Source organism: Corynebacterium marinum DSM 44953 (genome assembly GCF_000835165.1).
Classification (GTDB): Bacteria; Actinomycetota; Actinomycetes; order Mycobacteriales; family Mycobacteriaceae; genus Corynebacterium; species Corynebacterium marinum.
On the sequence record NZ_CP007790.1, the window covers coordinates 507,978 to 736,968 of the forward strand.

Below are 228,991 nucleotides of genomic sequence, written 5' to 3' on the forward strand. Positions count from 1 at the left end.
CCCGTACCCGGACTCGGTCGCGCACGCCTTCGTCAAGGAGGCCGCGGACTCGGGCGTGGACATCTTCCGCATCTTCGACGCGCTCAACGACGTGTCCCAGATGCGCCCCGCCATCGACGCCGTCCTGGAGACCGGCACCACCGTCGCCGAGGTGGCCATGGCGTACTCCGGTAACCTGCTGGACCCGAACGAGAAGATCTACACCCTCGACTACTACCTCGGCCTGGCCGAGAAGATCGTCGAGTCCGGGGCGCATGTCCTGGCCATCAAGGACATGGCCGGGCTGCTGCGCCCGACGGCCGCGTCCCGGCTGGTCAAGGCGCTGCGCCGCAACTTCGACCTGCCGGTCCACGTGCACACCCACGACACCGCCGGCGGCCAGCTGGCCACCTACTTCGCCGCCGCGCAGGCAGGTGCCGACGCCGTGGACGGGGCCTCCGCCCCGCTGGCCGGCACCACCTCGCAGCCGTCGCTGTCCGCGATTGTCGCCGCTTTCGCCGACACCCACCGCGACACGGGCCTGTCCCTGGACGCCGTCTCCGACATGGAGCCCTACTGGGAGGCCGTGCGCCAGCTCTACGCCCCCTTCGAGGCGGGTGTGCCAGGTCCCACGGGGCGGGTGTACCGGCACGAGATCCCCGGCGGCCAGCTGTCCAACCTCCGGGCACAGGCCAAGGCCCTGGGTCTGGAGGACCGTTTCGAGCTCATCGAGGACTACTACGCGGCGGTCAACGAGATGCTGGGCCGTCCCACCAAGGTCACCCCGTCGTCCAAGGTCGTCGGCGACCTCGCCCTGCACCTGGTCGGCGCCGGCGTCGATCCGGCCGATTTCGCGCACGACCCGCAGAAGTACGACATCCCGGATTCGGTGGTCGGCTTCCTGCGCGGCGACCTGGGCACCCCGCCCGGCGGCTGGCCGCTGCTGCGGGAGAAGGCCCTGGCGGGCCGCAACAGCGTCCCGTCGACCATGGTGGATGTCCCCGCCGAGGAGGAGGAGAACCTCCTGAGCCCGGACCGGCAGACCCGCCGCTCCACCCTGGACAAGCTGCTCTTCCCCAAGCAGGCCGCCGAGTTCGCGGAGCACCGCCGCCAGTACGGTAACACCGCCGCGCTCGAGGACCGCGTGTTCTTCTACGGCCTCAAGGAGGGCGAGGAGAGCATCATCCGTCTGCTCACCGAGAAGGACCAGCCGCCGCTGGTCGTGCGTCTCGACGCCGTCGGCGAGCCCGACGCCAAGGGTATGCGCCAGGTCGTGGCCAACGTCAACGGGCAGATCCGGCCGATGAAGGTCCGCGACCGCTCCGTCGAGTCGGTCACCGCCTCCGCCGAGAAGGCTGACACCGGTAACAAGGGCCACGTCGCGGCTCCGTTCGCGGGCGTGGTCACCATCACCGCGAAGGTCGGTGACGAGGTCAAGGCTGGTGACCCGGTCGCGGTCATCGAAGCGATGAAGATGGAGGCCACCATCACTGCCACCATCGACGGCACCGTCGAGCGGGCGGCATTCGTCCAGCCCACGAAGGTGGAGGGCGGCGACCTCATCGTCGTCATCTCCTGACCCGGGGCGTGACCCGGGGCAGCCCCCAGCAAGGGGGCTGCCCCGGGTTCGCGCTTTCTCAGGCCGCCGGGAAACGGTGGAGCAGCACCTCGCAGCCGAACCCGGGACGGCTACCCACGCTGGACCGCACGTACAGCGCACGGGCCCGGTCGTTGCCGAAGTCCACGGCCAGGGAGACCCCCGCGTGGCCGCGGGAACGGGCGAGGGAGAGCGCGGCGTCGATAAGTGAGGAACCGAGGCCGTTGCCGCCGTAACGGTGCTCCACGGCGATGACCAGTTCGGGGACGTCAGCGGCGACGAACTCGAAGGCCGGTCGTCCCGGCCCGTGTCGCAGCCACACCCCGCCAGCCGGGATGACCTCCGGGCTCAGCGCGATGAACCCGCCCTGACCGGGAGTCCTCCCGCCGACGTAGCACTCGAGATCCTCGAGGTAACCATCGCCGACGGGTTGGGATTCGTCGCCGAAGACATCGGTGAGGAAGAACAGGCGGGAAAGATACGTGCGATCCGATTCGGTGGCGGGTCGAAGTGAGAAACCAGTGAGGACGGAACCCATGCCCACAGTAATCCCACCTGCTCAGGAGAGCGGAAAGACCCTGCAGCAGAAGCTGCAGGGTCTCACGCTGAACAGGGCGCCTACTTGATCTCGAGCAGGACCTGCCCCTTGGTGACGCCCGCGCCGGCGTCGACGGCCAGGCCGCTGACGGTGCCGGACTTGTGCGCCTTGACCGGGTTCTCCATCTTCATCGCCTCGAGCACCAGGATGACCTCGCCCTCGGTCACCTCCTGGGTGTCGGTGACGTTGATCTTGATGACGGTGCCCTGCATCGGGGCGGCGATAGCGTCGCCGGAGACGCCGCCGGCGCCACCGGAGGAGCGGCGCTTCTTCGCCTTCTTCTTGGGGGCGCCGCCCCCGCCGAGCGCGAGATCGCCGGGCAGGGCGATTTCCACGCGGCGGCCGTCCACCTCGACGACGACCTTGTGCGCCGGGGCAGCCTCGTCCTCGGGGATGTCGGCGGCGTCGACGAAGGGCTCGATCGGGTTGTCCCAGACCTCCTCGATCCACTTGGTGTAGACCTCGAAGCCCTCATCGTCGCCGACGAACGCCGGGTTGGAGACGATGTGGCGGTGGAACGGCAGAACCGTGGGCATGCCCTCGACGACGAATTCGTCGAGCGCGCGGCGGGCGCGCTGCAGGGCCTGCTCGCGGGACTCACCGGTGACGATCAGCTTGGCCAGCATGGAGTCGAACTGGCCGCCGATGACGGAACCCTCACGGACGCCGGAGTCCACGCGGACACCCGGGCCGTCCGGCTGGTGGTAGGCGGTGATGGTGCCCGGGGTCGGCATGAAGTTCATGCCGGCGTCCTCGCCGTTGATCCGGAACTCGAAGGAGTGGCCGCGCGGGGTGGGATCCTCGGTGAAGCGCATCTTCTGGCCCTCGGCGATGCGGAACTGCTCGCGGACCAGGTCGATGCCGGTGGTCTCCTCGGTGACCGGGTGCTCCACCTGCAGACGGGTGTTGACCTCGAGGAAGGAGACCAGGCCGTCGGATCCGACGAGGTACTCCACGGTGCCCGCGCCGTAGTAACCGGCCTCGCGGCAGATGGCCTTGGCGGACTCGTGGATCATGGTGCGCTGCTCGTCGGTGAGGAAGGGGGCCGGGGCCTCCTCCACGAGCTTCTGGAAACGGCGCTGCAGGGAGCAGTCGCGGGTTCCGGTGACGATGACGTTGCCGTGCTGGTCCGCCAGGACCTGCGCCTCGACATGGCGGGCCTTGTCCAGGTAACGCTCGACGAAGCACTCGCCGCGGCCGAAGGCAGAGACGGCCTCGCGGGTGGCGGACTCGTAGAGCTCCGCTACCTCTTCCATCGCGTAGGCGACCTTCATGCCGCGGCCGCCGCCGCCGAAAGCGGCCTTGATGGCGATCGGCAGGCCGAACTCCTCGGCGAAGGCGACGACCTCTTCGGCGCCCGACACCGGATCCTTTGTGCCCGGGACCATCGGCGCGTTGGCGCGCTTCGCGATGTGCCGGGCGGTCACCTTGTCACCCAGATCGGCGATCGCGGACGGCGGCGGGCCGATCCAGATCAGCCCGGCGTCGATGACCGCCTGCGCGAATTCCGCGTTCTCGGCGAGGAAGCCGTAGCCGGGGTGGACGGCGTCCGCGCCGGACTTGGCGGCGGCGTCGATGATCTTCTCGATCGCGAGGTAGGACTCGGCGGAGGACTGGCCGCCCAGGGCGAACGCCTCATCTGCCATGCCGACGAACGGGGCGTCGGCGTCCGGCTCCGCGTACACGGCGACGCTGGCGAAGCCCGCATCCTTGGCGGCTCGGATCACGCGTACCGCGATTTCACCGCGGTTGGCCACGAGGACCTTCGTGATCTTCTTGGTCTCTACTGCCACTTGGGGGTCCCTTTCATGTGCTGCATGTGTGTTGTCGCGTCGGCCCGCCCGCGTGAGGCGGCCGCGCGACGCATGCAGACTATTCTTGCACACAAAAACGTGAGCATTCCGTCAGGTCTTGAGATTCTGCCCGAAAAACCGGGGAATTGCCAGTAAACCCGCCCGAAAAGAAATCGGACCGTCCGGCGCGCCATCAGTTTCGCGCGCAAAACGGTCCGTCCAGGGGGGTCAGGCGTGCGGGGCCTCTCCGCGCATGATCGGCATGCGGACCATGTTTCCCCACTCGACCCAGGAGCCGTCGTAGTTACGGACCCGGTCGAAACCGAGGAGGTACTTGAGCACGAACCAGGTGTGGGCGGTGCGGTCGCCGGCGTGGCAGTAGATGGTGGTCTCCGCCCCGGGGTTCAACGCCCCGTAGAGCTTCTCCAGCTCCGCACGGGAGCGGAACCTCGCGTTGGGGTGGACGTTGTCCTGCCAGGGGAGGTTCACGGCGCCGGGAATGTGGCCCTGACGCAGTGCGGGGAAGACCGCGGGGTCGTTGTCGGAACCGACCTGCCCGAAGTACTCCTCGGTGGAGCGGACGTCCACGAGCGCCGTCCGGCCGATGCCGGAGAGGACTTCATCGACGAAGACGCGGTAGCCGCCGTCGTTCCGCTCGACCGCCGGGTAGTCGCTGGGCGGGAACTCCGGCACGACGAAGGAGGTGTCGCGTTCCTCTGCCATCCAGGCGTCACGGCCGCCGTCGAGCAGGCGGACGTCCTCGTGGCCGAACATGTCGAACACCCACAGGGTGAACGCGGCCCACCAGTTGGACTGGTCGCCGTAGATGACGACGGTGTCGTCGCGGGAGATGCCTTTCTCGCGCATCAGGCGAGCAAAGGCCTCGCCGTCGATGATGTCCCGGGTGACCGGGTCGTTGAGGTCCTTGTTCCAGTCGATGCGCAGTGCGCCTGGGAGATGACCGATGTCGTAGAGGAGTGAATCCTCGTCGGATTCGATGACCCGCAGGCCGGGTGTGCCCAGACGGGCGGACAGCCAGGACGCGGAAACCAGGCGCTCCGGATGGGCGTACTCCTGGAACGGGGGATAGGGGTCGAAGGGGACGGCCACGGTGGTCCCGCCTTTCTGGGCGAAAAGTATGATGAGTCATTTCCACAGTAGTGGAGAGCCTCCGAAACGGTCACCCTGACCCCTCGACTGTGTCCTTTATTACTCCCCGTTTTCTGGCTGTGCGGTAGGGGGTGGGCGGCGTTAAACTCCCAGCCTGTCGGCGGCATTCTCGGGCGCCGGGAGTGACAGTTTATTTCCTGAAAGGGGTGCAAGTGCACAAGGCCATCGTCGTCTTCGAAGTAGAGGGCGGCCTCGACAAGTCTCTCGACGGACATCGCAGAGACACCATGCCGATCGTCCATGCGATCCGTGACGCCGGCTGGGGCGCGGAGGTCGTGTTCTTCCGCCCCGAATGGGCCCAGGAACTGTTCACCTATGTCACCGCCAACTTCGACGCCTACATCTCGCGCGTCAACCCGGGCCACGTGCCGGGCGGCGAGGGGGACTACCTCGACCTGCTCACCCGCCTGTCCGCGGCGGGCCTGGTCGGCATGTCCACCCCGGCCGAGATGATGGCCTACGGGGCGAAGGACGCGCTGGTCAAGCTCAACGGGACTGAACTGGTCCCGGCCGACACCGCCGCCTATTACGCGGTCGAGGCGTTCCACCACTACTTCCCCGTCTCCCTGTCCTACGGCGAGCGGGTGCTCAAGCAGAACCGGGGATCCACCGGGGCCGGCATCTGGCGGGTCCAGATCGCCGACAAAAATCTGGCCGCCGCCGTGCGGCCGGGCACGGCCCTTCCTCCGGACACGATGATCAAGGCCACTGAGGCGGTGGACAACCACACGGAGATCCGCGAACTCGGCGACTTCATGGACTTCTGCGACCAGTACATCGTCGGCGACAACGGCATGCTCGTGGACATGCGTTTCATGCCCCGCATCGTCGAGGGGGAGATCCGCATCCTCCTCGTCGGCCCGCACCCGGTGTTCGTGGTGCACAAGAAGCCGGCCGAGGGCGGCGACAACTTTTCCGCCACCTTGTTCTCCGGCGCGAAGTACACCTACGACAAGCCGGAGATGTGGCGGGAGCTCGTCGACATGTTCGCGCAGGCCCGTCCCGTCATCGCGCAGAAGCTCGGAGGGGACGGCATCCCGCTGATCTGGACCGCCGACTTCATGCTCGACACCGCCCCGGACGGCTCCGACGCCTATGTCCTGGGTGAGATCAACTGCTCCTGCGTCGGCTTCACCTCCGAGCTGGACATGGGCATCCAGGAGTTGGTGGCGGCCGAGGCCATCGGCCGGGTGATGGAGAGGTTCGCCGTGGAGATCCCTGCCTGACGCCTCCTGCCCGGGCGGCCGTTCTCAATTAGTGTGGGCCACGGCACATTCACGCTGAAGAAGGAGCACGGCAATGACCGCGGACTACGAGAACATCCTCATCGGGCACGAAGGCAGGGTGCTCACCATCACCCTCAACCGCCCCAAGGCGCTCAACGCGCTGAACGACGCCACGATGCGCGAGGTGGTGGACGCCGTCACCTCGCACGACGCCGATCCGGAGGTCGGGTGCATCGTCATCACCGGCTCCGCGAAGGCCTTCGCGGCCGGGGCGGACATCAAGGAGATGGCGCAGATGTCCGGCACCGAGATGTACACCGCCGACAAGTTCGCCGGCTGGGAGGGCCTGACCCGGGCGCGCACCCCGATCATCGCGGCTGTCTCCGGTTACGCGCTGGGCGGGGGTTGCGAGCTGGCGCTGATGTGCGATTTCATCCTGGCCGCGGACACCGCGAAGTTCGGCCAGCCGGAGGTCAACCTCGGCGTGCTGCCCGGCATGGGTGGTTCGCAGCGGCTGACCCGGGCGGTCGGCAAAGCGAAGGCCATGGAGATGTGCCTGACGGGGCGGATGATGGGCGCGGAGGAGGCCGAGCGCGCGGGCCTGGTCGCCCGCGTCGTTCCGGCCGACGAGCTGCTGGCGGAGGCCGCCGCGGTGGCCGCCGGCATCGCGGGCAAGTCGAAGGTGGCCACCACACTGGTCAAGGAGGCCGTCAACGCGGTGGACGAGTCGACCCTTTCTCAGGGTGTGCTCTTCGAACGGCGTCTTTTCCACGCCGCCTTCTCCTCGCACGACCAGAAGGAGGGCATGGCCGCCTTCATGGAGAAACGCGACCCGCACTTCCGGCACGCCTGACCCCCGGGCGGCAGGACCTAGTTCGCGCCGTCCAGCAGGCGGGCGACGGACTCGGGGTCTGCGTCGGAGAGCATCTGGCGGCAGCGGTCGTACTCCGCGTCCTCGCCGATGAGCTGTGCCGCGCGGGCGAGCGCCGCGATGGAGCGGAGGACCGCCCGGTTGGGTTCGTGGGAGTAGGGGACCGGGCCCCAGCCCTTCCAGCCGTTGGCGCGCAGGCGGTCGAGCGAACGGTGGTAGCCGGTGCGGGCGAAGGCGTAGGCGGTGAGCTTGGCGTCGTCGCCGCCGGCGGGGGCGGCGGCGAGAAGCGACTCGGCGCGGGTGGCCCATACGAGGGGGCTGTCGGGGTGGGCGAAGGCGGTGGTAGCGGCGGCGGGGTCGGAATCGGCGGCGGGGTCGGCGGGGAGGTGGACCGGCGGCGGGGCGAGCATGTCGTTGAGTTTCATGTCTTCCGAGCCTAGCCTGCGTTTTCGGTCGAGCGTCGCGCGCTGTGTACCCTGACGGGTAACACCGAGAGGAAAGAGGGTTCATAGGCGTGTCGGAGACTGCTACCCGAGCAGGGACAGCGACGGCCCGGCAGGTGGTGAATCAGCTCCCGTACCGCTACGACCTCGACGGTCTGCGCGGCATCGCGATCGCGTTCGTGGTCGTCTTCCATGTGTCCGTGGGGCGGGTCTCCGGAGGCGTGGACGTCTTCCTTCTGCTCAGCGGCTACTTTTTCCTCGGTTCACAGCTGCGCTACGCAGCCCGGGAGGACGCTTCCCCCAACCCCTGGTGGCCGGTGTGGCGCACGGTCCGCCGCCTCTACCCGGCGCTGCTGGTGGTCCTGGGCGCCACGGCCGCGGTGGCGTTGTGGCGGGTGCCGCAGATGCGGCGGGTGGAGATCATCGACCAGTTCACCGCCAGCCTCCTCTATTTCCAGAACTGGGAGCTGGCCGCGCAGGCGGCCGACTACAACGTCGCCTCCGGCACAGTCAGTCCTCTGCAGCACCTGTGGTCGATGGCGGTGCAGGGGCAGTTCTACCTCCTGGCGATCGGATTGGCGGCGGGCGTCATCTGGGCCCGGCGCGCCGGGCTTGATCTCACCCGCTGGGTGACCCCGTTCCTGCTCGCCGTCACGCTGGCCTCCTTCGGCTACTCCTGGTGGATGCACCTGGTGGACCAGCCGCTGAACTACTACTCCACGTGGACCCGGATGTGGCAGCTCACGCTGGGCGGGCTGCTGGCGCTCCATGCGCACCGTCTGAGTATTCATCCGCGGTTGCGGGAGTGGTTCGCCCTCGTGGGGTTGGCGATGGTGCTCAGCACCGGCCTGCTTCTCGACGGCGCCTCCCTCTTCCCCGGCCCCGCCGCCCTCTACCCGGTCGGCGGGGCGGTCCTGCTGATCCTCGGCGGCGGCCGGGGGCCCGTCGCGGGTTGGTTGGCCAACCGCACCATGCGCTGGCTCGGCGATATCGCCTACCCGCTCTACCTGTGGCACTGGCCCCTGCTCATTCTCAGCCTGGTGCTGCTGGAACGGGAGTCCGTATCTCTCCCGCTCGGCGCAGCGGTTGTGGCGTCCTCGATCATTCTGGCCGACATCACCCACCGTCTGGTGGAGAAGCCCCTCCGGCAGCATTCCCGGCGCCCGCTGGCCGGGGAGCCGCGCGCCCGCGAGGCACGCGCGCAGCTGCGCACCTCCCGGGACGCGCGGGCACGTGCCGCGGGCGGCGGGGCGCTGGCACTTGTCCTGGTCGCGCTGTTGACCGTGCAGGGCGTGTGGCAGGTGCGCCTGCACAATGCCGGCGGGGTGCTTCTCGACGCCGCCGTGTACCCCGGCGCCCGGGCCCTGACCGGTGCCGAGGTTCCCGACGTCCGGCCCAAGCCGGACCCCGAACTGATGGGCTCGATGCTGTCGCAGATCTGGACGGAAGACTGTATTTCCCGCTTCGGTGATGATCCCCGTGTCCTGCCCGTCGACAACCGTCGGGAGGACTGCGTCTTCGGCGACCCCGACGGGACCAGGGACGTGTACCTGGTCGGCGGCTCTCACGCCGAGCAGTGGGTCATCCCGCTCAACGTGCTGGGCAAGGAGCACGGCTTCCGGGTCGTCCCGCTGGTGCGCCAGTCCTGCCCCACCTTCGTCGAGGAGCGCGACGGGTTGTTCGAACCCGACTGTGCGGAGTTCAACCGGCAGGTGCTCGACCGCCTCGACGAGGCGGACCCCGATCTGGTGGTCTCCACGACCACCCGGCCGTTCATCGAGCAGGGCGGGCGCGTCGAGGAGGTCCCGGACTCCTACCCGACGTTCTGGGAGTTCCTCGCCGCCCGGGACATCCCCTTCGTAGGCTTGCGGGACAACCCGTGGAAGACCTTCGGGGACGCCTCGGAACTGTCCGTCCCTCTGTGCTACCTCGATCTCGAGGATGCCTACGCCTGCGGGCTCGCCGAAAACGAGTTCTACCAGTCGGCCGACCCGGCGGCGGACTACCTCGACGGCATGCCGAACGCTAAGGCCGTCGACACCTCAAAGTGGTTCTGCGTGGACGGGCACTGCCCCGCAGTGATCGGCAACGTGCACGTCTACCGGGACAGCAACCACCTCAGCGTCCCGTACGCCTATTCCCTGGCGCCCCTGCTGTGGGAGGAGATCGCGGAGTTCCTCTAGCGGGTCCAGAACTGGCTGGCGTCGAGCCCGAATGAGTACAGGGCCCGGCGCACCAGCGGCAGGGACAGCCCGATGACGGAGGAGGGGTCCCCCTCGATCCGGTCGATGAACCAGCCGCCGAGGGCCTCCAATGTGAAGGCGCCCGCGCACTGCAACGGCTCCCCGGAGCGTGCGTAGGCGGCGATGTCGGCCTCGGAGGCCTGCGCGAAATGCACGGTGGTGGAGGTGGTCTCCACAACCTTCCGCTCGCCGAGGATCACGCAGTGACCCGTCAGCAGCTCGGCGGTCTTCCCGGCCTGTTCCCGCCAGCGCTCGACGGTCTTCTCCGGGGTGAGGGGCTTGCCCTGGAGGTGGCCGTCGAGAAGCAGCATGGAATCGCCCCCGATGACCACGTCGTCGGGGAACCCGCCGGCCACGGCCAGCGCCTTCGCTTCAGCGAGGGCGGCGACACGGCGGGCGGGCGGGGCGTCGGCCAGCGACGCCAGGAGAGCGTCCTCGTCGACCTCCGCGGGCCGGACGAGCGGATCCACCCCGGCGTTGTTCAGGATCATCCGCCGGGACGGGGAGGCGGAGGCGAGAACGATCCGCATCAGTAGAAGGTGACGTTGCGGAACGCGTTCGGGTTGTAGAGCGTGGTCCGCTGGAGGCGGTCCTCCGGGCGGCCCCACATGTTGCGCTCGCCGGATTCCTCGGCGGGGCGCTGCTGCGTCAGGGCGGTGAGCACGGCGGTCAGCGCGGCGAGCTCGGTGGGGGTGGGGTTGCCCTTGAGCACGCTGAACAGCGGCTTGGTGGTGGTGGTCACGTTCGGCTCCTTACAGGGGGATGTTTCCGTGTTTCTTCGCCGGCTGCTGGATGACCTTGCGATCGAGCAGGCGAAGGCCCTCGATGAGCTGGGCGCGGGTGGTGGACGGCTCGATGACCGCGTCGACGAGGCTGCGCTCGGCGGCCAGGTAGGGGTTGATGTAGTTCTCTGCGTAGGCCTGCTCGTCGATGCCTCCGCCGATGGCGGCGACCGCGGCGGGAGCCTCGGTGACGGCGATCTCGGCGGTCGGCCAGGCGAAGACGAGGTCGGCGCCCAGATCCTTCGAGCCCATGAGGACGTACGACGGGCCGATGGCCTTGCGGGTGATCACCGTGACCTTGCCCACGCTGGCCTCGGCGTAAGCGTAGGCCAGCTTCGCACCGCGGCGCAGGACGCCACCGTGCTCCTCTTCCTGGCCGGGCAGGAAACCGGGGGAGTCCACGAACTCCACGACGGGGAGGTTGAAGGCGTCGCAGGTGCGGATGAAACGGGCCGCCTTCTCCGCGGAGAGGGAGTCGAGGCAGCCGGCCAGCTCCGTGGGCTGGTTGGCGACCACGCCGACGGAGCGGCCCTCGACCCGGGCGAAACCGGTGATGATGTTGGCGGCGTACCCGGCCTGCAGTTCCAGCAGCGCGCCCTCGTCGACGACACGGCGGATGACATCGTGCATGTCGTAGGTGTGGGCGTCCGAATCCGGGATCAGCGAGTCCAGCTCGAGGTCAGTGGAGTTGACCGCCAGGCTGGCCCCGGTCTCCGGGCGGGGCGCCTCCGCCCGGTTGTTCGCCGGGAGGTAGGACACGACGTCCTTGACCAGTGCCAGGGCATCCAGGTCGGTGGGCGCGGTGAAGTGGGCGGTGCCGGACGTGGTGGCGTGGACGGCGGCGCTGCCCAGCGATTCCGGCGTGGCGGCGGTGCCGGTGACCTTCTCCACCACATCGGTGGCGGCGAGGTGCAGCGAACCGCCGTCCTCGACCATGACCACCACGTCGGAGAACACGGGCGCGAGGGCGTGGAGCCCCTCGGTGTGCCCGGCGACGATCGCGATCTGCGGGATCAGACCAGAGGCCGTGGTGGTGCGTGCCAGGATCCGGGAGTACATGGACAGGGTGACGATGCCCTCCGCGACGCGCGCACCCGCGCCCTCGTGGATCCCGATGATCGGCACGCCGGTCTTGATGGCCAGGTCGTAGATCTTGATGATCTTCTCGCCGTACATCTCGCCCAGGGCGCCGTCGAAGATCGTGGCGTCCTGGGAGAACACGCACACCTTGCGACCGGCGATGGTGCCGTAACCGGTCACCACGCCGTCAGTGAGGGGGCGCTCGGCGTCGAGGCCGAACTGGTTGGAGCGGTGGCGGGCCAGGGCGTCGGTCTCCACGAAGGAGTTCCCGTCCAGCAGAGCCAACACCCGCTCGCGCGCGGTGGCCCGGCCCGAGGCGTGGACCGCCTCGACGGCGTCGGTCCCCACCGGGGCCTCGGCCTCCGCCAGGCGGGCACGCAGGTCGGCCAGCCTTCCGGCGGTGGTCGTGAGATCAGGGGAGGTGGAAGTCATGGTCCTAGAGTCTAGACGGCGAGACCCCGCCCGCGTCATGCGGGACGCGGGCGGGGAAGTGCACCGGGGTGATCGTCAGCGGTCTACAGCGGTTTACAGCGGGATGTTGCCGTGCTTGCGCGCCGGGCGGGACACGTTCTTGTCCTTGTACAGGCGCAGATTGCGGGCGATCATGCCCCGGGTCTCGGACGGCATGATGACCGCGTCGATGAGACCGCGCTCGGCAGCCTTGTACGGGTTGAGCATGTGGTCCTCGTACTCGCGCTCGAAGGACTTGGCCAGCTCCATGACGTCGATGCCCTTGTCGGAGGCCTCCTTGAGCTCCTTGCGGTAGATGAAGCCCACGGCGCCGGCGGCGCCCATGACGGCGATCTGGGCGGTCGGCCACGCCAGGTTGACGTCCGCGCCGAGGCCCTTGGAGCCCATGACGCAGTATGCGCCGCCGTAGGCCTTGCGCATGGTCACGGTGATCTTCGGGACGGTGGCCTCGCCGTAGGCGTAGAGCAGCTTCGCACCGCGGCGCAGGATGCCGCCGTACTCCTGGCCGGCGCCGGGGAGGAAGCCCGGGACGTCGACAAGCAGGACGATGGGGATGTTGAATGCGTCGCAGGTGCGGATGAAGCGGGCGGCCTTCTCGGAGGAGTCGATGTCGAGGCATCCGGCGTAGACCATCGGCTGGTTGGCGATGAAGCCCACCGACTGGCCCTCGATGCGGCCGAAGGCGATGACGACGTTCTCGGCGCGCTCGGCCTGGATCTCCAGGTACTCGCCGTCGTCGGTGAGGCACTCGATGACCTCGCGGACATCGTAGGGCTGGGTAGCGGAATCCGGGATGATGCCGTCCAGCTTGAGGTCGTCGGCGGTGATGTTCTCGCCGACGCCGCCCTCCTCGGCGGAGTACTCCTCGACCGGGGCGACGGTGCGGTTGTTGGAGGGCAGGAAACCGACCAGGTCGTGGACCCAGTCCAGGGCTTCCTCGTCCGTCTGCGCGGTGAAATGGGAGTTGCCCGCGGTGGACATGTGGGTGGAGGCGCCGCCGAGTTCCTCCTGGGTGATTTCTTCGCCGGTGACGGTCTTGATCACGTCGGGGCCGGTGACGAACATCTTGGAGGTCTTGTCCACCATGACGACGAAGTCGGTCAGGGCGGGGGAGTAGGCGTTGCCGCCGGCGGAGGCGCCCATGATCACGGAGATCTGCGGGACGACGCCCGAGGCGTGGATGTTCTGGTAGAAGGTGCGGGCGATCATGTCGAGGGACACGGCGCCGTCCTGGATGCGGGCGCCGGCGCCCTCGTACAGGCCGATGAGCGGACGGCCGGTGGTGACGGCCAGGTCCATGATCTTGATCATCTTCTCGCCGTACACCTCGCCCAGCGCGCCGCCGAAGACGGTGCCGTCCTGGGAGAAGATGCATACCTCGCGGCCGTCGATGGTTCCCCAGCCGGTGACGATGCCGTCGGTGGAAGGGCGCTTCTTGCCCATGCCGAAGTCGGTGGTGCGGTGCTTGGCGAGCATGTCGGTCTCGACGAAGGAGCCCTCGTCGAGGAGGTAGTCCAGACGCTCACGCGCGGTCAGGCGATTCTGGGAGTGGACGCGCTCGACGGCCTTCTCACCCATCGGGTAGGTGGCCTCGGCACGGCGACGCTTCAGGTCGGCGAGTTTGCCGGCAGTGGTGGTGACGTCGGTCAGCTCGGACAGGTCCGTCAAAGGTGAGGAAATGGTCATGTTTGGGAATAGTAGACCCTGTGGGCGCTAGTTTCCACAACGAAACCTATGTGATGAGCGTCACCTAATGGGAAACCGCAGGTGAAACCTTTTTAAGGGCAAAAATATCGGTGTGTCGAAGTTGCGGATTCCGCAGATTATGCTGTCGAGAGTGACCTCCGCCGAAAAATCCCGCCGACTGGCACACCGCCTGCCCCACTACACGGACGTCCGGTGGACGGACTCCACTGGCTCCACTAACGCAGATCTGCTCGCAGACGTTACAGCCCCCGCCTTCACCGCCCTCATCGCCGGCCACCAGTCCGCCGGCCGGGGCAGGCTCGGCCGCCCCTGGACCGCCCCGCCCGGTTCCCAGGCGATCCTCTCCGTACTCCTGCGGCCCGGAGCGGAGGAGCTGGACCTCCTGGGAACCATCCCCCTGGCGGCCGGTCTGGCGGTGCTCGACGCGGTGCGGGCGGTGTCGGGCCCGGCGGTCGGGCCCGAATTGAAATGGCCCAACGACGTCCTGTGGGACGGTCGGAAGTTGTGCGGCATCCTCGTCGAGGCCGCCGGCTTCCCGGAGGACCCCCGCATCGTCGTGGGCCTGGGCGTCAACGTCTCCCTCACCCGGGAGGAACTGCCCGTGCCCCACGCCACGTCGCTCGTGCTGCAGAGCGTCGACGTCGCCGCCGAGGAGATGGCTGTCGCCGTGCTGGAGGCGCTCCACCGGCGTCTCGCGCAGTGGGCGACCGGGGACCGCACGCTCATGGACGACTACCGCGCCGAGTGCATCACCATCGGCAAACCCGTGCGCGTCGACGCACCCACGGGGCAGCTGTTCGGCACCGTGGCCGACGTCGCCTCCGACGGGCGCATCGATCTTCTGGCGCAGGACGGTTCCCGCCACCTCATCTCCGCCGGCGACGTCACCCATCTGCGCCGCACGGACACCGGCTACTGACGGCCGGACCCTCCCCGCCCGCCCTCGCCCCTTCAGGAGGAGCCCAGAGGCTACGGGTAAGATCCCGCGGCATGGGACTGTTCCAGCCGGGCCAGGGAGAGGTGGTGCGCGCCGACCTCACGTCGCCGATGCGCACCCTCACCTTTCCCGTGCTCGAACTCATTCTGGTCACCGGGCTGTCCTGGATGCTCATCGGCTGGCTCGACCAGCCCGGGATGGGGACGGACCCCCAGCTGCGCAACGCGGTCGTCCTCATCTGGGCGGCCCTGGCTTTCTGGCGCTTCGCGCTCCCGCTGCTCAAAGCGCGCCGCAGGCGCTTCGTGGTCACCGACCGGCGGATCGTGGTGCGCGCCGGGGCGTGGCGCGCCCGCACCGATTCGATCCCGTTCCAGGACATCCGGTCCGTGAAACGCCGCCGCAGCGGAATCACCCTGGCGATCAAGGGGTACGACCGCCCCCTCTATTTCCCCGATGTGCCGCGGGCGAAGAAGGTCACCCAGATGATCGAGTCGTCGCTGCCGCCCGTATCCCTGAACTACTGGTAGCCGGGGTCCGGCCCGACACCGCGGCCGGATCGGGGAACTACAGGTGCCGGGCCTCCGCTGGCTATAGTTAGGCCCGTGACTGAACCCGCAGGTAACTCCGGAAACCCGAACGCCCACGTCCCCGGCATGCCGGTGGTCGCCGTCATCGGCGACGGCCAGCTGGCCCGCATGATGCAGACCGAGGCCATCGAGCTCGGTCAGTCGATCCGTCTGCTGGCGGGCGCCCCCGACTCCTCCGCCGCCCAGGTCGCGGCCGATGTGGTGCTCGGCGACTACAAGGATCTCGACGCTCTGCGTGAGGCCGCCACCGGCGCCGACGTGGTCACCTTCGACCATGAGCACGTCCCCACCGAACACCTGCGCCAGCTCATCAGCGAGGGCGTGAACGTGCAGCCCGGCCCGGACGCCCTGGTCAACGCGCAGGACAAACTGGTCATGCGTAAGCGCCTGCGGGAGATCGGCGCCCCCGTGCCGCCCTTCGCCGCCATCGAATCCGTGGAGGACGCCGAGGCCTTCTTCGAGGCCGTCGACGGGGCCGTCTGTCTCAAGGCCCGCCGCGGCGGTTACGACGGCAAGGGGGTGTGGTTCCCCGGCTCCCGTGCGGAGCTCGGTTCCCTGGTGGAGGAACTGCTCGACGCCGGCACCCCCCTCATGGCGGAGAAGAAGGTCTCCCTCGTGCGCGAACTTTCCGCCATGGTCGCCCGCCGCCCCTCCGGCCAGGTCAGTCCCTGGCCGGTCGTGGAATCGGTGCAGACGAACGGAATCTGCACCGAAGCCGTCGCCCCCGCACCGGATCTGCCGGCCGACCTGGCGGAGCGCGCCCGGAACCTGGCGGTGACCGTCGCGGAGGAACTCGGTGTCACCGGCGTCCTGGCCGTGGAGCTCTTCGAGTACCGCGACGAGAACGGCCAGCCCACCATCGCCGTCAACGAACTGGCCATGCGCCCGCACAACACCGGCCACTGGACCCAGGCCGGCTGCGTGACCAGCCAGTTCGAGCAGCACCTGCGGGCGGTTTTGGACTACCCGCTGGGTTCGGTCGAACAGACCGCCCCGGTCACCGTCATGGCCAACGTCCTCGGCGGCGACACGGACCCCGAGCTGCCCATGGCCCGCCGCATGGCCGACGTCTGGGCGCGCTTTCCCGACGTGAAGATCCACCTCTACGGCAAGACCTGGCGTGCGGGCCGAAAGATCGGCCACGTCAACCTGGCCGGCGATGAGCTTCCCCGCGTGCGCCGGGAAGCGAACCTGGCCGCCGATTACCTCGTCAACGCCCGCTGGGCCGACGGTTACACCGCTTAAAGGAGAATGGAAATGACACCTCTCGTTGGCATCATCATGGGTTCGGATTCGGACTGGCCCACCGTCGCCCCCGCCGCCGAGGCGCTCGCCGAGTTCGGCGTGCCGCTCGAGGTCGGCGTCATGTCGGCCCACCGCACCCCGGAACGCATGCTCGCCTACGCCAAGTCCGCCCACGAGCGAGGCCTCAAGGTCATCATCGCCTGCGCCGGCGGGGCAGCGCACCTGCCGGGGATGGTCGCGGCCGCGACGCCGCTGCCGGTCATCGGCGTGCCGCGCGCGCTGGCCGAACTCGACGGCCTGGATTCCCTGCTGTCCATCGTGCAGATGCCGGCCGGCGTGCCTGTCGCTACGGTGTCGATCGGCGGCGCGAAGAACGCCGGCCTGCTGGCCGTGCGCATCCTCGGGGCAGGGGATCCCTCCCTGACCGGGAAGATGGCCGCCTACCAGCAGAAGATGGCCGCAGAGGTCGAGGCCAAGGACGAGGCCCTGCGCCAGCGTCTGCTCGAGGGCTAGTCCGAACAGCCGTCCCCGAGCCGTCTCGCAGAATTTCCTCTAGGAGCCCCATGCCGATCCTGGTTCTCGGTGCCCGCACCCGGCACGGCCGCCCGAGCCGTGTCCTCGAGGACCGTCTGCGCAAGGCTCTCCCGCTTCTCGACGCCGCCCCCGACCCAGTCCCCGCCCCGATCGTCGTCTCCGGCCACGGCGAGGCCCGGGCGATGGCGGACTGGCTGGTCGGGCACGGCGTCGACAAGCACGCGATCCTGCAGGAACCCCGCGCCCGCAGCACGAACGAGAACCTGGAGAACGCCCGGGCCATGCTGCCTGACACGCGGAAGTGGACCGTGGTGACCAGTGACTTCCACGTCTGGCGCACCCGCCTCTGGGCTTGGCACCTGGGTATCCCCGCCGACGTCGTCGGGGCACGCACCGCCTGGCCCGGCATCGTCGGCGCCGTGTTCCGCGAATGCCTGGCCCTCCCGCATTCCGCGTTGCGCATCGCCTGGCGCCGCGCGCAGCCGGCTACCCGTGAGTGATCTCGTGGGCGGCGGCGACGACGTCGTGCATGTCGAGGCGCCGCCGGAAAGTCTCCCGCTGGCGCCGCTCGCCGGAACCTGAGCGCAGGATCGACTCGACCGTTGCCGTCACCGCGTCCTCCTCCCCGTACCCGGCCAGCGCGGGGCGGACATGGTCGAGCAGGCCGGCGACCACCTCGGCGGAGGGGGCGGGGCGTCCGGTGGCTGGGTCGATGAGCTGCCTTTCGACACCGTCCCGGCTCGCCAGCCACGACCACGTGCGGATCACATCGCCCGGGGTCGCGTCGGGCGCGGTGCCGGTGCGCCACTCGCCGGCGGCGGTGTCCACCAGAGCCCGGATGAGCGCGGCGATCACCGCCGCGTGCTCCGCCGCCAGGCACACGTCGGCGACCCGCACCTCGACGGTGGGGAAGCGCTCGGAGAGGCGGGCGTCGAAGTAGAGCATGCCGGGGTCCAGGGGAACCCCGGTCGCCAACAGGGCGGCGCTCAACCGGTCGTAGTTGGCTGCCGTGCCGAAAATCTCCGTGGGGCCCGCGGTCGGCCACCGGTTCCACAGCTGGTAACGGAAGGAGGCGAAGCCCGTGTCCACGCCGCCCCAGAACGGGGAGTTCGCGCTGAGCGCCAGGATCACGGGCAGCCAACCGCGGATCCGGTCGATGACAGCCACCCCTTCGTCGCGGGAGCGGACCTCCACATGAACGTGGAAACCGCAGGTGAGCTGCTCAACCGCGGTGATCCCGAAACTGTCCCGGATCTGCCGGAAACGTGGCGTGGGGACCAGGTGGGGGATGAGGGCGCCCGGGGCGGTGGGCAAAGCCACCACCCGGGCGCCCGCCTCGGCGGCCGCTTCCCCCGCCAGAGAGCGGCCGGTCCGGATGGCCGCCAGCTGGCCGGCGAGGGTGGTTTGCGGCGGAGACACCACCTCGACCTGCTCCTGCTTCAACTCGCGGGTGATCTGGTGCGCGCCGGACGCCCTGGGTCGAGCAAGCTCGACCACCTGCTCCGCCACGGCCGCCGGCTGCAGTGTATCTGCGTGGATGAGGAGCAGTTCCTCCTCGACCCCGAACTGGCGCACCCTCACCGGGTGCACCCGAACCCGCCGCGTAGCTCAGCTTCAGCGGGCGGAGTCGTGGTGAAAGGCTGCGGAGGCATGGGCTTTTCCTTGGGCGGGAGCTTCTGTGTAGTCCACAGGATAGTTCCTCCTGCCCCGGAATTGGGCTGATCACCTAAAGATTTGCGGACCAGGTGAGCGGGGTGTTGAAAAAACCGCCCTTGTAGACGATCTGGTACTCGCCCGAGGTGCCGTCGGAGTCGAAGCAGACGGTGCCGTCGGTGGTTCCGCCGGGATTGAGCTCGGCGATCTCGAGGTTCTTGATGTCCAGGCCGGTGAAGGTTGTGTTGGAGACGACCCCGTTCGGCTTCTCCAGTTCGAAGTCGAACTGGTTGAAGCTCTTCTTGGAGTTGGCGTTGTTCGTCAGCGCCACATCCGTGCAGATGTAGGTGCCCAGCACGTCGGAGGCGAAGCGGGCGTTGCCCACGGTGACGTTCATGCCACCGGTTTCGCCGGCCTCGCCGATCATCAACGCGCCGGGCTGCTCCTCCGCGGGGGAGGCTTCCTCTGCGGGGGCTGCCGCCGGGACAGCCTCCGCGTCGTTGGCCTCCACCGCTTCGACGGCCTCCGCCGCCTCGGCCGATTCGACTACCGTGTCGTCGGCCGCGGTGGTGGCTTCGTCCTCCGAATCGCCGCCGCCGATGTTGGCGAAGAGCACCAGCACGGCGCCGATGCCGATGATCCAGGGCCACTTCTTCTTCTTTTTCTGCTCGGGCTCGGGGGCCGGGGCGTAGGCCTGGTTGAAAGGCTGGCCCTGGATGTGGGGCTGGTTGGGGTCGGGGTTGGTCATGGGAGTGCTCCTGGTGTGGCGGGGGATGGGGTCCCGGGGGCGATGCGCCCCGGAACTTTCTGCGACAAGGAACAAGCTATCCCGGGCCTCCGACACGGGACCTCCGGCGCTGACTCATGTGTTCGATCGCGGGAGCGTCAACCCCGTCGCCACGCCCACCAGGTGAGTCCGACCAGTAGCGCCGCCAGTACCCCGGGCCACAGGGCGGGGGCAGGCGAGAAGACATTGAGCACCGCCTGCGCGAGGGCGAGGAATGCGAAGAAACCCAGGAACCCGACCAGCGTCTCGTGCTGGAGCTTCCGGCGGCGGCGCCGGCCGGGGTCCGGCTCCGGGCCGGGGGCCGGAGTCACCGGCTCACGCCTTCACGCCGCCGGCGGTCAGCCCGGAGACGATGCGACGCTGGAAGATGAGCACCATGATGATCAGCGGCACGGTGACCAGGGCGCCGGCGGCCATGATGGAGGCGTAGGGGTACTCGAACGCGCTCGGCCCCGAGAAGCGGGCGATGGCGACGGTGACCGGCTCGGTGGCGGTGGTGGAGAGCTGGCGGGCGAGCATGAATTCGTTCCACGTGGCGATGAACGCGAGGATCGCGGTGGTGAACAGCGCCGGCGCGGCCAGGGGGAGCAGGACGAGGCGGAAGGCCTGTCCGCGTGACGCGCCGTCGACACGCGCCGCCTCCTCGAGCTCCCACGGCAGCTGCCGGAAGAAGGACACCAGCGTGTAGATGGTCAACGGCAGGGCGAAGGAGATGTTGGGGATGATCATCGCCCGGTAGGTGCCGATCCAGCCGAGGTCGCCGAAGAGCTGGAACAGGGGGGTGACCAACGCAATGCCGGGGAACATGGAGGCCGCGAGGATGATGCCGGTGACCAGGCCCTTGCCGGGGAAATCGAGACGCGCCAGAGCGTAGGCGGTGAACACACCGACGACGACGGCCAGAGAGGTCGTCGCCACGGAGATGAGCAGCGAGTTACCGATCGCGCCCAGGAAGTCGTTGCCCTTCCCGGTGGCCAGCGCATCCTGGAAGTTCTCCAGGGTGACGTTCGTGGGCCAGGGGGTGGTGTCGAAGGTGTGGGCCTTGTCCCGCAGCGCGACGACGACCATCCAGTAGAAGGGTGCGAGCCCCCAGAACATGATGAACAGCACTCCCACGTAGTGCCAGAGCGCGGCCCGTTTCATGCCGCCACCTCCTTCTTTTCTTCCTGTGCTTCTCGACGCCGCCTCGTTCCAGGCACCTTCCTCGACTTCACACCCCGTTGGCCGGACACGTCCGCGCCGAGGAAGCGGATCATGATGAATGCGACCGCGAAGATGAGCAGGAAGATCAGGGTGGACAGGGCGGATGCGGAATTGAAGTTGTTCTGGCGCATATCCTCGACCACCAGCTGGGAGATGGTGGCGGTGGGGGAGTTGGAGGAAGCGGAGATCATGATGACGGGCAGGTCGTACATCCGCAGCGCGTCCAGAGTGCGGAACAGCACGGCGACCATGAGGGCGGGTTTGACCAGGGGAATGGTGATCAACCAGAACTGCTGCCAGCGGGAGGCGCCGTCGACGCGCGCGGCCTCGTAGACGTCCTTGGGGATCATCTGCAGGCCCGCGAGGATGAGCAGCGCCATGAAGGGGGCGGTCTTCCATACGTCGGCGACGATGACGGCGGAGCGCGCCGCCCAGGGGTCGGTTGTCCAGCTGACGTCGAGATCGAACAGGGAGTTGACGATGCCGCGGTCGGCGAAGATGAACTGCCAGAGCTTCGCGGTCACGGCCGTCGGGATCGCCCACGGGATGAGCACGGCTGCGCGGACCAGGGCGCGGCCGCGGAACTCGCGGTTCATGATCAGCGCCATGATCATGCCGAGGATTGTCTCCAGGGCGACGGTGACCACAGTGAAGAACAAGGTGATGCGCACCGACGGCCAGAAGTCGGTGGCCAGCACTCCCGGCGGACAGGTGCTGACGACGCCAGAGGGCGACATACAGCGATTGGTCAGCCAGTACAGGTAGTTGTCGAAACCAGCGAAACCGCCCTCGACGAACAGTCCCGTGGCGGGGTCGAGCCCCTTGTCGGCCTGGAATGACAGGAAGATCGCGCGCAGGATCGGGTAGCCGATGACCACGGCCAGGACGACCAGTGCGGGGGCGATCAGCCAGGCCGCGGACCGGGCCTGACTGCCACTTTTCTGCATGTGCTGCTCCTTCGGGAAGGGTGGTGGCACCCACGAAACCACAGAAAACCTGCCCGAGGGGGCAGGTTTTCGGCGGGAGTTGTCTCCGGAACTTAGTTGGAGGCGTTCTCGATGGCCGCCTTCATGTCCGCGGTGGCGTCGTCGACGGACTTGCCGTCGGTCAGCGCCGCATAGGCGTTGTCCTGGATGGCCTTGGAGATGGCCGGGTAGAACGGGGACACCGGGCGGGGCGCCGCGTTCTCCAGGGAGGTCTTCAGTGCCGGCAGGTACGGGTACTGCTCGACCAGGGACTCATCGTCGTAGATGGAGGCCAGCACCGGCGGGAAAGACTGCTCGGCGAAGGAGGTCTGGTTCTCCTCGTTGATGATGAACTCGATGAAGTCGCGCGCGGTGGCCTTGTTCTCCGAGTTCACGTTGATGCCGTTGTTGTAGCCGCCCAGGGTGGACACGCCGACGCCGTCCTCGCCGACCAGCGGCTGGACCTCGAAGTTTCCGGCGACCTCGGAGGTCTCGCCCTCGGCGTTGGTGAACATGTACGGCCAGTTGATGGCGTAGGCGGTGTCGCCCTCGACGAACGCGAGGTTGGTCTCCTCCTCGGTGGCGGAGGTCGAGGCGGACGCGATGGTGCCGTTCTCGTATCCGTCGACCAGGGCCTGCAGTCCCGCCTTGGCCTCGTCGGAGTCGACGGTGACGTTGCCGTCGGAGTCCAGGACGGAACCGCCCCAGCCTTCCATGAAGCCGACGGTGTTGACGGTCAGGCCCTCGTACTGCTTGAGCTGCAGGGTGAGGCAGTCCACGCCGGCCGCTTCGGCATCCGAGCAGGATGCCTCGAGGTCGGCCCAGTTCTCGGGGGCCTCGGGGATGATCTCGGTGTTGCGGTAGAGCAGCTGGCCGTTGGTGTTCTGCGGCAGTGCGTAGAGGGTGCCGTTGTAGGTGGCGGAGTCGACGGTCGCTTCCAGCAGGCCGGAGGTGTCCACCTCCAGGGAGTCCTCCAGCGGCGCGAGCCACTGGTTCGCGGCGAAGTCGGCGGTCCAGATGACGTCCAGGGCCATGACGTCGTAATCTGCGTTGCCGGCCTGCAGGGACTGGACGAGGGTCTCGCGCTGCGCGTCGGCCTCGCCGGCGAGCTCGCGGAGGGTGACCTCCTCGTCGGGGTTCTCGGCGTTCCACTTCTCGATGACCGGGATGATCTTGTCCGTGTCGTTTTTACCCATGGCGAAGGTGATCGGTCCGCGGCCTTCTTCACCGTCGGCGTCGGTGGCGCGGGTTTCAGTGGCAGTCTGGGTGGCGGCCGCGGTGGTGTCGTCGCCGTTGTCGCCGCTGTCGGCGCAACCGGCGAGGGCCACCGTGCTGATGATCGCTACTGCGGCGAGGGAACGTGCCGGCTTGCGCTTGAAGAGGGAGGCGTTCATGGGAGGTCACCTTTCAGAAGTTTGGTCACTTCAAATGTAGTGACGCAGGTAACCCTCCACATGCGGAATATTGCGGATCACCCCATGCCGGGGGTGGGCCCCTCAGAGCCGGTCGCCGGTCTGCGGATCAAAGCGGTGCGCCGCCCCCGGGTCGAAAGACAGGAGTAGGCGCTCCCCGCGCTCCGGCACCTCCCGGTCGCCCAGCCGGGCCACCAGCCGCACGCCCTCCGCCGTGGCGTAGACGTAGGATTCGGAGCCCAGCTCCTCCACCAGGTCGACGGTGCCCTCCTTGAGCGACCACCCGGCGGGGAGCTCGTCGGCGTCGCGGAGCACCCGCATCGCCTCCGGGCGCACGCCGAGCGTGACGCCCTCCCCGGGGAACAGGTTCATTGAGGGGGAACCTATGAAACCGGCGACGAACTCGTTGACCGGCTCGGCGTAGAGTTCCCGCGGCGGCGCGACCTGCTGCAGGATGCCGTCCTTGAGTACCGCGACGCGGTCGCCCATCGTCATCGCCTCGACCTGGTCGTGGGTGACGTAGACGGTGGTGGTGCCTAGGCGGCGCTGGAGGGCGGCGAGCTCCGCGCGGGTCTGCACGCGCAGTTTCGCGTCCAGGTTCGACAGGGGCTCGTCCATGAGGAAGACCTTCGGGTCGCGCACGATCGCGCGCCCCATGGCCACGCGCTGGCGCTGGCCGCCGGAGAGGTCCTTCGGCTTGCGGTCGAGGAACTCCTGCAGGCCGAGCATCTCCGCGGCGTTATTGACCCGGTCATCGATCTGCTTCGCCGGCATCTTCGCCAGCTTCAGGGCGAAGCCCATGTTCTTCGCCACCGACAGGTGCGGGTAGAGCGCGTAGTTCTGGAAGACCATCGCGATGTCCCGGTCTCCCGGCTCCACGCCGGTGACGTCCCGTCCGTCGATGAGCAGGTGGCCCGAGTCGACCTCCTCGAGGCCCGCGAGCGCGCGCAGGGTGGTCGACTTGCCGCAGCCGGAGGGCCCGACCAGCACCAGGAACTCCCCGTCCTTGATCTCCAGGTCCAGGTCCTGCACCGTGGGACGCTCGGCTCCCGGGTAGCGGATGGACACCTTGTCGAATGTGACCGTTGCCATGACCAAAAGGTATCACTCCCCGGTTCACAACGGCCGGGCCTTCACAGGCGCACGGTCACCTTCTCCGCCTTCGCGATGGCGTCGAGACGTCCCGCATCCACCAGGCCCGACACCACCACAGCCGAACCGCCGGCGGACAGTGGTTCGAGCACCGCCCTGACCAGGCCCTCGGCGGTGGTCCAGCCGGTGGAGAGGACGCGCTCCGGTGGTGCGGAGGTGGCCACGACGTCGACGAGCGCCGGTGCCGGGCCGTAGAACTGGTCGCCGTAGAAGCGGACGGTCGGGCCGAAGTCGATTGCTCCGCCGGGCAGGGATCCGCCTGTCTCGACGACGCCGCGGCCGAAGGGGTCGTCGGTGACCAGGACCACGTCGGCGCTCCAGTTCTCCCAGTTCGCGTAGGACGAGGGGGAGGTGAACACCACGTCCGCGTCCTCCTCCGGTCCGAGACTCCACCGGACATCCGCCGCAAGTGCCCCGAGGACGATGGCCGCTGCCTGCCAGCTCACCGGCAGATCCAGCACGATGGCGGACCCGGACTCCAGGTCGAGTTCCTCCAGCAGCATGTTGCCGACCTTCGCGGCCCAGTTGTCCAGTGTCTGGGCCGAAAAATCGAGCCGCGCGCCCGTCGTCTCGTTGTAGACGGTCAGGCGCGGCGCGGCGGGGTCCGTGGTGAGCAGATGTGCGAGGAGCTCCATGCCGCCCCATGGTAGGCAGATCCGGTGTGGTGCGCCGGGGACGCCGCTTCTGCGGCCGTTCATGTCAGGCCTTTCCGGGGGTACGCGGCGGTGTTGGTGGCCTGGGCCGGGGAACTCCGGGAGGATGGGCGGGCATGGGAACAGCGCCACCGGGCAGCTCTTCCGCAACTCCTGAAAGGACCCCGTCATGCAGCCGACCTCCGACCACCCCTACGCGATGGCCAAGCGTGCCGGAGACTTCATCTTCGTCTCCGGTGCCCTGTCCGTGGACGGGGAGTACCAGCCTGTCACCGGACGCCGGGAGGCCCTCGCGGCGGCGCTCGAGCGGATGACGGAGCGACTGGCCTCCGAGGGCGGGACTCTTGATCAACTGGTGAAGCTGACCTACTTCGTCACCGACATCACCCTGCGGGAGGAAGCCAACGAGCAGTTCCGGGAGCACTTCGCGCAGGCGCGGCCGGCGCGCACCTTCCTCGAGGCGTCCCGACTGCCCTACGGGGCGAGCGTGGAGATCGACGCGATCGCGTACGTGGGTGAGTAGGGCAGCGGTCTAGTTCAGGTCTAGTTCACGCAGCGCGGCCCGTCGCCGCCGGCGTCGATCTCGGGTGCGACTTCGGCCTCGCCGAAGTCGGCGCCCGGGGTGCCCACGGTGTCCTCGGGGGAGGGGGCGGTGGAGGAGGAGGGGGTGAGGGCGGCGTCTCCGGTCGGACCGTTCCAGTCGTCGTGGGTGACCACGATGAAGGTGCCCGCGTCCAGGCCCGCGTTGGAGGTGACCGGGATGCCGCCCAGTGTTTCCGCCAGCTCCAGCGCACGGGGGTCGGCGGCATCGGCGACGACGATCTGGCTCTGGTAGTAGATGCCCGGCAGAGCGTTGGTCACCTCGGCGACCTGGTAGCCCTCTTCCGTGAGCCAGCCACCGACGCCGCCGGCGAGCCCGGCGGTCGCGCCGGCGTTGAGGACGGTGATGTCTATCCCCGGCAGCGGTGCGGCGGGAGATTCCGTGGGGGCCTGATCCGTTTCTGAGTCCGGGAGCTCCTTCGTGCCCAGCAGCTCGTCCATGTACGCGTGCACGGTGGGGACGTCGACGGTGACGATGGATTCACCGAAGTCGCCGACGCCGTCGATGGAGGTGACGGGGATGGTGTTGAAGACGACGTTGCCGCCGGCGAGGTTGGCCAGCTGGGTGGCGAACGACATGATGTCCCAGTTCTCGTCGATGACCACGGAGCGCTCGACGGCGGTGCCCATGTCGGAGAGCTTCGACGGGTTGGTCAGGGTGCCGGCGGCCAGGACCTTGTTCACCAGGGAGGCCATGAACGCCTGCTGGCGGACGATGCGGTCGAGGTCGCCGCGCGGCAGGCCGTGGCGCTGGCGCACGAACGCGAGCGCCTCGGCGCCGTCGAGGGTCTGCACCCCGGCATGGAAATCGGCGCCGGAGAACTCGTCCTGGACGTCGTTGTTGAGACACACGTCGACGCCGCCGACGGCGTCGGTGAGCAGAACGAAGCCGAAGAGTCCGACCTCGGCGTAGTGGTCGACCTCCACGCCGGTGAGATCGGAGACCGCGCCGATCAGGCCCTGGCGTCCCGCGTCGGTGGCCAGGTTCTCGATGCGTTTCTCGTCGTCCTCGCCCTCTGCGAGGAGCTCGTCGCGCCGGGCCACCTTGTGGGAGGCGAAGGCCCCGTTGATCTTCATGTTCCCGAACTCATCGTCGTTGATGTACGTGTCCCGGGGGATGGAGACCGCGGTGGCGGAGGAACCGTCGTTGGGCACGCGGATGATCATGATGGTGTCGGTGTTCTCCTCGCCGTCGTCCACGCCGGCGCGCAGCCGCTCGAGTTCCTCGTCGGACAGAGGGTTGCCCTGCGCATCAGAGCGGGAATCGGACCCGACCAGCAGAATATCGGTGGCGCCGTCCGGGGCGCGTCCTTTCATGCCCTGCCCGCCGCCGAGGGCGAGGTTGCCGGCGGAGGCGACGTCGTTGCCCAGGCGGCCGACGGAGAAGTACCCCAGGGCGGAGACCAGCAGCACCAGCACGGACAGCACCACGACGGCGGCCTTGACCGGCGTCGGCCCGGCCTGGCGGACGGAGGGTCCTGCGGGCGGTGCTGCCTGGATATCGCGCACGCGGCGGTACTTGTCACTCACGGGCACTTAGTCTAGGCCATCGGAGTGGCGGTCCAGGGCGTGGACGGGCGACCGCACTATGCTGTCCACATTGTGACCAACTCGCAGACGCCACCGGTCGCCGTGATCACGGTGACGTACTCCCCGGGCCGCCATCTGGCGGCCTTCCTCGACAGCCTGCCCGCGGCCACGGCCCAGGGCGTGCATGTCGTCCTCGCCGACAACGGTTCCCGGGACGGGGTGCCGGAGGAAGCGGCGTCGAGAAGCAGCAACGTGGAGTTCCTGCCCACCGGGGGAAACCTCGGCTACGGGGCGGGAATGAACGCGGGTGCGCGCCAGCTCCGGCCGCTGCGCGACGCAGGTGAGATCGACCCGGAGTTCCTGGTGCTGAGCAACCCCGACGTGGTGTTCGGGGAGGGGGCGATCGACGAGCTGATCGCCTGCGCGCGCCGCTGGCCGGACGCCGCGGCCGTCGGACCCGGGATTGTCGAGCCGGACGGCAGCGTCTACCCCTCCGCGCGTGCGGTGCCGACCCTGGGCAGCGGCATCGGACACGCCCTCCTCGGCCAGATCTGGCCGGCAAATCCCTGGACGCGCGCCTACCGCGACGACGCGGACATGGCGACGGAGCGCCTCGCCGGGTGGCTCTCCGGCTCCTGCCTTCTGGTGCGCTGGGACGCGTTCGACGCGGTGGGCGGTTTTGACGAGCGCTACTTCATGTACCTGGAGGACGTCGACCTGGGCGACAGATTCACCCGCGCCGGCTACGACAACGTCTTCTGCCCGACGGCCACCATCACCCACGCGCGGGGGCACGTCGCGGGAGAACACTCCGACACCATGCTGCCCGCCCACCATGAATCGGCCTATCGTTTCCAGGCGGACCGGCTGCCGCACTGGTGGCAGGCGCCGCTGCGCCTGGTGATCCGCGCCGGGCTCAGCGCCCGCAGCGCCATGGCTGTCGCCCGGGCCCGAACCAGCAACCGAAAGGACTCCTGACCGTGACCGATCTCAAGGCCGATCCCTCCCGGACTGACGCCGTCATCCTCGTCGGAGGTCGCGGCACCCGCCTGCGCCCCCTGACGGTGAACACCCCGAAGCCGATGCTGCCTACCGCCGGGTACCCGTTCCTCCAGCACCTGCTGGCGCGTATCAAGGCCGCGGGCATCACCCACGTCGTGCTCGGCACCTCGTACAAGGCGGAGGTCTTCGAGGAGTACTTCGGCGACGGTTCCGAGATGGGTCTGGAGATCGAGTACGTCGTCGAGAAGGAGGCGCTGGGCACCGGCGGCGGCATCCGCAACGTCTACGACCGGCTGCGCCACGAGACCGTCATGGTCTTCAACGGCGACGTCCTCGGCGGAACCGACCTGCGCGCCATCCTGGACACCCATGTGGCCAAGGACGCCGATCTGACGATGCATCTGGTCCGCGTCGCAGACCCGCGGGCCTTCGGCTGCGTGCCCACGGACGTGGAAGGGCGCGTGCTCGAGTTCCTGGAGAAGACCGAGGATCCGCCGACCGACCAGATCAACGCCGGTTGCTACGTGTTCAGGCGGGAACTCATCGAGCAGATCCCCGCGGGCAGGGCCGTGTCCGTCGAGCGCGAGACTTTCCCGGCGCTCCTGGAGCAGGATCGCCGCGTGTACGGCCACGTCGACCACGCCTACTGGCGCGACATGGGCCGTCCCGACGACTTCGTGCGCGGTTCCTCCGACCTGGTGCGCGGCATTGCTCATTCACCTCTGCTGGAGGGCCGTACCGGGGAGGCGCTCATCGACGCCTCCGCGGGCGTCGCGGCGGGAAGCATCCTGGTCGGCGGCACGTGGGTGGGCCGGGGTTCGGAGATCGGCGCCGGCTGCCGGCTCGACGACTCCGTCGTGTTCGACGGGGTGACCATCGAGCCGGGCGCGATCGTCCGCAACTCGATCATCGCGTCGGGGGCCAGGATCGGGGCGAACGCCCGGATCACCGACTGCGTCATCGGCGAGGGGGCGCAGATCGGCGCCCGGTGCGAGCTCCAGGGGGGGATGCGTGTCTGGCCGGGCGTGGTCATCCCGGACAACGGGGTCCGTTTTTCCTCGGATGCGTGACGACACGCCGATAAACCTGGCAGTTGTTGCCAGGAATTTTCTCGCCCACGAGATGTAGTGCCCCCGAGGTTTACCCCCGCAGATTTTTGGTTGTGACTGGTGTGGCTGGTGTTGTTTACGTCCTGCGGAAATGCTGGCCTCGTGAAAATTCCCGTCGGTAGCGGTTGACGACATTTAGTGATCAGGTGTGTAATCGCATCAGTGTTAGAAGCGCCACACGGCGGCTTCGGAAGAATCACCAGTGCAATTACACCGAGCGGAGAAGGGGGAGACCGTGGAAAAGATGGCTGACGGCGCCGTTCTCCGTGGAGGGATGAGCAGTATCACCGGATTGGCGGTAGGAATGGGCCTCGACGAGCTTTTCGGAGCCGTGGAACAGGAATGGCAGGATCAGGCGCTCTGCGCGCAGACTGATCCGGAGGCCTTCTTCCCGGAGAAGGGCGGCTCCACCCGTGAGGCCAAGCGGATCTGCATGGCCTGCGCGGTCCGCGACGAGTGCCTGGAGTATGCCCTCGAACACGACGAGCGTTTCGGAATCTGGGGTGGCCTGTCCGACCGTGAACGCCGACGGCTGAAGAAGCAGATCGGCTGACCGCTCATTTCCGCGGCCCTGTATTCAGGGCCGCTTTCTGGATTCCGGGGCAGTCTCCTGCGCCACCTTCACCACTGGAAACCCGGGTCGATGTCCCCCGGGTCCAGGTTGAGGAACTGCGCCACAAGAGACGTGAGGATCATGGCCAACAGTTCCTCGCGTTCCTGCGCAGTCACCGTGCGCTGTTCGACGGGCATGCGGAACAGCACCAGCCGGGCGCGGGTGGGCTGCCCCTGGGCGTCGACGCCCGCGGGGATGAGACGCCCGAGGGGCACCGGGCCGTCGGCGATGATTTCGTCGGGCAGGACGGTCATGTCGGAGCGCAGGCGCATCCTGGGCACGGTGTCCACCGCGATATCCAGGTTCGCCAGCTGTTCCGGGTAGGAGTGCTGGAGCGGTGCGTAGGCCTCCAGCACCGCCACGTCGAAGGACTCCGCGCGGGTGCGGTAGCGGGGCGCGTCCATGGGCAGGAGGGGACCGCGCAGGCCCCTGCCGTGCCGGTCGCGGAAAGTCCTGGTGTGCATGGTGCCGATCATAGGACGGGCCGTGCGCGGGCGGCGGGCGGCGCGCGGCGCTACCGGAATCTCAAGGGAGGGTTTAGACTCGGTCGTTGTGAGCCAGTTCCGACGTTGTTCCCGACCGGGCTGCGGCAAGCCTGCCGTAGCCACCATGACCTATGCCTACGCAGAGTCCACCGCCGTGGTGGGTCCGCTGGCGCCCGCCGCGGAGCCCCACAGCTGGGACCTGTGCGACCACCACGCGGAGAAGATCACCGCGCCGCTGGGATGGGAGATGCTGCGGGTCAACCACATCGACATCGACGACGACGAGGATCTCACCGCGCTCGCCGAGGCGGTGCGGGAGGCCGGCCGCGTCACCAGCGGGCTCGTCGAATCCGACGGACCGTCGCTCGACCCGGTGGACCCCGCGGACCCGGACACCTCCATCCATCCGGTCCACCAGTCGAAGCGGCTCAACGATGAACGGCAGCGCCGCCGGGCCCACCTCCGTCTGGTCGAGGACGACGCTCCGGGGGAGTGAACCCGCCTCGCTTCGAGGAGGCCCCCAGGGTGCCGGGGTACTATCCTCTGCTTAGTGTCCGGCCCTCATTTCCCGGGCCCCAAGTAGAAAGCGACCCGATCCCCCATGGCATTCCTGCGCACCCGTGAAGACGTGTCCTCCGTGATCAAGGCTTACGACGTCCGAGGGGTCGTCGGCGATGAGATCACCCCGGAATTCATCCGGGACACCGGCGCCGCCTTCGGCTTCCTCCTGCGGGGCGAGGGGGAGACCACCGTCGCCGTCGGGCACGACATGCGCCCCTCCTCCCCGGAACTGGCCGCCGCCTTCGCGGAGGGCGTGACATCGCAGGGTCTGGACGTGATCATGCTGGGCCTGACCTCCACGGACCAGCTCTACTTCGCCGCCGGCACCCTGGAATGCGCCGGCGCGATGTTCACCGCCTCGCACAACCCGGCCCAGTACAACGGCATCAAGCTGTGCCGCGCGGGCGCCCGCCCCGTCAGCCAGGACACGGGGCTCGCCGAGATCATCGGCATGCTCGTGGACGGCGTCCCGGCGTACGAGGGTGCGCGGGGTGAGTCCTCCGAACGCGACGTCCTCGCCGACTACGGCGCATACCTGCGCGGCCTGGTCGACCTCGGCGCCATCCGCCCGCTGGTCGTCGCCGTCGACGCCGCCAACGGCATGGGCGGGCACACCGTCCCCGAGGTGTTCCGCGACCTGCCGTTGGACATCCGGCCCCTCTACTTCGAGCTGGACGGCACCTTCCCCAACCACGAGGCGAACCCCCTGGACCCGAAGAACCTGGTGGACCTGCAGAAGTTCACCGTCGAGCAGGGCGCCGACATCGGGCTGGCCTTCGACGGCGACGCCGACCGGTGCTTCGTCATCGACGAGAACGGCGACCCGGTGAGCCCTTCGGCGATCTGCGCGATCGTCGCCAAGCGTTACCTGCGGGAGCATGCGGGGGCGACGATCATCCACAACCTCATCACCTCGAAGTCGGTGCCGGAGATCATCGCCGAGGAGGGCGGCACGGCCGTGCGCACGCGTGTGGGCCACTCCTTCATCAAATCGACGATGGCGGAGACCGGTGCGGTCTTCGGAGGGGAGCACTCCGCGCACTACTACTTCACGGAGTTCTTCAACGCCGACTCCGGCATCCTCGCCGCGATGCACGTGCTCGCCGCGCTGGGAAGCCAGGGCGAGCCGCTCAGCCGCATGATGGCCGAATACGAGCGCTACGAGGCTTCCGGCGAGATCAACTCCACCGTCACGGACCAGAAGGCCAGCACGCAGGCGGTCCTCGACGCCTTCGCGGACCGCATCGAGTCCGTCGACCGCCTCGACGGGGTCACCGTGGAGCTGAAGGGCACCGAGGCCTGGTTCAACGTCCGCGCCTCCAACACGGAGCCGTTGCTGCGCCTGAACGTCGAGGCCCCCACCCGGGCCGAAGTTGACGCCCTGGTCGGGGAGATCCTCTCCATCATCCGCGCCTGAGAAGCCCCGCCGGTAGCGAACACGGCCGGTGCGCGCGAACGGACAGTTATCCTGGAACGCATGGATAACAGTTCCCTCGAGGCCTACCTGGACGGCTCCACCTACAACCGGGAGACAGTCAGGTTCTACGACGTCGCCCACGAAGGCGCCCAGATCCGTGCCGTCGTGGGGGCCATCCCCTCGCTCCGGGGGCTGCACCAGCTGCAGCCGCGCAGCGTCGTGGTCGTCGCGATGGACCAGGTGTCGGACGCCTCCGCACGGTTCGTCGGGCGGATGCGGTCCCCGCTGCGCACGCCGCTGGTGATCACCGACTCCCTGCCCAGCTACGTCGGCGCCCTGGACATCGTCATCGTCCTCGGCGACCGCGCCGACGACCCCGACACCTCCCGGGGGCTGATCAGCGCGGACCGCCGCGGAGCGACCACCATCCTGGTCGGCCCGCCGCGCGGACCGATCCTGGAGGACGCGCCGGACGACACCATCGTCGTCCCCGCGTTGCCCACCGTCTTCGGGGCATCGCCCGCCCGCTCCATCGCCGCCCTGAGCGCCGTTCTGGATCTGCTCGAGGAAGACTCCGATCTGGTCGCGCAGCGCCTCAGCGACACCGCCGACTGCGTCGACGAGGAACTGGAGCAGCTGTCCCCCGAGCGGGATTCCCTGGTCAACCCCGGCCGGCAGCTACGGGAGTACGTCGACCTGGCCCGCGTCGTCCACACCGGGCGCGGCAGGCCGGGATTCGCCGTGGCCGAGCTCATGTCCGTCGTCTGGTCCCTCAAGGGAATGGCCTCCGGAGTCGCCGCCGTCGACGAGCTGGAGCTTCCTCCCCCGGCGCCGGAGCACAACATCTTCCACGATCCGTTACTGGACGGCCCCGTCGATTTGCTAGCCTTGAAGGTTGTTGTCTGGGCAGAGGATCCCGACGTGGCCGCCGCGCTGCCCGGTGCCATCGCCGTCAACTGCGACACCCCGGGCACCGGCCCGTTGGCCGCCGCACTGAAACTCATCACCCGAGGCCTCGCGGCAACGGCGTACGACCTGCCCGAAGCCCCATCGGAGGACTAAACTAGATGCAGAAGCTGACCGGCACGCTCCGGAGCTACCCCTGGGGATCGCGCACCCTCATTCCGGAGCTGCGTGGACTTCCCTCACCCTCCACCCGCCCGGAGGCGGAGTTGTGGTTCGGAGCCCATCCAGTAGGTTCGTCGACCATCCAGGACCGGGCCCTCACCGACATCATTGCCGCGGATCCCGTCGCGGCGCTCGGCAGTCGCGTGTACGGGCAGTACGGCGACAACCTGCCTTTCCTGCTCAAGATCCTCGCCGCCGCGGAGCCGCTGTCCCTCCAGGCGCACCCGTCGGCTGAACAGGCCAGAGAAGGCTTCGAGCGGGAGAACAGGCTCGGCATCCCCCTCAACGCGGGCAACCGCAACTACCGGGATCCCCGGCACAAACCGGAGCTCGTCGTCGCGCTCACAGATTTTCACGCGATGGTGGGCTTCCGCCCCCTCGACCAGACCCTCGAGCTCTTCGCGGTGCTGGCGTGCCCCGAACTCGACCGCTACCTGACGATCCTGGACCCCGCGGCCGAGACAGACAGCCTCCGCGGCCTGTTCACCACGTGGATCACCATCCCGTCGGCCGCGCGCAGGCAGCTTATCGACGCCGTCGTCGCCGCCGCCCGGAACCGGCCCGCCTGCGGGGACTGGATCTCCGGCGTCCTGTCGACGGTGCTCGAGCTGCAGGAACGCTACCCCGGGGACATCGGCGTGCTCGGTGCCCTGCTGCTCAACCACCTGCAGCTGTCTCCGGGGGAGGCCCTCTACCTCGACGCGGGGCACCTCCACGCGTACGTCAGCGGGCTGGGCGTCGAGGTCATGGCCAACTCGGACAACGTTCTGCGCGGCGGCCTGACGTCCAAGTACGTCGACGTCCCGGAACTCGTCCGGATCCTCGACTTCACCTCGCTCAGCGATCCGGTGGTCACCCCCGTCGACGGCGAATACGTCGTCCCCGCCGGCGAGTTCCGGCTCCTCCACAGCCGGTTGACCGCCGGAGAAGAACTGCTGGTCGACCATGACGGCCCCTCCATCGCACTGTGCACCTCCGGGACGGTAACCCTGGGGGACCTGGAACTCAGCCCCGGTGAAGCCGTGTGGATCCCCGCCTGCGACCCGGCGTGCGCCGCCACGTCGGCGTCCACGGGCGAACTCTTCATCGCCCGGGCCTGACGCGCGGGGCCGGGAGCACCCAGCCTAGGAACCTAAGGTGAACCAGTTGCCGAAGGGCCACCAGCCGGCCTTCTGCTGGGGCACGGCGGCCTGCTCGACCTCCGGGTCCGGGGCGGGGGCGACAGCCTCCTGCTGCTCCTGGGGCTCCTCCTGCCCCGCAGGCTGGTCTGCGCCGGCATCCGGGGCGTTGTCCGCCGTGGTGGCGGGCGCGGCCGGCTCGACGGTTGTCGTGGCTGCGGTGGCCGTACCAGCCTCGGCAGGTTCCGTAGCTTGCGCAGGCCCAGCCGTTTGCAGGGGCTCAGTAGATTCCGCCTGGTCGGCAGGACTGGTCGGTGCGGGGCTTTCGACGGGAAGGGTGGCCGGGGCCGCGGGGTTGTCCGTGGCGGTGGTCGGTGCGGGGGTCCCGTCCGGTGCGGGCGTCCCTGCGTCGGCCGGCGCCTCCTCCCGCGTCGTCGCAGGTTGCGCGGGCTCGGCGGATTCGGCGGAAGCCTCCGCGGACATGACGTTCTCGGGCCGGTAGACCACTGTGGGGTCGATGTTGGTGGGGGCGGCCTGCACCACGGCGTGAGGTGCCAGGTAGGGGTCGTCGGGGGCCGTGGGGGAGATCAGCTGCGGGTCGGGCGCCGGGGAGACGGTCGCGTCTTCGGCGGGGGTGGTGGTCTGGATCCGGCCTGCGGACTCGGAAATTGTGGCTACCTCGGTGGTGACCGTGGCAATATCAGAGGCGGAAGGTGTGGAGGGCGTGCCCGCGCGCCAGACTCCGTACCCGATGGCGACGGCGGCGATCAAGCCGACGGCGATGAACAGGTACACGCGACGGTTTTCGGCTTTCACCTTGCCCTTTGTCCCTTCCATGGAAATCCTGATAACAACTCGGTAACAACATAGCAGAGATCATGTGCAAACGACCTGGTTTGCGGGGCTGAAAGGGCCCGCGCGTCGGCACGCAGAGAGGACCTGGAAGCAATGAGTACTTGGGACGTGGCAATCTTCGGCGAGGAAGACAACATCGATTTCCTCGACGAACTCAATGACCTGGACGACGACGACATCATCGAGGCGGTCCGCGACGCCTGCCTGCTGGTACTGAAACAGCCGAACGTCTCCGAGGTCGAGCGGAAGAACGGGCTGGCGGCGGCGACCATTGCCGCCATCTGGGCCGGCGCGCCGTTCTCGGCCGGGGACGTCGCGGATTCGTACCCCTACATCCGGGCGCTCATCGGTTCCGGCGATGAGACGTTGAACGAGGCTGCGGCCGAACTGCTGGAGACCGTGGAGGAAGATCAGGACGTGGATGCTTTCACGGAGGCGCTCTCCTAGCGGGCACGGCACCCGGTGTCCCGGTGCCCGGCGTCCCGCGGCCGGCTCACGGCGCTGCAGGCTGAGCGGGCCGGGTACATTGGCGTGGATGCCGCAGGTCCCTACGAGCCGGAGCACCACCGATACTGATGATCATCGCAATTGAAGGAATAGACGGCGCCGGAAAGAACACCCTGGTCAACGCGATCAGGGAGAGTTCGGGCGTCCCCGTCGCGGTACTCGCGTTCCCGCGCTACGACAGTTCTGTCCCCGCCCAGCTCGTCGCCGAGGCGCTGCACGGGCGGATGGGCGACCTGACCGACTCCGTCTACGCCATGGCCACCCTGTTCGCCCTGGACCGGTACGGCGCCCGGGAGCAGCTCATGCGCTACGTCGACTCCGCGGAGATCATCCTGCTCGACCGCTACGTCGCCTCCAACGCGGCGTATTCGGCGGCGCGTCTGCAGGATGACGCCGTCATGGACTGGGTCCACGATCTGGAGTTCGGGAGACTGGGTCTTCCGGTCCCGGACCTGCAGGTTCTCCTGGCTACCGACCCTGGGACGGCGTCGCAGAGGGCCCTCTCGCGGGAGGCGCAGGACACAAGCAGGGAAAGAGATCGTTACGAACGTGACACCGGCCTGCAGAAACGGACCTATGATGCATATCTGAGGCTCGCTGAACGGGACTGGGCGGGTCGTTGGCTCGTCACCACCGATCCCGCGGATATCCTGCAAGAAATCAGATGATCACCGAAGGAACGTGATTTTTCCATGGCGCCAAAGATTCTCGTCGTCGACGACGATCCGTCGATCTCCGACATGTTGACCCTCGTCCTCGAGACGGAGGGGTTCGAACCGGTGGCCGTCATGGACGGTAATGAAGCCGTGCAGGCGTTCCGCGAGCACCAGCCGGACCTGATCCTGCTTGATCTCATGCTGCCGGGCATGAACGGCGTGGATATCTGCCGTGCCATCCGCCTGGAGTCCGCCGTGCCCATCGTCATGCTCACCGCCAAGACCGACACGGTGGACGTGGTGCTGGGGCTGGAGACCGGCGCGGACGACTACATCACCAAGCCCTTCAAGCCGAAAGAGCTGATCGCCCGCATCCGGGCGCGTCTCCGCCGCACCGAAGCCGCGCCCAACGAGATCCTCGAGGTCGGGGATCTGACCATCGACGTCCCGGAACACACCGTCAAGCGCGGCCACGAGGAGATCTCGCTCACCCCGCTCGAGTTCGATCTGCTCCTGGAGATGGCGCGGAGGCCGCGGAAGGTCCACACCCGCGAGGAGCTGCTGGAGAATGTGTGGGGGTACCGCCACGCCTCCGACACCCGGCTGGTCAACGTGCATGTGCAGCGGTTGCGCGCCAAGATCGAGAAGGACCCGGAGAATCCGCAGATCGTGCTCACCGTCCGGGGCGTGGGCTACAAGACGGGCATGGGGGAGTAGCTCATAGTCCAGAAGTTGGCGGCCTATTTTCACCGGGTGTACGACCGCATCAGCGAGACCTGGCGGACCTCGCTGCAGGTGCGGGTCATCGGGTCGATTTTCCTCGCCTCCGCGGTCGTCATGTTCATCCTGGGGATGTCCCTGATTTCCGTCGTCACCTCGCGGCTGGTGGATACGAAGCTGGACATCGCCAACTCGGAGATCGACCGCGCCCGCGTGACGGTGGAGCAGCAGATCGACGCCACGTCGGCGACGTCGACGGCGCAGGTGCGCATCAACTCGGCGCGGGCGTCGCTCACGCAGCGCACGTCCCAGTCGGACATCGCCGCGGTGTACGAGCCGGTCCTCGTCGTCGCAGGCCAGGAGGGGTCGGTGATCTCCGCGCCGGAGGGGTACCGCATCCCGGAGAAGTTGCGGCGCTTCGTGTCCGAGGACCAGGTCTCCTACCAGTTCGCCAACGTCAGCCGGGCGGACGGTTCCACCTATAACGCGCTGGTCATCGGCACGCCCACGGACACGGACATTCCGGATCTGCAGGTCTACCTGGTGATGTCCATGGAGTCGGACGAATCGACCCTGGCGCTCCTGCGCGGCCTTCTCTCCGCGGCGAGCGTGGTCGTGGTCGTGCTGCTCGTGGGCATCGCTTGGCTGGCCACGCAGCAGGTGACGGCGCCGGTCCGCTCGGCGTCGAGAATTGCCCAGCGGCTGGCCGCCGGACATCTGCGCGAACGCATGGCCGTCGACGGCGAGGACGAGATGGCGCGCCTGGCCATCAGCTTCAACGACATGGCGGAAAAGCTGTCCAGCCAGATCCAGCAGCTCGAGGAATACGGCGACCTGCAACGTCAGTTCACCTCGGATGTGTCCCATGAGCTGCGCACCCCGTTGACCACGGTCCGCATGGCCGCGGACCTGATCGCCTCCGACCCGGACAGCCTCGAACCCCACACCCGGCGTGCTTCCGAGCTGATGATCCGCGAGCTCGACCGCTTCGAGGAGCTGCTCACCGACCTCCTGGAGATCTCGCGGCACGACGCCGGCGTCGCCGACCTCTCCGAGGCGCGTATGGACGTCCGCTCCTGCATCACCGCCGCCTGGGAGCAGACCGCGCACCTGGCGACCGCGCTGGATGTCGAGGTCCGGTTCCACACCCCCGACGAGCCGGTGCTCATCACCGGTGACCCGCGGCGCATCGAACGCGTGCTGCGCAACCTCTTCGCCAACGCCATCGACCACTCGGAGGGCAGTCCCATCGACGTGGTTCTGGCGGCCAACGAGGAGGCCGTGGCAATCACGGTCACCGACCACGGGGTGGGACTCAAACCGGGGCAGGAGGAGCTGGTGTTCAACCGTTTCTGGCGCGCCGACGCCTCCCGCCGCCGCCACTCCGGCGGGACGGGGCTGGGGCTGGCCATCGCCCGGGAGGATGTGGCGTTGCACGGCGGACGCCTCGACGCGGCGGGAACCATCGGGGTAGGTTCGCAGTTCCGGGTGGTCCTGCCGCGGGAGCCGCGGCAGATGTTCACCGAGAGCCCCCTGGAACTGGAGGCACCGACGCCATGAGAATTGCCCTCACCCTGACCGCGGTTGCGGCGGCCGTCGGCCTGCTCACTGCGTGCACGACCCTGCCCACCGACACTGAACCGCAGGCGCTGCGTTCCTTTGAGCCGCAGGTGGTCGAGCAGACAGATCTGGGACCACAGCCCGGTCAGGAGCCAGACCTTCTCCTCCGCGACTTCTACACCGCCTCCGCGCACCCGGTGCAGGACTACCAGTCGGCCCGTTCCTTTCTGACGACGGAGACCGAGGAGCAGTGGAATCCCAGCGAGTCGATCCTGGTGGTCGACCGGATCGACCTGATCACCCAGCCCGGTTCCACTTCGGAACGCCGCTCATTCAACGTGCGCGGGTCCGTGGTAGGCCGGATCGCCACCGGCGGTTCCTACGAGCCGGAGAACGGCGTTTACGAGGCGACCGTGGAGATGGTGCGGGAGAACGGACAGTGGCGGATCTCCGCGCTGCCCGCGGGCGTGGTGCTGGAACGAACCGAGCTGCGCAACCAGTTCCAGCCGCAGCGCCTCTTTTTCGCCGCCCCCTCGGGCAACGTCCTGATCAGTGATCGCCGGTGGATCTACTCAGGCCACCAGGCATTGGACACCGCCCTGATCACCCTGATGATGGAAGGCCCGTCGCCGACGCTGGCGCCGGCGGTCAACGACCTTCTGCCTCCGGAGGCCACCTTCGCAGGCGTGGTCGACGGGGCCTACAATTTCACCGGCCTCGCCGACGCGGACGATGAGGCCAGGCGCCTGTTCGCGGCGCAACTCGTGTGGACCCTGGCGGTGGCCAACGTCCCCGAGCCCTACGCGGTGCTCGCCGACGGGGTGCCCCTGTCCGCGGAGTACGAACAGCTCACCACCGACGACTTCGCCGAGTTCAACCCCCTGGTCAACACGTCCAGGACGGTGCCGCTCTACGCACTCACCGACGGTGTGGTCAGCCGGGTCGCATCCAACCAGGTGGCCCCGGTGGACGGGGAGCTGGGTAGCCTGCGCGACATCGAATCGGTCGACATCACCTCCACCGGGTCCGTCGCCGCGGTGCGGAAGGAGGGCACCGGGCCGGACAGCTCGGTGCTCATGTCCGGCACTCTGGAGGAGGGCCTGCGCGAGGCGCTGCGGGCCGAGACAATGTCGCGCCCCACCTTCGAGGTCGACCCGCAGAATCAGTGGGTCGTCGTCGACGGGGAGACCGTCGTCCGGGTGGTGTACTCCGGGCCGAGCGGCGAGTTCACCCGCTCCGAGGTGGACTCCTCGGAAATTGACGGGCTGGAGGGCGACATCTCCGTTCTTCGGCTGTCCAGGTCCGGCGCGCGCGTGGCCATGATCATCGACGGCCGCGTCCATGTCGGGGTAGTCAACCGGGTGGGGCCCGCGGACAAACGGATCGTCAACGTCCGCGAGCTGGCCCCGCAGCTGGGCGGCACGGCACTGTCCCTGGACTGGCAGCCGGACGGCTCGCTCATCGTGGGCACCTCCACGCCGGAGACCCCGGTCTGGCGCATCGAACAGGACGGCTCGGCCGTCACCTCCCTGCCCTCCGGCAACATCACGGCCCCGGTCGTCGCGGTCGCCGCGGCGCCGTCGATGATCTACCTCACTGACGCGAACGCGGTTCTCCAGCTGCCGACGACCGGCGGGGACAACGTCTTCTGGCGTGAGGTCTCCGGCCTGCAGGGCGTGCGTTCCGCACCCGTGGTCGCCTACTGACGCCGATGGACCTGCTGCTTCCGCGCCGCTGCGCCGGGTGCGCCTCCCCGGGGGCCCATCTGTGCCCGCGGTGCAGGCAGACGCTGCGCAACCCGCCGCGCCGTATCCACACCCGCGTCGACCCGCACGTGCCGGTCTGGTCGCTCGGCCCCTACGCCGGCACCCACCGCCGGGTGGTCCTCTCGATGAAGGAGCGCCGGAACCTGGCGGTCCGCCGGCTGCTCGGCCCGGTGCTGGCAGCCTCCGTCACGCATCTGCAGGCGCGCGGCGAGCTTGCTGACGCCCTCGTGCTCGTCCCTGCGCCGACCCGGGCGGCGTCGGCACGCGTCCGGGGCGGGGACCCGGTGGCCGACGTGTGCGCGGCGACCGGGTTGGAGGTGTGCGACGCCCTGCGGCACGACCGGTCGGTGGGGGACCAGGTGGGCCTCGGGGTGGAGGGCCGACGACGCAACCTCGCGGGGGCGCTGGAACTGCGTCGCAGGCCCGGTGGCCGGGTGCTCCTGGTGGACGATGTAGCGACCACCGGATCCACCCTCGCCGCCAGTTCGGAAACCCTCTTCGCGGCGGGCTGCGACGTCGTCGGCGCGCTGGTGATGTGCCACGCCTGAATATCAGGGGGGTTCACCGCCCCGGTTATGACCGGATGTAACATGGGAGGTGACTTGAGTTGTCCCACCAATTGTAGGGAGGAAGCAGATGACATCACCTGCTGAGAACACCGATGTCCTGAGCCCCGAGGCGCAGGTCACCATCACGGGGCGGAACGTCGAGGTGCCCGAGCACTTCGCCGAGCGCGTCAACGCGAAGCTCGCCAAGATCGAGCGCCTGGATCCGACCCTCACGTTCTTCCACGTGGAACTCCAGCACGAGCCGAACCCGCGCCGTGAGTCGGAGTCCGACCGCATCCAGATCACGGCTACCGGAAAGGGCCACCTGGCCCGCGCCGAGGCCAAGGAGGACAGCTTCTACGCTGCACTGGAAACCGCTCTGGCCAAGATGGAGCGTTCCCTGCGCAAGGTCAAGGCCCGCCGCTCCATCTCCCGCTCCGGCCACCGCGCGCCCCAGGGTGCAGGTGTCGTCGCCGCGGAGATCGCCGCGGAGGCGGAGAAGGCCCGTGCGGCCGACGACCGGTACGAGGCGGACCCCTATGCGGATTCCGTCAAGGACGTCGTCCCGGGACAGGTCGTCCGCACCAAGGAGCACACCGCCACCCCGATGAGCGTCGACGAGGCGCTGTCGGAGATGGAGCTCGTCGGCCACGATTTCTACCTCTTCATCAACGAGGAGACGAACCGCCCGTCCGTGGTGTACCGCCGCCACGCTTTCGACTACGGCCTGATCGCTCTCGCCGCCGAAGAGAACTAGGAATCTTCCGCCGGTTTAACGCCTACCGCCGCTCCCCAGGCACATCATGTGCTGCCGGGGGCGGCGGTGTCGTCGTTGTTGCGTACAATGGCGCGGAAGAAACTAGTTTCCATTCAACCTAAAGGACGACTGCACGTGTTTGGACTGTCCAGGCTGCTTCGCGTCGGTGAAGGGCGCACCGTCAAGCGCCTCAACAAGATCGCGCAGGACGTTCTCGCCCTCGAGGACGAGTACGCCGCGCTGAGCGATGAGGAACTCAAGGCCAAGACCGGTGAATTCAAGACCCGCCTCGCAGACGGGGAGTCCCTCAACGATCTCCTGCTGGAGGCTTTCGCCACCGCCCGGGAGGCGTCCTGGCGGGTGCTGGGGCAGAAGCACTATCTCGTCCAGGTGATGGGCGGCGCGGCCCTCCACTTCGGCAACGTCGCCGAGATGAAGACCGGTGAGGGCAAGACCCTGACCTCCGTCCTGCCCGCCTACCTCAACGCGCTCGAGGGCAAGGGCGTGCACATCGTCACGGTCAACGACTATCTGGCCAGGCGCGACGCTGAGATGATGGGCCGTATCCACCGTTTCCTGGGGATGTCCGTGGGTGTGATCCTCTCCGAGATGCAGCCGGCGCAGCGCGCCGAGGCCTACCGGGCGGACATCACCTACGGCACCAACAACGAACTCGGCTTCGACTACCTGCGCGACAACATGGCGCGCTCCCTCGGCGACCTGGTCCAGCGCGGCCACCATTACGCCATCGTCGACGAGGTCGACTCGATCCTCATCGACGAGGCGCGCACCCCGCTGATCATCTCCGGCCCCGTCGACGGTTCCTCGCAGTTCTACAACGTGTTCGCGCAGTTGGCGCCCCGCCTGCGGGAGGGGATCCACTACGAGGTGGATCAGCGCAAGCGCACCGTCGGCGTGCTCGAGGACGGCGTCGCCTACGTGGAGGACCAGCTGGGCATCGGTAACCTCTACGCCCCCGAGAACTCTTCCCTGGTCATCTACCTCAACAACTCCCTGAAGGCCAAGGAGCTGTTCGAGCGCGACAAGGACTACATCGTGCGCAACGGCGAGGTCATGATCGTCGACTCCTTCACCGGCCGTGTGCTGGGCGGCCGCCGCTACAACGAGGGCATGCACCAGGCGATCGAGGCCAAGGAGGGGGTGGAGATCCAGAGTGAGAACCAGACCCTGGCCACCGTCACCCTGCAGAACTACTTCCGCCTCTACGAGAAGCTGGCGGGCATGACCGGCACCGCCGAGACCGAGGCCGCCGAGCTCCACCAGATCTACAAGCTCGATGTCGTCCCGATCCCGACCAACCGCCCGAACCAGCGCGAAGATCTCGTGGACCGGGTGTACAAGACCCAGGAGGCCAAGTTCGCGGCCGTCTCCGACGACATCGCCGAGCGGGTGGAGAAGGGTCAGCCGGTCCTCGTCGGCACCACGTCGGTGGAGCGCTCGGAGTACCTGTCCCAGCTGCTTCAGCGCCGGGGAATTGTGCACAAGGTCCTCAATGCCAAGCACCATGAGCAGGAGGGCCAGATCATCGCCCAGGCGGGTCTGCCGGGCGCCGTGACCGTGTCCACCAACATGGCCGGCCGCGGCACGGACATCGTGCTCGGCGGCAACCCCGAGGTCATCCTCGACATCCGCCTACGCGAGCGCGGCCTGGACCCCTTCGAGGACGAGGAGGCCTACCAGAAGGCGTGGGACGAGGAGCTGCCGAAGGCCAGGAAGCGGGCGAACGAACTGGGCGACCAGGCCCGCGCCGCCGGCGGCCTGTACGTGCTGGGCACCGAGCGGCATGAGTCCCGCCGCATCGACAACCAGCTGCGCGGCCGTTCCGGGCGTCAGGGCGACCAGGGCGCGACCCGTTTCTACCTGTCCATGCGGGATGAACTCATGGTCCGTTTCGTGGGGCAGTCGATGGAGAACATGATGAACCGGCTCAACGTGCCGGACGATGTCCCCATCGAGGCGAAGATGGTCACCAACTCCATCAAGGGCGCGCAGGCGCAGGTGGAGAACCAGAACTTCGAGATGCGCAAGAACGTCCTCAAATACGACGAGGTGCTCAACGAGCAGCGCAAGGTGATCTACGCCGAGCGCCGCGAGATTCTCGAGGCCAAGGACATCAGCAAGCACATCCGCAACATGGTCAACGAGACCGTCTCGGCCTACGTCGACGGCGCCACCGCCGTCGGTTACGTCGAGGACTGGGACCTCGATTCCCTGTGGAACGCTCTCGATTCCCTCTACGGCCCGGGCTTCACGTGGCAGGAGCTGGTCGACGGCTCGGAGTACGGCGCCCCGGGAGAGCTCACCGCCGATCAACTCCGCGAGGCTCTGCTCGCGGACGCCAACCGCGAGTACGACCGGCTGGAGGAGAACGTCTCTGCCATCGGCGGCGAGGCCCAGATGCGCAACATCGAGCGCATGGTGATCCTGCCGGTCATCGACACCAAATGGCGCGAGCACCTCTACGAGATGGACTACCTCAAGGAGGGCATCGGCCTGCGCGCAATGGCGCAGCGAGATCCGCTGGTCGAGTACCAGAAGGAGGGCGGCGACATGTTCAACGCCATGAAGGACGCCATCAAGGAGGAGACGGTCCGCCAGCTGTTCCTGCTGCGCAAGCAGTTCGAGCCGCAGCCTGCGCCGCAGGTCTCCGAGGCCTGATCCGTCAGAGCACGCGGAAGCTGACCAGGCGCCGCCCGGCCATGCGGGCAGTGAAGGCGTGTGCCCGGCCGGCGGAGACGGCGGTGCCGAACATCTCTCCGCCCGGCCGCAGATGGAGGGTGTCCACCCGGACGGGGCCGCGGATGCCCTGACGTTGCCGTGCGGACGCGTGCAGGCGCACCGGCGCCGCGAACTGCGCGGGCTTGAGCTGGGGGAGGGGCCGCATGCCGAAAGCGGCCTCCAGTGCGATGCGCACCAGCGCCTCCGCCCGGCGCTGGGATCCATCGGGGGGCGGCGGGGGTGACGGAGGGGTGGCGCCGGCGCGCGGCGGCCCGGGAGTGAGCACCTTGAGGTGCGTCAGACCGGGTACGGGGGACAACATGGCTGCTCCTGAGAGGTCTCTAGGGGCAGACGCGGGTGGGCTGGGTATCATTGTGGCACGCAGACAGCGAAAACACATGTGAGGGAGCAGCGAGTGCGCGGATTGATCGTCGACTTTGTCGGAGTATTGGACGGACCGGAGGAAGAACAGCGCCGGTGGAAAGATCTCTTCGCCGCCGCGAAGGCGAACGGTGTCGCCACCGCCATCCTCTCGAATAACCCGGGCGGCCCCGCCGCGGAGGAGATCCGCGAGTGGGAGTACCGCGGCATCGTGGATGCTGTGCTGCTCTCCGGTGAGATCGGCGCCGAGAAGCCCGAGCCGGCGGCCTTCGCCGCGGCCGCCGAGGCGATTGAGCTGACGGTCAACGACTGCGTGCTCGTCGACGACTCGATCCTCAACGTCCGCGGCGCGGTCGAGGCGGGTCTGGTCGGTGTGCTGTACCAGGTGTTCGACCGGGCGGTCATCGAGATCTGCGCGATCTTCGACATCGAGGGCGAGTTCTAGGTGCGCGTCTACCTGCCCGCCACCTTCGCCATGCTGACCGGCCTCAACGAAACCGGGACAATGACGGCCCGGTCGGGCTGGGGCTTCGCCGCCACTCCCGCGCTGGTGGAGTTCTACACCGCCGGCGACGAGGACGAGATCGGTTACGCCGCTTTCCTCGACGCCGCCGAGGCCTCCCTCCGGCTGCTGGCCGTCGGTGATGAGGAGACTTTCCCGTATCGGCGGGTGGTCGTCTCTGTCGACGTGGACGACGCTGCGGTGACGCTCGCGCCGGAGAACGGCGAGTCCGTGGTCGCTCTGTCGCCGGCCCAGATCTCTCTGGCGGACATCGCTGCGATCCACATTGACGTGGCGGAGTCGGAGGCGGCCACCCGGGCGGCCATCGACGCCGTCGACGCCGCTGACCTCGGCGACGAGGACGCGGAACTTGCCGTCGGCGATGCACAGGACAACTTCATGGCCTTCTATGATCCGACTGAACTGCCGTTCCTCGTCGAACTTCTCTGAGGAAGTCCCGGCGGGGTGATGGACAAGTAGGTTACGTTGACGTAAGCTACGCGCTCGTAAACAATGCTATTCCTTCTGAGGAGGGGTCGATGACCGAATCACCCGACGGACTCGCACGCTTCCGCAACGTTCTGCGCCGTTTCACCACGCCGCTGCTGCCGGACGACTACACCGTCCTGGCAAACCCGCTGTGGTCCAAGCGTGAACTGCGGGGCAAGATCGAGCGTGTCGAACGCTTCCCGGACGACACCATCCACCTGGTCATCCGCCCCGGTTGGGGTGTTCCGGTGAACTTCAAGGCCGGCCAGTACATCGGCATCGGCCTGCGGGTTGACGGCCGCTACACCTGGCGCAGTTACTCGCTGACCAACGCCCCCGACACGCGGGACGGGCTCTTCGCCATCACCATCCGCGCGGTGGAGAAGGGCAGGTTGTCCAACCACCTGGTCGGCACGGCCCAGCCCGGCATCAATGTGCGCCTGGCCGCGCCCGCCGGCGATTTCCACCTCACCGATCCGGTCCCGGAGAAGCTGCTCTTCGTCACGGCCGGTTCCGGCGTCACCCCGGTGGTGGCCATGCTGCGCACGCTCGTCGACCGCCGCCAGGTCACGGACATCAAGGTCGTCCATTCCGTCCGCAACCGCTCCGACCTCATCTTCGAGGACGTCCTCGAGGACTTCGACGCGCACATCCAGGTCACCTCCGAGCAGGGCAGGGTCTCTCCGGCGGTGCTGGAGGAGCTGGTCCCCGACTACCGCGAGCGCGTCGTCTACGCCTGCGGCCCGGCCACCATGCTCGATGAGCTCGAGACCTGGGCCAGCGACAACGACATCGAGATCCGCGTCGAGCGTTTCACCCTCGAGCGGGCCTCCGACGCCAAGGGCGGCACCATCACCTTCGCCCGCCGCGGCATCCAGACGGCCGCCGACGGCGCGACCACCATCCTCGAGGCCGGTGAAGCAGCGGGCGTGCAGATGCCCTTCGGCTGCCGCATGGGTATCTGCCAGACCTGCGTGCGCGAGCTCGTCGACGGACACGTCCACGATCTGCGCACCGGCGACACCAGGGAACCAGGTTCCCGTATCCGCACCTGTGTCGGCGTCGCCGCCGGCGACATCACGATCGACGCCTAGGAGGCGCACATGGCCATCGACAACATCAAGGCATACTCCCACCTCACCGACGAAGACATCCGCGAGATCGGCCGCCGTCTCGACGCCATCAAGGAGGAGTTCGAGGCTGACCTCGGCGAGAAGGACGTCCGCTACATCAAGGGCCTGATCCGCACCCAGCGTTACATGGAGATCGCGGGCCGCGGCGCGCTGCTCTTTTCCGGCCGGAAGCCGTTCTGGCTGGCGGGCGTGACGCTGCTCTCCCTGTCCAAGATCCTCGAGAACCTCGAGATCGGCCACAACGTCATGCACGGCCAGTGGGACTGGATGAACGACCCGGAGATCCACTCCACCACCTGGGAATGGGACAACGTCTGCCCCTCCTCCCAGTGGATGCACACCCACAACTTCGCCCACCACAAGTACACCAACATCCTGGGCATGGACACCGACGTCGGATACGGCGTCCTGCGCGTCACCCGCGACCGCAAGTGGGCCGCGATGCACAGCTTCCAGCCGGTGATCAACCTCGCTCTGGCGACGCTGTTCCAGTGGGCTGTGGGCTACTACGACGTCGAGCTGGGCAAGGTCGCCGCAGGCAAGGCCACGTGGAAGGAGACCGCGCCGAAGTTCTGGGAGACCACCCGCAAGGCGGGCACCCAGATGCTGCGCGACTACATCCTGTTCCCCGCGCTGTCGGGCCCGAACTTCTTCCACACCGTCTCCGCCAACGCCACCGCCAACTTCGCCCGCTCCGTGTGGGCCTACGCGGTGATCTTCTGCGGCCACTTCCCGGACGAAGCGGAGACCTTCACCAAGGAACAGTGGAAAAACGAGACCCGCGACGAGTGGTACCTCCGCCAGATGCTCGGATCCGCCAACTTCCGCGGAGGCAAGATCCTCACGATCCTGTCGGGCAACCTCAACTACCAGATCGAGCACCACCTCTACCCGGACATGCCCTCCAACCGGCTGTCGCACATCGGTGAGCGCGTCCAGGCGATCTGCGAGGAGTTCGACCTGCCGTACAACACCGACTCCTTCCCTGCGCAGCTGGTCAAGGTGCAGCGCACCCTGCTGAAGCTCTCCCTGCCGAACAAGTACCTGGCGGCCGACCGCGACAATGCCCCGGAGGTCCGCTCCAACGCGGCCTTCACCAAGTACCCGGAGGTCGAGTCCAAGGTCTGGGTCGGCGAGAACGAGTCCGGCGAGCGGGCCGGCCTGCGCACCGGCCTGGGCCTCCTGGCTAAGCTGCGCCCCTCCGTGAAGGAAGCCATGCTCAACTTCACCGGCCGCACCCCGGAGTGGCGCAGCAAGGTTGTCGCCGCGGAGCCGCAGAAGGCGGTGTAGGACACCTTCCGGCCACATAGAGGTAAAGAAATACCCCGTTAACCTGCCACGGCAGGTTCCCGGGGTATTTTTCCGCTTGCGGGTGCAGGCTCCCGGAGATCACTGATCCGGCAGTCCCTACATCTCCCACTCGTTGTTGGAGCTGAGTGCCTCGAGCAGCTTGCGCACCGCGTCGCGTCGCCGTGCCGAGGCCGTGTCGGGGTCGAAGTTGTCGAGCGCGCACTCCGGGTCGGCCGGCGGACCGAGGTGGGTGCAGCCCCGCGGGCAGTTCTCCACGGCGGCTGCCAGATCCTCGAAGACCCCGATGACGGTGTCCGCGTCGACATGCGCCAGGCCGAAGGAGCGGATGCCGGGGGTGTCGACGATCCAGCCGCCCCCGGGCAACCGGAGCGCCACCGACTGGGTGGAGGTGTGCCGCCCCTTGCCCACGCCGGAGACCACGCCGGTCTCGCGGTGCGCATCCGGGACCAGACGGTTGACCAGGGTGGACTTGCCCACGCCGGAATGACCGACCAGGGCGGTGACCTTGCCCTCCAGCATGTCGCGGAGTTCGTCGACGGGGTCGTCGACGCCGGCGTAGACGACGGTGACGTCGAGGTCCTCGAACTCCGCCGCAAAGGGGGCGGGGTCGGTGAGGTCGGACTTGGTCAGGCAGAGGATCGGGTGGACGTTGCCCACGAACGCCGCGATGAGGGCGCGCTCGACGAAACCCGAACGCGGCGGGGGGTCCGCCACGGCGGTGACGATGAGCAGCTGGTCGGCGTTGGCGACGACGATGCGCTCGAAGGGGTCGGTGTCGTCGGCGGTGCGCCGGAGGACCGAGGTGCGCTCCTCGAGCTTCACGATGCGCGCCAGGGTGCCCTCCCGGCCGGAGGTGTCGCCGACCAGGCCGACGCGGTCGCCCACCTCGACGGCGGTGCGGCCCATCTCCCGGGCGCGCATCGTCACGATCGGTTCCTCGCGGCCGTCGAGGACCACGCCCCAGCGGCCGCGGTCCTTGGTGACGACCATGCCGAACTCGGCGTCGTCATGCGACGGGCGGTCCTTGGTGCGGGGGCGGGTCCCCTTGCGGTTGGGGCGGATGCGGATATCGGATTCGTCCCAGTGTCGTTTACTCATGCTCAGCACCCACGGACCATGTCCTCCCACATGGTCTCGAAGCCGGGCAGGGTCTTGGAGGTGGTCTGGATGTCCTCGACCTCCACACCGGGGACGAGCAGGCCGATGATGGCGCCGGCGGTGGCCATGCGGTGATCGGCGTAAGAGTGCCAGACGCCGCCGTGGAGATCGGCGGGGGTGATACGGAGGCCGTCGTGGAGTTCCTCGCACCGGCCGCCGAGCCGGTTGATCTCCGCGCTCAGTGCGGCGAGCCGGTCGGTTTCGTGGCCGCGGAGGTGGGCGATGCCCGTCAGTTCGGAGGAGGTCGCCGCGAGTGCCGCCAGCGCGGCGACGGTCGGGGTGAGTTCGCCGATGTCGGACATGTCGAGTTGGATGCCCTCCAGCCGGCAGTTCGAAGGCCCGGTGACCTGCAGGTCATAACCGGGGCCGGAGTCGGCGGCGATGATCTCGACGTCGCAGCCCATGCGCTCGAGAATGTCGCGGATGACGTCCCCCGGCTGGGTGGTGTCCAGCGGCCAGTGGGGGATGCGGACGGTTCCTCCGGTGACGGCGGCCGCGGCGAGAAAGGGGGTGGCGTTGGAGAGGTCGGGCTCGATCTGCCAGGTTCTGCCCTTGATCGGGCCGGGATGAACCTTCCATATGTTCTCGGAGCAGTCGACCTTCACCCCGGCGAGCCGGAGCATGGCCACGGTCATCTCGATGTGCGGCATGCTCGGCAGCTTGCCGCCGGTGTGGTGGACCGTGATGCCCTTGGTGAAGCGGGGCGCGGCCAGCAGCAGACCGGAGACGAACTGGGAGGAGCCGGATGCGTCGATCTCCACGGCGCCGCCCGCCGGCGCCCCGTCGCCTTCGACCGTGAAGGGGAGGGTGTCGCCCTCGACCTGCACCTCGAGAGCGCGCAGGGCGTCGAGGATGGTGTTCATGGGCCTGGTCCTGGCCTGGGGGTCGCCGTCGAAGACGACGGTGCCGTCGGCCAGGGCGGCGACGGGCGGGACGAAACGCATCACGGTGCCGGCCAGGCCGCACTCGACCTTGCCGCCGTGCAGCGGCCCGGGTTCAATGTGGACCTCCCCGCCGACCTCCCGGACTCCCACGCCGAGGGCGCGCAGCGCGTCCGCCATGAGGGCGGTGTCGCGGGAATGCAGCGCGTTCTCGATCACCGACGGGTAGTCGGCGAGAGCGGCGAGGATGTAGGCACGGTTGGTTATCGACTTGGAGCCGGGGATGTGCTGGGTCCACCGGATGGGTCCGTGAGTAGTGGGCGCGGGCCAGAGGGCGGTCATGTCGTCCATAATAGATCCTATGTGTGGACGTTTCGTTCTCTTCACCACCGACGAGTCCCTGCTCGCCCATGTCGGAGGCCTGCCCGGGGTCTCCGAAGTCCATGCGCCGCAGGGCACTCCCGGGCCCCGCTACAACATTGCGCCGACGCAGATCGTGCCCGTGGTGCGTATCGACGGCCCCGTGGCCCGCGTCGAACCTGCCCGGTGGGGGCTGCTGCCGCACTGGAAGAAGGACGACTCGGGTCCGCCGCTGTTCAACGCCCGAGGGGAGACCATCGCGACCAAGCCGAGTTTCCGGGACGCCTTCAAGCATCAGCGCGGCCTCATCCCCATGGACGGCTACTACGAGTGGCACGACGACGGCGGCGGCAAGGTGCCGCACTTCGTCAGCCTGGGGGAGGGGCGGATCATGTGGGCCGCGGCGCTCTGGGCGACGGGGCTCGGCCGGTTGTCTGCGACGATCGTCACCACCGATTCCGCCGGCCCCCTGGCCTGGCTGCACGACCGGTTGCCGCGTTTCCTCGCAGAGGAGGAGATCGAACAGTGGACGACGGGTACGCCCGAACAGGCCGCGGAGCTGCTCCACCCCACGCCGTTGGATTACCTCGAACACCTCACCGTCCGTCCCGCGGACAGGTCCGTCGGCAACGTGCGCAACGACTACCCCGAGCTGATATCCGAGAACTGAGCGGACGTCAGCCGCGCCAACTGGAGCGGGGGCAGTGCGATGTCCAGTCCCCGGCGCCCGCCGGAGACGTACACCACGGGCTGTTTCTCGACGCCCGCGTCAATCACCGTGCGCAGCGCCGTCTTCTGGCCCAGCGGGGAGATGCCTCCCGGGACATACCCGGTGGCGCGTCGAGCCTTGGCAGGATCGGCCATCGTCACCGAGCGCACTTCCAGGGCCGCGGCCGCCTTCTTCAGCGACAGGCGGCCGGACACCGGAACACAGCACACGGCCAGCCCGCGGCCTGTGTCCACCACCAGGGTTTTCAGTATCAGCTCCGGGGGAACGTCCAGTGCCGCGGCGGCGTGGTCGCCGAAGTGGTCGCGGCCCGGGTCGAAGCGGTGGAGCTGGTGGGGGACCGCGGCGTCGAGAAGCACGCGCACAGCGTTGGTCGGGGCGGAAGGTCGTCGGCTCACTCATCTACAATGGACCGGAATTGATCCGGACCACAAGGAAAGGTGCCGATGTCGGACATCGAGCTCGCCTCCCGTTTCGAGGAGGAGGCACTGCCCCTGCTCGACCAGCTCTACGGCGGTGCCCTGCGCATGACGCGCAACCCCGCTGACGCAGAGGATCTTGTGCAGGAGACCTACCTTAAAGCGTTCAAGGCCTTCGATTCCTACCGGCCGGGGACCAACCTCAAGGCCTGGCTGTACCGGATCATGACGAACACCTACATCAACGTCTACCGGAAGCGCCAGCGTCAACCCGTGCAGGCGCCGACCGAGGTGATCAGCGACTACCAGCTGTACACCACCAGTTCGCACGACTCCACGGGGCTGGAATCGGCTGAGGTCGCCGCGCTGAAGAACATGCCGGACGGCAAGATCGCCGAGGCCATGAACCAGTTGTCCGAGGACTACCGCATGGTCGTCTACTACGCGGACGTCGAGGGCCTGGCCTACAAGGAGATAGCCGAAATCATGGGCACTCCCATCGGCACGGTGATGAGCCGCCTGCACCGGGGAAGAAAACAGCTGCGCCAGTTGTTGAAAGGGGTGGCACATGAACAGGGGATCGGTCTCAACCACCCCGACATGGACATCACTACCCGGGAAGAGAGCAAGAAGTGAAGGAAACCTGCGGATACAGCTGCGACGAGATTCAGGCCCAGCTCTGCACGCTCCTGGACCCCGGCACTTCCCCGGAGCAGGCGCGCGCGCTGTTGGACTCCATCGCCGAGTGCCCCACATGCTACGGCCGGCTGGAGTCGGAGCGTGAGATCCGGGCGATCCTGCAGCGCTGCTGCACCGCGGAGGCCGCGGCACCGGCGAGCCTGCGCCAGCGGATCTCCATGCAGATCAGGGTGACCCGCTTCCAGGGTTAGGCGGGTGCAGGGCAGAAAAAACCGCCGACCGGGCATGTGCTCGGTCGGCGGTCTTTTCGCCGCTTCATGCTCCTGATTTAGGAGTTCGGGCGCTTACCGTGGTTCGCGCTCTTCTTGCGACGGGCACGACGCTTGCTACCACGCTTGCTCATGTGATTCTCCTTGGGTGAGGTGGTTGTAAACTTCCGTCAACTGTAGCGCTCGTGCCCGCCGGCGAGAAAATTGGGTCTGATCCGACCGTTCTAAACTGCGACGCGGGTGCGGCCGCGGCCACGGGAGTTGCGGCGCTTGAGGGCGCGTCGCTCGTCCTCGGACATGCCGCCCCAGACGCCGGCGTCCTGGCCGGTTTCGAGGGCCCACTTGAGGCACTGGGAGGTGACGGGGCAGCGGTTGCAGACGATCTTGGCCTTGGCGATCTGGGTGAGGGCAGGGCCGGAGTTGCCGACGGGGAAGAAGAGTTCCGGATCCTCGTCGCGGCAGATTGCTTCGTGGCGCCAATCAGACATGGGTAAGTCTCCTTAATAAGTGAAATGAAGCGCGGGCGTAGAAATGCGCACCAGATGAGGCCGGTGAACTCGACCTTCGAAGAAAAGTGCAGGCGCTACGGTGTCGGGCCGGGGCTCTGTAAGCCCTTACCTCGGTTCACGTGGCGTTAACCCTCTGATGGCTCGGGGTTAAGGACCGCTTAATTTGCCGGTCGTTTTTGCTACTTGAAGATAATGACACGTGAACACGGAGTGCGCTAGAGGTAAACCTTGATTTGTGAGTGAACTCACATGATTGTATGCAATGTTAACCTTGTAAAGTGTCCTGTGTCACTGTTTGTGTTCTTTTCATCAAAGCCTGTGACCTGCCGAAACAGCCATTTCCCCTGATACACGGCACTGCTCCAAACGCAAAATCTCCTGGAGCTCCTGCGAGGAGGTCGCCCTCCGTCTCGCAGGCCAAGATGAACAGCAAACCCTCCCGTATAGACTCATGAGCCGTGACCGACGTGAATCCCCGCCCCCAGCCGCCCGCCCAGATCCGGTGGGCAGGCCTCATCGCCATCGCGCAATCGGTGATCGCCTTTGCCTTCGCCGGTTTCCTGGTGTTCCGTGACATCACCGGCGCGGAAGAGCGTTCCCTGGTGTCCGACAGCGCGAACATCGCCTGGGTCGGCACCGGGACGGCCGTCTTCATGGCGATCATCTTCGGAACCGTGGCCGTCGGCGCCGTCTCCATGATCCGCGGGCACAAGTGGGGGCGTGGCCCGATCGTGCTCCTGGAGATCATTCTGCTGGGCGTCGCCTACTTCATGTTCACCGGCGGTGCTTGGGCCATGGGCGTGGCCACCGCGGTCTCCGCGGTCGCGGCGCTGGCGCTGCTGTTCAACCGCCGCGCCTTCGAGTGGGCGGAGGAAACCTACCGCTCCTAGGTTAGCCCGACGGTCTGGCCGCCGCGTTTCTCCACGACCGTCGCCCCCGCCACCCCCAGCGTCACCATCCCGTCGTAGCCCCCGCGGTCGACCGGGATGGTTTTCTCCGTTTCCCCGGTGTCCCAGTCGACCACCGCGATTCCCTCGCTCGTGGGCGCGAGCAGCCGCCCCCCGACGGCCACGCCGGTTCCTGCGGCGTCCTCGACCACCTGCCGGACCTCCAGGTCGTCCGGGCCGAGGAGGTAGAGGCGCTCGCCGTCGAAGAACGACACGTGGTGCGGAAGATCTGCGGTGACCGGCGCGAAAGGGAGGGTGCGGCCGTCGCCGTCGCCGGAGGCCGCGGGAACCGTCACACGCCCCGCTTCCCGGCCGTCGGCCAGATAGGTGACCAGTTCGCCGTCATCGTACACCGCGGCCGCTGCCTGGCTGACGGCCACGAGGCGGGCCCCCGGACCGGACAGCTCCACGTCCGCGAGGACCTCGGGGCTGCGGGACTCCTCGGGGGTGGTTTCCTGGAACCGGAGCCAGGTGCCCTGCCCGTCCGGGCAGACTTCCGTGACCGCGAGGTGCTCCGTGCGGGTGAGCGCCGAGGTGATGCGGCAGCCCGGGTGCGGCTGCAGATGCGGTTCCTGCACGCCCTCCACTTCGCCGTATTCGACGGTACGCACCAGATCGGAGCGCCACAGCTCCAGCCGTTCAGCGCCGACCGTGCCGATCCGGTCGTTGGAGGCGACGGCCACCACCTCGTCCGGGGAAATCGAACTCCGGGTTGCCGTGTATTGGCCTGAGTCGGCGTCGAGCGAGACGACATCGCCGCACCCGTTCGCCGCCCGCCAGGTGGTGACCACCCGCCCCCACGCCGCGCCCAGGGAGCACAGATCGAGGTCGCGGCGGTAGGTCCACACCGTTTCCCCCGCCGGATCGGAGGCGGTGACGGTGCGGTCGGCGTAGGTGACCACGAGACCGTCGACGATGACGGGGCGGTGGACGCCGGGCAGGGGTGCGTCGTCAAGCGACCAGGCGGGGCTGAGTGAATCCGGCACGGTGTCCAGGACCGGGGCGGCGGTGAACTCGCCGGCCGCGGGGGTGAGCTCGGAGCCCCGGATCGGCGAGGTGAGCCACACCCCGGCGACCGCGGCGAGGGAGACTGCCGTGACGGCGGCGGTGGCGACGAGGTCGCCGCGGGTTCTGCGCAGCGGCCGGGCCATCAGTGGCGGGACTTTCCCCGGGCAGGGCGCGGAGCACGGCTCCGGACCGCGGCGGCCGCGCCGCCGAACACCCGGCGCGGCTTGCCCACCGATTCCTGGGCGCCCTCGGGAATGGACAGCGCGCCGAAGAGCTCGGGGGAAGTGGAGAACCACTGCGGCGGCTCCGGGGTGCCGAGGCCGAGCTCCTCGTCGATCAACTTCCACTTCGGCAGTTCGTCGTAGCCCACGAGGGTCACCGCGGTGCCGGAGTGCCCGGCTCGGCCCGTGCGGCCGATGCGGTGGACGTAGGTCATCGGATCGTCCGGGGTCTGGTAGTTGATGACGTGCGTGACGTCGTCGATGTCGATGCCGCGGGCGGCGACGTCGGTTGCCACGAGGATGTCGATCGTGCCGTCGCGGAACGCCGCGAGCGACTTCTCGCGCGCAGGCTGGCCCATGTCGCCGTGCACCGACCCGACCGCGAAACCGCGCCCGGCCAGGTCCGTGGCCACATCGGCCGCGGTGCGCTTGGTGCGGGCGAAGACGATGGTCCTGCCCCGGCCCTGCGCCTGGAGAATCCGGGCGGTGACGGCGGCTTTGTCCATCCGGTGCGCCTGGAAGACGACCTGGTTCGTGGTGGAGTGGGTGTGGGCGGCGCCCACCTCCTCGGCGCGGATGTGCACGGGCTGATGGAGGAAGCTGCGCGCGAGCGTGATGATGGGACCCGGCATCGTCGCGGAGAACAGCATCGTCTGGTGTTCGTGCTCCAGGGCGGTGAGAATCTTCTCGATGTCGGGCAGGAAACCCAGGTCCAGCATCTCGTCGGCCTCGTCGAGCACGAGGACCGCCACACGGTCCAGCTGGAGGTCGCCGCGCTGGTAGAGGTCGATGAGACGTCCCGGGGTGCCCACGACGACGTCGACGCCCGCCTTGAGGGCGTCGAGCTGCTCCTCGTAGGGCCGTCCGCCGTAGATCGTGGTCAACCGGACCGGCAGCCTGGCCGCGGCGCGCCGGAGATCCTCTCCGACCTGCACCGCGAGTTCGCGGGTGGGGACGATGACGAGGGCGCGGGGCGTGCCGTCGAGTTCCTCGACATCCGCGGCGTCGAAGACGCGGTCGAGGAGGGGGACGCCGAAACCGAGGGTCTTACCCATTCCGGTGCGGGCCTGGCCGATCAGGTCGGTGCCGTCGAGGGCGAGCGGCAGCGTGAGCTCCTGGATGGCGAAGGTCCGGGTGATGCCCTCGGCGGCGAGCGCCTCGCAGATCTCCTCGGCCACACCCAGTTCAGCGAAGGTGGGGGAGGCCGGCTTGGACGGGGTAGGTGCAGACACAACTTAGATACTATCGGCACCCGTCTATGATGGGGTCCATGGATATCAAGATCGGATTCGCAGATTCCCCGCGTGAGCTCGTCATCACCACCGACACCGACCAGAATGAGGTGGCAGAGCAGGTCGCACAGGCGCTGGACAACGATGCCGCGACCCTCAAGCTGACCAACGACAAGGGCGTCCGCTACATCGTCCGCGCACGCCAGATCGCCTACGTGGAACTCGGCACCACCACCCAGCGCTCCGTCGGTTTCGCCGGCGCCTGACCGCAGCGTCCGACCGCAACATCCGCACCACGTCCCCGAAAGACACCTCAACCCTCCATGAGTCCTGGTTCCCGCGAGGCCGCACTGGCCCGTTACGCCCGTGAACTGGGATGGCGCGCCTACGCCATCCCGGTGCTCGTCGTCATCACCGTCTGGGTGCTCGTCGACGTGTTCAGCGCACCCGCAGACCGGGGCGCACAGGACTCCGGCAGCGTCAACTCCACCGCACAGTCGACGGATCGCGGCGATGCCACGGACACCGCCGGCACGGACGGCGGCCGCCGCCCCGGCCCGGACCCGGCGGACTCCCCCCGGCAGCAGCTGGCGGTCGACCAGCTGCCGCCCGGCGGCCCCTACGCAGAACAGGGCGGGGGAACCTACCGGGTGGTGGGCGCCCCGGGTCTGGCCGCCGGTGAAGGGGCGGAGCAGGTGGTGCGTTTCGTCGTCGAGGTCGAGGACGGCGTGGACACCTCCGGCTCCGGGGGCGACGACGCCCTGTCGGCGATGATCGACGCCACCCTGGCCAACCCCAAGAGCTGGATCAATGACCCCGCCTTCCGCTTCGAGCACGTCGGCCCCGGGGACGATCCGGACATGCGCATCCAGCTCACCAGCGTGGGCACCACCCGGGAGGTGTGCGGCGGCCGTGATCTCGAGATGGAGACCAGCTGCCACATCCGCGTCGACGGCGAGAGCCGGGTCATCATCAACGAGTCCCGCTGGGTGCGCGGCGCCGCCCCCTTCAACGGCGACCTCGGCTCCTACCGGCAGTACCTGATCAACCACGAGGTCGGGCACGGCCTCGGCTTCGCCGAGCATGAGGCGTGCAGCGCGGAGGGGGAACTCGCGCCGATCATGATGCAGCAGACCCTGTCCCTCAACAACGCCGAGCTGTACACCTTCAGCCCGGAGGAGGTCTATCCGGATGAGAACGTCACCTGCCAGTACAACCCCTGGCCGTACCCGCGGCCCGCGGTGCTCTAACCTCCACCGGTCGAGCGGGCGACGATGATCCAGGAGACCGTCCCCGCCCACGTCGTCGCCGCATTCCAGGGCGAGGTCGGCCTGCCGGAACCGGCCGGCCACGCCTGGGACAACGGCTGGCGGGTCGGATCCGTCGTGTACTCCCGCGCCAGCGGCGTGGCCGCCGGATGGTCCGCGAAACTGCGCGGCACCCTCCAGATCGACGGGGTGCGCCTCGCGCGGCCGGTCCGCTCCACCGACGGCCGGTTCGTCGTCGCCGGCTGGAAGGCCTCCACCTGGATCGACGGCGACCTGTCGCGCCGGGTGGATGAGACGGTCCTGGTCGCGCTGCGCCTGGCCGACGCGCTGGCGGAGCAGCCCGCCCCGCCGGAGCCCGAGCAGGCGGATCTTTTCGTGCTGGCGGACCATCGGGCGTGGGAGGAGACCTCGCCCGAGTACCGGCCTGTCGCCGGACCGATGCAGGTCGGTCACGCCGACCTGCTGACCTGCACCCTCTACCACGGCTCGCAGGCCCCGGTGGTGACGGATCTGGTGCCTTTCTCCGTGCCGCGCCCGCGCGGTTACACGGCGGCCCTGGTCATCGTCGACGGACTCATCGCCGGAGCCGTGGACGACGGCATTCTCGACAGATTCCGTCATCTTCCCGACCTCGACCAGCTGTTACTGCGCGCCGTGAGCTACCGTCGCCACGTCAACGATCTGCATCCGCACTCGTCCTCGAACGCCCGTGCCCACATCCGGAGGGTGGAGGATCTGCTCGTGTCGAGGCTTGCTGACACAATCTAGGGCATGACCTCTCTGCCCCCGATTCCCGTCGTCCGGCTCACCGCGCGGGACAAGAACCTGCCCCGGCGCACCTGGGACGCGGATCTGCCCGCTTCCGGGGTCTGGCGGGTCACCGGCCCGGCGGGGTCGGGTGTGACCAGCCTGCTCATCGACACCGTCCTGGCCCGCATCGACGCAGGCGAGGACCCCACCGGGATCCTCGTCGTCGCAGCCTCCAAGGAGACCGGGGCGATCATCCGCCGCGAGCTCACGGACCGTCTCTCCGGCACCGACTTCGCCTCCGAGGCCCCGCTTGTGCGCTCCGTGCACTCCCTGGCCTTCGCGCTGCTCCGCGACGCCTCCGAGGAGCCGGTGCGCCTGATGACGGGCGCGGAGCAGGACGCGGTCATCCGCGAACTGCTTGCCGGTCACGCAGAGGAGGGCCGCGGCACCTGGCCGGACGAGCACCGCCCGGCGTTGACCTTCGTGGGTTTTGCCCGGCAGCTGCGCGACTTCCTTCTGCGCGCCGCGGAACGCGGGTTGTCGCCGGAGGACCTGGAGGAACTCGGGCGCACCCACGGGCGCCCCATCTGGACCGCGGCCGGCGGCTTCCTGCGGGAGTACGAACAGACCATGTCCCTGTCCTCGGCCTCCAGCTACACCAGCTACTCCGCTTCCGAGCTGGTCGCCGCCGCCCTCGAGAAGCCTTTGGCCTCCCGCTGGCACACCCTCGTCGTCGACGATGCTCAGCACCTGGATCCGACGTCGGCTGAACTGGTGCGTAGGCTCATCCCCGGCACGGACCTCGTGGTGGTCGGCGGCGATCCCGAGCAGTCGATCTTCCGGTTCCGGGGTGCCTCGCCAGCGTTCCTCACGGAGCTGCCCGTCGACCATGAGATCGTGCTTACCGGCAGCCTGCGGACCCCGGAGCGGGAGGTGGTCGTCGTCGATTCCTTCCCCACGCAGAACGCGCTCATCGCCGACCGCCTCCGCCGGGCGCACCTGCTGGCGGGCGTCCCCTGGTCCGACATGGCCGTGGTGGTCCGCTCCACCGGCCAGATCGCCCCCGTCCGCCGGGCGCTGCTGGCCGCCGGCGTCCCCGTGCACATCAGCCCCACCGACGTCGTCCTCGCCGAACAACGCATCGTGTCCAATCTGCTGCTGGGTATCCGTGGGCTGACCGAGGAACTCACCTCCTCCGAACTGCAGGATCTCCTGCTCGGCCCGGTCGGCGGGGCCGATCCGGTGACGTTGCGCCGACTCATCCGCGGCCTGCGGCGCTTCGACCCGGCCACCCGGGGCATCGACACCCTCCGCGGCCTGCTCCTCCCGGACGCCGACATGCCCGACTTCGGCGGCCTGCTCACCGAACGGGAACGGTCCATCCTCGCCCGGATCTGCGGCGTCCTCGAGGCGGGCCGGGCGGCGATGAAGACCGGCAGCGTGGAGGAGATCCTGTGGGCGGTGTGGTCGGCCACCGGGCTGTCGGACCACCTGCTGGCCTCCGCCCTGCGCGGCGGCGCCGGCGGTTCCCAGGCCGACCGCGACCTGGATGCGGTGATGTCGCTTTTCGACGCCGCCGGTGACTACGCCGAACGACGCCCCACCGGTTCCATCCGCAGCTTCATCACCCACATCACCGAGCAGGAGCTGCCCACCGGCGTCCGCGACCGGCGGACCGCTGCCCCGCAGGCCGTCACCCTGCTCACCGCGCACGGCACCGTCGGAGGAGAATGGGGGCACGTCATCGTCGCGGGGGCCCAGGAGGGGGACTGGCCCTCATTGGGCGAGACGGGGTCGATCTTCGACCAGGAGGAGCTGGTCGAGCTTCTCGACGCCGGCGTCGATCCGAACGTCCCCGTCTCCCGCACCGCCGACCGGCTGAAGGAGGAGCGGCGCCTGTTCCACGTGGCCGTCACGCGCGCCACCGCAACCCTCCTGGTCACCGCCGTGAACTGCCCGGACGCGGATGAGCCGACCGAGCCGTCCCGCTTCGTCGATGAGTTCGCCCTCGCCCACGGGCTGGCCCCGCAGCGGTTCTGCGCGGACCCGGCCGGGGAGGCCGGCGACTACCAGCGGCTGCACGTCCGGCTGCTGTCGGTCCCGGCGCTGCTCGCCGAGCTGCGGCGGACGGCCAGCGACCCGGCCGCCCGCGCCGACGAACGCGCCCAGGCCGCCCGCCAGCTCGCCCGCCTGGCGCAGGCGGGTGTCCCGGGCGCGGACCCGGCGGAGTGGTGGACCACCACGGCCCCGTCGACCATGGAACCCCTGCCGACGGCGCCCGCCCTGTCGCCTTCGCGCATCGAGGGCCTGCTCAACTGCCCGCTGCGGGAGGTCATCCAGCGGCTCGTCGCGGAGGAGGACACCCCGGCGGCGCTGACCCGGGGAACGCTCGCGCACGCCTACCTGGAGGCGGTGGGGCGCGGCGTCGACACGCAACAGGCGAAGGACCTGACCCTCGCGGCGTGGGACCAGGTGCAGAACGACCCGGAGTGGCGGGTGGCCACGGAACGGGAGTCGCTGGCCCGCCTGCTCGACCGCACCAGCCTGTGGCTGACGCAGTCGCGCAGCCGCATGACCCTGGTGGGCGCAGAACTCGACCTGGACGTCGCGGTGGACGAGGGGGTGCGGATCCGCGGGCGCATGGACCGCCTCGAGGTGGACGAGTCCGGCGACCACTGGGTCGTGGACCTCAAGACCGGGGGCCAGGCCGTCTCCCAGCCCGCCGCCCAGCAGCACGTGCAGCTCACCGCCTACCAGCTGGCGCTGCGCAACGGCGCACTCCACGACGGCCGGGTGACGGACCTGGCGCCGGGGGATGAGGGGCTCCCCGTCGGCGGCGGCGTGCTGGTCTACCCGGGGACGAAGACGAAAGACGTGTCCACGCGTGAACAGGCGGCGCACCCCCCGGAGGTTCTCGATGAGTTCGCCTCCCTCCTGCCGGGCCTGGTCCGCGAACTCCGGGGGCCGACGCTGACCGCCCGCATCAACGACGGCTGCGAACGCTGCCCCGTCCGCGCCATCTGCCCGCTCCAGCCCGAAGGAAAGGCCACCACCCGTGTCTGACATCTCCCCGCTCCTGCTGTCCCGTGTGCTCGGCCAGGAGCACGGCCCCACGCCGCAGCAGGCTGACATCATCGGCGAGGAACCCGGCCCGCTGCTCGTGGTCGCCGGCGCCGGCGCGGGGAAAACCGAGACAATGGCCTCCCGGGTCGTCTGGCTCATGGCCAACGGCTTCGCCACCCCCGACCAGGTCCTCGGGCTCACCTTCACCCGCAAGGCCACCCAGCAGCTCGGCCGGCGGATCCGGCAACGTCTGCAGACGCTCGCCGGCACCCCGAAGGTCCGCGACCAGGACCCCAGCGGCAAGCTGGCCGACCAGCTGGTCAACCAGGCGCCGACAGTGTCCACCTACGACTCTTTCGCGGGCCAGCTCATCCGTGAATACGGCCTGCTCGTGCCGGTGGAACCCACGGCCCGCATCATCACCGAGGCGGAGCGCTACGCCATCGCCCACGAGGTGGTGACCAACTACCGGGGGCGGCTCACCGCGACCCAGTCCGTCGGGCACGTCACCGAATCCCTCATCAACCTGGTCGACGAAATGAACAACCAGGTGGTCACGGCGGAGGAGATCGTCAGCGAATCCCGCGCCCTCGTGGACACGGTCCCGGACCTGCCCAAGGGCCCGCGCCAGGGCGCCGCCCTCAACAAGAAGGTCCAGGGTTGGCTGGACACCCAGGAGACCCGCCTGGAGTATCTGCCGCTCGTCGAGTCCCTCCGGAGCGAACTGGACCGCCGCGGGGTGGTCACCTTCAACGAGCAGATGTCGGTCGCCGCGGCGCTGGCCCGTGACAACGCCGCCGTCGGCGCTGCCCAACGCCGCCGCTTCCGCGTCGTCATGCTCGACGAGTACCAGGACACCTCCCACGCCCAGCGGGTGCTCATGCGCAGCCTGTTCGGGGCAGAGGAGCCCGGCCTGACCGTCACCGCCGTCGGCGACCCGATGCAGTCGATCTACGGCTGGCGCGGCGCGACGGCCGCAAACCTCGCCGCCTTCACGGAGGATTTCCCGGTCGACGGCGCGCCCGCCCCGAAGCGGGAGCTGACGGTCTCCTTCCGCAACCCCCCGGAGATCCTCTCCCTGGCCAACGCCGTCTCCGCGGAAGTGCTGGGCACCGGACCGGACCGGGCGGTCGCGCCGCTGGATCCGCGGGAAGACGCGCCCGCGGGCGAGGTCACGCTGGGCTTCTGGGCCGACCCGGAGGAGGAGATCGCCTACGTCGCGGACCGCCTGGCCGCTGAGTACCACCTCCGGCAGGAGGCGGGGGACAACTTCGACGCAGCGGTGCTCGTTCGCAAGAACCGCCATACCGGCCCCATCGCCGAGGCCCTGGCGGAACGCGGCGTGCCCTACGAGGTGGTGGGGCTCAGCGGCCTGCTCCACGAACCCGAGGTCGCGGACGTCGTGGCCGTGGCCACCATGCTCATCCGCCCGGCCGACACCGCCGCGGCCCTGCGCGTCCTCACCGGCCCGATGGTGGGGCTCGGCCTGGCGGACCTGGTGGCCCTCGGGCAGCGGGCCCGCAACCTCACCGGCCGTCCCGACCGTGTCATCCACCCCGGGGAGCCCCTGGAGCGCCTGGTCTCCCAGCTGGCGGAACTGACCGCCGACCCGCCCGAGCAGATCAGCGGACTCACCGACGCCATCGCGGACCTCGGCGAGCGCTCCCGCTACTCCCCGGACGGCGTGCGCCGCCTGGAGAAGCTCTCCGCGCGGCTGCGCCGTCTGCGCACCCTGAGCCTGGGCAAGTCCCTGCCCGATCTGTTCGCCGACATCGAGCAGGCCTTCGGCGTGCGCACCGAGGTGCTCGCCCGCCGCTCCGACGCCGGCGCCGTCCACCTGGACCGGCTCGCCGAGCACGTCGCCGGTTTCGCCGGGGATTCGCTCAGCGCGCTGCTGGACTACTTCCGGTTGGCGGCGGACCACGAGAAGGGCCTCGCCGCCGGCGAGGTCACCCACCGCGGCGACCGGGTGCAGATCCTCACCTCCCACAAGGCCAAGGGACTGGAATGGAAGATGGTGTGCGTCCTCCACACCGACTCCGGCACGTGGTCGGCGAAGGCCTCGACCTTCCTCACCAACATCACCCGGGTGCCGGACCCGGAGTTCGGCGCGCTGGCGGCCGATGACCGCAAGGAGTTCGAGGACCTGGCCGCCGCATACATCGACGGCCGACGGGCCGCCGAGGCGGAGGAGGCCACCCGGCTGTTCTACGTCGCCATCACCCGTTCCGAGCGCACCCTCCTGGTGACCGGCTCCGCCCAGACCGCGAAGGCTCAACCCTACGAGCACCTGGAACGCCTTCGCGCCCTCGTGCCCGAGGAAGCCGTGGTGGCCTGGGAGGTGGCGCAGGACAGCGGCAACGAACAGGAGAAACAGGGGAAACTTCCTCCGGAGGGGACCTTCCCCGATCTCCACCCCGACCCCCACGCGCAGGCCGGCGCGGAGCTGGTGCGCGCGGCGATGGCGGAACTGCCGCCCGCTGCCGCCGGCGAGACCTATGAGTTCTGGGAGGCGGAGACGAGCGCTCTCATCGCGGAGCACGAGGCGATGCTGGCCCCGGTGGTCGAGGTGGAGCTGCCCGGTGAGCTCACCGCCACCGACCTGGTGGCGCTGCGGCAGGACCCCGTGCAGTTCGCCCGCCGCCAGCGCCGCCCGGTGCCCTTCCGGCCGAACCAGTACGCCAAGCGGGGCACCGCCTTCCACGAATGGCTGGAAGACCGGTTCGGGGGCGGCTCGCTGCTGGACGAGGAGCAGCTGCCGGGCATCGACGAGGAGGTCGTCCACGCGGAGGATCTGGCGAGGCTCAAGGAGTCCTTCCTCGCCAGCGAATGGTCGGAGCGCACGCCGGCCTTCGTGGAGCAGCCCTTCGAGGTGTCGATCGGCGGAGTCGTCGTGCGTGGGCGGATGGACGCTGTGTTCCGCGACCCCGGGAATCCGGAGGGTTGGCTCATCGTCGACTGGAAGACGGGACGCCCGCCGAGAGGTCCCGAGCGTCGCGCCGCCATCATCCAGCTCGCGGTATACCGGGAGGCGTGGCGGCGCATCATCGGCGACGCGCCGGTCCGCGCGGCGTTCCACTACGTCGGCTGGAACGAGACCCTGGAGCCGCGCGACCTGCCCGGAGCAGACGACCTCGTGGCGCTGCTGGCGCACGCCACGGCCGGCAACCAGTAGAGTCTGTCAACAGTAAACTTCAGACGAGACGGCAGGAAGGGGCCAGGAATGCGCAACCGCATCCGGGAACGATTCCGCGGCGACACGGAGCTCAGTCAGCTGCCGGATCACGCGCTGCTCGGGATCATCAACATCCCGGGGGCCATCGCGGCGAGCCCGTGGTCGCTCATCGGGCGGCGGGTGCTCTACGCGTTCCTCCTGCTGTTCGTCGTGGCGTTCATCGTCTACGTGGACAAGGACGGCTACACCGAGCACCTGACCTTCATCGACGCCTTCTATTACTCGGCGGTGTCCCTGTCCACCACCGGGTACGGCGACATCACCCCGGTGACCCAGTCGGCGCGGCTGATCAACATCGTGATCATCACGCCGATCCGTATCGCCTTCGTTATTCTCCTGGTCGGCACGACGCTGTCGGTGCTGACGGAGAATTCCCGCAAGACCCTGCAGATCCAGCGTTGGAGGAAGACCGTGCGCAACCACACCATCGTCATCGGCTACGGCACCAAGGGGCGTTCTGCCGTCTCGGCGCTGCTCGCCGACGGCGTGCCGCCCACCCAGATCGTCGTGGTCGACACCGACAAGTCGGTCCTCTCCCGCGCCGAGAACCAGGGCCTGGTCACGGTGTACGGCTCCGGCACGAAAGCGGACGTGCTCAAGATCGCCGGCGTCACCCGCGCCCGGTCGGTGGTGGTGGCCCCGAGCTCCGACGACACGGCCGTTCTGGTCACCTTGTCGGTGCGTGAGCTCGCACCCTCGGCGATGATCGTGGCCAGCGTGCGCGAATCGGAGAACCAGCACCTGCTGGAGCAGTCCGGCGCCGACTCTGTGGTCATTTCCTCGGAGACGGCGGGCCGGCTGCTGGGGCTGGCCACGGTCACGCCCACCGTCGTGGAGATGATGGAGGACCTCCTCAGCCCCGACGAGGGCTTCTCCGTCGCCGAACGCCCGATCGGGGAGGACGAGGTGGGCGCCAACCCCCGGCACCTCGCCGACATCGTGCTCGGCCTCGTGCGATCGGGCGAGCTCTACCGCATTGACAGCCCCGAGGCCGAGACAGTCGAACCCGGCGACCGTCTGCTGTACATCCGCCGCGTCACCGGGGAGGACGTGAAGCGTCCGTGACGCGTTTTCTGGCCATCGGCCCCGCCGGTGAGGTCCCCGTCTCCGCGGCCGGCGAACCGCTCTACTTTCCGGCGCCCCCGCACCCCGGGCCGCTCCACACCGTCGCCGTCAGCCCGGACCTCATCGCGCTGGGTGTGTCCGCGGAGGCGGCGGCGGCGCTGGCTGAGGCGGCCGGCGGCCGCCTGGAAGACCCGCGCCACTTCGGCCGCGACCGGGAGGTCTCCCGTGCGGTCGCTCTGCTGCGCCACCGCGGCCAGATCAGTTTCGACCCCGTCGACGGCACCCCGGTGACGTTCGCCGCGGACGGGGTCGTGGCCGTGGGCGGCCAGGGTCGACGTATCTTCCCGCGGGTGGACCCGGCAGTGATCGGCCTGGTGGAACTGGCAGGCCAGGAGCGTATCCTCCTGGCGCGCAACGCGAATCGGGGACAGTATTTCTCCCTCATCGCCGGCTATGTCGACGCGGGGGAGAACCTGGAGGAGGCCTTCATCCGCGAGGTCCGGGAGGAGACCGGCCGCCGGATCTCCGGCGTCACCTACTGGGGCAGCCAGCCGTGGGCCCCCAGCGGTTCACTCATGGTCGGGTTCACGGCCCTGACGCGGGACGAACACCCGGTCGGCCGGACAGACGGGGAACTCGTGGAGATCCGCTGGGTGTCCCGCCCGGAACTGGGGGGCCTACCCCTGGCCCGCCCCGGTTCGATCGCGCATGCGATGATCACGGAATGGAGGAACGCCCGGTGATCGACCTGAATGAACTGGACGACGACCAGCGAGTCGCCGCCACCGCGCCCCGCGGCCCGGTGTGCATCCTCGCCGGCGCGGGGACGGGCAAGACCCGCACCATCACCTACCGGATCGCCCACCTCATCAACCAGGGCTTCGTCAGCCCCAACCGGGTGCTCGCGGTGACCTTCACCTCGCGTGCGGCCGGCGAGATGCGCCACCGCCTGGGGCTCATGGGCGTCGGCGGGGTGCAGGCGCGGACCTTCCACGCCGCCGCGCGCCGGCAGCTGTCGTATTTCTGGCCGCAGGTCGCCGGCTCCCTGCCGTGGCGCCTGGTGGACAACAAGTTCCCCCTCGTCGGCCGCGCGGCCCGCGGCGTGGGCGTCGAGTCGACCACGGAGAACGTCCGCGACCTCCTCGGTGAGATCGAGTGGGCCAAGGCGACGCTGATCACCCCGGACCAGTATCCGGCGCGCATCGAGAACACCGACCGCACCCCGCCCGTCCCGGCGGAGAAGGTCGCCGAGGTCTACCGCCGCTACGAGGCGGCCAAGACCACGGAGGAGGGCATGCTCCTGGACTTCGACGACCTGCTCCTCCACGTTGCCGCCGCCCTGGAGAACGCCCCGGGTGTGGCGGACGAGTTCCGCGAGCAGTACCGCACCTTCGTCGTCGACGAGTACCAGGACGTCACCCCCCTCCAGCAGCGCGTGCTCGACGCCTGGCTGGGGGACCGGGACGATCTCACCGTCGTCGGCGACGCCAACCAGACCATCTACTCATTCACCGGCGCAACCCCCGCGTTCCTGCTGGATTTCCCCCGGACGTACGAGAACGCGACCGTCGTCAAGCTCCAGCGCGACTACCGCTCCACCCCGCAGGTCACCGCGCTGGCCAACACGGTGATCGGCCGGGCCACGGGCAGGGTCGCGGGCACGCGCCTGGAGCTGCAGGGAATGCGGCCGGACGGGCCCGTGCCGACCTTCAACGCCTACGACGACGAGCCGACGGAGGCCCGCGAGGTGGCCGGGCAGATCCTCACCCTCCTCGACCGCGGGGTCCCCGCCAGCGAGATAGCGGTGCTCTACCGCATCAACGCCCAGTCGCAGGCCTTCGAGCAGGCGCTCGCCGACGCCGGAATCATCTACCAGGTCCGCGGCGGAGAAGGCTTCTTCAAGCGGGCGGAGATCCGCCAGGCACTCAGTGAACTGGTCCGCGTGGCGCAACGCACCGACCTGCCCGACGACCCGGTGGCGGTCACCCGCGCGGCCCTGGCCCCCTTCGGTCTGACCCCCACCGAACCGGAGGGCGCGCAGGCGCGGGAACGCTGGCAGTCGCTGGCCGCGCTGGTCGACCTCATCGAGGAACTCATCCGGGCCACCCCGGACCTGGACCTGACCGGGGTGCTGCGGGCCCTGCGCCAACGCGCCGATTCGAAGCATCCGCCCACCATGGAGGGCGTGACGCTGGCCAGCCTGCACGCGGCCAAGGGCCTGGAGTGGGACGCGGTGTTCCTCGTCGGCCTGGTGGAGAATACGCTGCCGATCTCGCACGCCATCAAGGCGGGCAACCACCAGATCGAGGAGGAACGCCGCCTCTTCTACGTCGGCATCACCCGTGCGAGGGAACACCTCCACCTCTCCTGGTCCCTGGCACGGCAGGAGGGCGGGCGGAAGTCGCGGACCCGCTCGCGTTTCCTCGACGGGATCGTCGCCGAACTGGAGATCGAGAAAGTTCCCGCCCGCACCGTCCGGCCGAAGCGCTGCCGGGTCTGCGGCGGGGAGCTGGCCACGCCCGCCGAGAAGGTCGTCGGCAGGCACGAGGACTGCCCCTCGGGCGCGGACGGGGAGGTCTTCGAGACCCTGCGGGCCTGGCGTGCCGAAGCCGCCCGCGAAGCCGGCGTGCCCGCCTACATCGTCTTCTCCGACGCCACACTCATGGCCCTGGCAGAGACGCTCCCGGCCAGCCGCGCCGAGCTTCTCGACGTCCCCGGCGTGGGGCCCGTCAAGGTCGAGCGTTACGGCGCGCAGTTGCTGGCTGTTCTGTCGGCTTTCCGCTGAAGCTGAAGCACACCGGGCACCGCGGGTGCACCGACATGGCCTCCCGGTGCAGCCCCGACCAGGGGTCCACGGAGATGACCGCGCCGGGTTGGAGCCCCATGGGCGAGTACCCCGGCGGGGGAGGGCACCCGGCGAGTTCCGCGATGACCGCCGAGGCCTGCGCCGCGGTGGCGGCCAGCACTGCGGGATCGGGCCGGGCGGGTCCGCCGGGAAGCTGCGTGACCACGCGGTGCCAGAACCCGTCCGCGTCGGTGCGGTGCAGATCGGCGCAGAGGGGGCAGGGGCCCTCTGCGTCGATACGCAGCGGCCCGATGACCCCGCGGTGGTCGACCACGGCGCAGCTCGTCCAGGTCCGGGCGAAGCGGGTGAGCATCGGCGCCGTCGCCCGGGAATGGGCCAGTCGGTCCACCAGCACCACGGGTGCGTCGACCCTGGCGGCGGCCAGGTACGCGAACTCTGATTCGCCGCGGATGGGGGAGCGGACCCGGATTCCCGTCAGGGAGAGCAGCTCCGTGATCGACTGCGCCAGCCGCCCGCGGCCGAGGAGGATCACCTCCCGCTCTTCGCAGGGAACGAGGATGCGGTAGGCCACGAGATCATCGATGAGGCTGTGGGCGGCCGCCGGGCCGAGTCCGGCGGCGACGAGCCCGTCCACGAGTTCGGATCGTTCACGGGGGCCGCGCGCCGACAGGAGGGTGGCCAGGAGCATGGGGGCGTGCGGGGTTTCGATGATCCCGGCGCGGGTGGCGTCCAGGCCGAACTGGAGGGCATCACGCCCCCGCAGGAACACGTGGACCCCGGCCGCCAGCTCGAACATGATGCATCCCCCCTGCATCCAGTTGAGCACAGATACAATCCCGTGTCATGCCGTCCGAGATCGAGGTCATCCGTTCCCCCCGCCGACAACGCACCGTACAGGCCCGCATCGTGGGCGAGAAGGTCGTGGTGCGGATCCCCGCCCGGATGACGGTGGCGGAGGAGGAGAAGGCCGTGGCCGATATCGTGGCGAAGCTGCGGCGCAAGGCCACGTCCACCCGCACGTCCGACGAGGACCTGCTGGACCGGGCCGCACAGCTCAACCGGGAGCTTCTCGACGCCCGCGCCACCGTCCGCTCGATCCGCTGGGTGGCCAACCAGAACACCCGGTGGGGGTCCTGCACCACGTCCTCCGGTGACATCCGCATCACGGACCGGCTCCGGAACGTCCCCGATTATGTGCTGGATGCGGTGCTCGTCCACGAGCTGGTGCACACCTTCATCCCGGGGCACGGGCCGGACTTCTGGGAGTGGGCGGACCGCGCGCCTAAGGCGGAGCGCGCGAAGGGGTATCTCGAGGCGTACCAGCGCTTCTCCTGAGACGCGGGCCGGGCCGGACGGGGTAGAAGTGCAGTGAAAGTGAAACTTTGCACTACTTCTGCAAGTTGTTTTAGGCTGTCGGATGTTCGGCGTGGTTTTTCCGCGCCCCATGTCCCGCCCCACCCCGAAGGATCTCCCACCACATGGCCATATTCCTGTACAAGCTCGGTAGCCTGGCCTACCGGAAGAAATGGCCGTTCCTGGCCTTCTGGCTGATACTGATGATCGCGATCGGCACCCTGGCCGGCGCCTTCGCGAAGTCCCCGTCCACCAGCTTCACCATCCCCGGCCTCGACTCCGTGGTCACCATGGAGAAGATGCAGGAGCGCTTCCCGGGAGCCGAGGACGCCACCACCACCGCGTCGGGCACCATCGTCGTCCAGGCCCCCGAAGGCGGGACGCTGACCGACCCGGCGGTGCTGGCCGAGGTCAACGAAATGCTCGGCGAGGTCCGGGCGACCGGTGTGCTCGCCGATTCCGAGACGATCGTCGACCCGGTCATGGCGTCCCAGGGACTGCAGGCGCAGATGGTCCCGCAGCTCGAGGCGCAGGGCACCCCGCCCGAGAAGATCGCCGCCGACCTCGCTGCGGTCAGTCCGCTGAGCGGGGATGAGACCACCGGCGTCATCGCCGTGAACTTCGATGCGGCGACCGTGGGCGACATCGCGGCCGAGGACGTCGACGCGGTCACCGCCATCCTCGAGGACTACGACGAGGGTGATCTGAAAGTGGCCTACAACGGCAACGCCTTCGGCGCGGCCGCCGCCGAGATCAACATGACCTCCGAGGTGGTCGGCCTGCTGGTCGCCGCCGTCGTGCTGATGGTCACCTTCGGTTCCTTGGTCGCCGCCGGCATGCCGCTGATCTCCGCGGTCATCGGCGTGGCCATCGGCATCCTGGGCGTGCAGCTGACCACCGCTTTCTCCGACGACATCAACGAGATGACGCCGGTCCTGGCCTCCATGATCGGCCTGGCAGTGGGCATCGACTACGCCCTGTTCATCGTCTCCCGTTTCCGCAACGAGCTGATCAAGGCGGCGGGCGGCAACGACATGGAACCGAAGGACCTGGCGGAGAAGCTGCGGGGCATGAGTGTGGCCACCCGGGCGCACGCCATGGGCAAGGCGACGGGTACCGCCGGTTCCGCCGTCATCTTCGCGGGCCTCACCGTGCTCATCGCCCTGGTCGCGCTGTCCATCATCAACATCCCCTTCCTGACGGCCATGGCACTGGCTGCGGCGGCCACCGTGGTCGTCGCCGTGCTCGTGGCACTGTCCTTCCTCCCCGCCCTGGTCGGGCTTTTCGGCACCCGCGTCTTCGCCGGCCGCCTGATCGGAGTGAAGGCCCCCGACCCGGAGGACGAGTCCCCGACCATGGGACTGCGCTGGGTGCGCCGTGTGCGCAAGCGCCCGGTCGCGCACCTGATCGTCGGCGTCCTGTTCCTCGGTCTGCTGGCCATCCCGGCCGTGAACATGCGCCTGGCGATGCCCACGGACGGCACCGCCAGCCCCGGCACCCCGCCGCGCATCGCGCACGAGATGATCGACGACGCCTTCGGCCCGGGCCGCAACGCCCCGATGCTCGCCGTGGTGGACACCATCGACGTGGCGGCCGAGGAGCGCCCGGCTGCCCTGGCCGCGGCAATCCAGGAGTTCGTCTCCACCGACGGCGTGGTCAACGCCCAGGTGGCCGCCACCACCGAGAACCTGGACACGGCCCAGGTCCTCATCACCCCGGAGTACAGCGCCACCGATCCGCAGACCTCCGAAACCCTGCAGGCCCTGCGGGACGCGGAGACCGGCTTCGCCGACGCGACGGGGGCCAGCTACGGCATCACCGGTGTCACCCCGATCTTCGACGACATCTCCGACCGGCTGCAGGACGTGCTGCTGCCCTACATCGCCATCGTGCTGGTCCTGGCGTTCCTCATCCTGCTGCTGGTCTTCCGCTCGATCTGGGTGCCGTTGATCGCGGCCCTGGGCTTCGGCCTGTCGGTCGCCGCCACCTTCGGCGTCACCGTGGCCATCTTCCAGGAGGGTTGGCTCGGCATCATCGACGACCCGCAGCCGCTGCTGAGCTTCCTGCCGATCATGCTCATCGGCCTGGTCTTCGGCCTGGCCATGGACTACCAGCTCTTCCTGGTCACCCGCATGCGCGAAGGCTGGGCACACGGCAAGACCCCGGGCAATGCCACCGCCAACGGCTTCAAGCACGGTGCCCGCGTGGTCACCGCCGCCGCGCTGATCATGATCTCCGTCTTCGCGGCGTTCATGGCGCAGGAGATGGTGTTCATCAAGACCATGGGCTTCGCGCTGGCCGTCGCCGTGCTTTTCGATGCCTTCGTCGTCCGCATGATGATCATCCCGGCCACCATGTTCCTGCTCGACGAACGCGCCTGGTGGCTCCCGGCATGGCTGGACCGGATCCTGCCGAAGGTCGATGTCGAGGGCGAGGGCATCAGCCACATCACCGTCGAGAACGCCGAGGCGCCGGCTCTGGAGCCCGCCGCCTCCCGCTAGGCTGGAAGACCATGTCCAGTCTTCGGGAAACCAAGAAGGCTGCCACCCGCGCCACCCTGGCGCGGGCCGCCGCCCAGATCGCCCTCGACCACGGGGCGGAGGGGCTCACCGTGGCCGCCGTGTCCGAGGCCGCAGGGTTTTCGCCCCGCACCTTCCACAACTATTTCGACGACATGGTCGAGGCGTTGGTGGAGTTCATCACCGACCGTGTCTCCTCCCTCACCGGGCTGCTCAACGAGATCCCGGCCGACACCGGACTGTTCGAGGCCGTGGAGGAGATCGTGGTCGACGGGTTGCTGCAGGACCGGGTCGGGGCCGGGGAACTCGATTCCTTCGCCGCCCTGTTCCGCATCGGCGGAATTCTGCAGACGCTGACTGGTGCGGATGCGCGACCCCAGTTCACCCGGCACCTGCAGCCGGTGTTCGACACGGTCCACCCCCGGGCGTCCGGCCTGGACGACTTCGAGTCCCACGTCGCCGTCAACGTCGCGGTGGCTGTGTCGACCACGGCCCTGGAGACCTACTACGCGCTGCCGGAACCCCGTGACCCGGCCGTGGGGGAGAGCCTCATCCGCCGGGCCTTCTCGCTGGTGCGCCTGACATAGAAACAGCTGCACCCCCGGCCTGAATGCCAGGGGTGCAGCTGTTTCGGTGTTACAGGCCGCGGCTACCTGCCGACGTCGTCCCCGCCGGAGTTCTTGTCCCCGTCGTCCTGCCCGTCCTGCTCACGCAGCAATTCCTCGAGCTTGGCGAACTCGCGGTCGAACTCGTCGCTCTCCCCCTCGTCGAGGAGGCTGTCGATGAAGTCGGCGGAGTTGTCCAGGTGCTCGGCGGAGGGCAGGAGATCGGGGTGATCCCAGACCCCGTCGCGGCGCTTCTGTCCGACGGCGACGTCCACGCGGCGCCACAGCTCCACGGCCTCGGCGACCTTCGGGGCGGCGAGCTCGATACCGACGATCTTGGCGAAGGCCTGCTCCGCGGAGCCTCCGGTGGCACGGCGCCGACGCCATGCCTCGGTCATCTTGCCGGTGGAGGGGATACGCTCACCCATTGCATTGGTGACCACGTACTCCACCCAACCCTCGACGAGCGCGAGGAGCGTCTCCAGCCGGGATACGGCCTGGGCGTTGCGCGAGCTGATGCGGGGAGAGAGGTCCATGCCCTGCAGGCGCTGCATAGCGTCCTGGATGGCGGCCGGATCACCGGACTCGAGGTTGAGTTCGCGGGTGGCCTCCTCGATGTGGGAGGTGTCGATGACCAGACCCGCCGCGTACTCCTCCACGGAGGAGACCAGGCGCTCCACCAGCCACGGCACGTGATGGTAGAGGCGCTGGCGGGCGGATTCGCGGGCCGCGATGTAGACCATCAGCTCCTGGCCCGGCACCTCCAGCTCGCCGCCGGCGGCGGTGATGTTCGCGGGCAGGAGGGCGGTGACGTCGGTCGGGGCGACGGGCAGTCCGAAATCGGAGCCCGTCAACGCCTGCTTCGCCAGGTCGCCGAGAGCATTGCCCAGCTGCATGCCGAAGTTCATGCCCGACATCTGGTTCATCATCTGCAGCATCGGGCCGACCATCTCCCGCGCCTCCTCCGGGAGGGAGGCCAGCTGCGCCTCGTTCATGTGCTCCGCGACAGGGGTGACCAACCGCTTCCACATGGGCAGGGTCTGGGTCAGCCAGTCTTCCGCGTTCCAGGCCACGACCCGCCCGCCGGCGGTGGGCAGCTCCGTGGTCTCGTCCAACCACAGCTCAGCGAGCCGGACCGCTTCCTCTACCGCGGAGGTGTCCTGGTCGCGTACGGGAGCGGCCTGGCCGATCTGCTGCCGCGCGATCCGCTCGGCCAACGTGTAGTTGACGGGGCCCTGACCCTCCGGGGAGTTCATTGAGGAACCCATCCCGGAGAGCATCTGGCCGAACTGGCTGAGCATGTCGCCCAGCCCGCCGGATCCGTCCGCCCCGCCGAAGCCGAACGGGCCGAACGGATTCTGTTCGCGACGCGACTTGTCGTCGTCGTCATCGTCGCCTGGTCCGAAGTTGAAGCCGAATCCGCCTGTATTCATGCGTCCCAATCTACCGGCCCACCCGCGCCCGGGGCCATGACGTGAACAACGCTGACAGCGAACACAGGTACCCTGATACACCGTGAATGCAACGCCAACCCGTGCCAGCCGTCGAATCCGGACCCTTGTGTGGGGCGCCGTGCCGGTGGTGGCACTCACCGCACTGGTGTCCGTGGACCGTATCCCGGGCACGAACATCTCCTTGACCGTGCCTTATGCGGCGGAGGGGCCAGGCCCGATGTTCGATACCCTCGGGGAGGTCGACGGTGTACCCGTCGTCGAGATCGACGGCGCCCCCGTCGACGGGACCGCCGGGGAACTGCGCATGACCACCGTTTCGGTGCGCTCCAACATGACGCTGGCACAGGCGCTGGGGAGGTGGCTGACCACCGACGACACGCTCGTCCCCGTCGAGCAGGTGTTCCCGCCGGACCTCAGCCCCGAAGAGATCGACCAGCTCAACCAGCAGTCTTTCACCTCCTCGGAGGCAGCGGCCACCGTCGCCGCGATGAATCACCTCGGCCGGCCCGTGGAGATCGTGGTGGTCGACGTCCTGGCGGACTCCGCCGCCAGCGGCCGCATCGAGGCGAAGGACGTCATCGTGGGCGTGGACGGCAACGGCGTCGACAAGCCGGGACAGGTCCAGGAGTTCGTGCGCGGGAAGCAGCCGGGTGACCGGATCACCCTCGAGCTGCAGCGGGGCGACCGCCAGGTCACGGAAGTGATCGAGCTGGGCGCCAACCCCCAGGACAAGAAGATCCCCATGCTGGGCGTGCTCATGGGCTCCCAGCCGACCGACGGCGTCGACGTCACCTTCAACCTCCAGGACATCGGTGGTCCGAGCGCGGGCATGATCTTCTCGCTGGCCGTGATCGACAAGCTCTCCGACGGGCAGCTCAACGCCGGCCGGAACGTCGCCGGAACCGGCACCATCGCGGAGGACGGGACAGTCGGACCGATCGGCGGAATCGACCACAAGGTGCGCGCCGCGTCGGCGGAGGGGGTCGAACTCTTCCTGGCTCCCGCCGCCAACTGCGCGGAGGCGGTCACCGGCGACAAGGACGGCGACATGGTCATCGCCAAGGTGAACACCCTGGATGAGGCGATCACGGCGATGGCGGACTTCGGCGCCGGCCGAGACGTCGCCGCCTGCTCTTAGTTGCCGGATTCCCTGGATTCCCCGGCGGTCTCGCTCTCGGCGGGCTCCGCGGGGTCCTCGGTGGCCGGCCGGTCGACCAGGCCCAGCTCGTAGATCCGCTCCTCGGGGTCGACCCGGTCTGAGGAAACCATCTGCTGCATGACCAGGCCCTGGTCATTGTCCACGACCGTGATCACCGCGGTCGTGCCCAACGTCGACCAGCCCACTACCCGTCGGCCGGTGTCCTCCATGACCCGGGAGCTGCGGAGCTCCGTTATCAACTGGGTCGTCGAGGCGGCCTTCGACATCGAGTCGAAGAACTGGAACTGGCCCACCTCCCGGCCGGAGCACTCCCAGGCATTGTCGATGCCGCTGGAGTTGCAGGAGTCGAACTCCCCGAACAGGGACGCCGGCGCGATCGACCCGAAGATCTCCCGCACCTCGGCGACATCCTCCGGCAGACCCCCGCTGCTCTTCGACGTCTCCGGGACGGCCTCCGACGTCCGGGACGGCGGCGGTGTTGTCGTCGTGGTTGCTGTCACCGTGACCGAGGTGGCCGGTGCAGCGGAGCTCGGTGCAGCGGCGGGGGAGGATTCCCCGGTGGACTGCGGCGGGGCATCCTGCCCGGGCGGATCCTCAGTGGCGCACGCCGACAGTCCGACACTGAGCAGCACCGCCGCGGAGACGGCGGTCAGGCGGGCGGGGCGTGGAAGTCGCACGTGGTACAGGCTCCTTGAAAGTGACGGTTCCGATCAGTCTAGTCGAGGAGTTCCGGGTCCTGCTCAAGTCCGTAGCGCAGCGCCTGCAGCACTCCGGGAGCGACCTCCGGGCCGCCCCGCAGGTCGATCTTGTCCTCCGCGAACGGGCCGGACTCCTCGATCTCCTCCGGAGTCGGCCGCAGCTGCAGGAGCGTCAGTTCGACACCCTCCGGGCGCAGCACGCCGGAGAACAGGCGGGCGGGACGGGCCGGGGCGTCGGCAAGCGACGATTCCCGGAACATGATCTCCTGGGCCAGCACGACGCCCTCGATCTCGGCGGGCCAGGCCAACCGGGAGAGGTAATCGCCCAGCTCATCCGAACCCGGCAAGATGTGCTCCGGCAGCTCCTGGACCACCAGGGTCAGGGGGGCGGCGTCGTCCGGATCGGCGAGCTGATCGCTGATCAACAGCGTGGGGACCAGTGCAAACAGGGTCGGCGCCGCGTCCCACCCTTCGGAGTGGACGAACTCGACGGCCTCGAGCATGGCCTTATTGAGCGCGGGGGTGTTGAACTCGGAATGCGTCACTATCAATCCTTCGTTGGTCACGCGGGGGTGAACTTCTCTAGGCTAAGGACAGTACACCGGCACAAAACTACACATGAATGCTTAGGAGAAGGACTTGGCCACCGGCCTCTCGCAACCCTCCCCGTCCATTAACCGGCCACCTCGGGTGCTGAGCTGGATCATCGGCATTATCGCCGCGCTGTTCATCCTGGCCCCCCTCGCGGTCGGTTTCTACACCGACTGGCTCTGGTTCGGTGAAGTCGACTTCCGCGGAGTCTTCACCAAGGTGCTGCTCGTCCGCATCGCCCTCTTCTTCGTGTTCGCTCTCGTAGCGGGCTTCGTCGTATGGCTCGCAGGCTTCTTCACCTGGCGCAACCGTCCGGACAGCCTCGAAAACGTGGATCTGAACTCGCCGGTCCACCAGTACCGGCAGGCACTGGACAAATCTGTCCGCGGCCTGCTGATCGGCATCCCCGTGATTGTCGGCGTCTTCGCCGGTTTCATCGGCCAGGGCACCTGGCGCACCGTGATGATGTTCCTCAACGCCGAACCATTCGGGCAGACCGACGCGCAGTTCGGCCATGACCTCGGTTTCTATGCCTTCACCCTGCCGCTGCTGCGCCTGCTCGTGGACACCTTCTCCATGCTGCTTGTCGTCGCCTTCATCATCGGGCTGGTCGGGCACTACCTGCTGGGCAGCATCCGGATCGGCAACCAGGCAATGGGAATCAAGGGCCACATCTCCCGCGGCGCCCGCGTCCAGCTCGCCATCACCGGCGGCCTGTGGATGCTGCTCCAGGTGGCCTCCTACTTCCTGGACCGCTACACCCTCCTCTACGCCAGCCAGGAGACCTTCACCGGCGCCAGCTACACCGACATCAACGCCGTGCTGCCGGCCAAGATCATCCTCATGATCATCGCGGCCTTCGTCGCGGTGGCGTTCTTCTCCGCCATCGTGCTCAAGGATCTGCGTATCCCCGCGCTCGGCGTGGTGCTCCTGCTGCTGTCCTCCTTCGTCATCGGCGTCGCCTGGCCGCTGCTCATGGAGCGCTTCTCCGTCCAGCCGAACCGTGTGGCCAAGGAGTCGGAGTACATCGCCCGCAATATCGAGGCCACCCGCCACTCCTACGGTCTGACGGATGACCAGGTCACGTACCTGGACAACTGGGGGTCCGCCGGGGCCTCCGACGACGACGTCGCAGCCGACGAGGCGACCATCTCCAACATCCGTCTGCTGGACCCGGAGATCCTCGCCCCGACCTTCACCCAGATGCAGCAGCTGCGCAACTTCTACGGCTTCCCCGAGACCCTCAACGTCGACCGCTACCAGGTGGACGGCGAGCTGCGCGACTTCGTCGTCGCCGCCCGCGAGCTCGACCCGAACGCCCTGCGGGAGAACCAGCGCGACTGGATCAACCGCCACACCGTGTACACCCACGGCAACGGCTTCATCGCGGCGCAGGCCAACACCGTCGACGAGGCGGCGCAGGACGCCGGCTCCACCCGCGGCGGTTTCCCGGTCTTCACCGTCTCCGACCTGCAGAGCAACGCCGCTCGCGAGGCCTCGGAGGAGGCTGAGGAACTGGGCATCAAGGTCGATCAGCCGCGCATCTACTACGGCCCCGTGATCGCCAGCTCCACCGACGGCGCGGACTACGCCATCGTCGGCGACAACGGTTCCGACCCGGTCGAGTACGACACCGACAACTCCTTCTTCACCTACGACGGTTCCGGCGGCGTGGACGTGGGCAACATGATCAACCGTGCCGCCTTCGCCCTGCGCTACCAGGAGATGAACCTGGTCCTCTCCGACCGGGTCCACGGCGACTCGAAGATCATTTTCGAGCGCGACCCGCGTGCCCGCGTCGAGAAGGTCGCACCCTGGCTGACCACCGACTCCAAGACCTACCCCGCCGTCATCGACGGCCGGATCAAGTGGATCGTCGACGGATACACCACCCTGAGCGCCCTGCCCTACTCTGAGCAGACCTCCCTGACGGAGACCACCGTCGACGCCCTCAACCCCGACGGGACCAACCAGCGGCTGATCACCGATGAGGTCGGTTACATCCGCAACTCGGTCAAGGCCACCGTCGACGCCTACGACGGCACCGTCGAGCTCTACGAGTTCGACACCGAGGACCCGGTGCTCAAGGTGTGGCAGGGTATCTTCCCCGACACGGTCAACCCGGAGAGTGAGATTTCCGAGGAGCTGCGCCAGCACATGCGCTACCCCGAGGACATGTTCAAGGTCCAGCGCGAACTGCTCGCCCGCTACCACGTCTCCGACCCGGGCGTGTTCTTCACCAACGACGCCTTCTGGTCCGTCCCCGGTGACCCGACCGCACCCGAGGGCCGTCAGGAACTCAACCAGCCTCCGTACTATGTCGTCGCCTCCGACCCGGAGACCCAGGAGTCCAGCTTCCAGCTGATCACCCCGTACCGCGGCCTCAACCGCGAGTTCCTTTCCGCGCACATGACGGTCAGCTCCGACCCGGAGACCTACGGCAAGATGACCGTCCGAGTCCTGCCGACCAACACCCAGACCCAGGGCCCCAAGCAGGCGCAGGATGCCATGATGTCCTCCGACCAGGTGGCCCGGGACCGCACGCTCTGGGAGGGCTCCAACGACCTCCACAACGGCAACCTGCTCACCCTGCCGGTGGGCGGCGGCGAGATCCTCTACGTCGAGCCGATCTACTCGCAGCGCAAGAACCAGGAGTCCGCGTTCCCCAAGCTGCTGCGCGTGCTCGTGTCCTACAAGGGGCGCGTCGGTTACGCTCCGACCATCTCCGAGTCCCTCGCACAGGTGGGCATCGACCCGCGTGCCGCCCAGGACATCGCCGGTACCCCGACGGCCCCGACTACCCCGGCCGAGCCGGAGACCGGGGAGGAAGGACAAACCCCGGAGGAGGATACTCCGACGCCGCCGGCAACCGCCGCAGGCACCGAGGGTGAGGCCATCGAGCGCATCAACGAGGCCCTGAGCAACCTCGAGACCGCCCAGAACGGCTCCTTCGAGGAGTACGGCAAGGCTCTTGATGAGCTGGACCGTGCCGTCGAGGAGTACCAGTCGCTCACCGCAGGTAACTAAAACCATCTCTGGCCGGGGGATTTGCGAGGATCCCCCGGCCGTGGGTATAGTTCTACATCTGCAGCAGACAATGTTGCACGGTGTAAGTGAATGGCACCCGTCGCGGGGTGGAGCAGCTCGGTAGCTCGCTGGGCTCATAACCCAGAGGTCGTAGGTTCAAATCCTGCCCCCGCTACCACTTCACACAGAAACCCCCTGGACCAGCTGGTCCAGGGGGTTTCTTCGTGCCCGGTCAGGCCGTGACAGCGCCGACCGACGCAGACTGGACCAGCTTGGCGTACTTGCCCAGCACGCCGTGCAGCCGCGGGTTCTCCGGGATCTGCCACCCGGCCTTTCTCCGGGTCATCTCCTCATCCGTGATATCGACGTCGATGGTGCGCTCCGGGATGTTCACCCTGATCGGGTCGCCGTCCCGCAGGAAGGCGATCGGGCCCCCGTCGACGGCCTCGGGGGCGACGTGGCCGATGCACAGCCCGGTGGATCCGCCCGAGAAACGGCCGTCGGTGATCAGCAGGACGTCCTTGCCGATGCCGGCACCCTTGATGGCGCCGGTGATGGCCAGCATCTCGCGCATGCCCGGCCCGCCCTTCGGGCCCTCGTAGCGGATCACCACGACGTCGCCCTTCTTCAGCTCGCCGTTGAGGACCGCATCCATCGCGGGCTGCTCACGGTCGAAGACGCGGGCGGTGCCCTCGAAGACCTCGGCGTCGAAGCCCGCAGTCTTGACGACGGCGCCCTCCGGCGCGAGGGAGCCACGGAGGACGCTCAGGCCGCCGGTGGCGTGGAGCGGGTTGTCCAGGGCGCGGAGAATCTTCCCGTCCGGGTCGGGGGTGCGCACGTCGGCGAGGTTCTCGGCGACGGTGCGGCCGGTGACCGTCAGGCAGTCGCCGTTGAGTAGGCCGGCGTCGAGCAGTGCCTTCATGACGACGGGGATCCCGCCGATCCGGAAGACGTCGGCCATGACATACCTGCCGAAGGGCTTGAGGTCGCCGAGGTGCGGGACCTTGTCTGCGACTGAGTTGAAGTCGTCGAGATCCAGGTCGACGCCCGCCTCGTGGGCGATGGCCAGCAGGTGGAGCACGGCGTTGGTGGAACCGCCGAGCGCCATGACCACAGCGACGGCGTTGAGCAGTGAATCACGGGTGATGATGTCGCGGGCACGGATGCCGCGGCGCAGCAGTTCGACCACGGCCTCGCCCGACCGGCGGGCGTGGACGGTGCGGTCGCGGTGGACGGCCGGGGGAGCGGCGGACCCCGGCAGCGACATGCCCATCGCCTCCGCGGCCGAGGCCATCGTGTTGGCGGTGTACATGCCGCCGCAGGCTCCCTCGCCGGGGCAGATGGCGCGTTCGATGACGTCCACCTTCTCCTGCGAGAGCTTCCCGGCGCGGCAGGCGCCGACGGCCTCGAATGCGTCGATGAGGGTCACCTCCTGCTCGGTGCCGTCCGCGAAACGGGCGGTGCCGGGCATTGTGGAGCCGTTGTAGAGGAACACGCTCGAGAGGTTGAGCCGGGCGGCTGCCATGAGCATGCCGGGGATGGACTTGTCGCAGCCGGCCAGCAGGACCGAGCCGTCGAGACGCTCGGCGCTCATGACCGTCTCCACCGAGTCGGTGATCACTTCGCGGGACACCAGGGAATAGTGCATGCCCTCGTGTCCCATGGAAATGCCGTCGGAAACGGAGATGGTGCCGAACTCCAGCGGGTAGCCGCCGGCGGCGTGCACGCCCTCCTTCGCGAAACCGGCCAGCTTCTTCAGGGTGAGGTTGCAGGGGGTGATCTCGTTCCAGGAGGAGGCCACGCCGATCTGCGGCTTGGCCCAGTCGTCGTCGCCCATGCCCACCGCGCGGAGCATGCCGCGGGAGGCGGTACTCTCCAGTCCGTCGGTGACGTCGCGGGAGCGGGGTTTGATGTCCACGGAGGTGCCGTGGTTGTCCTTGCGGTCGTCTGTGGGTTTCGTCATGTCTCGAGTCTAGGCACGTGCGCGCTGCGGGGGCCGGAGATCGGGGCCAGCCGGCCGCGGCCGCAGGGAAAGCCATGTGAACAGCGCATTTGGGTTATCCGTGAGTGGTGGGTTATAGTTTCACATGTCGTCAGGGCGAGATTAACAGTCTTGTGTTGGCGCGGTGAAGTGAATATCACCCGACGCGGGGTGGAGCAGCTCGGTAGCTCGCTGGGCTCATAACCCAGAGGTCGTAGGTTCAAATCCTGCCCCCGCTACCAATTCACACGAGACCCCCGGATCCTCAGGATCCGGGGGTCTCGTCGTTCGTGGGGTGCCCGGTATTGTCCCGGCACCCCCCGTGCCCGGTGGCCCGGTAACCGTTCGGACACGACATTCATGTGCACCTGCCGACCCGGAGCGGGCGTGACATGATGTCTGGGTATTCGTTTGAGCATCACCAGAAGGGGCACCACCTCACATGCGACGGCACTCCCGCGTTAGAAGCATCCTGACCGCGACCATGGCGACGGGTGCGGTGATGCTGGCGGCGCCCGCTTTCGCCGGCGCCCAGGCCCCGGCCGTCCCCGCCGCGCCGGTGGCGGGCGCCTCCTCGGAGGTTGCGGCGGAGGTGCCGGTGAACCAGGTGGAGGTTGTCTCCGCCGACGTGGTGAACCACATCCGCGGCCAGCTGGCTAAGTTTGGCGTGCAGACCCCTGCGCCGGACACGGCCCTGACCGACGCGGTGGATAACGCGATTGTCGCGCATGTGCCGAACACACGGCTGCGCCAGACCGTAATCGACGAAGGTGCGTCGGAGACTCCCGCCGGGACGACCCGTGCCGAGTACGCCGACCCGGCGGATGTGCCGTCGGAGACACCCGTGGAGATCACCGACGACATCCGCGAGCGGTTCGTCCAGGAGGAGGCCGTTCCGCTGGACCCCAACTACCGCTGGATGAATGACCCGGTGTCCAAGGTGATGGCGGGCAAGCCCCTTGAGGAGTGGATCCTGCACCGGGTGCCGGGTTCCTGGTTCGACGCACCGCGGATCCCGGAGGAGTCGATGGTGGTGCAGAACCAGGACGCGTCGTTGTACGGTCCGGGCACGCCGATCTACCTGGGCGAGAACATGATGTGCACGCTCGGCGCGGCGGGCACGGATGCGCAGGGCCGGAAGGTCGGTATCACCGCCGGTCACTGCGGTCAGCCGGGCGACGAGGTCTGGTCCGCAGACTCCTGGCAGGTGGGCCCCACCGGCACGGTGGTGGCGAGCAACCAGCTGCACGACTACTCGGTCATCGAGCTGGGGGCGGACGCTCAGATCTCCCGCACCTACAACGGCGTGACCGTCAACAGCGTCGGGGGACCGGTCGCCCCGGGCGACATCCTCTGCAAGCAGGGGGTGGCCACCGGCCACACCTGCGGAAATGTGTGGGCGGCCGACGACCAGGTGCAGATTTCCCAGCTGTGCGCGATGGTCGGCGACTCTGGCGCACCGGTGCTGGCAGGTGACCGCCTGGTCGGCATGGTCTCCGGCGGCGTCCTCCCGGACCAGCGTCTCTCCTGCCAGACGCCCCTGCAGGGGCAGCTGTTCATGCCGACCGCCTCGCAGACCATGGACTCAGTCCTCGCGGACGTCGACGCCCGCGGGGGCGTCGGCGCCGGCTTCCGACTGGCCGACTAGCGTCGGGCTCGAATTACGGTTTCTTCAGCCCTCGCCGCGCAACGCGGCGAGGGTTTCGTCGTGCAGCAGGCCGTTGGTGGCCACCGCGTCTCCGCCGTGCGGGCCGTCCTCGCCGGCGAGCGAGGTGAAGCGGCCGCCGGCTTCGGAGACCAGGATGGACAGCGCGGCCAGGTCCCAGAGGGAAACCTCGGGCTCGGCGGCGATGTCCACCGCGCCCTCCGCCACCAGGCAGTAGGAGAAGAAGTCTCCGTAGCCGCGCAGGCGCCAGGTGGCGTCGGACAGGGCGATGAAGTTCTCGCGCAGGTCGCGTGCAGCCCAACCCTCGAGGGAGGAGAAGGCCAGGGAGGCGTCGGCAAGCGAGGAGACGCCGGAGACGCCGAGCTTCTTCGGGGAACCGCCGTTGAAGGTGCGCCACGCGCCGGACTCCTCGGCGGCGTGCCAGCGGCGTGCCAGCGCCGGGGCGGAGATGACGCCCACGACGGGGTGCCCGTCGACGAGCAGGGAGATCAGGGTCGCCCACACGGGCACGCCGCGGACGAAGTTCTTGGTGCCGTCGATCGGGTCGATGACCCACTGGCGTCCCTCGGGGGTGGCTTCACCGCCGAACTCCTCGCCCAGGATGGCGTCGGAGGGGCGGGCCTCGGCGAGCTTCGCGCGCAGGGCCTCCTCGCAGGTGAGATCAGCGTCGGAGACGGGCGTCATGTCAGGCTTCGAGGTGACGTTGAGGTCGGTGGCCTCGAAGCGCTCGATGGTCAGGGCGTCCGCGATATCCGCGAGTTCGAGGGCGAGGGCAAGGTCATCGGCGTACGTGCTCATGCTCACATACTAGCCAGCGCGGCGGCGGCCTGGTCCACTGCGCGAGCGTTGCCCGCCACACACCACGTGACCCCGCCGGCCTCAACCTTCACGCCCACCCCGCCAGCACCTTCGACCAGGGCTTTTCCAGGCAGCCAGTCCCAGTCGGCGACGGAATGCTGCATCCACACACCCATTGATCCGTCCGCGACGGAAGCCAGGTCGACGGAACCGGCGCCGAGCATCCGCAGCGTCGCGAACTCGTTGACCACACGGATCCAGGCGTCCCGGCGCTCCGGCTGCCCCAGCGAAGTGGGGTGCAGGTAGGTGGCCAGGCAGAGCTGGTTCGCGTCCGTCTGCGGGAGCTTCCCGACGCCCCGGCCGTCCCGCGTCGTCGGGATCTCCGGGCCGCCGAACCAGGTGTAGCCCATGGCCGGGCGGTGCACGGCACCGAGGATCAGGCGGGACGGGTCGGCGGGGTCTCCTTCGGCCAGCGCCAGGGCGGAGCACCAGTAGTCCGAACCCGCGGTGAAGTTGTAGGTGCCGTCGACCGGGTCGACCACCCAGGTGCGGCCGGAGGTCGAGGGCTGGTCGGTGCCCTCTTCGCCGACGATCCCGTCCTCGGGACGCAGTAGCCGGAGTGCACCGGCGATGAACTCCTCGGCCGCATGGTCCGCCTCGGTCACCACGTCGGAGACCGAGCTCTTGAGGTTGGTGGACACCCCCTGCTCGCGCATCCGCCAGGCCAGGCGGCCGGCGTTGTACACGAGTGCCTGAGCGAGGTGCTCGTCCGAATCCTGGTCGTGGGCGATGGCGAAGGTCTTCGTGATCGCGGCGATCATCTCTTCGAGGCTTGCGGCGGGATGCTGATTGGTCATGGGCCTATTGTGCACCGGCCGGGTGCCGGCTTCCGGACGAGGGGCGTACTCGCCGGTGGGTCACGGCGCGAAAGCGGGCGGGGAGGCCGGGGCGTGCGCGGGAGGCAAGTAGACTGTCGGGTTATGCGACCGGAAATCTCTGCTGCACTTGAAGACCTGGACTCCACCCTCACCACGATCGAGAAGGTGATGGACCCGGAGGAGATGTCCGCGCGTGTCCGTGAGCTCGAGCAGCAGGCCTCGGATCCGGGGTTGTGGGACGACCCGGACCATGCCCAGCAGGTCACCTCCGAGCTCTCCGCTGTGCAGGGCAAGCTGCGCAAGATCGAGGATCTCCGGCAGCGGCTGAACGATCTGCCGATCATGTACGAGCTTTCCGAGGAGGAGGGCGACGGCGACGAGGTCGTCGACGAGGAGCTTGCCGACCTCAGCGAGCAGATCGAGGCCCTCGAGGTCACCACCATGCTCTCGGGGGCGTACGACCAGCGCGAGGCCGTGATCAACATCCGTTCCGGCGCGGGCGGCGTCGACGCCGCCGACTGGGCGGAGATGCTCATGCGCATGTACACCCGCTGGGCGGAGAAGAACGGCCACAAGGTCGACGTGTACGACATCTCCTACGCGGAGGAAGCCGGCATCAAGTCGGCGACCTTCGTGGTGCACGGCGAGTACATGTACGGGCAGCTCTCGGTGGAGCAGGGAGCCCACCGCCTGGTGCGCATCAGCCCCTTCGACAACCAGGGCCGCCGCCAGACCTCCTTCGCCGAGGTGGAGGTCCTGCCGGTGGTGGAGAAGGTCGACTCCATCGATATCCCGGACAACGACGTCCGCGTGGACGTCTACCGTTCCTCCGGCCCGGGCGGCCAGTCCGTGAACACCACCGACTCGGCGGTGCGCCTCACCCACATCCCGACGGGCATCGTGGTCACGTGCCAGAACGAGAAGTCCCAGATCCAGAACAAGGCCTCCGCCATGCGCGTTCTGCAGGCCAAACTGCTGGAGAAGAAACGCCAGGAGGAGCGCGCCGAGATGGATGCGCTCGGCGCCGGCGGCCAGGCGTCCTGGGGCAACCAGATGCGTTCCTACGTGCTGCACCCGTACCAGATGGTCAAGGACCTGCGCACCAACTACGAGGTCAACGACCCGTCGAAGGTGCTCGACGGCGAGATCGACGGTTTCCTGGAGGCCGGTATCCGTTGGCGCATGGCGGAGGCGCAGGCGCAGTAGCGCCGCCCGGCAAAATCATGGCACATTCGTGGCACCTGCCTGGGGCCTTGCCGGGAGGGGCCATCCGTCCCGTCCGGTTGGCTACAGTGTGACGGGTGATCACCTTTGATTCCGTGACCAAGGTCTACCGGACCTCGACGCGCCCGGCCCTGGACAACGTCTCGCTCCATATCGACAAGGGCGAGTTCGTGTTCCTCATCGGACCGTCCGGGTCAGGAAAATCCACGTTCCTCCAGCTGCTCATCCGGGAAGAGAATGTCACCTCCGGCGACATCCGTTTCTCCGATTTCCATGTCAACCAGCTCCGTGGGGGGCAGATCAGCCAGTTGCGGCAGCGGATCGGCTACGTGTTCCAGGATTTCCGTCTCCTGCCCAAGCTGAATGTCCACGACAACGTGGCTTTCGCGCTGGAGGTGATCGGGAAGAAGCGCCATCAGATCGAGAAGGCCGTGCCGGAGGCGCTGGAGATGGTCGGTCTGGCGTCGAAGGCGGACCGCATGCCCAACGAACTCTCCGGCGGCGAGCAGCAGCGCGTCGCCGTGGCTCGGGCGGTGATCAACCGTCCGCTTCTCCTGCTCGCCGACGAGCCCACCGGCAACCTCGACCCCGAGACCTCCGACGACATCATGTCCCTGCTCAGCCAGATCAACCGCGGTGGCACGACGGTGGTCATGTCCACTCACAACTCCCGGGCGGTCGACGACATGCGCAGGCGCGTCATCGAGCTCAACCTGGGCAGGCTCGTCCGCGATGACGCGCACGGCGTCTACGGCGAATCCCGTTAGCCGACGAGGAAGAAGGAGCACACACTGATGAACACCGGATTCGTCCTCCGCGAGGCTTTCCGCGGCCTGGGCCGCAACTTCACCATGACCGTCGCCCTGGTCATCACCACCGCCATCTCCCTGGCTCTGCTCGCCACGGGATTCCTGGTGACCCAGATGACCGAGGACACCAAGGACATCTACCTCGACCGCGTCGAGGTGATGATCCAGCTCGACGAGGAGATCTCGGCGAACGACGCCGACTGCTCCTCGGCGGCCTGCCTCGAGGTGCGCGAGCTTCTCGACGGCGCCGAGGGGGTCGACTCCGTCACCTACCGCTCGCGTGAGCAGTCCTATGAACGCTTCGTCGAGGTCTTCCAGGACAGCGACCCGCAATTGGTCGCCGAAACCTCGCCCGATGCGCTGCCGGCCGCCCTGCACGTGCGGTTGAGCGACCCGCTGGACCAGTCCCCGCTGGAACCGGTGCGTGAGTTGCCGCAGGTGGACACCGTCGTCGACCAGGTCGACGATCTCCGCGGAGCCACCGAGAACCTCGACGCCGTGCGTAACGCCACCTTCCTCGTCGCCGCAGTGCAGGCCGTCGCCGCGGTCTTCCTCATCGCGAACATGGTGCAGATTGCGGCGTTCTCGCGGCGGGACGAGATCTCCATCATGCGCATGGTCGGTGCCTCCCGCTGGTTTACGCAGGCACCTTTCGTGCTGGAGGCGGTCATCGCCACGGTCATCGGCGCGGCCCTCGCCACCGCGGGGCTCTTCCTGGGTAAGCAGTTCGTCATCGACAAGGCGCTGCGTGGCCTCTACGAATCCCAGCTCATCGCCCCGGTGACAAACGACGACATCTGGCTGGTCGCGCCGGTCGTCGCCGTGATCGGAGTCACGTTCTCCGCCATCACGGCGCAGGTCGCGCTGCGCACTTATGTGAGAAAGTAGACGAATGACCTGGACCCTGGCACTTGCCGTCACCCCCTCCGGAATCGGGGCCGCGAAAAATGGCGCGAACGACGTCCCGGAGACCACCGGATACTTCCCGGAGATGGACCGTGCGGTGAGATTTTCCGCCGGGGGCGAGTCCACGACCAGTCCGGAAAAGACCGTGCTGGTCGTCGAAGCCGGTATTCAGCCGCAACAACTCCGATGGTTCCTCGGGGAGCTGATCATCGAGGGGGTCCCCGCCGAGACCGTCCAGGTGCGTAGCGACGTCGAGGTGCTCACCGCCGCCTTCGGCGGCCCGGTCCTGCTCGTCGACGCAGACAACGAGACCATGGTCCTCCCGTCCGGCACCGGCGGGGAGCCTCTGCACGCGGGCCGCGCCGGGGAGATCGTCGCCGACACTGGCGCGCAACTGCTGCTCGTCGGCCACGGGGACATCCGCGGCAAGATGCTGGCGGCCTTCCGGGATCTCGGTCCGGTCGAGCTGGACCGCCCGGGCGTCGCCAGGTTGGCGCTGGAGAACCCCGTCACCGGATCTCTGGTTTCCCTCGATCCCGCGCAGGACCCCGTGGAGGTCGCGAGCCGGGCCACGAACAGGAGTGTCGCGGGTTACGCGACGATTATCGTGGTCGCACTCGCAGTCATACTCGCACTGTCCTTCTTCTTCTGAAGATGACCTGGTCCCTCGGTCTCTCGGTCGGCCCCGGCGGGGTGGGTTCTGCCGTGGGCCTGGCCGGGGGAGGGGTCCACCTCATCGGGGCGTTCCCCACGATCGCCCGGGCCGTCCACGCCGCCGCGCAGGTGGGCGACGGCGCACCCGCGCGGATTGTGCTCGTGCACCCCACCGGCGTCACCGTCGGCGAACTCGGCCGCCATCTCGGGAACCTCGCACTGGCCGGAGTCACGGACGATGACGCGCAGCTGCGCACCGACGTCGAGGTGCTGCACGCGCTGACCGGCCGCCGGGTCCTGCTCATCGACGCCGACCGTGATCTGATCGCCGGCCACCCCGGAAAGACCGAGCCGTTTGACGCTGACAGGTTGGCCGCGCTCGTCGCAAAGCAACCCTACGAGACGACGGTAGCCCTGACCGGGCACCCGGAGACCAGGGACCGGTACCACGTGGCTGGCCGCGACTACGCGCCCATGATCGTCGAACGTCCCGCGCTGGCGGCGCTGGCCCTGCAGGTCCCCGCCACCACCGCGTTGGTGAGCACCCCGCGCACTGCCGGGGCGCTGCGCCGGCGACCGGCTCTTCCCCTCGTCTGGACCGTCGTCCCCATGATCGCGGTGATCCTGCTGCTTCTGCTGTTGTGACGCGCCGGGTAGCATGGACCGGACTATGGGCAAGAAGAAGAAGACACAGGACCGCAGTGTCCTGGCCACCAACCGCCGGGCCCGGCACGACTTCCAGATCCTGGAGACGTTCGAGTGCGGCGTCATGCTGGTGGGAACGGAAATCAAGTCCCTGCGCGAGGGCAAGGTGTCCATCGCCGACGCCTTCGCCACCGTCGACGGCGGCGAAGTGTGGCTGCGCAACCTGCACATTCCCGAGTACTCCATGGGGTCGTGGACGAACCACTCGCCGAAGCGCACCCGCAAGCTCCTGCTGCACCGCCGGGAGATCGACTCCATCATGGGCAAGGTCCGCGACGGCAACCGGACCCTCATCCCGCTGCAGCTCTATCTCAAGGACGGCCGCGTGAAGTTGGAGCTCGGCCTGGCGCAGGGCAAGCAGGACTACGACAAGCGCCAGGACATCAAACGCCGCACCGAGGAACGCGAGGTCACCCGCGAGCTCGGCCGCCGCGTGAAGGGCATCAAGGGTTGATCCGGGCGGTCAAGCTGCACGACGTCCGGCGGGGCGAAGCCGCCGCGCAGGGCAGGGCAGTGCTGGTCGACCGGCTGTGGCCCCGCGGGGTGGCCAAGGAAGACCTGGACTGCGAGTGGCTCAAGGATGCCGCCCCGTCCCCGGAGTTGCGCCGATGGTTCAACCATGACCCGGCCCGGTGGGAGGAATTCCGCCGCAGGTACCGCGCGGAACTGGCGGAGGGGAATGCGGACGTGGAGAGGATGGTCGGATGGGCTGACACCGATGTCACCCTCCTCTACGGCGCCGCCGACCGTGAACACAACCACGCAATCGTGCTCGCAGAATGGTTGACGGAACAGGCGGCAAAGCGTTAAGATGAACCATCCTGCGGACAGATTGCACAATCCCGCCGCAGAGTACGGGGCTGATTTGGTTTCGACTTCGTATATTGAGCCAGGGGAAGCGTGCCGGTGCAGGCTGAGGACCACCGTAAGCGTCGCAGCAAACCTATAAGCGCCGAGAACACTCAGCGCGACTACGCCCTCGCTGCCTAAGTAGCGACCGCGTGTCTGTCAGACCGGACTTGCCTCTGATCCGGACCCTGGCATCGACAAGGAGGCTTGCCTTCCGGCCGCGTCAGCGGGACCGGACGGGACACCCACCGCTGACTGGGCCCATCATCCGGGACGAGTTCGTCCGAGCCGGAGGGCCGAGTAGAGATCTGGCGCGAACTGCGCACGGAGAAGCCCTGGCGAGGTAACGGAGGACCCGGGTTCAATTCCCGGCAGCTCCACTAACAGCATTTCCCCTGGTCGTTACTGACCGGGGGTTTTGTTGTATCTGTGCTGGTAGTGCCAACAATAGGACATTGCCACTATGTGCCACAAGGGGCCATGAGTACACTTAGGTATTGCACGTAGATTGCACGCGTGCAGCAGCTCCAGCACCTAGGAGAACCCCATGGCAACGACACGGCAGCGCACCCGGCGCGGGTTCGGGGCTATCCGCCGCCTACCATCGGGCCGCTACCAGGCGACCTATCAAGGGCCCGACGGGGCGCGACACAAGGCCCTGAACACGTTCGCCGCCAAGGTAGACGCCGAAGGGTGGTTATCGGCAGAACAACGCCTCATCGACCTGGAGACATGGACCCCACCGGCGGTGCGACGGGAACAGGCCGCACAGGACGCGACCACCGTAGGGGAGTGGTTGGAGCAGTTTCACACCAACCTGGAGCACCGCCCCACCCCGCCGCGGGCCTCCACCATGCAGAACTACCGGCGAGTCACCCGTAACCGGATCACCGCCCCCCTTCCCCCCGGCGACGACGTACCGGACGTTACCCGCCTGTCCTCCCTGCCCCTGGTGAAGTTGACGAAGGGCGACGTCTACCGCTGGTGGGACGGAGTGCAACGGGCCTATCCTGACGCCCATACGATCAACCAACAGGCCTACAAGCGCTTACGTGCGGGATGTGCCGAGGCCGTACGCCGGGAGATGCTACCCACCAACCCTGTAGAGGTCCCCGAGGCCGGTAGACGGGTCAAGACGAACGAGAAGTACCTACCATCGGATGAGGAGCTACAGGCCATTCTGGAGGCCGTCCCGGCGCGCTATAAGGTGCTCACGTCCCTCATGCTGTTCCACGGGCTCCGCATCGGTGAGGCTATCGCCCTGGAGCGCCGTCACGTGGCCGTGGAATGGCTTCCCGTGCCCTATATGCCGCGGGTGACGGTGACAGTGGAGCAGAACGCCCAACGGCTCACGGGCGATGATGGGCGTGTGTTCATGCACGTCCAGCCCCCGAAGTCTGACGCAGGCTACCGGGAGGTACCAATCATGGCTAACCACGTGCCCCTGTTTCTGAGCCACCTGGACGAGCACGTACCCGGCGCGCCCACGACGGTGGAGACGTGGCAGGGGCCGCGGAAGATGACGCTACTGACCGCCACCCGCACCGGGGGGCTGGTCATGGATACGTCCTACCGGTCGGTGCTGGAACGCGCCGAGATCCGCGCCGGGGTCACCACCGAGATCGACCCCCACTGTGGACGGAACTGGTTGATTACCCGCCTCGCCGAGCAGGGGGCACACCTCAAGGAAATTGGCCGACTACTGGGTCAGGCTGATGTGGCGACGATCCTCGATGTGTACATGAAAGTTCGCGCCGGGCGCACCACGGCGTTGATGGATCGAGTGAACGCATCGGTCATGCCCGCCGCGACGACCGGGAAGACAGAGCAGTGAACACACCTGAGCGGAAAGACCGGTACTTTGAGCCGCTACAGCAAGAGTTAGGAACGCGGGATGAACGGTACCGCGCCGCGGTAAGCCGTGAACACCACCGCCTCGATGCCACCCTCCGCGACGGTGAGGGGGAGGTATCCGGCAAGTGGTTCGCGGGTGCCCTGGAGCCGGGAACATACCGGTGGGTGACGGTCCACCACGACGACGGGAAGGCGGTGGGTACGTTCTACCTGCATACCGTTGACGGGGAGCTACAGGGGATGTGGTTGGCGCGGGTACGGAAGGGACTACCCTACAGCCCGTTCGACTCGGTGGGGGAGGCGTTCTACCCGTCGAATCTGGGGACCCCTGAGCAGCCCTACCCGGATGGGTTCACGGAGTACGTGATCCCGGATGAGTTCGGTTCCCAAGGGATGAAGGGTGTACGCCCGACGTTGGTACGGCAGGAACCGGACCCGGCGCGCCGTCATGACGTGCGGTGGCGGTTCCCGGCCAAGGGCGGCGGATGGGTGGTCCGGTCGTCGAAGTTGGCCCCCGCCCTAGTGAAGGTACGGGACGCTGGTCAGCAACACGTGAGCCTGAGTGTTCTCCAGCAGGGAGTAGCCAGACCGTGAGGTAACGCCGTGTACTCATAGGCCCCGTGCGGCCATGGGTGTATGATTGTGGTAATAGCCGGATGATCCAACGACCGGCTCGTGTGCTCCAACTCGCGGAGGCGCGGCGTCACTGCTCGAATAACTCCGGGCGGTCGCGCCAGCGTGCCTTAACCGCTGGAGATAGAGACACACCCCCATGGCTACTCAGCCAACCACCACCTCCCAGGCCTACGAGACTCTGGCACAGGTGTCAGAACGTACCGGCCTCGGTTCCCGTACCATCCGCCGCTACGTCGCGGAAGGAAAGTTGGTTGCCTACCGGGCCGGTAGGAACCTCCGGTTCAAGCCCCAGGACGTCGACGCCATGTTCACTCGAACCGACGGGTTCGGGGGCGATCGAGCATGAACGACAGGAAAACCCCCGCGCCGGGAAACACGGGGGCAAACATCGAGCACAGGGCTGCCTTCACCCCCAATTCTACCAGCAGGGAGCTGGAAGCCGCATTCCTCCGGGCCCTCCTCGGCCTCCCAGCGCGCCGGGTCTTGACCGTCCTCAACGGCCTGGAGCCGGACGACATCCACCACCCTCACCATAGGCTCATCCTTGATGCCGTCGCCCGGTGCGCGAGGAAACAGATCAACGACCGTGACGGGAACCAGCCGGTGCCCCCGACTGCCATGCAGCTCGACCTGACGCGCGCCGGGACCCTCGACCACCCCGACGTCCGCGCCGTCCTCCTCGACGTCACCGCCGGGGTCAACCCGGTGCCCGACTGTTGGGTGATCGACCTCGCCGCTGAACTTCGTCTCTACCGTCTGCGCCGCGCCCTGACGACCGTGGGGGAGTCCCTGATCTCAGCCGCCCATGGCGGCACCGACGAACTCACCCGCGCCCTAGCCCACCTCCTCGCACTGCTCGGCCTCGCCCGGCGCGCCGGGATCGACATGGAGGTGGACCGATGAACGCTGACTACCTCACCTCCCCGGAACACTCCGCGGGCCGTCGAATCACCCTTGAGTCCTTCGCAGGCATGGACTGGGATGTAGCGACATGGGCATGGGAGCCGGAGTTCGACGGACAACCCCACGGCGCTATTCCCGTGGGATCTCTGTCTATCTTCGCTGGCCGTCCTGCCGCCGGTAAATCGTCTGCCGGTCGTTACTTCGCCGCGCAAGTCAGCCGGGGTACTCTCCCCGGTTGCTGGGAAGGCACCCCGCACGGTGTCGCCTACATCGCCGGGGAAGAGTCACTGAAGTACAACGTCATCCCCAGCCTGATCGCCGCCGGTGCGGACATGGAAAAGGTCTTCCGACCGCACGTCACCTTCACCGCACCGGATGGGGTGACCGAGGTTGTCGCCCTGGTCCCGGAGAAGGACATGCGGGAGCTCACCGACCAGCTGAAGGCGATGGGCACGAAACTGGTCATTGTTGACCCGCTGATGGAGTACATGGGCGACGGCTCCGACATCTACAAGAACAACGAGGTCCGCGCGAAAGTCAGGCCGTGGTCCAAACTTGCCGAGGATATTGACGGCGTGGTCATTGCGATCATGCACCTGAACAAGTCCGGTAACGGTGACGTAGTGGCCGGCATCAACGGATCTTCCGCTTTCGGCGAAGTCGCCCGGTCTGTCTTCGGTTTCGCGAAAGACCCGGAGAGCGAAGACCTCGACCGGGTCATGAGCCAGGAAAAGAACTCGATCGGCGCTGAGGGCGCGGCATGGGTGTACCGGATTGAGGGGAAGGCGATCACCAACTCCGAGGGAAAGACCGGAGAGTTCGGAACCTTTGTCATGGTCGGTGACTCTGACCGGACCGTGGGTGAAGTCCTCCGAGACTCATCCTTCGGTTCCGGTGGGGACGGAGTGGGTGGGGTGAAGTCCTTCGTCCTGGATCTGCTCAAGGATGAAGGCGGTGTCGCCCCGGCCTCGACGATCAAGAGTGGCGTCACTGAGGCCGGCTACTCGTGGAAGACGGTTCAGAACAACCGGGGGAAGTGGGGAATCGCCACCCGCAAGTCTGAATCCGGTTGGGTGTGGGAGCTGGAATCAGCGGGGAAGGCTGCACCCTCCCTGTATGTATCCAAGATCCCGGAAGGTGATGAAGGTCCTTACGCGCGGGATCCCGGGACCTTGGGATCTTCAAAGGTCACGGGTATAAATCAAGATCCCGACGGGGCAAGATCCCAAGATCCCGCACATATAGGCGCGCCGGGATCTTCCCCGAAACCGGGGGTCTTCTCTCAGCCGGAACTCTCGGGTGACACCGAGCTGGAGGACATCGTTATCGGGTGCTTTCCTGCTGAGTGCCCCATGAGTTTGCAGACCGTTGAACAGTCTGTCCCGCCGGAGCACCGCGACCAGGTCGCTGAAATTCTCACTCAGTTGGTCGCCGACGGCCGGGTCATCCAAGATGTCGGCGGCCGCTATCTCCGCAATTTTCCTCCGGCCCTCGTTGCCACGGGAGAGGTCGAGGATCGCGGAGATATCACCTCCTCCCCGGAGGCAGACTGATGACCGTCTACGGCTACCACTGCGCCGAGTATCACGACCGCCGGAACTCTGTCTGGGGGATCACGAGCCGACATCGGAGACCTGGAAGTGGATACCCGGATGGGAGGGGTACTACTTCGTCAGTATCCACGGGCGGGTGATGGTGACTGTCTCGCCGATTTTGCGCAGGTGTACGCTGCTGGTGGATATGGTTACCTCATGGCGCGGAGCGCGTCGGGGTTGATGACGTCGCCGAAGCGCTGGATGAGCCCGTCGATGGCATCGGCAACGTCCTGCTTGGCCGCCTGACGGTCGTTGCCCGGGGAGAAGAGGCTCATCTTCGGCAGGAGCTCGGCTAGAGCAGTGCCCTCAGCATCGACGGTGCCGATCTGAAAGCACTTGGCGACGAACCCATGGGCGTTCGGGGTTTTGAGCCGGTGGGCTGCGACCATGGCGCGGATCTCGCCCTCGGCCTTCTCATGCAGATAGTCGACCAGGCTATCGTCGTATCCGGTGCCGTTGACCTGGTCGAGGAACTCGAGGATCAGATCGCGCTTAGGGCGCAGGTGCGGCGATGCATCGATGAGTCGGCGGACTTCTTGCTGCTCATCGTCGTCGATCTCGCCGTCGCGTCCACGTTCCTTCTCGATGAGCGCGTTGATGTAGTCGAGGGTCACGGCGATGTGTCGGACCAGCTCGATCTCGAACTCAAGGTCCGCGGAGATGTCGACGTCGGTCTCGCCGCCGTCGCCGGACTCGGCCTCGCGCTCCTCCCTGCGACGGTCACGGATCTCCAGGTAGCGGGAGATGTAGTCGGCGAAGTCGTACTCGTCCAGCGGGTTGTCCTCGTCGAAGGCTTCAAAGGACGTCAGGACGTTGTGGTGGCGCAGAAGCGCGGAGAAGGTCTCGACGAACAGCTGCTCGGCTGCCTCGCCGTAGACGGACGCTCCCGGTGCCGCGATGGCCTGCAGCTGATCCAGATATGTCAGGTACTCGGCCAGCAGCTCCTTGTAGGGGCGGACGACGGAGACATTGGTAGCGACGTCACCGTCGCCGAACATCGTCAGTGCCGCGTCTGTCTGCTCGGATAGGTCGCGGTAGGTGACGATCATGCCCGCGTCCTTGATGGGGTTGAGGATGCGGTTAGTGCGCGAGAACGCCTGGATGAGGCCATGGTCGCGGAGATTCTTGTCGACGAACAGGGTATTGAGGGCCGGGGCGTCGAAGCCGGTGAGGAAGATGTTGACGACGATGACGAGGTCGATCTCACGGTTGCGGATGCGTTCGGAGAGGTTCTTGTAGTAGTTGTCGTAGCCGCTGGTTGTAGCCTGGAAAGACGAGCCGAACATGGCGTTGTAGTCGGCGACTGCGGCGGCAAAGTCGGCGCGGTCGTCAGCGTTCATGGAGTCGACGTCGAAGCTGTCGTCCTCGATCGCGCCGGCTGCGGTGTCCACGGTCTCTTGGCGCTGAGTCTGAGAATAGATCACGCCCACCTTAATAGGGTTGACCAGTTCCTCCTGCTGCTTGGCAAACTCGTGGTAGTAGGCGCGAGCAGCGGGGATACTGGCGGTCGCTAGCAGCGCGTTGAAGCCGTCGACGCGACGGCTTTCGCGGGTCGTCTCGCCCGTGGCGAGGTCACGGAAGCTCAAGTTGTGGACATAGCTCTTGCCGCGCTTGGTGTAGCGGGCGAAGTTGTCGAGGATGTGCTTCGTGACGAGCGTAATCCGCTCGGGCGCCAGCAGTGCGCTCTCGCGGTCGATGGACTTGATCTCGGGGTTGTTCTGGACCTCCTCGTGCATCGTCGAGTGCGCGTCGATCTTGAACTTGAGGACGTTACGGTCCCTAATGGCGTCGACGATGGTGTACGTGTGCAGACGTTGGCCGAAGACGTAGTCGGTGGTGAAGACGCGGCCAGAGACGTCCTTGCGGGCGATCTCCTTGAAGATGGGGGTGCCGGTGAAGCCGAAGCTGTGGCGCCGCTTGAAGTACCGGGCGATGGATTCGTGCATGGACCCGAACTGTGAGCGGTGGCACTCGTCGAAGATCAGCACTACGTGGCCGGGGTAGCGGGCGTTCTTCGTCTTGCCGGAGATGTAGGTGTTTAGCTTCTGGATGGTTGTGACGATGATCTTGGACTTCTCATCCTCGTCTTCCAGCTGCTCACCCAGGATCTTCGTGGAGGTGTTGGAGGAGACGGAACCCTTCTGGAAGCGTTCGTATTCCTTGATGGTCTGGTAGTCGAGGTCCTGGCGGTCGACGGCGAAGATGACCTTCTCGATGCCGGGCAGGTCGGCGGCGAGCAGCGCGGCTTTGAAGCTGGTCAGCGTCTTGCCTGAGCCGGTCGTGTGCCAGATGTAGCCGCCGGCGTCGGTGGTGCCGAGGAGCTTGGTGTTGCTGGTGGCACGGATCCTGTCAAGGATGCGCTCGGTGGCGGCAATCTGATAGGGCCGCATGACCAGCAGGTTCTCGCTCGTGTCAAAGATGCAGTAACGGGTCAGGATGCGCAGGAGCGTGGCCTTGACCATGAAGGTCTGTGAGAAGTCGAGGAGGTCGAGAATGACCCGGTTCCTGGCGTCGGCCCAGTAGGACGTGAACGCGAAGGATTTGTCCGCTTGCTGGGAGCGAGTCTTTGCAGAGGCGCTGTTGGCGCGCACGGCCAGGTCACGGGTGGTGTTGGAGTAGTACCGTGTGTCAGTGCCATTGGAGATGACAAACAGTTGCGCGTAGCCAAAGAGCTTGGTGCCTGCCTGGAAGGACTGCTGGTAGCGGCTGATCTGCGTGAAGGCCTCTTTGAGGCTCACGCCGCGACGTTTAAGCTCGATGTGGACCATCGGCAGGCCGTTGACCAGCACCGTGACGTCATATCGCTGATTCCTGTTGTCTGCGGTGGTGGTCCGGTACTGGTTGGTCACCTGCAACCGGTTGGACATGAGGTTGCGCTTGTCGATGAGTTTGACGTTGACCTGCGTGTCGTCGTCGCGGGTGATAGTCACCACGGGGTCGTCCTGCTGGATAAGGGCGGTCCGCTTGGCCTGGGTCATCGTCGGGTTGGCGAGGTGGACGTGGAAGATCTGAGTCCATTCGTCGGCGGTGTAGACGGTGTGGTTGAGCGCCTCCAGCTGGGCCTTGAGGTTGTCGAGCAGTTCCGCCTCGCTGCGGATGGTGGCTTTGGTGTAGCCGACCTGGGTTAGCGAATCCATGAACAGCGCCTCCAGCTCGGCCTCGGACTGCTTGCCCGTGGGCCTCGGCCGTGATTGGTCAGCCTCGTACTCCGCGAGGACGGTGCTGTAGTCAGACTCAGCGACGTTGTCGGTCGCCTGGCGGGGCTGCTGGGACGGCGTGCTGTTCATGGTCTCGGCACCTCTGGTCGGCTACTCGGCTACGGGGAAGGTCAGTAGCTGGTCTCGATAGTATTCGAGCTGCTGGAGGCGCAGGTCGAGCTCGCGGCGCAGATTGGTGGTGTAGTCGGTGAACATGTCGAGAATGGCGACAATCTGTTCCTGGACATCGGGATGCGGGAGTGGGACCTCGAAGTGAGAGTACGTCTGTATCCATTGACGTTGGTGTTGGGTTGGCTGATAGGGGATTGTTTGCATTACCCAATAGACATAGCGGAGGTTGACATCGTCAGTTTGGGGTAAGAGCATCTTCATTGCCGACGACTTAACCTTGAACGGGAAATCAACCCAATGGAAGTTTGTGGTGAAGTCATCGAAGATGATCGTGGGATTGCTAGACGAAGCGTCGAATATCCCATCGGTTTCGTTGGTGTAGCCGAGGAGGAATCCTTTTCCGGGGCTAAGCACTGGGGTGGGTGCTGAAGGATCATAGGCTGCGGACTTCACCTGGTATCTTCCGGGCTGGACGTGCTTAAGTAGTTCCAGTAGAGGAACCGTAGGCACCCCTTCTAGACAACGTTCTTCGAGTAATTCTCTGATAGCTGGCACCGGGTAAGAGTCATACTTACTCATTGATAGTTGCCTCCTCGCCCTGGATGAACGCGTTGATGCGCTCGCGCAAGTCGGCCTGCACGATCTCCAGATCCGCGAGCTCGGCGTTGACGGCATCGATGTCGAGGGCCTCGCGGGTGTCTTCCCTTTTCACGTAGGTTGACACCGACAGATTGTAGTCGTTAGCAATGATTTCTTCGTTGTCGACTACTCGGACGAAGTGGTCCACGTCAGCGCGGTTGACGACGGCCTTGACGATGCTGTCCTGGTTCGCTTTGCTGAGGCGGTTCTTGGCTCCAACCTTCTCGCACCTGTCGCTGGCGTCGACAAACACCACGGTGTTGTCTGGCTTAGACTTCTTGAGCACCAGAATGGCCGTCCTGATGGTGACGCCGTAGAAAAGGTTCGGCGGCAGCTGGATGACGGCATCGACGACGCCTGAGTCGATCAGGTACGTGCGAATCGCGATCTCACCCTTGCTATTGATGCGGTGGAGCACGCCCGGGTAGGAGACGATGGCGGCAGCGCCGGTGTCCTTGAGCCAGTGCAGGATGTGCATGACAAAGGCGAGGTCGGAGTTGGCTCTGGGGGCCAGCTCACCGGCCGGGGAGAACCGGGGATCGTTAATGAGCACCGGATCCGAGTTGCCTGGCCATGACGTCGAGTACGGCGGGTTGGAAACAATGGCGTCGAAGGGCTGCTCGTCCCAGTGGTAGGGCTTGGTCAGCGTGTTGCCGTTGTAGATGTCAAAGCGTTCGTAGCCGATTCCGTGCAGGATCATGTTCATGCGGGCGAGGTTGTATGTCGTCAGGTTGAGCTCCTGGCCGAAGTAGGACACGTCCTTATTGTCCGCGAGCTTGGCGAATTTGAGCAGGAGGGAACCGGAGCCGCAGGCTGGGTCGTAGACGCGCTCAACGGTGTCACGACCGATCATGGTGAGGCGGGCGACGACGTTAGACACCTCGGGTGGTGTGAAGTACTCGCCGCCGGAGCGGCCCGCGTCGGAGGCGAACATTCCCATGAGGTACTCGTAGATGTCGCCGAACTGGTCAATCTCGGATTCCCCGAAGCGGCCGAGGTCCAGCTTGGAGATGTTCTTCATGAGCCCACGGAGGCTGGCGACACGGTCCGTTGTGTCGCGTCCCAACTTGGGTGAGTTGGTGTCGATGTCGCTAAAGAGGCCCTCGAAGTCCTCCTCGCTGCCTGTGCCGACAGTCGATGCCTCGATGCCGGCGAAGATGTTGGCGAGATCGACGTTGAGGTTGGGATTCTGTTCGTCCTTCGGGCGATCGTAGTCGACCAAGTTCTCGAAGAGCTTGCTCGGCGGGATGAAGTAGCCGAGCTCCTGGACGAGGGGCTCGCGAGCGAATTCGGCGGCATCGTCATCCATGGTGACGTAGTCGAAGCCGGTCTCGCCGGCCTGGGCCTGGTTGTCGTTGATGTAGTCCGTGATGCGCTCGGAGATGTAGCGGTAGAAAAGGATGCCCAGGACGTAGCCCTTGAGATCCCAGCCATCGACCTGACCGCGAACCTCGTCCGCGATAGTCTCAAGTTGTTTGTGTAGTGCTGTTGTCTGGTCTGCCACCGTTGTCGGACTCATACCGTCTCCCAGTTCTGCGTGAAGCTACAGGTAAATGGCAAATTGTAACATATTTGAGACATAGCCGGGTATTGAAATGCGTGCTGTTACTCGAGCGGGGACACGTACATCGGCCGATGGTGTTCTGGGGTGCTGACACATGTCCATCCCAGCGATTCCCAGAACCGGTCCGAGCCTTCGGGCAGTGCAATGAGCTGACGGTCGGGGTACTGGTCCACGACCCATCCGAGCCCGGCGCGCCCAGGCCGCCCCGGTCACCGGTCGGAACGAGGAGATGGCACCCCCGTCCCCTACGCTGACCGTTAGATGGAAACACCAAACACACGGACCCAAAACCCCTGGAGGCCACCGTGAACAACCAGACCGCCGCCACCGCGATCCAGCGTGCCGACCGCCGCGCCCAGGCCGTGCATCTTCGCCGGGAAGGCCTGACCCTGAGGGAAGTAGCCGATAGGCTCGGAGTGAGCGTCTACACCGCATGGAACGACATCCAGACCGCCGTCCGTGACATCCCGAAGGAGGAGGCGGACCTGTTGCGTCAGCAGGAAGCCGACCGCCTCGACAACCTCCAGCGCGCCGTGTGGGATGACGCGATCGCCGGGGATCTTCACGCCGTGGATCGCGTGTTGAAGATCATCGAGCGACGGTGCCGTCTATTAGGTCTTGATGCCCCGACCCGGATCGAGTACCCGGCCGCTGATCTCGACTTGGACGCTGCGGTGCGGGACCTCGTCGCCGCGGCCCGTGGAAAGACCGTCGAGGGCGGTGGATGGGCGGTGGATGTGGTGGCCGGGGCACTGGAGCGTGGCTCCGGGAGGGGTCGGGATGAGGACTTCATCGACTACACCGCCGACGAACTCAAAGGGGAGGACTAGCCGATGGGATTGTTCACCACCCCGGATCACCCACGGCGGGGCCATAACCCGGCGCGCCGGGGTACGGGTTGGGTGGGGCGGCACTCATGGCGGGTGCCCCCTTAGCCTTTATTGCACGTGTATTGCACGCGGTGGGGAATTGGGCTACTTCCACATGGTTTTACCTGCGTCGTTACTGCTTTGAGGTGAGTTCCCGGCAGCTCCACCGAAGAGGGAAACCCCAGACCATCACTGGTCTGGGGTTTTCCTCTTTTACACTGCCGGTGTCACCCAGTAGTCGAGGTGAACGTCCTTGAGCCTCTTCCACGTCGGGGTCGTGGGATCGTCCGGGTGTGCCACGGCGACCATGACGCCCGGACCGTGGATCGCGAGACGCTCCCGGCAGACCCCGCAGGGGTTGAGAACCAGGTACCGGCCGTCAGGGTGCCGAGCCAGGCAGATTGACGCCACGAGGCGCTGGCCCATGCGGTAGGCGGCGCAGAAAGGCTCGGTCTCATGGCACAACTCCACACCGGCGTTGAGGACCTCGGGGGCGGTGCCGACCAGCACGGTGTCGTCGGCAAGCAGCATCGCCGCGGCGCCCGGAAAGCCCTCAGCGGCGGGGAAACCCGATTCGATGGAGGCCTGGCATTCATCAAAAAGCCCGGGCCCAGAGGGCTCGGGCTTCCCCGGCGCAACGTCGGTTGCGGTGTTAAGTTCTGGACATGCAGAAGCCTTTCGAGGATCTGTCCCGGGAGTTTGCCGCGTCCATCGCCGATGTGGTGGACGCCCACGCCGGGACATTCGACGGGCAAAAGGTCACGGGGCTGGCGCTGTGCCCCGCCGATGACCACCTGGTGCCGTACCTGGGTGTGGTGTTCGCCGGGGACACGGATGACCCGGACGCCCCGATCGAAGAGGTCTATGGCCAGTGGAGCCCGGAGGAATCCGGGGAGGAGATCAGCAACGAGCGCCTGGATGCTGCCAGCAACAGCACCAATGATCTCGCGTCGGCCTGGCCGGAGGAGGGCTGGGCCAGCTTCGGCCCGCTGCTCCGCCAGGCTCTGGTGGAGGCCCTCGGTGCCCCGGCGGTGCGGGAGGCACTCACTCGCAACGGGTGGGACCCGTTCCTGTACCTGTTCCTGGCGGGTGAAGGTGTGGTGGATGGGGAATCGCTGCCCGTGCTCAACCCCGGTCGCCAGGCGGATCCGGATTACCGGGCGCTTGAGCGCCTGACGGGCGTCTAATTACCGGCACCGGGCACACGGACTGCGCAAGAGTAGTAAAGATCAGGGTTTACGGGGCCCGAATTCGGACCATCTTCACTACTCTTGCGCAGTCCGCGCCCCTGATCACTCAGGGACGCGGCGGGTGGTGCCACTACTCCCGGTGCCCAAGGGGTGCGGCACCGGGAGCGGACGGGCTATCCCTTCACCGCACCGGTGATGCCGGAGACGATGTAGCGCTGCAGGATGATGAACAGCAGCACGACGGGGGCGGCGGCGATGACGGCGCCGGCGGTGAACACGCCCCAGTTCTCGCCGAACTGGACGGAGACGAACTGGTAGAGGCCGACGGCCAGGGTCCACTTCTGGGGATCCTGCAGGACGATCTGCGCCATGAGGAAGTCGGAGAAGCTGGCCACGAAGGCGAGCATGCCGACGACCACGAGGGACGGGGTGATCAGGGGCAGGACGATGCGCCAGTAGACCTGGGCGTGGGAGGCGCCGTCGATGACGGCGGCCTTGTCGATCTCGGTGGGCACGGTGTTGAAGAAGCCGAACATGAGGAAGGTGTTCGAGCCGAGTGAGCCGCCGAGGTAGATGAGGATCAGTCCGGGCAGGGAGTTCAGGCCCAGCCAGGGGTAGACGGACTTGATGGAGAACATGAGCAGGAAGATCGCGACGAAGGCGAGCAGCTGCGGGAACATCTGCACGATGAGCAGGGCGATGAGGCCGGGGCGGCGGGCCTTGAAGCGGTAGCGCGAGAAGGCGAACGCCGCCGCGGCACCCATGAGGACGGTGCCGATGGCCGTCACGGAGGAGACGATCATCGAGTTGATGAACCAGCGCATGTAGGGGTGCTGTTCGTCGGTGAGCAGGTTCTGGTAGTTCTCCGGTCCGATGGACTGGAAGAGCTGGTTGGATCCGGTCAGGGTGCCCTCGGAGGACAGGGACGCGGAGACCACGTAGAGGACGGGGAACAGGGCGTAGACAATGATGAGCCACGCCACGATGTGGCGCCATCCGCCCCGCTTGAACTGCAGCCAGGGAGAGCGGCGGTTGACCTCGAAGTCGGTGTCGGTGACCTGTGTGGACATCAGTCGATCTCCTTCAGGGAATTGGAGCGGATGAGGGTGATGGCGGCGACTACCGCGACCATGATGAAGATCATCAGGGAGATGGCGGAGGCGACGCCGTACTGGTTCTCACCCGAGGCGAACGCGATCTTGTAGACGAAGCTGATGAGGATGTCCGTCGCGCCGACTCCGGTGGGGGAGTCGAGATCGCGGGGTCCGCCACCGGTGAGCAGGTAGATCACGTTGAAGTTGTTGAAGTTCATCGCGAAGCTGGCCACGAGCAGCGGGCCGACGGCGACCATGAGCAGCGGGAGGGTGATCTTCCGGAACGTGGTCCACGCCCCGGCGCCGTCGATCTTGGCGGCCTTGTACACGTCGTCCGGGATGGACTGCAGCGCACCGGTGGTGACGAGGAACATGTAGGGGAAGCCCAGCCACAGGTTGACCATGACGGCGGAGAAGCGGGCGAGCCAGGGGTCGCCGAGCCAGTTGATGTCCGCGCCGCCGAAGAGGATCTGGTTGAAGAAGCCGAAGTCGGTGTTGAGCAGACCGGCCCAGATGAGGATCGACAGGAAGGCGGGGAAGGCGTACGGCATGATGACCAGCGCGCGGTAGAAGCCGCGGAACTTCATGTTCGGGTCGTTGAACAGCAGCGCCATGAGCAGGCCGGCGAAGAAGGTCAGGGCGACGGAGAGGAACGCGAAGACGAACGTCCAGGCGGTGACCTTCATGAAGGGGCCGGCGTAGGTCGAGTCGGCGAAGACCTGCGTGAAGTTGGACAGGCCGACGTTGACGCGCCAGCCGGGGAGGAGTTCCTCGCCGGACTCGGAGGCGAAGCTGCCGGTGTCGTTGGGCGTGTAGACGGTGCCGTCGGCGGCGATCATGGCGTCCTGCGCCTCGTCGTAACGCATCGTCGAGATGTAGGTGGTGGCGGTGCGCGCGTCGTTGGTGCGCACGACGTCGCCCTCGTCGGGGGACAGCACACGGACGTCGAGGACCTCCTGCTGGCGGGCCATGGCGTCCTCAGCGGTGAGGACCTCGTAGCCGTCGACGGCGGTGATCTGCCCGTCCTCGACGGTGGCCTCGACGGGGGTCAGTTCCTCGCCGGTGGTGGCGGCGAGGACCCGGTCGGCGTCGTCAAGCACGGCGAGGCCGAGGCCGTCATCGCCGGAGATGACGGTGACGGGGCGGGCCGGGGCGTCGGGAACGGGCTCGTCGTACTTGAGCTCGATCGCCGTGATGGCGTCGTCCTTGGTGGAGTTGTGCCCGTCGCCGTAGTTGGTGAACGCGATGCCCGCGGTGTAGATCACCACGAACACCTGGAAGATGAGCAGCATGACGGCTGCCGGGTAGAGGTACTTCCAGGGTCGGGCGCGGCGGTCGTTCCAGAAGTAGATGACGTTCGCGCCGATGAGGCCCGCCACAAGGAAGACTAGTATGCCCCACTGCCCGGCGAGCCAGGAGGCGGCGATGCCGTAGAAACCGAAGGCGTTGATGGCCGCCATGATGAGGAGCTTGATCGCCAGACCGGCTCCTGCTTGACGACGCCGCGGGGCCGGCGCCTCATCCGCCACGGGGCGGGAGTCCAGTGTGGTGGTCACGATTCAATCGCCCTCTCGATGTTGGTGATCATGGTGTCCCACAGTTGCTCGGGGTCGCCGGCACCGTTGACGATGCCGTTCTGTGTGATGCCCCAGAAGTTCCACACTGCGCCCATCTGCGGAATGGACGGCATGGGGGCGCCGTCCTCCTGGGCGATGCGGGCGTACTCGGCGAGCACAGGGTCCCCCATGCTCTCGAGTGCCTCCTTATTGGCGGGGGGACGTTGGTTGCTGGAGAACAGCTCGAGCTGGACCTCGGGCTGCGACAGGTAGTTGAGCGCCAGGTCCCTCGCCGCGAGCGGGGAGGAGGAGTTGGCGTTGATCATGAAGGAGGACACGCCGACGAACGGGACCGCGGGCTGCCCACCGGCTGAGGGCACGGAGAGAACCTCGATGTCCATGTCAGCGGCCTGAATGTCCGACAGGTTCCAGGGGCCGGCGATGAAGTAGGGGGATTCGCCGTCGATGAAGGCCTGCTTGGAGATGTCCGGGGTCATCGTGACGATGAGATCGCGGTTGGCCCCCATCTCGGCGAGGTAATTGGCGAAGGCGTGGCCCCCGTCGCCGCCCATTCCCAGTTCGGCGGTGTAGGCGCCGTCGGCGTCGCGCTCGAAGACCTCGGCGCCGAAGGAGGACTGGATGGGGTAGAGGTGGTACGGATCACCGGAGGCCTCGGACTGGCTGGTGGTGAAGGGATACTTCGCGACGCCGGCGTCCATGAGCCGGTGGCCTTCGGCGAGGAGATCGTCGAAGGTTTCCGGGGTGTGATCGGTCATCGCGTTGTTCCGCAGGAGGGCGACGTTCTCGATGATGAAGGGCACGCCGTAGTAGCGGCCGTCGTACGTGACGGCCTGCAGGGCGATGTCGACGAAGTTGTCCTCCGGGTCGATGAGGTCGACGGGGGATACGGCACCGTTGTTGACCACCTGGCCGAGCACGTCGTGCGGGGCCACGATGATGTCGGGGCCTTCCCCGGTGGGGACCTGGGTGAGGAAGTCGGAGAGCATCTGGCCGTTGTAGTTGCGCTGGATGACGCGGATGCTCACACCCGTGTCCTCCTGGAAACGCTCGGCGACCTTCTCCAGGCCGGGGACCTCGTACTGGGAGGCCCAGATGGTCAGGGGGCGGGGTCTGCCGAGGAGGGCACCGGAGCCGGCGACCTGACCGCCACCGCTGCCGCAGGCGGTGAGTGCTCCACCCGCGACGAGCAGTCCGGCCGCGCCGAGGAACCGGCGGCGGGAGAATCGGGGGGAGGTCACTGGGCACGCACCTCATCGGTGCGCAGCGACTCGCCGGTCTCGCCGTCGAAGAGGTACAGGGACTCGGGCGTGAACCACAGGTCCATGGTGTCGCCGCCGGCCACGCGGGTGGCGTTGGTGAGGCGGGCGACCAGCTCGCCGCCGAGCTCATCGACGCCGGCCTCGCGGGCGGCGTCGCGGGCGGCGTCGGTGGGCTTCTCCACCTCCGGCGGGGAGAAGTAGACGAAGCGGTCGGCACCGGTGGACTCGACGAGGCTGAGGTTCGCGGAGATGGTCATGCCCTGGTCGCGCCTCTCCGGGGCGACGAGGTAGGCGTCCTCGAAGGCCTCCGGACGCAGGCCGAGGATGACGGATTCGGAGGTGGCGCGGGAGGCGGCGTCGACAAGCGACTCCGGGAGGTGGATGTCACCGAAACCGGTGGAAACCACGTCTCCGCGCAGGCGACCCGGCATGAAGTTCATCGACGGCGAGCCGATGAAGCTGGCCACGAAGAGGTTGGTGGGGGAGGCGTAGAGCTCGTCGGGGGAGCCGGCCTGCTGGATGACGCCCTTGCGCATGACCACGACGCGGTCGCCGAGGGTCATGGCCTCGGTCTGGTCGTGGGTGACGTAGACGGTGGTGACACCGAGGTCCTGCTGGAGGCGGGCGATCTCGGCGCGCATCTGGACGCGGAGCTTCGCGTCGAGGTTGGACAGCGGCTCATCCATGAGGAAGACCTTCGGACGGCGGACAATGGCGCGGCCCATGGCCACGCGCTGGCGCTGACCGCCCGAAAGCTGCGCGGGCTTGCGGTCGAGGTACTCGTCGAGGCCGAGGGAGGCGGAGACCTCCGCGACCTTGTCCTGGATCTCGCTTTTGGGCATGCGGGAGAGCTTGAGCGGGAACTCGATGTTCTCGCGGACCGTCATGTGCGGGTAGAGGGCGTAGGACTGGAAGACCATGGCGATGTCGCGGTCGCGGGCGGAGAGGTCGTTGACGACCTGGTCGCCGAAACGCAGCTCGCCGCCGGTGATGTCCTCGAGCCCGGCGATCATGTTGAGCAGCGTGGACTTTCCGCATCCCGACGGCCCGACGAGGATGACGAACTCGCCGTCACGGATGTCGAGGTTGGCGTCGGTGATGGCGTGGTAGCCGTTGGGGTACAGCTTGTCCACGTGGTCTAGGGTGATGGTGGCCATTCGATATTCTTTCTGTGGGGGAAGTGCGAACCAATGAGCCCGAGTCTATCTGTGAGGACTGGCTATCGGTATTGGTCGATGTGATGTACACCGCAGTGCTTGACGTGTCACCATCGCTCGGTTATGTTGTGGATGCGTCAACAACAAGAAAAGGGGAACCCAATGTCCTTTATCTCTGATGCCATTCTCCGCGGCGTGACCGGCGCCTTCGTCACCAACGCAGGCGTGGGCAAGATCGGCATGCCCGCCGAGTACTCCGCCGGCGTCCAGCAGGCCGCCGCCTCCGGTATCCCGGCCCTGGCCAAGCTGCCCTCCGACAAGTTCGGCACCTGGCTCGGCTACGCCGAGACCGTCATCGGCGCCTCCCTGCTCGCCCCCTTCGTCCCCAACAAGGTGGCCGGCGCCGCCCTCACCGCCTTCTCCGGCGGTCTGCTCTCCATGTACTTCCGCAACCCGGAGAATACCGAGGCCGACGGCATCCGCCCGTCCCAGGAGGGTATCGGTCTGGCGAAGGACGTCTTCATGACGGCAATCGGCCTGGCATTGGTCACGCAGGGCAAGAAGAACTAGTCGGCGGCCTGTGTCCCGGCAATGCCCCGACCAGATCTGAGAGGATCTGGCCGGGGCATTGTTGTGCCTGTGGGGCGCAGTCAATGTGATGGCGGGTAGTGGGGCGGTGCGCCCGCCGTCCGGAGGTGGCGGGCAGGCTAGGGAATGTCCCGAATCTTGCCCGGGGTTGCCGTTCGAAGCGCAAGGTCAGGGGGTCGGGGAGTGGTGGGGGAATTGCAAATCTGAGGAAGGCTGTGTCTTTCGGCACTGCTCTTTGGGTAAGGTGAGCCAAAGCATTCTTCCCGGAGCGAGCTGCGAAAACTTTCTCTACCTGCTGGTTTCGGGGTGGGGGAGCGAGGCGGGAAGGATATTCATGAAGATAGGCTTGCCTTACTATGGCTCCGCTTGTACGGTTTCCGCTTAGGGTTCCCTAATCTAATCCCGCCAGGACGCTGGTCCCCCATTACACGACCGAAGGACACGAAAGACATCATGGCACGAATCCGTCACTCCCTGATCGCCGCAGTCGCGGCCGCCGGCCTGCTGCTCACCGCCTGCTCGGACGCGGAGAGCACCTCCGCCAACGGCGAATCCGCCGCCACCGCGGCGTCGGAATCCGGAACCGTGACCGTCGAGGACAACTTCGGCACCCAGGAGATCGCACTCCCGGTGGAGAAGGTCGCCTCCACCGACAACCGGACCTTCGAGATCCTCAACGAGTGGGGCATCGATCTCGTGGCGGCTCCCAAGCAGCTCGTCCCCTTCACCGTCCCGGAGTACAAGGACGATGAGGCCATTCAGGACCTGGGCACCCACCGCGAGCCCAACCTGGAGATCCTCACCGCCGCGCAGCCGGACCTCATCGTCAACGGCCAGCGCTTCACGCAGCACCGCGACGCCATCGTCAAGCTCAATCCAGGGGCCAGCATCGTCGAGTTCGAGCCGCGCGACGGCGAGCCGCTGGACGAGGAGCTCAAGCGCCAGGTGACCGAGCTGGGCAAGATCTTCGAGAAGGAGGACGAGGCGGGGCAGCTCATCGCCGACTTCGATGCAGCCGTCGAGCGCGCCAAGGCCGCCTACAACCCCGGGCAGACCGTCATGGCCATCAACGTCTCCGGCGGCGAAATCGGCTACATCGCCCCCTCCGTCGGCCGCACCTACGGCCCGATCTTCGATCTGGTGGGCCTGACTCCGGCCCTGGAGGTGGCAGAGTCCAGCGACAATCACCAGGGCGACGACATCTCCGTCGAGGCCATCGCCGAGTCCAACCCGGACTGGCTGCTCGTTCTCGACCGCGACGGTGGCACCAGCACCCGCGACACCGACGAGTACACCCCGGCGAAGTCGGTCATCGAGGACAACGCCGCGCTGTCCAACGTGTCCGCGATCAAGGAGGGCCGCGTGGACTTCGCCCCCGAGGACACCTACACCAACGAGTCGATCATCACCTACACCGAGATTCTCAACCAGCTCGCCGACGCCTTCGAGGCCGCCGGAGAAAACCAGTAACACCAGTTCCCCGGGCAGGTTGAGCCCCGAACAGGCGGGACCCGGCCCCGGGTTCAGGCCGTGAAGGACTCACCTGAGACACTGGGAGAAAACAGGCAGGGAAGGAGCGGCGATGACCGCGACACAGTCAGTGGAGCCGCGACAATCGCGGACCCGGACACAGCTTTTCGATTGGCGGCTGCTACTCGGCCTGGCCATCGTGCTCGCCCTGCTCGCCGTCAGCCTCTTTGTCGGACAGTACAACATCCTCAACGGCGAGGACGGGTGGCGGATGTTCGCCATCACCCGCATCCCCCGGACCGTGGCTCTGGTGCTGGCCGGCGCCGCCATGGCGATGTCCGGCCTGGTGATGCAGCTGCTCACCCAGAACCGTTTCGTCGAGCCGAGCACCACCGGCACCACCGAGTGGGCGGGGTTGGGCCTGCTGTTCGTCATGTACTTCATCCCGGCCGCCAACATCCTGGAGCGCATGCTGGGGGCCGTGGTGTTCTCCTTCATCGGCACCATGGTCTTCTTCCTCTTCCTCCGCCGGGTCTCCCTGCGGTCCTCGCTCATCGTGCCGATCATCGGCATCATGCTCGGCGCCGTGGTCAGCTCCGTCTCCACTTTCTTCGCGCTCCAGACCGACATGCTCCAGAGTCTCGGAGTGTGGTTCGCGGGCTCTTTCACCTCCGTGATGCAGGGACAGTACGAGGTGCTGTGGATCGTGCTCCTGGTCGTCATCGCGGTGTTCTTCTTCGCCGACCGGCTCACCGTGGCGGGACTCGGCGAGGAGATCGCCACCAACGTCGGCCTCAACTACAACCGGATGGTGCTCATCGGCACCGGGCTCATCGCCGTCGCCACGGGCATCGTCACCGTCGTCGTGGGCAGCCTCCCCTTCCTCGGTCTCATCGTCCCCAACATCGTCTCGATGTTCCGGGGCGACGACCTGCGCTCCAACCTGCCCTGGGTGGTCCTGCTCGGCGTCGGCATCGTCACCGTCTGCGATCTCATCGGCCGCACCATCATCGCGCCCTTCGAGATTCCGGTCTCGGTGATCCTCGGCATCGTCGGTGCCGTCGTCTTCGTCACCCTGATTGTGAGGCAGCGCCGTGGATAAGAACCGCTACGTGGACCGGATGGTCGACGAATCACCCGCCGAGGACGTGGACTACTACCTCCGCGACGCGACCACCCCGGAGGCCCGGCGCTACGAGCGCACCGAGGACCACTGGCCCGGGTACGCCGTCAAACCGCAGTCCAGCCGCAGCGCCGGTGCCTTCCAGACGGCGCGGGCCGCCCGGAAGTACTGGATCATCCTGGGCGCCACGCTCACCCTCGGGCTGCTCTTCGCCTTCGGCCTGCTGGCCTGGAACAACCCGCTGCCTTTCGGCTCAGAGGGTTTCTGGCTCATCGCCGAGCGGCGGGCCGACGCCGTGATCGCCATGGCGATCGTCGCCGTCTGCCAGGCAGTGGCCACCCTCGCCTTCCAGACCGTGACCAACAACCGAATCATCACCCCGTCGATCATGGGCTTCGAGTCCCTGTACACGGCGATCCACACCACCACGATCTACTTCTTCGGCGCCGCCGGCCTGATCGGCGCGCGCACCCTCGAGACCTTCGTGGTGCAGCTGGTCCTCATGATCGGTCTCTCCCTCATCCTCTATTCGTGGCTGCTCACCGGCCGGCACGCCAACATGCACGCGATGCTGCTCGTGGGCATCATCATCGGCGGCGGCCTGGGTTCGGTGTCCACGTTCATGCAGCGGATGCTCACCCCGAGCGATTTCGACGTGCTCACCGCCCGACTCTTCGGCTCCGTGAACAACGCTGACCCCGGGTACTACCCGGTGGCCATCCCGCTGTGCCTCACCGCCGCGGTTCTGCTCTACCTCAACTCGCGCCGCATGAACGTGCTGTCCCTGGGCCGCGACACCGCCACCAACCTGGGACTGAACTACAAGGCCCTGGCGATCGGCAGCCTCGTCCTCATCTCGGTGCTCATGGCTGTGTCGACCGCCCTGGTCGGGCCCATGACGTTCCTCGGTTTCCTGGTGGCGACCCTTGCCTACCAGTTCGCCGACACCTACGATCACCGCTATCTGTTCCCCATGGCCGTGGCCATCGCCTTCGTGGTCCTCTCCGGCGCGTACTTCATCATGAACCATATTTTCTACGCGCAGGGAGTCGTCTCCATCATCATCGAGCTCGTCGGTGGTTCCGTGTTCCTCTTCGTCATCCTCAGAAAGGGCCGACTGTGATCACTCTGACCAACGTCCGCAAGGAGTACAACAGCGACGTCGCCATCGGTCCGGTGAATCTGGAGATCCCGGCCGGCGGCATCACCGCCCTCGTCGGACCCAACGGTGCCGGCAAGTCGACGCTGCTCACCATGATCGGCCGACTCCTCGGCATGGACTCGGGCGACATCAAGGTCGCCCAGTACGACATCACCACCACCAAGTCGAAGGACCTGGCCAAGATCCTGTCCATCCTGCGCCAGGAGAACCACTTCATCACCAAGCTGACGGTCCGCCAGCTCGTCGGTTTCGGCCGCTTCCCTTACTCCCACGGTCGTCTGACCAAGGAGGACGAGGAGATCATCTCCCGCTACATCGACTTCCTCCACCTCACCGACCTGGAGGACCGCTACCTGGATCAGCTTTCCGGCGGCCAACGGCAGCGCGCGTACGTGGCGATGGTGCTTTCCCAGGAAACGGACTACGTGCTTCTCGACGAGCCGCTCAACAACCTCGACATCGCACACTCCGTCCAGATGATGAAGCATCTGCAGTCCGCCGCCCGCGAGTTCGGCCGCACCATCATCGTGGTGCTGCACGACATCAACTTCGCCGCCCGGTACGCCGACTACATCTGCGCCGTCAAAGCCGGGCAGATCGTCGAGTTCGGCACGCCGTGGGAAGTGATGCGGGACGACATTCTCACCGACATCTTCAACACCCCGGTCCAGGTTCTCGAGGGGCCGAACGGACCGCTGGCCGTCTACCACTAGATGGCCGCCCGGCTGGACCGCCACCAGATCGCCCTCTACTTCGCGGCGATCGTTCTCGGCCTGCTTATCGACGCCCCTTCGCTCCGCGTGCTGGTCACGCCGGTGCTGGGGGCGTTGCTGTTTCTCACGTTCCTCTCGGTCCCGCTGGCCCGGGTGCGCGTCAACGCGCGTTTCCTCCTGGCGCTCGCCCTGCTCAACGGGGCAGTTGTGCCTGTGGTGGCGGGAGTCCTCTCCGCCCCGCTGCGTGACGATGCCGTCGTCCACGCCGCCGTGCTCCTCGTCCTCCTGGCCCCCTGCATCGACTACGCGATCGCGTTCACCGGCTTGGCCGGCGGTGCCCGGGCCGAGCTGCTCGCGGCCACCCCGCTCCTGCTGGGAGGGCAGCTTCTCCTGCTGCCGCTGTTCCTGCGCTTCTTCCTGGGTTCCGACGACGTGCTCTCCGTCGGACCTTTCGCGGAGGCGTTCCTCCTGTTGATCGTCCTGCCCCTCGGCGCCGCCTTCCTGGTTCAGCGGCTGATGCCGCGGCACCGGTGGGCGCGGTGTGTCGACTCTGCCGGCAACGCGGGCATGGTCCCGCTCATGATGGCGACCCTGTTCGTTGTCCTGTCGGGGTACGCGGGCGACGTGGCGGGGGAGTGGCGGCGCCTGGCCCTGCCGGCCGCGGTCTACGTCGCGTTCGCGCTCGCGATGATCGTGGCCGGGACGGCAGTCGGCGCTGCCCTGCGCCTGCCGGCGCCTCTCCGCGTGGCGGCCACCTTTAGCGGAGTCACCCGCAACTCACTGGTGGTCATGCCCTTCGCACTGGCGATGCCCGGCACCCTGGCTCCCGTCGTCGTGGTCACCCAGACGCTCGTCGAGTTGACGGTCATGGTGGCCATGGTCGCCGTCATGCCGGGGATACTGCGAAGAATTAGCCATTGAGCTGGCGATTTGCTTCTTTGGTCGGTGAGTTCGTATAGTCATTCCCGTCGCCACGAACGGTTACCGAGAGGTTACCGGGACGGCAACGGAACAAGAACTTCACCGGTTGGATTTGACGCTGTCAGTCCGATACAGTAAAGTAGAACAAGCCGCTAAAAAGCCTTAACCCGTGAGGGTGAGGGTGGATGGTGTGCGTGTGTTGTTTGAGAACTCAATAGTGTGCCAATGTACTTTTGTTTGTGACTTTGGTTGTGTCGTTCATCGGCTGCATGTCCCCCTGGTGGGGGGTGTGTGGTGGGTGTGTGCCGGGTGGTACCTGCTGCAATGGGTGCCACTGTAAATAATGCGCGCGGTTGTTGTGATCGTGTGAGTTGTTGTGGTGCAGGCATGGATCATGGTTGCGTTTGGAAAGTGGCGGCCTCCGTATGCTTTTTCCCCGTCAGGGTTGGAGTGGGGGTCGCATGTTTTTTGTGATCATGGCGTTTCCTGCTGCGCGGTTGTGTGGTGGGGGGTGTCTGTGGTTTTTTGATGGACAATTTTGTGTGCCATCGTCTCCTTGTGGGGTGGTGGTGTGCTGGTTGTTTGTTTTTGGTTGGGTTTTGGGCTTTTCACAGCTCTGATTTCTTCTGAAGTTTATTTTGTGGAGAGTTTGATCCTGGCTCAGGACGAACGCTGGCGGCGTGCTTAACACATGCAAGTCGAACGGAAAGGCCCCGCTTGCGGGGTACTCGAGTGGCGAACGGGTGAGTAACACGTGGGTGATCTGCCCTGCACTTCGGGATAAGCCTGGGAAACTGGGTCTAATACCGGATATGACCTCCTTTAGTGTGGGGGGTGGAAAGATTTATCGGTGCAGGATGAGCCCGCGGCCTATCAGCTTGTTGGTGGGGTAATGGCCTACCAAGGCGTCGACGGGTAGCCGGCCTGAGAGGGTGGACGGCCACATTGGGACTGAGATACGGCCCAGACTCCTACGGGAGGCAGCAGTGGGGAATATTGCACAATGGGCGGAAGCCTGATGCAGCGACGCCGCGTGGGGGATGACGGCCTTCGGGTTGTAAACCTCTTTCGACAGGGACGAAGTGAAAATGACGGTACCTGTATAAGAAGCACCGGCTAACTACGTGCCAGCAGCCGCGGTAATACGTAGGGTGCGAGCGTTGTCCGGAATTACTGGGCGTAAAGAGCTCGTAGGTGGTTTGTCACGTCGTCTGTGAAATTCCGGGGCTTAACCTCGGGCGTGCAGGCGATACGGGCAATACTTGAGTGCTGTAGGGGAGACTGGAATTCCTGGTGTAGCGGTGAAATGCGCAGATATCAGGAGGAACACCAATGGCGAAGGCAGGTCTCTGGGCAGTTACTGACGCTGAGGAGCGAAAGCATGGGTAGCGAACAGGATTAGATACCCTGGTAGTCCATGCCGTAAACGGTGGGCGCTAGGTGTAGGGGACTTCCACGTTCTCTGTGCCGTAGCTAACGCATTAAGCGCCCCGCCTGGGGAGTACGGCCGCAAGGCTAAAACTCAAAGGAATTGACGGGGGCCCGCACAAGCGGCGGAGCATGTGGATTAATTCGATGCAACGCGAAGAACCTTACCTGGGCTTGACATACACCGGACCGGCGTAGAGATACGTCTTCCCTTGTGGCCGGTGTACAGGTGGTGCATGGTTGTCGTCAGCTCGTGTCGTGAGATGTTGGGTTAAGTCCCGCAACGAGCGCAACCCTTGTCTTATGTTGCCAGCACGTGATGGTGGGGACTCATGAGAGACTGCCGGGGTCAACTCGGAGGAAGGTGGGGATGACGTCAAATCATCATGCCCCTTATGTCCAGGGCTTCACACATGCTACAATGGTCGGTACAGCAGGTCGCGAACTCGTGAGAGTAAGCCAATCCTTCAAAGCCGGCCTCAGTTCGGATTGGGGTCTGCAACTCGACCCCATGAAGTCGGAGTCGCTAGTAATCGCAGATCAGCAACGCTGCGGTGAATACGTTCCCGGGCCTTGTACACACCGCCCGTCACGTCATGAAAGTTGGTAACACCCGAAGCCAGTGGCCCAACCCTTGTGGGGGGAGCTGTCGAAGGTGGGATCGGCGATTGGGACGAAGTCGTAACAAGGTAGCCGTACCGGAAGGTGCGGCTGGATCACCTCCTTTCTAAGGAGCTTAAACAAATCCCGCACGACCGGTGGTCGTGTCCATGGTGCCTGTCGGTTGGGGTTGCGAGTGTCAATCCGCCGGCATGAATAATCGGGTGGACGCGCACCGTCACGGTGGGCGATGACAGCCAGAAGATAAGTCATGAACATGTAGACGGGTATGTTGGCACGCTGTTGGGTGTCTGGGACAACATGGTTGTTTCGGTGATCATCTGTGACTTGTCGCCTGCTGGTGGGATGGTCTGCTGCCTCTTTGTGGGGGTGGTGGGGTGTTTCTGGTGGGTGGTGGGGCAGGTGGTGTGTTGTGTGAGAACTGTATAGTGGACGCGAGCATCTTTATTTTTTTGTGTGCCGTATGCGCCGATGACCGTTGCGGTTCCTGTTGTGGGGGCCGGAGGGGTGGGTGTGTGCGGTGTGTTTTGTTCGAGTAGGTTCACCTGCCGGCGCCCGTTGGGGTGGCCGGTGGATGTGTGTTTGTGTAAGGGCACATGGTGGATGCCTTGGCATACTGGGCCGATGAAGGACGTGTGAGGCTGCGTTAAGCCTCGGGGAGCTGCCAACAGAGCGTTGATCCGAGGATGTCCGAATGGGGAAACCCGGCCGCCGTGATGGGCGGTCACCCTTCAGTGAATTCATAGCTGTTGTGGAGGTTGACGCGGGGAAGTGAAACATCTCAGTACCCGTAGGAAGAGAAAATAACTTTAATGATTCCGTTAGTAGTGGCGAGCGAACGCGGATGAGGCTAAACCGTGTGTGTGTGATACCCGGCAGGGGTTGCGCATGCGGTGTTGTGGGATGCGATGTGGGTGGTCTGCCGGCCATCTGCGCGTGCATGCGTGGTCAGCGGAAGTGGTCTGGGAAGGCCCACCGGAGTGGGTGAGAGTCCCGTACGTGAAGACTGTGTGTGGCGTGTTGTCGTATTCCCGAGTAGCAGCGGGCACGTGAAATCTGCTGTGAATCTGCCGGGACCACCCGGTAAGCCTAAATACCCAGTATGACCGATAGCGGATTAGTACCGTGAGGGAATGGTGAAAAGTACCCCGGGAGGGGAGTGAAATAGTACCTGAAACCGTGTGCCTACAATCCGTCAGAGCACCTCTTGTGTGTGATGGCGTGCCTTTGGAAGAATGAGCCTGCGAGTCAGCGGCATGTCGCGAGGTTAACCCGGTGAGGGGTAGCCGTAGCGAAAGCGAATACTAACTAGTGTGGATTAGTGGCATGTCCTGGACCCGAAGCGGAGTGATCTACCCATGGCCAGTGTGAAGCGACGGTAAGACGTCGTGGAGGCGCGAACCCACTTAGGTTGAAAACTGAGGGGATGAGTTGTGGGTAGGGGTGAAAGGCCAATCAAACTCCGTGATAGCTGGTTCTCCCCGAAATGCATTTAGGTGCAGCGTTGCGTGGTGCTTGCCGGAGGTAGAGCTACTGGTTGGTTGAGCGGGACTACAATCTTAGCAATGTCAGCCAAACTCCGAATGCCGGTTAAGTTAGCGCAGCAGTGAGACTGTGGGGGATAAGCTTCATGGTCGAGAGGGAAACAGCCCAGATCGCCGGCTAAGGCCCCTAAGGGTGTACTAAGTGGAAAAGGATGTGGGATCGCGAAGACAGCCAGGAGGTTGGCTTAGAAGCAGCCATCCTTGAAAGAGTGCGTAATAGCTCACTGGTCGAGTGGTCCTGCGCCGACAATGTAATGGGGCTCAAGTACACCGCCGAAGCCGCGGCAATGATCTCTTGGAGATTGTTGGGTAGGGGAGCGTCGTGCACGCGGTGAAGCAGTACCGTGAGGGGCTGTGGAGTGTGTGCGAGTGAGAATGCAGGCATGAGTAACGAATTGGCAAGTGAGAATCTTGCCCGCCGGATGACTAAGGGTTCCTGGGTCAAGTTCGTCTTCCCAGGGTGAGTCGGGACCTAAGGCGAGGCCGACAGGCGTAGTCGATGGACAACGGGTTGATATTCCCGTACCCGTGTATGTGCGCCCATGGTGAATCAGTGATACTAACCACCCATAATCCTTCCGTGTCGGGCTTTGCCCGGTGTGGTCGGGGCGTGCGTGGAGCCTGATCTGGTAGTAGCCAAGTGATGGGGTGACGCAGTGGGGTAGCCGTGCCACTTATTGGATTGTGGTGTAAGCGTGTAGCACGAGGGGACAGGTAAATCCGCCCCTCATATAAGTGTGAGACGTGATGCGTAGCCCCTTTGTGGGTGATGTCGGTGATCCCGTGCTGTCGAGAAAAGCCTCTAGCGATGTACATACATGGCCCGTACCCCAAACCGACACAGGTAGTCAGGTAGAGAATACTAAGGCGTTCGGGTGAACTGTGGTTAAGGAACTCGGCAAAATGCCCCCGTAACTTCGGGAGAAGGGGGGCCTGCGCTGGTGAAGCATCTTGCATGTGGAGCTGGTGTGGGTCGCAGAGAATAGAGGGAAGCGACTGTTTATTAAAAACACAGGTCCGTGCGAAAACGATAAGTTGATGTATACGGACTGACGCCTGCCCGGTGCTGGAAGGTTAAGAGGACCGGTTAGGGGAGTAATCCCCGAAGCTGAGAATTTAAGCCCCAGTAAACGGCGGTGGTAACTATAACCATCCTAAGGTAGCGAAATTCCTTGTCGGGTAAGTTCCGACCTGCACGAATGGCGTAACGACTTCCCTGCTGTCTCAACCACAGGCCCGGTGAAATTGCAGTACGAGTAAAGATGCTCGTTACGCGCGGCAGGACGAAAAGACCCCGGGACCTTCACTATAGCTTGGTATTGGTGTTCGGTTCGGTTTGTGTAGGATAGGTGGGAGACGTAGATCACATCACGCCAGTGGTGTGGGAGTCGTTGTTGAAATACCACTCTGATCGGACTGGACACCTCAACCTTGGCCCATGATCTGGGTCGGGGACAGTGCCTGGTGGGTAGTTTAACTGGGGCGGTTGCCTCCTAAATAGTAACGGAGGCGCCCAAAGGTTCCCTCAGCCTGGTTGGCAATCAGGTGTTGAGTGTAAGTGCACAAGGGAGCTTGACTGTGAGAGTGACAACTCGAGCAGGGACGAAAGTCGGGACTAGTGATCCGGCACCAACTAGTGGATGTGGTGTCGCTCAACGGATAAAAGGTACCCCGGGGATAACAGGCTGATCTTCCCCAAGAGTCCATATCGACGGGATGGTTTGGCACCTCGATGTCGGCTCGTCGCATCCTGGGGCTGGAGTAGGTCCCAAGGGTTGGGCTGTTCGCCCATTAAAGCGGCACGCGAGCTGGGTTTAGAACGTCGTGAGACAGTTCGGTCTCTATCCGCCGCGCGCGTAGAAACTTGCGGAAGGCTGTCCCTAGTACGAGAGGACCGGGACGGACGTACCTCTGGTGTGCCAGTTGTTCCGCCAGGAGCAGGGCTGGTTGGCTACGTACGGAAGGGATAACCGCTGAAAGCATCTAAGCGGGAAGCCTGTTTCAAGATGAGGTTTCATTTGAGGTTCCCCATAGATGATGGGGTTGATAGGCCGGATCTGGACGCACAGCAATGTGTGGAGGTGACCGGTACTAATACACCGACAACAACACACCACCCCCCACGTGTGGGAGGTGTGGACTTACGCACCGTAACAAAATCAAGCAAACACTCAAGGTTTGCCCGCGTCCACTATGCAGTATCTGACACAACACACCCGTATCACCGGGCACACCCCCCCAGGGGGGTGTTGTTCCGAGGGTGTGTCGGTGGTTGATAGCGGCAGGGAAACGCCCGGTCCCATTCCGAACCCGGAAGCTAAGCCTGCCCGCGCCGATGGTACTGCACCCGGGAGGGTGTGGGAGAGTAGGTTACCGCCGACACTAAAACATACACAACTGAATAAACATGACCCCCGGTAGGGGTCGGTACCCGGTCATCCGGGATGCCGGCCTCCACCGGGGGTCTACTCGTCGTTCCCGGCACCGACAGAGACAGATCACTGGCCCTCACGGCTGTCGTCAAGAAAGGTTCGCCTATTCTGAGACGAGGTTGAAGGTTTCCGAGAGCTGCCACATCGCGTGCCGGCCGCCGGCGGCCGGAAGTAGCCGGCTGTGCGTTTCCGCCCGTTCATAGAGCAGGCCGGCTGCCCGAAGGGACTTCTCGTCCGTCACAGGAGGGCACTCACGCAGTCATGACGAACATTGAATAGGACAAGCGCACCGATGAACTCTCTCCCGATCCAGCGCAAGCTCTCCCTGCGCAACATCGGAGCCCACAAACTTCGTCTGATCATGACGGTCCTCGCGGTGGTGCTGGGGACCAGTTTCGTGTCGGGCGGCTTCATCCTCTCTGCGTCGCTGTCGAAGGCCTTCGACGACATCATCACCGTAAGTTACGAAGGTTCGGACCTGGTGATGCAGTCCACTCCCGATTACCCCCTCACACGCGACATGGGCGACGACATCGCCGCCCGCCACGACGTGGAGAAGGTCGAGGTGACGGACATGCAGTCGATCGTGCTCATCGGTCCGGACGGCTCTCCCTACCAGTCCGGCGGAGCGGGTTCCTGGCTGCTGCCTTTCTCTTCTCCCGAGGAGGCTGTCACCGACAGCAGCGCGACGATCCTCGAGGGCCGGTCGCCGGCATCCTCAGGGGAGGCGGTCATCAATGCGGGGGCGGCGGAACGCTCCGGAATCGTCCCGGGGGACACCATCACTGTCATCAACACGGAGAAGCGGGCTGAGCTGGAGGTCGTCGGGCTGACGGAACTGTCCACCTCAACCGGCGGCTGGGCGGGAGTGCAGGTGGCGCCCGAGGTCTACCAGACGGAGTTCTCCGACGGGGAGAGCGCCAGCCGCATTCTCATCCGGGGCGATGTGACCGAGGAGACGCTCGCGGGGATGTACCCGGGTTTCGACGTCGCCACGTCCGAAGAGGCGGCGGAGCGGGAGACGGAGGAGATCTCCTCCCTGCTCGCGTTCTTCACCTACATTCTCGGGGCCTTCGGGCTCATCGCGCTGCTCGTGGGCACCTTCATCATCTCCAACACCTTCTCCATGATCGTCGCGCAGCGGACGAAGGAGTTCGCGCTGCTCCGTGCGGTGGGTATGTCCCGGCAGCAGCTGACTGGTTCAGTGCTGGCGGAGGCTGTGGTTATCGGCCTCATCGGTTCCGCGGCGGGCATCGGCGTGGGCATCGGCCTGGTCCGTGTCATCGTCACCGTGATGGAGGCGTTCGGGCTCGGTTTCCCGGATTCCGGACTCGCGGTGGACGCCGGCAGCATCATCATCCCGCTCGTCGTGGGGGTGGCGGTCACCGTGCTCAGCGCCTGGGTCCCCGCCCGCCGGGCCGGTGCGGTCCACCCCGTGCGGGCGATGCGCATGGGCGACCAGGCGAGCACCCAGCCGGTGAAGGGGCGGAGCCTGGCCGGTGCGGTCCTGCTGCTCATCGGTGTGGTCGTCACGGCTTTCGCCGCCTTCATGACGGAATGGTCCACCACCGAACGGGCGGTGCTCACCGGGGTGGGGGCCCTGGCGCTCATCACCGGTGTGGTGCTTGCCCTGGCGGGGCTGATCAGGGTCATCTACACGGTCCGCCCGCCCGGCGGGGGAGTGGTTCCGCTGCTGGCCGGAACGAACCTGGCGCGCAGCCCCCGCCGTTCCGCGGCCACGTCCTTCGCCCTCACACTCGGTGTGGCACTGGTGTCGGTGGTGGGCATCCTCGGGGCGTCGATCTCGGCGTCGGTCTTCGGTGCCATCGACGAGGAACTCCGGGCGGACACCGTGGTGTCCTCCGGGCTCATCGCCAGCCAGGGGATCCCCGGCCGGGCGGCCGAGGACGTGGCGGCGCTCGACGGCGTGGCCGCCGTCGTACCGAGCATCTGGGTGCCCATGAGCGTCGGCGGGAAGATCGGCAACACGGACGGGGTGAGCGGGCTGACCCTCGCGTTGACCGTGGATCCGAACGCTGCTTACGTCCTCGACGTGGTGGCCGGCGGCTTCGACGGTATCGCCGCCCGCCCGGGGGCGGGTCTGAGCCGGTCCGCCGCGCAGGATCTGGGGGTGAGCGTGGGCGACACCGTGGAGGTCACCTCTCCGGTAACGACGAACACAGCCCGGGTGCCGGTGGTGGTGGTCTGGGAGGACGCTGCGGCGTTCACTCCGGTGGCGGTCACCGAGGCGACCGCGCAGGAGATCCTGCCGGGCCGCGATTCCTGGTTCACCCAGAACCTCTTCGTCACCTTCGATGAGGGGGCCGACGCAGAGGCGGTGCACCGGGCGGTCGTCGACACGATCAACCCCTACGGCGTGCTGCAGGTGCTGACGAAGGACGAGTACGGCGTCTCCAGCGCCGAGCAGATCCGGCAGCTCCTCGCGTTGGTCTACGCCCTGCTGGCGCTCAGCGTGGTCATCGCGGTGCTGGGCATCATCAACACCCTGGTGCTGTCGATCATGGAGCGCCGGCACGAATTCGGCATGCTGCGGGCCGTGGGGATGCAGCGCAGCCAGATCGGCCGGATGGTCACCATCGAGTCCGTCCATATCGCGGTGCTCGGCGCTGTTGTGGGCATCATCAGCGGAGTGTGGCTGGGCTGGTGCTTCGTCCGGACGTTGAGCGACCAGGGCATCACCCGGTGGGCGATCCCCTGGGATCAGATGGCGCTCATCCCGGTGGCGGCCGTGGCGGTGGGAGTCGTGGCCGCGATCTGGCCCGCCCGCCGGGCGGCGCAGACCTCGCCGCTGCGTGCGGTCGAGTAGAACTAGAGGGACTGCAGCTTCTCGACCCCCAGCCGCAGGGTGTCGTGGCGTTTGCCGAAGGCGAAGCGGACCTTCGTCCGCCACGGACCGGGATCGTCGCAGAAGACCTGGACCGGGATCGCGGCCACGCCGATCCTCCCGGGCAACCCGAGACAGAATTCGACGCCGTCGGTTTCCCCGAGGGCGGAGATGTCGGCCACCACGAAGTAGGTTCCGTGGGTGTCGTGGACCTGCAGGCCCGCGTCCCTCAGCCCGGCGGCCAACAGGTCCCGGCCCTCGGCCAGCTCGGCGACCATGCCTGTCAGCCACTCGGATTCTTCGTTGAGGGCGTGGGCCACCGCGGGCTGGAAGGGGGTGGCGCCGACGTAGGACATGAACTGCTTGGCCTTGAGGACGGCGTCGAGAAGCGGCGCGGGGGCCAGCGCCCAGCCGGTCTTCCAGCCGGTGACGTTCCACGACTTCGCGGCCGAGGACACGGTGACTGTGCGTTCGAACATGCCGGGCAGGGCGGCGAGGGCGGTGTGGGCGCGGCCGTCGAAAAGCAGGTTCTCGTACACCTCGTCCGACAGGACCAGCAGGTCGCGCTCGACGCAGACCGCGGCCAATCCTGCCAGCACCTCCCGGGAGAAGACGGAGCCGGTGGGGTTGTGCGGGGAGTTGACGATGATCATCGACGTGCGCTTCGTGACGGCCGCCCGGACGGCATCGACGTCTACCGTCCAGGTCGCGCCGTCCGGCACCAGCGGGACCGCCACGCGCTGCGCGCCGGCCAGAGCGATGGCGGCGGCGTAGGCGTCGTAACAGGGCTCGAGGACGATCACCTCGGAACCCGGCTCGACGAGGCCGAGCACGGCCGCGGAGATCGCCTCCGTGGCGCCCACGGTCACCAGCACCTCCGCCCCGGGGTCGTAGGTGACCTGATGGTCGCGGGCGCGCTGGGCTGCCACTGCCTCGCGGAGCACCGCCATGCCGCGGCCCGGGCCGTACTGGTTGTTGCCGGCGCGGATCTGTTCGCAGGCGATCTCGAGCATGCGGGCGGGACCGTCGGAATCGGGGAAGCCCTGGCCGAGGTTCACCGCGTCGAACTCGGCGGCTTTCGCGCTCATGGTCGCGAAGACGGTCTCGCCGAAGGGGCGCAGCCGGGCGACGGTCACAGGACGAGGAGGTTGTAGCGGGTGGCCTTGGCGTCGTCGAGACGCTTGCGGGCCTTGTCCAGCCGGGCCCACTGGTCCTCCGGGATCGCCCGGCGGGCGGTGTTGACCACGTCTTCGTCGGGGGTGCCCCAGGCGATGGGCATGGGGGAGATCTCGTCCCAGTGCTCTTCGTCGCGCACGCTGCGGCGGCCCTGGACAGCGGCCACGGGGATGCGGGTGCCCAGCTTCGGCTCCTTGATGCCGTTGATGCGCGTTACGGTGCGCAGCGCAGCCCCCCAGCGGGGCGGGAGCTTCGGGTCGACGTTGGTGTTGACCAGCGCCATGATGACGTAGTCGCGTTCGTTGGTCTCGGCGATGACCGCCGGGGCGAGCGGGTAGGTGTCGTAGAGCTGCTGCGCGCCGCCGACCTTGCGGGGCACCGCGACCGCCAGGAAGAAGCTGAGCAACGCGAACGTCAGCGCGACGATGCCGCCGGCCAGCCCCCAGACCTCGCCCTGTCCCACCCAGAAGTACAGGGCCGCGGCGAACCCGAGGAGGATCACCCCGAACACGACCGCCGACGTCTGCAGCCGCCGGGTGTCCTTGAGCATCTCGTTGTTCCGCTTCGCGAACGCCTCGTCCACCTCGAACTTGAAAACCTTCATGCCGAACAGCCTAACCAAGCTGGTCGAGGTCGTCGGCATCGACGATGCGGTAGGCGTAACCCTGTTCGGCGAGGAAACGCTGGCGGTGGGCGGCGTACTCCGAGTCCAGGGTGTCGCGGGAGACGACGGAATAGAAGTGCGCCTCGCCGCCGTCGGCCTTGGGCCGCAGCAGCCGGCCGAGGCGCTGGGCCTCCTCCTGGCGCGAACCGAAGGTGCCGGACACCTGGATGGCCACGGCCGCCTCCGGCAGGTCGATGGAGAAGTTCGCCACCTTGCTCACCACGAGGACGGAGAGCTCGCCCGAGCGGAATTTCCCGAACAACTCCTCGCGCCGTTTGTTGGAGGTGCGGCCCTCGATGAGGGGGGCGTCGAAACGCGCCGCGAGTTCCTCCAGCTGGTCGATGTAGGCGCCGATGATCAGCGTCGGCTGGCCCTCGTGCCTGGCCAGGAGCTTCTCGACGACCCGCATCTTGCCCGCCGCGCCAGCCGCCAGCCGGTAGCGGTCGGCGGTCTCGGCGATGGCGTAGGTCATGCGCTCCGCCTCCGTCATGGTGGTGCGCACCTCCACACAGTCGGCGGTGGCGATGAAGCCCATGGCCTCGATGTCCCGCCACGGGGCGTCATAACGCTTCGGGCCGATCAGCGAGAAGACATCGCCCTCGCGGCCGTCCTCGCGCACCAGCGTCGCCGTCAGTCCCAGGCGGCGGCGCGACTGCAGATCGGAGGTCATGCGGAAGACGGGGGCGGGCAGCAGGTGGACCTCGTCGTAGATGATCAGGCCCCAGTCGCGGGAGTCGAAGAGCTCCAGCGCGCGGTACTCGCCCTTCGTCCTGCGGGTGACCACCTGATACGTGGCGATGGTCACCGGGCGGATCTCCTTCCGCTCACCGGAGTACTCGCCGATCTCGTCTTCAGTGAGCGTGGTGCGGCGCAGCAGTTCGTTGCGCCACTGCCGCCCGGCGACGGTGTTGGTCACCAGGATCAGCGTGGTGGCCTGGGCCCGTGCCATCGACGCGGCGCCCACCATCGTCTTGCCCGCCCCGCAGGGCAGGACGATCACGCCGGAGCCTCCCTCCCAGAAGGAGTCGGCGGCGTAGCGCTGGTAGTCGCGCAGCTCCCAGTCCTCGTTCTCGGTGGACAGGGCGATGGGGTGGGCTTCGCCGTCGACGTAACCCGCCAGGTCCTCGGCCGGCCAGCCGACCTTGAGCAGTTCCTGCTTGAGACGGCCGCGCTCCGAGGGGTGGACGGCGATGTTCTGCGCGTCGATGAGCTCGCCCAGCATCGGGCTGATCTTCTTGTGCCGGCGCAGCTCCGCCAGAATCGCGGGTTCCGCCGACTCCAGCACCAGCCCGTGGGCGGGGTGTTTGTGCAGACGGACGCGGCCGTAGCGGGACATGGTCTCCGCGACGTCGACGAGCAGCGGTTGGGGGACCGGGAACCGCGAGTAGCGCTCCAGCGTGTCCACCACCTGCTCCGCGTCGTGCCCCGCGGCGCGGGCGTTCCACAGCGCGAGCGGGGTGATGCGGTAAGTGTGGACGTGTTCCGGGGCGCGCTCGAGTTCCGCGAAGGGGGCGAGCGCGGCCCGGGCGTCCCCGGCCGCGGCGTGGTCGATCTCCAGCAGGACGGTCTTGTCGGACTGGACGATCAGCGGGCCATCCCCGAATGCCATGTCATGCTCCTGACTGATAAGTGTGCAGCATTCCATTATGGCAGGCGGGTCAAGTCCCCTGCGGGGGTTGTTCAGTCCCCGTCCGCGTTGGAGTCGCCCCGGTTGAACACCAGTGCGTGGCCGACCGCCGGCAGCGTGCCCGCGCACAGGTAGAGGACGATCATGTGTAGGTCCGCGGAGGTGGACTCGGCGGGATCAGCCCAGCAGAACCTCGGTAATGCGGTGCAGCATGAAACGCTGCACCTGCCCCGTCACCTCGTCCAGGGCATCCACCTGCCCGCCGGTCACGGTCAGCGGGGTCACCGTGCGGTGCACCGCGCGCCCGTGCTTGTCGACGAACCCGAGCGTCACCGTTCGTCCGCCCCGCGCGGCCGCCTGGAGCAGGGCGAGCGTGGTCTGGGTGTCCGCGCCGGAGACGGCGGCACCCGCCTCCTTCGCCCCGTCCGCCCGGCGGATCGCAGCGACGGCGGCGCTGATCCGGGACTCGTCCAGCTGGTGCGGCGCCCGCGCCGGAATGTCCGGGGCGGGCAGGCGGGCTGGCTTCGGCCGGATGTCCAGCGCCGCGCCCGTGGCATCCTCGGCGACCGGCTGGAACCCGGCCTCCCGCAGCGCCTCGATGACCCGCACCAGCGGCGCCTGCGCCACCGCGACCGTCGGGGCGATCACCTTCAGCGCCACCCGCTCCGCGGCGGGGGTGCGCGCAGCCTCGGCGAGCAGCGAGGGGTCGTCGCAACGCAGGTAGCTCATCGCCGGTCCGCCCCGCAGGGTCCCGTGCCGGCGCGCGACATCCTCGATGAGGTAGGTGACCGACTGCGGGACCTCCCCGAGGGTGTGGTCCGCCAGCCAGGTGCGGAGCTCCTCTGCCGTACGGCCCGTGTCCAGCGCCCGGCGCACCGAGGTTTCCGTCACGCGGTACACGCTGGCCAGGCCCGCGGACTCCAGTTCGCCGAGCAGGTCCAGCTCGGTCTGCAGGCTCCGGGGCAGGGGGCCCGGGGCCAGGATCGTCATGTCCCCCTGGGCGATGACGCGCTCGACGGTGCCGGGCGTGACCTCCTGGGCCACCGCCAGCGCGTCCGCCTCCGGGTCGAGCAGCGCGCGAAGCACGGAGGTCGCCGTTCCGCGGGACAGTGCGCCGATCCAGCGGGCCTCGTCGACGATGGCGGCGACCGTCGCCTCCGGCAGGAGGGTGGCCGCGACGGGACGGGTGAAAAAGAGATCGTCGCGCATCTCCTCCCCGCCCACGTCCACCCCTTCGGCCGCCAGGGCGAAACGGCTGACCACCAGCCGCCGGTGCTCCGCCAGATGGGGGCGCTTCATCTCGTCGCCGAGCAGCCGGACGGGCTGCCGCTTCTCGCCGGCGGTGCCGATCAGCCACGGCGCCCACGGTGAATCCAGCCATCCGGCCAGCATCGCCACCCATCGGGTCGCCAGATCGGAGTCCAGCCACCCGTCGGCCGCGAGGGTGGGGGAGAGGTAGTCGGAGCCCTCGTCGCGGACGGGCAGCGGGGACGGCTCGCCACGTCCCAGCAGGCCGGCGGCGACGCCGAGGCTGACCAGCCGGTGGATCTCCGCCTCCTCCACGGTGAGCGCACGCGCCAGCGACGTCACGGCGCGGACTCCCACACCGCCCTCCTTGAGCAACGGGGCGGGGGTCTCGCCGAGCAGCTCGATCAGCTGCCGGAGATGCCGCGCCACCTCCAGGCCGGCACCGGCGCCCGCCTGGTCGGCGCGGTCGCGCGCCCGCTCGTCGGCGGGGGTCTCCCCGAGCACGCGGGGGGAGGGGACCAGGGGCCGGCGCACGACGTCCCCGCCCCGCAGGAGCGCCCGGACACGGCGGGGCAGTCGCACGGTGCCCGCATCCACCCGCACGAGCAGACCGGCGTCGATCAGCTGCGCCACGGGGTGAGCGGGGTCGGCGTCCGCCGCCGCGTGCCTGGTGCGCCCCACTCCGCCGGAGTTCAGCAGCGTGTCCAGGATCGCACGCTGCGAATCGGGCAGATCTTCGACGGCGTCCGGGGACAGCGCCGCGGGGGCGTCGTCCAGCAGCTGCCAGTCCGGCGGCAAGGAGGACATGGCCTCCGCCGTGATCCGCATCCCCTCCGCCGGCCCGTAACAGAGCGCCAGTTCGCGCAGCCGCCCCACGGCTGCCTCCACCTGGTCCGGGTCCGCGCCGGTCGCCGGGCACACCGCATTGACGACGTCCGTCTCCGTCACCGCGGCCAGCTCCCCGCCGAGGTTGGCGGCGGCCTCGAGCACCGCCAGCTCCAGGGCGGTCAGGGTGCGCACCGCCCGCCCCACGGAGGCGCGCAGCTGCAACCGGGCGGCCAGGGGGGTGATGCCCGGGGGTAAGGGGAGCGCGACGTCGGGACGGAGGCGGAGCAGATTCGCCAGTTCGTGGTCGTCGCGCTGAGCCAACCAGGCACGGAAATCGGGGCTTTCGGGGGTGGTAGACATGGTTCCGCCGATTTTAGTTGCAGTTCAAGTTACTTTTCCGCGACAGGTTTGCAAGAATGTGGGCATGGCTAACGTTGAGAAAAAGGGCTACGTCGATCCGGGCTGGCCGAAGCACATCCCGCGGACCGACGGCCACGTGGTGACCGAAATTACCTCCACCCTGGCTGGCGCGTCCAGCCCCTACGGCGACGATCTGGTTCTTCCGCGTCCGGCGGAAGAGCTCGGCTACGTCCACCCCTACACCCGCTTCAACTAGCAGTACACGGGAATCCTCTCCCGGACACCGCGGATCCCCCGCGCGCCGGCCTCTCCAGGGGCGGTGCGCGGGGGATTTGCTGTGCGGAAGGCGCCAAAGAGCAGGGCTCCCGACCTCTGGTGAGGTTGGGAGCCCTGCTGCGGCTGGTGCGCTATTAGAGGCCGAGCGCGGAGTCGATGGCGCCGCGGTTCGCGCCGTAGAAGGCGTCGAAGTTGTGGCGGTTGGCGTTGTAGGCGGCCTCGAGGCCGGCCGGAACGGGAGCGCCGTACTGGGCCAGGGTGTCGCTGACCAGGTTGAAGAGGGCGTCGACAGCGAGCTCGTCGGAGGAGGTCCCGGCGGCGGAGGTGGTTGCCTCGGACTTGGCGACGACCTGCTGGACCTGGGCCGGGGCGGCGGAGGCGGCAGACGCGTCACGCGGGGTCGGGGCGGAGTTCAGCCCCAGCTTGGCGGAGCAGGCGGGCCATGCGCCCCAGCCCTGGCCGGCGAGGGTCTTCTCGGCGACGGCGATCTGCTGCTCGCGGGTGGCCTGGTAGGCGTAGGGGGCGAACTGCTGGCCGCCGTAGGCGTTCCAGGTGGAGGGGGAGAACTGCAGGCCGCCGTGGTAGCCGTTGCCCGTGTTGATCTGCCAGTTGCCGCCGGCCTCGCACTGGGCCAGACGGTCCCAGTCGGAGTCCGGTGCTGCGGCGGCGGCGGGGGCCAGGAGGGCGGCCGCGGTGCCGAAGGCGGCGGTGGTGGCTGCGAGCTTGGCTGCGGCGGAGAAGGACTTGCGGTTGTGACGTGCCATGTTGCGTGTTCCTCTCATGGTCGCCTGCGAGGTGAGCTGTCGGGTTCGGGCTGAGGATCACTGTGCCCGGCCTCACTGCTGTGAGGCTTCACCCCGAGGGCGGAGGCTTCCGCTGGAAGCCGCCGACCGGTGCGGGCCTGGGTGGGCCCGCGGTGGTTTCCCCGCCCCTGTCCACATGGATCTGGTGGGTATCTGGTGCACTGTGCTGCGCGGCCGTCCGCCTCCTGGACAGGGTTCGGCGTTGGTGGCGGTAGAACGGTCCTGCGCTGTGCCTGCCGCATACGATAACGTTTTGTAACGTTTCAGTCACGCTAAACTCACAAATGAGCCACTCCCGCGCTGAGCGGAAGCATAGGAAGCCTGAGAATCGGCAGGTCACCGCATCCCGTTCCGTTAATGTGATTCGAGACACACTTATGGGGCCGGCGCATTCCTCCGGGTTTCCCGTGGAGGATCGGGGGCCGCCGAAAGTCGGCGATTCCCCCGTCCGCGGAAATATCGTCGCCCCACCCCGGAGGGGTATACTCATTCCTTCACGAACAACAGGAAGGGACAGGTGAGCACAGTGCCAATCGGCAAAGTGAAGTGGTACGACGCCGATAAAGGATTCGGATTCGTCTCCAACCCGGGGGACGAAGATGTGTTTGTGGCCAAGCAGGTGCTTCCTGAGGGGGTCGAAGAACTGACCGCCGGCCAGCGCATCGAATTCGACTTCGCTGCCGGCCGCCGCGGACCGCAGGCGTTGCGTGTGAAGGTGCTGGACACCCCGCGCCGCCGCCCCGTCCACCGCCACAAGCCCGAGGAGCTGGGCAGCATGGTCCAGGATCTGATGACCGTCCTGGAGTCGCAGATCCAGCCGGGCCTCGCCGCCGGGCGCTACCCGGACCGCCAGGTGGGCCGCCAGGTCGCAGAGATCCTCCGCGCGGTGGCGAAGGAACTCGACAGCTAGTCGGCCTGTTCTCCCATGGTGCTCAGGGACCACACGGTGGCGTAGGGGGTCTCCTCGCCAGCGTCGTCGAGTCCGATCATCGCCGAGGAAATCTCCACCACCATGAGGCGGGGCCGCTCCCCGCCCTCGCTGAGGGGGTCGACGGAACCGGGGATGTCCACCGATTCGGCGTCGTAGGCGCCGTGCAGCTGCTGGTCGTTGGCCGCCGGATCGTCGTAGATCATGAGCAGCTGCCAGTCGTGATCGTGGATCGCCTCGGGGATCTCGAGGACGAGGGTGTCGTCCGGGCCGACGGGGAGGTTGGGGACCTCACCCTCCGGGCACTCCAGCCCGGGTTCACAGACCAGGTACGGGGGGACCTCGAGGGAGGCGTCGCCCACGCGGGCAGTCACGGTGACGTCCCCCGGTTCCGGGCCCGGCCGGTTGTTCCACCAGCTCTGGGCGAGGACCGCGGCGACGATGATGATCACCACGGCGATGAGGAGAGCGAGAAACTGCAGGAGCGACCTCTGCCGCGCCTTCTTGGGTGTGGCCATGGCACATCATCCTACTGGGCGGGGGCGAGCTCGACTTCGTAGAGGTCGGGCCAGCGTTTCCCCGTCATCAGGAAGCGGTCGGTGCCGGGCAGGTGCGCGATCCCGTTGAGGACATGGTTGGGGTCGGCGGCCGCGTTGTTCGGCAGCCCGGAGGCGTCGATGACGGCGGTGACGGCACCGTCGGCGCCGATACGCAGGATGTCGGTGCTGAGGAACACGTTGGCGTAGATGTCCTCCCCGACGCACTCGAGCTCGTTGAGGCCGCTGCGGCCCGCGCCGTCGAGGGTGACGCTGAACCGGCCGAGCTCCTTGAAGGTGTCCGGGTCGAGACGGCGGAGCTGGTCGCTGCCGTCGGACATGATCAGTTCCTCACCGGTCGAGCACAGTCCCCACCCCTCGCCGGGGTAGGCGGCTCGGCCGATCTCGTCGAGCGTTCCGACGTCGCGCTTCACGGCCACTCCGTCCTGCCAGGTCAACTGCCAGATGTGGGCCCCGTGGCGGGTGACGCCCTCCCCGAAGTAGGACGGATCCAGGTCCGCGGAGACGAGCTCCTCCCCTTCGAGGGTGCTGCGGTAGATGCGGGACTGCCCCTGCCATCCGGTGCCCACGAGGAGTGTGCCGCCCTCCTCGACCTCGAGCCCCTGGGTGAAGCTCGACTCGTCGAAGGGGTGGACCGCCACTATCCGGGGCACCAGCTGCTCGATCTCGGCAGCCCCGGGGGTGCAGGACGAGGCGCCGAAAGAGGACAACGCGAGGAGCGCGCCGGCGGTTTCTCGAAGACCCATGCCCTCATCATGCCGTACATGGCCCATAATGGGGGACGTGTCCGCCTCTCAACGCCGCAGGAAATCTGCTCAGCAGCGCAGTCCGCTTCTCGACGCCAGCGCCGTCGACCTCGCCCGAACCGCCCTGGAGGAACTCGGGGAGGGGCCCGTCGGGGAACACATCGGTGTCCAGGGACTCACGAAGAATGTCGCCACCCACCGGTTCGCCGCGGAGGTGCCCGGCTACAGCGGCTGGGAGTGGAACGCCGTCCTGGCGTGCGCCTCCGGCTCGAGCCACGTCACCGTCAACGAACTCGCCCTCGTGCCCGCCCCGACGGGTGAAGCGCTCCGGGCTCCCGAATGGGTGCCCTGGGCCGACCGGATCCGCCCCGGCGACCTCGGGCCCGGCGACCTCATGCCGCCGGAACCCGGCGACGAGAGGCTCGCCGAGTCGGAGGACGGCCGACTGGTCCTGTCGGCGAAGGGCCTGGAGGACGCGAAGCAGCGCTGGCGCACCGGCGACTACGGCCCCACCAGCGAGTTCGCGGAGAAAGCGGCGTTGAGCTGCCGGACCTGCGCGTTCTTCGTCCCTGCGGGGGAGCCGCTCGGCGAGAATTTCGGCGCGTGCGTCAACGTGTTCTCGGCCGACGGGCATATCGTCCACGCCGCCTACGGTTGCGGCGCGCACTCCGAGACCCCGCCGGACATGCTCCTCGAGGAAGCACCCGACGCCTTCGACGACGAGTACCCGATCTTCTAGATCTCCCCGGCCAGCTCCCACATCCGCTGGTTGATCTCCCGGTGGGTGGGGGCGCCCATGCGCGGGGGATTCAGGTTGCGCGGGGCCAGCACCGAGCCGTACTCGCGCCAGCCGGTCACCTTGCGCACGCCCTCCACGGAGTTGAGGAACCAGGTCTCGTTGCCCCGCAGCTGCGGCATGGTCAGCCCCTCCGGGTGTTCCACCACGCTGAGCCCCGCGTCGGTGAGCATCTCCAACGCCGCGTCCAGCGTGATCGAGTCGGAGGCGCGCGGGTGGGCCGAGATGTTGACGGTCCCCTCGCGGAGGAAGAGGATGGCGGAGAAGACGCCCGAGATGACGTTCCCGCGTTGGTCGATGAGCATTCCCGCGTCGGAACCGGAGTGGCGCAGCATATTGAGGTGCCGTATCTGCCAGCCGAAGTCAGGGCCCTTCCGGGTGGGGTGGCGGCGCTGGTCGAGGATTCCCTCGGCGTCGACGGTGATCTCCTCGGCGGGCATGATCGACGGGTGGAGCTCCACCGTCACGGTGGTGCTGCCCACCCGCACCAGTGGCCGGTAGATGCCGTTGCCGGCCTCGCGGAGCTGGGTGCGGACCTCATCGACCATGCCCGGATCGAAAGAGGTCTCTTCCCGGAGGCGGGCGAGGTGGGCGTCCAGATTGGCGACACGATGATCGCGCATGAGAAAGGTCGAGGCGTACAGCACGGGGGCTTCTCCTTGTAGTCGACCATTTAATCTACCCAAAAATTGTGCACTACAGTTCCAGGTGGGAGATTTACGACGTAAGCATATCCTCACCCGGAGCCTGAACAGGGGAACCTCGCATGACCGCTGGACTGAAGACAGAAAATCCGAGTGCCCTAGACAGGTACTTCCACATCACCGAGCGGGGCTCGACGGTCAGCGGTGAGATCCGCGCGGGCGTCGTGACCTTCTTCGCGATGGCGTACATCGTCATCCTCAACCCGCTGATCATCGGCACCACCCCAGACGTCAACGGCACCACCCTGGGCATTCCCCAGGTGGCCGCCGCCACCGCGCTGGCCGCCGGCGTGATGACGATCGCCTTCGGCCTCATCGCCCGCTACCCCTTCGGCATCGCCGCGGGCCTGGGGCTCAATACCCTGGTGGCCGTCACCCTGGTCGCCGGCGAAGGCCTCACCTGGCCGGAGGCCATGGGTCTGGTGGTCCTCGACGGTGTGGTCATCGTGCTGCTGGCAGTCTCCGGTTTCCGCACCGCGGTCTTCCGTGCCATCCCGCCGTCGATGAAGGCGGCGATGGGCGTGGGCATCGGCCTGTTCATCGCCATCATCGGCTTCGTCGACGCGGGCTTCGTCCGCCGCATCCCCGACGCCGCCGGCACCACCGTGCCCGTCGGCCTGGGCATCGACGGGTCCGTGTCCTCCTGGCCGACCGTCACGTTCGTCCTCGGCCTGATCATCTGCGGTTTCCTGGTGGTCCGCAAGATCCGCGGAGGCCTGTTCCTGGGCATTCTGGCCACCACCATCATCGCCATGATCGTGGAAGCTCTCACCGATTCCGGCCCCTCTTTCGTCGACGGCGAGCCCAACCCCTCCGGCTGGTCGCTGGCAGTGCCGGTCCTCCCCGAAAGCTTCGGCGGCGTGCCGGACCTGTCCATCGTCGGCGCGGTCGACATCTTCGGGGCGTTCACCCGCATCGGTGCGATCGCCGCCTCGCTGCTGGTGTTCACCCTGGTCCTGGCCAACTTCTTCGACGCGATGGGCACCATGACGGCCCTGGGCAAGCAGGGCAAACTCGTCGACGAGAACGGCGAGCTGCCCCAGATGAAGAAGGCCCTGGTTGTCGAGGGCTTCGGCGCCATCGTCGGCGGCGCGACCTCCTCGTCCTCCGCCACCGTCTACGCGGACTCCGCCGCGGGCGTCGGCGACGGCGCGCGCACCGGCCTGGCGAACATCGTCACCGGTCTGCTCTTCCTGCTGGCCATGTTCCTCACCCCGCTCTACGAAGTCGTCCCGATCGAGGCCGCCGCGCCCGTGCTGGTCATCGTCGGCGCGATGATGATGGCCCAGATCACCGACATCGAGTGGACGAAGTTCCACATTGCTCTGCCGGCCTTCCTCACCATCGTGGTCATGCCCTTCACCTACTCCATCGCCAACGGCATCGGCGTCGGCTTCATCGCCTTCGCCCTGATGTCGGTGGCCGCCGGCAAGACCCGGGAGGTCCACTGGATCATGTGGCTGGTCTCCGCGCTGTTCATCGCCTACTTCGGCATGGACCCGCTCCTCGAGGCCATCGGTTAGACGCATGCGCATCCGCATCGACGACCCCGCCGACCCGCGTCTCGACGACGTCCGCCACCTCAACCGCTCCGACAACCGCCCCGACCTGCCGGGCGGGAAAGGCCTGGTGATCGCCGAGGGGCCGCTGGTGGTGGGCAGGCTGCTGGAATCACGGTTTCCCGTGCGCCGCCTGGTGGGGTTTCCGGCCAAACTGGACGCCTTCCTCGCGGAGACCGAGGTGCCCGCCGATCTGCCGATCTACGAGATCAGCCGGGAGGTGCTCGCCGCCGTCGCGGGTTTCGACATGCACCGCGGCCTGCTCGCCGCCGCCGACCGGGCGTCCGAACCCGAGCTCGCGGACATCCTCGCCGCCGCCCGCACGGTCGTCGTGCTCGAGGGGGTGGGCGACCACGAGAACATCGGCTCCATGTTCCGCAACGCCGCCGGGATGGGTGCGGATGCGGTCCTGTTCGGCAACGGCTGCGCGGATCCGCTCTACCGCCGGGTGGTCCGCGTGTCCATGGGCCACGTGCTGCGTACGCCTTTCGCCCACCTGGCGGGCAGCCGCACGACGTGGCAGCGTTCGCTCGCCGCGCTTTCCGACGCCGGGTTCCGCCTCGTCTCCCTGACACCGGACCCGGAGGCGGAGCATCTGGCGGACGCCCTCGTCGATGAGCACGGTCGGCCGTGGCCGAAGGTGGCCCTGCTCGTCGGCGCGGAGGGGCCCGGCCTGACGGAGCACGCCATGCGCGCGACCGACGTCCGGGCCAGGATCCCCATGGCGCCCGGGACCGATTCGCTTAATCTGGCCACCTCGGCCGCGATCGCCTTCTACGAACGCGACCGTTCCCTGCGTTAATCCCGGTCGGAGTGCCGGATCTTCTCGTTCACCCAGGAACGGGCCCGGCGTGCCCGGCGGCCCAGGACCGCACCGGCGCGCCTGGCGGCCGCCACCGACTCGTCCGCCCAGCGGGGGAGGCGGGTGTGGTCCTCCTCGGCGGGGGACTCGTAGTCGTCGTAACCCCCGACCAGGTCGGGTTCATCCCGCCCGCGGGACGCGCGCTCGCGTTCCTGCCGCGGGCCGTCCACCGCGCGCGGCGCCGGCCGTCCGTCCACCGCGTAGGCGACGACATGGATGTCCGGGCCCTCCGGTGTGACGTCCACCCCCACCCAGGAGCGCTGGGCCTCGGCGACCAGGTCGACCGGCTCAAAAGGTAGGGAGATGCCCCCGGCGCTCTCGGCCTTCTCCCCGGCCCAGAAAGGCGCCTCGAAGGGTTCCGGGAGCCCGACGTCCTCGTAGGTGCGGTTGCGCTCCGCGCACAGCGACCGTTTGAGCACCCCGCCGCGCCAGTGCGCCACAGCGCCGTACCCGGTCGCGATGTTCACGGCGAAGGCGTAGATGTCGGCGGCCGGCACCGAATTCAGGAGGCGGCGGTCGATCCCGGAGAGCTCGGGCGTGTCGGTGAGCACCGTCTGCACGATGGTCACCCCGGGGAAACCCGCCACGTAGTACTCGCCCGCAGACGCCTGGGCCGAGCGGTTCAGGGGAAATTCACCGATCGGGGTGATCGGCCACGCCGGGTTGAGCTGGGCGAGGTACTTCCGGCCGAAACCTCGGTCCGCCCTCGGCTCCGCGGCGATGATTCGCGCCGGGTCAGCGGCCGTGACAAACCACAGGGTGACGACAGTCTCCACGACCCTCCGCCCCTAGTCCCGCGGACGCTTCGTGTTTGCGCGGACGCCCAGCAGCACGTCCTCCCAGTGGGGGGTCACCGCTTTGCGACGCCTCCGGGCCGGCGCCTTGTCCTCCGCCTCGGGCTCCTTCCCGAACTCTCCCCCTTCGAGCTGTTCCGCCCCCTCGTCCCCGGCCGCGGCGGAGTTCTCCTCCGCCCGGTCCTCGTGGTCCTCCTCGTAGCGGTTGCCCCGCCCGACGGAGGTGAGGGTGCGCACCGGCTGGACGAAATCTGGGTCCGTGAGGTCGGCCGCCACCGGGTTGCGCGCCTCCGCGGTCGACTTCGAGGTGGGCCGCACCTCGATGGCCCATTCGGCCTCGTTCTCCGAGAGTCCTGCGGTCCAGGACACCCTTGCGACCCAGGTGCCGTCAGGCTCCCGGTAGGCGTCCCAGTCGGTGTCGGCGACGGAGTGCCCGCGCGCGGCGAAAGCGGCCGCCAGCACCTCCCACAGGGTCAGTTTCGCGGGGCCGTCCTCGCGGACGGGGTGCGCCTGCTTGGCCAGCTCCGACATCCGGGAGCGTTCCAGCAGCACCGGGTGCGCGAAAGCCTCGACCCGGGACTCGGCGACGCCCATTTCTTCGGCCAGCTGGGCGACGGAGGCGCCTGCGCGGATCCGGGTCTGGATCTCCCGGGGGCGCATGGTCAGCGGGGTGGTGAGCAGCGGGTCGGGGGTCGGCAGCGCGCGCGCCGCAGATGCAGGCCGCGGGACGGGCTCCGGCTCAGGCTCCGGCTGCCGTTCCGGCGTTTCCTCCGGCGCGGCGGTGATCTCCGGTGTCCGGCCGGCGAGAAGATCGCGGGCGGCGTCATCGAGCCGGGTGACGTCGAGGAAGAACTGGTCGCCGTCCTCGGCGCGCAGAACCAGGGAGGTCGGCGTCGATTCGCCGGGGACGAGGAACAACTCGCGCATGCGTTCTCCTTCAGGACAGCTCACGTGATGTATTCCACCCTAACGCAGACATGCGCCGGACCGGGTGAGGTCCGACGCATGTTTGAGATTCGACGCAGGGCGGCTACTTGTTGGCCACGCCCGACTCGAGGACGTGGTCGATCGCCTTGGTCAGGGTCACGACATCGGCGGAATCGATCGCCGGGAACATGCCGATACGCAGCTGGTTGCGGCCCAGCTTGCGGTAGGGCTCGACATCCAGGATGCCGTTGGCGCGCAGGACCTTGGCCAGCACGGCGGCGTCGATGGAGTCGTCGAAGTCGATGGTGCCGACGACCAGCGAGCGCTTCGCCTTGTCGGTGACGTAGGGCGAGGTCTCCTCGCGGGCCTCTGCCCAGGAGTACAGGGCGTCGGAGGATGCGGTCGTGCGGGCGACCATGCCGTCCAGGCCGTCGTTCTCGTTCATCCACTTGACCTGGTTGTCCAGCATGAGCAGGGTACCCACGGCCGGGGTGTTGTAGGTCTGGTTCTTCAGGGAGTTGTCCACTGCGGTCTGCAGGTTGAGGAACTCCGGGATGAAGCGGTCGGAGGAGTTGATCTTCTCGATGCGCTCCAGGGCTGCCGGGCTCATGGCGGCCAGCCACAGGCCGCCGTCGGAGGCGAAGCACTTCTGGGGGGAGAAGTAGTAGACGTCGGCGTTGGTGATGTCCACCGGCAGGCCGCCGGCGCCGGAGGTGGCGTCGATGGTGACGAGTGAGCCCTCGGACCCCTCCGGGCGGACCACGGGAACCATGGCGCCGGTGGAGGTCTCGTTGTGCGCCCAGGCGATGACATCCGCACCTTCGAAAGCCTGCGGCTCAGGGGTGTCGCCCGGCTCGGAGGTGGCGACCGACGGCTCGTCCAGCCACGGCGCCAGCTTGGAGGCCTTGGCGAACTTGGAGGAGAACTCGCCGAAGGAGAGGTGGCCGGACTTCTTCTCGATCAGGCCGAAGGTCGCCGCATCCCAGAATGCGGTCGCGCCGCCGAGGGACAGGATGATCTCGTAGCCCTCCGGCAGGGAGAACAGGTCGGCGAGACCCTCGCGGACGGAGCCGACGACGTTCTTGACGGCCGGCTGGCGGTGGGAAGTGCCGATGATGTCGCGGCCGCCGTCGACGATGGCCTGGATCTGCTCGGGGCGGACCTTGGACGGGCCGCAGCCGAAACGGCCGTCAGCGGGGAGGAGATCGGCGGGGAGGGTGGGGAACTCGGTCATGGAGATGACGTCCCTTTCGTGGTTTGTGAGGTAGCTGTCCAAACGAGATCAACCTTAGTATCTCCCCGTCCGGCCGATAACCGGAACCCGGTTGTGTGCTGGAATACGATGACGGGGGTAGCGGATGGGGTGGCGGGACGGCTGCACGCTCGCAAATTCCACGGGGGTGACCTGCTTTTGTGAAACATGTTGCCCCCATCACATCCTTTGCTAAACTGTGCTCTGGTCCACCCAGGCGGCGGCAGGTCCCGTTCCGGCGTAGCAGCGGAAATGCCTTCTGGTGGGAGCACAACTGCACAGCGACGGCTCCACCGAGATATTCCCCGCACCTGAGTGAGGGGGAGAAGGCGGAAAAGTCGTCTGCATCATCGTGATAGCGTCACCTAAGCTGATACATGACTCACCGTCATGTCGGGACTACGGTGGGCGTCACACTCATTGAAGTTCTGAAGACGGCTGACCCCGACGCGGGGCAAGGTCGACAACGAAGTCTGAAAGGTACACAGTGGCTACTGACAACAAGGACAAGGCCGTACTCCACTACCCGGGCGGCGAGTACGAGCTCGACATCATCAAGGCCACCGAGGGTAACGACGGCGTCGTCCTCGGCAAGATGCTGGCTGACACGGGCCTGGTCACCTTCGACCCGGGTTACGTCTCCACCGGCTCCTGCGAGTCGCAGATCACCTACATCGACGGTGAAAACGGCATCCTCCGCCACCGCGGCTACGACATCGCGGACCTGGCCGAGAACGCCACCTTCAACGAGGTCTCCTACCTCCTGATCAACGGTGAGCTGCCGACCGTCGAAGAGCTGCACACATTCTCCGACGAGATCCGCCACCACACCCTGCTGGACGAGGACTTCAAGTCCCAGTTCAACGTTTTCCCCCGCGACGCTCACCCGATGTCCGTGCTGGCCTCCTCCGTCAACATACTGTCGACGTACTACCAGGACCAGCTCGACCCGATGAACGAGGAGCACCTGCACAAGGCGACCGTCCGCCTCATGGCCAAGGTGCCGATGCTGGCCGCGTACGCCTACCGCGCATCCAAGGGTGCGCCGTACATGTACCCGGACAACTCCCTCAACGCGCGCGAGAACTTCCTGCGCATGATGTTCGGTTACCCGACCGAGCCGTACGAGATCGATCCGATCATGGTCAAGGCCCTGGACAAGCTCCTCATCCTGCACGCCGACCACGAGCAGAACTGCTCCACCTCCACCGTCCGCATGATCGGCTCCGCCCAGGCGAACATGTTCGTCTCCGTCGCCGGCGGCATCAACGCCCTCTCCGGCCCGCTGCACGGCGGCGCCAACCAAGCGGTCCTCGAGATGCTCGAGGAGATCAACGCCAACGGCGGCGACGCCACCGACTTCATGAACCGCGTGAAGAACAAGGAGGACGGTGTCCGCCTCATGGGCTTCGGACACCGCGTCTACCGCAACTACGACCCGCGCGCGGCCATCGTCAAGGAGACCGCACACGAGATCCTGGAGCACCTCGGCGGCGACCACCTCCTCGACCTCGCAATGAAGCTGGAGGAGATCGCCCTCAACGACGACTACTTCATCTCCCGCAAGCTGTACCCGAACGTCGACTTCTACACCGGCCTGATCTACCGCGCCATGGGCTTCCCGACGGACTTCTTCACCGCCCTGTTCGCCATCGGCCGCCTGCCGGGCTGGATCGCCCACTACCGTGAGCAGCTGGCGACCACCACCAAGATCAACCGCCCGCGCCAGATCTACACCGGCCAGACCCTGCGCACCGTCACCCCGCGTGAGGACCGCTAGGACCACCGGTTAGTCCGAGCCTAAGAAACCGGGCACACCGCCACCTTTATACTGGGGGCCGTTGTGCCCGGTTTTCCCATGAACACCCACAAGGAGACACACTCATGACCAAGCCCCAGATCGAAGCCCAGACCGGCCCCGCACCGGAGGACCTCGTAGCCGTCGACCTCATCGTCGGCGAAGGCGAGGAGGCGCAGGCGGGAGGTCTCGTCGAGGTCCACTACGTCGGCGTCGATTTCGAGTCGGGCCAGGAGTTCGATTCTTCCTGGGATCGCGGCCAGTCCATCGAGTTCCCACTCAGCGGCCTCATCGCCGGCTGGCAGGAAGGCATCCCCGGCATGAAGGTCGGCGGCCGCCGTCAGCTGACCATCCCCCCGGAGAAGGCCTACGGCCCGGCCGGTGGCGGACACCCCCTGTCCGGTCGCACCCTGGTCTTCGTGATCGACCTGATCAGCGCCGGTTAACCAGCGCCGACTACAGGACTAGGCCGTGGCCGCCGCCCATGCGGCGGCCACGGCCCTGCTCACTTCGGGGGCGACGCGGGCGTCGAGAGGCGAGGGGACGATGTGCTCGACGTCGAGGTGCTCCGCGGCGACCGCGGCGATGGCCTGCGACGCCGCCTGCTTCATCTCGGGGGTGATGGATGTGGCTCCCGCGGCGAGCGCGCCGTGGAAGATGCCGGGGAAGGCCAGGACGTTGTTGATCTGGTTCGGCAGATCGGATCGTCCCGTGGCGACGACCGCGCCGTAGCGGTAAGCGAGCTCGGGGTCGATCTCCGGGTTCGGGTTGGCCAGTGAGAACAGGATCGGCCGCTCGGCCATCAACTGCAGAGCCTCCTCGGGGACGGAGCCCGCGGACACCCCGATGAAGGTGTCCGCGCCCTCGAAGGCCTCGAAAATTCCGCCGGTGACGCCCCGGGGGTTGGTGGTGCGTGCCAGTTCGTCCTTGACCTCGTTGAGGTCCCCGCGGCCGGCGTGGATGATGCCGCGGGAGTCGAGCATGATGATGTCGCTGATGCCGGCGTCGGCGAGCATCTTCTCGCAGGCCACGCCGGCGGCGCCCGCTCCTGAAATGACCACCTTGAGGTCGGGGAGTCCGCGGCCCAGAAGAAGGCAGGCGTTGCGCAGCGCGGCGAGGATCACCACGGCGGTGCCGTGCTGGTCGTCGTGCATGACCGGCATGTCGAGGGTCTCGACGAGCCGGCGTTCGACCTCGAAGCAGCGGGGCGCGGAGATGTCCTCGAGGTTGATGGCGCCGAAGGAGGGCGCCAGGGCAGTGATGGTCTCGACGAGTTTGTCGGGGTCGGTCTCGTCCAGCACGATGGGCACGGCGTTGAGGCCGGCGAAGCGGTGGAACAACTGGGCCTTGCCCTCCATGACGGGAAGTGCCGCGCGGGGGCCCATGTTGCCGAGCCCCAGGACGGCGGTACCGTCGGAGATGATCGCCACGGTGCGGCCGATACCGGTGTAGCGCTGTGCGAGCGACGGGTCCTCCGCGATGGCGGTGCACACGCGCGCCACTCCCGGGGTGTAGGAGACGGAGAGGTCCCGCTGCGTCTCCAGGGGCCGGGCGGAGCGGATCGTCAGTTTTCCCCCCTCGTGGGCGGCGAAGATCTCCTCGTCGCTCAGGTCGGCGGTGTGGTGGGCGGCGGCATTCGGGTCAGTGGACATAGGCCCAAGTCTAGGACCTGTGACGAGGTGATCCTCTCCCCGTCGCGGGTGAATCGGGGCACAATGGGGTCCATGACTACTCTGACGCTCAACGACGGCACCGAGATCCCGCAGATCGGACTGGGCACCTGGAAGCTGCTGGGGGAGGAGGGGGTCCGTGTCATCCGGGAAGCTATCTCCCTCGGGTACCGCCACTTCGACACTGCATCCGCCTACGGCAACGAGGAGACCGTCGGCCGGGCGGTCGCGGAGGCCGTCGCGGCTGGCGACGTGACGCGCGAGGAGCTGTTCATCACCACGAAGGCGTGGCAGAACGAGCAGGGGAAGGACGGGATCCCCCGTGCCTTCCGCTCGTCGCTCGACCGCCTCGGGCTGGAGTACGTGGACCTTTATCTGGTGCACTGGCCGGCGCCGGACCAGGGGAAATACGTGGAGAGCTTCGAGGCGGTCGCCCGCCTGCAGGGGCTCGGCCTGGCGCAGTCCGTCGGCGTGGCCAACTTCTACGGGGATGTGCTGCGCGAGGTCGTGGACGAGGTCGGCGTTGTTCCGGCCGTCAACCAGGTGGAGCTGCACCCCGGTTTCTCCCAGGCGCCTCTCCGCGCCCTCCACGAGGAGCTCGGGGTGACCACGGTCGCCTGGTCCCCGCTCGGCCGCGGGATCCTGCTGGCGAATCCGGTTCTCGACACCGTCGCCCGCGCCGTCGGCCGGTCCACCGCCCAGGTGGCGCTTCGCTGGGCCATGCAGCTCGGTTGCGTGGTCATCCCGAAGTCCACGAACCCCAGACGGCTGGCGCAGAATCTCGCCGCCGCCGATTTCACCCTGAGCCGCGATCAGATGGAGGCTATCAGCGGCCTCGACGGACAGGCGGGGTTCGGGCGGATTTTTGAGGACCCCCGGACATTCGGCAGCAATTAATGCGCTGACCTGGCATAATATGAAGGAAGCAAATTTTGTGAATCAGCGGACGTTGCCTAGGCAAGGTTTGTGAAGTTCTGCTGGAGTGTGAAGTTTCGGTTTGCAAACTTTGCGCCAGAGAGCGAGTTCCCGAGCGGGGGTGGTTGTAGTATCAAAAAATGTCCTGCTGAGGATGGGTTTCGGGGGTGGCCCGGGTTTCATCTTTGGGCAATGTTCCATTTTCACTTCAACGTTGCAGTGTGAGCCAGGTAACTTACATTTGCAGTACAGAGTGTGATCACCCGCACAGGGCAGTTGGTCCGGCGGGAAAGTTCACCAGAAGCAAGAACCCCGGGTTGCTCCCGGGACAGACATGAAAGAGAGATCATTGTGAGTGCGACTCCAGCAGTCCGAGCGGACGGTCGGCGCGAGCCCACCTCCGAGGAATTCATGGCGATGCATGCGAGTCCGCAGTTCAAGGAACTGCGGAAGACCTACCGCTCCTTCACCTTCCCGATGTCCATTGCCTTCTTCCTCTGGTTCGCCGTATACGTCCTCGCGGCAGTGTTCGCCTCGGACTGGATGGCCACCGAGATCGGCGGCGGTTTCAACATCGGCATCGTCTTCGGACTCCTCCAGTTCCTGACCACCTTCGCCATCACGTGGATCTACGTGGTCTACGCCAACAAGAACATCGAGCCGCAGTCGGCCGCCATCCGCGAAGCAATGGAGGGCTAGAAACATGACAACCGCATACCTCGCTCAAGAAGTCAGCACCGGAAACCCGATCCTCAATATCTCGGTCTTCGTCGTCTTCATCGTCGTCACCATGACGGTGGTCACCCGGGTGGGCAAGTCCACCTCAGAGGCCTCCGACTTCTACACCGGCGGCGCATCCTTCACCGGCACCCAGAACGGCCTGGCCATCGCAGGCGACTACCTCTCTGCAGCCTCCTTCCTGGGCATCGTCGGCTCCATCGCCCTGTACGGCTACGACGGCTTCCTCTACTCCATCGGCTTCTTCGTCGCATGGCTGGTCGCTCTCCTGCTCGTCGCCGAGCCGCTGCGTAACGTCGGCCGCTTCACCATGGCGGACGTTCTTTCCTTCCGAATGCGTCAGAAGCCGGTCCGCGTCGCCGCGGCCATCGCCACCCTCGCAGTGTCCCTGTTCTACCTCATCGCCCAGATGGCCGGCGCGGGTTCCCTCGTCTCCGTCCTGATGAACCTCGACGGTAAGCTCGAGCAGTCCATCGTCGTCACCATCGTCGGCATCGTCATGATCGCCTACGTCCTCGTCGGTGGCATGAAGGGCACCACCTACGTCCAGATGATCAAGGCAGTGCTCCTTGTCGGCGGCGTCGGCATCATGACCGTCCTGGTCTTCGTCTCCGTCCGCGGCGGCTTCGGCACCCTGTTCAACGACGCGATGGACATGCACGCAACCTCCGCCAACATGGCGGAAAAGGGCTACGCGGCCTCCGACATCATGGCTCCGGGCCTGCGCTACGGCGGCAGCTTCACCCAGCAGCTGGACTTCGTCTCCCTGGGCCTGTCCCTGGTCCTCGGTACCGCCGGTCTGCCCCACGTCCTCATGCGTTTCTACACCGTCCCCACCGCCAAGGAAGCCCGCAAGTCCGTCACCTGGGCCATCGTCCTCATCGGCGCGTTCTACCTCATGACCCTGGTCCTCGGCTACGGCGCCGCTGCGCTGGTCGGTCCGGACCGCATCCTGGATGCACCGGGTGGCGCGAACGCCGCAGCTCCGCTGCTCGCACTTGAGCTCGGCGGCTCGATCTTCATGGCGCTGATCTCCGCTGTCGCCTTCGCCACCGTCCTCGCCGTGGTCGCAGGTCTGACCATCACCGCTTCGGCCTCCGTCGCCCACGACGTCTACGACGGTGTGTTCCGCAACGGCCAGTCCTCCGAGGCTGAGCAGGTCCGCGTCTCCCGCATCACGGTCCTCGTACTCGGCGCCATCTCCATCGTCCTGGGCATCCTGGCCATGGAGCAGAACGTCGCCTTCCTGGTGTCCCTGGCCTTCGCCATCGCCGCCTCCGCGAACCTGCCCACGATCCTGCTGTCCCTGTACTGGAGGCGCTTCAACACCGCCGGTGCCGTGGCCTCGATGTACACCGGTACCATCCTCTCGCTGGTGCTCATCTTCTTCTCCCCGGCTGTCTCCGGAGCACCGTCCGCGATGTTCCCGACCGTCGACTGGTCCATCTTCCCGCTGACCAGCCCGGGTCTGGTCGCTATCCCGCTGTCCTTCCTGGTGGGCATCATCGTTCCGTTCCTCACCAAGCCGGACAACCTGGACCACCTCACCGCTGAGATGGAGGTCCGCTCCCTCACCGGTGTCGGTGTCGAGGCCCCGGTCGATCACTAAGTAACACCCCGCAGTTGCTCCACCAGTGCCGCCATGACGTGAAAACGTCATGGCGGCACTATCATTCTCCGGGTGTCGAGAACTTCTTCCGGTGGCCGCACGTTTCCGGCGATTGTGGCCGCCGTCGTAGCCGTGGTGGTGATGGCGATCCCCCTCATCGCTGTCTTCGGTGCGACTCCCGACGAGGACGGCTCAGCCGACGGGGGCGTCGATAAGCAGGCCGTCGACGTGCGCCCCGTGACGGCCAACGGACCCGACCTGGAGTCCTTCGTGGAGAACTCCACAGGCTCGCAGATCAGCTTCCTCCGGCTCTCCGACGGCGAACGCGCCGGCACGGCCACGGAACGATTCGCGCGGCCGGCCCTCAGCCTCATCAAGCTCTACATCGCCGAGTACGTCATCGAGAACGGCACGTTCGCAGAGCAGTACGCGGCGATCGACATGATCAGCTCCTCGGACGACCGCACGGCGGGGGAACTGTACCGGGAGTACCCGGAATCCATCGACGAGGTGGCCAAGAAGTACGGCCTGCTCTCCACCCGCGCGCATGACCGCTGGGGCTACTCGGTGACCTCGACCTACGACGTGGTCAGTTTCATCGCCCAGCTGATCGATGAGGACCCCACCCACCCGATCCTGGTGGCTATGGCGGAGGCGACCCCCATCGCCGCCGACGGCTACGGCCAGGATTTCGGGACATCGGTCCTGCCCGGGGTGATCGGCACGAAGTGGGGCTGGTCGGACGACCGGGATCTGCACTCGTCGGTTTCCTTCGGCGAAAACTTCGTCGTTGCGGCGGCGGTGACCGGAGATGCGGACGATCTGACCGAACTGGTCGAATCCCAGCTTGAGGACGATGTGAAGGCGATTACAGGTTCGTCAGCTTCCTGACCAGGTCGACGCCCTGCTGGATCTGCTCCTGGCTGAGGCTGGAGCTGTTCGGCAGGGAGGGGATGGCGTTCGTGGCCGAGGCCGGGATCGCGCTCTGCGGCTGCGCCTGGCCCGGGGTCCACTGGCCCCAGTCCTGGGCGTAGACGTTGTTGATGTCGATGCCGATGCCTTCGATTGTGTCCTTGTCGATGCGGATCTGGTGCAGCGTGGTCCGCGGGTGGATCTGCCCGTTGGAGCCCCAGTTGTGCATCCAGAAGTACTGCCCGATGCCGTCCTGGACCGCCCAGTCGATGACGCTGTAGTTGCCGTACACGCCGGTCTGGTAGCCGGCCACCTGCAGGGCGCCCTGGAAGGCCTGCAGATAGGGGCGGATCTGGGTGTCGTACTGCGCGCGGGTGGGGTTGTCGTCGATGGCGACGTAGATCGGGCGGCCGGTCGGCCCCCCGGCAGCCCGGTGGTAGGAGATGGCCTGCGGCGCGTGCGTTGCGGCGCCCAGGGCTCCCTGCTTCCAGTCGGCTGTCGCGTCCTTGCCGTACTGGTACACTGACGCCACGGCGAGACCGTGGTTCGCGAAGTCCTGCGTCTCCGCGGCGGTGAGGGGCTTGCCCAGCATCCATTCCGCACCCGGACGGCGGCCGGACACGTAGCGTACGGCGCCCAGATGGCCGGCAGCCTTGACGGCAGCCGCGGAAGGGACTCCCGCCGAGTAATCGATGACCGTGCCCAGGATCGCGCCCTGGGCACGGGCCTGCGGGAGGGCTGCGCCGACGGTGCCGACGGTGCCCGCGGCCACGGCGATGGCGGCTGCGCGCAGGAATCCGCGCCGGTTGAGAGAAGGGGTGTTGGACACTGGGAGCTCCCGGGGGTGAGTGGTGGTGACCGCAACAGCAGTCACATAAGTAACAGGGATTACGTTAGCAACGGGGGAGTGGTGGCGCCAGGGAACCCGTCCGATCCGGCCGGGGTCGGCCGCGCGCGGAACCCGCGGGAAAGGGAAGGGCGGGCCACGTTTTAAGCGTGGCCCGCCCAATTTAAATCGTGCCCCAGAGAGGAATCGAACCTCCGACACCGGCTTTAGGAGAGCCGTGCTCTATCCACTGAGCTACTGGGGCAACACCGGATAGGGTACCGCACAAGGGGCAGGTGTCGGAAACCGTGACACGGCGAACTATCCTGGACAGGTAGACACTGATCACGCCAGAAAGGACCACGCCGTGGCCCAGAACGAGCCCACCTTCATCGACGTCCAGCGACGGGACATCGTCGCCGAGATCGTGACCAAGGATGGTGTCCCGGTGCTGTCCATTGACAAGCAGGTGCCGGGCGGATCCTCCAAGCGGCTGCTGCTGCTCAACAAGATCGACGCCAAGCAGCTCGCCAACGTCCTCGAGCATTACCTCAAGCAGGTGTACTCCCTGGAGCTGGCGGGCCTCAACGCCTCGCTCTCGCCCCAGGACATGGTCGCCCTGTTCGGTGAAGAGGACGAGGACTAGTCAGTTGACCCGGCCGTGAGCTCCTCGAGTTTGCGGCGCACGGCGGAAGCCTCCGGGTTGGTGGCGTGCGTGCCGTCGGAGTACTTCACCGTGGGTACTACACGGTTGCCGTCGTTGACGGATTCGACCCAGGCCGCGGCTTCGGCGTCGAGTTCGACGTCGACCAGGTCGTAGGGGGTTTCGGTCCGGTCGAGTCGCTTACGCAGGCTGGTGCAGTAGGGGCACCAGGTGGTGGCGTAGATCGTGACGTGGTTGGTTTCGGCCGTCATGCGGCCTCCTTTCGCTCGTAACGCAGGAAACGGTACCTCAGGGGGAGGTCACTGGGAACATCGTCGAGGATTAGCCCGCCCCTGTCCGAGAGAAGCCAGTCGGTGTCGGCGACGAGGCCGAACTCGGCGGGAATCTCCGGGGCGTGGACGGCGAGGTCGCCGAGAGCGTCGCCGAGCCGGGCCCCGATGAGGGTGACCTCCAGGACGTCGACCTGGTCGATGGTAGCGGCGTACACCTGCCCGCCGCCCATGATCCACACCTCGGGGGAGTCGGCGAGCTCCGGCAGGTCGTTGATCACTTGGCCGCCGTCGGACCATTCGCCCGCCTCGCGGGTGCACAGGATGAAATTCTCCCGGCCGGGCAGGGGACGGAACTTCTCCGGCAGGCTCAGCCACGTCCGCCGGCCCATGATGACGGGGTGGCCGTTGGTGATCTCCCGGAAATGGGCGAGGTCCTCCGGCACATGCCAGGGCATGCGCGCCCCGTCGCCGATGACCCCGTCGAGGGACTGTGCCCAGATGGCGCCGAGCATGGTCATCAGACGGAGACCCTGCCCCGGATCGCCGGGTGGGGATCGTAGCCGACAACCTCGACGTCGTCGAAGGCGTAGCCGAAGATGCTCTCCGCCTGCCGCAGGTGCAACTGCGGGTAGGGGCGCGGCTCCCGGGAGAGCTGCTCGCGCACCTGCTCCAGGTGGTCGTTGTAGATGTGGCAGTCTCCGCCGGTCCAGACCAGTTCGCCGACTTCGAGGCCCGCCTGCTGGGCGAACATGTGGGCCAGCAAGGCGTAGGAGGCGATGTTGAAGGGCACACCGAGGAACATGTCCGCGGAGCGCTGGTAGACCTGCAGGGAGAGTTTCCCGTCCACGACGTAGAGCTGGAAAAGCAGGTGGCAGGGTAGCAGCGCCATTTTGTCCAGTTCGGAGACGTTCCATGCGGAGACCACGTTGCGGCGGGAATCCGGGTTGGACTTCAGGGTTTCCAGGGCCTCGGCGATCTGGTCGATGTGTGCGCCGTCCGGGGTGGGCCAGGAGCGCCACTGCACGCCGTAGACGGGACCGAGTTCGCCCTCGTCGTCGGCCCATTCGTTCCAGATGCGGATGTTGTTGTCCTGCAGCCACCGGACGTTGGAGTCGCCGCGCAGGAACCACAGCAGCTCGCCCACGACGGAGTGGAGGTGGACCTTCTTCGTCGTGAGCAGCGGGAATGAGTCGGACAAGTCGTAGCGGAGCTGCCGGCCGAACACGCTGAGGGTGCCGGTCCCGGTGCGATCGCCCTTGGTTGCGCCCTGCTCGAGGATCTCGCGGAGGAGATCTTCGTAGGGAGTGGGGATGGAGGCAGTCATGCGGACTACCTTAGTAGCGACCGTTCGCCGCACGGAAAGCCGCAGCCATCGAGAGGATCTCCTCGGCCAGCTCGGGGCGGCAGATGAGGATGTCGGGCATGTAGGTGTCCCGGTTGTTGTACGTGAGCTCGGTGCCGTCGAGGCGCGAGCAGTGCAGGCCCGCGGCCTTCGCGACGCCCACCGGCGCGGCGGAGTCCCATTCGTACTGGCCGCCGGCGTGGATGTAGGCGTCGTAGTCGCCGAGCAGGACGTGCATGGCCTTGGCTCCGGCGGAGCCGATCGCGGCGGTCTCGAAACCGAGCTTCTCCGCGATGTGGAGGGCCACCTGCGGGGGACGGTTGTGGGAGATGGCCAGCTTTTTCGCGTACGGGCCCTTCACCGCGCGGGATTCCGCGGAACTGAAGACCACCCCGAGGTCGGGCAGGGCGACGGCCGCATGGGTGGGGATGCCCTTCTCGACGAGCGCGATGTGCACCGCCCAGTCCTGGCGTCCGGTGGCGAATTCCTTGGTGCCGTCCAGCGGGTCGATGATCCACACCCGGTCCTTGTCCAGCCGCTCCAGGGTGTCGGCCATCTCCTCCGAGAGGAAACCGTCGTCCGGGCGGTGTTGCCCCAGGACGCGGGCGATCCAGTTCTGCGCGAGCTCGTCGCCGGCGTCGCCGAGGTTGCGGCCGCGCAGGGCGCCGACGTTGCGGACCCCCTTGAGAATCTCCCCCGTGCCCTGCGCCAGCAGGTGGGTGAGTCGGGCGTCGTCAAGCTGAGCTGTCATGCCGTCGACCTTACCGCGCGGGTTAGAGTTGGGCATGGCTGACAGCATCCTCTCGCGCTTCCGCCCCCAGGTGGCCACCTGGTTCGGGGAGGTCTTCGAGGCGCCCACCCCGGTGCAGAAGAAGGCGTGGTCGGCGATCTCCGCCGGCGACAACGCGCTCGTGGTCGCGCCCACGGGTTCCGGCAAGACCCTCGCGGCGTTTCTGTGGGCCCTGGACAGTCTCGTGGAACGGGCCGGACAGCTGACGCTCCCGGTGGGGGAGGAGCGGGCGTCGGAAAGCGGGGGAGGGGTGAAAGTCCTCTACATTTCGCCGCTGAAGGCTCTCGGCGTGGACGTGGAGAACAACCTCCGCGCCCCGCTCACCGGCATCAGCCGGGTGGCGCAGCGGCTCGGGCTGGACGCGCCGGACATCACGGTGGCAGTGCGCTCGGGCGACACCCCGCAGGCGGAACGCAACCGGCAGGTGCGCAGGCCGCCGGACATCCTGATCACCACGCCGGAGTCGATGTATCTCATGCTCACGTCGAAGGCGGCGGGCATCCTCAAGAGCGTCGACACCGTGATCATCGACGAGATCCACGCATTGGCGGGCACCAAGCGGGGCGTCCACCTGACGCTGAGCCTGGAGCGCCTGGCACGGCTGACCGGCGGCTTCCAGCGGATCGGCCTGTCCGCCACCGTGCGGCCGCTGACCACGGTGGCGAATTTTCTCGGCGGCGGCCGGCCGGTGGAGATCATTGCCCCGCCCTCGGAGAAGGCGTGGGAACTCGGCGTCCGCGTCGGGGTCGAGGACATGTCGGACCTGCCGGTGCCGGAGATGGGCTCCACCATCGGGGAGGCGACGGTCGACGACCCGCTCGGCCTGTCCGGCGCCCCCGGGGAAGGCCCGGCTGAGTCGGCCCTGCCGCAGCAGAAGTCGATCTGGCCCTACATCGAACGTGACGTCTACGAGGAGGTCATGGCGCACCGCTCGACACTGGTGTTCGTCAACTCCCGGCGTTCCGCGGAGCGGCTGACCAGCCGGCTCAATGAGATCCACGCCGAGATCCACGACCCGGAGTCGCTGGCTCCCGACCTGCGGCGCCCACCGGCCCAGATCATGGTGGCCGCGGACACGGCCGGCTCCGCCCCGCCCGTCATCGCGCGTGCCCACCACGGCTCCGTGTCCAAGGACGAACGGGCCCGGACGGAGCAGATGCTCAAGGAGGGTTCCCTGCGCGCGGTGGTGGCGACCAGTTCGCTGGAGCTGGGCATCGACATGGGCGCGGTCGACCTGGTGGTGCAGGTGGAGTCGCCCCCGAGCGTGGCGTCCGGCCTGCAGCGGGTGGGCCGCGCCGGGCACTCGGTGGGTGCGGTGTCCGAGGGTTCCTTCTACCCGAAGCACCGCGCCGACCTGGTGCAGTCGGCGGTGACGGTGGCCCGGATGCGGCAGGGGCTCATCGAGGAGCTCCACGTGCCCGCCAACCCCCTCGACGTGCTGGCGCAGCACACGGTGGCCGCGGTGGCGGTGGAGGACGTCGACGTGGAGGAGTGGTACGCCCTGGTGCGGCGGGCCTGGCCCTACCGGGAGCTCTCGCGCGATGTCTTCGACGCGGTGATCGACCTGGTCAGCGGAGTCTACCCGTCGACGGATTTCGCCGAACTGCGTCCACGGGTGGTCTTCGACCGGGTGACGGGGATGCTCTCCGCCCGCCCGGGCGCGCAGCGGGTCGCGGTGACCTCCGGCGGCACGATCCCCGACCGCGGCATGTTCGGCGTGTTCCTCCTCGGCGGAGAGGGCACCCCGCGCCGGGTGGGCGAGTTGGACGAGGAGATGGTCTACGAGTCGCGCGTCGGCGACGTCTTCACGCTCGGGGCCTCCAGCTGGCGCATCGAGGACATCACCCGTGATCAGGTGCTGGTCAGCCCGGCGCCGGGGCACACCGGCCGACTGCCTTTCTGGACGGGCGACGCCGCGGGCCGGCCGTACGAACTCGGCCTCGCCCTCGGCGCCTACCGCCGCGATGTCCACGCCGACCCGGGCAAGATCGTCGACCTCGACGACAATGCGCGTACCAACCTGCTGGCTTTCCTGGCCGAGCAGCATGAGGCGACCGGCGTGATCCCGGACGAGAAGACCCTGGTGCTGGAGAGGTTCCGCGACGAGCTCGGCGACTGGCGCGTCGTCCTGCACACACCCTTCGGCCGTGGGGTCAACGCGGCGTGGGCGCTGGCGGTCGGCGCGCGGGTGGCCGAGCGCACCGGCATGGACGCCCAGGCCGTCGCCGGCGACGACGGGATAGTCCTGCGCCTGCCCGAGGGGGACACCGAACCCGACGCCTCCATCTTCCTCTTCGACGCCGACGACATCGGCGAGCTGGTCACCGAGCAGGTGGGCAACTCGGCGTTGTTCGCCTCCCGCTTCCGCGAGTGCGCCGCCCGCGCGCTGCTGCTCCCGCGCCGCAACCCCGGCAAGCGCGCCCCGCTGTGGCAGCAGCGCCAGCGCGCCGAGCAGCTGCTGGATGTGGCCCGGAAGTACCCCAGCTTCCCCATCATTTTGGAGACCGTCCGCGAGTGCCTCCAGGACGTCTATGATCTGCCCGCGCTCACCCAGGTCTGCCGCGACCTGGGGACCCGCCGGATCCGCATCGCGGAGGTCACCACCGATCAACCCAGCCCCTTCGCTTCCTCGCTGCTGTTCAACTACACCGGGGCATTCATGTACGAGGGGGACAGCCCGCTGGCGGAGAAGCGTGCCGCCGCGCTCGCCCTCGACCCGACGCTGCTGGCGAAACTGCTCGGCACCGTCGAACTGCGGGAACTGCTGGCCCCCGAGATCATCGACGAGGTCCACGAACAACTGCGCCGCCGCGGCGAACGCCGGGCCAGGTCGCCGGAGGAACTCGCCGACACCCTGCGGATCCTCGGCCCCGTCCCCGTCGACGAGCTGGGTGAGTACACCACTTTCCCCGGCGGGCCGGAGAGCCTCGGCAGCCTGGGCGACCGGATCATGGAGATCCGGATCGGCGGCCGCCCCCACCTCGCGCAGGCGTTGGACGCTCCACTGCTCCGCGATGCGCTGGGGATCCCCGTCCCGCCCGGTGTCCCCGCGCAGGTGGGCACCATCCTCGACGCGCTGGAGCAGCTGGTCTCCCGCTGGGTGCGCACACGCGGGCCCTTCGTCCTCCGCGACCTCGCCGACGCCTTCGGGCTGGCCGTCAGCGCCGCCCATTCGGCGCTGAAACCCCTGCTTGCCGACGGCCGCGTCATCGAGGGCCGCTTCCGCCAGGGCGTCGAGGAACAGGAGTACTGCTCGGCGGACGTGCTGGGGGTCATCCGACGCAGGTCGCTGGCCGCCGCGCGCGCCGCCACCCAGGCGGTCTCCCAGTCCGCCTACGCCCGCTTCCTCGTCGACTGGCACCAGGTCGCGCCGGTGGGGAAGCGGCCTGTGCTGCGCGGCGCCGACGGGGTGTTCACCGTCCTCGAACAGCTCGCCGGTGCGCGGCTGCCCGCCAGCGCGTGGGAATCCCTCGTCCTGCCCGCCCGGGTGGCGGACTACTCCCCGCTGCACCTCGACGAGCTCACCTCCTCCGGGGAGGTCCTCATCCTCGGCGCCGGCACCGCCGCCGCCCGCGACCCGTGGATCATGCTCCTCCCGGCCGACTACGCCGCCGAACTCGCACCACGGATCGACCCCGAGGGTCTGACGTTCATCCAGGAGCAGGTCGTGGAGATTCTCCGCCGCGGCGGCGGTTTCCTCTTCGCCGAGCTGCAGGCCGAGCTAACCGAGCTGGTCACCTCAGAAGAGCTGCGGGAGGCGCTGTGGGGACTGGTCGACGCAGGCCTGGTCAGCCCCGACAGTTTCGCCCCGGTCCGCTCCCGCCTGGCCACCTCCGGCGGCACGACCGCCCACCGTGCCCGGCGCCGCCCCAACCGTTCCCGGGTCCGCATGGGCCGGCCGCGCAGCCTGCCCAGCGTGCCGCACGACATGGGCGGCCGCTGGTCCCTGACCGTCCCCGCCAGTACCGACGCCACCGCCCGCTCCGTGATCCAGGGGGAGACGTGGCTGGACCGCTACGGCGTGGTCACCCGGGGCAGCGTCGTCGCCGAGGACGTGCTCGGCGGATTCGCCCTGGCCTACAAGGTCCTCAGCGGTTTCGAGGAGTCCGGCAAGGCGATGCGCGGGTACCTCGTCGAGGGGCTCGGCGCCTCGCAGTTCTCCACCCCGGCCGTCATCGACCGGTTGCGCGGCATGGCGGACAGCCCGGACCTGGGCGGCTGGCCCTCCGGGACGCAGGACCCGGACGTCCACGTGCTCGCCGCCGCCGACCCTGCCAACCCCTACGGCGCGGCGCTGCCCTGGCCGGAGAACGGGCCGAGCCGGGCGGCGGGCGCCATGGTCGTGCTCGCGGACGGGCTCCTGCTCGCCCACGTCACCCGCGGCGGCCGCACCCTCACGCTCTTCGACGACGTCAACACCGACCTGGTCGTCGCGGCGCTCGCGGCCACCGTCGATCAGCCGCTCACGGTGGAGAAAGTCAACGGCGGACCCGTCTTCGACGCCCCGTTGCTGGGGGCGTTGCGGGAGGCGGGGGCGTCGATAAGCCCGCGGGGCGTCAGGATCGGCGGGCGCTCAGCGCCCCCGCGTGCCCCCGGACGGGGGCGAAGCGTGGGCGACGCCATTGAGGGGCTGACTTTCCGCGACGAATAACCGCAGTTCGCGGGCCCATGCCCACCGCAGTGGACGAAACTGCACCCGTGTGAGCCGCCGTCCCGGCCGATAATTTCCCCGGGGGGGGAAACCGGGCGCCACGAGGCACGAACCCCGGAGCCGTCCGCCGAAGGGAAAATCGGGGGGACGGCGGCTCCAGGTTCGTGCCTCGTGGCGGCGGCGGTAGCCTGGCAACGTGCCCGAAGGTGATTCCGTCCTCCAGCTCTCCCGGCGTCTGCAGTTCATGACCGGCCGGGAGGTCCTCCACACCTCGCTGCGCGTGCCCAGCGTCGCCACCGTCGATTTCAACGGCGAGTATGTCGACCGCGTGTGGCCCTACGGAAAGCACCTGTACATGCAGTTCGGGGGCCGTATCCTGCACACCCACCTCAAGATGGAGGGCACCTGGGCGATGCACCTCAAGGGCGACCGGTGGCGCAAACCCGGCCACACCGCACGCGTCGTCCTGCAGCTCACCGGAGCCCCGCATCCGCGGCCCATCGAGGTGGTCGGGCATTCGCTCGGCCTGGTGGAGGTGTTCCCCACGGACCACTACCACGAGCACATCGCCCGGTTCGGGCCAGACGTTCTGTCCGGGGACTGGGTTCCCGCCGGCCGGGAGGAGGCTCGGCGGCGGTTGCTCGCGGCGGCGTCCAGGACCATCGGGGAGGCGCTGCTCGATCAGCAGAACCTCGCCGGGGTGGGCAACGAATACCGGGCCGAGATCTGCTTCCTGTGCGGCGTCCACCCGGCGACACCGGTCGGGGAGGTCGATGTGGACCAGGTTCTCGACGTGACGCGGCGGGTGATGTGGGCCAACCGCGACGCCCCGGTGCGCGTGACCACCGGCGTCCGGCGCGCCGGGGAGACCAGCTACGTATTCGGCCGCCACCGCCGACCGTGCCGACGCTGCGGCGCGGAGATCCAGCGGTCGATGCTGGGGGAGAGGATCATCTGGTGGTGCCCCTCATGTCAGCCTTCCGTGCCTGGTTTCGTGCCCGTGCCCGTCGAGCCAACAGGAAGAACACCAGGAGCGCGGCGATACCGACGATGACGTAGACCACCGCCGAGTATTCGTTCACATAGGTCTCCACCAGGTGGTACCGGTCGCCCAGCCACACTCCGGCGGCGATGAGCAGGGCGTTCCACAGCGCCGAACCGGTGAGTGTCATTAGTCCGAACACCGCCGGGTTCATCCGGTCGACGCCCGCCGGGATGGAGATCAACGACCGGATGCCGGGCACCAGGCGGCCGAGGAACACCGACCACCGGCCGTACCTGCTGAACCACTCCAGGGCTTTGTCCACGTCGCTGGGCTCGACCAGCCACATCCAGCCCGCGATCTGCCGGAGCCGGTGCGCTCCGAAGGCCGCGCCCAGCCAGTAGAGCAGGAACGCGCCGAGGACGGAGCCGACGGTGGCCCAGATGAACGCGGCGTAGACGTTGAGTTCGCCGCGGGCGGCGGCGAAGCCGGCCAGGGGCAGCACGACCTCGGAGGGGATGGGCGGGAAGAGGTTCTCGAGCAAAATCGCGATACCGACACCCGGGGCGCCGAGCGTCCCCATGAGGGAGACGACCCATTCGACAATGGAGTTGAACATGGGCAGGAGGTTACTCCCCCTCCAGCTCCTTCATCCGCTCCGTGGCGCGCTTCAGACGCGCTTTCCTGGACAGTTCCTCGGCTTCTTTCAGCTCCCGGTAGGCTTTTTCATCCGAATCCGAGAAACCGTGGATCAACCGCGGGATCGGCAGGGTGACGATCAGCGAAGGCCACACCAGCCACGCCCAGCTGACGTGGAACACGAAGGTGAGGACGAGGAAGGTCACGAGCGTCAGGCCGAAGATGATGCCGCTGAGATTCTCCACCCTCCTGCCCGACCGGCGGAACTCCTTCAGCTCGCGGATGTCCTCGTCCTCGTCCTGCTTCGCGACGGCCTCCGCCCCCTCCGCCAGCGCCCCCTCCAACTGCCCCGGCAGGTCGCTGAAGAGCGGCCGCATGTCGGCCCGCGTCTTCGCCCGGGAGATGGCCAGGGAACGATCGTCGAACTCCTCGTGATCGAGACGCCCCTGGGTGAAGTGCGACGCCAGCGTAGTCATGGCGGTGAGCCGCTCGTTGTCGGACAGCCGGAGATTGTCGTCCATGAGGGTCATGCTACGGGGACGGCGACGTCTCCGGGACTCCACTAGATTGAGGGTATGAAGCTGCTGCTCAACATCCTCTGGTTCATCACCGGTGGTTTTCTTCTCGCCGCCGGTTACGTCCTCTTCGGCATCCTCGCCTGCCTGCTCGTGGTCACCATCCCGGCCGGTGTCGCTTCCTTCCGCATGGCCAACTACGCCGTCGCCCCGTTCGGCCGCTCCGTCGTCCAACCCACCGGCGGGGTCGGCGGCCTGTCGACCGTCAGCAACGTCATCTGGTTTCTCGTCGCCGGCCTGTGGCTGGCGATAGGCCATATCACCACCGCCGCCGCGCAGGCGGCCACCATCATCGGTATCCCGCTCGCCTGGGCGAACATCAAGATGATCCCCGTGACCTGCTTCCCTTTCGGGAAAGAGATCGTCTCCTCCGACCGGATCCCCTTCGGCTACGAGCCGATGGTCAGGCTTTAGGGGGCGGAGCGGGCTGATTGATCCAGGTCAAGGAACAGGAGCCGGAGCCTCCATATCTTGAGAGGTGTCAGCACGACTACGACACCGAGATGAAAGGACCTGGTTGCCATGACCACCCCGACCGCCCTGAAGAAGACGACTCTCCGCTCCGATGAATTCTCCTGCCCCTCGTGCGTAGCCAAGATCGAGACCAAGCTCAACGGTCTGGACGGAGTGGAGTCCGCGGAGGTGAAGTTCTCCTCCGGCCGCATCCTGGTGGAACACGACCCGCAGAAAGTCAGCGTCCGCGACCTCGTCGGGGCGGTCGCGGAGGTCGGTTACACCGCCAAGCCCTCGGCGATCTAGCCACCGATCCGTTCTCGACCCGCTCGCACCCGCTCGCACCCTCCGGTGCCGGCGGGTGCGGCTTTTTGGTTTCTCCGACTGATTGATCTCCGTCAAGGAACCCGGTTCGGGAAGGTCATATCTTGAGAGGTGTCAAGGGAACTCCACTGAACACGAAGAAGGAAGAAACACCATGAAGATCTGGAAAACTTGGGGCGTCGTAGCGGTCTCCGGCCTACTGATCACCCTCTCCTGGATCACCGGTTGGGACTGGCTGATGATCGCCGCGGCAGTCGTCGCCGGCTGGCAGATCGCGGTTTCCGCGGTGCAGGCCCTGCGAATCAGGATGATCTCGATCGACCTGCTGGTCGTGGTGGCCGCGGTCGGAGCGCTGTTCATCAACAACTACTGGGAATCCGCGGCCGTCACCTTCCTCTTCGCGCTGGGCAAGGCGCTGGAGCGCGCGACGCTCAACCGCACCCGCCAAGCGCTCAGCGATCTGGTCGAGGCGGCCCCCGAAACGGCCACGGTCCTGCGGGGCGGAGAGCCCGAGACCGTCGAGATCTGGGAACTCGAGCCCGGCGACGTCGTGCTGGTCAGGAACGGTGAGCAGGTCCCCGTGGACGGCCGCGTGATCTCCGGTCACGGCGGCGTCGATGAGGCCACCATCACCGGCGAGTCCGTCCCCGCCGAGAAATCGGAGGGCTCCGAGGTCTTCGCCGGAACCTGGCTGCGCGCCGGCCTGCTCCGGGTCGAGGCCGTCGGCATCGGTTCGGACTCCACCCTGGCGAAGATCATCCACCGGGTGGAGGACGCGCAGGACGATAAAGCCAGGACGCAGACCTTCCTGGAGAAGTTCTCCCGGTACTACACCCCGGGTGTGATGGTCGCTGCGCTGCTGGCCGGACTGTTCACGCAGAATATTGAACTCGCCCTGACCCTGCTGGTCATCGGTTGCCCCGGCGCCCTGGTCATCTCGATCCCGGTCTCCATCGTCGCCGGTATCGGCCGCTCCGCGAAGGACGGCGTCCTGATCAAGGGCGGCGAGTACCTGGAAACCGCCGCGAAGGTGGACGCGGTCGTCGTGGACAAGACCGGCACCCTGACCAACGGCCGCCCCGAGCTGACCGACGTCGATGTCCTGAATACCGCCTACACCCGGGATGAGGTCCTCACCCTGGCGGCCCGCGCCGAGACCGCCTCCGAGCACCCGCTGGCCGACGCCATCATCCGCGGCGCCCGGGACAGGGGGCTGGCCGTCGAACTGGTCGAGAAGGCGCGCCCGGTCGCGGGCAGGGGAATCCTGGCCAAGGTCGACGACCTCGAGGTCGCCGTCGGTTCGGCGGAGCTGCTGGAGAAGACCCCGGACAACACCCGGATCCTGGAGCTCAACGACCAGGGCAAGACCGCCATGTACGTGGGCGTCGACGGCGAGGCCGTCGGCATCGTCGCGGTGGCGGACACCATCCGCGCCGACGCGCCGGCCGCGGTGGAGGCCCTGCATGCCCGCGGCATCAAGGTCATCATGGCCACCGGCGACGCAGAGCGCGTCGCCCGCAACGTCGCCGCCGAGCTGGGGGTGGACGAGGTCCGTGCCGAGCTGATGCCGGAGGACAAGCTCACCATCGTGCAGGAGCTGCAGGCCGAGGGCCGTGTCGTGGCCATGGTCGGTGACGGGGTCAACGACACCCCGGCACTGGCACAGGCGGACATCGGTGTGGCCATGGGCGCCGCCGGTTCGCCGGCCGCCATCGAGACCGCCGATATCGCCCTGATGGCGGACAAGCTGCCCCGCCTGCCTTATGCGCTGGGACTGGCCAGGCGGACGGTGAACACCATGCGCGTGAACATCGGCATCGCCCTGGTCACCGTGGCGGTCCTGCTCGCCGGGGTGCTGTTCGGGGGAGTCACTATGTCGATCGGCATGCTCGTCCACGAGGCCAGCGTGCTGCTGGTCATCGGTATCGCGATGCTCCTTCTACGCCCCACGCTCAAGGAGGAGGCCCCGGTCCAGGCTCAGTCCGCCGAGCTGACCTCCGAGGCAGCCCGGAGGGAGACGCTCACCGCATAACCGACCCACGCACCGGCCCCGCAGACCCTGCCATCTCCTCCCGGCAGGGTCTCGTCCATGGGACTTCTCCGGCCGCTGATCAGGCGCCGATCTTCCAGGTGTGCACCGGCTCTCCCGTGGCCTGGTTTGCCAGGTAGCGGCGCAGCATCTCGGCCAGCGCGGCCCGCCGTTCCGGGGAATCCGGCTTGGTGCCGGAGGGGGTGAGCGCCTTGACCGTGCGCAGCTGCCACATGGCGCCGTTCTGCCGGGTGCGGACCCGGTCGCGGATGATGCCGAGGTAGTGGGAGATCAGATCCTCGTCGACGTCGAGCGCGCGAAGGCCCGAGCGCGCCTGGTCGATGAGGTGGTTCTCGATGAGGGAGGCGACGTCGATACGCCCCAGCGTCGGCCATTCGAGCCGGGCGAACATGCCGGCCCGGGCGCCGTAGAAGAAGTTCTGTTCGGCGGTCTCGAAGGGCAGCCGCGACCACACCGGACGGGTCTCCTCGGCCAGGTGTTTGACCAGCCCGTAGTAGAACGCGGCGTCGGCCACGATGTCGGTCACGGTGGGACCTGCTGGCAGGATCCGGTTCTCCACCCGGATGTGGGCGCGCTGCCTGCCGGGGGCGTAGATCGGGCGGTTCCAGCGCCACACGGTGCCGTTGTGCAGGTTGAGGTGGTGCAGGGTGGGGGACTGGCCCTCGATGATGGGTTTGCCTGAGTTCTCCCGCGACTCGGGCAGGAGCGGGGAGAAGTAGCGGACGTTCTCCTCGAAGAGGTCGAAGACGCTGGTGATCCACCGTTCGCCGAACCACACCCGCGGGCGCACGCCCTGGGCGACCAGTTCCGGGGTGCGGGTGTCGATGGCCTGCTGGAACACCGGCACCCGTGACTCGTGCCACAGTTTCCGGCCCAGGAACAGCGGGGAGTTCGCGCTCAGGGCGACCTGGACGGCTGCCATCGCCTGCGCGGCGTTCCAGGCGCTGGCGAATCTGTTCGGCGGAATCTGGAGGTGCAGCTGCATGGAGGTGCACGTCGATTCGGGGGAGATGTCCGAGAACTCGTGGCGGTACTCCTCCTGGTTGGACAGGTCGATGTGGACCAGCTCGCCGCGGCTCTGCATGATCGCGTTGTTGAGGCCCCGGTAGCGGTTCTCCGGGGTCATCCAGCCCGGATCGGAGAGGAATTCGGTGGTCACGGTGGGCAGCGTGCCTATCATCGCGACCCGGGTGCCCACCTCGCCCGCCGCGCGTTGCACCTCGGCGATGCGTCCGGCGATGCCCTCGTGCAACTGGCGCAGCCCGTCCCCGGCGATGTTCAGCGGCGGATGGTTGAGTTCGACGTTGTACATGCCGATCTCCGACTGGTACTCGTCGCCCAGCTGAGCGAGAACCTCAGGGCCCTTGCGGGCCGGCTGCATGTTCTCGTCGACGAGGTTGAGCTCTAGTTCCAGCCCGATCGAGCCACGGCTCTCAAAATCTGCCTTCTGCAGGTGGCGGTCGAAGACCTCCAGGTCGTTCATCAGCTGCCGACGGTACTTCGTGCGCTGCTGAGGGGTGTAGGTGTCTGTCGAGACTGCGTCGCCCATGGTCTACAGACACTAGCGGCCGCGGGCGGCCCGCGGGGGCCTATCGCCCGCGGGCACCCCCCCGGTGCCCCTTAGCGGTTGCCCCGGTACCAACCGATGAGGGCGTCGGTGGAGGAGTCGCCGGAGTCGGCCTCCTCCGCGCCGGACACTGCGGCCGCCAGCTGGGTGGCCTGCTGTTTGCCCAGTTCCACTCCCCACTGGTCAAAGGAGTTGATGTCCCAGATGACGCCCTGCACGAAGGTGATGTGCTCGTAGAGGGAGATCAGCGCGCCCAGCACCGCCGGGGTGAGTTCCTCCGCCAGGATGGTCGTGGTCGGGCGGTTGCCCGGCATCACCTTGTGGGGCACCAGGTCGGCGGACACGCCCTCAGCGGCGATCTCCTCGGAGTTCTTGCCGAAGGCGAGCACCTTGGTCTGGGCGAAGAGGTTACCCATGAGCAGATCGTGCATGGAGCCCTCGCCGGTGGCGGTCGGCAGGTCGTCCTTGGGGCGGGCGAAGCCGATGAAGTCCGCCGGAACGACGCGGGTGCCCTGGTGCATGAGCTGGTAGAAGGCGTGCTGGCCGTTGGTGCCGGGCTCACCCCAGTAGATCTCTCCGGTGGAGTGGCTGACCGCGGAGCCGTCGCGGCGGACGGACTTGCCGTTGGATTCCATGGTCAGCTGCTGCAGGTAGGCGGGGAATCGCGCGAGGTCCTGGGAGTAGGGGAGCACCGCGTGGGTCTCGAAGCCGTGGAAGTTGACGTACCAGATCCCCAGCAGCGCCATGAGAACGGGGAGGTTCCGGTCGAAGGGCGTCGCGCGGAAGTGTTCGTCCATCGCGCGGAAACCCTCAAGGAAGCGCATGAAGTCCAGCGGCCCGATGACTGCCATGAGCGACAGGCCGATCGCGGAGTCCACAGAGTAGCGACCGCCTACCCAGTCCCAGAAGCCGAACATGTTCGCCGGGTCGATGCCGAACTCGGCGACCTTCTCCGCGTTGGTGGACACCGCGACGAAATGCTTCGCGACGGCCGAGGAGTCCCCGTCGAAGGCCTCGAGCAGCCAGCGCTTCGCGGCGTGGGCGTTGGAGAGGGTCTCCTGGGTGGTGAAGGTCTTGGAGGCGATGACGAACAGGGTCGATTCCGGGTCGAGGGTCTCCAGCGTGGCGGCCATGTCGGCCGGGTCCACGTTGGAGACGAACTCCGCGGTGATGCCGGCGGTGGCGTAGGCGCGCAGGGCCCGCGTGGCCATGGCCGGACCCAGGTCGGAGCCGCCGATGCCGATGTTGACGATCTTCTTGATCGTGCGGCCGGTGTGGCCCAGCCACTTCCCCGAGCGCAGCGCCGAGGCGAAGTCCCGCATCCGGCCGAGGACCTCGTGGACGTCCGCGGCGATGTCCTGGCCGTCCACCTCGAGGTTCTCCTCCACCGGCAGGCGCAGCGCGGTGTGCAGGACGGCACGGTCCTCGGTGATGTTCAGGTGCGCGCCGCCGAACATGTCCTCGATCGCCGAGGACAACTGCGCCTCCTGGGCGAGGGCGGTCAGCGCTGCGAGGATACGGTCGTCCACCAGGTTCTTCGACAGGTCCACATGCAGCCCCGCGGCGTCGATGGTCAGCTTCTCGGCGCGCTGCGGATCTGCGGCGAACAGCTCCCGCAGGGTCTGGGACTGGGTGCGCTCGTACACGGCCTCCAGGTTCTTCCATTCTGCGGAGGTGGTGATGTCGACCATGGCGGGGCTCCTATCGGGGGAGAAACATTTATCTCTTCCGAATGTAGTGAAGAAGAGCACCCTGCGCCCGGGATGTGAAGATGTCGGCATAATGGCACCCATGAGCATCATCAAGATCAACGCCATTTCCGTTCCCGCGGGCGCAGGCCCCGAACTCGAGTCCCGCTTCGCCGCCCGCAAGCAGTCCGTCGACGGTTCCCCCGGTTTCGAGGGCTTCCAGCTGCTGCGCCCGGTGAAGGGCGAGGACCGCTACTTCGTGGTCACCCGCTGGGCCGACGAGGAGTCCTACGCGGCGTGGCGCGACGGCGACGCACGCGCGGCGCACGGCGGCAACCGCAAGCCCGTCGCCAGCGGCGCTGAGCTGCTGGAATTCGAGGTTGTCCTCGACTCGACCGAGCAGTAGCGGGTAAAGGTGGGAGCATGAACCCCACCGAGCTCGCCACCCTCATCGACCGCGCCCCGAAGGGCCTGTTCATCGACGGCCGTTTCGTCGACGCCGAAGGCCACGCTACCTTCGAGGTGGTCGACCCCTCCGACGCCGGTGTGCTCGCGACCGTCGCCTCCGCCTCGGCGGCCGACGCCCGCCGCGCGCTGGACTCCATCTGCGCCGCGCAGGCGGGATGGGCGGCCACTCCCGCCCGCGAGCGCTCGGAGATCCTGCGGCGCACCTTCGAACTCGTCCATGAGCATGTGGAGGAGCTGACCTACCTGCAGTCCGCCGAACTGGGCCGCGCGTTGCCCGATTCGAGGGCCGAGGTCACCTACGGGGCGGAGTTCTTCCGCTGGTTCGCGGAGGAGGGTGTGCGCGTGCGGGGCGATTACCGGCACAGCCCGGCCGGCCATTCCCGCATCATCGTCCACGAGCAGCCCGTCGGCCCGTGCCTGGCGATCACCCCGTGGAACTTCCCGCTGGCGATGGGCGCCCGCAAGATCGCCCCCGCCCTGGCCGCCGGCTGCACGATGATCATCAAACCGGCGTCGAAGACTCCCCTGACCATGCTGTATCTGGCGAAGCTGCTCGCCGAGGCGGGGCTGCCCGACGGTGTCCTCGCCGTGGTCCCCACCGGCTCCAGCTCGAACGTCTCGGCGCTTCTCGACGACCCCCGCCTCCGCAAGCTCACCTTCACCGGCTCGACCGAGGTGGGGCAGATGCTCGCGGCGAAGGCAGCCGGGCACTCGATGAGCGTCTCCCTGGAACTCGGCGGCAACGCCCCCTACATCGTGTGCGCGGACGCGGATCTCGAGCTGGCGGCCACTGCCGTGGCCACCGCGAAGATGCGCGGCGCCGGCCAGGTGTGCATCGCCGCCAACCGCTTCCTCGTCCACTCCTCAGTGAAGGAGGAGTTCGTGGCCCGGGCCGTGGAGATCATGGGCTCCTTCCGTCTCGGCCGGGGGACCGACGAAGGCGTGACCTTCGGCCCGCTCTCCGGCGCCGACCAGCTGGAGAAGGTCAGCGCGCTCGTCGAGGACGCACTCAGCCGCGGCGCCTCCCGCCCCCTGGGCGGCGAACTCCCCGAGGGGCTCGACCCGGCGGGCTTCTACTTCCCGGCCACCGTCCTCACCGACATCCCGGCCGGCGCGGAGATCCTGAGCACGGAGATCTTCGGCCCCGTGCTCGCGGTGACCACCTTCCAGACGGACGACGAAGCCGTGGCGCTGGCCAACGACACCCCCTTCGGCCTGGCCTCCTACCTCTTCTCCGAGAACCTCACCCACGCGCTGTCGCTGGCCGAGCGCATCGAGGCCGGCATGGTCGCAGTCAACAAGGGCGCGCTCTCCGACCCGGCCGCCCCCTTCGGCGGAGTCAAGGAGTCCGGCCTGGGCCGCGAGGGCGGCTTCGAGGGGATCCACGAGTTCCTCGAGCCGAAGTTCATCTCGCTGCCGCTGTAGGTTTCGTCCAGCGCCGCCGGCAGCGGTAGCAGCGGACGCGCCGGACATGAGCTCCGGGCAGGATCCGGCGGACGGTGGCACGGATCTCCCCCAGATTCTCCCGGGGTTCATGACCGGTACCCCGATGTCCGCGGACTCCCGGTGCAGCCGGGACCCGGCGCGAACCACGGGAGGCTGGAGCCCTGAAACCAGCCAGGCCGTGACACTTCGGTTGGCGGAGAGCCCGACAACCAGCAGGTCGCCGGTGGCCAGGTCGTGACCCTTCTCCGGCCGGTGGTCAGGGAAGACATCGGTCAGGACGGTGGCGTTCGGGGTCCCCGCGAGGCGACCGGTGGCGCGCTTCCTGGCGGGGACGTCGGGTTCGAGACCGGTCATCTGGCCGACATGCGGGGCGGTCCGCGGCAGGAGTGGACCGTCAGCCGAGGCGGCCGCGGCCCAGCTGCAGCAGAGCGTTGGCGATGACGGTGCCCTCGGGGCCGAGCTCCGCACGGAACTGGTTGATGATCGCCAGCTCCCGCGTGTGGACCAGGCGGGTGCCGCCGGAACCCATGCGCGTCTTCCCGATGGCGCGCGAGACCTCGGTGCGGCGCTTCACGGCGTCGAGAATCGCACGGTCGAGGCGGTCGATCTCCTGGCGGTACTGCTGGATCTCCGCGTCGGACAGAGGATCGTCGGTGCCGGAGGGCATACGGATCTCGAACTGGGGTTCAGCAGCGTCAGTCATGCGGCTATTGTGCCACGGGGGTCATGTCGGGTCGGACTAGTAGGTTGTTAAGCATCATGAATTCGCCGTTTACCCAGTCGTCCACTGACCTCACCCTCGGCCTCAATGAGCAGCAGAAGGCCGCCGTCGAGCACGAGGGCTCCCCCCTGCTCATCGTCGCGGGCGCCGGTTCCGGCAAGACCGCGGTGCTCACCCGTCGTATCGCGCACCTCATGCGCCACCGCGGGGTCGCTCCCTGGCAGATCCTGGCCATCACGTTCACCAACAAGGCCGCCGCGGAGATGCGCGAGCGCGTCGCGGGCCTGGTGGGGCCGGTGGCGGAACGGATGTGGGTGGCCACGTTCCACTCCGTCTGCGTGCGGATCCTGCGGCAGCAGGCGCAGCTCGTGCCGGGACTGAACACCAACTTCACCATCTACGACTCGGATGATTCGCGTCGGTTGCTCAGCATGATCGCCAAGGACCACAACCTGGACCTGAAGAAGTTCACCGCGCGGGTGCTTGCCTCCGCGATCTCGAACCTGAAGAACGAGCTCGTCAGTCCGCAGGAGGCGTTGGCCGACGCGGAGGCCACCCGCAACCCCTTCGAACTGACCGTGGCGCAGGTGTTCAGGGACTACCAGCGGCGCCTGCGCTCCTCCAACGCTGTGGACTTCGACGACCTCATCGGGGAGGTGGTCCGCATATTCCAGGAGCACCCGCAGGTGACGGACCACTACCGCCGACGTTTCCGCCACGTGCTCATCGACGAGTACCAGGACACCAACCACGCCCAGTACATGCTCATCTCCACGCTGGTGGGCAAGGGGCCGGACGCCCCCGAGCTGTGCGTGGTGGGCGACTCCGACCAGTCGATCTACGCCTTCCGCGGCGCGACGATCCGCAACATCGAGGAGTTCGAGCGGGACTACCCGCAGGCCCGGACGATCCTGCTGGAGCAGAACTACCGCTCGACCCAGACGATCCTCAATGCGGCCAACTCGGTGATCTCGCGCAACGACGGCCGCCGGGAGAAGAAGCTGTGGACTGCGCTCGGGGAGGGCCAGCAGATCATCGGCTACGTGGCGGACAACGAGCACGATGAGGCGCGGTTCATCGCCGGAGAGATAGACGCGGTCGTCGACAAGGGCGCCAGCTACTCTGATGTCGCCGTGATGTACCGGACGAACAACGCGTCGCGCGCGCTGGAGGACGTGTTCATCCGGGCGGGCATCCCGTACAAGGTGGTCGGCGGCACCCGCTTCTACGAGCGCCGCGAGATCCGCGACATCGTCGCCTACCTGCGCATCCTGGACAACCCGGACGACACGGTGAGCCTGCGGCGCATCATCAATACCCCGCGCCGGGGGATCGGCGACCGGGCGCAGGCGTTCATCGCGCTGCACGCGCAGAACAACGCGGTGTCCTTCGGTGCCGCGCTTCTCGACGCCGGGGCGGACAAGATTCCCCTCCTGGGTGCCCGCGGACGCAACGCCGTGGTGAAGTTCGTCGAGATGATGGACACCGTGCGTGCGGAGATGCCGTCGATGGTCAACGAGGCCACCGGCATGCCTGACCTGGGGGAAGTCATTTCCCGGGTGCTCGACATCACCGGTTACCGCGCCGAGCTGGAGGCCAGCAACGACCCGCAGGACGGGGCGCGCCTGGACAACCTCAACGAGCTGGTGTCGGTGGCCCGCGAATTCTCCTCGGAAGCGGCGAACCAGGTTGCCTACGCGGAGATGGACGGCGGGGAGTTCGAGCCGGAGGAGGGCGACCCCCAGCCGGGGTCGCTGCAGGCGTTCCTGGAGAAAGTCTCGCTCGTGGCGGACGCGGACCAGCTCCCCGACAACGAGCACGGCGTGGTTACCCTGATGACCCTGCACACAGCGAAGGGCCTGGAGTTCCCGGTGGTGTTCCTCACCGGGTGGGAGGACGGTCAGTTCCCCCACCTGCGTTCGCTGGGAGATCCCAAGGAGCTGGCGGAGGAACGGCGGCTCGCCTACGTGGGCATCACGCGCGCGCGGCGCCAGCTCTACGTCACCCGGGCGATGCTGCGTTCCTCGTGGGGCAACGCGGTGACCAACCCGCCGAGCCGCTTCCTCGGGGAGATCCCGGAGGACCTGATCGACTGGCGGCGCGAGGAACCGGAGCAGTCCTGGTCCGATTCCTGGGGCGGCGGCAGCGGGGGCGGATCCTGGTCGGGGTCGTGGTCCGGATCCCGGGGCCAGTCGACCACGGGCCGGGCGGTGCCGAAGAAACCGGCGCTGCCCAAGGCACGGAGCTCCAACAGCAACCTGCAGCTGGCGGTGGGGGACCGGGTCAACCACGACAAATATGGACTGGGCACCGTCATCGCCTCCGACGGCTCCGGCGCCCGGGCGACCGTCACCATCGACTTCGGTTCCTCCGGAAAGGTGCGCCTCATGCTCATCGGCGGGGTGCCGATGGAGAAGCTTTAGACGACGTCGATGCCCTGCTGGGCGAACCAGGTGACCGGGTCGGCCGGGCCGTTGCCGGCAGGGCGGATCTCGAAGTGGAGGTGCGGGCCGGTCGACTCGCCCTCGTTGCCGATGGTGGCGATCTGGTCGCCGGCGGTCACCCGCTGGCCGAGGGGGACATCGACGGTGTCGACGTGGCCGTAGACGGAGATTGAGCCGTCGTCGTGTTTCACTCGGACCCACTGGCCGAAGCCGTTGGCGGGGCCGGCCGAGATGACCTTGCCGTCCATGACCGCCAGGACCGGAGTGCCCACCGGGTCAGCGATGTCGATGCCCTCGTGGGTGGCGCCCCAGCGGGCGCCGTAGCCGGAGGTGAATCGGCCGGAGGTGGGGAACACCACGGTACGGCCGTCGGCGGTCTCGCCGCGGACCGGGGACATCCGGACGGTGCTGACAACGTCGCTGAGGTCGACGTCCTCGAGGCTGCCCGGGGACATGACGGACAGGGCGGAGGAGAGGGCCTGCAGCGGGTCGAGGATGACCTGCAGGTCGGTGCCGCCGGCGGTTTCCCCGCCGCTGTTCTGACCGGTGGAAGTCAGGGTCTCCGCCAGCTTGCCCACGGCGTTGACGGTGGTGATGAGATCGTTGAGATCAGCTCCCGCCACACCTTCCTCGGTCACCTGGAACGTGGCCTCCTGTGCGCCTGCCGCGGGGGCGGTCACCGCCGGGGACATGACGGAGACGAGGACCGTGGCAGCGAGAAGCGCCCTGGGGCCGATTCTTTTCATCGTGCGTTACCTTTTCGTTTTGGGGACGGGTCAAAACTACCGAGGCGCAGGGGGGTCGGCAACGCGAAAACCCAGGTGACACCGCAGTTCCGTGTCAGGGCCTCCCCGGTCGACGCAGGTCACGGAGGTGTTACGCATGTTGAGAGAGTGGCAGAATGTAACTCCTGGGGGAGAGGGATCGGGGGTAGCGGAAAGGAGGGCACGCCTCAGTCGCGGAGATCCTCCGGCAACGTCGTCCCCGGAGTGATCGCCCAGCCGATCACTGCGGCGACCACAGGCGCGACCACAACCAGCCCCAGAACCAGCCCCCAGTCGATGCTGACGTGGCGGATGAGTGACTGGGAGGTCGACAGTGCTCCGACATGGCCGGCGATGAACCCCGGTACGGCGCCAGTCAGGGCGATCAGCGCACCCGCGAAAGCGGCGGTGGCCCGCGCCAGATGGGGCGGTGCGCCGCCGGACTCCAACAACGCGTTGCGGCGCCGCGTCGGCCCCGCCGAGAGGACCAGCGTGAGGATCACGATGAGCAGCACCCCGCCGGGGACGTAGAGCCGGGCGGCCGGCGACCGCTGGAGGGGCACCCCGGGGGTGCGGATGTTCGCGTCGACCCCTGCGAGTTCGGACCGCATCTCAGACGTGACGGGGAGTTCGGCAATGAGGATCTCCCCGAGGAATTCCGACTCCACCCCGAATTGCCCGAAGGCTTCCGGCGTGGGCATCCAGTCCGTGACCGTCTCCGGGAGAATCGGGCTGATCCGCAGGTCCACCTTGTTTCCGACGGGTTCCTCGATGTCCGTGTACAGCTGGAAGGCCGCCTCGTCCTTCTCGATGGTGCCGGGCACCAGCATCGCGGCGCCGGACGGCATGGTGGCGGGGACGGAGAGGGCGTCGAGAAGCAGGGGCGAAGCGATGACGACGGGGGCGCCGAAGAGGTCCCCGGGGCCGGGGACCAGCGCCTGCGGACGGCAGGGTTCGCCGGGCCGGCAGGGCTCCGTAATCTCCGGGTCGGCCACCAGGAAGGCGTGGAACCGGGAGGACCGGTCGTAGCTGATCCCGTAGACGGCCTCCCGTGCGACGGGGCCGACGACGTCGGAGACCGTCTCGACCGTCTCCTCCCGCCGGGGCGAATCCGGGACCGCGATGACCCCGGGGCTGTAGGTCTGCCTCTCCCACGCCATGGCACGGTCGTGGAAAGCCTCCGACTGGACCGCGCTGAAAGTGGACAGGGTCACCAGCGCTGCGATGGCCGCGGCCGCGGGCATCGACCGCAGCGGCTGGCCCGCCATGTCGCGTGCGGCGAGACGCGCAGGCAGTGGCCGAGTGACCTGACGCCCGAGGAGCAGGACGATGGCGGGAGCCGTGAATGCGATCCCGATGAAGCCGATGAGGGCACCGAGCGCGGAGGCCAGCGAGGCCCAGTTCAGGTCCTCGAAGTTCGGGGGAGGAGGCGGTAGAAGGCTGATGGCGAGGGCGAGCGCGGACAGAAGGAGGAGTCCGGGTCCGATCCACGTCCACCGCTGGAGGCGGACGGCCCTGCCTGAGACTGCCCGTGGGACACCGTTGAGGGCGTCTGCCCGGGACGCGAACCAGGCGGGAAGCAGCACGGCCGCGGTCGCCGCGGCCACCGCGAAGGCCCACAGGGCGGAAAGAGCCAGCCAGGGCATCACGATGGGCCAGTCCGGGAACTGCCTGGGCCACAGGACGAGGGCGGTCGCACCTCCGGTCAGCACACCGCCGGTGGCCCCCAGTAACCCCGCGAGGGTTCCGTACGTCAGGGCCGACCAGATGATGTGACGGGGAGCCGCGCCCTGGGCGGACATGAGCGCGAACGTCCGGGCCTGCCGGTTGACGGGGATGGCGAAGACGGGCGAGAAGATCTGGGCGACGGCGAGCGCCACGATCGTTCCGAAGACCACGGCCAGGACCGCCCACAGGAAGGGAAACGGCGGATCGATGACGTCCACGTAGCGGCCCTCCAGTCCCGCGGCGGGCGGCGGGGGAGTGCCGAGGATCTCCCGGCTCTGGACGGTGAAGCCGACTGCGTTGAGCCTGCCCACGTCGTCCCACGTCAACGTTCGGTCGCCCGCCAGATGCCAGACCATCTCCAACGTCCGGGAGGTGCGGAAAGTGGCCGGGTCGCTGGTGGTCGGGTGCGAGAGCAGGGCCTCGTAACCCGGGGTGTCGGCGGCCACGGTGACCTCGACCGTGACGTCCCCTGCGGTCAGCGTGACCGTCTCTCCACGTGCCACCCCCAGCTGCTCCCGCAGGGAGGGCATCAGGCGGATCTCGCCGGGCGTGGGGGCCTGCGGAACGGCGGGGTCCACCTGGAACAGGGACGTCTCTCTCGCCGCAGTGGGGCTTTCCAGCGTGACGAGTCCGGTGATCACCGGCTGCGCACTGAAACCGTGGGGAAGAACGTCCAGGAGGATCTGCTGCTGCGGGCGCTCATCGGCTGTGTCCGTGCAGTCATGGGAGTAACCGTCGGGTGACTGCCGGCACTGGCCACCGATGTAGGTGGCGGTGACAGGTGCGAGGTTCATCTCATAGGCGGTGGCGCCGGACCTTTCCTGGATGAGGAAGTAGCCGACCAGCGCCGTCGGAATGGCGACGATCAGCACGGCGAGGAGGGAGACGAGGGGGTGACGCACGGCATCGCGCCGGGCCACGCGTATCGACGCCCGGAATGCTCTCACAGCAGTCTTCCGTCCCGCATCCGGACGACGCGGTGCGCCCAATCGGCGACCTCGGGGTCGTGGGTGACCAGCAGGCCGGCGCCGCCGGCGTCGACGCAACGCCGCAGGGTGCTGAGGACCTGGTTGCCGGTCGTCTGGTCCAGGTCGCCGGTGGGTTCGTCGGCGAGCAGCACGGTACGTGGGCCGATGAGCGCGCGGGCGATGGCGGCCAGCTGGGCCTGCCCGTCTGAGACCTCGTCGGGGAACCGCCCTCCCATTCCCTCCAGCCCCACCCGGGTGAGTGCTTCCGCAATGCCGACGGCCGGTACGTTGTCCAGCTCCAGGGGAAGGGCGACATTCTCGGCGAGGGTCAGGGTGGGAACGAGGTTGCAGTTCTGGAAAACCAGGCCGATCCGCCGTCGGCGGGCCTCGGCCGCCCGGGCACGGGTGAGGTGCGAGACGTCGGCACCGTCCAGGAGCACTCGTCCGGACGTGGGCGGCCGGAGGAGACCGGCCACATGAATTAGCGTGGACTTGCCCGAGCCGGACGGGCCCATGACGGCGACGAGCTCGCCGGGACTGACGGTCAGGGAGACCTCGTCCAGCGCGATGACGGCACGTTCGCCGCTGCCGAGGAGGCAGGAGACACCCTGGAGTTCAAGAGGGTACGGGGAGGCGGGGGACATGACTCATGCCCCTGTCGGAGCGGGCATGACGGTCATGGCGGACTCCCTGCGGATGGGCGCGCGCCGGGCGGAACCCGGCTTCTGGTTAAGAGATTAGCTGGGGTTTCGGCGCATGAAGGAGGGTTGCGCATAACAAAAAGGGCCCGGCCTGATGGCCGGGCCCCGAATAAGAGGATAAGGAGCAGCTACTGGATGAAGACGCCGCGCTCGGCGAACCACGGGACCGGGTCGACGGCGCCGTTGCCGCTGGGGTGGATCTCGAAGTGCAGGTGGGAGCCGGTGGAGAAACCGAGGCTGCCCATGCCGGCGATGTTCTGGCCGGCGGTGACGCGCTCGCCGACGCCGACGTGGAGGGTGACCATGTGGCCGTAGACGGAGACGGATCCGTCGTCGTGGCGGATGCGGATCCACTGGCCGTAGCCGGAGGCAGGTCCGGAGTCGATGACGGTGCCGTCCATGATCGCGAGGATCGGGGTACCCACGGCGTTAGCGATGTCGATGCCTGCGTGGAGGGTGCCCCAGCGCGGGCCGTAGCCGGAGGTGAAAGCGCCTTCGGCGGGCTTGACGACGGAGGCGGCGCGGAGAGCCTGATCCATCTGCGCGCGCACGTTGCTGGCTTCCACAGCCTTGGTGAGCTGGTCGGCGAGGCCGGCAGCCGGCTTGTACTCGGCGATGTTGAGGATCTGCGGGGCGACCTCGGAAGCGGTGGCGGCGAGGCCGGCGGCGTTGGCGGCGAGCTCGATCTCCGGGGAAGCGGTGGCGGCCTGCTCCGGAGCCTGGGCCTGGAGCTGCGCGGCGGCTGCGCCGCCGATGCCTGCGGTGGAGACTGCGCCGGTTGCCACCGCGACGAGGGCGATGCGGCCCTTGGTCGTCTGCGAGGAGGTGATCCTGCGGTGTCGACCTGCCATCGACCGCTGAGCCTTCTGACGCATGGAGCCTTCTTCCGTTGATTGCCACAACCATTGGGTTACGCGATTGTGACCGCTTTGTTATCTACGATCGGTAACAATAGCGTCTCGGTCCACCCCTGGCAACCGAAGACGGCGAAATCCCCTTAAATCGCCGCCGGCATCGCAGACGTTACATCCGGGCACCACACGGTCGTGGCATCGGGTTGGCGGGCGGCGGCCGTGGCAGAGTGGGAGCGTGATGAGCAAGAAGACCAGCCCCCAGTCCCGGCCGGGTCGGCGCCCTCGCAGGATTCGCGCCGGCGGCCCCACCGCAGGTCACAAGGCTACGGCCGGCCCGGCGCCCAAGAAACAGGTCCCCGCCGGTCTCCGAGGGAGACTGCGCCGCTACCTCCCCGTGGCCGCGGTTCCCAACATCGTGGTGGTGCTCGGCATTATCGTCGTCGCCCTCGCCGGCCTCCTGTTCACCGGAATGTCCCTGACGGCGCTTCCGGCGACGATTGCGCAGCTGTGGCTCATCCTCAACCTCGTTCCCGTGTCCGCCGACGGCATCGTCCTCGGGGTCTTGCCGTTGCTCCCCGCGATCGGGCTCGCCACGCTCATCGCGCGCAGGGTGAACCGGGCGGTCCGCGACCGGGTGAGCATGGCGGATCTGCTGGTCCTGGCAGTCGGCACCCTCGCAGTCCCGCTGGTCCTCACCCTCGTCGCCTGCGCGATGATGTGGGACGCCGGCCGTGTCTTTGACGTCGGCGTTCCCCCGCTGGGGCACGCGGTCGCCCGGACCCTGCTGCTCCACCTCATCGCGTTGGCCGTCGGCATGGGCGGGCGTCTGTGGCGCGCCGTGCTGCGCCGTTACCGGGCACCGGAATGGCTTGTCGACGCCGTCGCCACCGCCGCCCGCATCCTTCTCCTGCTTTCCGCAGCGTCCCTGGTGATCCTCCTGGTCCTGCTGGTGGCGGGATGGCCGCGGCAGGTGGAACTCGCCGGGATCTACGGCACCACCGGCGGCGTGGTGGGGGGTGCGCTGTTGAGCCTGCTCTACCTGCCGAACGCCGTCATCGCGGTGATCTCCGTCGTCCTGGGCTCCGAATTCCACCTGGGCGCCGCCTCCGTCTCCCTGTACGCGATCGACCTCACGGAGCTGCCGCTGCTGCCCTTGATGGCCCTCATCCCGGGCTGGGCGCATCCGTGGTCGATCCTTCTCCTGCTGGTCCCTTCGTTCACCGTGGCCTTCGTGCTGGGGAATGTCCGGTTCACCGTGGTGCAGACCCTGGCCACGAGCGCGGCCATCGCCGTCATGGTGCTGGTGGGCAGCTACCTCACCTGGGGGGAAATCGGTTATCTGGGCACGGGCGGTCCGATGGTCTGGTTGACCGCCGGGTTGGCCTTCGCCTGGACCGCCGGTATCGGTGTGGCGGCCGCGCTGCTCGGCCGCGTGGCCGACCGCCGCGCCCCGGCCCGCGTCGCGAAGCCGGAGGAGCAGGTGGCGGAACAGGAGGAACCAGCGGCTTCGGAGTCACCGGATTTCGTCGACGGCGAGGTTGTCGACGTGACAGAGGAACCCGCGGAGGAGGCCGAGGAACCCGCCGAGGAACCCTCGGAGGAGGCAGAGGAGCCTGCGGAGGAACCCGCCGACGGGGATCAAGAAGCGCCGGAAGTAGAGGAAGACGGCGTTAAAGCCGTAGATGAGGAACGCAGGGACTAAGATCGGTCCGGTGACTTCCACCCTCGATCCGAACATCCCCGACGACGACCCCATAGAGGTCGTCGTCCTTGTGTCCGGCAGCGGAACACTGCTGCAGGCCATCCTGGACAACCAGGATTCCCGCTACCGGGTCTCCCGGGTCATCGCCGACGTACCCTGCGCGGCGCTGGAGCGGGCGGAACGGGCGGGCGTCGAAACGCGGGTAGTGGAGCTCGGCGCCGACCGCGCTGCCTGGAACGTCACGCTCGCCGACGTCATCGCGGAGACCAACCCGGACCTCGTAGTTTCGGCCGGTTTCATGAAGATCCTCGGCGCAGGCGTCCTCGACCGCTTCGGCGGACGCATCATCAACACCCACCCGGCGTTGCTGCCGTCGTTCCCGGGGGCTCACGCCGTCCGCGACGCGCTCGCCCACGGGGTGAAGATCACCGGTTCCACCGTCCACTTCATCGACGCGGGTGTGGACACGGGACCGATCATCGCGCAGGCGGCGGTCGAGGTGGAAACCGGGGACACGGAAAGTTCCCTCCACGAGCGGATCAAGAAAATCGAACGGCAGCTCATTGTGTCGGTGCTGCGCTCGGCAACCATCGACGAGACCACCAGGAAGGTTGAGTTCATCCATGAGTGATGATCGCAAGGTAATCAAGCGCGCGCTGATCAGCGTGTACGACAAGACGGGGCTGGAGGCTCTGGCGGCGTCGCTGCACGGGGCAGGTGTGGAGATCGTCTCCACCGGCTCCACGGCCGCCACCATCGCCGGCCAGGGCATCCCGGTCACCCCGGTCGAGGAGCTCACCGGCTTCCCCGAATGCCTCGAGGGCCGCGTGAAGACGCTGCACCCGAAGGTCCACGCCGGCATCCTCGCCGACACCCGCAAGGAAGATCACCTGGCACAGCTCGGCGACCTCGGCGTGGAGCCGTTCCAGCTCGTCGTGGTGAACCTGTACCCCTTCTCCCAGACCGTCGCCTCCGGCGCGGGCTTCGACGATTGCGTCGAGCAGATCGACATCGGCGGCCCGTCCATGGTCCGCGCCGCGGCGAAGAACCACCCGTCCGTCGCGGTGGTCGTCGATCCCGCGCGCTACGAGGACGTCGCCGCCGCGCTCAACGACGGCGGCTTCACCCGGGCACAGCGCACCGCGCTTGCCCTCGACGCCTTCCGCCACACCGCCGCCTACGACGTCGCCGTGGCCACCTGGCTGGGCGAGCAGGCGGAGGCCGGCGCCGAGGGGGGCTTCCCGGACTGGATCGGTTCCTCCCACGAGCTCAGCAACACCCTGCGTTACGGCGAGAACCCGCACCAGGCTGCGGCCCTCTACGCCGACGCGGGGGCCGGCGGCCTCGCCAACGCGGAGCAGCTCCACGGCAAGGAGATGAGCTACAACAACTATCAGGACGCAGACGCCGCCTGGCGTGCGGCATGGGACCATGAGCGTCCCTGCGTGGCCATCATCAAGCACGCCAACCCCTGCGGTATCGCGGTGTCCGACACGTCCATCGCCAAGGCGCACCGCAAGGCGCACGCCTGCGACCCGATGTCCGCGTTCGGCGGCGTCATCGCCTCGAACCGCGAGGTCACCGTAGCCATGGCGGAGCAGGTCGCCGACATTTTCACCGAGGTGATCATCGCCCCGTCCTACGCTGGCGGCGCCGTGGACGTCCTCGCCCGGAAGAAGAACCTCCGGGTTCTCCAGGCAGAACCGCTGACCCGCGCAGGCTTCGAGACCAAGGAAATCTCCGGCGGCGTCCTCGTGCAGGAGCGCGACACCCTCCAGGCGGAGGGGGACCTCGCCGCGAACTGGACCCTCGCCGCCGGTGAACCCGGCAACGACCAGGTCATCCGTGATCTCCAGTTCGCCTGGTCCGCCGTGCGTTCCGTCAAGTCCAACGCCATCCTCATCGCCAACGCCGGCGCGACGGTCGGCGTGGGCATGGGCCAGGTCAACCGCGTCGACTCCGCCAAGCTGGCCGTCGAGCGCGCCAACAGCCTCGCTGGCGACACCAACCGCACCACCGGTGCCGTCGCAGCCTCCGACGCCTTCTTCCCCTTCGCGGACGGCTTCGAGGTGCTCGCCCAGGCCGGCGTCAAGGCGGTAGTCCAGCCGGGCGGATCCATTCGCGACGACGAGGTCATCGCCGCCGCGGAGAAGGCCGGTGTCACCATGTACTTCACCGGGGCGCGCCACTTCGCGCACTAGTTCCTGCCGGCATTTTCTGTCCATCGTCCCGCAGTTCTGAGGAACCGCGGGGCGATGTGCTGTTCCAGGGGGGAGCGGCGGTTCCGGGGTGGGGGCCGGGCAGGGTCCGTGACACGCCTGCGGTCTCCCGATGAGACGCGATTCACCCCTCCGGGCGGGATGACCGGCCTTCGCCGCCTCCCCGGGGCCCGCACGCAGGTTAGACTTAGAGGACCACTGGTTATAACCGGAAGAAGGTCCTGATGGCCGCAGACATGTACCAGAGCGGATGGTCGCAGACGCCGCAGCAGCAGGGCCCGCCCCCGCGATCATCCTCGAACACGGCGGTCTGGGTTCTCGTGGCGCTCCTGTCGGTGATCGTGCTCGCCGCCGCGGCCGGAGGAATCTGGTGGTTGATCTCGTCCAGGCAGCAAACGCCCCAGGAGGGGACTCCGGTGACGGTCACCGCAACCGCACCGGCACCGGTACCCGCACAGCCGACACTTACCGCACCCGCACCCGCACCGGCACCGGCACCAGCACCGGCGGCTGGAGTGCCCGGCACGTTGATCCGGTCGGGCGGATACCTGGAGAACGTCCGGGTCGGTTCCGCCAACACCTCGGAGGCGTTCGCGCTGAACGTCTGGCGGGCCTACATGGACAACCTGGCGATGGGCGGAACATACAACGCCACGGTGTACGCCTACAGCCCGGCCACCGGGGAGTGGTACGCGATGGACTGCAGGGAAACCGGAAATTACGTCACCTGCACAGGCGGCAACAACGCCGTGGTCTATCTCTCGTGAGGAAGCTCCCGGCCGCGGCCCTGGTTTCTGCCCTCACCCTCGTCGGCTGCACCATCCCGCCGGAGACTGACACTCCACGCCCGACTGAGACGGTGTGGGTCACGCCCGCCCCTCAGCCGCATCCGGCGGAGCTGCCCCCGCCCAGAATCCCGTCGGTGCAGGCCGCTTTGGACCGGGTTCTGGCGCAGTACGGCGGGGAGGCGGAAGTCGCGGTCTTCGACGGCGTGCAGGCGCAGTCCGCGGGCGGCGTTCATGACGCCCCGGCCTGGTCGACCATCAAGATCCCCCTCGCGGTCGCCGCGCTGCGCCGCGACCCCGGACTGGCGGACACCGTCCGGGCGGCCGTCACGGTATCGGACAACCAGGCCGCGGACCAGCTCTGGGCCTCCCTCGGCACCCCGGCGGAGGCCGGGGCAGCCACCGGGGCGGTCCTCGCCGAAGCCGGGGTGCACACGGAGGTCCAGTTCTCGGTCGCGCACCCCGAGTTCAGCAGCTACGGCCAGACCCGCTGGACCCCCGCAGACCAGGCGCGTTTCGCGGCGGCTCTGCCCTGTCTGGCGGGGGCGGAGCCCGTGCTCGCGGCCATGGGGAAGATTTCCCCCGGCCAGGACTATGGCCTGGGCACTCTCCCCGGCGCCCGCTACAAGGGCGGCTGGGGACCGGGTGCCGACGGTAGATATGTGGTCCGCCAGTTCGGGCTGCTGCCCGCCGCCGGCGGGCAGGGGATGAGTGCGGTGGCCCTCGTCGTCCGCCCGGCTTCCGGCCTCTATGCGGACGGCCAGGCCATGCTCACAGAATTGGCCGGACAGCTCACCGCATTGCCGACGGTCGACTGCCGCACCCTCCTGAACCCGCCCGGTCCTGCGGCGGCCGGGAACAGCGGGGGACAGCAGGGGACGGCATAATAGACGGCCATGACACCCCATCTCATCGGCCCGGCGCTGCTTTTCGCTCCGGCCCACCGCGCAGAACTCATCCCCAAGGCCTACGAACGGGCCGACACCGTCATCGTCGACCTGGAGGACGGCGCCGGCGCCGGCGACCGGGCCGCTATGCACGACAACCTCCGCACCGCCGGGTTGGACCTGCCGCGGACCATTCTGCGGACGATCGGCCCGGAAGCCGAAGGGTTCGCGTCGGACGTGGGGTTGGCCAGGGAACTCGGTATCGGGACGGTGATGGTGCCGAAGGTGCATGACTGCCTTCCGGTGGAGCTCGCAGGCCTGGACGTCATCGCGATGATTGAGACTCCCCAGGCGCTGGTGAATATCCGCGAGATCGCGGCGCAGGACGGTGTCGTGGGCCTGTTCTGGGGCGCGGAGGACCTCATTGCCCTGCTCGGCGGGACCCATTCCCGCCGACTTTCCGACGAGGACCGCCCAGGCGACTACCGCGATGTCATCCGGCACGCACGTTCCCAGGTGCTCGTCCATGCAGCGGCGGCCGGGAAGTTCGCCGTGGATGCCATGTACGCCGACTTCCGGGACCCCGACGGCCAGTTCGCGGAGGCTCTGGACGCCGCGCGCTCCGGGTTCGCCGGCACCGCCTGCATCCACCCTGCACAGGTCGAGGTGGTGCGCCGGGCCTTCCGACCGGAGCCGGACCAGGTGGAGTGGGCTCGCCGGGTCCTCGACGGCGCGCGGGGGAACTCCGGGGCCTTCCAGGTGGACGGCATGATGATCGACGCCCCGCTGCTCAGCCAGGCAGAGCGCATCCTCGCCCGCGCTGAATGACGGTGGTCCGCGCCGCCCGGTCGGCCAGGGACCGCCCGTCGGGGGAGAATACCGCGCTCAGCGCGACGACGGCGGCGAACATCGAGTACCAGGGAACGGTGGGAATAAGCAGCGCCGCGGGGACAGGCAGCAGGAGCCAGGCATGGCGTAGCAGGGGCGCCCAGCGCGGGCCGACGGCGTCCAGACGGAGGATCATCTTCCCCGGGCTGCGGCGCCAGATCAGCTCCGGCAGTGCGCGCACCCCGAACGTGATCGACAGCAGCAGGGGTGCGGGGTCCGCACCGATCTGCGCGGTAGCCCCGGGCCACAGCCGCGCGGCGGCGAAGAAGAGGACGTAGGCGAGGGCGACGTCGATAAGAAAGGCGATCAGTCTGCGGGCATGGCAGCCGCCCATTTACGCGGCGGCGGCGTTGATGAGCTCGAGGGCGCGCCCGACCCGCTCGGCGGGCGGTTGGGCGTGCAGGACGTCTAGGGCGGCGTCGGCGAGCATCATGGCGATGTCGGGGAGCTCGGTTTCCGACAGCGGGGCCGGGGGCGTGCCGTCGTTCTCCCGCATCTCGATGACCGACAACGCGATGTGGAACGGAAGGTCCACCCGCGGGTCCCCCTCGCCGACGATCTCCTCGGCCAGCGTCCGGAAGACGGTGCGCAGCTCGGTGCGCTTGGCGTGGTACTCCGAGAACTCCGGCGAGGATGCCACGGGCAGCTGGTAGAGACGCCCGACGTTCCACCGCGTGGACAGCAGCAGCCGGGCTTCCGCCGCGACGAGGGCCCACAGCCGCAGGGCGGGGGAGACCTCGGACTCGTGGAGCGCGGTGGCCAGTTCCGTGGACGGCTCGACGGTGGACTTGAGCAGCGTCAGGAAAATCTCGGTCTTCGAGGGGAAGTGGTAGTACAGCGACGCCTGCCGGATGCCCACGGCGTCGGCGATCTGGTGGGTCGACGTGGAGGCGAAACCCTGGGTGGTGAACAGCTCGGCGGAGGCGTCGAGAATCTCCTCCCGCGCCGTGGAGCCGCGTCGGCGCGGGCTGTGCTTGCGCGGACGTCCCACTGCACCTGCCATGGTGTGGCTCTCCTTCCGGGATGGATTCTGTTCGTCTAAAGATACCAGTGTCAGTTGAGCGTGATACCGTGGCGCCCGGCCAGGGCACGCAGGACCCCGGCGACCTGACGCGCCGCCGCACCGTACGCGCTGCGGTGGAGGGCGGGGAGGTCGCCGAGCGCAGGGGGCCGGGAGCCCACCCGGTCCGCCCAGCGCCGGAACTGCAGAGCTACCGCGGTCTCCCAGGCCTGCGACAGGGCCTCCACCTCATCTTCCGTCAGCAGGCCGCGGTTGTGGCCGGCGGCGAGACGATCCAGGGTGGAGCGCTCCGCGGGGGCGGCCCAGCGGGCGACGTCGGCGATGGGGCGCAGCAGCGAGGACGCCACGTCGGCGGGCACGTCCGGGTCCGGCAGCCCGGCGAGCGCCTGGAGCGCGGGCGGGCGGTGCGACACCGCCAGCTGGAGGAGTTCCTCTGAGGGGGCCTCCGGGACGATCAGCCGGGCGTCGACACGCGCAGCCAGCAGGCCGGCCCCGTCGGCGGGCGGCTCCCCGACGGTGAGACCCGCGGAGGTGAGCAGTTCGACCAGTCCGGCGGTGTCGGAGCCGGGCGCCGCGAACCAGGTGACCGCCGTGGAGGGCAGGGCGTCGCCGCGCGCGAAGGGGCCGGTGGGAGTGACGGGGGAGGGGAGCTTCTCGACGACCGCGGGGCAGGACAGGGTGGCCAGCACCAGATCAGAGAACCACACGGTCAGGGCGGTTTCTGGCGTGCGGTGCTCCAGGGCGTTGCGCAGCAGCTGCTGCGCCTCGACGAGGACGCCCCGGGCGGTGGCGGTGGAGGTGGACAGGGGGGCCTGCTCGGCCAGGTCGCGCAGCGAAGGATGCAGCATGGTCTTGAACATAACAAAACCCGCCCCGCCCGAAAATATCGGGCGGGGCGGGTCGGGGTACTTTTACCGTGTCACACGGCCAGCGGAAAAAGTGCGCTGTTGCGTCCTGTCAACCGGTTTAGCGGCTGGTGAACGGCAGGAGAGCCATTTCGCGTGCGTTCTTCACTGCGGTGGCGACCTGACGCTGCTGCTGCGGGGTCAGGCCGGTGACGCGGCGGGAACGGATCTTGTGGCGGTCGGAGATGAACAGACGAAGGGTCTTGACGTCCTTGTAGTCCACCTTCTCGATGCCCTCGGCCTTGAGGGGGTTCTTCTTGGGGCGGCGGGACTGCTCGAGCCGTGCCTTCTTGGGATTGGTGCGCTGCTTCATAGTTGCCACTCCTTACCAGCTGGACTTACGGATGCCCGGCAGCTCACCGCGGTGAGCCATTTCGCGCATGCGGACACGGGACAGGCCGAACTTGCGGAGGAATCCGCGGGGGCGACCGTCGTGTGCGTCGCGGTTGCGGACTCGCACCTTGGCGGCGTCACGCGGCTGGCGGTTCAGCTCGAACTGAGCGTCCAGGCGTTCCTCGTCAGTGGTGTTCGGGTTCTTGATGATGGCCTTGAGCTCTGCGCGACGCTCCGCATAGCGGGCGACGATCTCCTTGCGCTGCTCATTCTTGGCGATCTTGGATTTCTTTGCCATGAATTATCGCTCCTCGCGGAACTCGACGTGCTTGCGGGCGATCGGATCGAACTTCATCAGCGAGATGCGATCGGGGTTGTTGCGCTTGTTCTTACGGGTGACGTAGGTGTAACCGGTGCCAGCCGTAGACTTCAGCTTGATGATCGGACGAATGTCATTACGTGCCATGACTTAGATCTTCTCCCCACGTGCGCGGATCTTGGCCACGACGGACTCGATGCCGTCACGGTCGATGACCTTGAGGCCCTTGGTGGAAACGGTCAGAGTGATGGAACGGCCCTCGGAGGGCAGGAAGAACCGACGACGCTGCACGTTGGGGTTCCAACGGCGCGAGTGACGTCGGTGCGAGTGCGAGACGGTCTTGCCGAACTGCGGCTTGCGTCCCGTGACCTGGCAAATAGCCGACATGGGTTTTCTTTCTCCTAGCCGCCCACGTCGGAAAAGCTCATATGACCGCGCCGCACCGATCATTCCTGGTGCCCTCGTGAATGAGCACAGGTCGGGGCGCAGTCTTCAGCCAGCTGACGGGGCGTAGACGTTTACTTCGACAACAGCAAGGGACCACTCTACAAGCCGGCGCGCAGAATTCCTAATCGCGTGCTATACGGCATGATTTCAGAAATCGGTCGGTGGAGGACTAGGATTGTCCGAGTTGTCAATCTCCAACCCAACTCAGGCACGATCCACGCCTTATGTATTCATGCGCGCGGAACCGACCTGATGTTCTATCCTGAGGGAATCGAGAGTAAATGAAGAAGGAAATTCACCCCGACTACCACCCGGTGGTCTTCCAGGACGCCGGCACCGGCTTCCAGTTCCTGACCCGTTCCACCGTCCAGAGCGACCGCACCGTCGCCTGGGAGGACGGGAACGAGTACCCGCTGATCGTCGTCGACGTCACCAGCGAGTCCCACCCGTTCTGGACCGGCGCCCAGCGTGTCATGGACACCGCAGGCCGCGTCGAGAAGTTCGAGAAGCGTTTCGGTGGCATGGCCCGCCGCAAGAAAAAGGCATAGGAGGTAAACAATCATGGCAGTCCCCAAGCGCAAGATGTCCCGCGCAAACACCCGCATGCGTCGTTCCCAGTGGAAGGCTGACAACGTCGCCCTCCAGGAGGTCAAGGTCGACGGTCAGTCCGTCCGTATCCCGCGTCGTCTCGTCAAGGCCGCTCAGCTCGGTCTCGTTGAGGTCGAGCAGTTCTAGTCGCAGCCCTCTGAAGTTGTGACCGAACCGGTTCCCGCCACTGTTGTGGCGGGAACCGGTTTTTTCGTCGCCCGCTGGGACATAATGGATCCATGAAGATACTGGTGGTGGATGACGAGCAGGCGGTACGTGAATCTCTCCGGCGTTCCCTGATCTTCAACGGGTACGAGGTGGTGATTGCGGAGGACGGCATCGAGGCCGTCGAGACGATCGGCCGGGTACGGCCGGATCTTGTCATTCTCGACGTGATGATGCCGCGCATGGATGGTCTGGAGGTCTGCCGCAGCCTCCGCAGCACGGGCTACGACCGGCCGATCCTGATGCTGACCGCCCGCGACGGGGTGAGCGACCGGGTCGCGGGGCTGGACGCGGGCGCCGACGATTACCTGCCCAAGCCTTTCGCTCTGGAGGAGCTGCTCGCGCGGGTGCGCTCCCTGCTGCGCCGCGCAGCTGTGGAGAACCCCCGGTCCCAGGAGGATCTGTCGGAGCTGGTCTTCGAAGACCTGCGCCTCAACCCGGACACCCGGGACGTGTACCGCGGAGACCGCGCCATCAGTCTCACGCGCACGGAATTTTCCCTTCTGCATCTGTTGATGCGCAACCCTCGCCGGGTGCTGCCGCGGGCGACGATCCTCGAGGAGGTCTGGGGCTACGACTTCCCGACCTCCGGAAACGCCCTCGAGGTCTACATCGGTTACCTGCGCCGCAAGACTGAGGCCGACGGCGAGCCCCGGCTGATCCACACGGTCCGCAGCGTCGGATACGTCCTGCGGGAGACTGCTCCGTGATGTTGCGCCGCCAGGTCGCCGGGACGGCGGCGCCCGCAGAGGGCGCCGCGGCCGGGCCGGCGGCCGGCGGCACGCCGCTGCGGTGGCGGCTGGCGGGGCTCACTTTTGCGGTGGTCGCCTTCGCCGTCGGGGCGGTGACCCTGCTCTCCTACTGGACGGTGTCCACAGGACTGACCGCGGCCATCGACCGGGAGCTCGACCGGAAAGCGATCACATTGCTGGGCCAGGCGCGGGATGCGCGGAACCTGGCGGACCTCGACTCGGAGATCCGGAACTTCAGCACCTACGTCCCCGGGACCCGAGTCTCCCTGACCCTGCCGGGGTGGACCGTCACCCGCGGCGACCCCATCCCCGTCGGCGGCGAGTACCGCGACGTCGGGGACGGCTTCTCCACCGCCGCGCACACCGTCGGCGGCGAGCGCATTCTCACCAAGACAGGTTCGGACGGCGCGATGGTGGTCCTCGCCCGGGATATGGGCGACACCCACCGGCAGATGGCAGCCCTGGGGATGGAGCTGCTGGGGATCGCCGCGCTGGGCGTGCTCCTGGCGATCGCCGCCGGGCTGGTCGTGGCGACCACGGGGCTGCGGCCGCTGCAGAGGCTCCAGCGCGCCGTGGAGTATGTGGCGGACACCGACGATCTGCGCCCGATCGATGTCCACGGCAACGACTCCCTCGCGCAGCTCACCCGCTCCATCAACGCGATGCTGGCTGCCCTGCGGGAGTCCCGCACGCGCCAGGCGGAGCTGGTGGCCGACGCAGGCCATGAACTGAAGACGCCGTTGACCTCGATGCGCACCAACATCGAGCTGCTCATGATGCTCAACCGCCCCGGCGCCGCGGACCGCATCTCGGAGCAGGACCGCCGCGACCTCGAGCGCGACGTGATGGCGCAGATGACCGAGATGTCCACCCTCATCGGTGACCTGGTGGATCTCGCCCGCGAGGACAGCGCTGACGTCGGCCTCGAGACGGTCGAGCTGGACGGGGTGGTCAATTCCGCTGTGCTCCGCGTGCGGCGGCGCCGCGCGGACGTTGCCTTCCAGGTCAGCATCATTCCCTGGGAGCTGGTCGGAGAGCAGCTCTCCCTCGACCGGGCAGTGGTCAACCTCCTCGACAACGCCGCCAAATGGTCGCCGGAGAGCGGTGTGGTCCGAGTCCGCCTGCAGGCGCTTTCCGACGACCGTGCGGAATTGTCCGTCTCCGATTCTGGTCCGGGTATCCGTCCGGAGAACCGCGAGCGTGTGTTCGAGCGCTTCTACCGGGCCCCGGAGGCACGCTCCGAACCCGGGTCGGGGCTCGGGCTGGCCATCGTCAAACAGACGGTGGAGCGCCACGGCGGGACGGTCCGGGTGGCGGAATCGGAGGACGGCGGAGCCCGGGTTCTCGTGGAGCTGCCCGGCCGGCGCCCCGTCGGTGCCCGTGCGGAGTAGCCTCGACGCCAGGATCAAACCATTCAGGCAACAGACAGAAATGCATCAGGAATGGTTCAGAGGGGAAGACGACAATGAGTCACATGAATGATGAGACCACCCCCGGGCCCGGGGGATACCAGCCGGTCACCTCGACCTACCAGTGGCAGGCGCCGGAGCCGGCGAAGGAGAAGCGCCGCGTCGGGCTGGGCACTGCGCTGGCGCTCATGCTCGCCGGTTCCGTCGCCTCCGGCTCCGTGGTGGGCCTGGTCGTCGCGAACACGGCCTCGACCGGCTCCGGGGAAGTGGTCAACTCCCTGCGCGAACCCAGCGCACCCGCCCCCGAGGCCCCGGGGGACGGGGTGGAGAAGGTCGCCGCTGATGTGCTCCCCTCGGTCGTGTCCATCCAGGTGGCCAACCGCACCAGCGCCGGCGAGGGATCCGGCTCGATCATCTCCTCGGACGGGTACGTGCTCACCAACCACCACGTGGTGTCCGGCGGGGGAAACAACGCCTTCATCCAGGTCACGCTCAACGACGGCCGCACGCTGACGGCGGATTACGTCGCCTCCGATGCCGCGACCGATATCGCCGTGGTGAAGATCCGGGACGCCTCCGACCTGCCCGTCGTCCAGTTCGGCGATTCCGACGAACTGAGCGTCGGACAGGAGGTCGTGGCGATCGGCTCGCCGCTGGGCCTGAGTTCCACCGTCACCTACGGCATCGTGTCCGCGCTCAACCGCCCGGTGCGCGCGTCCGACGGGGGAGGGGAGTCCTCGCTCATCGACGCCATCCAGACCGACGCCGCCATCAACCCCGGCAACTCGGGCGGCCCGCTCGTCGACATGGACGGGAACATCATCGGCATGAACTCAGTCATCGCTTCACTGAGTTCCGGGGGTGAGGCGGGGTCGATCGGCCTGGGCTTCGCCATCCCCGCGAACTTCGCTAAGCGGGTCGCCGACCAGCTCATCTCCACCGGCGGAGCCGCTCACCCGATGCTGGGCGTACAGGTGGCCGCGCGGCAGGACGTGAAGGGTGCGCTCATCGCATCCGTCGAACCGGACAGCCCCGCGCAGCAGGCGGGACTGAACCCGGGCGACGTGGTCACGCGTGTCGACAACCGCGCCATCGACAACTCCGACGCCCTCGTCGCCGCCATCCGCTCGCAGGACTTCGGGCAGACCGTCACCCTGGAGGTCCAGCAGCAGGACACCGGACAGAGCAGGCAGGTAGAGGTTACGCTGACCGCAGAGTAAATTCAGTCGCACATGCAAGCAAGACAATTGAACACCTTGAGGATGGAGACCACTGTGAACACCGCCCCTGAGCCGCGTGCGTCCGCACTGCTGGATGTCGCGGAACCCGACGAGGCGTTCCTGCTCGCCTCCGAGCAGGAGGGTCCGCCCCGGGCCCGCCGCCGGGCGCTGGTGGTGCTCATCGCCGACCATGCCCCCGACGCAGGCGAAAGCACCGGCCGCCTGACCACCGAACTCCTCATCGAGGCCGGTTTCGCTGTCGACGCGGTCGTGTCGGTGCGCTCCAAGAAGTCGCAGATCCGCCAGGCCATCGAGACGGCGGTGGTGGGTGGCGTTGACCTGGTCCTCACCGTCGGCGGCACCGGCGTCGGTCCCCGCGACCGCACCCCGGAGGCGACCAGGGCCGTGCTGGACCAGTTGGTGCCCGGAATCGCGCAGGCCCTGCGCTCCTCCGGACAGGCCTGCGGCGCGGTGGACGCCTGCACCTCCCGGGGAATCTCGGGGGTGTCCGGGTCCACGGTGGTGGTCAACCTCGCGGCCTCCCGCACCGCGGTGCGCGACGGCATGGCCACGCTCACCCCGCTGGTCCACCACGTGATCGACCAGTTGCAGAAGGCGAGCGTTGAGTAGCGGGGAACGCGGCTCCCGGCCCCGCCGCCGGGCGGTCCGGCAGTCCGACGCTCCGGACATGGACAGAGAATTCGACCGCCCCGGCACCCTGTTCAGGAGTGCGGAAGCGGCCGATGAAGGGAGAGAGGTGCTCCTCGATCCGGAGGCCGAGGAGTCGGTTTCCCCCGAGGAGTTCTGGCGCGAACAACGCCCTCCGCATTACGCCTGACGGGTGCTGAGCAGGTCGCGGATCTCGGTGAGCAGCTCGACGTCGGCCGGAACCGGCTCTTCCTCGTCCTGCGGGATGCCGCGCTTGCGGGCGGCGATCTCGTTGAGCTTGTTCATCGGCGCAACGATCACGAAGTAGACGACGGCGGCGATGAGCAGGAAGTTGATTGCCGCGGTGATGACCGCGCCGAAGTCGAGGAAGGTGGCCGGGTTGTCCGAGATGACGTGGAAGCCCAGGCCGCTGACATCGCTGCCGCCGAGGGCGGCGATCAGCGGGTTGATCAGGTTGTCGGAGAAAGCGGTGACGATGGCGGTGAACGCGCCGCCGATGACCACGGCCACAGCCAGGTCAATGACGTTGCCGCGCATGATGAATTCCTTGAAGCCCTGCAGCATGATGGATCCTTCTTATGGAGAACGGGTTGTCTTGATTTCTGTCTCAAGTTTAAGGCATAGCCTGGGTATTCTCCTGATTCGGCGTGAGTACTACCGCCAGGGGGGCCGTGAGTGAGGCTGCGGCCACCGCGCGGGCGTCTTCCTCGCCCAGGCCGATCAGGAGCGTCCCCGGGGTTTCCCGGGCGTCGGCGAGAATGACCCTGCCCCCGGTGGCGATGACCTGCGGTTCCCCGGCGTCACCGTGATGGGTGACGATGCTGATCGTGTCCCCGTGATGGAGCAGCGGAATGATCTCCGGTTCCGCCGGTCTCAGTGGGAGGAAGGTCGTGACATCTCCCACAAAGGCCGCCGAGAGGTCCGGCCCGATGAAACGGCGGCTCGTCGCCACCTCCCCTTCCTCCGCAGACGCGACGATAACCATCCCCTCCACTTCCGAGGGGTCGGTGAAGGCGGAGTCCGGCATGAGGTGCTCGGGGACGGGGAGCACGACGACGTCATCCCGGGAGAGCGTCTCGCCGGCCGCGATCTCCCGCGTGAATACGACGGCCGGCGGATCCTCGGCGACGGCCTGCCGGAAGGCGAGGAACACGGCGGCCACAAGCAGCGCGGACGCCAGAGCCCGGCGGACGAGGACTGTGCGGCGCCAGCCTGGGGTGGAGAGGATCAGAAGAAGCCTGCGCGGGAAAGAGGTCATACCCTACTTGGACTGCGCCCGGGGCCCGGAGGTTCCCGGCCGGGTGGAAATCAGCTGAAGCGGCGCACACCGGTCGGCGTAATGGCAAGGTCGACCGGCATGTCGTGCTCCTCGACGGGGATGTCGTCGCGGATCTCGCCGTTATAGAGGAGTACGGCAGTCAGCGGCGGGTCATCGGAGTCCACGAACTGGGCGAGTGCCCGGTCGTAGAAGCCGCCGCCCTTGCCCAGGCGCACCCCCTCCGGGGACACACCCAGGGCGGGGATAAGGATGAGCCGGCAGGAATGGAGAGCGTCCGGGCCGAGCCGCGCCCCCGTCGGCTCCGAGATACCGAGCACTCCCGGTGTCAACGCCAGACGGCCCTCGTAGCGGGCCCAGTCCAGCTGCCCGTCGGGAAGGGAGATGGGGAGGAGGAGGGAGGATGCCTCGCCGTGGAGGGCGTCGAGAAGCAGACTGCCGCCCGGCTCACTCTGCAGCGGCGAGTACGCGGCGACCGCGGTCTCCGAAGGGGCCAACGAACGCAGGAGGGCGGCAGCGTGCGAGATGATCGCCGAGTCCTCGCTCCTGATCGTCTCGGGCGGCATGTCTTTGCGGGCCTGCATCATCCGGGCCCGCAGTGTCGCTTTCCTATCCCGGATGTCCATGCCCCAAGCGTAACCGCGCCAGGTAGTGTGTTGCCTTATGAGCTTGTCATCGTCCGCCCATCCGCACGGCGTGAAAACGGTCATTGTGCCTGCCGCCGGCATGGGCACCCGCTTCCTGCCCGCGACCAAGACGGTCCCCAAAGAGCTGCTGCCCGTGGTTGACACACCGGGCATCGAGCTGATCGCCGAGGAGGCCAACGCCCTCGGCGCCACGCGCCTGGCGGTCATTGTCGCCCCGAACAAGCAGGAGGTCATGCGGCACTTCGAGCAGTTCCCCAACCTGGTGGAGACGTTGACCGAGCGGGGCAAGTTCGAGCAGGTGGCCAAGGTCCAGCGCGCCGCGAAGCTGATGACCCCGGTCGCCGTGGAACAGGCCAAGCCGTTGGGTCTGGGCCACGCCGTCGGCCTGGCGGAGAGCGTCCTGGACGACGACGAGGACGTCGTGGCCGTGATGCTCCCCGACGACCTGGTCCTGCCGATGGGTGTGGTGGAGAAGATGGCCGCGGTCCGTGCGGAGCTCGGCGGTTCGGTGCTGTGCGCGGTGGATGTGCCCCGCGAGGAGGTCTTCAATTACGGTGTCTTCGACATCGAGGAGATCCCCGCCGATTCGGATCTGCCCGCCGACAAGGTCAAGCGTGTTGTCGGCATGGTGGAGAAGCCGGATCCGGCCGACGCGCCGTCGACGTTCGTGGCCACCGGCCGGTACCTGCTCGACCGGGGCATCTTCGACGCGCTGCGCCGTATCAAGCCGGGCAAGGGCGGGGAGATCCAGCTCACCGACGCCATCGAGCTGATGATCCGGGAGGGTCATCCGGTCCACATCGTCGTCCACGAGGGGAAGCGCCACGATCTGGGCAACCCGGCCGGCTACATTCCCGCCTGCGTTGATTTCGGTTTGTCGCACCCGACCTACGGGCCGGGTTTGCGCCGCGCGATCACCGCGATCCTCGCGGAGCACGAGGCCGCCGACACAGCTGAAGCTGCCGGGGCTGCACAACACCCCACCCAGAACTGACTTTCCTCACCAGAAGGAGTGTGCAGTGCGTTCCGTTGAGCAACAGCTTGCGCTCGTCACCGATGCCGCGGTCACGCCCGAACCGGTGCGCATCGCCATCGCCGACGCCCTCGGCCTGATGTGCGCCGAAGAGGTGCAGGCCACCCGCGCCCTGCCCGGATTCCCGCAGGCCGCCATCGACGGTTACGCCGTCCGCGCCGTCGACGTCGGCGGAGAGAAGCGGCTGGGGGCGCCCAGGCCGGAGGCCGACGCGCCCGCCGAACCGCCGGAACGTTCGCTTCCCGTCGTCGGTGAGGTGGCGGCGGGTTCCCAGCAGCCGCTGCGCCTCCAGCCGAAGCAGGCTGTCCGCGTGCACACGGGGGCACCCCTGCCCGCGCTTGCCGACGCTGTCCTCCCGCTGGAGTGGACGGACATGGGGCGCCGCCGCGTCACCGCCCACCGGCCCGTGCGCTCCGGGGAGTTCGTGCGCCGCGTCGGCGACGACATCCAGCCCGGGGACGTCGCCGTCACCGCCGGTGCCGTGCTCGGTCCCGCCCAGATCGGCCTCCTCGCGGCCGTCGGCCGGTCGAAGGTGCTCGTCTACCCCCGCCCGCGGATGGCGGTTGTCTCCGTCGGCCGGGAACTCGTGGACATTGACCGCGAGCCGGGCCTCGGCCAGATCTACGACGTCAACTCCTACGCCCTGGCGGCGGCCGGCCGGGAAGCCGGCGCCGACGTCCACCGAGTGGGCATCGCGGGGGGTGAACCCCGTCGGCTGAAGGAGATCCTGGAGGCGCAGATCCAGCGCAGCGAGATCATCGTCATCTCCGGCGCGGTCGGAGGTTCGGGTTCGGAGATGTTCCGGAAGGTCGTCGAGGAACTCGGCGAGATCGACACCTCCCGGGTCGCCGTGCATCCGGGTTCGGTGCAGGGTTTCGGACTGCTCGGCGAAGAGAGGATCCCTGTTTTCCTCCTGCCCAGCAACCCGGTGTCCGCACTGGTCACCTTCGAAGTGTTCATCCGCCCGCTCATCCGCATCTCCCTGGGCAAGCGCAACACCGCCCGGCGGGTCGTTCGTGCCCGGGCCGTCAACCACGTCGCGTCCCGGGAGGGGCGGCGCGGTTACATCCGCGCCAGGCTCATGCGCGATGCGGAGACCAGCGACTACCTCGTGGAGGGCATCGGCGCCGCCACCGGCGCACCCGCTCATCTTCTCGCCGGGCTCGCGGAAGCGAATGCGTTGATCCGCGTCCCGGAAGAGGTCACCGAGATCCGTCCGGGGGACATCGTCGACGTCCTCTTCCTGGCGCAGGGCAGCTGACGCGAGGTGCTCGACCTCTTCGGCCTCGCGGCCAGGTCATTCCGGGAACCCGGCCAGGGCCCCCGCGACCAGGTCCACCCCGGTTGGCCCGAATCCACCCCGGCGGTGCGGTTGCGGGACGGCGCCCGCGTCCGCCTGCGCCCCCTGACGCGCCGGGACGACCGCGACTGGCGGGAGCAACGCCTCCTCGACGAGCCCTTCCTCCGGCCGGTCGAGCCCACCGCGCCCGGCGGATGGTCGGCATGCCACACCTCGGCCGCCTGGTGGAACTATTTCACCGGCATCCGCGCCGCGGCCCGCCACGGACAAGTGGTCCCCTTCATCATCGAGCTGGACGGGCATTTCGCGGGGCAGGTCACCCTGGGCGCCATCCAGCACGGAAGCCTCTCCGACTGCTGGATCGGCTACTGGGTCCACTCCGCCTTCATGGGCCGGGGCCTGGCCACGGCGGCCTGCGCGCTGGGCACCGACCACGCCTTCCGGCGCATCGGGCTGCACCGGGTCACCGCCACCTACCTGCCCGGCAACCCCGCGTCCGGCCGGGTGCTGGCGGTCAACGGATTCCGGGAGGAAGGCTACCTGCGCGAGAACCTCCACATCGACGGACGCTGGCAGGACCACCACTTCGTGGCCCAGAACATCGACGACCACCCTGGAACGTGCGTGGACAGGTTGCGCCGCAGCGGGCGACTGAGGTGACTGGGGTGACTGGGGTGACTTTCCCCGGCGTGGCAGGAGTGGCGCGTGAATCAGCACCCGTAACCTTTAACTCAGTATCCGTCCCCTCACCGAGGAAGGTGACCACAACGTGTCCGGAAGCCTGATCATTGTTCTGATCATCGTGGTGTGGCTGTTCGTTCTCGCGCCTCTCCTCCTGCGGGGCCAGCGGCCGATCCGCAAGGCGGGAGAAGCCTTCGACGACACCCGCGTCATCCACGAAGGCGGTTCCGGCGACCTGCCGGCCCGCCGTCGCCCGCGCCTGTCCGCCGCCGACGTCCGACCCGCCGAATCAGTCGAGGAGACGGGCGATTACGAACTCGTCGCAGCGGACGACGTGCTGCTCGACGACGACCGCCCCGCCCGTTCATTCCAGGGGTTGTTCACCCGGCAGGGGGACACCGTCGAGGTCGTCGACGGCGGTCTGGTCCGTGAGCTCGAGCCTGCGGTCGAGGAGCTCGCAATCGTGGCGCAGCCGGCCGTCGACGCAGCCGGGGAGAGCGGCAACCCGGTCACCGAGGAGTGGGACGAGTGGGACGAGGACAAGACCTACGCCTACGACGACTCCTTCACCTCCCCCTCTGATTTCCTCTACCCGGATACCGTGGGAGCCGAGGCCCCCGGATCGGCGGCCAAGAACGCCGGCACCGTCGAAGGGCACGCCGATGAGAACGAGGAAGTGGACGATCAGATGACCGACGAGGAACTGACCGGGGAACTGTCCGAGGAGGAGATCGAATTCGCCGAGCACCGCGCGGGCAGAGGAGGCTGGGACCCGGTGGCCGACGCCGAGCATTCGCTCACCCGCTACCAGCGCCGCCAGCGCACCCTCATCGGTCTGGCGGCCGCCGTGGCGGTCACCGCGATCCTCGCGTTCGTCGTCGGAGGCTGGGCCTGGCTGCTCACCGGTCTGGCAGTGGTGGCCACGGTGGTCTACCTGGGGGCTCTGCGCGGTCAGGTGCGGGCGGAGCAGGCCCTCCGCGCCCGGCGCATCCGCCAGCTGCGGCGGGCACGCCTCGGGGTGCGCAGCGCCATCGACGATGAGCTGGCCATTCCCCGCCACCTCCGGCGCCCGGGCGCTGTCATCCTCGAACGCGACGATGAATCGCCCGATTTCGATTTCCTCCCGCTCACAGACGGGCAGCCGACCGAGGTGCGCCGCCGCAGCAGCAGCTACGACGGACCCTACGGCCGCCGCGTCGGCTGACACGCCCTCTGGCCAGCCGTTTTCTTCTTGTGCGGACCCCGGAGTAATCTGGGTTCCGCACCCTCGCCGAGGGGCTATAGCTCAGTTGGTAGAGCGTCGCGTTCGCAATGCGAAGGTCAGGGGTTCGATTCCCCTTAGCTCCACAATAAAAGGCCACCTGCCAGCACTTTTACTGAGTGCCGGCAGGTGGTTTTCGTCGTGGCGCACAGTGACGGGTGGCCCTAGGCCCAGACCCCGGAGCTTCCCCGCCGGTGGGACTCCAGGAGATGAGTGTCCACCATCCCGACCGCCTCCATGAGGGCGAAAATCATCGTGGGGCCCACGAAGGTGAAACCGGCCGCCTTCAGGGACTTCGCCAGGGCCTCGGACTCCGGGGAGCGGGAGGGGATCTCGGCGAGGGTGCGTGGGTAGGGCGTCTCCTCCGGCTGGTGGGACCAGATGAGGTCGACCAGCCCGCCGCGGCCGCGTAGCGCCACAGTGGCGCGGGCGTTGTTGACCACGGAGTGGATCTTGCGCCGGTTCCGGATGATCTCGGGGTTGGCCATCAGCTTCTCGACGTCCCCGTCATCGAACGCGGCCACCGCGTCCGGGTCGAAATCCGCGAACGCGGCTCGGAAACCTCCGCGCTTGCGCAGGACCAGTGCCCAGGAGAGGCCGGCCTGGAAGGATTCGAGGGAGAGCCGCTCGAAAAGTCCCTGCTCGGTCCGGACGGGCATGCCCCATTCGGTGTCGTAGTAGGCGCGCAGCAGGTCGGTGGTGGCGGCCCACGCCGGGCGGGCGAGCCCGTCGGAGCCGATGACCAGGTCGGGTGAATGGGTGGGGTTCATGACCTATTGGACTGCGCCGGAGCTCCGCCGGTTCCCGACATCCGCTTTTCGTGGTCGAGCAACCACCTCTTGGCGTCGAGTCCGCCGCGGTAGCCGCCGAGTGAGCCGTCGCTGCGCAGCACCCGGTGGCAGGGGCGGATGATGGGCAGCGGGTTGGTCGCGCAGGCGCTGCCCGCCGCGCGGACGGCCCGCGGGTTGCCGCTCATGGCCGCGAGTTCCGCGTAGGTGACGGTCCGCCCGTAGGGGATCTCCGCCAGCCGGGCCTGCGCGGCGGCGCGGAAGCCGGCGGCGGGGAGGTCGAGGGGGACGTCGAAAAGCCGTCGGGTGCCGGCGAAGTAGTCGGCGAGCTGGCGGGCGGCGTCGAGGAGCAGGGGAGTCGGAGGCCCGTCGGGGCCCCCGAAACTGATTCCGGTGAGTCCGGTGCCGCTGGCGCTGAGGCTGAGCGGTCCGATGGGCGAATCAATGAGCACGGTGACTCCCTTCTCCGGGGGATGCGGCCTTTCGGGGTAGTCTAATCGCATGGATAAACCGGCTGTGAGGGATGCTGCGCTGCTGCTCCTGCGTATCGTCCTCGGCACCGTGTTCGTCGCCCACGGCTGGGACAAGCTCGTCATCACGGGGCTGACGGAGACCACGGGGCAGTTCAGCGCCTGGGGCGTTCCGCAGCCCAAACTGTCCGCGTGGCTGGTCATGGCCGTCGAGCTGGTCGGCGGGGCGCTGCTCGTGGTGGGCATTCTCACCACGGCGGTGGCGGGCGTGCTGGCGCTTCTCATGGTGGCCGCGATGTGGTTCGTGCATGTCGGCGAGGGGTTCTTCACCGCGACCGGCGGCGTGGAGTTCCCGCTCGTCATGACGGCCGCTCTGGTGATGATCATCGTCTTCGGGGCCGGCCGCGCGAGCCTGGACGGGGTGCTGGCACGTGATTGACCACGACCAGGTGCAGGCCGCGCTCTCCGCCCGGCTCGACGGCGAGCCGTCCCCGCTCGACGACGACGTCGTCGACGCCCACCTCACCGGCTGCGCGCAGTGCCGCCAGTTCCAGGAGGAGGCGGTGGCGCTCAGCCGGCGGCTACGCTTCATCGAGCCTGCGGACGGCGGCATGGCCCCGCCGGACCTCTCCGAGCTGATCATCGCGGGCGTGGAACCGGAGTGGCGGCGCACCGCCAACTCCCGCATGGTGGGGCTGGCGGTCTCCCGGATCCTGCTGATCGTCGCGGGCCTTATCTGGGTGGTGTGGGGGGTGCAGCTGCTCGGCGACGCCAGCGGCCTGACCCCGGTCAGCGACGACGGCGTCGTGGCCCTGGACTCCGATCCGCGCACCGCCTCGCTGCTCGTCGACGCCGCGGCCTTCCGGCTGTCCCTCGCCCTCGGTCTGTTCACCATCGCCTGGAAACCGCGTCTGGTGTCCGGCCTCGTCACCGTCGTCGCGGCGCTCTGGACGTTCATGTTCGGCTTCGTCGTCCGCGACCTGGTGCTGGACACCGTCGCGGGCCCCCAGCTCGTCGGCCTGGGCCTGCTGCTGTTCACCGCGGTGGGAATGGTGTGGACCTGGTTGAACCACCACGGCTACGTCACGCTGCGCGCCGTCTGGCGTGAACTGGCCGCGAAACCGGTCTAGCCCCGTCCGTCCTCCCCGCGCTAACGCCAGCTGGGCAGCCACATGAGCGACTGGTACCAGCTCTCCGGGACGAGGTAGCCGTACAGGATGGGCGACCAGTAGAGGAACATGGCCGCCGCCAGCGAAAGGTACGAGACCACCGCCACGGTGCCCCAGCGGATTCCCCCCTCCGAGAGCCTGCGCGCCCACCGCCAGGTGACCTCGGCGCCCCGGCCGTGCACCTGCCCCAGGGTGAGCGCCAGCATCGCGATGAGGAAGGGGCTCAGCGCGGTGGCGTAGAAGAAGTACATCTGGCGGTCGTACCCGACGAGCCAGGGGAGAAAACCGGCGGCGAAAGCCACCACCGGGAGGAGGAAACGGCGGTCGCGGCGGACTACGAGGCACCAGACCGCCCACGCCAGCACCGGCACCGTCAGCCACCAGATGGCCGGGGTGCCGAAGAGGTAGATCATGCGGCGGCACGTGCCCGCCGCACAGTCGACGTCGGTGGAGGAAAAATAGAGGATGGGCCGCCCCGCCACCAGCCACGACCATGGTTTTGAATCCCAGGGGTGAGAATGGCCCCCGGAGGTGGTCAGCGAGGCGTGGAACCCCAGCACCGACTGGTGGTAGTAGGCGAACCCCGCGGCCCAGTCCGGCAGGAACCTCAGCAAGGATTCTGAACCGATGGTGCCGTCGACCTTCGCGTGCCGGTAGACCGAGGTCTCGGACGCGAACCAGGCCCGCCACGACCAGAGGTAGAGCAGCACCGGCAGGATGACCATCGACGCGAACGCGGGGAAGGCGTCGCGCACCAGCGCCCCGAGGAGCGGGCGGCGGATCCCGTAGCGGCGCCGCAGCGCGAGGTCCAGGAAGACCGCCAGCAGGCCGAAGAATGCCATGTAGTACAGGCCGGACCATTTCACCCCCAGGGACAGGCCGAGGAATACGCCTGCGGTGAAACGCCACCAGCGGAAACCCAGCCGCGGGCCCAACGCGGAGTCGCCCAGGCGCCCCTCCACCCATGCCCGGTGGATGCGGGCCCGCATCTGGGCGTGGTCGCAGGCTAGGGCGAAGACCGCCGTGACGATGAAGAACACCTGGAAGATGTCCAGCATGCCGAAGCGCGAGGCGACCAGCAGCACGCCGTCGAAAGTGGCCAGCAGGCCGGCGAAGGTGGCCACCTGCCACGTACCCGCCAACCGCCGGACGAGCAGCATCGTCATCACGACCGTCGCGGCGCCGAACAGCGCCACCATGAAACGCCAGCCCAGGGGGGTGTACCCGAACATCCACTCGCCGAGCGCGATGAGCTGCTTCGCCAGTGGCGGGTGCACCACCAGGCCGTAGCCCGGATTGGACTCGATGCCGCCGGTCAGCGGATTGATCCAGGAGCGCACCATGTCCCATGCCTGGGGAACGTAGTGCTTCTCGTCGAAGACCGGTGTGCCGGAGGATGTCGCGGTGGTCAGGCCCACGAAGCGGGTGAACAGGGCCAGGGCGGCGACGACGAGAGTGCTGACGGTGTCGGCCCGGGTCCACCCGAACGGCTGGGGCGTGACGGGCCGGACCCGGGCGGCGAAACGGGGTTGACTGTCCACGGCTGTGCTCACCCGGATGAGTCTAGGTCACAGTGCCGACGTGAGGGCCTAGCATGGCAGTCATGGTTTCCGATACCTCCCTGCTGCCCCCCAGGGGAGTGGTGCTCGCCGCCACCCCGCTGGGCAACATCCACGACGCCTCCCCGCGCCTGCGCGCCGCACTCGCCGGGGCGGACGTGATCGCCGCCGAGGACACCCGCCGGGTGCGCAATCTCGCGGCCGCGCTGGGGGTGGAGATCCGCGGGAAGGTGGTGTCCAACTACGACCACAACGAAGAGGGCCGAGCCCAGCAGCTTCTCGACGCCGCCCGCACCGGCATCGTCCTCGTGGTCACCGACGCAGGTATGCCGTTGGTCTCCGACCCGGGCTACTCGCTCGTCGACGCCGCCCACACCGGAGGCGTCCCCGTCACCTGCCTGCCCGGCCCCTCCGCCGTGCCGACGGCTCTCGCATTGTCCGGCCTTCCGGTGGGACGTTTCCTCTTCGACGGCTTCGCGCCCCGCAAGGCCGGCGCCCGCCGGGAGTGGCTGGGGTCGCTGCGCACGGAGGAGCGCGCGGCCTGCTTCTTCGAGTCCCCGCACCGTCTGGCCGAAACGCTCGCCGACGCAGCAGAGATCCTCGGCGGCACCCGCCGCGCGGCGGTGTGCCGGGAGCTGACCAAAACCTACGAGGAGGTCCGCCGGGGCACCCTGCCGGAGCTCGCCGAGTGGGCGGCCGGGGGAGTGAAGGGCGAGATCACTGTCGTCATCGAGGGCGGGACGCCGGAGGAGTTCAACGTGGCCGACCTCGTGCCCGTGGTGGAGTCCCTCGTGGGCGAGGGCGTGCGGCTGAAAGATGCCTGCCGGCAGGTCGCGGCCGGGCGGGGGGTATCCAACCGAGAGCTGTACGAGGCGGTTCTCGCCGCGCGTTGAGGGTTGTCAGGGATTTGTTATGAGGTTGTGAGGAAGTCGGCAGTTTAACGCCGGTGAACTGCCGTAACTTGTCTCCCGACGGCGACGGCCGGGATGAAAAAGCCTGCACGCCCGCTCTTTGCGTGCGTCCGGAAGTGGAAACCAGCGCCTTAGCTGGGAGACTAAAGGAATGACCACTTCCGACCCTCAAGAGGGACTAACTGATTCAACAGCCACCCAGGAGCTGGCCTCGATGATGTCGGACGCCGACGTCATCGGCGAGCAGATCAACCAATTCGACCAAGCCGCCACGGACCAGGCCGCCACGGACCGGGAGGCGCTCGGCGATGCGGCGGGGGAGGCCCCGACCTTCGATTGGGGCATCATCCTCGTCTCCGCCGCCGTCGTGCTGGCCACGGTCGGCTGGGGTATTCTCGCCCCCGATAATTTCGCTAACTTCGCTTCCTCCGCCCTCTCCTTCGTGGTGGACAACCTCGGCTGGGCCTTCGTCATCTTCGGCACCATCTTCGTCGGATACATGATCGTCATCGCGGTGACCAAGTTCGGAACCATCCGGCTCGGCGGCGACGACGAGGCGCCGGAGTTTCGCACGGTCTCCTGGATCGCGATGATGTTCGCCGCCGGCATGGGCATCGGCCTGATGTTCTACGGCGCGACGGAGCCGCTCACCTTCTACCGCGAGGGCGTGCCCGCCCATCAGCCGCAGGAGGTCGGCACCGCCATGGCGGCGACACTGTTCCACTGGACGCTGCACCCCTGGGCGATCTACGGAATCGTCGGCCTGGCCATCGCCTACTCCACGTTCCGTCTGGGACGCCGCCAGCTGGTCTCCTCGGCCTTCATCCCGCTCATCGGGGAGAAGGGTGCGCGGGGCGGCTTCGGCCGGCTCATCGACGTCCTGGCCATCATCGCCACCATCTTCGGCACCGCCACCTCTCTGGGTGTCGGCGCGCTGCAGATCCGGGCCGGGCTCTCCGCCTCCGGGCTGATTGATTCGCCTGGCACGTGGACCATCGTGGGCATCGTCGGCGTGCTCACGCTGGCCTTCCTGATCTCCGCGGTCTCCGGTGTGGGCAAGGGCATCCAGTACCTGTCCAACGCGAACATGATCCTGGCCGCGCTCCTGGCCATCTTCGTGTTCGTCCTCGGCCCGACGATCTCGGTGCTCAACCTCATGCCCACCTCGCTCTCCTCCTACTTCGCCCAGTTCTTCGAGATGGCGGGTCGTACCGCCGTGTCAGCCGACGGCACCGCCGGCGAGTGGCTGGGCGGCTGGACCATCTTCTACTGGGCGTGGTGGATCTCCTGGTCGCCCTTCGTGGGCATGTTCCTGGCGCGCATCTCCCGGGGCCGCACGATCCGCGAATTCACCATCGGCGTCCTGGTCGTGCCGTCGCTGGTGTCGGTGGTGTGGTTCTCCATCTTCGGCGGCACCGCCATCACCTTCGAGCAGAACGGCACCTCCATCTGGGGCGACGGCACGGCCGAGTCCCAGTTGTTCAACCTGCTCCACCAGCTGCCGGGCGGCACCATCATGGGCGTGGTGGCGATGATCCTGCTGGGTTCGTTCTTCATTACCTCGGCTGATTCCGCGTCGACCGTGATGGCCACGCTGTCCCAGCACGGCCGCACCAACCCCACCCCGTGGGTCTCCGCGCTGTGGGGCCTGATGACCGCGGCCGTCGGCATGGTCATGCTCACCGCGAGCGAGGACTCCCTGGCGAACCTGCAGTCCATCACCATCGTCGCCGCCAGCCCCTTCCTGTTGATCATCATCGGACTGATGTTTGCGCTGGTGAAGGACCTCAGAAACGACGTCCAGTACCTCGACCACCGCTCTCAGCTGGACTTCGCGGCCCGTCTGGCGCGCGAACGGCGCATCCACGCCGAGCATGTCCGGGCGGAGGAACTGAAGGCGCGGCGGCAGAAGCGATTGGCCAAGCGCAACAAGCAGACGCCCATGAAATAGGGTGTATCCCATGACCCAGTCTGTGCTTGTCTCCGTCGCCTGGCCGTATGCGAACGGCCCCCGCCACATCGGACACGTCGCCGGTTTCGGCGTCCCCTCCGACGTCTTCGCCCGCTACCAGCGGATGATCGGCAGCGAGGTCCTCATGATCTCGGGCACGGATGAACACGGCACACCGCTGCTGGTGCAGGCGGACAAGGAGGGCGTGACGGTCAAGGAGCTCGCCGACCGCTACAACCGCCAGATCGTGGAGGACCTCGCCGGGCTCGGCCTGTCCTACGACCTGTTCACCCGCACCACCACCCGCAACCATTACGCGGTGGTGCAGGAGCTGTTCACCGGCCTGTACGAGAACGGCTACATGATCAGGGAGACCACGATGGGCGCGGTCTCCCCGTCGACCGGCCGCACCCTGCCGGACCGCTACATCGAGGGCACCTGCCCGATCTGCGGCGCCGACGGCGCGCGCGGCGACCAGTGCGACAACTGCGGCAACCAGCTCGACCCGGCCGACCTGATCAACCCGGTCTCCAAGGTCAACGGGGAAACCCCGAAGTTCGTCGAGACGGAGCATTTCCTCCTCGACCTGCCCTCCCTGGCCGGCGCGCTGGGGGAGTGGCTGCGCGGCCGCGAGGACTGGCGCCCCAACGTGCTGAAGTTCTCCCTCAACCTGCTCGAGGACCTGCGCCCGCGCGCCATGACCCGCGACATCGACTGGGGCGTCCCGATCCCGGTCGACGGCTGGGCAGACAACAACGCCAAGAAGCTCTACGTGTGGTTCGACGCCGTGATCGGCTACCTCTCCGCCTCCATCGAGTGGGCGTGGCGCTCCGGAAACCCGGACGCGTGGAAGCAGTGGTGGCAGGACCCCGAGGCCGCCGGCTTCTACTTCATGGGCAAGGACAACATCACCTTCCATTCCCAGATCTGGCCTGCCGAGCTCATCGGGTACGCCGGCAAGGGATCGAAGGGGGGCGAGCTCCACAAGTACGGCGAGATCAACCTGCCGACAGAGGTCGTGTCCTCGGAGTTCCTCACCATGTCGGGCTCGAAGTTCTCCTCGTCCAAAGGCGTGGTCATCTACGTCAAGGATTTTCTCGCCGAGTTCGGCCCGGATCCGCTGCGCTACTTCATCGCCGTCGCCGGCCCGGAGAACACCGACACCGACTTCACCTGGGACGAGTTCGTCCGCCGGGTGAACAACGAGCTCGCCAACGGCTGGGGGAACCTGGTCAACCGCACGGTGTCCATGGCGCACAAGAATTTCGGCGCGGTCCCCGCCCCGGCCGAACTCACCGACTCCGATCTGCGGATCCTCGATCTGGCGGCCACCACCTTCGACATCGTCGGGGACAACCTGGCGCAGTCGAAGTTCAAGAACGGCATCACCGCCGCCATGCACGTGGTCGGCGAGGCCAACGCCTACATCGCCGAGCAGGAGCCGTGGAAGCTGGCTAAGGACGAGTCCCAGCGCGAGCGTCTGGCCACCGTCCTGTGGACCGCGCTGCAGGTCGTCTCCGACTGCAACGTGCTGCTCACCCCGTACCTGCCCCATATCGCCCAGCGGGTGCACGAGACTCTCGGCCGCGACGGTGTCTGGGCCGCGAAGCCCGAGATCCACGAAGTCGCCGACGACATGCCGGTCGAACTCGTCGGCGTCGGCCTGCCCGAGGAGGGCCAGACCTACCCGGTGATCACCGGCAACTACTCCGCCCAGCAGGCGGTGTGGAAGCGTATCGACGTCGTGCCCGGCACCCCGCTGGCCAAGCCCGCCCCGCTGATCCAGAAGCTGGACCCGGAGCTGGCGGAGACCGGCCCGGAGTGGGCGCCCGTCCAGTAATTGGTGTTACGTACTACGCTGGGATCCCTGCTGAAGGAGGAAACCCCAGTGAGTACGCGAACCGTCCTGCCGGCGCTGCTGTTGTTTACGGCGGTGTTCATCGCCGCCTTCAACCTGCGTGCCGGTATCTCATCGCTCGGCGCGGTCCTGGCGGACACCCTCGACGCCTTCCAGGTCGGCGGCTCCCTCGCGGGCGTCATCACCGCCATCCCCGGCCTCTTCTTCGCGATCTTCGGCCTGCTGGCAGTGCCGTTGGCCATCCGCCTGGGATTGACCCGCACGCTGTTCCTGGGTGCGGCCCTCGCTGTCATCGGCCTGGCGGCACGGCCCTGGGTGGGAGGCATCTGGGTGTTCATCGTGTTCACTGCGCTGGTCACCACAGGTATCGCCGTGGCGAACGTTCTCCTGCCCGCGTGGATCAAGAACCACGGCGGCCGGCACATCGTGGCGCTCATGACTGTCTACGGTTCAGTCCTCGGTTTCTCCGGCGCCGTCGGCCCGCTCACCGCCGTGATTTCCGACGCCCCGGACGCCTGGCGGTGGGCCCTGTTCCTGTGGACCATTCCCGCCGCCCTCCAGGTGCTCGTCTGGTTCGGGTTGGTGCTGCGGGTCGGCCGGGACGTGCCGTCCTCCACGCCGCCGCGCACGGCCGGCCATACCGGCGGGCCCGTCAGATCGGTCTCCCTCTGGCGTTCGCCGACCGCGGTGTTCCTCATGCTGTTCTTCGGGTTGCAGTCCATGCACGCCTACATCCAGATGGGCTGGCTGCCCAAGATCTACGTCGACCACGGGGTATCGGCCGCCACAGCGAGCCTGGCGCTCGCGCTGACCGGAAGTTTCAACATCATCGGCGGGTTGATCATGCCGGCGATCATCCACCGCCTGCGCAGTATCGTGTGGTTGCCCGTGCTGTTCTCCGCCCTCATGGGCGCCGGCTACCTCGGTCTGTGGTTGGCACCCGCCACCACGCCGATGCTGTGGGCGGCCCTGCTCGGCGTGGGCGGCTTCTGTTTCCCCACCGCCATCGCGCTGATCCCCGCGCGCAGCCGCGTGCCGCTGGTCACCGCACGGCTCTCCGGTTTCGTCCAGCCGATCGGCTACGTCATCGCGGCGGCCGGCCCGTTGCTCGTCGGCGTCGTCCGCGAGGCCACCGGGGGATGGTCGGTCATCCTGCCCGTCCTGATGGCGTTGTGCGCGCTGATGGCGGCGGTGGGTTTCCGGGCCGCGCGCAACGTCTCCATCGACGACGAACTTGCAGCTCACGCCTAATGTCGGGGGCCTGGGATACCGTGGTGTCCATGCAGGCAACCAGGTCAATGGCCAACGAACTTCTCACCGGTATCGCAGGACCGGGCGCGCAGTTGCGCGACGACCAGTGGACAGCGATCGACGCTCTCGTCAACCACCGGCGCCGGATGCTCGTCGTCCAGCGGACGGGGTGGGGCAAATCCGCGGTCTACTTCATCGCGGCGAAGCTCCGCCGGGAGGCCGGTGCGGGGGCCTCGCTGATCATCTCGCCGCTGCTTGCGCTCATGCGCAACCAGGTGGCGGCGGCGGAACGGGCGGGGATCCGCGCGGCCACGCTCAACAGCGCGAACATGACGGAGTGGGAGGAGATCCAGGCGAAGGTCGCGGCCGGGGAGGTGGACGTCCTGTTGATCTCCCCGGAACGGCTGAACAACCCCGGTTTCCGGGACGAGGTCCTCCCGGCGCTCGCGGCGACCGTCGGCATGGTGGTCGTGGATGAGGCGCACTGCATTTCCGACTGGGGCCACGATTTCCGCCCCGACTACCGCCGTATCCGCGACCTGCTTGCCGGTCTGCGCGAAGGTGTACCCGTGCTGGCGACCACAGCCACGGCCAACGACCGCGTCGTCGCGGACGTGCAGGCGCAACTGGGAGAAGACACGGGGGTGTTGCGCGGCGGCCTGGACCGGGAGTCGCTGCATCTGGCGGTGGTGCGTCTGGCGGACACCACCACCCGGCCCGCCTGGCTGGCCACCCACCTGGCGGAGCTCGAGGGCTCTGGCATCATCTACTGCCTCACCGTCGCCGCCGCGGAGGACCTCGCGGAGGCGCTCGAGGCCGCCGGGTGGAACGTCGCCGCCTACACCGGGCGCACCGAGGCGGGGGAGCGGGAGCGTCTCGAACATGCGCTGCTCGACAACGAGCTCAAGGCGCTGGTGGCGACCTCGGCGTTGGGCATGGGCTTCGACAAGCCGGATCTCGGCTTCGTCGTGCACGTCGGCGCGCCGGGATCCCCGGTGTCCTACTACCAGCAGATCGGCCGTGCGGGCCGCGGCACGGAACGCGCCGACGTCATCCTCCTGCCCGGCGCGGAGGACACCGAGATCTGGGAGTATTTCGCCTCGGTCTCCTTCCCTGACGAGGACACGGTCCGCCACCTGCTCAGCGTCCTCACCGATGAGGCGCAGTCGACGATGAAGCTGGAGGCGCAGGTCAACCTCTCGCGTTCCCGGCTCGACCAGGTCCTCAAGGTGCTCGACGTCGACGGTGCCGTGCGGCGCGTCAAGGGCGGCTGGCTGGGGACCGGGCGGGACTGGCATTACGACGCCGCACGCTACGCCGCCCTCGCCCAGGCGCGAACCGCCGAGCAGGAGGCCATGCTCGCCTACGAGGCAGCGGACTCCTGCCGCATGCTCTTCCTGCGTGGGCAGCTCGACGATTCCACCGCCACGGGGCCGTGCGGCCGCTGCGACAACTGCACGGGGAGCAGGTGGGACACGGGTATCGACGCCTCGGTTGCCCAGCGCGTCTCCGAGCGTCTCACCGCCCCCGGGGTCAGAGTCGCCCAGCGGCGGCAGTGGCCCACCGGCATCAGCGTGCGCGGGCGCATCCACGGGGTCGAGCCCGGCCGCGCGCTGGGCAGGCTCAACGACATCGCCCGGGGCCCGGCGCTGACGGCGCTGCTGGCAGAGAAGTCCTGGCGGCCGACCTCACCCTGGCAGCAGGACACCTGGTTGCCGCGGATTGTCGCGGTGCTCTCCGACTGGGACTGGGATGCGAGGCCCACCACGGTCGTCGCCCTCGGCTCGCACGATCCTGCGGCCACGGAGTTCGTCGCGGCCCTGGCGGAGGCCGTCGCGGGAGTCGGCAGGATGGTCTACGCCGGTGTGCTGCCGGTCCGCCCCGGGGCGGATGAGGTCACGGCGCAGAACTCCGCTTACCGGGTGACGGCGCTGCTCAACCACTGGGATGTCAGCGGCGTAGGCCCCGCCGACGGTCCGGTGCTGCTTGTCACCGATCTCATCGACACCGGCTGGTCGGTCACCGTGGCCGGGGCCGCGCTGGCGGAGCGCACGGGCCAGCCGGTGCTGCCCCTGGCAGTGGCCAGCCGGGGTTAGGGCAGAAGCGCCAGGGCGCGGGCGGGGAAAGAGGAGCCGTCCGCCGGCACCGGCCAGGACACCCACATCGTCGCCCCCGTCGCCGGCACCTGGTCCAGGTTGGTGAGGAACTCCACCTGCCAGTGGTCCCGGGAAAGCCAGAGGCGTTGCGCGGGGTAGTCGCCGAGGGCAGTCAGCGCGCCGGGGTCGGTGTTGAGGGTGTCGTGCCCGATCGCCCGCACTCCCCGGGCGTGGAGCAGCTCCACGGCGTCGAGGGCCCAACCCGGGGTGCCGGGGGAGTTGTGGTCCGTCCACCCGGTGTTCAGGGCGACGAAGCCTCCGGCGGGGACCTGCCCGTGCGCGCGCTCCCACGCGCGGATACCGGCGGCGGTGAGGGAGGGTGCGCCGGTGAGCGGGATGACGGCGAGGGGCATGATCAGCTCGGCCGGTGGGATCTCGGCCAACGTTCGCCCACCAGGGACGGCGTGTCCGGGGGCGTCGACGTGTGTTCCCCAGGGGCCGGCGAGACGGTAGGACAACACCTCGAAGGAGTCCGGGCCGGCTGCCGCGAGGCTGTGGATCTCCATGTCGGGGTCGGTGGGGAATTTCGGCTGGCCCGGGCACATCGGGCGGGTGAGGTCGACCAGGCGGGAGAAGTCCATGCCCCTACAATGCAGGCATGTCGAAGAAGAAGCCCCGTCCCACGCCCGTGCCCGCCGACCCGATCCCGGGCCTCGTCGACGCTCACACGCACCTCGCGTCGGCCGGGGCAGGGACGCCGGACGAGGTGGACGCGATTGTGGCGCGGGCGGTGGCCGCGGGCGTCGATAAGCTCTGCACGGTGGGCGACGGGCTGGCCGAGGCGGAGCTGGCTCTGCAGGCGGCGCATCACCACGAACGGGTGTACGCGGCGTGCGCGATTCATCCGACCCGGGCGCACGAGCTGGACGGTGCCGCCCGCGCCCGTCTCGCCGAGATGGCCACCGACCCGCGGTGCGTGGCGGTGGGGGAGACCGGCCTGGACACCTACTGGATCAGGCACGAGCCGGAGCGGACCGCGCCGCTGGCGGTGCAGGAGGAGGCGCTGCGCTGGCACATCGGCCTGGCGGTCGCCGAGGGGAAGGCGCTGATGCTGCACAACCGCGAGGCGGACGAGGAGCTCATGCGCGTGTTGGCGGACGCCCCGAGCCCGGTGGAGACGATCCTGCACTGCTTCTCCTCCCCGCTCGCGGTGGCGGAGGAGGCGCTGTCCCGCGGGTATGTCCTCAGCTTCGCGGGCAACGTCACCTTCAAACGTAACGGGGAGCTGCGGGAGGTCGCCCGGATCGCGCCGCGGGGGCAGGTTCTCATCGAGACCGACGCGCCGTACATGACGCCGGAGCCGTTCCGGGGGGCGCGCAACGAGCCGGCGTTGATCGGCCACACCGCACTGTGTGTGGCGCAGGCGCGGGGGATGGAACCGCTGGAGCTCGCCGAAGAGGTCTCCGAAACTTTCGACCGGGTATATCTCCGCGTTGGGTGACCATTCTCACATTGACGCTTGAATGGCGCGTCGGGGCAGGTGGGGGCGGCCTGGGGTCGGGCGTCGCCCCGTCTCCGGGCGCTGGAGGTTCCCTGGACGACATTGAACTGTTACCGTACTGTGACTAACGAGCAGAGTCGGGTGACGGGAACGCCACCTGGAGTCCACGCCTTCCCCGAATGAGATCGAGAATGTATATCCCCATGGGCCTCAACAACACTTCACGAATCACGCGGATCAACTCCGGCACCTCCACCACCAAGCGCCTCGCCGCCGGCGGTGTGATGGGTGCGCTGCTGGTCGGCGGGGTCACCGTCGCCGGAGCACAGAAGGATGTCACCCTCGACATCAACGGCGAGACGACCGAGCTGACCACCATGTCCCGCGACGTCGCCGGCGCCCTCGAGGCCGCCGGCGTCGAGGTCGCTAACGAGGACCTGGTCTACCCGGCACCCAGCGAGACGTTGACCAAGGGCTCCAACATCACCGTCCGCACCGCCAAGCCCGTCGCCGTGGTCATCGACGGCCGCACCACCGACATCACCTCCACCGCCCTGACTGTCGAGGACCTCCTCGGCGAGCTCGACGGCGTCACCCCGGCGGCCCGCATAGAAGAGGACGGCGGGACCCGCCTCACCGACGGCATGCGCGTGGACATCACCACCCCGAAGATCGTCGCCGTCAACGACGGCGGCAAGGTCGTCTACACCGAGATCGCCGCCGCCACCGTCCGCGAGCTTCTCGACGCCCGCGGCATCGAGCTCGGCGAGCACGACAAGGTCACCCCGGAAATCGACGCCCCGCTGGACAGGGGAGCGAAGATCGAGATCGAGCGCATCTCCATCGACGAGGAAACCGCCACGGAATCCTTCACCGCGCAGACCGAGTACGTCGACGACCCGGAGGCTCTCCGGGGCACCGAGAAGGTCCTCGTCGAAGGCGCCCCCGGCACCCGCGAGGTCACCACCCGCATCACCACCGTCAACGGCGTCGAGTCCGCCCGCGAGAAGATCAACGAGGTGGAGGTCGCCCCGGCCACCGCCGCCAAGATCGCCCGCGGCACCAAGACCGCGCCGGCACCCGCGGCATCCGCTTCCGCTGCCGCTGCCGCGGCACCCGCCGCCTCCGCCCCGGCCGTCGGCGGGGGTTCCGTCTGGGACACCCTCGCGCAGTGCGAGTCCGGCGGCAACTGGGCCATTAACACGGGCAACGGCTACCAGGGCGGCCTGCAGTTCTCGCCGTCCACCTGGGCCGCGTACGGCGGCACCCAGTTCGCGCCGACCGCGAACCTGGCTTCCCGCGAGCAGCAGATCGCCATCGCCGAGAAGACCCAGGCGAGCCAGGGCTGGGGCGCATGGCCCGCCTGCACCGCCAAGATGGGCCTGCGCTAAAAGCAGAATCTGGTTACCCTCGGGTGCGTAAGGATATTCCGCCGAACGCATGCGAAAGGTAACCACCATGTCTCACCTGAGCAACGTCAAGGTGGCGGTCATCGCCACCAACCAGTTTGAGGATTCCGAGCTGACCGGGCCGGTGGAGGCCGTCCGGGAGCGCGGGGCGACCGTGAGTGTCCTGTCGACCGAGGCGGGCACCATCGAAGGCAAGAACGGCACGTCAATCACAGTTGACGGAACCACCGCCGACGCCGACCCCGCCGAGTTCGATGCACTCATTCTACCGGGCGGCACGGGCAACGCGGACAAGATCCGCATGGACGCCGACGCCGTTTCCTTCGTCAAGAAGCACGTCGAGGCGGGCAAGCCGGTCGGCGTGATCTGCCACGGCGGCTGGATCCTCGCTGACGCGGACGTGCTCGACGGCCGCACCCTCACCTCCTACGCCTCGCTGAAAACCGATCTGCGCAACGCCGGAGCGACCTGGGTCGACGAGGAGGTCCACGTGGACAACGGACTGGTCTCTTCCCGCACCCCGGCCGACCTGCCAGCCTTCAACGCGAAAATCGTGGAGGAGTTCGCCGAGGGCAGCCACCGAGGCAGCCAGTAGGGCATTGCCGACCGGTTGGTCTAGATTGGTTGCATGACCTCCAGTGTTCAGCCCGCCGAGCTGCTCGGCCCCGTGGAGATCCGCGCCCTGGCGGAGAAACTCGACGTCACCCCGACGAAGAAGCTCGGCCAGAATTTCCTGCACGACCCCAACACCGTGCGCCGGATCATCGCGGCGGCCGAGCTCGACCCCTCCGACCACGTCGTGGAGGTGGGGCCGGGACTCGGTTCGCTGACGCTCGGGTTGCTGGACACGGTGGAGAAAGTCACCGCAGTGGAGATCGACCGTCGTCTGGCTGCCGAGCTGCCCGCAACCGTCGCCTGGCGCGCACCGGACTACGCCGACCGGTTGACTGTCCTGCAGAAGGACGCCCTGCGGGTCACCCCGGAGGATATTGAGGAACCCACCGCGCTGGTGGCGAACCTGCCGTACAACGTATCCGTTCCCGTGCTGCTCAACCTGCTGGCGACGTTCCCGAGTATCCGCCGCGTCCTCGTCATGGTGCAGGCAGAGGTGGCGGACCGGCTGGCCGCGGAATCCGGCTCGAAGATCTACGGGGTCCCCAGTGTCAAGGCCGCCTTCTACGGCGATGTCCGCCGCGCGGGCGCCATCGGCCGCCACGTGTTCTGGCCGGCGCCCAACATTGAATCTGGCCTGGTCCGCATCGACTGCTTCGAGCCCGGTACCGAACCGTGGCCCATCACCGATGAGACGCGCGCCGCTGTCTGGCCCGTCATCGACGCCGCCTTCGCCCAGCGCCGAAAGACCCTCCGCGCCGCGCTGTCCGGGCACTACGGTTCCGCACCAGCCGCCGAGGAAGCGCTGCGGGGCGCGGGAATCGACCCGCAGTTGCGCGGCGAGAAGCTCACCGTCCACGACTTCGTGCGGCTGGCGGGGATTGCCTCATGAGGCGCTTCGCGGCACGCGCGCACGCCAAGGTCAACCTGCACCTCGGGGTCGGGGACCGCCGGGCGGACGGGTACCACGACCTCGTCACGGTGTTCCAGTCGCTCAGCCTCTCGGACACGGTGCGGCTCGACGTCGACGACGACGACCGGGTGACCTCGGGAAGCATCGTCGCCGGGCTGACCGTTGCGGGGCTGGACGCGGCGTCGGTGCCGACGGACAGCTCGAACCTGGCGTGGCGCGCCGTCGACAAACTCGTCGATTATTACCGGGCCAACCATGCACTGTCGGATGCTCCCCGGGTGGCGATCCACATCAATAAGGGCATCCCCACCGCCGGTGGAATGGCCGGAGGTTCCGCCGACGCGGCGGCGGCGCTCGTCGCGGCGCATGCCATGTTCAGTGGAACCTGCCCGGCCCTGCCCATGGACACTTTGTCGGAAATCGCTGCCGGGCTGGGGTCCGACGTCCCCTTCACTCTGCGGGGCGGCACAATGCTGGGCACCGGCCGCGGCGAGCAGCTCACGCCGATGCTCTCCCGCGGCACATACCACTGGGCGCTGGCGTTCTTCACCGAAGGGCTGTCCACCCCGAAGGTGTTCCACCAGCTCGATTTCCTCCGCTCAGGCGGCAGCACCAACGTCCCGCCTTCCCTGGACACGGGCGAGCTGGCCCGGGCGTTGACGACCGGGGATCCACGGCAGCTCGCGGCGGCCATGACGAACGACCTGCAGATACCGGCGCTCACGCTGCGACACGACATCGGTTATGTCCGGACGGCAGGCATGAATGCGGGTGCACTGGCCTCGATGGTGTCCGGCTCCGGTCCGACCGTGGCGTTCCTGTGCAGTTCCGAATTGCATGCCCGTGACGTTCTCGACGATCTGCTGGCGGACGGCAGCGCCTACTCCGGCACGGTCGCCCACGGACCGGCGAAGGGTGCGCACCTCATCTACTGAGTGCGCCGTGGCGCACTCCCGTCCCCTTCCTCCGGGGGTTCGTCGAAGCTGTCCTCGTGCTCCCACACCTGCAGCAGGTCCTCGTCGCCGCGGGGGACAGGTCCGTCGAAGTACCGGTCGCGCCACTGTCCCATCGCTTCATCTGTGACCGCCGGCTGCCGGTTTTCCGAGGTGTAGGACTCGCCGTCCGGGAACCGGAACCGGATGAGCCCGGGATCCGAATCAATGTGCACGGTCATGGTGCCTGCGCTGACCAGCGCGTGGCAGCCGGAGCACAGCGGGATCAGATTGGCCAGCTCAGTGGTGCCGCCCTCCGCCCAGGGGACGATGTGGTGGAACTCCAGGAAGCGGGTGTGGTCGCAGCCGGGCCCGGCGCACTGGAAACCCCAGGCGTTGAGCAGTGCCTTCATCTGCGCCTGGGAGGCGAGGCGCGTGGCCCTGGTGACCTTGAGCGCGAGCCCGGACCTGGACAGCAGGTGGTAACGGACCGAACCGTTGAGAACCGAGCGCATCAGCTGGCCGGTCCGCCCGCCGTGGTGGCCGGGGAGGAAGGCCCGGTTGTCCTGGGTGAACAAGACATTGACCTCCGCTCCCGGGGCGCGCACCCGGCTGAGCGGGTGGCTGCGCACCATGTGGATCAGGCCCATGAAGGCGGTGAACACGGTGGCGGCCGGCGGCGGCCCGAACCGGGATGGCCGCGCCGGCTTCTCCGGCGCCCGCGCCTCCTCGACGAGCTTCTCGACGGCTGCGGGGTCCTCCAGCACCTCCTCGTCCACTCCGTCGATGTCGATGAGGTTCGCGAGCTCCGAGATCTTCAGCGCCGCCATGAACTCCGCCCCGCGCTCGGGGTCGAGGCGCCCCCAGATGCGGACCTCTCCGGTGTCGGGGTCGGTGACGACGGAGATCCGGTTGGCTGTAGGCCTGGCGTCGGGCTGATCCCGGCCGGCGAGCAGCAGGACCAGCTCGGCGAACGGGTGGGTGCGCGCCAGCTCGAGGAGCTCCTCCTCGTTGTCCGGGGTCATGTAGCGCAGCAGGAGGCGGACGAGGGAGTAGGAGAGGGCAGCGTCGAGAAACGCCTGCGCCAGCAGCGGAAATTTCTTCAGCCGCGCGCCGACGCCGAGGTATTCGTAGGCGGTGCGCCGGGCGATGCCGTGTGTGCGTTGCAGCCATACGGCCGTGTTGGGTGCGCCGTGTGCACTGGCGAGTTCCCGGGCGTGAAACTCGGCGAGGGTGACGATGAAGCGTGCCTTGTAGCGGGTGAGCTGTCGGTGTGCATCGGTGATGTCGGCGGTGAGGTCGGTGTCGGACTGGTCGGTCAGAGTAGCGATGGTTGCGAGCATCCTGTTGTCCCCGAGTAGTCGAATTAGCGTTCGATCATCCGCACCGTAACATGGGCCTCCGACATGACCTTCCTCGAAGAATAAGGCCAGCGCATGGCGTTGCGGAGTGCGCCGTTGCGCACTCCCGCGGACTGCGTCGCACGCGTCCTTCCGCGCCGCGACCGGGGTGAAAATCACGAGAAATAGGAAGTCGGTTCCGACTGCAGCCCCGGAAGTTAACGTCCTGCCCCTTCGTCGGCCTAGACTCTGCAGTTGATATGGCGAACCTGATCAATCTCGAGAATGTCTCCAAGTCCTGGGGTCTCAAGACCCTGCTCGACGGCGTGAGCCTCGGCGTCCAGACCGGCGAACGCATCGGCGTCGTCGGTCTCAACGGCGGCGGCAAGACCACCCTCCTGGAGGTCCTCACCGGCGTTGAGGAACCCGACTCCGGCCGTGTGTCCCACAACTCCGACCTGCGGATGGCGGTGGTCACGCAGCGGGCGAACCTCAGGGACGAGGACACCGTCGCGGACGTCGTCCTCGCGCCGCTGGGCCTGCAGACCTTCGAATGGGCGTCCAACGCGCTGGTCCGCGAGGTGCTCGGCGGCCTGGGCGTGGCGGACCTCGGTCTGGACACGAAGGTCGGGGGGCTCTCCGGCGGAGAGCGCCGCCGGGTGAACCTCGCGGCGGCGCTGGTGCGCGATCTCGACCTCGTCGTCCTCGACGAGCCGACCAACCACCTCGACGTCGAGGGCGTGCAGTGGCTGGCGGAGCATCTGCTCAACCGGAAGATCGCGATCGTCGTGGTCACGCACGACCGCTGGTTCCTCGACATCGTCGCAACCGTGACGTGGGAGGTGCACGACGGCCGCGTCGACATCTACGAGGGCGGCTACAACGACTGGATCTTCGCCCGCGCGGAACGCGCCCGGCAGGCCGACGCCATCGAACAGCGCCGCCAGAACCTCGCCCGCAAGGAGCTGGCCTGGCTGCGCCGTGGCGCACCCGCGCGAACCTCCAAGCCCCGCTACCGCATCGAGTCGGCCGAGGCGCTCATCGCCGACGTTCCTTCCCCGCGCGACTCCGTCGAGCTCACGGCCTTCTCGCGCCAACGGCAGGGCAAGGTCGTCATCGAACTTGAGGACGCCCGCGTGGAGGCCCCGGACGGGCGCATGCTCGTCGACCATCTGACCTGGCGGCTGTCGCCCGGCGAGCGCATCGGCCTCGTCGGTGTCAACGGTTCCGGAAAGACCACGCTCCTGCGCACGCTCGCCGGCGAGCATCCCCTCGCCGAGGGCAGGCGCATCCAGGGGCAGACCGTCCGGCTGGGCTGGTTGCGTCAGGAGCTCGACGATCTTGATCCCACTATGCGGCTCATCGACGCCGTGGAGGATGTCGCCTCCTACGTCCAGCTGGGCAAGAAGGAGCTTTCCGCGTCCCAGCTCGCCGAACGGCTCGGATTCTCCGCGAAGCGTCAGCGCACCCCGGTCGGGGACCTCTCCGGCGGCGAGCGCCGCCGGCTGCAGCTCACCCGGGTGCTCATGGCGGAACCGAATGTCCTGCTTCTCGACGAGCCCACCAACGACCTCGACATCGACACCCTCCAGGAGCTGGAGTCCCTCCTCGATTCCTGGCCGGGCACCCTCGTGGTCATCTCCCACGACCGCTATCTCATCGAGCGCGTCGCAGACTCCACGTGGGCTCTGTTCGGGGACGGAAACCTCACCAACCTGCCCCGCGGGATCGAGCAGTACCTGGAGATCCGGCGCGACATGGCCGCGGCGGCCGGTTCCGGTCCGCTGGATCTCGGCGAGAAGGACCGGGCGGTCGTCGAAAAGCAGGACGGTCTGAGCTCGCAGGAAGAGCGTGACCTGCGTAAGCAGTTCAACGCTCTGGAACGGAAGATCGGGAAACTCGACCCGAAGATAGAGAAGATCCACGCGGACATGGCTGCCGCGGCTGAGACGATGGACACGGGCACACTGGCTGACCTGGACGGAAAGCTCAAGGCCCTCGAGTCCGAGCGGGAGGAGCTGGAGATGGAGTGGCTCGAGCTGGGGGAGCAGCTGGAGGCCTAAGTCTCCGTCAGCAGCGTTCCCAGCCACACGCCGAGCACCAGGTCGTCGAGCTTTCCGAACCAGGTCTGTCGGACTCGGCCCCGCCGGTCGACGAGCATGGTGGCGGGCGTGCCCTCGAGCCGCCAGCGTTTCATCGTCAGCGGCAGGATGTCCCCGGGCCGGTCGACGCCGACGGGGAAGGTCACGCCGAACTCGGCGAGGAACACCGCGAGGGCGGCCGGCGTCATGACGTCGTGGTGTTCGAAGACGCTGTGGATTCCGATGACCGCCACCTGATCGGCCTTCACCAGACGGTGGACCCGCTGCGCCTGGGGGATCCCGTTGTTGACGCAGCCCGGGCAGAGCATCTGGAAGAACTCGACGAGCACCACCCGCCCGTGCAGGTCCTCCGGAGTCAACGCTTCTGAGTTGAACCACTCGACGACATCGAAGTCGAAGAGCTCTGCGTTGGCGGGTGGAGCCATGACAACCTCCCCATATGGTGGCTTGGGTCACATTCTACGTGTCTGCCGGATCAGGGGCGCATGCTCCGTGGGATCAGGCCCAGCCTTCAGGGACCACCCCGGTCAGGGACATGATCGAATAGATGAAGGCGGCGACATAGACGCTGATGATCGTCCACTGGATCACCGGATGAGAAACCACCCCGGCCGCCCAGCCGGGAGTTCGGTCGCCGTAGGAGCGGGCTGCCCGGAGCAGGAGCACCGGGACCACTGACATGATCGCGCCGGCGAAACCGCCTGCGTAGGACAAGGCGGAGACGAAACCTCCCAGACCTGCGAGCACGATAGACATCGGCGGGATGACCGTGAGCAGGAGAGCCGCGAGACGCGTCCGACCCAATTCCCCCCAGTGGAAGATGTTCATGACGTTGCGCATCATGGTGAAGCCGATGGCGAGGAATGAGGTCAGCATCGCCGCCAGGGCGAAGATATTCGCCAGGTAGTACGCCACCGGGCCGAGGCGGTCGCCCCACGCCACGGTGACCACTTCGGTGACTTCAGTACCCAGAAGACCCAGGGCGGCGAACGGCACGAGTGTGAGGGTGAACCCGGTTGCCGCCATCCCCGCGATGATGGCCTTCGGAAGAAGATCAGGAGTCTCCTCCATGCCGCGGGCCATTTCGGGGACCACGTACTGGGCGAGGAAGGTGAAGACAGCCAGGTTCATGATGGGGATGATGAAGTAGGGGTGGAACACCGCCAGGTTATCCAGGCTCATTCCCGGGCCCAGAACCGTCCACCCCACAAGGATCAGGACAATGGCGGCCATGCCCACTGTGATTGTCGCTTCCGCGATGCCAGTGGCGTGAAGCCCCTTCCACATGACGAGTGATCCGACCGCATAGAACACCAACGTGCCGATGGCCGGAGGGATGCCGAAAATGTTGTTGATGAGCATGCCCGAACCGGCTGCGTAGGCGATGAGTGCACCGACACCGTTGACGATGATCGCCGCAAACACCAACCACCGGCCGAACTGGCCGAGGTATTTCTCAGCGAGACCGGACAACTGCAACGGTTCTTTGGTCCGCATAGACACTTCGGCCACGTAGAGCATTGAGATGGTGGTCAGGGTGCCGGCGATGAGCAGCGCCACAACCAGCGCGAGGAATCCGCCGTTGCGGGCAGCGAACGGGAGACTGAGGATGCCGGCACCGATGTTGGTGCCGTAGATCAGCGCGACGCCCTGCCAGAAGGACAGGCCATGGGTCTGCGCTGGAGCGTCGTTCGGTGCCTGGGACACGGTAGAGGAGGTCATGTCCGGCCTTTCTGTCATAGGGGAGTTAATCAGGGGGTGGCGAGATACTTGATGTCGAGGTATTCCTCGATGCCTTCCACGCCGCCTTCGCGTCCGAAGCCGGACTGGCCGATTCCGCCGAAGGGTGCGGCGGGGTCGGAGATCGCCGCGCGGTTGATGCCGATCATTCCCGCCCGCAGGTTCTGCGCCAGGAACGATGCGCCTTCCACGGATTCGCTGAATCCGTAGGCGGCGAGACCGAACTCGGTGTTGTTGGCGAGACGAACCCCTTCTGCCAGGGTGTCGAAGGGTGTGACGGTGATGACCGGGCCGAAGATCTCCTGGGTGAGGATGTCCTGTCCGGGAGGCACGTCGGTGAGGACGGTCGGCTCGAAGAAGTAGCCTGGTCCGTCGACAGCGTGGCCGCCGGTGACCACCGTCGCCCCGGCCTGGACAGCGGAGTCGACGAGCCGGGCGATGCGGTTGCGCTGGGCGGCGGTGATGATCGGACCCAGGGTGGAGCCTTCCTGGAGCCCGTGGCCGGTCCGGTAGGAGGACATCCGTTCCACGAGGCGGGAGGTGAAGTCCTCCACGACCGAACGGTGCACGAGGATCCGGTTGGCTGCCGTGCAGGCTTCACCGCCGTTGCGCATCTTGGCGAAGATTGCGCCGTCCACGGCCTTGTCCAGGTCAGCGTCTTCGGCGACCACGAAGGGGGCGTTCCCGCCGAGTTCCATGGAGGTGCGCAGAAGACCATCGGCCGACTGCCGGACGAGCTGCCGCCCCACCGGCGTGGAGCCGGTGAAGGTGACCTTCCGCAGCCGTGGGTCGGACATGAGCTCGGTGGACAACTCGGCTGCGCGGGTGGTGGGGATGATGGAGACGAGACCGTCGGGGGCGTCGTAACGACCGAATACCTCGGCGAGCACCTCACCGAACAGCAACATTGTCAGGGGGGTCTCAGCAGCGGGTTTGACCAGGACGGGACATCCTGCGGCCAGCGCCGGGGCGATCTTCCGTGCGGCCATGGCCAGAGGGAAGTTCCAGGGGGTGATGGCCAGGACCGGGCCGACCGGCGTGCGGGTGACGGTCATGCGGCCGAGCCCGGTGGGTGACAGGCCGTGGCGGCCGGGGATTCGGACCGCCTCTTCCGCGAACCAGCGGAAGTACTCTGCTCCGTAGGCCACCTCGCCCCGGGCTTCTGCGAGGGGCTTGCCCATCTCGAGGGTCATGACGGTGGCGAATTGCTCGGCCCGCTCGGACAGCGCGGCGAATACTGCGGTGAGAATCTCGGAGCGGCGACGCGGAGTGACCGCTGCCCACTGTTGCTGCGCGGTGACGGCGGCGTCGAGAGCGGCGTTCCAGTCCGGCGAATCCGCGTCTGCGACCCGGGCGATCACTCGGCCGGTAGCGGGGTCCTCGACCTCGAAGGTGGCGCCGGAGGTCGCCGGACGGTTGCTCAGGCCGAGCCACAATCCGAGGGGCACGTTGAACGGGAGGGATGGTGCGGAACTCACTGGTTCTCCTCGGACTCGGTGGTGATGGCGTCGGCCAGAATGCGCAGTCCCTCGCGGAGCAGATCCTCGCTGATCACCAGCGGGGGGAGTAGACGTATGACATTGCCGTCCATCCCGCAGGTGAGGATAAGGACGCCCGCCGCCTTGCAGGAGGCGGCGACGGCGGCGGTCAGAGTCGGGTCGGGGCGGCCGGCGGCGTCCACGATCTCGAGGGCTACCATGCCCCCGCGCCCCCGGACCTCGGCGACAGTTCCCTGCTCCGCAAGGGGATCGAGGATCTCCCGGATGATGGTCTCGATCTGCCGGGCGCGGCCCGGGAGGTCATGGGTCTCCATCTCGGTAATGGAGGCAAGTGCGGCGGCGCACGCGACGGGGTTGCCGCCGTAGGTCCCTCCCAGACCGCCCGTGACCGGGGCGTCCATGATCTCGGCGCGGCCGGTGACGGCGGAGAGCGGCATTCCACCGGCAATTCCCTTGGCCAGTGTGATCAGGTCAGGGACAACACCTTCGTCGTCGCACGCGAACCAGGAACCTGTCCGGCACATACCCGACTGGATTTCGTCTGCCACGAAGACCACGTCGTTCTCGGTGCACCATGCGGACAGGGCCGGAAGGAAGCCCTTGGCGGGTTCGATGAAACCACCCTCACCCTGGATCGGCTCGATGACCACGCAGGCGAGGTTTTCTGCTCCCACCTGCAGTTCGATGGCGCGGATCGCCCGTTCGGCGGCTTCCGCCCCGGCAAGGCCGTCACGCAGCGGGTAGGACATCGGTACCCGGTAGACCTCGCCCGCGAGCGGGCCGAAACCGGTCTTGTACGGCTTGTTCTTGGCGGTCATGGCCATGGTCAGGTTGGTTCGGCCGTGGTAGGCGTTGTCGAAGACGACCACGGCGTTACGGCCCGTGTACGCGCGGGAAATCTTGATGGCGTTCTCCACCGCCTCTGCGCCGGAGTTCAGGAGCACCGTCTTCTTCCGGTGATGTCCCGGGGTGATCTCGTTCAGCTTCTCGGCAACCGCCACGTAGGACTCATAGGGTGAGACCATGAAACATGTGTGGGTGAAATGCGCGGCTGCGTCCGCGACAGCTTCAACCACTTTCCTGTTCGAGGCTCCGACGCTGGTGACGGCAATGCCGGAGGCGAAGTCGATGAAGGAGTTTCCGTCGGCGTCGACGAGAACACCGCCATCTGCATCCACCACCCAGCCGGGGAGACCCGGGGTGACGGCGGCGGTGACCGCTGCCTCGCGGCGCCGGGTCAGTTCGAGGCTGTTCGGGCCCGGGTAGTCGGTGGACACCTGCCGTTGCTGCGGCAGCCGGTAGAAGAGGTCGTCCATTGGAACTCCTTCACATGAGGTGGATCGGGTGATGTCCTGAGTATGTTCGCTGTGATGTGTCCGGAGCCATATACAATCAGGCGAAAATTCTCTCTCGGATTAGACGGAATGGACAAATGGACGGGCTACTTCTCAGCTGGCTGTACCGGCAGCAGGAACTCGGGCTCGAGCGGGTGCTCGGCGCAGACCCCTGTTTCTCGGTGGTGCAGCCCAGCGAACTCGTGGACACGGCGGAGTTCGTTCAGACCGGTTCGGTGATTCTCACGGTGGGCGTGGCTCTGCCTTCTGGCGGGGACGAGGTGGAGGCCTACGTCCGGAGGTTGACGGCGGCCGGTGCGGTGGCCATCGGTTTCGGCACCGGGCTCCGGTTCAACGAGGTTCCGGCGGCCCTGGTGGAAGCCGTGCAACGAGTCGGTATCGCCCTGTTCGTGGTTCCCCGCGAGGTCCCCTTCACGGCGATTCTCTCCACCGTCGAGGATGAGCGGGCACGCCGGCGGATGCGGGAGCGGCAACGGCTCCTCGATTTCCAGGAGGTCCTCAACGACATCGCCGTACAGCGCGGAATGGGGGACCTGGTGGATACAACGGCGAGGCACCTGGGGGCGGCGATGCTCATCGTGGACAACGACCGGCGGGTTGTCGCCGCCTCGGATGAGGAGGATTCCCGGGCTACGCTGCTCCGCGCCGTGGACCGTGAGCTGGACCGGGGAGGGAGGAGCTCCGCGGCCCAGCTCAACGGCAGCCACGTCATCATCCACCGCATGAACGGGGAGGGGGAACGGTACCACCTGTTGGCGGCAGCCTCACCCGAGCCCTTCAGCACCGAGGACCGGAGCGTGATCAAGCACTGCGCAGGACTGGCCGACATCATCCTCCAACGACCGGAATCGCTCCGGCGGGCCAACCGGGAACTGAACACCCTGGCACTGTCGCTCCTTCTCGGTGCCGACGAGGGCGAACAGGTGATGGGGAGCATTTTCTCACCTGCCGCGGACTCAACAGGAAGGGTGCGGCCGGTGGTCATCCACGCTGATGACGTCCAGCAACTGCAGCGGGCGCTGACCCTGCTCGATCGCAGACTGTCTCAGCTAGGGCGGCACATGTTTGTCCTGGGCCTGGGCAAGACTGCGTCGTTGGTGATCTTCCGGGGTTCCCGTTCCGTGCCGGAGATCAGGGAATTGTTCGGAGCGGGTGCGAACCTGGTGCGCCTGGTGTCCGGCGCCCCGGTCCCCTGGCAGGACCTGACCATGAGAATGGTGAAGGAGCTCTCCGATGTCGCGGTGACCCTGCAGCCCGGCGGCCACGCAGGTCCGGAGTCCCGCACGTTCCGGTGGTTGGGCGACCCGGCGGTCCAGGGGGCCCTGGACATGCGCTACAAGGAGACCTTCATGCGGTTGGTCGACCACGATGCGCAGCTCGGCACCGACCTGACCCGGACACTGGTGCAGTATCTGCGGGAGGGGAGCAGAGTGGCCGCGACGTCACAGGCCCTCGGCGTGCACCGGCACACGGTACGTGGCCGGATTGAGGCGATCGGGCGCATATGCGAAGTCGACCTCGGCGATCCGCAGGTATGCGCGGAACTGCTCGTGCTGGCGCTGGCCCGGGGAGAGGTCTGACCGGGCGGAGCCCGGACCGGTATCCTGGCACTCATGATTCTCATCAACGTCCGATTCCGCCCCCTGCCCGAGTACGTCGAAACCTTCCGCCGGGAGGTCGAGGAGTTCACCGCCGCCACCCGCGCGGAGGAGGGCTGCATCTTCTTCGACTGGTCGCGCAACACCGACGACCCGTCCGAGTACATCCTCATCGAGGCCTTCCGGGACGGCGCCGCCGAGGCGCACGTGAACTCGCCGCACTTCAAGGCAGCCACAGAGATGTTCCCGCGGATTCTGTCGGAGACGCCGCAGATCATCAACACCCTCATCGAGGGGAAGACGGAGTGGGACCGCATGGCCGAGTTCCAGGTCGGCTGAAGGTACGCTGAGAAGCATGGGCAAAAAGGGCAAGGGCGACACGGAAAAGCACGTCACGCCGGAAAAGCTGAATAAGAAGGCCTACGAGAAGGAACTCAAACGCCTTCAGGCTGAGCTGGTGGACATGCAGCAGTGGGTCGTGGAGACCGGTGCCCGCGTCGTCATCATCATGGAGGGCCGCGACGCGGCGGGCAAGGGCTCCGCCATCAAGCGGATCACCCAGTACCTCAACCCCCGCAGCGCGCGTATCGAGGCCCTGCCCGCCCCGAGCTCCCGCGAACAGGGGCAGTGGTACTTCCAGCGTTACGTGGAAAAGCTGCCCACCGCCGGCGAGATCGTCATCTTCGACCGCTCCTGGTACAACCGCGCCGGCGTGGAACGGGTGATGGGTTTCTGCACCTCGCAGGAGTACCGCCGTTTCCTGCACCAGGCCCCGATCTTCGAGCGTCTGCTGGTGGAGGACGGCATCCTGCTGCGCAAGTACTGGTTCTCCGTCTCCGACGAGGAGCAGGTCGCGCGGTTCCGCTCCCGCCTGGATGACCCGCTGCGCCGATGGAAGCTCTCCCCGATGGACCTGCAGTCGATCACCCGCTGGGAGGACTACTCGCGGGCGAAGGACGAGATGTTCATCCACACCGACATTCCCTCGGCACCCTGGTACACGGTGGAGAGCGAGGACAAGAAGCGTTCGCGCATCAACGTCATCAACCACCTGCTCTCGACCATCCCCTACGAGAAGATCGACCGGCCGCTGCCGGAGATCCCCGAGCGCCCCTCCTCCGACAACGGCTACGAGCGACCGCCCCGCGCCGAGTTCCGGTACGTCCCCGACGTCGCGGCCAAGCTGGTCGGAGGCCGCCCCGCCACGGCGAAGAAGTCCCCGAAGAAGAGCGGCGGGAAGTAGCTCACATACCCAGCAGGTCGCGCAGGACGGTCACCACGCCGGCCTCCGTGTTCGGCGGGGCGATGTGGTGCGCGATGGCCTTGATGTCCGGGTGCGCGTTCTCCATGGCGTACGCCGTGCCCGCGGCCTGGAGCAGCTCGTAGTCGTTGAGGTAGTCGCCGAAGGCGAGGATCTCGTGCTTGCCGACACCCATCTCCTCCGCGAGCGCGGCCATCGCCCGGCCCTTGCCGGCCGTGGCCGCCATGATGTCGACCCAGTTGGCGCCCGACACCACGACGTTGGCCTCCGGCGCCGCCTCACGCAGGGGCGGGTAGGCGAGTTCCTCGGCATTCCCGCTGGTGTAGACGGCCAGTTTGATCACGTCCGTTCCCGCGACCTCCCGCAGATCCCGAACCTGTTCCCGGGAGACGTAGTATTTCTGCAGCTCAGTCATGGTCGCATCGGAGACGGTGGGCAGGTGGTAGGCCACGTCGGGCGTGCAGACCACCAGGTCGAGGCCGGCCGCGTCCGCGGCGGCGATGACGGAACGGACGGTCGATTCCCCCAGGAGAGTGGTGGACACGACTTTTTCCCCGTGGAAGACGCACGTGCCGTTCTCTGCGATGAAGGTGCCCGGGTCGCGGTCGCCGGTGAACATCGAGCGCAGCGTCGCCAGCTGACGGCCGGAGGCGGGGGCGACGGCGATGCCGCGGGAGCGGGCTTCCGCGAGGACCTCCCAGAAGGAGTCGGGGACGCGGCCGGCGGCGTCGAGAAGCGTGCCGTCCATGTCCAGGGCGATGAGGCGAAACTCCATTGCGGTGATCCGTTCCGTCAGTAGGCTGTGAGCATGACCACACAGACTGACTCGCCCGTGCTCGTCTCCGTCCGCCACCATACCGGCGTCCTGGAACTCAACCGTCCCAGGGCTCTCAACAGCCTCAACCCCGAGATGATCGGCATCATCACCCGGGCTCTGGAACAGTGGCGGGACGACGATTCAGTCGCCCAGGTGCTCATCACTTCCGTCTCACCGAAGGCCTTCTGCGCCGGCGGCGACGTCCGCCACGTCCGCGACGGCATCCTCGCGGGGAAAGAGGAGGAGATGGACCGGTTCTTCTCCGACGAGTACTCGATGAACCACATGATCGCCTCCTACCCGAAGCCCTACGTGGCGGTCCTCGACGGCATCGTCATGGGCGGCGGGCTCGGCGTCTCCGCCCACGGCTCCCACCGGGTGATCACGGAACGCGCGTGGGCCTCGATGCCGGAGATGGCCATCGGCTACATCACGGACGTCGGCATCTCCTACGCCTCCCAGCGCTGGCCGGGCTCCTCGCCCGCCATGGGTGCCTTCATCGGGCTCACCGGTTACCGGCTCACGGAGGCCGACATGATGGAGGTCGGCCTGGCCACCCACCTGATCGACGACGCCGGTGACTTCATCGAGGACCTCGTCGGGCTCGGGGTCGACAACGCCCTGGACGAGCACACCATCGAGGTGGAGGAGGATGCCCGGCTGGCGGGGTGGCGCGACGACATCGAGGCGACCTTCTCGCACGGCTCCTGGGCGGATATCGACGCCGCCCTCGACGCGCACGGCAACCAGGAATTCGTCCAGGAGGTCCGGGCTCTCATGGCGAAGGGATCCCCCTCGGCGACCGTCGCCACCGCCGAGCTCTACGCCGCCAACCGGTCGGCCGCGGACCTGCGCGCCGGACTGGACAACGAGGAGCGCCTCGGTGAACTGCTCCGCCGTCAGCCGGACTTCCTCGAAGGGGTGCGCGCGGTGCTGATCGACAAGACCCAGGACGCGGAGTTCACTCCCGCCCACGAACCGGCGGTGTACCGGGAAGTTCTCCGGTGATCCCACGCCGCTGCGCATAAGCGGACCGGGCGCGAACCTGGTCCAACGCTGGGTCGAGGGGTGCCTGCAGGGTCGCCGCCACCGCGGCGCGCGTGGTGGGGGCGGCGGGGCCGGGGAGGCGGAGTGCGGGGGCGTCGAGAAGCACGACGCCGGTGGTCTCCTGGTTCAGTGCGGTGAAGGCGTGGGTCCACAGGCCGAGAATCGGCTTGACGGCATCCACCAGCCCCAGCCGCTGCGCCCGCTCCCGCGGAATGCGGGGGCGGACGAAGTCGATGATGCCGTTGTCCATGCCGAACCGGCGCAGGTTCGCCGCCGGGGAGGGCGGAAGATTCGGGTCGGCCCACGCCCACGTCCATATGTCCCCCGTGACCGTGGCGACGGGCAGCGCGGTGGCCTCCAGGCGATCGCTGAGCAGAGCGCGCCCCCGGCCGATGTCCAGGCGGAGCTGCAGGCCGGGAAAGGTGCCTGCGAGCAGGAGCTGGTGTTCGGCGGCGAAGTAGTGGGCGTCGGCGCGCACGTCGTCGAGGGTCATTCCGCCGGACACGTCGACCGGCAGATCCCCGTCGAAAGCGACCGTCGTGCCGTCCGAGAAACTGACGTTGCCTGCATCTGTCCGGACACCTAGACCGCGGGCGGCGGCGAAGGCGAGGAGGGCGCGGCGGGCGTCGAGAAGCGGGTCCAGGCCGGCCAGGCCCAGCGTGAGCGCGCTGCGGGCGGGGCCGGGCACGGGGCGGAAATCCACGGCGAGGACCCGTGTCCCGTCAGCGGAAGGCGCCAGGAGGACGGGCACGTTCCCGTGCAGGGTCCGGGCGGCGTCGATGAGTTCGTCGGAGGCGGGCTGGGGGGAGTGCAGCTCGGGGATATCCCGGTCGTAGCGCCGACTCCACTCCCACCGGCCGTCGACGATCCGGGCCACCTCGGTCGCCGGCAGGTCCCGGGTGCCGGCGCGGCGGTGGACGCGTGCGGTGTCCCCGGTGAACTCCACTCCGGTCACGGTGTCCATCGTGCTGTGCCAGGTGGCGTCGACGTCGGCCTGGAGGAGGGCGCCGTCGGTGCGCAGGTCGGCGAGGGACGTGGGGGAGGGGAGATCCATGGGGTCGAGGATATCCGGTGCGGACGGGGAAGTCCCGGCCGCCTGGGCAGGCGGCCGGGACTCCGGGCGGGGATCAGCGGGGAACTACTTGATGCCCTGACGATCCTTGAACTCGCGGCGCTTGGCGTGCAGGATCGGCTCGGTGTATCCGGACGGGGACTCGGTGCCCTTGAGGATCAGGTCCTTGGCCGCCTGGAAGGCGATGGAGTAGTCGAAGTCGACGGCCATCGGCAGGTACGCCGGGTCGCTCTCGTTCTGGCGGTCGACGACGGCTGCCATGCGCTCGAGGGACTCGACGATCTCTTCCTCGGTGACGACGCCGTGGACCAGCCAGTTGCACAGCAGCTGGGAGGAGATACGCAGGGTGGCGCGGTCCTCCATGAGGGCGGTGTCGTGGATGTCCGGGACCTTGGAGCAGCCGACGCCCTGCTCGACCCAGCGGACGACGTAGCCCAGGATGGACTGGCAGTTGTTGTCCAGCTCCTCCTTCTTCTCCTCCTCCGACCAGCCGGTGGAGGGGGCGACCGGGACGGTCAGCAGGCCGTGGAAGGTGTCGCGGCGGCCCTTCTTCTTCAGCTCGTCCTGGACGGCGAAGACGTCGACCTCGTGGTAGTGGGTCGCGTGCAGGACGGCACCGGTCGGGGAGGGGACCCAGGCCGTGTTCGCGCCCTCGCGCGGCTGGCCGATCTTGGCCTCGAGCATCTCGCCCATCAGCTCGGTCATGGCCCACATGCCCTTGCCGATCTGGGACTTGCCCGACAGGCCGCGGGCCAGGCCGGCGTCGACGTTGGAGTCCTCGTAGGACTGCTTCCACGGCGCCTTCTGCATGTCAGCCTTGCGCACCATGGCGCCGGCCTGCATGGAGGTGTGGATCTCGTCGCCGGTGCGGTCGAGGAAGCCGGTGTTGATGAACGCCAGACGGTCGGCGACGTTCATGATGCAGGCGTCCAGGTTGACGGAGGTGCGGCGCTCCTCGTCCATGACGCCGACCTTGAGGGTGTAGCGGGGCAGCCCCAGCAGGTCCTCGACGCGGGCGAACAGGTCATTGGTGAAGGCGACCTCGTCCGGGCCGTGCTGCTTCGGCTTGACGATGTAGATGGAACCCGTGCGGGAGTTGCGCAGCTGGTTACGGACGTCCAGTCCCGGGATGGCACAGACGGTGGTGACGACCGCGTCCATGAGGCCCTCGAAGATCTCCTCGCCCTCGACCAGGATGGCCGGATTCTGCATCAGGTGGCCGACGTTGCGGACGAAGAGCAGGGAACGGCCGTGGAGGCGGATGTCGGTGCCGTTGCGGCCGATGAAGTTGCGGTCGCGGTTGAGGGTGCGGGTGATGACCCGGTCGCCCTTGGCGACCTCCTCCTTCAGCTCGCCGGTGTTGAGACCGTACCAGTTGCGGTAACCGAGGGTCTTGTCCTCGCCGTCGACGGCCGCGACGGAATCCTCGAAGTCCATGATGGTGGAGATCGCGGCCTCGAGGACGATGTCCTTGATACCGGCCGCGTCGTCCTTGCCCACCGGGGTGGTCGGGTCGATCTGGATCTCGATGTGGAGGCCGTTGTTGCGCAGCAGGATGGAGGACGGGTCCTCCAGGAAGCCGGAGAAGCCGCGGTAGGCGGCCTTATCCTGCAGGCGGTACTCGCGGTCGCCCACATGGGCGGCGAGGTAGCCGTCGGTGATGGAGTAACGGTCGACTTCGGCATGGGAGGCGCCGTCGAGCGGGACCGCCTTGTCCAGGAAGTCCCGGCCCCAGGCGATGACCTTCTTGCCGCGGACAGGGTTGTATCCCTTGCCCTTCTCGGCGCCGTCCTCCTCGGAGATGGCGTTGGTGCCGTAGAGGGCGTCGTACAGGGAGCCCCAGCGGGCGTTCGCGGCGTTCAGCGCGAAGCGGGCGTTGAGGATGGGGACGACCAGCTGCGGGCCCGCGGTGGTGGCGATCTCGTCGTCGATGCCGCGGGTGCGGATCTCGCCCTCCTCCGGGGTGTCGACGAGGTAGCCGATCTCGCGGAGGAATGCCTCGTGCTCGGCGGGGTCAGGCTGGCCCGGGTTGGCCTTGAAGTGCTCGTCGAGCTTTGCCTGCAGCTCGTCGCGGCGTGCGAGCAGCTCCTTGTTGCGGGGAGTGAACTCCTTGACGATCTCGGCGAAACCGTTCCAGAACTCGTCGGCGTTGACGCCCACGGTCGGGAGGACCTCATTGGCGAGGAAGTCGTGCAGGACCTTGGCAACCTGAAGTCCGGCGACCTCGATACGCTCGGTGGTGTCCTTCGGCTCGGTCTGAGTCATCTGATGCTCCTTGAATTGTCTTGGAGGGTTAAGGAAAGCGGAGTTAGTCGCATAGTAGGCGATGGCTCCAGCCTAAGTGATTAGAGTCACGGGGTAAACGGTTTCGCCGATTTAGCCCGGCGCCACCCCTGCTATGACATGAGTCTCAGTCGTGGATTCGGGTGCAGATGCGGCGTCCGTGTCCCGTACCAGCAGTTTTGTTTTTGATTCGTTTGCGCAGGCCATGGGGGTCGGAGTCAACCGGGCACGAAAGGTTCACATGCTGTGGTGTTAGCAAGCTTTGCAAAAACCCCCGTTACCCCCGCACACAATTTAGAATGCCATACCCATTGACGGCGGGCACGTTAGAGGGCACTCTGTGAGTCACGCCACCAAGGATGGATGTTACATCCAGCAGGTGGATCTTCCCTTCATTCCCCAGCCGGGGAGCCCCATGGGCTGGCCCGGCGACAAAGACAGGAAAGTGAGTCCTCAATGACCACTACCGGCCAGGCACGTACCGCAGCTGAAATCCAGAAGGACTGGGACGAGAACCCGCGCTGGGAAGGCATCACGCGCGATTACACCGCTGAGCAGGTGGAGCAGCTCCAGGGCAACGTCATCGAGGAGAACACCCTCGCACGACGCGGCGCTGAGATCCTGTGGGACAAGGTCTCCAAGCGCGACGGCTCCTACATCAACTCCCTCGGCGCCCTCACCGGCAACATGGCCGTGCAGCAGG

The 228,991-nt window shown here is 67.6% G+C and carries 211 protein-coding genes, 4 tRNA genes, 3 rRNA genes, 1 other RNA gene, 2 pseudogenes and 1 riboswitch (2 of these 222 only partly in view); of the genes and pseudogenes, 130 read left to right on the forward strand and 91 right to left on the reverse strand.

The window, feature by feature from the left end; genetic code table 11:
* A protein-coding gene (locus tag B840_RS02510; protein WP_042620823.1) for a pyruvate carboxylase crosses the window boundary here: on the forward strand, nt 1-1,558 show its end. 1,880 nt of this gene lie to the left of the window's left edge; only the last 1,558 of its 3,438 coding nucleotides appear in the window; its start codon lies off the left edge, out of view; it ends in the stop codon at nt 1,556-1,558.
* A 58-nt stretch (nt 1,559-1,616) separates the two neighbouring features.
* Here the strand turns inward: B840_RS02510 and B840_RS02515 are convergent, their stop codons facing one another.
* From B840_RS02515 to B840_RS02525, 3 genes are all read right to left on the reverse strand, one after another.
* Nucleotides 1,617-2,114 (reverse strand): GNAT family N-acetyltransferase, encoded by a 498-nt coding sequence (locus B840_RS02515; RefSeq protein ID WP_042622457.1) that lies wholly within the window; start codon nt 2,112-2,114, stop codon nt 1,617-1,619.
* Nucleotides 2,115-2,194: 80 nt separating this feature from the next.
* Entirely contained in the window at nt 2,195-3,967 is a 1,773-nt protein-coding gene (locus B840_RS02520) for an acetyl/propionyl/methylcrotonyl-CoA carboxylase subunit alpha (RefSeq protein WP_042620824.1), read from the reverse strand.
* Nucleotides 3,968-4,195: 228 nt separating this feature from the next.
* On the reverse strand, nt 4,196-5,077 hold the full coding sequence (locus B840_RS02525) for a sulfurtransferase (RefSeq protein WP_042620825.1): 882 nt from the start codon (nt 5,075-5,077) through the stop codon (nt 4,196-4,198).
* Nucleotides 5,078-5,289: 212 nt separating this feature from the next.
* On the opposite strand from B840_RS02525, the gene B840_RS02530 reads away from it, so the two are divergent.
* Nucleotides 5,290-6,363, forward strand: coding sequence for a Cj0069 family protein (locus B840_RS02530; RefSeq protein ID WP_042620826.1), 1,074 nt, complete (start codon nt 5,290-5,292; stop codon nt 6,361-6,363).
* Between the two features lie 73 nt (nt 6,364-6,436).
* Nucleotides 6,437-7,216 (forward strand): enoyl-CoA hydratase, encoded by a 780-nt coding sequence (locus B840_RS02535; RefSeq protein ID WP_042620827.1) that lies wholly within the window; start codon nt 6,437-6,439, stop codon nt 7,214-7,216.
* A 17-nt stretch (nt 7,217-7,233) separates the two neighbouring features.
* Here the strand turns inward: B840_RS02535 and B840_RS02540 are convergent, their stop codons facing one another.
* Nucleotides 7,234-7,659 carry a DUF3151 domain-containing protein gene (locus B840_RS02540; RefSeq protein ID WP_042620828.1) on the reverse strand — a complete coding sequence of 142 codons (426 nt, stop codon included), beginning with the start codon at nt 7,657-7,659 and terminating at the stop codon, nt 7,234-7,236.
* 137 nt (nt 7,660-7,796) lie between these two features.
* Here B840_RS02540 and B840_RS02545 point away from each other — a divergent pair, with 137 nt between their 5' ends.
* Entirely contained in the window at nt 7,797-9,860 is a 2,064-nt protein-coding gene (locus tag B840_RS02545; protein WP_229676547.1) for an acyltransferase family protein, read from the forward strand.
* Here the strand turns inward: B840_RS02545 and B840_RS02550 are convergent.
* The 4 genes from B840_RS02550 to B840_RS02565 all read right to left on the reverse strand — a co-directional run bounded on the left by B840_RS02550 (nt 9,857) and on the right by B840_RS02565 (nt 13,939).
* The gene (locus tag B840_RS02550) at nt 9,857-10,450 is read right to left on the reverse strand and encodes a Maf family protein (RefSeq protein WP_042620830.1); all 594 of its coding nucleotides are present in this window, start codon (nt 10,448-10,450) and stop codon (nt 9,857-9,859) included. The genes B840_RS02545 and B840_RS02550 overlap by 4 nt on opposite strands.
* Nucleotides 10,450-10,662 (reverse strand): acyl-CoA carboxylase subunit epsilon, encoded by a 213-nt coding sequence (locus tag B840_RS02555; RefSeq protein ID WP_042620831.1) that lies wholly within the window; start codon nt 10,660-10,662, stop codon nt 10,450-10,452. Before B840_RS02555 ends, B840_RS02550 begins: the two co-directional genes overlap by 1 nt.
* 10 nt (nt 10,663-10,672) lie before the next feature.
* Complete coding sequence (locus tag B840_RS02560) at nt 10,673-12,214, reverse strand: acyl-CoA carboxylase subunit beta (RefSeq protein WP_156971815.1); 1,542 nt, start codon at nt 12,212-12,214, stop codon at nt 10,673-10,675.
* A gap of 93 nt (nt 12,215-12,307) precedes the next feature.
* Nucleotides 12,308-13,939: an acyl-CoA carboxylase subunit beta gene (locus B840_RS02565; RefSeq protein WP_042620833.1), complete on the reverse strand. Its 1,632-nt coding sequence runs from the start codon at nt 13,937-13,939 to the stop codon at nt 12,308-12,310.
* A gap of 151 nt (nt 13,940-14,090) precedes the next feature.
* Between B840_RS02565 and B840_RS02570 the strand changes: the two genes are divergently transcribed.
* The 5 genes from B840_RS02570 to B840_RS02590 all read left to right on the forward strand — a co-directional run bounded on the left by B840_RS02570 (nt 14,091) and on the right by B840_RS02590 (nt 17,763).
* A complete protein-coding gene (locus tag B840_RS02570) occupies nt 14,091-14,879 on the forward strand; it encodes a biotin--[acetyl-CoA-carboxylase] ligase (RefSeq protein WP_229676546.1) in 789 nt (262 codons plus the stop codon).
* 71 nt (nt 14,880-14,950) lie between these two features.
* Entirely contained in the window at nt 14,951-15,424 is a 474-nt protein-coding gene (locus tag B840_RS02575) for a PH domain-containing protein (RefSeq protein ID WP_042620834.1), read from the forward strand.
* Between the two features lie 75 nt (nt 15,425-15,499).
* The gene (locus tag B840_RS02580; protein WP_084602731.1) at nt 15,500-16,729 is read left to right on the forward strand and encodes a 5-(carboxyamino)imidazole ribonucleotide synthase; all 1,230 of its coding nucleotides are present in this window, start codon (nt 15,500-15,502) and stop codon (nt 16,727-16,729) included.
* Between the two features lie 12 nt (nt 16,730-16,741).
* Nucleotides 16,742-17,242, forward strand: a complete 501-nt coding sequence (purE, locus tag B840_RS02585; protein WP_042620836.1) for a 5-(carboxyamino)imidazole ribonucleotide mutase — start codon at nt 16,742-16,744, stop codon at nt 17,240-17,242.
* Nucleotides 17,243-17,292: 50 nt separating this feature from the next.
* Nucleotides 17,293-17,763 carry a YdcF family protein gene (locus tag B840_RS02590; protein WP_042620837.1) on the forward strand — a complete coding sequence of 157 codons (471 nt, stop codon included), beginning with the start codon at nt 17,293-17,295 and terminating at the stop codon, nt 17,761-17,763.
* On the opposite strand, the gene B840_RS02595 is transcribed toward B840_RS02590, so the two are convergent.
* From B840_RS02595 to B840_RS02630, 8 genes are all read right to left on the reverse strand, one after another.
* Nucleotides 17,750-18,844: a glutamate--cysteine ligase gene (locus tag B840_RS02595; protein WP_229676545.1), complete on the reverse strand. Its 1,095-nt coding sequence runs from the start codon at nt 18,842-18,844 to the stop codon at nt 17,750-17,752. The genes B840_RS02590 and B840_RS02595 overlap by 14 nt on opposite strands.
* A gap of 145 nt (nt 18,845-18,989) precedes the next feature.
* On the reverse strand, nt 18,990-19,664 hold the full coding sequence (locus tag B840_RS02600; RefSeq protein ID WP_042620839.1) for a DUF4352 domain-containing protein: 675 nt from the start codon (nt 19,662-19,664) through the stop codon (nt 18,990-18,992).
* Between the two features lie 137 nt (nt 19,665-19,801).
* The gene (locus tag B840_RS02605; protein ID WP_042620840.1) at nt 19,802-20,014 is read right to left on the reverse strand and encodes a hypothetical protein; all 213 of its coding nucleotides are present in this window, start codon (nt 20,012-20,014) and stop codon (nt 19,802-19,804) included.
* A gap of 4 nt (nt 20,015-20,018) precedes the next feature.
* A complete protein-coding gene (locus B840_RS02610; protein ID WP_042620841.1) occupies nt 20,019-20,846 on the reverse strand; it encodes a carbohydrate ABC transporter permease in 828 nt (275 codons plus the stop codon).
* Entirely contained in the window at nt 20,843-21,853 is a 1,011-nt protein-coding gene (locus B840_RS02615) for a carbohydrate ABC transporter permease (protein ID WP_042620842.1), read from the reverse strand. The genes B840_RS02610 and B840_RS02615 overlap by 4 nt, the downstream gene beginning before the upstream one ends.
* Nucleotides 21,854-21,945: 92 nt before the next feature.
* Entirely contained in the window at nt 21,946-23,265 is a 1,320-nt protein-coding gene (locus B840_RS02620) for an ABC transporter substrate-binding protein (RefSeq protein WP_042620843.1), read from the reverse strand.
* 102 nt (nt 23,266-23,367) lie between these two features.
* Complete coding sequence (locus tag B840_RS02625; RefSeq protein ID WP_042620844.1) at nt 23,368-24,375, reverse strand: ABC transporter ATP-binding protein; 1,008 nt, start codon at nt 24,373-24,375, stop codon at nt 23,368-23,370.
* Nucleotides 24,376-24,416: 41 nt separating this feature from the next.
* Nucleotides 24,417-25,070, reverse strand: a complete 654-nt coding sequence (locus B840_RS02630; RefSeq protein ID WP_042620845.1) for a TIGR03089 family protein — start codon at nt 25,068-25,070, stop codon at nt 24,417-24,419.
* Nucleotides 25,071-25,257: 187 nt separating this feature from the next.
* Here B840_RS02630 and B840_RS02635 point away from each other — a divergent pair, with 187 nt between their 5' ends.
* Nucleotides 25,258-25,611, forward strand: a complete 354-nt coding sequence (locus B840_RS02635; RefSeq protein WP_042620846.1) for a RidA family protein — start codon at nt 25,258-25,260, stop codon at nt 25,609-25,611.
* 20 nt (nt 25,612-25,631) lie between these two features.
* Here B840_RS02635 and B840_RS02640 read toward each other — a convergent pair whose 3' ends face one another.
* Nucleotides 25,632-27,218 (reverse strand): LCP family protein, encoded by a 1,587-nt coding sequence (locus B840_RS02640; protein WP_042622459.1) that lies wholly within the window; start codon nt 27,216-27,218, stop codon nt 25,632-25,634.
* A gap of 69 nt (nt 27,219-27,287) precedes the next feature.
* On the opposite strand from B840_RS02640, the gene B840_RS02645 reads away from it, so the two are divergent.
* The 3 genes from B840_RS02645 to B840_RS02655 all read left to right on the forward strand — a co-directional run bounded on the left by B840_RS02645 (nt 27,288) and on the right by B840_RS02655 (nt 29,882).
* The gene (locus B840_RS02645; RefSeq protein WP_084603063.1) at nt 27,288-28,196 is read left to right on the forward strand and encodes a glycosyltransferase family 2 protein; all 909 of its coding nucleotides are present in this window, start codon (nt 27,288-27,290) and stop codon (nt 28,194-28,196) included.
* Nucleotides 28,193-29,290 carry a mannose-1-phosphate guanylyltransferase gene (gene manB / locus B840_RS02650; protein WP_042622461.1) on the forward strand — a complete coding sequence of 366 codons (1,098 nt, stop codon included), beginning with the start codon at nt 28,193-28,195 and terminating at the stop codon, nt 29,288-29,290. Before B840_RS02645 ends, manB begins: the two co-directional genes overlap by 4 nt.
* A gap of 343 nt (nt 29,291-29,633) precedes the next feature.
* Nucleotides 29,634-29,882 (forward strand): WhiB family transcriptional regulator, encoded by a 249-nt coding sequence (locus B840_RS02655; RefSeq protein WP_188656866.1) that lies wholly within the window; start codon nt 29,634-29,636, stop codon nt 29,880-29,882.
* 68 nt (nt 29,883-29,950) lie between these two features.
* On the opposite strand, the gene B840_RS02660 is transcribed toward B840_RS02655, so the two are convergent.
* Nucleotides 29,951-30,406: a metallopeptidase family protein gene (locus tag B840_RS02660; RefSeq protein WP_042622462.1), complete on the reverse strand. Its 456-nt coding sequence runs from the start codon at nt 30,404-30,406 to the stop codon at nt 29,951-29,953.
* Nucleotides 30,407-30,494: 88 nt separating this feature from the next.
* On the opposite strand from B840_RS02660, the gene B840_RS02665 reads away from it, so the two are divergent.
* The 4 genes from B840_RS02665 to manA all read left to right on the forward strand — a co-directional run bounded on the left by B840_RS02665 (nt 30,495) and on the right by manA (nt 34,633).
* Nucleotides 30,495-30,923, forward strand: coding sequence for a DUF3499 domain-containing protein (locus B840_RS02665; RefSeq protein WP_042620848.1), 429 nt, complete (start codon nt 30,495-30,497; stop codon nt 30,921-30,923).
* A gap of 114 nt (nt 30,924-31,037) precedes the next feature.
* Nucleotides 31,038-32,405 carry a phosphomannomutase/phosphoglucomutase gene (locus tag B840_RS02670; RefSeq protein WP_042622463.1) on the forward strand — a complete coding sequence of 456 codons (1,368 nt, stop codon included), beginning with the start codon at nt 31,038-31,040 and terminating at the stop codon, nt 32,403-32,405.
* Nucleotides 32,406-32,465: 60 nt separating this feature from the next.
* A complete protein-coding gene (locus tag B840_RS02675) occupies nt 32,466-33,467 on the forward strand; it encodes a MurR/RpiR family transcriptional regulator (RefSeq protein ID WP_042620849.1) in 1,002 nt (333 codons plus the stop codon).
* Nucleotides 33,468-33,472: 5 nt separating this feature from the next.
* Entirely contained in the window at nt 33,473-34,633 is a 1,161-nt protein-coding gene (gene manA / locus B840_RS02680; protein ID WP_042620850.1) for a mannose-6-phosphate isomerase, class I, read from the forward strand.
* A 24-nt stretch (nt 34,634-34,657) separates the two neighbouring features.
* Here the strand turns inward: manA and B840_RS12820 are convergent, their stop codons facing one another.
* A complete protein-coding gene (locus tag B840_RS12820; RefSeq protein WP_052491065.1) occupies nt 34,658-35,488 on the reverse strand; it encodes a hypothetical protein in 831 nt (276 codons plus the stop codon).
* A gap of 111 nt (nt 35,489-35,599) precedes the next feature.
* On the opposite strand from B840_RS12820, the gene B840_RS02690 reads away from it, so the two are divergent.
* The 8 genes from B840_RS02690 (at nt 35,600) to secA (ending at nt 44,699) form a co-directional block, all read left to right on the forward strand.
* Nucleotides 35,600-35,953 carry a DUF4259 domain-containing protein gene (locus tag B840_RS02690; protein ID WP_042620851.1) on the forward strand — a complete coding sequence of 118 codons (354 nt, stop codon included), beginning with the start codon at nt 35,600-35,602 and terminating at the stop codon, nt 35,951-35,953.
* Between the two features lie 128 nt (nt 35,954-36,081).
* Nucleotides 36,082-36,681 carry a dTMP kinase gene (locus tag B840_RS02695; RefSeq protein WP_042620852.1) on the forward strand — a complete coding sequence of 200 codons (600 nt, stop codon included), beginning with the start codon at nt 36,082-36,084 and terminating at the stop codon, nt 36,679-36,681.
* Nucleotides 36,682-36,705: 24 nt separating this feature from the next.
* Nucleotides 36,706-37,386: an MtrAB system response regulator MtrA gene (gene mtrA / locus B840_RS02700; protein WP_042620853.1), complete on the forward strand. Its 681-nt coding sequence runs from the start codon at nt 36,706-36,708 to the stop codon at nt 37,384-37,386.
* Between the two features lie 36 nt (nt 37,387-37,422).
* On the forward strand, nt 37,423-38,949 hold the full coding sequence (gene mtrB, locus B840_RS02705) for an MtrAB system histidine kinase MtrB (RefSeq protein WP_042620854.1): 1,527 nt from the start codon (nt 37,423-37,425) through the stop codon (nt 38,947-38,949).
* Complete coding sequence (lpqB, locus tag B840_RS02710) at nt 38,946-40,655, forward strand: MtrAB system accessory lipoprotein LpqB (RefSeq protein WP_042620855.1); 1,710 nt, start codon at nt 38,946-38,948, stop codon at nt 40,653-40,655. The genes mtrB and lpqB overlap by 4 nt, the downstream gene beginning before the upstream one ends.
* Nucleotides 40,656-40,660: 5 nt before the next feature.
* Complete coding sequence (locus B840_RS02715) at nt 40,661-41,263, forward strand: ComF family protein (RefSeq protein WP_042620856.1); 603 nt, start codon at nt 40,661-40,663, stop codon at nt 41,261-41,263.
* Nucleotides 41,264-41,351: 88 nt separating this feature from the next.
* Nucleotides 41,352-42,020, forward strand: a complete 669-nt coding sequence (gene hpf / locus B840_RS02720; RefSeq protein ID WP_042620857.1) for a ribosome hibernation-promoting factor, HPF/YfiA family — start codon at nt 41,352-41,354, stop codon at nt 42,018-42,020.
* A 135-nt stretch (nt 42,021-42,155) separates the two neighbouring features.
* Nucleotides 42,156-44,699 carry a preprotein translocase subunit SecA gene (gene secA / locus B840_RS02725; protein WP_042620858.1) on the forward strand — a complete coding sequence of 848 codons (2,544 nt, stop codon included), beginning with the start codon at nt 42,156-42,158 and terminating at the stop codon, nt 44,697-44,699.
* A gap of 4 nt (nt 44,700-44,703) precedes the next feature.
* On the opposite strand, the gene B840_RS02730 is transcribed toward secA, so the two are convergent.
* Nucleotides 44,704-45,081 (reverse strand): hypothetical protein, encoded by a 378-nt coding sequence (locus B840_RS02730; RefSeq protein ID WP_042620859.1) that lies wholly within the window; start codon nt 45,079-45,081, stop codon nt 44,704-44,706.
* Nucleotides 45,082-45,117: 36 nt separating this feature from the next.
* Here B840_RS02730 and B840_RS02735 point away from each other — a divergent pair.
* The 4 genes and pseudogenes from B840_RS02735 to B840_RS02750 all read left to right on the forward strand — a co-directional run.
* Nucleotides 45,118-45,585 (forward strand): annotated as a pseudogene (locus B840_RS02735) (HAD-IA family hydrolase); the annotation flags it as partial.
* Entirely contained in the window at nt 45,586-46,092 is a 507-nt protein-coding gene (locus B840_RS02740; RefSeq protein ID WP_042620861.1) for a DUF6912 family protein, read from the forward strand.
* Between the two features lie 89 nt (nt 46,093-46,181).
* Entirely contained in the window at nt 46,182-47,225 is a 1,044-nt protein-coding gene (locus tag B840_RS02745; protein ID WP_042620862.1) for a ferredoxin reductase, read from the forward strand.
* A gap of 9 nt (nt 47,226-47,234) precedes the next feature.
* A complete protein-coding gene (locus B840_RS02750; RefSeq protein WP_042620863.1) occupies nt 47,235-48,554 on the forward strand; it encodes a fatty acid desaturase family protein in 1,320 nt (439 codons plus the stop codon).
* A gap of 117 nt (nt 48,555-48,671) precedes the next feature.
* On the opposite strand, the gene rsgA is transcribed toward B840_RS02750, so the two are convergent.
* Both rsgA and aroA read right to left on the reverse strand, forming a co-directional pair.
* Nucleotides 48,672-49,673 (reverse strand): ribosome small subunit-dependent GTPase A, encoded by a 1,002-nt coding sequence (gene rsgA, locus B840_RS02755; RefSeq protein WP_042620864.1) that lies wholly within the window; start codon nt 49,671-49,673, stop codon nt 48,672-48,674.
* Nucleotides 49,674-49,675: 2 nt separating this feature from the next.
* Nucleotides 49,676-50,956 (reverse strand): 3-phosphoshikimate 1-carboxyvinyltransferase, encoded by a 1,281-nt coding sequence (gene aroA, locus B840_RS02760; protein WP_156971937.1) that lies wholly within the window; start codon nt 50,954-50,956, stop codon nt 49,676-49,678.
* A gap of 19 nt (nt 50,957-50,975) precedes the next feature.
* Between aroA and B840_RS02765 the strand changes: the two genes are divergently transcribed.
* A complete protein-coding gene (locus tag B840_RS02765; protein WP_042620866.1) occupies nt 50,976-51,644 on the forward strand; it encodes an SOS response-associated peptidase in 669 nt (222 codons plus the stop codon).
* Here the strand turns inward: B840_RS02765 and B840_RS02770 are convergent.
* Nucleotides 51,617-52,099 carry an aminoacyl-tRNA deacylase gene (locus B840_RS02770; protein WP_042620867.1) on the reverse strand — a complete coding sequence of 161 codons (483 nt, stop codon included), beginning with the start codon at nt 52,097-52,099 and terminating at the stop codon, nt 51,617-51,619. The genes B840_RS02765 and B840_RS02770 overlap by 28 nt on opposite strands.
* A gap of 48 nt (nt 52,100-52,147) precedes the next feature.
* Here B840_RS02770 and B840_RS02775 point away from each other — a divergent pair, with 48 nt between their 5' ends.
* Together B840_RS02775 and rsrA are read left to right on the forward strand one after the other, a co-directional pair.
* Complete coding sequence (locus B840_RS02775) at nt 52,148-52,756, forward strand: sigma-70 family RNA polymerase sigma factor (protein ID WP_042620868.1); 609 nt, start codon at nt 52,148-52,150, stop codon at nt 52,754-52,756.
* Entirely contained in the window at nt 52,753-53,010 is a 258-nt protein-coding gene (gene rsrA / locus B840_RS02780) for a mycothiol system anti-sigma-R factor (protein ID WP_042620869.1), read from the forward strand. Before B840_RS02775 ends, rsrA begins: the two co-directional genes overlap by 4 nt.
* Nucleotides 53,011-53,087: 77 nt before the next feature.
* Here rsrA and B840_RS14035 read toward each other — a convergent pair whose 3' ends face one another.
* Nucleotides 53,088-53,162, reverse strand: a complete 75-nt coding sequence (locus B840_RS14035; RefSeq protein WP_373277303.1) for a 50S ribosomal protein bL37 — start codon at nt 53,160-53,162, stop codon at nt 53,088-53,090.
* Nucleotides 53,163-53,252: 90 nt separating this feature from the next.
* Nucleotides 53,253-53,516 (reverse strand): WhiB family transcriptional regulator, encoded by a 264-nt coding sequence (locus tag B840_RS02785; protein WP_042620870.1) that lies wholly within the window; start codon nt 53,514-53,516, stop codon nt 53,253-53,255.
* 479 nt (nt 53,517-53,995) lie between these two features.
* Here B840_RS02785 and B840_RS02790 point away from each other — a divergent pair, with 479 nt between their 5' ends.
* On the forward strand, nt 53,996-54,427 hold the full coding sequence (locus tag B840_RS02790; RefSeq protein ID WP_156971816.1) for a hypothetical protein: 432 nt from the start codon (nt 53,996-53,998) through the stop codon (nt 54,425-54,427).
* Here the strand turns inward: B840_RS02790 and B840_RS02795 are convergent.
* Together B840_RS02795 and B840_RS02800 are read right to left on the reverse strand one after the other, a co-directional pair.
* Nucleotides 54,424-55,635: an Rv3212 family protein gene (locus B840_RS02795; RefSeq protein ID WP_042620871.1), complete on the reverse strand. Its 1,212-nt coding sequence runs from the start codon at nt 55,633-55,635 to the stop codon at nt 54,424-54,426. The genes B840_RS02790 and B840_RS02795 overlap by 4 nt on opposite strands.
* Complete coding sequence (locus B840_RS02800) at nt 55,635-56,945, reverse strand: DEAD/DEAH box helicase (protein WP_042620872.1); 1,311 nt, start codon at nt 56,943-56,945, stop codon at nt 55,635-55,637. The genes B840_RS02795 and B840_RS02800 overlap by 1 nt, the downstream gene beginning before the upstream one ends.
* A 38-nt stretch (nt 56,946-56,983) precedes the next feature.
* On the opposite strand from B840_RS02800, the gene B840_RS02805 reads away from it, so the two are divergent.
* The 8 genes from B840_RS02805 to B840_RS02840 are packed head-to-tail and all read left to right on the forward strand — an operon-like array spanning nt 56,984 to nt 69,111.
* Complete coding sequence (locus tag B840_RS02805; protein WP_042622466.1) at nt 56,984-57,211, forward strand: DUF3107 domain-containing protein; 228 nt, start codon at nt 56,984-56,986, stop codon at nt 57,209-57,211.
* Nucleotides 57,212-57,268: 57 nt separating this feature from the next.
* Nucleotides 57,269-58,195: a DUF3152 domain-containing protein gene (locus tag B840_RS02810; RefSeq protein WP_156971817.1), complete on the forward strand. Its 927-nt coding sequence runs from the start codon at nt 57,269-57,271 to the stop codon at nt 58,193-58,195.
* Between the two features lie 24 nt (nt 58,196-58,219).
* Nucleotides 58,220-58,981 carry a TIGR02569 family protein gene (locus B840_RS02815; protein ID WP_042620873.1) on the forward strand — a complete coding sequence of 254 codons (762 nt, stop codon included), beginning with the start codon at nt 58,220-58,222 and terminating at the stop codon, nt 58,979-58,981.
* Between the two features lie 3 nt (nt 58,982-58,984).
* Nucleotides 58,985-62,026: an ATP-dependent helicase gene (locus B840_RS02820; protein WP_042620874.1), complete on the forward strand. Its 3,042-nt coding sequence runs from the start codon at nt 58,985-58,987 to the stop codon at nt 62,024-62,026.
* Nucleotides 62,019-65,201, forward strand: a complete 3,183-nt coding sequence (locus B840_RS02825) for an ATP-dependent helicase (protein WP_042620875.1) — start codon at nt 62,019-62,021, stop codon at nt 65,199-65,201. Before B840_RS02820 ends, B840_RS02825 begins: the two co-directional genes overlap by 8 nt.
* Nucleotides 65,202-65,249: 48 nt before the next feature.
* Nucleotides 65,250-66,326 carry a potassium channel family protein gene (locus tag B840_RS02830; protein WP_042620876.1) on the forward strand — a complete coding sequence of 359 codons (1,077 nt, stop codon included), beginning with the start codon at nt 65,250-65,252 and terminating at the stop codon, nt 66,324-66,326.
* Nucleotides 66,323-67,069: an NAD(+) diphosphatase gene (locus tag B840_RS02835; protein WP_042620877.1), complete on the forward strand. Its 747-nt coding sequence runs from the start codon at nt 66,323-66,325 to the stop codon at nt 67,067-67,069. Before B840_RS02830 ends, B840_RS02835 begins: the two co-directional genes overlap by 4 nt.
* Nucleotides 67,066-69,111: an ATP-dependent DNA helicase UvrD2 gene (locus B840_RS02840; RefSeq protein ID WP_042622468.1), complete on the forward strand. Its 2,046-nt coding sequence runs from the start codon at nt 67,066-67,068 to the stop codon at nt 69,109-69,111. The genes B840_RS02835 and B840_RS02840 overlap by 4 nt, the downstream gene beginning before the upstream one ends.
* On the opposite strand, the gene B840_RS02845 is transcribed toward B840_RS02840, so the two are convergent.
* Nucleotides 69,056-69,928, reverse strand: coding sequence for a hypothetical protein (locus B840_RS02845; RefSeq protein ID WP_156971818.1), 873 nt, complete (start codon nt 69,926-69,928; stop codon nt 69,056-69,058). The genes B840_RS02840 and B840_RS02845 overlap by 56 nt on opposite strands.
* Nucleotides 69,929-69,975: 47 nt before the next feature.
* Between B840_RS02845 and B840_RS02850 the strand changes: the two genes are divergently transcribed.
* The 3 genes from B840_RS02850 to B840_RS02860 all read left to right on the forward strand — a co-directional run bounded on the left by B840_RS02850 (nt 69,976) and on the right by B840_RS02860 (nt 73,591).
* Entirely contained in the window at nt 69,976-70,467 is a 492-nt protein-coding gene (locus B840_RS02850) for a M48 metallopeptidase family protein (RefSeq protein ID WP_042620878.1), read from the forward strand.
* A gap of 143 nt (nt 70,468-70,610) precedes the next feature.
* Complete coding sequence (locus B840_RS02855) at nt 70,611-72,986, forward strand: MMPL family transporter (RefSeq protein ID WP_042620879.1); 2,376 nt, start codon at nt 70,611-70,613, stop codon at nt 72,984-72,986.
* Nucleotides 72,987-72,997: 11 nt separating this feature from the next.
* Complete coding sequence (locus tag B840_RS02860) at nt 72,998-73,591, forward strand: TetR family transcriptional regulator (RefSeq protein ID WP_042620880.1); 594 nt, start codon at nt 72,998-73,000, stop codon at nt 73,589-73,591.
* A gap of 62 nt (nt 73,592-73,653) precedes the next feature.
* Here the strand turns inward: B840_RS02860 and B840_RS02865 are convergent, their stop codons facing one another.
* Complete coding sequence (locus B840_RS02865) at nt 73,654-75,042, reverse strand: zinc-dependent metalloprotease (RefSeq protein ID WP_042620881.1); 1,389 nt, start codon at nt 75,040-75,042, stop codon at nt 73,654-73,656.
* An 82-nt stretch (nt 75,043-75,124) separates the two neighbouring features.
* Between B840_RS02865 and B840_RS02870 the strand changes: the two genes are divergently transcribed.
* On the forward strand, nt 75,125-76,201 hold the full coding sequence (locus B840_RS02870) for a YlbL family protein (protein ID WP_042620882.1): 1,077 nt from the start codon (nt 75,125-75,127) through the stop codon (nt 76,199-76,201).
* Here the strand turns inward: B840_RS02870 and B840_RS02875 are convergent.
* Both B840_RS02875 and B840_RS02880 read right to left on the reverse strand, forming a co-directional pair.
* A complete protein-coding gene (locus B840_RS02875) occupies nt 76,198-76,908 on the reverse strand; it encodes a hypothetical protein (RefSeq protein ID WP_042620883.1) in 711 nt (236 codons plus the stop codon). The genes B840_RS02870 and B840_RS02875 overlap by 4 nt on opposite strands.
* Nucleotides 76,909-76,937: 29 nt before the next feature.
* Complete coding sequence (locus B840_RS02880; protein WP_042622470.1) at nt 76,938-77,423, reverse strand: PPA1309 family protein; 486 nt, start codon at nt 77,421-77,423, stop codon at nt 76,938-76,940.
* A 136-nt stretch (nt 77,424-77,559) separates the two neighbouring features.
* Here B840_RS02880 and B840_RS02885 point away from each other — a divergent pair, with 136 nt between their 5' ends.
* Complete coding sequence (locus B840_RS02885) at nt 77,560-80,538, forward strand: UPF0182 family protein (RefSeq protein WP_042620884.1); 2,979 nt, start codon at nt 77,560-77,562, stop codon at nt 80,536-80,538.
* A gap of 101 nt (nt 80,539-80,639) precedes the next feature.
* A tRNA-Met gene (locus B840_RS02890) sits at nt 80,640-80,716 on the forward strand.
* A 54-nt stretch (nt 80,717-80,770) separates the two neighbouring features.
* Here B840_RS02890 and ilvD read toward each other — a convergent pair.
* A complete protein-coding gene (gene ilvD / locus B840_RS02895) occupies nt 80,771-82,501 on the reverse strand; it encodes a dihydroxy-acid dehydratase (RefSeq protein ID WP_042620885.1) in 1,731 nt (576 codons plus the stop codon).
* Nucleotides 82,502-82,684: 183 nt separating this feature from the next.
* On the opposite strand from ilvD, the gene B840_RS02900 reads away from it, so the two are divergent.
* Together B840_RS02900 and B840_RS02905 are read left to right on the forward strand one after the other, a co-directional pair.
* Nucleotides 82,685-82,761, forward strand: a tRNA-Met gene (locus tag B840_RS02900).
* A gap of 200 nt (nt 82,762-82,961) precedes the next feature.
* Nucleotides 82,962-84,167: a S1 family peptidase gene (locus B840_RS02905; RefSeq protein ID WP_084602735.1), complete on the forward strand. Its 1,206-nt coding sequence runs from the start codon at nt 82,962-82,964 to the stop codon at nt 84,165-84,167.
* 24 nt (nt 84,168-84,191) lie between these two features.
* Here the strand turns inward: B840_RS02905 and hisN are convergent, their stop codons facing one another.
* The gene (gene hisN, locus B840_RS02910; RefSeq protein ID WP_042620886.1) at nt 84,192-84,983 is read right to left on the reverse strand and encodes a histidinol-phosphatase; all 792 of its coding nucleotides are present in this window, start codon (nt 84,981-84,983) and stop codon (nt 84,192-84,194) included.
* Nucleotides 84,984-84,985: 2 nt separating this feature from the next.
* Nucleotides 84,986-85,840 (reverse strand): inositol monophosphatase family protein, encoded by an 855-nt coding sequence (locus tag B840_RS02915; RefSeq protein WP_042620887.1) that lies wholly within the window; start codon nt 85,838-85,840, stop codon nt 84,986-84,988.
* Nucleotides 85,841-85,963: 123 nt separating this feature from the next.
* Here B840_RS02915 and prfB point away from each other — a divergent pair, with 123 nt between their 5' ends.
* The 13 genes from prfB to B840_RS12825 all read left to right on the forward strand — a co-directional run bounded on the left by prfB (nt 85,964) and on the right by B840_RS12825 (nt 95,954).
* Complete coding sequence (gene prfB, locus B840_RS02920) at nt 85,964-87,067, forward strand: peptide chain release factor 2 (protein ID WP_042620888.1); 1,104 nt, start codon at nt 85,964-85,966, stop codon at nt 87,065-87,067.
* A gap of 95 nt (nt 87,068-87,162) precedes the next feature.
* On the forward strand, nt 87,163-87,852 hold the full coding sequence (ftsE, locus tag B840_RS02925; protein ID WP_042620889.1) for a cell division ATP-binding protein FtsE: 690 nt from the start codon (nt 87,163-87,165) through the stop codon (nt 87,850-87,852).
* 27 nt (nt 87,853-87,879) lie between these two features.
* On the forward strand, nt 87,880-88,782 hold the full coding sequence (gene ftsX, locus B840_RS02930; RefSeq protein WP_042620890.1) for a permease-like cell division protein FtsX: 903 nt from the start codon (nt 87,880-87,882) through the stop codon (nt 88,780-88,782).
* Nucleotides 88,783-88,786: 4 nt separating this feature from the next.
* The gene (locus tag B840_RS02935) at nt 88,787-89,452 is read left to right on the forward strand and encodes a hypothetical protein (protein ID WP_042620891.1); all 666 of its coding nucleotides are present in this window, start codon (nt 88,787-88,789) and stop codon (nt 89,450-89,452) included.
* Between the two features lie 2 nt (nt 89,453-89,454).
* Nucleotides 89,455-90,099, forward strand: coding sequence for a hypothetical protein (locus B840_RS02940; protein WP_042620892.1), 645 nt, complete (start codon nt 89,455-89,457; stop codon nt 90,097-90,099).
* Nucleotides 90,100-90,124: 25 nt separating this feature from the next.
* On the forward strand, nt 90,125-90,613 hold the full coding sequence (smpB, locus tag B840_RS02945) for an SsrA-binding protein SmpB (protein WP_042620893.1): 489 nt from the start codon (nt 90,125-90,127) through the stop codon (nt 90,611-90,613).
* Complete coding sequence (locus B840_RS02950) at nt 90,610-90,969, forward strand: DUF488 domain-containing protein (protein ID WP_042620894.1); 360 nt, start codon at nt 90,610-90,612, stop codon at nt 90,967-90,969. The genes smpB and B840_RS02950 overlap by 4 nt, the downstream gene beginning before the upstream one ends.
* Before the next feature lie 46 nt (nt 90,970-91,015).
* Nucleotides 91,016-91,391, forward strand: a transfer-messenger RNA (tmRNA) gene (gene ssrA / locus B840_RS13020).
* Between the two features lie 164 nt (nt 91,392-91,555).
* A complete protein-coding gene (locus B840_RS02955; protein ID WP_042620895.1) occupies nt 91,556-92,842 on the forward strand; it encodes a tyrosine-type recombinase/integrase in 1,287 nt (428 codons plus the stop codon).
* Complete coding sequence (locus B840_RS02960; protein ID WP_042620896.1) at nt 92,839-93,456, forward strand: hypothetical protein; 618 nt, start codon at nt 92,839-92,841, stop codon at nt 93,454-93,456. Before B840_RS02955 ends, B840_RS02960 begins: the two co-directional genes overlap by 4 nt.
* A gap of 178 nt (nt 93,457-93,634) precedes the next feature.
* Nucleotides 93,635-93,844: a helix-turn-helix domain-containing protein gene (locus tag B840_RS02965; protein ID WP_042620897.1), complete on the forward strand. Its 210-nt coding sequence runs from the start codon at nt 93,635-93,637 to the stop codon at nt 93,842-93,844.
* 137 nt (nt 93,845-93,981) lie between these two features.
* Entirely contained in the window at nt 93,982-94,401 is a 420-nt protein-coding gene (locus B840_RS02970; RefSeq protein WP_156971820.1) for a hypothetical protein, read from the forward strand.
* Between the two features lie 68 nt (nt 94,402-94,469).
* Entirely contained in the window at nt 94,470-95,954 is a 1,485-nt protein-coding gene (locus B840_RS12825) for an AAA family ATPase (RefSeq protein ID WP_156971821.1), read from the forward strand.
* A 191-nt stretch (nt 95,955-96,145) separates the two neighbouring features.
* On the opposite strand, the gene B840_RS02980 is transcribed toward B840_RS12825, so the two are convergent.
* Genes B840_RS02980 through B840_RS02990 form a run of 3 tightly spaced genes read right to left on the reverse strand, consistent with a single transcriptional unit; the run spans nt 96,146 to nt 101,483 of the window.
* Nucleotides 96,146-99,283 (reverse strand): type I restriction endonuclease subunit R, encoded by a 3,138-nt coding sequence (locus B840_RS02980; RefSeq protein WP_042620899.1) that lies wholly within the window; start codon nt 99,281-99,283, stop codon nt 96,146-96,148.
* Between the two features lie 21 nt (nt 99,284-99,304).
* Entirely contained in the window at nt 99,305-99,904 is a 600-nt protein-coding gene (locus B840_RS02985) for a restriction endonuclease subunit S (RefSeq protein ID WP_156971823.1), read from the reverse strand.
* On the reverse strand, nt 99,897-101,483 hold the full coding sequence (locus B840_RS02990) for a type I restriction-modification system subunit M (RefSeq protein WP_042620900.1): 1,587 nt from the start codon (nt 101,481-101,483) through the stop codon (nt 99,897-99,899). The genes B840_RS02985 and B840_RS02990 overlap by 8 nt, the downstream gene beginning before the upstream one ends.
* A 350-nt stretch (nt 101,484-101,833) precedes the next feature.
* On the opposite strand from B840_RS02990, the gene B840_RS02995 reads away from it, so the two are divergent.
* On the forward strand, nt 101,834-102,358 hold the full coding sequence (locus B840_RS02995) for a helix-turn-helix domain-containing protein (protein ID WP_042620901.1): 525 nt from the start codon (nt 101,834-101,836) through the stop codon (nt 102,356-102,358).
* 252 nt (nt 102,359-102,610) lie between these two features.
* On the opposite strand, the gene B840_RS03000 is transcribed toward B840_RS02995, so the two are convergent.
* On the reverse strand, nt 102,611-103,141 hold the full coding sequence (locus B840_RS03000) for a cytidine deaminase (RefSeq protein ID WP_229676544.1): 531 nt from the start codon (nt 103,139-103,141) through the stop codon (nt 102,611-102,613).
* On the opposite strand from B840_RS03000, the gene B840_RS13775 reads away from it, so the two are divergent.
* On the forward strand, nt 103,063-103,584 hold the full coding sequence (locus B840_RS13775; RefSeq protein WP_042620903.1) for a hypothetical protein: 522 nt from the start codon (nt 103,063-103,065) through the stop codon (nt 103,582-103,584). The genes B840_RS03000 and B840_RS13775 overlap by 79 nt on opposite strands.
* Before the next feature lie 176 nt (nt 103,585-103,760).
* On the opposite strand, the gene B840_RS03010 is transcribed toward B840_RS13775, so the two are convergent.
* The 4 genes from B840_RS03010 to B840_RS03025 are packed head-to-tail and all read right to left on the reverse strand — an operon-like array spanning nt 103,761 to nt 108,674.
* Nucleotides 103,761-104,657: a sugar ABC transporter permease gene (locus tag B840_RS03010; RefSeq protein WP_003858042.1), complete on the reverse strand. Its 897-nt coding sequence runs from the start codon at nt 104,655-104,657 to the stop codon at nt 103,761-103,763.
* Nucleotides 104,657-106,237 carry an ABC transporter permease subunit gene (locus B840_RS03015; protein WP_042620904.1) on the reverse strand — a complete coding sequence of 527 codons (1,581 nt, stop codon included), beginning with the start codon at nt 106,235-106,237 and terminating at the stop codon, nt 104,657-104,659. Before B840_RS03015 ends, B840_RS03010 begins: the two co-directional genes overlap by 1 nt.
* Entirely contained in the window at nt 106,234-107,496 is a 1,263-nt protein-coding gene (locus B840_RS03020; RefSeq protein WP_042620905.1) for a sugar ABC transporter substrate-binding protein, read from the reverse strand. The genes B840_RS03015 and B840_RS03020 overlap by 4 nt, the downstream gene beginning before the upstream one ends.
* A complete protein-coding gene (locus tag B840_RS03025) occupies nt 107,493-108,674 on the reverse strand; it encodes an ABC transporter ATP-binding protein (RefSeq protein ID WP_042620906.1) in 1,182 nt (393 codons plus the stop codon). Before B840_RS03025 ends, B840_RS03020 begins: the two co-directional genes overlap by 4 nt.
* 162 nt (nt 108,675-108,836) lie before the next feature.
* On the opposite strand from B840_RS03025, the gene B840_RS03030 reads away from it, so the two are divergent.
* The 10 genes from B840_RS03030 (at nt 108,837) to B840_RS03075 (ending at nt 123,503) form a co-directional block, all read left to right on the forward strand.
* Nucleotides 108,837-109,244 (forward strand): hypothetical protein, encoded by a 408-nt coding sequence (locus B840_RS03030; protein WP_042620907.1) that lies wholly within the window; start codon nt 108,837-108,839, stop codon nt 109,242-109,244.
* A gap of 471 nt (nt 109,245-109,715) precedes the next feature.
* Nucleotides 109,716-110,732: a siderophore ABC transporter substrate-binding protein gene (locus tag B840_RS03035; protein ID WP_042620908.1), complete on the forward strand. Its 1,017-nt coding sequence runs from the start codon at nt 109,716-109,718 to the stop codon at nt 110,730-110,732.
* A gap of 112 nt (nt 110,733-110,844) precedes the next feature.
* Nucleotides 110,845-111,834, forward strand: coding sequence for an ABC transporter permease (locus B840_RS03040; RefSeq protein ID WP_042620909.1), 990 nt, complete (start codon nt 110,845-110,847; stop codon nt 111,832-111,834).
* Nucleotides 111,827-112,978: an iron chelate uptake ABC transporter family permease subunit gene (locus B840_RS03045; protein WP_042620910.1), complete on the forward strand. Its 1,152-nt coding sequence runs from the start codon at nt 111,827-111,829 to the stop codon at nt 112,976-112,978. The genes B840_RS03040 and B840_RS03045 overlap by 8 nt, the downstream gene beginning before the upstream one ends.
* On the forward strand, nt 112,975-113,730 hold the full coding sequence (locus B840_RS03050; protein ID WP_042620911.1) for an iron ABC transporter ATP-binding protein: 756 nt from the start codon (nt 112,975-112,977) through the stop codon (nt 113,728-113,730). The genes B840_RS03045 and B840_RS03050 overlap by 4 nt, the downstream gene beginning before the upstream one ends.
* Nucleotides 113,731-114,651: an arsenic resistance protein gene (locus tag B840_RS03055; RefSeq protein WP_042620912.1), complete on the forward strand. Its 921-nt coding sequence runs from the start codon at nt 113,731-113,733 to the stop codon at nt 114,649-114,651.
* A gap of 637 nt (nt 114,652-115,288) precedes the next feature.
* Nucleotides 115,289-116,806, forward strand: a 16S ribosomal RNA gene (locus B840_RS03060).
* 470 nt (nt 116,807-117,276) lie between these two features.
* A 23S ribosomal RNA gene (locus B840_RS03065) occupies nt 117,277-120,360 on the forward strand.
* A gap of 148 nt (nt 120,361-120,508) precedes the next feature.
* Nucleotides 120,509-120,626 (forward strand): 5S ribosomal RNA (rrf, locus tag B840_RS03070).
* Together the 16S, 23S and 5S rRNA genes form the textbook arrangement of a ribosomal RNA operon.
* A 342-nt stretch (nt 120,627-120,968) precedes the next feature.
* Nucleotides 120,969-123,503, forward strand: coding sequence for an ABC transporter permease (locus tag B840_RS03075; protein WP_042620913.1), 2,535 nt, complete (start codon nt 120,969-120,971; stop codon nt 123,501-123,503).
* 2 nt (nt 123,504-123,505) lie between these two features.
* Here the strand turns inward: B840_RS03075 and B840_RS03080 are convergent, their stop codons facing one another.
* The 4 genes from B840_RS03080 to B840_RS03095 form a co-directional block, all read right to left on the reverse strand.
* Complete coding sequence (locus B840_RS03080) at nt 123,506-124,609, reverse strand: pyridoxal phosphate-dependent aminotransferase (protein ID WP_229676598.1); 1,104 nt, start codon at nt 124,607-124,609, stop codon at nt 123,506-123,508.
* Nucleotides 124,610-124,653: 44 nt separating this feature from the next.
* Entirely contained in the window at nt 124,654-125,301 is a 648-nt protein-coding gene (locus B840_RS03085; RefSeq protein WP_042620915.1) for a DUF3239 domain-containing protein, read from the reverse strand.
* Nucleotides 125,302-125,311: 10 nt separating this feature from the next.
* Nucleotides 125,312-126,970 (reverse strand): DNA repair helicase XPB, encoded by a 1,659-nt coding sequence (locus B840_RS03090; protein ID WP_042620916.1) that lies wholly within the window; start codon nt 126,968-126,970, stop codon nt 125,312-125,314.
* Between the two features lie 195 nt (nt 126,971-127,165).
* Complete coding sequence (locus B840_RS03095; RefSeq protein WP_042620917.1) at nt 127,166-129,424, reverse strand: helicase-associated domain-containing protein; 2,259 nt, start codon at nt 129,422-129,424, stop codon at nt 127,166-127,168.
* 64 nt (nt 129,425-129,488) lie between these two features.
* On the opposite strand from B840_RS03095, the gene B840_RS03100 reads away from it, so the two are divergent.
* Nucleotides 129,489-129,680 (forward strand): hypothetical protein, encoded by a 192-nt coding sequence (locus tag B840_RS03100; protein WP_042620918.1) that lies wholly within the window; start codon nt 129,489-129,491, stop codon nt 129,678-129,680.
* Between the two features lie 154 nt (nt 129,681-129,834).
* Here the strand turns inward: B840_RS03100 and B840_RS03105 are convergent, their stop codons facing one another.
* Nucleotides 129,835-130,464, reverse strand: coding sequence for a resuscitation-promoting factor Rpf1 domain-containing protein (locus tag B840_RS03105; RefSeq protein ID WP_042620919.1), 630 nt, complete (start codon nt 130,462-130,464; stop codon nt 129,835-129,837).
* Between the two features lie 6 nt (nt 130,465-130,470).
* Nucleotides 130,471-130,661: riboswitch (cyclic di-AMP (ydaO/yuaA leader) on the reverse strand.
* A 368-nt stretch (nt 130,662-131,029) separates the two neighbouring features.
* Here B840_RS03105 and B840_RS03110 point away from each other — a divergent pair.
* Nucleotides 131,030-131,413 carry a cold-shock protein gene (locus B840_RS03110; protein ID WP_042622474.1) on the forward strand — a complete coding sequence of 128 codons (384 nt, stop codon included), beginning with the start codon at nt 131,030-131,032 and terminating at the stop codon, nt 131,411-131,413.
* Here B840_RS03110 and B840_RS03115 read toward each other — a convergent pair.
* Both B840_RS03115 and B840_RS03120 read right to left on the reverse strand, forming a co-directional pair.
* Nucleotides 131,410-131,949 (reverse strand): DUF2771 domain-containing protein, encoded by a 540-nt coding sequence (locus tag B840_RS03115; RefSeq protein ID WP_042620920.1) that lies wholly within the window; start codon nt 131,947-131,949, stop codon nt 131,410-131,412. The two genes, B840_RS03110 and B840_RS03115, sit on opposite strands and share 4 nt — an antisense overlap.
* Before the next feature lie 11 nt (nt 131,950-131,960).
* The gene (locus B840_RS03120) at nt 131,961-132,734 is read right to left on the reverse strand and encodes a glutaminyl-peptide cyclotransferase (protein ID WP_042620921.1); all 774 of its coding nucleotides are present in this window, start codon (nt 132,732-132,734) and stop codon (nt 131,961-131,963) included.
* 28 nt (nt 132,735-132,762) lie between these two features.
* Between B840_RS03120 and B840_RS03125 the strand changes: the two genes are divergently transcribed.
* Nucleotides 132,763-133,473 (forward strand): DUF3027 domain-containing protein, encoded by a 711-nt coding sequence (locus B840_RS03125; protein ID WP_042620922.1) that lies wholly within the window; start codon nt 132,763-132,765, stop codon nt 133,471-133,473.
* Here B840_RS03125 and B840_RS03130 read toward each other — a convergent pair.
* On the reverse strand, nt 133,470-134,177 hold the full coding sequence (locus tag B840_RS03130; protein ID WP_042620923.1) for an aminotransferase class IV: 708 nt from the start codon (nt 134,175-134,177) through the stop codon (nt 133,470-133,472). The two genes, B840_RS03125 and B840_RS03130, sit on opposite strands and share 4 nt — an antisense overlap.
* A 119-nt stretch (nt 134,178-134,296) precedes the next feature.
* Here B840_RS03130 and B840_RS03135 point away from each other — a divergent pair, with 119 nt between their 5' ends.
* Both B840_RS03135 and B840_RS03140 read left to right on the forward strand, forming a co-directional pair.
* Nucleotides 134,297-135,757, forward strand: a complete 1,461-nt coding sequence (locus tag B840_RS03135; RefSeq protein WP_042620924.1) for an NCS2 family permease — start codon at nt 134,297-134,299, stop codon at nt 135,755-135,757.
* A gap of 4 nt (nt 135,758-135,761) precedes the next feature.
* Nucleotides 135,762-136,595, forward strand: a complete 834-nt coding sequence (locus B840_RS03140) for a TrmH family RNA methyltransferase (RefSeq protein WP_042620925.1) — start codon at nt 135,762-135,764, stop codon at nt 136,593-136,595.
* On the opposite strand, the gene B840_RS03145 is transcribed toward B840_RS03140, so the two are convergent.
* The 3 genes from B840_RS03145 to serC all read right to left on the reverse strand — a co-directional run bounded on the left by B840_RS03145 (nt 136,592) and on the right by serC (nt 139,610).
* Complete coding sequence (locus B840_RS03145; protein WP_042620926.1) at nt 136,592-137,431, reverse strand: DUF6928 family protein; 840 nt, start codon at nt 137,429-137,431, stop codon at nt 136,592-136,594. The genes B840_RS03140 and B840_RS03145 overlap by 4 nt on opposite strands.
* A 12-nt stretch (nt 137,432-137,443) precedes the next feature.
* Nucleotides 137,444-138,376 (reverse strand): septation protein SepH, encoded by a 933-nt coding sequence (gene sepH / locus B840_RS03150; protein WP_042620927.1) that lies wholly within the window; start codon nt 138,374-138,376, stop codon nt 137,444-137,446.
* Nucleotides 138,377-138,479: 103 nt separating this feature from the next.
* A complete protein-coding gene (gene serC, locus B840_RS03155) occupies nt 138,480-139,610 on the reverse strand; it encodes a phosphoserine transaminase (RefSeq protein WP_042622475.1) in 1,131 nt (376 codons plus the stop codon).
* Nucleotides 139,611-140,115: 505 nt separating this feature from the next.
* Here serC and B840_RS03160 point away from each other — a divergent pair.
* On the forward strand, nt 140,116-141,408 hold the full coding sequence (locus B840_RS03160) for a citrate synthase (RefSeq protein WP_042620928.1): 1,293 nt from the start codon (nt 140,116-140,118) through the stop codon (nt 141,406-141,408).
* A gap of 104 nt (nt 141,409-141,512) precedes the next feature.
* Nucleotides 141,513-141,872, forward strand: a complete 360-nt coding sequence (fkpA, locus tag B840_RS03165; RefSeq protein ID WP_042620929.1) for an FKBP-type peptidyl-prolyl cis-trans isomerase FkpA — start codon at nt 141,513-141,515, stop codon at nt 141,870-141,872.
* 18 nt (nt 141,873-141,890) lie between these two features.
* On the opposite strand, the gene B840_RS03170 is transcribed toward fkpA, so the two are convergent.
* Nucleotides 141,891-143,078 (reverse strand): NAD(P)-dependent malic enzyme, encoded by a 1,188-nt coding sequence (locus B840_RS03170; protein ID WP_042620930.1) that lies wholly within the window; start codon nt 143,076-143,078, stop codon nt 141,891-141,893.
* A gap of 63 nt (nt 143,079-143,141) precedes the next feature.
* Here B840_RS03170 and B840_RS03175 point away from each other — a divergent pair, with 63 nt between their 5' ends.
* From B840_RS03175 to B840_RS03190, 4 genes are all read left to right on the forward strand, one after another.
* Nucleotides 143,142-143,993: an aldo/keto reductase gene (locus tag B840_RS03175; RefSeq protein ID WP_042620931.1), complete on the forward strand. Its 852-nt coding sequence runs from the start codon at nt 143,142-143,144 to the stop codon at nt 143,991-143,993.
* A 429-nt stretch (nt 143,994-144,422) separates the two neighbouring features.
* Nucleotides 144,423-144,710, forward strand: a complete 288-nt coding sequence (locus tag B840_RS03180) for a DUF485 domain-containing protein (protein WP_042620932.1) — start codon at nt 144,423-144,425, stop codon at nt 144,708-144,710.
* A 4-nt stretch (nt 144,711-144,714) separates the two neighbouring features.
* A complete protein-coding gene (locus B840_RS03185) occupies nt 144,715-146,358 on the forward strand; it encodes a solute symporter family protein (protein WP_042620933.1) in 1,644 nt (547 codons plus the stop codon).
* A gap of 63 nt (nt 146,359-146,421) precedes the next feature.
* Nucleotides 146,422-147,249, forward strand: a complete 828-nt coding sequence (locus B840_RS03190) for a hypothetical protein (RefSeq protein ID WP_373285093.1) — start codon at nt 146,422-146,424, stop codon at nt 147,247-147,249.
* Here B840_RS03190 and B840_RS03195 read toward each other — a convergent pair.
* Together B840_RS03195 and B840_RS03200 are read right to left on the reverse strand one after the other, a co-directional pair.
* Nucleotides 147,227-148,099, reverse strand: a complete 873-nt coding sequence (locus B840_RS03195; protein ID WP_042620935.1) for a DUF1906 domain-containing protein — start codon at nt 148,097-148,099, stop codon at nt 147,227-147,229. The two genes, B840_RS03190 and B840_RS03195, sit on opposite strands and share 23 nt — an antisense overlap.
* A gap of 189 nt (nt 148,100-148,288) precedes the next feature.
* Nucleotides 148,289-148,361: transfer RNA gene (locus B840_RS03200), tRNA-Arg, on the reverse strand.
* Between the two features lie 102 nt (nt 148,362-148,463).
* Between B840_RS03200 and B840_RS03205 the strand changes: the two genes are divergently transcribed.
* Complete coding sequence (locus B840_RS03205; protein ID WP_042620936.1) at nt 148,464-148,742, forward strand: cg0963 family protein; 279 nt, start codon at nt 148,464-148,466, stop codon at nt 148,740-148,742.
* Here B840_RS03205 and B840_RS03210 read toward each other — a convergent pair.
* The 4 genes from B840_RS03210 to B840_RS03225 are packed head-to-tail and all read right to left on the reverse strand — an operon-like array spanning nt 148,739 to nt 151,125.
* On the reverse strand, nt 148,739-149,011 hold the full coding sequence (locus tag B840_RS03210; protein WP_042620937.1) for a mycoredoxin: 273 nt from the start codon (nt 149,009-149,011) through the stop codon (nt 148,739-148,741). The genes B840_RS03205 and B840_RS03210 overlap by 4 nt on opposite strands.
* Nucleotides 149,008-149,544 carry a dihydrofolate reductase gene (locus B840_RS03215; RefSeq protein WP_042622476.1) on the reverse strand — a complete coding sequence of 179 codons (537 nt, stop codon included), beginning with the start codon at nt 149,542-149,544 and terminating at the stop codon, nt 149,008-149,010. The genes B840_RS03210 and B840_RS03215 overlap by 4 nt, the downstream gene beginning before the upstream one ends.
* A gap of 5 nt (nt 149,545-149,549) precedes the next feature.
* The gene (locus tag B840_RS03220) at nt 149,550-150,356 is read right to left on the reverse strand and encodes a thymidylate synthase (RefSeq protein WP_042620938.1); all 807 of its coding nucleotides are present in this window, start codon (nt 150,354-150,356) and stop codon (nt 149,550-149,552) included.
* A 10-nt stretch (nt 150,357-150,366) separates the two neighbouring features.
* Nucleotides 150,367-151,125, reverse strand: coding sequence for a 3'(2'),5'-bisphosphate nucleotidase CysQ (locus tag B840_RS03225; RefSeq protein ID WP_042620939.1), 759 nt, complete (start codon nt 151,123-151,125; stop codon nt 150,367-150,369).
* Between the two features lie 34 nt (nt 151,126-151,159).
* Here B840_RS03225 and B840_RS03230 point away from each other — a divergent pair, with 34 nt between their 5' ends.
* Nucleotides 151,160-155,815, forward strand: coding sequence for an ATP-dependent helicase (locus tag B840_RS03230; RefSeq protein ID WP_084602740.1), 4,656 nt, complete (start codon nt 151,160-151,162; stop codon nt 155,813-155,815).
* Nucleotides 155,816-156,011: 196 nt separating this feature from the next.
* Nucleotides 156,012-156,794: pseudogene (locus tag B840_RS03235) on the forward strand (DNA-formamidopyrimidine glycosylase family protein); the annotation flags it as partial.
* Here B840_RS03235 and B840_RS03240 read toward each other — a convergent pair.
* A complete protein-coding gene (locus B840_RS03240; protein WP_042620942.1) occupies nt 156,766-157,416 on the reverse strand; it encodes a DedA family protein in 651 nt (216 codons plus the stop codon). The pseudogene B840_RS03235 and the gene B840_RS03240 overlap by 29 nt on opposite strands.
* Nucleotides 157,417-157,426: 10 nt before the next feature.
* Nucleotides 157,427-157,957 carry a DUF1707 SHOCT-like domain-containing protein gene (locus B840_RS03245; RefSeq protein WP_229676589.1) on the reverse strand — a complete coding sequence of 177 codons (531 nt, stop codon included), beginning with the start codon at nt 157,955-157,957 and terminating at the stop codon, nt 157,427-157,429.
* 54 nt (nt 157,958-158,011) lie between these two features.
* Between B840_RS03245 and B840_RS03250 the strand changes: the two genes are divergently transcribed.
* The 3 genes from B840_RS03250 to B840_RS03260 all read left to right on the forward strand — a co-directional run bounded on the left by B840_RS03250 (nt 158,012) and on the right by B840_RS03260 (nt 160,820).
* Nucleotides 158,012-158,425, forward strand: coding sequence for a YccF domain-containing protein (locus tag B840_RS03250; RefSeq protein ID WP_042620944.1), 414 nt, complete (start codon nt 158,012-158,014; stop codon nt 158,423-158,425).
* Nucleotides 158,426-158,533: 108 nt separating this feature from the next.
* Nucleotides 158,534-158,770: a heavy-metal-associated domain-containing protein gene (locus tag B840_RS03255; protein WP_042620945.1), complete on the forward strand. Its 237-nt coding sequence runs from the start codon at nt 158,534-158,536 to the stop codon at nt 158,768-158,770.
* A 172-nt stretch (nt 158,771-158,942) separates the two neighbouring features.
* On the forward strand, nt 158,943-160,820 hold the full coding sequence (locus B840_RS03260) for a heavy metal translocating P-type ATPase (protein WP_042620946.1): 1,878 nt from the start codon (nt 158,943-158,945) through the stop codon (nt 160,818-160,820).
* Nucleotides 160,821-160,899: 79 nt separating this feature from the next.
* Here the strand turns inward: B840_RS03260 and B840_RS03265 are convergent, their stop codons facing one another.
* Both B840_RS03265 and pgi read right to left on the reverse strand, forming a co-directional pair.
* Nucleotides 160,900-162,387: a glutamate-cysteine ligase family protein gene (locus B840_RS03265; protein WP_042620947.1), complete on the reverse strand. Its 1,488-nt coding sequence runs from the start codon at nt 162,385-162,387 to the stop codon at nt 160,900-160,902.
* 71 nt (nt 162,388-162,458) lie between these two features.
* Nucleotides 162,459-164,096: a glucose-6-phosphate isomerase gene (pgi, locus tag B840_RS03270; RefSeq protein ID WP_042620948.1), complete on the reverse strand. Its 1,638-nt coding sequence runs from the start codon at nt 164,094-164,096 to the stop codon at nt 162,459-162,461.
* A 100-nt stretch (nt 164,097-164,196) separates the two neighbouring features.
* Between pgi and B840_RS03275 the strand changes: the two genes are divergently transcribed.
* Together B840_RS03275 and B840_RS03280 are read left to right on the forward strand one after the other, a co-directional pair.
* The gene (locus B840_RS03275) at nt 164,197-164,499 is read left to right on the forward strand and encodes an antibiotic biosynthesis monooxygenase family protein (RefSeq protein WP_042620949.1); all 303 of its coding nucleotides are present in this window, start codon (nt 164,197-164,199) and stop codon (nt 164,497-164,499) included.
* A gap of 17 nt (nt 164,500-164,516) precedes the next feature.
* Complete coding sequence (locus tag B840_RS03280) at nt 164,517-165,986, forward strand: NAD-dependent succinate-semialdehyde dehydrogenase (protein ID WP_042620950.1); 1,470 nt, start codon at nt 164,517-164,519, stop codon at nt 165,984-165,986.
* A 415-nt stretch (nt 165,987-166,401) separates the two neighbouring features.
* Here B840_RS03280 and B840_RS03285 read toward each other — a convergent pair whose 3' ends face one another.
* A complete protein-coding gene (locus tag B840_RS03285; RefSeq protein ID WP_042620951.1) occupies nt 166,402-166,710 on the reverse strand; it encodes a chorismate mutase in 309 nt (102 codons plus the stop codon).
* A 56-nt stretch (nt 166,711-166,766) separates the two neighbouring features.
* On the opposite strand from B840_RS03285, the gene pcrA reads away from it, so the two are divergent.
* On the forward strand, nt 166,767-169,151 hold the full coding sequence (pcrA, locus tag B840_RS03290; RefSeq protein ID WP_042620952.1) for a DNA helicase PcrA: 2,385 nt from the start codon (nt 166,767-166,769) through the stop codon (nt 169,149-169,151).
* On the opposite strand, the gene B840_RS03295 is transcribed toward pcrA, so the two are convergent.
* The 4 genes from B840_RS03295 to B840_RS03310 form a co-directional block, all read right to left on the reverse strand.
* Nucleotides 169,148-169,918, reverse strand: coding sequence for a M23 family metallopeptidase (locus B840_RS03295; RefSeq protein WP_042620953.1), 771 nt, complete (start codon nt 169,916-169,918; stop codon nt 169,148-169,150). The two genes, pcrA and B840_RS03295, sit on opposite strands and share 4 nt — an antisense overlap.
* A 206-nt stretch (nt 169,919-170,124) precedes the next feature.
* The gene (locus B840_RS03300; RefSeq protein ID WP_156971825.1) at nt 170,125-172,611 is read right to left on the reverse strand and encodes an ABC transporter permease family protein; all 2,487 of its coding nucleotides are present in this window, start codon (nt 172,609-172,611) and stop codon (nt 170,125-170,127) included.
* Nucleotides 172,608-173,276, reverse strand: a complete 669-nt coding sequence (locus tag B840_RS03305) for an ABC transporter ATP-binding protein (protein ID WP_042620955.1) — start codon at nt 173,274-173,276, stop codon at nt 172,608-172,610. The genes B840_RS03300 and B840_RS03305 overlap by 4 nt, the downstream gene beginning before the upstream one ends.
* Before the next feature lie 185 nt (nt 173,277-173,461).
* Nucleotides 173,462-174,208 carry a M23 family metallopeptidase gene (locus B840_RS03310; RefSeq protein ID WP_042620956.1) on the reverse strand — a complete coding sequence of 249 codons (747 nt, stop codon included), beginning with the start codon at nt 174,206-174,208 and terminating at the stop codon, nt 173,462-173,464.
* A 217-nt stretch (nt 174,209-174,425) separates the two neighbouring features.
* Here B840_RS03310 and B840_RS03315 point away from each other — a divergent pair, with 217 nt between their 5' ends.
* From B840_RS03315 to B840_RS03345, 6 genes are all read left to right on the forward strand, one after another.
* A complete protein-coding gene (locus tag B840_RS03315; protein WP_156971826.1) occupies nt 174,426-175,889 on the forward strand; it encodes a cell division protein PerM in 1,464 nt (487 codons plus the stop codon).
* Nucleotides 175,890-175,899: 10 nt separating this feature from the next.
* The gene (gene purN / locus B840_RS03320) at nt 175,900-176,520 is read left to right on the forward strand and encodes a phosphoribosylglycinamide formyltransferase (RefSeq protein ID WP_042620957.1); all 621 of its coding nucleotides are present in this window, start codon (nt 175,900-175,902) and stop codon (nt 176,518-176,520) included.
* The gene (gene purH / locus B840_RS03325) at nt 176,513-178,090 is read left to right on the forward strand and encodes a bifunctional phosphoribosylaminoimidazolecarboxamide formyltransferase/IMP cyclohydrolase (protein ID WP_042620958.1); all 1,578 of its coding nucleotides are present in this window, start codon (nt 176,513-176,515) and stop codon (nt 178,088-178,090) included. Before purN ends, purH begins: the two co-directional genes overlap by 8 nt.
* 242 nt (nt 178,091-178,332) lie before the next feature.
* A complete protein-coding gene (locus tag B840_RS13425; protein ID WP_156971827.1) occupies nt 178,333-178,875 on the forward strand; it encodes a hypothetical protein in 543 nt (180 codons plus the stop codon).
* Nucleotides 178,872-179,780, forward strand: coding sequence for a serine hydrolase (locus B840_RS03340; RefSeq protein WP_188656899.1), 909 nt, complete (start codon nt 178,872-178,874; stop codon nt 179,778-179,780). The genes B840_RS13425 and B840_RS03340 overlap by 4 nt, the downstream gene beginning before the upstream one ends.
* Nucleotides 179,781-179,789: 9 nt before the next feature.
* Nucleotides 179,790-180,608, forward strand: a complete 819-nt coding sequence (locus B840_RS03345) for an HpcH/HpaI aldolase/citrate lyase family protein (protein WP_042620961.1) — start codon at nt 179,790-179,792, stop codon at nt 180,606-180,608.
* On the opposite strand, the gene B840_RS03350 is transcribed toward B840_RS03345, so the two are convergent.
* From B840_RS03350 to rpmB, 7 genes are all read right to left on the reverse strand, one after another.
* On the reverse strand, nt 180,571-181,002 hold the full coding sequence (locus B840_RS03350; protein WP_042620962.1) for an RDD family protein: 432 nt from the start codon (nt 181,000-181,002) through the stop codon (nt 180,571-180,573). The genes B840_RS03345 and B840_RS03350 overlap by 38 nt on opposite strands.
* Nucleotides 181,003-181,671: a TetR/AcrR family transcriptional regulator gene (locus B840_RS03355; RefSeq protein ID WP_042620963.1), complete on the reverse strand. Its 669-nt coding sequence runs from the start codon at nt 181,669-181,671 to the stop codon at nt 181,003-181,005. It abuts the gene before it with no gap.
* Between the two features lie 50 nt (nt 181,672-181,721).
* Nucleotides 181,722-182,537: a putative nucleotidyltransferase substrate binding domain-containing protein gene (locus tag B840_RS03360; RefSeq protein WP_042622479.1), complete on the reverse strand. Its 816-nt coding sequence runs from the start codon at nt 182,535-182,537 to the stop codon at nt 181,722-181,724.
* A 118-nt stretch (nt 182,538-182,655) separates the two neighbouring features.
* Nucleotides 182,656-182,907: a 30S ribosomal protein S18 gene (gene rpsR, locus B840_RS03365; RefSeq protein WP_042620964.1), complete on the reverse strand. Its 252-nt coding sequence runs from the start codon at nt 182,905-182,907 to the stop codon at nt 182,656-182,658.
* A 12-nt stretch (nt 182,908-182,919) separates the two neighbouring features.
* The gene (gene rpsN / locus B840_RS03370; protein WP_042620965.1) at nt 182,920-183,225 is read right to left on the reverse strand and encodes a 30S ribosomal protein S14; all 306 of its coding nucleotides are present in this window, start codon (nt 183,223-183,225) and stop codon (nt 182,920-182,922) included.
* 3 nt (nt 183,226-183,228) lie between these two features.
* Nucleotides 183,229-183,393: a 50S ribosomal protein L33 gene (rpmG, locus tag B840_RS03375; RefSeq protein WP_040085297.1), complete on the reverse strand. Its 165-nt coding sequence runs from the start codon at nt 183,391-183,393 to the stop codon at nt 183,229-183,231.
* 3 nt (nt 183,394-183,396) lie between these two features.
* The gene (gene rpmB / locus B840_RS03380) at nt 183,397-183,633 is read right to left on the reverse strand and encodes a 50S ribosomal protein L28 (RefSeq protein ID WP_042620966.1); all 237 of its coding nucleotides are present in this window, start codon (nt 183,631-183,633) and stop codon (nt 183,397-183,399) included.
* Nucleotides 183,634-183,974: 341 nt separating this feature from the next.
* Here rpmB and B840_RS03385 point away from each other — a divergent pair, with 341 nt between their 5' ends.
* The 7 genes from B840_RS03385 to B840_RS03415 all read left to right on the forward strand — a co-directional run bounded on the left by B840_RS03385 (nt 183,975) and on the right by B840_RS03415 (nt 188,725).
* Nucleotides 183,975-184,241: a type B 50S ribosomal protein L31 gene (locus tag B840_RS03385; protein WP_042620967.1), complete on the forward strand. Its 267-nt coding sequence runs from the start codon at nt 183,975-183,977 to the stop codon at nt 184,239-184,241.
* Nucleotides 184,242-184,254: 13 nt separating this feature from the next.
* The gene (gene rpmF / locus B840_RS03390) at nt 184,255-184,428 is read left to right on the forward strand and encodes a 50S ribosomal protein L32 (protein ID WP_042620968.1); all 174 of its coding nucleotides are present in this window, start codon (nt 184,255-184,257) and stop codon (nt 184,426-184,428) included.
* A gap of 92 nt (nt 184,429-184,520) precedes the next feature.
* Nucleotides 184,521-185,216 carry a response regulator transcription factor gene (locus tag B840_RS03395; RefSeq protein ID WP_042620969.1) on the forward strand — a complete coding sequence of 232 codons (696 nt, stop codon included), beginning with the start codon at nt 184,521-184,523 and terminating at the stop codon, nt 185,214-185,216.
* Nucleotides 185,216-186,649, forward strand: coding sequence for a HAMP domain-containing sensor histidine kinase (locus B840_RS03400; RefSeq protein ID WP_042620970.1), 1,434 nt, complete (start codon nt 185,216-185,218; stop codon nt 186,647-186,649). The genes B840_RS03395 and B840_RS03400 overlap by 1 nt, the downstream gene beginning before the upstream one ends.
* A gap of 74 nt (nt 186,650-186,723) precedes the next feature.
* Complete coding sequence (locus tag B840_RS03405) at nt 186,724-187,887, forward strand: S1C family serine protease (protein WP_084602747.1); 1,164 nt, start codon at nt 186,724-186,726, stop codon at nt 187,885-187,887.
* 42 nt (nt 187,888-187,929) lie between these two features.
* Nucleotides 187,930-188,517, forward strand: coding sequence for a MogA/MoaB family molybdenum cofactor biosynthesis protein (locus tag B840_RS03410; RefSeq protein WP_042620971.1), 588 nt, complete (start codon nt 187,930-187,932; stop codon nt 188,515-188,517).
* A 58-nt stretch (nt 188,518-188,575) separates the two neighbouring features.
* Nucleotides 188,576-188,725, forward strand: coding sequence for a hypothetical protein (locus tag B840_RS03415; protein WP_188656897.1), 150 nt, complete (start codon nt 188,576-188,578; stop codon nt 188,723-188,725).
* Here B840_RS03415 and mscL read toward each other — a convergent pair.
* Genes mscL through B840_RS03430 form a run of 3 tightly spaced genes read right to left on the reverse strand, consistent with a single transcriptional unit; the run spans nt 188,716 to nt 190,458 of the window.
* Nucleotides 188,716-189,120: a large conductance mechanosensitive channel protein MscL gene (gene mscL, locus B840_RS03420; RefSeq protein WP_042620973.1), complete on the reverse strand. Its 405-nt coding sequence runs from the start codon at nt 189,118-189,120 to the stop codon at nt 188,716-188,718. The genes B840_RS03415 and mscL overlap by 10 nt on opposite strands.
* Nucleotides 189,121-189,169: 49 nt before the next feature.
* Nucleotides 189,170-189,814 carry an SAF domain-containing protein gene (locus tag B840_RS03425; protein WP_042620974.1) on the reverse strand — a complete coding sequence of 215 codons (645 nt, stop codon included), beginning with the start codon at nt 189,812-189,814 and terminating at the stop codon, nt 189,170-189,172.
* 50 nt (nt 189,815-189,864) lie between these two features.
* Nucleotides 189,865-190,458, reverse strand: a complete 594-nt coding sequence (locus B840_RS03430) for a 5-formyltetrahydrofolate cyclo-ligase (RefSeq protein WP_042620975.1) — start codon at nt 190,456-190,458, stop codon at nt 189,865-189,867.
* Between the two features lie 37 nt (nt 190,459-190,495).
* On the opposite strand from B840_RS03430, the gene B840_RS03435 reads away from it, so the two are divergent.
* The 5 genes from B840_RS03435 to B840_RS03455 all read left to right on the forward strand — a co-directional run bounded on the left by B840_RS03435 (nt 190,496) and on the right by B840_RS03455 (nt 194,840).
* Entirely contained in the window at nt 190,496-191,473 is a 978-nt protein-coding gene (locus B840_RS03435; RefSeq protein ID WP_042620976.1) for a UTP--glucose-1-phosphate uridylyltransferase, read from the forward strand.
* A gap of 25 nt (nt 191,474-191,498) precedes the next feature.
* Nucleotides 191,499-192,773: a molybdotransferase-like divisome protein Glp gene (gene glp, locus B840_RS03440; protein ID WP_042620977.1), complete on the forward strand. Its 1,275-nt coding sequence runs from the start codon at nt 191,499-191,501 to the stop codon at nt 192,771-192,773.
* Between the two features lie 6 nt (nt 192,774-192,779).
* Entirely contained in the window at nt 192,780-193,472 is a 693-nt protein-coding gene (locus B840_RS03445) for a GNAT family N-acetyltransferase (RefSeq protein ID WP_042620978.1), read from the forward strand.
* A 109-nt stretch (nt 193,473-193,581) separates the two neighbouring features.
* Nucleotides 193,582-194,697 carry a divisome protein SepX/GlpR gene (sepX, locus tag B840_RS03450; RefSeq protein WP_042620979.1) on the forward strand — a complete coding sequence of 372 codons (1,116 nt, stop codon included), beginning with the start codon at nt 193,582-193,584 and terminating at the stop codon, nt 194,695-194,697.
* Nucleotides 194,698-194,767: 70 nt separating this feature from the next.
* A tRNA-Ala gene (locus B840_RS03455) sits at nt 194,768-194,840 on the forward strand.
* Nucleotides 194,841-194,918: 78 nt separating this feature from the next.
* On the opposite strand, the gene B840_RS03460 is transcribed toward B840_RS03455, so the two are convergent.
* Both B840_RS03460 and B840_RS03465 read right to left on the reverse strand, forming a co-directional pair.
* A complete protein-coding gene (locus B840_RS03460) occupies nt 194,919-195,524 on the reverse strand; it encodes a DNA-3-methyladenine glycosylase I (RefSeq protein WP_042620980.1) in 606 nt (201 codons plus the stop codon).
* Entirely contained in the window at nt 195,521-196,045 is a 525-nt protein-coding gene (locus B840_RS03465) for a methylated-DNA--[protein]-cysteine S-methyltransferase (protein WP_042620981.1), read from the reverse strand. The genes B840_RS03460 and B840_RS03465 overlap by 4 nt, the downstream gene beginning before the upstream one ends.
* Here B840_RS03465 and B840_RS03470 point away from each other — a divergent pair.
* A complete protein-coding gene (locus B840_RS03470) occupies nt 196,044-196,451 on the forward strand; it encodes a DoxX family protein (RefSeq protein ID WP_042620982.1) in 408 nt (135 codons plus the stop codon). The two genes, B840_RS03465 and B840_RS03470, sit on opposite strands and share 2 nt — an antisense overlap.
* Nucleotides 196,444-197,142 carry a zf-HC2 domain-containing protein gene (locus tag B840_RS03475; protein WP_042620983.1) on the forward strand — a complete coding sequence of 233 codons (699 nt, stop codon included), beginning with the start codon at nt 196,444-196,446 and terminating at the stop codon, nt 197,140-197,142. The genes B840_RS03470 and B840_RS03475 overlap by 8 nt, the downstream gene beginning before the upstream one ends.
* 20 nt (nt 197,143-197,162) lie before the next feature.
* On the opposite strand, the gene B840_RS03480 is transcribed toward B840_RS03475, so the two are convergent.
* Nucleotides 197,163-198,740: a dolichyl-phosphate-mannose--protein mannosyltransferase gene (locus B840_RS03480; RefSeq protein WP_042620984.1), complete on the reverse strand. Its 1,578-nt coding sequence runs from the start codon at nt 198,738-198,740 to the stop codon at nt 197,163-197,165.
* A 44-nt stretch (nt 198,741-198,784) separates the two neighbouring features.
* Here B840_RS03480 and rsmI point away from each other — a divergent pair, with 44 nt between their 5' ends.
* From rsmI to B840_RS03505, 5 genes are all read left to right on the forward strand, one after another.
* Nucleotides 198,785-199,633, forward strand: coding sequence for a 16S rRNA (cytidine(1402)-2'-O)-methyltransferase (gene rsmI, locus B840_RS03485; RefSeq protein ID WP_042622481.1), 849 nt, complete (start codon nt 198,785-198,787; stop codon nt 199,631-199,633).
* Nucleotides 199,634-199,802: 169 nt separating this feature from the next.
* A complete protein-coding gene (locus B840_RS03490) occupies nt 199,803-201,602 on the forward strand; it encodes a BCCT family transporter (protein ID WP_042620985.1) in 1,800 nt (599 codons plus the stop codon).
* A 10-nt stretch (nt 201,603-201,612) separates the two neighbouring features.
* The gene (metG, locus tag B840_RS03495) at nt 201,613-203,442 is read left to right on the forward strand and encodes a methionine--tRNA ligase (protein ID WP_042622482.1); all 1,830 of its coding nucleotides are present in this window, start codon (nt 201,613-201,615) and stop codon (nt 203,440-203,442) included.
* Nucleotides 203,443-203,490: 48 nt separating this feature from the next.
* On the forward strand, nt 203,491-204,711 hold the full coding sequence (locus B840_RS03500; RefSeq protein WP_229676587.1) for an MFS transporter: 1,221 nt from the start codon (nt 203,491-203,493) through the stop codon (nt 204,709-204,711).
* A gap of 29 nt (nt 204,712-204,740) precedes the next feature.
* Nucleotides 204,741-206,807 carry a RecQ family ATP-dependent DNA helicase gene (locus B840_RS03505; RefSeq protein WP_042622484.1) on the forward strand — a complete coding sequence of 689 codons (2,067 nt, stop codon included), beginning with the start codon at nt 204,741-204,743 and terminating at the stop codon, nt 206,805-206,807.
* On the opposite strand, the gene B840_RS03510 is transcribed toward B840_RS03505, so the two are convergent.
* Complete coding sequence (locus B840_RS03510; protein WP_042620986.1) at nt 206,804-207,448, reverse strand: cyclase family protein; 645 nt, start codon at nt 207,446-207,448, stop codon at nt 206,804-206,806. The genes B840_RS03505 and B840_RS03510 overlap by 4 nt on opposite strands.
* Before the next feature lie 17 nt (nt 207,449-207,465).
* Between B840_RS03510 and B840_RS03515 the strand changes: the two genes are divergently transcribed.
* The 5 genes from B840_RS03515 (at nt 207,466) to B840_RS03535 (ending at nt 212,177) form a co-directional block, all read left to right on the forward strand.
* On the forward strand, nt 207,466-208,308 hold the full coding sequence (locus tag B840_RS03515) for a TatD family hydrolase (RefSeq protein WP_042620987.1): 843 nt from the start codon (nt 207,466-207,468) through the stop codon (nt 208,306-208,308).
* Between the two features lie 191 nt (nt 208,309-208,499).
* Nucleotides 208,500-209,699: a resuscitation-promoting factor gene (locus tag B840_RS03520; protein ID WP_244878197.1), complete on the forward strand. Its 1,200-nt coding sequence runs from the start codon at nt 208,500-208,502 to the stop codon at nt 209,697-209,699.
* Between the two features lie 67 nt (nt 209,700-209,766).
* Nucleotides 209,767-210,312 (forward strand): type 1 glutamine amidotransferase domain-containing protein, encoded by a 546-nt coding sequence (locus B840_RS03525; protein WP_042620989.1) that lies wholly within the window; start codon nt 209,767-209,769, stop codon nt 210,310-210,312.
* 33 nt (nt 210,313-210,345) lie between these two features.
* Entirely contained in the window at nt 210,346-211,221 is an 876-nt protein-coding gene (gene rsmA, locus B840_RS03530) for a 16S rRNA (adenine(1518)-N(6)/adenine(1519)-N(6))-dimethyltransferase RsmA (protein ID WP_042620990.1), read from the forward strand.
* On the forward strand, nt 211,218-212,177 hold the full coding sequence (locus B840_RS03535; protein WP_042620991.1) for a 4-(cytidine 5'-diphospho)-2-C-methyl-D-erythritol kinase: 960 nt from the start codon (nt 211,218-211,220) through the stop codon (nt 212,175-212,177). Before rsmA ends, B840_RS03535 begins: the two co-directional genes overlap by 4 nt.
* Here the strand turns inward: B840_RS03535 and B840_RS03540 are convergent.
* Nucleotides 212,171-213,517, reverse strand: coding sequence for an HNH endonuclease signature motif containing protein (locus B840_RS03540; RefSeq protein WP_052491074.1), 1,347 nt, complete (start codon nt 213,515-213,517; stop codon nt 212,171-212,173). The two genes, B840_RS03535 and B840_RS03540, sit on opposite strands and share 7 nt — an antisense overlap.
* 257 nt (nt 213,518-213,774) lie before the next feature.
* Here B840_RS03540 and B840_RS03545 point away from each other — a divergent pair, with 257 nt between their 5' ends.
* Nucleotides 213,775-215,577, forward strand: coding sequence for an ABC-F family ATP-binding cassette domain-containing protein (locus B840_RS03545; RefSeq protein ID WP_042620992.1), 1,803 nt, complete (start codon nt 213,775-213,777; stop codon nt 215,575-215,577).
* Here the strand turns inward: B840_RS03545 and B840_RS03550 are convergent.
* The 4 genes from B840_RS03550 to gabT all read right to left on the reverse strand — a co-directional run bounded on the left by B840_RS03550 (nt 215,574) and on the right by gabT (nt 220,171).
* Entirely contained in the window at nt 215,574-216,041 is a 468-nt protein-coding gene (locus B840_RS03550) for a TlpA disulfide reductase family protein (protein ID WP_042620993.1), read from the reverse strand. The genes B840_RS03545 and B840_RS03550 overlap by 4 nt on opposite strands.
* Nucleotides 216,042-216,114: 73 nt before the next feature.
* Nucleotides 216,115-217,356 carry an aromatic amino acid transport family protein gene (locus B840_RS03555; protein WP_373285089.1) on the reverse strand — a complete coding sequence of 414 codons (1,242 nt, stop codon included), beginning with the start codon at nt 217,354-217,356 and terminating at the stop codon, nt 216,115-216,117.
* 11 nt (nt 217,357-217,367) lie between these two features.
* A complete protein-coding gene (locus tag B840_RS03560; RefSeq protein WP_042622486.1) occupies nt 217,368-218,804 on the reverse strand; it encodes an NAD-dependent succinate-semialdehyde dehydrogenase in 1,437 nt (478 codons plus the stop codon).
* 26 nt (nt 218,805-218,830) lie between these two features.
* A complete protein-coding gene (gene gabT / locus B840_RS03565) occupies nt 218,831-220,171 on the reverse strand; it encodes a 4-aminobutyrate--2-oxoglutarate transaminase (RefSeq protein ID WP_042620995.1) in 1,341 nt (446 codons plus the stop codon).
* Nucleotides 220,172-220,287: 116 nt separating this feature from the next.
* Between gabT and B840_RS03570 the strand changes: the two genes are divergently transcribed.
* Genes B840_RS03570 through ppk2 form a run of 3 tightly spaced genes read left to right on the forward strand, consistent with a single transcriptional unit; the run spans nt 220,288 to nt 223,051 of the window.
* Complete coding sequence (locus B840_RS03570; RefSeq protein WP_052491075.1) at nt 220,288-221,790, forward strand: PucR family transcriptional regulator; 1,503 nt, start codon at nt 220,288-220,290, stop codon at nt 221,788-221,790.
* Nucleotides 221,791-221,823: 33 nt separating this feature from the next.
* Nucleotides 221,824-222,147, forward strand: coding sequence for a putative quinol monooxygenase (locus tag B840_RS03575; protein WP_042620996.1), 324 nt, complete (start codon nt 221,824-221,826; stop codon nt 222,145-222,147).
* Nucleotides 222,148-222,154: 7 nt separating this feature from the next.
* Nucleotides 222,155-223,051 (forward strand): polyphosphate kinase 2, encoded by an 897-nt coding sequence (ppk2, locus tag B840_RS03580; protein ID WP_373285092.1) that lies wholly within the window; start codon nt 222,155-222,157, stop codon nt 223,049-223,051.
* Between the two features lies 1 nt (nt 223,052).
* Here the strand turns inward: ppk2 and B840_RS03585 are convergent, their stop codons facing one another.
* Nucleotides 223,053-223,844 carry a Cof-type HAD-IIB family hydrolase gene (locus B840_RS03585; RefSeq protein ID WP_042620998.1) on the reverse strand — a complete coding sequence of 264 codons (792 nt, stop codon included), beginning with the start codon at nt 223,842-223,844 and terminating at the stop codon, nt 223,053-223,055.
* Between the two features lie 33 nt (nt 223,845-223,877).
* On the opposite strand from B840_RS03585, the gene B840_RS03590 reads away from it, so the two are divergent.
* Nucleotides 223,878-224,894, forward strand: a complete 1,017-nt coding sequence (locus tag B840_RS03590) for a 3-hydroxyisobutyryl-CoA hydrolase (RefSeq protein WP_042620999.1) — start codon at nt 223,878-223,880, stop codon at nt 224,892-224,894.
* Here B840_RS03590 and B840_RS03595 read toward each other — a convergent pair.
* The gene (locus B840_RS03595; protein WP_042621000.1) at nt 224,848-225,987 is read right to left on the reverse strand and encodes a DUF6882 domain-containing protein; all 1,140 of its coding nucleotides are present in this window, start codon (nt 225,985-225,987) and stop codon (nt 224,848-224,850) included. The genes B840_RS03590 and B840_RS03595 overlap by 47 nt on opposite strands.
* 84 nt (nt 225,988-226,071) lie before the next feature.
* A complete protein-coding gene (gene glcB, locus B840_RS03600) occupies nt 226,072-228,270 on the reverse strand; it encodes a malate synthase G (protein ID WP_042621001.1) in 2,199 nt (732 codons plus the stop codon).
* A gap of 474 nt (nt 228,271-228,744) precedes the next feature.
* Between glcB and aceA the strand changes: the two genes are divergently transcribed.
* Nucleotides 228,745-228,991 carry the 5' portion of an isocitrate lyase gene (gene aceA, locus B840_RS03605; RefSeq protein WP_042621002.1) on the forward strand. 1,049 nt of this gene lie beyond the right edge of the window, so the window shows 247 of its 1,296 coding nt (coding positions 1-247); the start codon lies at nt 228,745-228,747; the stop codon falls past the right edge of the window.

Coding starts and splice junctions, on each gene's coding strand:
- gabT (WP_042620995.1), bottom strand. CDS start 220,171: ATGGACGACCTCTTCTACCGGCTGCCGCAGCAACGGCAGGTGTCCACC.
- B840_RS02615 (WP_042620842.1), bottom strand. CDS start 21,853: ATGCAGAAAAGTGGCAGTCAGGCCCGGTCCGCGGCCTGGCTGATCGCC.
- B840_RS03460 (WP_042620980.1), bottom strand. CDS start 195,524: ATGAACCCCACCCATTCACCCGACCTGGTCATCGGCTCCGACGGGCTC.
- B840_RS03395 (WP_042620969.1), top strand. CDS start 184,521: ATGAAGATACTGGTGGTGGATGACGAGCAGGCGGTACGTGAATCTCTC.
- rpmF (WP_042620968.1), top strand. CDS start 184,255: ATGGCAGTCCCCAAGCGCAAGATGTCCCGCGCAAACACCCGCATGCGT.
- B840_RS02820 (WP_042620874.1), top strand. CDS start 58,985: ATGACCTCTCTGCCCCCGATTCCCGTCGTCCGGCTCACCGCGCGGGAC.
- B840_RS03135 (WP_042620924.1), top strand. CDS start 134,297: ATGACCGCTGGACTGAAGACAGAAAATCCGAGTGCCCTAGACAGGTAC.
- B840_RS03250 (WP_042620944.1), top strand. CDS start 158,012: ATGAAGCTGCTGCTCAACATCCTCTGGTTCATCACCGGTGGTTTTCTT.
- B840_RS03240 (WP_042620942.1), bottom strand. CDS start 157,416: ATGTTCAACTCCATTGTCGAATGGGTCGTCTCCCTCATGGGGACGCTC.
- B840_RS03545 (WP_042620992.1), top strand. CDS start 213,775: ATGGCGAACCTGATCAATCTCGAGAATGTCTCCAAGTCCTGGGGTCTC.
- B840_RS03220 (WP_042620938.1), bottom strand. CDS start 150,356: ATGACTGCCTCCATCCCCACTCCCTACGAAGATCTCCTCCGCGAGATC.
- B840_RS02660 (WP_042622462.1), bottom strand. CDS start 30,406: ATGCACACCAGGACTTTCCGCGACCGGCACGGCAGGGGCCTGCGCGGT.
- B840_RS03550 (WP_042620993.1), bottom strand. CDS start 216,041: ATGGCTCCACCCGCCAACGCAGAGCTCTTCGACTTCGATGTCGTCGAG.
- B840_RS02860 (WP_042620880.1), top strand. CDS start 72,998: ATGTCCAGTCTTCGGGAAACCAAGAAGGCTGCCACCCGCGCCACCCTG.
- B840_RS03585 (WP_042620998.1), bottom strand. CDS start 223,844: ATGGAGTTTCGCCTCATCGCCCTGGACATGGACGGCACGCTTCTCGAC.
- B840_RS03095 (WP_042620917.1), bottom strand. CDS start 129,424: ATGTCTACCACCCCCGAAAGCCCCGATTTCCGTGCCTGGTTGGCTCAG.
- B840_RS02985 (WP_156971823.1), bottom strand. CDS start 99,904: ATGAGTAAGTATGACTCTTACCCGGTGCCAGCTATCAGAGAATTACTC.
- B840_RS02965 (WP_042620897.1), top strand. CDS start 93,635: ATGGCTACTCAGCCAACCACCACCTCCCAGGCCTACGAGACTCTGGCA.
- B840_RS03210 (WP_042620937.1), bottom strand. CDS start 149,011: ATGACGGCCGAAACCAACCACGTCACGATCTACGCCACCACCTGGTGC.
- B840_RS03000 (WP_229676544.1), bottom strand. CDS start 103,141: ATGTCCCGGCGTGGGCGTCCACCACATCGGCGATGGACGCGGCAAACT.
- B840_RS03520 (WP_244878197.1), top strand. CDS start 208,500: ATGTATATCCCCATGGGCCTCAACAACACTTCACGAATCACGCGGATC.
- B840_RS03435 (WP_042620976.1), top strand. CDS start 190,496: ATGAGCTTGTCATCGTCCGCCCATCCGCACGGCGTGAAAACGGTCATT.
- B840_RS02750 (WP_042620863.1), top strand. CDS start 47,235: ATGGCCATCGACAACATCAAGGCATACTCCCACCTCACCGACGAAGAC.
- B840_RS03540 (WP_052491074.1), bottom strand. CDS start 213,517: ATGCTCGCAACCATCGCTACTCTGACCGACCAGTCCGACACCGACCTC.
- B840_RS02565 (WP_042620833.1), bottom strand. CDS start 13,939: ATGACCATTTCCTCACCTTTGACGGACCTGTCCGAGCTGACCGACGTC.
- B840_RS02575 (WP_042620834.1), top strand. CDS start 14,951: ATGGGACTGTTCCAGCCGGGCCAGGGAGAGGTGGTGCGCGCCGACCTC.
- rpmB (WP_042620966.1), bottom strand. CDS start 183,633: ATGTCGGCTATTTGCCAGGTCACGGGACGCAAGCCGCAGTTCGGCAAG.
- B840_RS03535 (WP_042620991.1), top strand. CDS start 211,218: ATGAGGCGCTTCGCGGCACGCGCGCACGCCAAGGTCAACCTGCACCTC.
- B840_RS02745 (WP_042620862.1), top strand. CDS start 46,182: ATGACCGAATCACCCGACGGACTCGCACGCTTCCGCAACGTTCTGCGC.
- B840_RS03405 (WP_084602747.1), top strand. CDS start 186,724: ATGAGTCACATGAATGATGAGACCACCCCCGGGCCCGGGGGATACCAG.
- B840_RS02815 (WP_042620873.1), top strand. CDS start 58,220: ATGATCCAGGAGACCGTCCCCGCCCACGTCGTCGCCGCATTCCAGGGC.
- mtrA (WP_042620853.1), top strand. CDS start 36,706: ATGGCGCCAAAGATTCTCGTCGTCGACGACGATCCGTCGATCTCCGAC.
- B840_RS03125 (WP_042620922.1), top strand. CDS start 132,763: ATGGGGGACGTGTCCGCCTCTCAACGCCGCAGGAAATCTGCTCAGCAG.
- aroA (WP_156971937.1), bottom strand. CDS start 50,956: ATGACCGCCCTCTGGCCCGCGCCCACTACTCACGGACCCATCCGGTGG.
- B840_RS03075 (WP_042620913.1), top strand. CDS start 120,969: ATGAACTCTCTCCCGATCCAGCGCAAGCTCTCCCTGCGCAACATCGGA.
- B840_RS02535 (WP_042620827.1), top strand. CDS start 6,437: ATGACCGCGGACTACGAGAACATCCTCATCGGGCACGAAGGCAGGGTG.
- B840_RS02785 (WP_042620870.1), bottom strand. CDS start 53,516: ATGTCTGATTGGCGCCACGAAGCAATCTGCCGCGACGAGGATCCGGAA.
- B840_RS03275 (WP_042620949.1), top strand. CDS start 164,197: ATGAGCATCATCAAGATCAACGCCATTTCCGTTCCCGCGGGCGCAGGC.
- B840_RS02590 (WP_042620837.1), top strand. CDS start 17,293: ATGCCGATCCTGGTTCTCGGTGCCCGCACCCGGCACGGCCGCCCGAGC.
- B840_RS02695 (WP_042620852.1), top strand. CDS start 36,082: ATGATCATCGCAATTGAAGGAATAGACGGCGCCGGAAAGAACACCCTG.
- purH (WP_042620958.1), top strand. CDS start 176,513: ATGAGTGATGATCGCAAGGTAATCAAGCGCGCGCTGATCAGCGTGTAC.
- B840_RS02865 (WP_042620881.1), bottom strand. CDS start 75,042: ATGAATACAGGCGGATTCGGCTTCAACTTCGGACCAGGCGACGATGAC.
- ftsX (WP_042620890.1), top strand. CDS start 87,880: ATGAACACCGGATTCGTCCTCCGCGAGGCTTTCCGCGGCCTGGGCCGC.
- B840_RS03025 (WP_042620906.1), bottom strand. CDS start 108,674: ATGGCCACCATCACCCTAGACCACGTGGACAAGCTGTACCCCAACGGC.
- B840_RS02730 (WP_042620859.1), bottom strand. CDS start 45,081: ATGTTGTCCCCCGTACCCGGTCTGACGCACCTCAAGGTGCTCACTCCC.
- B840_RS03295 (WP_042620953.1), bottom strand. CDS start 169,918: ATGAAAAGAATCGGCCCCAGGGCGCTTCTCGCTGCCACGGTCCTCGTC.
- rpsN (WP_042620965.1), bottom strand. CDS start 183,225: ATGGCAAAGAAATCCAAGATCGCCAAGAATGAGCAGCGCAAGGAGATC.
- B840_RS03305 (WP_042620955.1), bottom strand. CDS start 173,276: ATGTCCCCCGCCTCCCCGTACCCTCTTGAACTCCAGGGTGTCTCCTGC.
- prfB (WP_042620888.1), top strand. CDS start 85,964: ATGCGACCGGAAATCTCTGCTGCACTTGAAGACCTGGACTCCACCCTC.
- mscL (WP_042620973.1), bottom strand. CDS start 189,120: ATGCTGCAGGGCTTCAAGGAATTCATCATGCGCGGCAACGTCATTGAC.
- B840_RS03040 (WP_042620909.1), top strand. CDS start 110,845: ATGACCGCGACACAGTCAGTGGAGCCGCGACAATCGCGGACCCGGACA.
- B840_RS02990 (WP_042620900.1), bottom strand. CDS start 101,483: ATGAGTCCGACAACGGTGGCAGACCAGACAACAGCACTACACAAACAA.
- B840_RS03260 (WP_042620946.1), top strand. CDS start 158,943: ATGAAGATCTGGAAAACTTGGGGCGTCGTAGCGGTCTCCGGCCTACTG.
- B840_RS02635 (WP_042620846.1), top strand. CDS start 25,258: ATGCAGCCGACCTCCGACCACCCCTACGCGATGGCCAAGCGTGCCGGA.
- B840_RS03595 (WP_042621000.1), bottom strand. CDS start 225,987: ATGGATCTCCCCTCCCCCACGTCCCTCGCCGACCTGCGCACCGACGGC.
- rpsR (WP_042620964.1), bottom strand. CDS start 182,907: ATGAAGCAGCGCACCAATCCCAAGAAGGCACGGCTCGAGCAGTCCCGC.
- B840_RS02655 (WP_188656866.1), top strand. CDS start 29,634: ATGGGCCTCGACGAGCTTTTCGGAGCCGTGGAACAGGAATGGCAGGAT.
- B840_RS03555 (WP_373285089.1), bottom strand. CDS start 217,356: ATGACAGAAAGGCCGGACATGACCTCCTCTACCGTGTCCCAGGCACCG.
- B840_RS03505 (WP_042622484.1), top strand. CDS start 204,741: ATGCAGGCAACCAGGTCAATGGCCAACGAACTTCTCACCGGTATCGCA.
- sepH (WP_042620927.1), bottom strand. CDS start 138,376: ATGCGCGAGTTGTTCCTCGTCCCCGGCGAATCGACGCCGACCTCCCTG.
- B840_RS03345 (WP_042620961.1), top strand. CDS start 179,790: ATGACACCCCATCTCATCGGCCCGGCGCTGCTTTTCGCTCCGGCCCAC.
- B840_RS03315 (WP_156971826.1), top strand. CDS start 174,426: ATGAGCAAGAAGACCAGCCCCCAGTCCCGGCCGGGTCGGCGCCCTCGC.
- B840_RS03285 (WP_042620951.1), bottom strand. CDS start 166,710: ATGACTGACGCTGCTGAACCCCAGTTCGAGATCCGTATGCCCTCCGGC.
- B840_RS03105 (WP_042620919.1), bottom strand. CDS start 130,464: ATGGCACGTCACAACCGCAAGTCCTTCTCCGCCGCAGCCAAGCTCGCA.
- B840_RS02600 (WP_042620839.1), bottom strand. CDS start 19,664: ATGACCAACCCCGACCCCAACCAGCCCCACATCCAGGGCCAGCCTTTC.
- B840_RS02940 (WP_042620892.1), top strand. CDS start 89,455: ATGACCTGGTCCCTCGGTCTCTCGGTCGGCCCCGGCGGGGTGGGTTCT.
- rpmG (WP_040085297.1), bottom strand. CDS start 183,393: ATGGCACGTAATGACATTCGTCCGATCATCAAGCTGAAGTCTACGGCT.
- B840_RS03410 (WP_042620971.1), top strand. CDS start 187,930: ATGGAGACCACTGTGAACACCGCCCCTGAGCCGCGTGCGTCCGCACTG.
- B840_RS03265 (WP_042620947.1), bottom strand. CDS start 162,387: ATGGGCGACGCAGTCTCGACAGACACCTACACCCCTCAGCAGCGCACG.
- rsmI (WP_042622481.1), top strand. CDS start 198,785: ATGGTTTCCGATACCTCCCTGCTGCCCCCCAGGGGAGTGGTGCTCGCC.
- B840_RS03080 (WP_229676598.1), bottom strand. CDS start 124,609: ATGAGCGCGAAAGCCGCCGAGTTCGACGCGGTGAACCTCGGCCAGGGC.
- B840_RS03225 (WP_042620939.1), bottom strand. CDS start 151,125: ATGACAGCTCAGCTTGACGACGCCCGACTCACCCACCTGCTGGCGCAG.
- B840_RS02935 (WP_042620891.1), top strand. CDS start 88,787: ATGACCTGGACCCTGGCACTTGCCGTCACCCCCTCCGGAATCGGGGCC.
- B840_RS03575 (WP_042620996.1), top strand. CDS start 221,824: ATGATTCTCATCAACGTCCGATTCCGCCCCCTGCCCGAGTACGTCGAA.
- purE (WP_042620836.1), top strand. CDS start 16,742: ATGACACCTCTCGTTGGCATCATCATGGGTTCGGATTCGGACTGGCCC.
- B840_RS02610 (WP_042620841.1), bottom strand. CDS start 20,846: ATGAAACGGGCCGCGCTCTGGCACTACGTGGGAGTGCTGTTCATCATG.
- B840_RS02980 (WP_042620899.1), bottom strand. CDS start 99,283: ATGAACAGCACGCCGTCCCAGCAGCCCCGCCAGGCGACCGACAACGTC.
- manA (WP_042620850.1), top strand. CDS start 33,473: ATGCAGAAGCTGACCGGCACGCTCCGGAGCTACCCCTGGGGATCGCGC.
- B840_RS03350 (WP_042620962.1), bottom strand. CDS start 181,002: ATGGGCGGCTGCCATGCCCGCAGACTGATCGCCTTTCTTATCGACGTC.
- B840_RS02915 (WP_042620887.1), bottom strand. CDS start 85,840: ATGACCAATCAGCATCCCGCCGCAAGCCTCGAAGAGATGATCGCCGCG.
- B840_RS03185 (WP_042620933.1), top strand. CDS start 144,715: ATGACAACCGCATACCTCGCTCAAGAAGTCAGCACCGGAAACCCGATC.
- rsmA (WP_042620990.1), top strand. CDS start 210,346: ATGACCTCCAGTGTTCAGCCCGCCGAGCTGCTCGGCCCCGTGGAGATC.
- B840_RS03245 (WP_229676589.1), bottom strand. CDS start 157,957: ATGGACGACAATCTCCGGCTGTCCGACAACGAGCGGCTCACCGCCATG.
- B840_RS02625 (WP_042620844.1), bottom strand. CDS start 24,375: ATGGCAACGGTCACATTCGACAAGGTGTCCATCCGCTACCCGGGAGCC.
- B840_RS03175 (WP_042620931.1), top strand. CDS start 143,142: ATGGGGTCCATGACTACTCTGACGCTCAACGACGGCACCGAGATCCCG.
- B840_RS12825 (WP_156971821.1), top strand. CDS start 94,470: ATGGACTGGGATGTAGCGACATGGGCATGGGAGCCGGAGTTCGACGGA.
- B840_RS03490 (WP_042620985.1), top strand. CDS start 199,803: ATGACCACTTCCGACCCTCAAGAGGGACTAACTGATTCAACAGCCACC.
- B840_RS03570 (WP_052491075.1), top strand. CDS start 220,288: ATGGACGGGCTACTTCTCAGCTGGCTGTACCGGCAGCAGGAACTCGGG.
- B840_RS03400 (WP_042620970.1), top strand. CDS start 185,216: ATGTTGCGCCGCCAGGTCGCCGGGACGGCGGCGCCCGCAGAGGGCGCC.
- B840_RS02630 (WP_042620845.1), bottom strand. CDS start 25,070: ATGGAGCTCCTCGCACATCTGCTCACCACGGACCCCGCCGCGCCGCGC.
- B840_RS02550 (WP_042620830.1), bottom strand. CDS start 10,450: ATGCGGATCGTTCTCGCCTCCGCCTCCCCGTCCCGGCGGATGATCCTG.
- B840_RS03140 (WP_042620925.1), top strand. CDS start 135,762: ATGCGCATCCGCATCGACGACCCCGCCGACCCGCGTCTCGACGACGTC.
- B840_RS03425 (WP_042620974.1), bottom strand. CDS start 189,814: ATGACCTCTTTCCCGCGCAGGCTTCTTCTGATCCTCTCCACCCCAGGC.
- pgi (WP_042620948.1), bottom strand. CDS start 164,096: ATGGTCGACATCACCACCTCCGCAGAATGGAAGAACCTGGAGGCCGTG.
- fkpA (WP_042620929.1), top strand. CDS start 141,513: ATGACCAAGCCCCAGATCGAAGCCCAGACCGGCCCCGCACCGGAGGAC.
- B840_RS02775 (WP_042620868.1), top strand. CDS start 52,148: ATGTCGGACATCGAGCTCGCCTCCCGTTTCGAGGAGGAGGCACTGCCC.
- B840_RS03115 (WP_042620920.1), bottom strand. CDS start 131,949: ATGGCCACACCCAAGAAGGCGCGGCAGAGGTCGCTCCTGCAGTTTCTC.
- B840_RS12820 (WP_052491065.1), bottom strand. CDS start 35,488: ATGGAAGGGACAAAGGGCAAGGTGAAAGCCGAAAACCGTCGCGTGTAC.
- B840_RS02850 (WP_042620878.1), top strand. CDS start 69,976: ATGCCGTCCGAGATCGAGGTCATCCGTTCCCCCCGCCGACAACGCACC.
- B840_RS03385 (WP_042620967.1), top strand. CDS start 183,975: ATGAAGAAGGAAATTCACCCCGACTACCACCCGGTGGTCTTCCAGGAC.
- B840_RS03030 (WP_042620907.1), top strand. CDS start 108,837: ATGTCCTTTATCTCTGATGCCATTCTCCGCGGCGTGACCGGCGCCTTC.
- ilvD (WP_042620885.1), bottom strand. CDS start 82,501: ATGACGAAACCCACAGACGACCGCAAGGACAACCACGGCACCTCCGTG.
- B840_RS02560 (WP_156971815.1), bottom strand. CDS start 12,214: ATGACTTCCACCTCCCCTGATCTCACGACCACCGCCGGAAGGCTGGCC.
- hpf (WP_042620857.1), top strand. CDS start 41,352: ATGACATCACCTGCTGAGAACACCGATGTCCTGAGCCCCGAGGCGCAG.
- B840_RS03310 (WP_042620956.1), bottom strand. CDS start 174,208: ATGCGTCAGAAGGCTCAGCGGTCGATGGCAGGTCGACACCGCAGGATC.
- B840_RS02855 (WP_042620879.1), top strand. CDS start 70,611: ATGGCCATATTCCTGTACAAGCTCGGTAGCCTGGCCTACCGGAAGAAA.
- B840_RS03035 (WP_042620908.1), top strand. CDS start 109,716: ATGGCACGAATCCGTCACTCCCTGATCGCCGCAGTCGCGGCCGCCGGC.
- B840_RS02515 (WP_042622457.1), bottom strand. CDS start 2,114: ATGGGTTCCGTCCTCACTGGTTTCTCACTTCGACCCGCCACCGAATCG.
- B840_RS03280 (WP_042620950.1), top strand. CDS start 164,517: ATGAACCCCACCGAGCTCGCCACCCTCATCGACCGCGCCCCGAAGGGC.
- metG (WP_042622482.1), top strand. CDS start 201,613: ATGACCCAGTCTGTGCTTGTCTCCGTCGCCTGGCCGTATGCGAACGGC.
- rsgA (WP_042620864.1), bottom strand. CDS start 49,673: ATGAGTAAACGACACTGGGACGAATCCGATATCCGCATCCGCCCCAAC.
- B840_RS03255 (WP_042620945.1), top strand. CDS start 158,534: ATGACCACCCCGACCGCCCTGAAGAAGACGACTCTCCGCTCCGATGAA.
- smpB (WP_042620893.1), top strand. CDS start 90,125: ATGGGCAAGAAGAAGAAGACACAGGACCGCAGTGTCCTGGCCACCAAC.
- B840_RS03465 (WP_042620981.1), bottom strand. CDS start 196,045: ATGCGATTAGACTACCCCGAAAGGCCGCATCCCCCGGAGAAGGGAGTC.
- B840_RS13775 (WP_042620903.1), top strand. CDS start 103,063: ATGCAGAAGCCTTTCGAGGATCTGTCCCGGGAGTTTGCCGCGTCCATC.
- B840_RS03010 (WP_003858042.1), bottom strand. CDS start 104,657: ATGTCCACACAGGTCACCGACACCGACTTCGAGGTCAACCGCCGCTCT.
- B840_RS02765 (WP_042620866.1), top strand. CDS start 50,976: ATGTGTGGACGTTTCGTTCTCTTCACCACCGACGAGTCCCTGCTCGCC.
- B840_RS03360 (WP_042622479.1), bottom strand. CDS start 182,537: ATGCTGCATCCTTCGCTGCGCGACCTGGCCGAGCAGGCCCCCCTGTCC.
- B840_RS02715 (WP_042620856.1), top strand. CDS start 40,661: ATGGACCTGCTGCTTCCGCGCCGCTGCGCCGGGTGCGCCTCCCCGGGG.
- B840_RS03215 (WP_042622476.1), bottom strand. CDS start 149,544: ATGCTCGGCGCCATCTGGGCACAGTCCCTCGACGGGGTCATCGGCGAC.
- hisN (WP_042620886.1), bottom strand. CDS start 84,983: ATGAGCACGTACGCCGATGACCTTGCCCTCGCCCTCGAACTCGCGGAT.
- B840_RS03180 (WP_042620932.1), top strand. CDS start 144,423: ATGGCGATGCATGCGAGTCCGCAGTTCAAGGAACTGCGGAAGACCTAC.
- B840_RS03230 (WP_084602740.1), top strand. CDS start 151,160: ATGGCTGACAGCATCCTCTCGCGCTTCCGCCCCCAGGTGGCCACCTGG.
- B840_RS02905 (WP_084602735.1), top strand. CDS start 82,962: ATGCGACGGCACTCCCGCGTTAGAAGCATCCTGACCGCGACCATGGCG.
- B840_RS03590 (WP_042620999.1), top strand. CDS start 223,878: ATGACCACACAGACTGACTCGCCCGTGCTCGTCTCCGTCCGCCACCAT.
- B840_RS03515 (WP_042620987.1), top strand. CDS start 207,466: ATGTCGAAGAAGAAGCCCCGTCCCACGCCCGTGCCCGCCGACCCGATC.
- B840_RS03170 (WP_042620930.1), bottom strand. CDS start 143,078: ATGTCCACTGACCCGAATGCCGCCGCCCACCACACCGCCGACCTGAGC.
- B840_RS03470 (WP_042620982.1), top strand. CDS start 196,044: ATGGATAAACCGGCTGTGAGGGATGCTGCGCTGCTGCTCCTGCGTATC.
- B840_RS03430 (WP_042620975.1), bottom strand. CDS start 190,458: ATGGACATCCGGGATAGGAAAGCGACACTGCGGGCCCGGATGATGCAG.
- B840_RS03415 (WP_188656897.1), top strand. CDS start 188,576: ATGGACAGAGAATTCGACCGCCCCGGCACCCTGTTCAGGAGTGCGGAA.
- B840_RS02620 (WP_042620843.1), bottom strand. CDS start 23,265: ATGAACGCCTCCCTCTTCAAGCGCAAGCCGGCACGTTCCCTCGCCGCA.
- B840_RS03120 (WP_042620921.1), bottom strand. CDS start 132,734: ATGGGTCTTCGAGAAACCGCCGGCGCGCTCCTCGCGTTGTCCTCTTTC.
- pcrA (WP_042620952.1), top strand. CDS start 166,767: ATGAATTCGCCGTTTACCCAGTCGTCCACTGACCTCACCCTCGGCCTC.
- B840_RS02795 (WP_042620871.1), bottom strand. CDS start 55,635: ATGGCCCGGCCGCTGCGCAGAACCCGCGGCGACCTCGTCGCCACCGCC.
- B840_RS03510 (WP_042620986.1), bottom strand. CDS start 207,448: ATGGACTTCTCCCGCCTGGTCGACCTCACCCGCCCGATGTGCCCGGGC.
- B840_RS03090 (WP_042620916.1), bottom strand. CDS start 126,970: ATGGCATTCGGGGATGGCCCGCTGATCGTCCAGTCCGACAAGACCGTC.
- B840_RS03355 (WP_042620963.1), bottom strand. CDS start 181,671: ATGGCAGGTGCAGTGGGACGTCCGCGCAAGCACAGCCCGCGCCGACGC.
- B840_RS03055 (WP_042620912.1), top strand. CDS start 113,731: ATGGCCGCCCGGCTGGACCGCCACCAGATCGCCCTCTACTTCGCGGCG.
- B840_RS02810 (WP_156971817.1), top strand. CDS start 57,269: ATGAGTCCTGGTTCCCGCGAGGCCGCACTGGCCCGTTACGCCCGTGAA.
- B840_RS02690 (WP_042620851.1), top strand. CDS start 35,600: ATGAGTACTTGGGACGTGGCAATCTTCGGCGAGGAAGACAACATCGAT.
- B840_RS03085 (WP_042620915.1), bottom strand. CDS start 125,301: ATGAAGGTTTTCAAGTTCGAGGTGGACGAGGCGTTCGCGAAGCGGAAC.
- B840_RS03525 (WP_042620989.1), top strand. CDS start 209,767: ATGTCTCACCTGAGCAACGTCAAGGTGGCGGTCATCGCCACCAACCAG.
- glcB (WP_042621001.1), bottom strand. CDS start 228,270: ATGACTCAGACCGAGCCGAAGGACACCACCGAGCGTATCGAGGTCGCC.
- B840_RS02880 (WP_042622470.1), bottom strand. CDS start 77,423: ATGCTCGAGGCCGTCGAGTTCGTCCACTCCGAAGGGTGGGACGCGGCG.
- B840_RS02805 (WP_042622466.1), top strand. CDS start 56,984: ATGGATATCAAGATCGGATTCGCAGATTCCCCGCGTGAGCTCGTCATC.
- B840_RS02540 (WP_042620828.1), bottom strand. CDS start 7,659: ATGAAACTCAACGACATGCTCGCCCCGCCGCCGGTCCACCTCCCCGCC.
- serC (WP_042622475.1), bottom strand. CDS start 139,610: ATGACCGAGTTCCCCACCCTCCCCGCCGATCTCCTCCCCGCTGACGGC.
- B840_RS03100 (WP_042620918.1), top strand. CDS start 129,489: ATGGCTAACGTTGAGAAAAAGGGCTACGTCGATCCGGGCTGGCCGAAG.
- B840_RS13425 (WP_156971827.1), top strand. CDS start 178,333: ATGGCCGCAGACATGTACCAGAGCGGATGGTCGCAGACGCCGCAGCAG.
- B840_RS02955 (WP_042620895.1), top strand. CDS start 91,556: ATGGCAACGACACGGCAGCGCACCCGGCGCGGGTTCGGGGCTATCCGC.
- B840_RS02845 (WP_156971818.1), bottom strand. CDS start 69,928: ATGTTCGAGCTGGCGGCCGGGGTCCACGTGTTCCTGCGGGGGCGTGAT.
- B840_RS02830 (WP_042620876.1), top strand. CDS start 65,250: ATGCGCAACCGCATCCGGGAACGATTCCGCGGCGACACGGAGCTCAGT.
- lpqB (WP_042620855.1), top strand. CDS start 38,946: ATGAGAATTGCCCTCACCCTGACCGCGGTTGCGGCGGCCGTCGGCCTG.
- B840_RS02675 (WP_042620849.1), top strand. CDS start 32,466: ATGGATAACAGTTCCCTCGAGGCCTACCTGGACGGCTCCACCTACAAC.